Genomic DNA, 221,520 nt, shown 5'->3' with positions numbered 1-221,520 from the left:
CGAGAGCACGGCGTCACAAAAGGTCGCGCGCGCTGTCACCCGGCACCCAGGCCGCCCGCCGATGCTGTGGCCAGCGTCCCGGCACCACCAGAACCAGGTCGTAGCGCAGGTGCAAATGATGCAGCGAGGATCGCGGCGCTCGCCAGATCGAGGCGGCACGGGTAATCCGGCCCCGTTGGCGAGGCCCGATGGAATCCAGCGCCTCGGCACGCGTTGCGCGCGCCTTGACCTCGATGAAGACCAGATACTCGCCGCGACGCGCAACCAGATCGATTTCTCCGGCAGCCGTACGAGCTCTGTGGTCAAGCAGGCGATATCCTTTGGCGACGAGCCAGGCCATGGCCAGCCATTCTGCCCAACGGCCACGGGCCTCGGCCTGCCGTCGGGCGCGGGTCACCGCGGCGTGTCCCCGCCCTTGAGCGCCAGGGCGCGCGCGTAGACGTCACGTCGCGACCAACCCGATGCCTCGGCGACATGCCCGGCAGCTTCCTTGACCCGCATGTCTTCAAGCGCAGCCCGCAAGGCGGCGTCTATCCGGCCTGCATCCCAGTCGTCGGCGGACGGCGGGCCGACAACAATCACCACCTCGCCGCGCGGTGCGCCAGCTTCGGCATAGTGGGCGGCCAGCTCGGACAGAGGGCCCCGTCGGGCCTCTTCATGCATTTTGGTCAGCTCGCGACAGACCGCAGCCGAACGATTACCCAGAATTTTGTGCAGGCTGGCCATCATGGCCGGCAATCGGGACACGCCTTCATAGAAGACGAGACTGCCAGGCACATGCCGAAAGGGTTCCAGCCAAGCCTCTCGCGGTCCGGCCTTTTGCGGCGGGAATCCGGCGAAGGTGAAACAGTCGGTCGGCAGGCCAGCGATGGCGAGCGCCGCCAGGACCGCAGATGCGCCAGGTATGGCGATGACCGGTATGCCGGCAGCAATCGCATCGCGGGCCAGTTTGTAGCCCGGGTCGGAGACGAGCGGCGTACCCGCGTCCGACACCAGAGCAATCCGGGCACCTGCCTCCAGATCGTCCAGGATACCGGGGCGGACACGCTCACCATTATGGTCGTGATAGGCCGTCAGCTCGACCTTCAGCCCATAGGCGTCTATCAGGCGACGCGTGACACGGGTATCTTCGGCGAGGACCCGATCCGCCTGACCCAGGACGTCCAGAGCTCGCAAGGTAATGTCACGCAAATTGCCGATCGGCGTCGAAACCAGATAAAGGCCCGGCCCGAGCGCTTGCTCCTTGCCGCCGCGGCGGATAGCTTCGCCAAGAATTTCCCGGGATGTTTCGGTCATGCTTTCAGTCTTCAATTCGCGTATCGCCTCGCCGATCGGCACTCTGGCACAAAGCCGCGCCCTGCGCTGCCTTGCTGTCATCTCGATGGTCGGCGCCCTTGCAGCGTGCGGCACGACCCAGACCACACCGCCGCCGCCTGTCATCATTCCGCAGGAACCCATCGTCGAGCAACCGGTCGAGATCGAGCCGGAACCGGTCGAGGAACCGGTCGCGACCGGACTCATCCCGCCACACATGGCCAACCGTGACCTCGCCCGTGTTGCTGTCCTGCTGCCGTTCTCGGCCGACAGCTCCGGTGCCCGATCCGAAGCGATACGACTATTGCATTCGGCCGAACTCGCGCTGTTTGAACGCGGCAGCGGCAATTTGCTGATGATTCCGAAAGATACCCAGGGTACCGCCGAGGGCGCCCGTGAGGCAGCCCGCGCCGCCGTCGAGGATGGTGCCGACATCATCATCGGCCCATTGTTCGGCCCGGCAGTGTCAGCAGCAGGCCAGGTTGCTCGGCAGGCCGGCATACCGATCATCGCCTTCACGACAGATACCACCGTCGCCGGCGACGGCGTCTATCTGATGAGTTTCCCGCCCGAGATCGAGGTCGCCCGGATTACAGAGTATGCGACCCGTCGCGGTGTCGAGCGTTTCGCCTATCTCGGCCCGCAGAACCGTTATGGCATGGCGGTGCACGCGGCGCTGCAGGACAATGCCGCACTGACCGGCGGATACATTGCGGCCGAGAGTTTCTATACCGGTGATGTCGAGGCCATGGCCCGCGCCTCGGCCCGTTTGGCGGAAGGTGTTTTTGAGCCGCTGACACCGGAAGAAGCCGACGAGTTGCGGCTGCTGGAGTGGGAGCCCGATCCGGAAGCGCCGTTCCAGGCTGTGATGCTGCCGGAAGGTGGCACCCGCCTGCGGGCGCTGGGGCCGCTCCTGATTTCCCAGGCTGTCGACCCTCTTGTGGTCCGCTTTCTGGGCACCGGCCTGTGGAATGATCCCGACCTTTTGCGTGAGCCCGCCCTGCGGGGCGGCTGGTTTGCCGGACCCGACCTGAGCGCCCGCACGGCCTTTGAGACGGCTTATGAATCCAGCTATGGCAGCGAACCATCGCGGATCGCCAGCCTCGCCTATGACGCCATGAGCCTGGCAGCTCATCTGGATGGTGGCGAGCGTGGCTTCAGCCGTGAGGCAATTGAAGAAGACCAGGGCTTCCTGGGTGCCGACGGCCTGTTCCGCTTCCGGGCAACCGGCATGATCGAACGCGGCCTGGCCATCTATGAGATGCGGTCACGCGGATTCCGCGAGATCGAACCGGCTCCGCTGTCATTCGAACCGGAAGCCGCATTCTAGGGCCTAGGGCAGGATTTCCCGGGTCACGCGGTCGGCGAGCAGACGGCCCTGTTCGGTCAGCCTCAAGCGGACACCGGCCCGTTGCAGAAAACCATCGCCGATCATCCGGTCGATAGCCTCTGCATTCAGGGCGACACCTGTTGTCCGGTGGAGATGATCCAGGTCCAGCCCGTCGGTGACACGCAGGCCGAGAAAGGCGCGCTCTACCAGGTCGTCGCCCGGTGCCAGCCGTTCGGTCCCATCGGCCCCGACACCGGAACCGGTCGTATTGACGGCAGTGATATAATCGATCGGTCGACGGCAGGCTGTGGTCGCGACCCGGCCATCGAGTGTTGATTGCCCCAACCGGCCATGGGCCCCCGGACCGACGCCGATCCAGTCACCGCCTTCCCAGTAGATACGGTTATGGACCGACTGATCGGCCGGCGAGCGGGCGTGATTGGACACCTCATAGGCCGGAAACCCTTGGCTCGCGCATAGCGTCTGCGTGGCCTCATAGAGAACAGCCGCTCCGTCGCCATCGACTGCCAGGGTTTCGCCGCGCTCGGAGCGCTTGCCGAAAGCAGTCCCCGGCTCGATGGTGAGTTGATAGGCCGAGACATGGCCGGCACCGCTGGTCAGGGCCTCACCCAGCTCACGCTTCCAGGCATCATTGGTCTGGCCTGACTGGGCGTAGATCATGTCGACGGAAACCCGTTCGAACGCCGAAAGCGCCGCCTCGATGGCCTGACGCGCCTGGGCGCCGTCATGGTCGCGGCCCAGCGCCGCAAGAACCCGATCGTCAAAACTCTGGACACCCAGGGAGAGTCGCGCAACGCCGACCTTGCCGATCGCCGCAAATCGCGCCCGGTCCGCCGGGTTCGCTTCCAGTCCGATTTCCGCCCCGTCTTCAAAGCCCCAGAGGCTATCTGCGGCGTCGATCACGCGGGCGATCCAGTCCGGCTTCATGAGGGATGGTGTACCGCCACCAAAGTGAAGGCTCGCCAGTCGCCGACCGCCGGTCTTGTCCCGCCAGTCCGCCATATCGGCCAGAATGGCGCTCAGCAGCGCCTCGTCATCGCCCTTGGGGCGATAGACGTTGAAGTCACAATAGGGGCAGATCCGGGCGCAATAGGGCCAATGCAGGTAGAGCCCGAGCGCATTGCCGAGCTGGCGGTCGCCCGTTCCGGTCACGAACCGAACTCGGCGGCGATCATGGCATCGAGAGCACGCGCCCTATGGCTGAGCTGGCGCTTGCCGTCGGCACTCATTTCTCCAAACGTGATGTCGTGTCCCAGAGGCTGGAAGATCGGGTCATAGCCAAATCCACCGGCCCCACGGGGCGGCCACACAATCTCGCCGACGACTTCACCTTCGAAGAAGCGAACCTCCGACCCGGGACGTGCCAGCGCTATCGTGCAGACAAATCTTGCGGTCCGGTCGGGCACTCCGGCGCGGGACAATTCGGTATCGACCCGCTGCATCGCGCGCTGGAAGTCCCGCGGCTCACCAGCCCAGCGGGCTGAGTAAATACCGGGATCGCCACCCAGCGCATCGACCGCCAGACCGGAATCGTCAGCGACACAGGGCAAGCCGGTCGCTTCACAGGCGGCGCGCGCCTTCAGGGCCGCATTACCCCGAAATGTCGTTTCGGTTTCTTCGGGTTCAGGCAAGTCGAGGTCTGCAGCACTTTTCAGGGTCACGCCAAATGGCGCGAGAATCTGCTCCATCTCCTTGATCTTGCCCGCGTTATGACTGGCGAGGACCCAGGTTTCGCGCACCATTTTTAGCCCTTTCGATCGGTTTACATATCGCCTTTCGAAAAATTCATATCGAAAAACGATATTTTTCGCTTGCGCCCATCGATCTTTCTGTTTATCGATAAACAACAAGGGCGGGAAACGTCGCCCGAACAACATGAATGACAACGGTAATTGGTCAGATACAAGAGAAAGGAAACAGTGAAATGGTCAGGTCCAACAAATCAGGCATCCAGATGATCGGCTCCATCGCCATCAACGTGATGCTGCTGGTCTCGGTCGCGGCAGGTGCGTTCTACGCGATTGCCCCGGTCACGGCATGATGGAAAAAGTCGCGTGAGATCCGGCAGGCCGGACTAGGGTCTCCGGATCTCGCGTGCGACGCCTAACAGGGAAGGGGCGGTCATGAAGACACTGGGGAGCGGATCACTGGTATCCGTCTTGAAGGTGGTACTGGACATTGTCTGGTACCTGGCCTGGGGTCTGTTGGCCTTTGCTGCCCTTGTCCTGATTGCCACAGGAACCCTCCTGGCGATGGACTGGCTCGGCTATTCGCCGAATTTCCTGACCGACCTGTTTCAGGCGATCCGGGATTTTGGTGGGGCCTATCCGATCCTGATCGCCCACATAATCGCATTCCTGGTCGTCAATGACCGACTTCGCCGGATCTTTTCAACGCTTGTCGCCGGCGACCCCTTTGTGCCCGAGAATGCCGGTCATCTCCGCATGATCGCGATCGCCATCGCCGTCTTCCAGGTTCTGCGCTATCTCACCCAGGGCGCTGTCGCGATGGTGATGACCTTGTTGCACGCCGATGCGCCGGTCGTCGGCGGGGTGGAAATCAACAAGCTGGGCAGTTTCGACCTCGGCGCCTGGTTTGCCGTTCTGGCGTTGTTGGTACTGGCGGAAGTGTTCCGCGAAGGCGCGCGGATGCGCCAAGAACAAAAACTGACGATATAGGGAGACGCACACCATGCCCATTCGCGTCACTCTTGATCGCATGCTCCTCGAGCGCCGCATGTCGCTGACCGAACTCTGCGACCGTGTCGGTATCACCATGGCCAACCTGTCCATCCTCAAGACAGGCAAGGCCAAGGCCGTCCGCTTCTCGACCCTGGAAGCGCTCTGCCGCGAACTGGGTTGCCAACCCGGCGACCTGCTTGGATTTGATGATGAGGATGACGACGCCGACGCAGCCGGATAGGCGCGCGCGTCTCACAGAACCGCCGACCTTCGGGTCGACGGGACAGACGGCGGGGGTGGGCCTGCACGGTAGCCCCTTCCCAAAGAGGCCGTGCGGGCCGTTTCCAGCCCCCCAGCGCACTCCCGCCGTCTGTTCTCTAATTCACCGCATTGCAGTGGAGTCCCAAGAGTAACCTGCTCGCCCAATGAAACAAGCAAGCAGGGCTTGCAGCGCAACCCTTTCGATGGCCATAGTGTTGAAACACCCGTTCTGATTGTGGCCAAACGCTGACATGTTCATTTTCTTATTGGGTATCATTTCCGGATTGCTTGCCACCGACGAGCCTGATCAACCCGTTCAATCGATCAACCCGGACGGGGAACCCGGTTGTACCCTCGACGAGCACGCATATTGCCAACTTATTGGAGCCGTGGACTTTCAATCAGCCTCAGACCATCTCGGGGAGGCTATCCAGTCCTACTGGATTAATGACGATGTGATCTACATCGCGGCCCGACGCGCCGTTGGCCCGGTTCGATTGTGCTGCGCCTTGCAATCGGAAATGGAACACGTCGGCGAAGATGTTTGGGCCACCGCCTTCAGGCTATCTCGCATCGACGAAGCGTTTATCGACATCTGGCCCATTCCGTTACCGGACCAAGACACAATGAACTGGCGTACAACGCCAAAATATCGTGGACCGGGGGCGCCGCCGCCCGTGCGGCGCGCGGAGATGTCCGACGCTCGAATGACCCGCATCATCATGCCGGCTATCGCACTCGACCACGAGCGATCTATATATATCTACCAGCCAGCAGAGCCTCAAAATCCTCATCAAGTCCCAGTCGTGTATCTGGCAGATGGCGGGAATGCCTATGACTATGGGCCAATTGCCGATTCACTCGCACAGTCCTGCCTCATCGAGCCAGTTATCATTGTCGGATTAGCCACCGAAAACCCCGCAGCAGGTGATCCTCGATCCCAGTCCCGACTTCGCGCTGGCGATTATCTCTGGGAATTTGATCAGCCTCGATACTTCGCTCATGAGCGCTTCCTGCTCGAGGAGGTCTTGCCACTGGTTGAAGAACAGTACGGCGGATCGACGCTCGCCAGAGAGCGCATGCTGTCGGGAAACTCGAATGGAGCGGCCTGGGCTATTTCAACCGCCTTGAGGCACCCGGACCGCTTTGGTGTCGTCGGCGCGGCATCATTTGGCTGGCTTGATGCGCTTCAGGCGTCCGATTCGATCAGCCGGCACGTAGCCTTCGAGATCAGCGCCGGGCTCTACGAGCCGAATTTTCTCCCAGATAGTGAGGAAGCTGTACGCCGCATCACTGAAGCAGGCGGTCAAGCAAACCTCACCGTTTACGCTTCCGGCCATTCACCGCTGGCTTTCGAACAGCTGTTCGCCTCCACCCTCACTGAAGCCTTTCCGGCAGCCGAGGACTGCGTGCCCGCTTCCGACTAACCCTTCAACGCTGCAAGTTGCGCCTCGCACAGATCGACAACACCGGCCTTGGCGAGCGCGAACAGCAGGTCGAAATCGGTCTCCGGAATCGGCTTGTCTTCCGCCGTGGCCTGGATCTCGACGATGCCGCCTGTGTCGGTGAGGACGAAATTGGCGTCGGCCTCGGCGCGACGGTCTTCCTCGTATTCGAGGTCGAGGCGGGTCTCACCATCAATCACGCCGCAGGAGATGGCCGCGAGCTGGCCGTGCACCGGGTCGCTGGTCAGCAAGCCTTCCTCGATCAGATATCCGGTGGCCTGCTTGAGTGCGACCCAGGCGCCGGTGATTGCTGCTGTGCGTGTGCCGCCATCGGCCTGCAGCACATCACAGTCGATGGTGATCTGGCGTTCACCGAGCGCCTTGAGATCCACGACGGCGCGCAGGGAGCGACCGATCAGGCGCTGGATTTCCTGGGTCCGGCCGGACTGCTTGCCGGCGGTCGCCTCACGGCGTGACCGTGTATGGGTGGCCCGCGGCAGCATGCCGTATTCTGCTGTCACCCAGCCCTTGCCGCCCCCGCGCATCCATGGCGGCACGCTCTCTTCGATGCTGGCCGTGCACAGCACATGCGTGCCACCGAAGCGAGCCAGGCAGGAGCCCTCCGCATAGACCGAGACACCGGCTTCCAGCTTGATTTCACGCATTGCATCGCGAGCGCGTCCATGGGGTCTCATCATCATCTCCGGTTTGGCGGCTATATCGACCCCGCTCCTAGCGGCGTTGCGGGCCGGCATCAAGCAGGCATGTCGCGACCGGACGCTGGCGCTTGGCTCGCAAAGCGGATTGAACAGGCGCCCCGGCGCGACTAATTGATAGGTCATGTCCCTGACCGCTCCGCAATCGGCCCTGGCCGCACTGGATGACCGCATGCGCACGATCTTTCGAGAGATCGTGGAAGCTTATCTGCGCTCAGGCGATCCGGTGGGTTCGCGGACCCTGTCGCAAAGCGGCAATCTCACCCTTTCTCCGGCCTCGATCCGCAACACCATGGCGGACCTGGCCGATCTCGGGCTGTTGAGCGCGCCGCATGCCAGCGCCGGACGGATGCCGACCCATGCCGGCCTGCGCCTGTTCGTGGACGGGCTGCTGCAAGTTGGCGAATTGTCGGCCGATGAGCGCAAGGCGATTGAAGGCCAGGTCTCGATGTCGGGGCGCTCGACCAAGGACCTGCTGACCGAGGCGACCTCATTGCTGGGCGGCCTGTCCGGTGGTGCCGGGCTGGTCGTCACCCAAAAACGCGAAGCGCCGCTGCGCCATGTCGAGTTCGTGCCACTGTCCAAGGTCGAGATGCTGGGCGTGCTGGTGTTCGAGGATGGCAGCGTCGAGAATCGGCTGATGCGCACGCCCGACGGCATTCCCCCGGCGGCGCTGATCGATGCCGGGAACTATCTGTCGACACGCCTCAAGGGGCGGACCCTGAGCGACGCCCGCAAGGCCATCGAGCAGGAAATCGCCGAACGCCGCTCGGCCCTCGACAGCGCCGCCGAAGGCCTGGTCAAGCAAGGCCTGGCGGACTGGAGCGGCGGCAAGGGGCAGGAGCGCTCACTTATCGTGCGCGGCCAGTCCCGACTGCTGGAAAGTCTGGATGCCGTCGGCGACCTGGAGCGCATCCGCCTGCTGTTCGAGGACATCGAGCGCAAGGAAGAGCTGGTCACCTTGCTGGACAAGGCCCGCGACGCGGAAGGCGTGCGCCTGTTCATCGGCGCCGAGAACCCGCTTTTCAGCCTGTCGGGTTCCAGTGTGATCGTGGCTCCCTATATGAATGCCGAACAGGAAATCATCGGCGCGCTGGGTGTAATTGGCCCCACCCGTTTGAACTATGCCCGTGTTATCCCCCTCGTCGACTACACCGCCCGTGTGGTCGGACAGATACTGGACAGCGCCCGATCGCGAGAGTGAAGACAAAATGAGCGACACAGAGAACAAGCCGCAAGACGACATTGAAACGCCGGAAGACGAAGCCTTCAAAGCCGAGGCATCGAACGATGCCGGTGAAGCCGAGAACGAGCTGGACCCGGTGCTGAAACTGACCGCGGAACTCGACTCCATGCGCGACAAGCTGCTGCGAGCCCTGGCCGAAGCGGAAAATACCCGTCGCCGCGCCGAGCGCGATGTTGCCGACGCGCGCAGCTATGCGGTCTCCAGTTTTGCCAAGGACATGCTGGACGTGTCCGACAATCTCTCGCGGGCTGTCGGCTCTGTCGACGAGGCCGCGCTGGCCGATGTGCCGGACGCGGTGAAGAATGTTGTCGAAGGCGTCGCGATGACCGAAAAGGCGCTGATCTCCAAGATGGAGCGCCATGGTGTCAAAAAGGTCGACCCGCAGCCCGGTGACACCTTTGATCCGCACAAGCATCAGGCCGTAGCCCAGATCCCGTCGGATCAGGGTGCCGGCAAGATTGCCGCGGTCATGCAGACCGGCTTCGTGATCGGAGAGCGGACCCTGCGCGCCGCCATGGTTGCCGTCTCCTCCGGCCCGGCCGCCGGTGGCGCTGACGCAGCGGGCGGTTCTGGCGGCAATGTCGACATGAAGGCCTGACAGCTCACGTCTGATCACGCCTGCGGCAGGTCACCCATTGAAGGCTCGCATCCATCGGCGGACCAAGCCATGATGATGCGGGCATGCGCGGGAGGTGATCATGTCGATGTTACCGGCTTGGGCGATGGACGTGATGAATGTCCTGACCCAGATATTTGTTCTGGCCATTGGCGTGGCGGCCTTCGTGATCCTGCTGATGTATGCGGCGGACATCGCACAGACCCGCGACGCCATACGCCGGAATTATCCCGTCGTCGGTCGTTTCCGCTCGCTGTTCACAACGCTGGGAGAGTTTTTCCGGCAATATTTCTTTGCGATGGATCGCGAGGAATTGCCCTTCAACCGGGCCGAACGTGAATGGGTCTACCGGTCATCGGAAGGCAAGGGCGGCACGATCCCCTTCGGCTCCACCAAACCGATGGACAAGCCGGGCAATGCGATCTTCGTCAATTGCCCCTTTCCCCTGCTGGATGATCACGCCGCCCGGACGCAACCGATGCGGGTCGGGCCGAATAGCCGCATACCCTACGACGCCCCCTCCTTCTTCAATATTTCCGGCATGAGCTATGGCTCGCTGTCAAAACCCGCCGTGCGCGCACTTTCACGCGGCGCGGCGAAGGCCGGCATCTGGATGAATACAGGCGAGGGCGGCCTGTCGCCCATGCACCTGGAAGGGGGTTGCGACATTGTTTTCCAGATCGGCACCGCCAAATACGGCGTCCGCAATGCGGAAGGTGGCCTGTCGGACGAAAAACTGCGGCAAGTCGCGGCGCACGAAAAGGTGCGCATGTTCGAGCTCAAGCTCTCCCAAGGTGCCAAACCGGGCAAGGGTGGCATCCTGCCAGCCGCAAAGGTGACGCGCGACATCGCCGACATTCGGGGCATTCCGGTGGGGCAGGCTTCGATCTCACCGAACCGACACCCGGAATTCGATGATATCGGCGGCCTGCTCGACATGATCGCGCACATCCGCGAAGTCACCGGCAAGCCGGTCGGTTTCAAGGCTGTGATCGGCGCTTATGGCTGGATCGAGGAGATGTGCGTCGAGATCACCAAGCGCGGCCCGGACAGCGCCCCGGACTTCTTCACCATCGACAGCGGCGATGGCGGCACCGGCGCAGCCCCCATGGCCTTGATGGACAATGTCGGTTTGACCATTCGCGAAAGCCTGCCGATCGTCGTCAGCCTGCTCGAGCGCTATGGCCTGATAGACCGGATTCGGGTGATCGCCTCGGGCAAGTTGCTGACCCCCGGTGCCGTGGCCTGGGCCTTGGCGGCCGGCGCCAACTTCATTCAGTGCGGCCGCGGCTTCATGTTCTCGCTGGGCTGTATCCAGGCCCTGAAATGCCACCAGAACACCTGTCCGACCGGCGTCACCACCCACAAGAAGAGCCTGCAGCGCGGCCTGGTCGTGAAGGACAAGGCCGACCGGGTGGCCGAATATGCCAACACGATCCGCGAGCATGTCGAGATGATCGCCCATTCCTGTGGCGTGCCCGAGCCTCGGCGTCTGGGCCGCAAGCATGTACGGATCGTTCAAGCCAGCGGTCAATCCTTGCCGATGACGGCGCTGGATTACCTGCCGGATGACGAAGCGCCGAACCGTCAGGTTCCGGGCCAGGATTGATCAGGCCTGATCCCCATCCGTCAGGGACGTTTCACCCGACGCATCGTCAGATTGATCCGGCCACCGCCGGGGAAGGCGTCCGGCGGCAGCAGGGTCGAGGTGCCCGGATAAATCCGGTCGACGCCGTGATAGCAGCGTCGCGCCTCGCCGCCGAGGACCACCACATCGCCGGATGACAGCACCATCGAGCCGGTCTTGCCGCCACGCTGGGGACCACCAATGCGAAAGCGCGCCTTGTCACCCAGCGAGATCGAGACGACGGCCGCGTCGGTCGCCTCTTCATCCCAGTCGACATGCAGGCCCATCCTGCTGTCAGGCGCATACCAGTTGACCAGGCAAGCCTCGGCATCGGCCGGATAGGCCGCCAATTCACGCCAAAGATCCGTCAACAGGTTCGGCATGGGAGCCCACACCTGTCCGGTCTCGGGATGCTGCGGCTCATAGCGGTAGCCACCGGTCTTGTCGGTAACCCATCCCAATGACCCGAAATTGGTCATCCTCACTGACAGGGGTTGGCCGGTGCGCGGCATGGACGGGCGCCAGAAGGGCGTTTTCTCCTGCACCGCTACCACTGCATCGATCAGCGTCTGCTGCACCGGACGGGAGAGTTTTCCAGGCAGGAGACGGAAACCGTCGGGCATGACAAAGGGCGTGCTCATCCCCCCCAAGATGGGCCGCAAGCTGCGCGCTGACTACCCGGACTTTGCGAACGGGTCAGCCTTGAGTCATATCAAATACGTATGAGTGACATGCAACGCAGCTGAGACAGGCCTTGCACTCCTCGCCCCGCCTCCCTAAATCGCCATCAAGCGCAGGGTTATACCTTGCGGATTGAACCAACACCGGTGTCGGCACACCGGAATCATCAATGACGATCCCGAAGGGGGCAGTCAGCGGGATGCGGGGCGCTTCACTCGAAGGCTTTGCATTCGCCGGACGGGTCCCGCTTGGAAAAAACGGAGAGACGATCAATGAGCAAGGTCATCGGCATCGACCTGGGTACGACCAATTCCTGTGTGGCTGTTATGGAAAGCGGCCAACCAAAGGTCATCGAGAATTCCGAAGGTGTGCGGACCACCCCGTCCGTCGTGGCCTTCACCGAGGATGGCGAGCGCCTGATCGGCCAGCCGGCAAAGCGCCAGGCTGTCACCAACCCGGACTACACCTTCTTTGCCATCAAGCGCCTGATCGGCCGCATGATGGACGACCCGACGGTCAAGAAGGACATCGACATGGTGCCCTACAAGATTGTTCCGTCGGACAGCAATGACGCCTGGGTCCAGGGTCGTGACAAGAAATATTCCCCGTCAGAAATTTCCGCCTTCACGCTTCAGAAGATGAAGGAAACCGCGGAAAGCTATCTCGGCGAAAAGGTCGAGAAAGCCGTCATCACGGTCCCGGCCTATTTCGACGACGCCCAGCGTCAGGCCACCAAGGACGCCGGCAAGATCGCCGGCCTGGAAGTCCTGCGCATCATCAACGAGCCGACCGCGGCGGCCCTGGCCTACGGCCTCGACAAGGGTGAGAACAAGACGATCGCCGTGTTCGACCTCGGCGGCGGCACGTTTGACGTCTCTGTCCTGGAAATCGGTGACGGCGTGTTCGAGGTGAAGGCCACCAATGGTGACACCTTCCTCGGCGGTGAAGACTTCGACATGCGCATCGTCCAATACCTCGCGGACGAGTTCAAAAAAGAGAACGGCATCGACCTGAAGTCCGACAAGCTGGCCCTCCAGCGACTGAAGGAAGAAGCCGAGAAGGCCAAGAAGGAACTTTCTTCGGCCACCTCCTACGAAGTGAACCTGCCCTTCATCACGGCCGACGCATCGGGCCCGAAACACCTCAATATCAAGCTCTCCCGCGCCAAGCTGGAAGCCCTGGTCGAGGATCTGGTCAAGCGTACGCTCGAGCCCTGCAAGAAAGCGCTCAAGGATGCCGGCCTCAGCCCGTCCGACATTGACGATATCGTCCTCGTCGGCGGCATGACCCGCATGCCCAAGGTGCAGGAAGCCGTGAAAGGCTTCTTCGGCAAGGACCCGCACAAGGGTGTGAACCCGGACGAAGTCGTGGCCATGGGCGCTGCCATCCAGGCCGGCGTGCTGCAGGGCGACGTGAAAGACGTGCTGCTGCTCGACGTGACCCCGCTGTCGCTGGGCATCGAGACGCTGGGCGGTGTCTTCACCCGCCTGATCGATCGCAATACGACGATCCCGACCAAGAAGTCGCAGACCTTCTCGACCGCCGACGACAACCAGACCGCGGTGACCATCCGCGTGTCGCAGGGCGAGCGTGAGATGGCGGCGGACAACAAGCTGCTCGGTCAGTTCGACCTGGTCGGCATCCCGCCCTCGCCGCGCGGCCTGCCGCAGATCGAGGTCACCTTCGACATCGACGCCAACGGCATCGTCAACGTGTCCGCCAAGGACAAGGCGACCGGCAAGGAGCAGCAGATCCGCATCCAGGCCTCCGGTGGTCTGTCGGACGATGATATCGAGCAGATGGTCAAGGACGCCGAGGCCAATGCCGACGCGGACAAGAAGAAGAAGGAGCTCGTCGAGGCGCATAATGGTGCCGAAGCGATGATCCATCAGACCGAGAAGCAGCTCGAAGAGTTCGGCGACAAGGTCCCGGGCGAAGACAAGGATGCCATCGACGCAGCCTTGACCGAGCTGAAAGAAGTCAAGGATGGCGAGGATCTCGAAGCCATCCAGCAAAAGACCCAGGCTCTGGTCCAGGCGGCCATGAAGCTCGGCGAGGCCATGTATGCGGCCCAGCAGACCGAGGCCGCTGAAGCCGACGCCAAGTCGGACGCCGAGGGCGATGAAGACGTGGTCGACGCGGAATTTTCCGAAGTCGACGACGACAAGAAGAAAGACGCGTAAGGTCCGGTTTGACCGGGAGGGTTTCATACCCTCCCGGTCCAGACCAAGAGCGTGACCATGACCCGTCCTGATCCCCTGACAGCTCCGTTCGGAGCCTTTGCGCTCTCGCCGCTGGCGGAGCGTCTCCGGCGCTTGCCCACAGCCCTGCCGGGCGACGCACTGCGGCGCAGTGCGGAGTCAGTCGTGCGGCGGGCCCTGATGTCCGGCGGCCGGGACATTGCTGACATCGAAGTCTTCCCGGGTCAGTTTGCCCGCGTGCATTTGCGCGACAATCGTTGCGAGAAACGCGTCTTTGCCGGCTCGAAGAGCTGGGACAATGCCGAACGCCGCGCCATTCGCGACGCCATGGAAGCCAAGCCGGTCAATGACCCTTTCGTTTTCGTGGATGCCGGCGCCAATGCAGGCCTCTACACCCTGTCTGTCCTGGCCGATGCCATGGTGCAATCACGGCCGGTCAAGGCAATTGCGATCGAACCCGATATCGAAAACCGGCGTCGACTTGAATTCAATCTTGGTGTTTCCAATGCCACGTCGGTGACGGTATTGCCCTATGCGCTCGGCGCTGAAGAGGGCGAAGGCGCGATGGTTCAGTCCGCGACCAATCGCGGCGAAGTCCATGTCGCTTCAGGCAGCGAGACCGGTGATACAATTCGCCTGCGCCCCCTGAAGGCCGCCCTAGCCGATGCCGGGGCCGACCGGATTGACGTCATGAAAATGGATATTGAGGGCTTCGAAGAACTCGTCCTCAAGGGATTTTTCACTGACGCGCCCCGCAGCCTCTGGCCAAAAATGATCCTTCTTGAGACCCGGCATGAAGCAGCCATCACAGATGGCGCCGCCGGTCTCTGTCTTGAACACGGCTATCAACTAGCCCAGCAAATGCGGCAGAACGCAGTTCTGGTCCTGCCGACAGGTGACGAGTAATGAGCAAGCGTGATTTCTACGAAGTTCTGGGTGTCGACAAGACTGCCGACGAAAAGACGCTGAAGAGCGCCTATCGCAAACAGGCCATGAAATACCACCCGGACCGCAATCCGGGCGACGCCGAGGCCGAGGCCCAGTTCAAGGTCGTAGGGGAGGCTTACTCTGTCCTGTCCGACCCGAACAAACGCGCCGCCTACGACCGCATGGGTCATGCCGCGTTTGAACAGGGTGGCGGTATGGGCGGTGGCCAGGGCCCGTTCGGTGGCGGCGGCGGTGCGGCGGATTTTGCCGACATCTTCGAACAGGTCTTCGGCGAAGCCTTCAACATGGGTGGCGGCGGTGGTCGACGGGGCGGTCGCGGCCAGGCGGGCCCTGCGCGCGGATCTGACTTGCGCTTCGACATGGAAATTTCGCTCGAGGATGCCTTCAACGGCAAGGATGAGACCATCAAGGTGCCGACCGCCATGAATTGCGAGCGCTGCGATGGTCAAGGCAATGAGCCCGGCACCGAGCTGGAAACCTGTGGCACCTGCCAGGGTGCCGGACGCATCAGACGCTCCCAGGGTTTCTTCACCATGGAGCAGACCTGCCCGCAATGTGGTGGGCGCGGCCAGTATGTGAAGACACCCTGTAATGACTGCGATGGTGTCGGTCGGGTCCGCAAGACCCGTACCCTCAACGTGACTGTTCCGGCGGGCGTCGAGGATGGCACCCGGATCCGGCTAGCCGGCGAAGGTGAAGCCGGTGCCCGCGGCGGACCACGTGGCGATCTCTACATCTTCATCTCCGTGCGTGAACACGAGATTTTCGAACGTGACGGTCCGAACCTTTATTGCCGAACGCCGGCATCCATGGTGCAGGCTGCGCTGGGATGCACCATCCAGGTGCCGACTATCGAAGGCGGCAAGGCCGAGATGAAGATCGCCGAAGGTGCCCAGACCGGCAAGCGGATGCGCATGCGGGGCAAGGGCATGCCGCGACTTCGTGGCGGCCCGCGCGGCGACATGATTGTCGAGCTGTTCGTCGAGACGCCCCGCAATCTGTGCGACCGGCAGAAAGAGCTCCTGAAGGAGTTTTGCGACCTGTCCGGCGAAGGCTGTAACCCCGACAGCGCCGGCTTCTTCAACAAAGTCAAACAGTTCTGGGACGAGGTCACAACCGATGACGGTCGGCCCAACGCCGGCTGACCACGTCGAATTGGCGGCGTGACATCCCTGCGCAGAGCGGATTAGGTTTCCGGACACACGCCGCTTGGCATGGGGAGGGGATAGCTTTGACCGACACTGGCCCGCAAGCCGAACCGGAAGCCCGCTTCGACAACATCGAATACATCGTCTACCAACGCTCACCGTTTGGCATGGTGGGCAACAGTGCGCTGGTTTTCGCGTTGACCTACGGGCTTTATGTGCTGATCGCCCAGCTGACCCAGAGCCCACCTTTCCTGTACCCGAACGCGGCCGGCGATTGGGTCACCCACCAGGTCAGCTGGATCGCCTTTGTCCTTTCCCTCATCCTGACGGCAGCTGTGGCCTTTGCCGGAAGCGCGAAAGGGCGCTGGGAGACAGAAGTCGAGGACCTTGCCCGAGCCTTGCCGGAACACGGGCGGTCGGCAGCCGAGGATCTTGCCAAAGGTGCACCGGTCAGTTGGCGAACCCGGTATTACGGTTTGTTCTGGATCGGTTTTGTCTTCGGTATTTTGTTCAATTTCGCGCTGATGAACCCCGCGGACGGGATTTTGGCCTACATCAACTCGGTTGGCCTGTGGTTCCTGATTGTTTCACCCCTGTTATTCGGAACCGGGTTTCGTGCCGGTATGGATGTGGCCCGCCGCAGTCGGGAAATACGGGCGGTCATCGCCGGTTATCTTGACGTCGACCTATTCCACCTCGATCGATTGAGTGTCTTCGGCCGGATCGGACTCCGGGCAGCCAGGTCGTGGATGATCATGGCCGCCATCCTCTTGCTCTTCATGCTCGACCCCGATCAACTCTGGATCGCCTTGCCCACCATATTGGCGACCGCGGCAGGGGGCGTATTCATCCTGACAAGTGCCCTCAATCCCGTGCACCGGAAAATCTGCGCTGCCAAGGCTGCAGAGCTCGACCGGATCCATGAGGAGATGGCTCGCGTTCGCGACCGGGCCCTGGCGGGAGAGGATGCGGCATCGTCCGCACTCGCGGGACTGACGGACTACGAAATCTGGGTTGCGCAGCGCCCTGAATGGCCGCTGTCGACTGGTCTGGCCACACGTTTTTCACTCTATATCCTGCTGCCGATCCTACCGATTGTCGGCTCCTACATGTTCGAGAAGCTGGCAGACCAATTCGTGACTGGAGGACCGGTTTGACCGCTCCCATTCGTGTAGCCGTACTTGGGCCGACCGGCCGCCTGGGCAGTGCCATCTGTCGCGCCCTGCTCGACAGCCCGGACTTCCGGATCGCCGGTGCCGTGGTGAGGGCCGAGTCGCCGGTTTCCGGTGAAGATATCGGGACCTGGTTGGGGCGGGACCCGATTGATTGCCGCGCCGAGACCTCCTTGGAGCATGCGATCGAAACGGCTGACATCGTGCTGGATGCCAGCCTTCCGGGCATGACCGTCGCCGCGGCCGAACGCCTGGCGAGTTTGGGAGGACCGGCGCTGATCACCGGCGTCACGGGTTTCAATCGCGAGCAGTCGGACCGGCTGACAGCCTGCGCGGATCGTCTGCCAGTCCTGTTGGCCGGCAATTTTTCCCTTGGCGTGGCCGTCACCGAGGCGCTTGTACGGGAGGCCGCGCGCCTGCCGGCGGCGGACTGGGATATCGAGGTCCATGAAACCCACCACCGCCGCAAGGCCGACGCGCCGTCCGGCACGGCGCTGATGCTGGCCCGGACTGCGGCCAAAAGCCGGGGCGAAAGCCTGGAAAGCCTGGCGACCTGGAGCCGGGAAGGCGTGACTGGACCCCGTAAGACAGGATCAATCGGCTTTGCCGTCAGCCGTGGCGGTTCCGTGGTCGGCGAGCATTCTGTCCGCTTCCTGGCCGAACTCGAGGAGATCACGATTTCCCATCGCGCCCTGGATCGATCGATTTTTGCCCGTGGGGCACTCGCCGCGGCGCGCTGGATGATCAATGGCGGTGCTGGCCGCGCGGCTGGCGAATACTCGATGCAGGACGTTGTGGCCGGGTAGGCTCATCACGCCAACCTCCTGACAATCCGTCAGTGTTGCACGTGAAACACCGCGACTTGCCGCATTCCACAAACCCTGACATCATCCCGCCAGTCCAATTTGCAGGAGGTGTCAGTGCGCCGCGCCGAACGACTGATCCGCATTGTCCAGGCCCTGCGGGAAGCCGCGCCAGGCGCCGTCACCGCACATGAGATGGGCCATCGCTTCGAGGTCTCCGAGCGAACCATCTATCGTGACATCGCCCATCTGATCGGATCCGGCGCACCGATTGATGGCGAGGCCGGTGTCGGTTATGTCCTGCGTCCCGGATTCGACCTGCCACCCCTGACATTTTCCTTTGAACAACTCGACGCGCTGGCGCTGGGCGCGCGGCTCGTCAAGGCGACCGGCGACAAGGATCTGGCCTCTGCAGCCAATGAAGCGCTGGCGAAGATCGAACACGCCCTGCCGGAATCCCATCGTCAGCGCCTGCGCGGCGTACCGCTGTTTGCGGCCTTCCTCGACGACACAGTGCGACCGGAAGCCTTCGGCCCTGTCCGCAACGCCATCGCCAGCAAACGCAAGCTGCGGGTCCGTTATCAATCCCTCGCCGATGATACGACAGAACGGGTCATACGCCCGCTGGCGCTGACCTGTTTCGGGCGCGTCTGGCTGCTCTCAGCCTGGTGCGAATTACGTAATGATTTCAGACACTTCCGAACCGATCGGGTGGAGCGATTGACCGTCCTGGCAGAGAGTTTCGAGGACGAACCCGGCAAACGTTATGAGGATATGCGGCGGGCGGCCTGACGACTTACCAGCTGCCCGTATTCTCCATCGACGCCCAGGGTTCCTGCGACGGCAGATTGTCGCCGCGCTGGAGGAGCTCGATCGAGATGCCATCGGGAGAGCGGACAAAGGCCATGTGGCCGTCGCGGGGCGGGCGATTGATGGTGACACCCATATCCATTAGGCGCAGGCAGCACTCATAGACATTGTCCATGCGATAGGCGAGATGGCCAAAATTGCGGCCGCCCTGATAGTCTTCCGGATCCCAGTTATGGGTCAGCTCGACGCAAGGCAGGCCTTCCGGGATCTTGCCACCGGTATAACCCGCCGCGGCGACATCTTCCGGCGTGGCCAGGAAAATCAGGGTGAAACGCCCCTTTTCACTGTCATAACGGCTGATTTCCGTCAGTCCGAGACCGTCACAGTAAAAGCGGAGGCTGGCCTCCAGGTCGGCGACCCGGACCATGGTGTGCAGATAGCGCATGAAAACCCCCTAAACCGTCAATTATCCGATGTCGGCGATGCACCGGATTTTGCGCCCGAAAGAGCGTCCACTGCCCATTTGGGACGTTTGCGTGGGATTGCAACCTCATCGAGCGGCTCGCCGCGAGCCCGTGCCAGGGCCGGGTTGAAATTCTCCGGCGTACGGGCGTGGTGGATACGGGCGACCACGGCGCCGGCGAAGGCCCAGCAGCCACACAGGCCGAAGAACATGTAGAACATCCAAGGGTAATAGCCGACATCATACCAGGGGCCGCCGTCCAGCATCATGACGATATACGGCCACAGGGCGATCAGGCCGACACCGGCAAAGGGCGTTATGACAACGGCCAGCACCAGCGCCGCAGCGATGTAGAGCGCGCCGCGCGGCTCATGCGCTGACACATAGATCCGTTCGAACGTTGCCGCGTCGACCCCCTTCACCGTTCCCGGCTTGCTGGAACAACGTTCGGCGAATTCGATCCGCGCGTCTTCCATCAGCGAGCGACGGGCCGCCAGCCAGCTCAGAAAAAAGGCGGCAGCCAGAACCAGGGCAATGCCGGCGGCGTAGAGAAAGGGATTACTCATCCCGCCAATCTAACCCCTTGCGGTCTCGTAGGCGAGCATTGCCCGCTTGCGTTCAACACCCCAGTGATAGCCCGTCAGCTTGCCGTTCGAGGCCAGCACACGATGACAGGGGATCAGCCAGGAAATCGGATTGGCACCGACTGCCGCCCCGACAGCCCGCGAAGCCTTGGGCGATTTCACGTGCTCGGCAATCGACTTGTAACTGGTGGTTTCGCCGGGCTGGATGGTCAGAAGCGCCCGCCACACCTGGCGCTGCCATGGCGTTCCATAGAGCGCCAGCGGGAGTTTTTCCGGCCCTGTCGGGGTGAAGATGCGCTCGGCCCACTGGCGAGCTACCGTGTCGTCACGAGTGTATTCAGCGGCCGGATAGCGGGCCTCCAGATCGGCAAAACCACTTTCGACATCCGGATCGGCAAAGGCCATGGCGGACAGGCCGCGCGGTGCGACCAGCATGACGGCATCGCCGAATGGCGAGGGCGCGACACCCCAGGTGAATTGCAGGCCTGCCCCGCGACGCTTGGCGTCACCCGGCGTCACCGCCTCATGGGCAATGAACAGGTCGTGCAGACGCCCGGGCCCCGACAGACCCGCCTCGAAAGCTGCATCGAGCATGCAGGCACCGTCTTCCAGCGCTTCGCGGGCGGTGTCATGGGCCAATGCCCCGACGAATTTTTTCGGGGAGACACCGACCCAGCGCGTAAAGACCCGCTGAAAATGGTGCGGCGAAAGACCGGCCGCCCTGGCGGCGCGGTCGAGGTCAGGATGGTCCCGCCAATTATCACCCAAAAAAGCCAGGGCACCGGCAATGCGGTGATAATCCTTGGACGAGGCGTCGAGCGTATAGAGTTCAGCTGTCATGCGCAGGAGTGTACGCGCTCACCGGCACGGCTCCACCCGCTTCTTGCGGCGGCCCGATATTCGGATGGCCTGCCTGAAGCGGGTCTTTGGCACCGATTGGCAGGTGACGTGAACCAGCTTTGTGCCTAATCGAAGACCATGACCGCCGCGCTCGACCCAGTTTTCACTTTTGCCCTGACCGTTCTGCTGCTGGAACTCACCCCCGGCCCGAACATGGCCTGGCTGGCCGTTCTCAGCGCTGATCGCGGCAGACGGGCAGGATTCTCTGCCGTGCTTGGCGTGATGGCCGGCCTGCTCTGCATCGGGCTGCTCGCAGCTATCGGCCTGGCGGCTCTTGTCGAGCGCACTCCCTGGCTTTTCGGCATGATGCGCTATGGGGGCATGCTGTTTCTTCTCTGGCTCGCCTTGGAAGGCTGGCGGAGCTCCGGAGAGAGCTCGCCCGCTCGATCCGGCAACCACCTGTCGCGTCACTTCCGACACGGGCTGATGATCAACCTCCTGAACCCGAAGGCCGGCCTCTTCTATCTGATCGTCCTGCCGGAGTTCCTTCAGCCTGACCTGCCGCTTCTGCCACAGGCTGTTGGCCTGACCATCCTGTCGGTCGCCATTGCCACCGCCATTCATCTGATCATTGTCCTGCTGGCAGCCCGTGCTGCCGGTTGGTTGAAAAACCCGGCCCGAACCCTCCATGTCCGCCGGGCCCTGGCCATCTTGCTGGCGGTGATCGCCATATGGCTTTTCATCGACAGCGCACCATCCTGACGCCGGAGTGACCGCATGCCTGCCAGTGCCGCCAAACCCAAGAAGAGAAAGCCCCGCCAGCCGCGCGGCCTCAACCGCGAACAGGCCCATGATCTGATGGCCCGTCTCGCCCAGGACCACCCCGACCCCAAGACCGAGCTGGACTACACCAATCCCTACACGCTGCTGGTTGCCGTCGCGCTGTCGGCCCAGGCGACCGATGTCGGGGTGAACAAGGCGACACGGCTCCTGTTCCAGGAAGCCGACACGCCGGAAAAAATGGTCGCACTGGGCGAGGATCATGTCCGCGACCGGGTCAAGACGATCGGCCTGTTCCGCACCAAGGCCAAGAATGTCATCGCCCTCTCGCAATTGCTGATCGAGCGGCATGGCGGCGAGGTTCCCGCAGACCAGGCGGCTCTGGAAGCCCTCCCGGGCGTCGGCAGAAAGACCGCCAATGTGGTGATGAACGAGGCGTTTGGTGTCCCGACCATCGCCGTCGACACCCATATTTTTCGCGTCTCCAACCGCACAAGGCTGGCCCCGGGCAAGGACCCGCTGGCGGTCGAATTGCGGCTGGAAAAGATCATGCCCGACGAATTCCGCCAGGGCGCCCATCACTGGTTGATCCTGCATGGTCGCTATCTGTGCAAGGCGAGAAAGCCGGAATGCTGGCGCTGCCCGGTCGAGGATATCTGCCAGTTCAAGGACAAGACACCTGCGCCGAAAGGCGCCTGACCCAAGCACCGACATCGCCACGACGAGCTCGCCTGGCGTTTTGGGCAGAGAGGGAGTGCGGGATACCGGCCGGAGCCGATAAAGCGCTGATTTAATAACGGTAGCCACGACAAGCATCCCGCACGCGAAGATTTCCCGGGTTGCCTTCCAGCCCCCGAATCGAAGCCGACGGGATCAGGGCGGTCAATCGTTGTGCCGCGAGTCCTGCCGGCGGCCGCACCGGGTCTGGCGGTGGTCAACCCCACCAAACCGGATGCGCTCCGCTATCCCCAAACCCCCGGATAACCGGTCCGGGCCTCAAGATGGCCTGGGAACGGGAGGATTATGCGATGGGTGAAAAGGGGGGAGGATTAGTTTTCCGGATTTTTTCGCAGAGCGCACTTTCCCTCTCCCTTGGGAGAGGGCCAGGGTGAGGGGTAAGTCCCCGTGAAAGCAGAACGAATCCCCCTCATCCGCGCTACGCGCACCTTCTCCCAAGGGAGAAGGAAGGGGGTGCGCGGCGGGGATAAGCTGGCTCTATCAGTCATCAAGGGCAACGGACAACAACGTCAGGATCAGTCCTAAACCAGCGCCTTCAAGCCCCTGGCAAAGACCTCGCCAATCTGCGGACCCTGCTCCGGATAGAGATAAGGTTCGATCAGCTCGATCTCGATCAGGGCGAGTTTGCCGTCGAGGCCGCGCAGCATATCGACACGGGCATAGAGGACATCGCCCTCGATACAGTCGAGAACCGAGCGCGCCAGCGCCAATTCGTCGGCACTGGGCGTATGGACTTCTTCATAGCCGCCATATTCGGACTGGACGCGATAATCGCCCTTCGCCGGGATCTTGCGGGCGCAGTGGGAGAAGTCCCGGTTGAAAAAGAGGAAAGCGTATTCGCCCTCTTCTGCCACAGCCGGCAGGAAGGGCTGGATCATGCAATCGGACGGCGGCAGTTTGTCCGCCGTCGGCAGCGCATCATCGCGTCTCAATCGGGCCTGGCGCCAGGCACCGGCACCCAGTACCGGTTTGACCACCACATCGTCAGCCTCCAGCGTATCGAACGCCGCCTTGATCGTGTCCGCATTGGCAGCGTCCGCCCAAACGGTGGGGATCATCGGTGCCCCTCTGGCCGCCAGATCCTTGAGATAGGTCTTGCGGCTGTTCCAGCGCACGGTTTCGAGTGGATTGAGCAGCCGCGTCTCACGACTGCAACGCTCCAGCATCGCCATGAAGGCCTCGGGCTTTTCCATGTAGTCCCAACAGGTTCCGATCACGACCGCGTCGAAAACCGATGGATCGAAATCCGCCGCGTCCCAGATAACCGGTTCCAGGCTCAGCCCGATGGCCGCGCAGGCCGGCTGCAGGGCGGCGATTTCCAACTCGTATTCCCAGTAGTCCTTGCGGGCATCCGGGTGGTCGCGCAGCATGCAGCTGGCGGTAAGAAAGGCGATCCGGGTCATGGGAGGCTGGCTAGCCGCACGCCGGCGTGACGGCAAGCCTTGTTCTGGAGCGGCGCTGCGTTTAACCCTGCCCCGGAAACCAGCCGAAATGGATGACCCCGATGTCCGATGCCCGTTTTGACGTGCTTGCCGTTGGCAATGCCATTGTCGACGTTCTCTCGCCCGCAACCGATGCATTTCTCGCCGCCGAAGGGATCGCCAAGGACGCGATGACCCTGATCGATGAGGATCGGGCCCGCACGCTCTACGCCCGGATGCAACCGGGCAAGGAAGCGTCGGGAGGCTCGGCCGCCAACACGGTTGCCGGTATCGCTTCGCTGGGCGGAAAGGCTGCCTATATCGGCAAGGTCGCGGATGACCAGCTGGGCGAAATCTTCACCCATGACATCCGCACCATCGGCGTTCATTTCGACACGCCGCCACTGACCGACGGTCCGGCCACGGCGCGCTGCCTGATCAATGTCACACCGGACGCCGGGCGCTCCATGTCGACCTTCCTCGGTGCCGCAGCACTGGTCACGGAAAAGGATGTGGCCGCAGGCGCAGACGCTCTGCAGGCCTCTGAAATCATTTACCTTGAAGGCTATCTCTTCGACCGCGAAGAAGCCAAGCGCGGTTATGTAGCCGCTGCCGAAATGGCCGCGGCCCACAAGCGCCGCACGGCGCTGACCCTGTCGGATGTTTTCTGTGTCGAACGTCACCGGGCTGCCTTCCGGCACCTGGTCGCCCACCATATCGACATCCTGCTGGCCAATGAGGCCGAAATCATCGCGCTTTATGAGGCCAGTGACTTCGACGCCGCCATGGCCCAGGTGCGCAAGGATGTGGCGATTGTCGCCGTGACCCGATCGGAAAAGGGAGCCGTCATTGCCCGCGGCGATGAGATGGTGACCGTCGCAGCCGAACCCGTAACGCAACTTGTTGATACAACAGGGGCTGGTGACCTGTTTGCGGCTGGCTTCCTGCTCGGTATTGCCCAGGAAAAACCGCTCGCTGAAGCCGGTCGGATGGGGGCGATTTGCGCGGCTGAAGTGATCTCCCATTATGGAGCACGACCGGAAATTTCACTGAAAACACTGGCCGAGACAGCCGGGATTGCCTTTGAATAAAGGGACGTCCGGCATTTGCCTAAAAACTTAATGAAACAATTCCGGCATTTTAACCACAATTCAAGTGCTTGCTGACATTCTGATCGCTGAGAACGGGTAGGTGGCGACACCAACCCGGTGTTTGGTGGCGATATCGCGACCCTCTCGGGGGAGCGTTCAGGGGTTAACATGGCACCCATCCGCAAAGCGGTTGCGCGAGTAATGCGATCTCTGGTCATGAAGTTCACGCTTCTGACCGGCGCGTTGATTTTCGCAACGACACTCATGCTGATGACATTGGAAAACGTGTCCGCCCAACGCGAGACCCGTAACCTGTTGATCGAGCGCTCTGTGGCGACGCTGCAAGCGACAGCCAGTCGTCTGGCCAACCCGATCTCGACCAATGATGCCGGCTATGTCGACTTGTATGTCGAGGAGCTGATCGCCTCAATCGGTGCATCCCAGATGTATGTCCTCAACAATCGTCGGGAAGTCCTGGGCGAAGCCTATGATGATGATCGCGAGCAAGGACAGCTCCGGGCCGCTGATATTGCGGTGATGTCTTTGGGTGCAGGCGATCTGCGCTATGACCTTCACGACGGCATGCTGGAGGTTTCGGCACCGGTCTATACCCAGTCCCGCCGCCTGGTTGGCGTGGTCTACATGCAGCAGCCACTGGTCGAGCTGGTCGCCTCACGCAATGCCGCCTTCCAGCGCCAGACCCTGATCGCCCTGTTTGCGCTTGGCATCTTCCTGCCGCTGGCTGCGCTGATTGTGGGCCGCGCCCTGCGCCCGGTGCAGACCCTGACCGACGCCGCCCGCCTGGCCTCATCCAAGAATCTCGACATGCGCATTTCGGTGAAGACCGGTGACGAGCTGGAAGTGCTCGCCAACGCCTTCAACCGCATGTTTGCGCGCCTCGACGGCAATCTCAAACGCATTCACCGCCTGGCCTATGTGGACCTGGTCACCGAGCTGCCCAACCGCGAACGCTTCCGCAAGGAAACCGAACGCGTGGCCCGCAAATCGCTCGAGGATGGCGGCTCAGGTGCCGTGCTTTTCCTCGACCTCGACCGCTTCAAACGCGTCAATGACTCGCTCGGCATAGGCGAAGGCGATCGCCTGCTGGAAATGGTCGGACGCCGGCTGTCCGAGGTGACGCGCGGCTGTGACATGGCGTCGGGCAATACCGAAGACCCGTCCATGGTGGCACGTCTGGGCGGCGACGAGTTCACCGTGCTTCTGCCGACCATCGAAGACAGTGCCGACGCGGCCCGGATCGCCAACAAGCTGGTCGACGCGATCCGCCTGCCGTTTGAAATCTCCGGTCACCAGGTCTTCCTGGGTGTTTCGGTCGGGGTCGCGGTCTTCCCGCAGGACGGGGCCGATCCGGAAACCCTGATGCGGCACGCCGACCTTGCCATGGCGCACGCCAAGCGCGCCGGTGGCTCTGCTGCCCAATTCTTCGAGCCGACCATGAACCAGTCCGCGTTTGAGCGCCTGGTGCTGGAAAACGAACTTCGCGATGCCGTCGCACAAGACCAGCTGGTGGTCTTCTATCAGCCCAAGGTCCTGATGACGGATGGCGCTTGCGCCGGTGCCGAGGCTCTCGTGCGCTGGCAGCACCCGACAGCCGGCCTGCTGTCGCCGGGCGCTTTCATCGAGGCCGCGGAAGAATGCGGCCTGATCGGGGAGATCGGCGACTGGGTCCTGCGCGCCGCCTGCCGCGAAGCCGCCGCCTGGCGCGATCGCGGCCTTGAAATCCCGGTAGCGGTCAATGTGTCGGCCATGCAGTTCGAACGCGATGGCTTCTCGGACTCGGTGCTTGAAGCGCTCGCCGCTGCCAATCTGCCGCCGCACCTTCTGGAACTGGAATTGACCGAATCCATCGCCATGGAAAACCCGGAGCGCGTGATCGAACAGGTCCAGCCCTTGCGCGATCGCGGCGTCAATTTCGCCATCGATGATTTCGGCACCGGCCATTCCTCGCTCGCCTATCTGACGCGGATGCCGTTCGACGTCTTCAAGATCGATCAGAGCTTCGTGCGCGACATGACCACCGATCATCACGCCCGTATCGTCGTCGAGACGATCCTGGCGATGGCCAAGTCACTGAAGCTGGAAACGGTTGCCGAGGGCGTGGAAACACCGGAACAGCACCAGATGCTGCGGGCCCAGGGTGCGACCCTGGCCCAGGGCTTCCTGTTCGCCCGCCCGATGCCGGCCGGTGACTTTGTCGCCTTCGCCACCGAGAGCCATACCGACCGCGCCGTCGGCGAGTAATTGCCACTGCCGGGCAGTTTGCCCTCTTGATCCGCTCCGCCGGGTCGGCCACATCCTGTGGACGACTTCTTTCGGAGACCGGTCCATGACACAAACTTCCTCACCCGATTATGCCGACGCCAGCCTCTGGCGCGGCACGACCATCATCGCTGTACGCAAGGGCGGCCGCCTGGTGGTCGCGGGTGATGGCCAGGTGTCGATCGGCCCGACCGTGATGAAGGGCAATGCCCGCAAGGTCCGCCGTCTGGCCGGCGGAGACGTCATCGCTGGCTTCGCCGGGGCAACCGCGGACGCCTTCGCCCTGTTCGAACGCCTGGAAGCCAAGCTGGAACAATATCCCAAACAACTCGCCCGGGCCTGTGTCGAACTGGCCAAGGACTGGCGGACCGACCGCTATCTGCGTCGGCTGGAAGCGATGCTGATCGTCGGTGACAGCAACGAGACCTTTTTGCTGACCGGGGCCGGTGATGTGCTGGAACCGGAAGACGGCGTGGTTGCGGTCGGATCCGGCGGCAATTACGCCCTGTCCGCTGCCCGCGCGATCTTCGACTATGAGGCAGATCCGGAAGTCATCGCCCGCAAGGCAATGGAGATCGCGGCCCGGATCTGCGTCTACACCAATGAAAACCTGACCGTCGAAACGCTGGAGTCATAGGTCCCGCATCCGAACCAGACGGCCCGCGCATCCACCTTTCACCGAGAGATGAAAAACGGAGGATCGCCTTGACCTGTCGGAAAATCCTGAGCGCTGTCACGCTGGCTTCCACCTTGTGCCTTGCAGGGTTCGCCGGCGCACAGGCTCCCAATTCCATGCTGGCCCGCTATGGCAACGAATTCCGGACCTTGCACACCCTGCCGCTGCGGATTGGCGCCGATGACAGCCTCACCGCTGCGGGCCCGACCGACAGATCCGCCGTGTTCAATGATGTGCCGTTCGACATCTCACTGGCGGCCTTCATCGCCGATGACCAGGCGATCATGGTGCATGCCGAACAGGTCGCTGACGGGTCCGGTGCCGCCAATTATACCCGGTACGAGCTGAGCGAATGGCCGATCCCCGGGTTTCGCCTGAAGCCATTGGATTGTCTCGAAGTCAGTGCGGAGATCGTGAATTCCGAGCATGACCTGGCCTGGCTGCGCGAGCATGGTTTCAATCAGGCGGGCGTGATCTGGATCGAGCAGTATTTCCTGTCCGATGACAGCTTCAACAACGAAGTTGTCATCTCCCTGCTGGTGCGCGGGTCTGATTGCGACGCGGAACCGGCTTCGCGGTTTGCGGAATTGCGGTCAGCCTTGCAGGTCCACCCGCATCATGATTGACGCCGAAATGTCGATCGGTCGAAATACCCTTCACCCCACAACAGCATGAGCGCCAGCAGCAAGGCCAGCTGCAGGACGAGCATCGGTGTGAAAGTCTCGAATCCACCGATCCCGTTGAACAGGTCGTTCAGCGTCAGGAAGAAACTGTCGAGGCGGTAAAGGAAGTAGGACACCAGGAAGACCGGGATGATCAGGGCGCTGCGCTTGAGGTGCAGCCAGAAGCTGACCATTGCAAGTGCCGTTGACGAGAAGAATGCCACCTCCTGCCAGACCGACAATGATGCAAAAAAGGCGTCCGCATCCCAGTTCCACAGGCCGGCCGGCCACAATCCCGCGCGCACCGCGATATCGACCACCGCCCAGCCGATCACATAGATTGTGTGCAGCGACAAAAGGAGCAATGAAAAGCGCGAAAGCCAACGAATATAGGGCGTTATGGTCTTGGCCTTGCTGTCCATCCGGCCCTCCTTTCGTCAGGATTGCGAGTCCGGCGGTCCATAGTCGCCGTATTCCGGCCCCAGGGGCAAGTCGACCGGCGAAACGGTCAGCCGGCAAAAATCCTGCTTTCGTCCCGGAAGGTTTTGAATTCCAGAGCATTACCCGCGGGGTCACGGACGAAGAACGTGCCCTGCTCCCCCGGCTCGCCGGCAAAACGAACATAGGGGTCAAGGATGAATGCCTGTCCCGCCTCCCGGAGGCGGGCGGCCAGGGCTTCCCAATCGGCCCAGTCAAGCAGTAGACCGAAATGCCGGACGGGCACCTGCTTTCCGTCAACCGCGCCGGTCACGACGCCGGCGCATTCGTCCGGCGCCAGATGGGCAACGATCTGATGCCCGAAGAAATCGAAATCGACCCAGGCCTCGGACGACCGACCCTCGCGACACCCCAGCAATCCACCATAAAATTGCCGGGCCTCGGACAGGTCATTGACCGGAAAGGCGAGGTGGAATCTCGGACGGGTCATTGGCAAGTGCCTTTCAGGTCTGGTTTTGCGGACTGCAGCTCATTACATCAGACAGACGCGCCAGCAATGCAAAGACCATAATGACCGATTTTACCCCTCGCGAAATAGTCTCCGAACTCGACCGCTTCATCGTCGGCCAGGCCGACGCCAAGAAAGCTGTTGCCATTGCCCTGCGCAATCGCTGGCGCAGGCGCCAGCTGGACGATGCGCTGGCCGAGGAAGTAACGCCGAAGAACATCCTGATGATCGGTCCGACCGGGGTCGGCAAGACCGAGATTTCGCGGCGCCTGGCCAAGCTCGCCGGTGCGCCCTTCATCAAGGTCGAGGCGACGAAATTCACCGAGGTCGGCTATGTCGGCCGCGATGTCGAACAGATAGCCCGCGACCTGGTGGAAATCGCCATCAATATTGTCCGCGAGACCAAGCGCGAAGATGTGAAGGCCAAGGCTCATGCCGCCGCAGAAAACCGCGTGGTGGATGCGTTGGTTGGTCCCAATTCCAGCGAGGCCACGCGCGAGAGCTTCCGCAAGCGCCTGCTGGCAGGCGAGCTGGACGACAAGGATGTCGAGATCCAGCTGGCTGACAGCGGTGCCGGCATGCAGATGCTCGACATTCCGGGCATGCCGACCGGCGGCGCCGGCGTGATCAATATTGGCGACATCCTCGGCAAGGGCTTCGGCCAGAAGACCAAGACCGTGCGGATGAAGGTCAAGGACGCCTATGAGCCCCTGATCAATGAGGAAGCCGACAAGCTGCTCGATGACAGCCAGATCACGGCTGACGCCATCAAGCTGGCCGAGAATGACGGCATTGTCTTCCTTGACGAGATCGACAAGATCGCGGCCCGCTCGGATGCCCGCGGCGGCGATGTGTCCCGCGAAGGTGTGCAACGCGACCTGCTGCCGCTGATCGAAGGCACGACGGTGGCCACCAAGCATGGCTCCATCAAGACCGACCATATCCTGTTCATTGCGTCGGGCGCCTTCCACGTCGCCAAACCGTCGGACATGTTGCCGGAACTGCAGGGGCGCCTGCCAATCCGCGTCGAACTGTCCGCCCTCAGCGAGGCCGATCTCAAGCGGATCCTGGTCGAGCCCGAGGCCAGCCTGATCAAGCAATATGTGGGATTGTTGGCCACTGAAGGTGTGAGTCTGGACTTCACCGACGATGCCATCGACGCGTTGGCCAAGCTGGCCGCTGACTTCAATGCCAGTGTCGAGAATATCGGCGCGCGGCGCTTGCAGACGGTGATGGAAAAGCTGGTCGAGGATATTTCCTTCACCGCGTCGGACCGGTCCGGCCAGGAAATCACCATCGATGCCGATTATGTCGCCGAACATGTCGGTACGCTTGCCAAGAATGCCGACCTGTCGAAATTCATTCTTTGATCTCGCTGTCGGCGAACAGGGTCAGTCCTTGGCGCGTACTCTCAGCGTCACATAGAAAGCGCCGCTCCCGCCATGTCGGGAGTGTGATTTCGCATACCCTGACACATACTGACTAAACTCAGGAAGCCCCAACCATTCCGGTAGCTTGCGCCTGAGTACGCCGGGCTCTTCGACCTGCTCCCAGGGCGCCGCGTCACGCTCACGCGACTTGAAGCCCTTGCCTGTGATGACCAGCACCGTCCGGTATCCACCGGCATGGGCCATTTGCAGGAAGTGACGGAGCGAGCGCAGCGCCTGGTCCTGGGTCAGCCCGTGAAGATCGATCCGGCCATCGATCTCGAGCCGGCCGCGCCGCACCCGTTTCTCGCCAGACCTATTGTGGGGTGTGGGCGGATCATAGGGCGCAACAGTGCGGGACTTGGGCGATGCCGGGACGGCTGTATTGTAGGCGCGGGCGGCCGTATCCATCGATTTTTGCGATACCGGCTTCGGCGTTTGCGGGGTAGGCGGCTCGGCTTCTTCCAGCGAGCGCAGCCGGTCTTGCGAGATTGGCTTGACCGATTTGGCGACGCGACTCCAGAGCGCACGCTCTTCCGGGCGCATGGTCCGTTTCCGGCTCATCGATCAATTCAGTTCGGTTTCGGCGAACAGGCGCGCCACGACGGTATGCGGAAGCAGGATGGTCCACTCGGCCCGGGCCCTGGTCGTGCCAGCCCGACGCTCGGCGGTTTCACCCCAGCCCCAGAAGAAATCACCGCGCAGCGGGCCATTGATGGCTCCGCCAGAGTCCTGGGCGATCACCAGGCCGGTCCATCCGTCCAGTTCCGGCAGGTCAGCCGACAACCAGACAGGAACGCCATGGGCCATGACGCGCGTATCCACGGCAATCGACGCCATGGGTGTCAGCGCAACACCGGACGAACCGCGCGGACCCAGCTGCGGATTGGCGAGGCTTTCACTCTGGAAGAAGACATAGCGCGGATTGACGCCAAACAACTCTGCGGTCGCCTCCGGTCCACGCGCCGACAGCCAGGCTTCAATGCCCTGTTTCGATGCCGCATGGGCTTCCAGCTCGCCGCGTTGCACCAGTTCACGCCCGATTGAGCGATAGGGGAGGCCGTTATGGGCCGCAAAGGCCGCTCTCTCTTCATGACCATCGGCAAATACCAGCCGCCCCGAACCCTGGATCTGCAGGAAGAACACGTCGACCGGTCGCCCCCAGGCAAAGATATCACCGGCATTGTCGGTCTCTATGCGGGCCCGGTCCTTGTAGAGCACCAATTCCCCGTCACTCACCTCACCGACAATGCGGCGGCCAGCGAGACTTTCATCGAAACGGCCAAGGTCCACTGTGACGAGGTCGTCGGGTCGTCGGCGCAGGGGCTGGGTGAATTCGCCCTGCCGCTCGCGGCGGACTTCCACATAGGGTTCGTAATAACCGGTCAGCAATCCGTCCGAACGGGTCTCAAATGTTTCCGCGTCACGCGCCAACAGACGAACCGGGGTGAAAACGGCTTCAAGGCTTGATCGCGCGGCGTCAGGACCGGCCACGGTCATCGCCGCTGCCGCGCAGGCGCCCCGCCAGTCTTCAATCCGGCCTGCCCATCGGGCCTGGGGGTTCAGCGGGTCACTGTCAGCGCGGCGGTTCAGGCGTGCACAGCTGCGTTGGAAGGCCTGCAGGGCCGGCGCCAGGTCACGCTCGGTCCAACCGGGCATGTCGGCCCATTCCACGGGTTGAAAATCGAGGGTCTCCGGCCGCTCAACAGTCGGCGGTTCCGGTTGCGGTACGGGTTCGGGCGGGCGCGGCTGACAGGATGCCAGCAACACGGAACCGATCAGGAGACTGTGCTCAAACCGCGGTAACACGGGTCAACACCCAGTTGGGATCACCCTTGTTGGTCCGGCGTTCAAAAACCCAGTCCTCGGTGACGGTCGACAGGCGGCCGATATCCCCCGCAACCACCGCGTCATCACTGTCACGGGTCTCGGTCGCGATTTCCGCAACGAACCGCACCTTGATGCGGGCTGTGTTGTCAGCGTGTCCGGCCTCGATGATATCGACATCCTTCAAACGTTCGACCTCGGTGCGAACGGTTTCGCCCCGATCGGCACGCTGATCGATGGCAGTCGTATAGCGATCCAGGACATTGGGGGCCAGGAGCGGTTCGAGTACCTTGCGATCTCCGGCCGCAAACGCCTCGACGATCATGACATAGGCGTTCTGGGCGCCTTCCTTGACAGCGGTCGGATCAAAGCGCGTATCGACGGCCGCAATCGCTTCCAGGCCGGCCGCAGCCGGGCCCTCAAAAGCGGGCCGGAGACTGGGCGCCTTGTCGGAATCGGACGCGGCCTCGGGCTTGGTACGCGGGGCAGGCGCTTCCATATGGCCTTCCCGACGTCCCAACACCGTATAGAGGCGGTAGGCGAAGAAAATCGCGGCAACACCACCGATGAGAGTCCAGATATCCATATGGACGGTTGCACCTTTGCTGAGCTTCACGCGCGTGACTAAACCGCGCGCGGACATGTCACCGAACCAGATATAGGCTCAATTTGGTCGCGCGTCAGCCTTTGCACTGTGGTCATGCCTGCTTGCCGCTGGCCGGTCGCCATGCTAACGGGCGCGCTCTCATTGATCCGGCCGTTCCAGGCCTGCCGTTTACAGACCCATCCGGGGAGTTCCATGACCGACGCACCCAACACGCCCGCCGACAATGCTGCAGCCCAGGCGCCGCAGCTGCGCGTACTTGCGCAATATGTGAAGGACCTCTCCTTCGAAAACCCGGGCGCCCCGGAAACACTCCGCCCCGGCCAGCAGGCCCCGGCAATTGACCTGGCCATCGACGTTCAGGCACGCACGGCCGGCGAAGACACGTTTGAAGTCGTCCTGACGGTCAATGCCAAGGCATCCCGTGACGAATCCGTGGTCTTCATCGCCGAGCTTTCCTACGCCGGCCTGTTCCAGCTTGCCAATGTGGGTGAAACCGATCGCGAACCCTTCCTGCTGATCGAATGTCCGCGCTTGATCTTCCCGTTCGCCCGCCGCGTTCTTGCCGACGCCACACGCGATGGCAATTTCCCGCCGCTGATGCTGGATCCGGTCGATTTTGCCGGCCTGTACCGCGCCCAACTCGCCAAGCGCGCCGCTGCCGCTCCGGGTTCGGAAAGCAATGGCAATGGCGATCCGGCTGCAGCCAACTAGACGAACCTACTGAATCGTCAGTTTTTTCCAGAGCGCGTTCTCGCCCATCTCGTCGACAAAGGCGGCATGGGCGGCGCGCTCTGAATCTGTCTGGCGTCCCGTCAGTGGCTCGGCTCGCGGCGATCGCGCCGGAAAAACAACCTTGCCACCGCCGCCACTGCCCTGACCGCTGAGATCCAGCGCCCGCGTCCGGCCACCCATCAATTCCAGATAGACCTCCGCCAGAAGAAGGGAGTCGATCAGGGCGCCGTGCTTGTCCCGTGTGTCCAGGGAGATGTCGAACCGCTTGCAGAGCGCGTCGAGCGAGACATAGGAACCGGGGAATTTGGCCCTGGCGATCCGGGCCGTGTCCTTGAACCGGTCATCCGGATAGATATCCAGACCCAGCCGGGCCAGCTCCATATTGATGAAGCCGCGGTCAAAGGGCGCATTGTGGGCGACCATGGTCGCATCCCCGACAAATTCCACAAATTGCGGGCCGACCTCGTCGAACAGAGGCTTGTCAGCCAGGAATTCGGTGGTCAGGCCGGTAATCTCGACCACTTCCTTGGGCACGGACCGCTGCGGGTTCACATAGGCATGGAACGTCTTGCCAGTGGGGATGAAGTCAATGATCTCGACACAACCCAGCTCTGTGACCCGGTCACCCGTATTGGGATCAAGACCGGTGGTTTCGGTATCAAAGACGATTTCCCGCATGATCTTGTCCTGTTGGCGCTGATGGTCGGGCACGGGCTCAGGAATGCCCGGCACGCGCCCTCAACTTCTTGATGATGGCATCGACCTGTCGGCCCGCATCCGCCAGACCGCCCGATGTCTCGATGACATGGTCGGCGCGGGCCAGCTTGCTCGAATCATCCATCTGACGAGCGATTATGGCGTCCAGCTTGGCCGCCGTCATGCCGGGGCGCTGCAACACCCGGGCGCGACGGACATCATCCGGCGCATGCACAACAATGATCGTATCAACATGCCTGTCCCCGCCGGTCTCGAACAAGAGCGGCACGTCGAACACCACAATGTCATGACCGGCCTCGGCCTGTGTGGCGACAAAAGTCTCACGCGCCGCACTGACCAGGGGGTGGACGATTTCTTCCAGCCTCGCAAAACCGTCAGGGTTGGCGCTCAACGCCTCGGACAGTCGCCTTCGATCAATCGCGCCATCCACCACGACACCAGGAAAGGCTTTGCCAACCGGCTCGACCGCAGCCCCGCCGGGCGCGTAGAGTTTGTGGACCGTCGCATCGGAATCGAAAACCGGGACACCGGCCTCCCGCAATAACTTCGCCGTAGCCGACTTGCCCATGCCGATCGACCCTGTCAGTCCGACCCGCAGCATCAACGCGCTCCCAGATGCTCGAGCAGACGGCTGCGCATATCCGGCAAATCGGGCGCCGGGCGGCCAAAGAAGGCTTCAAAGCTGGGCCGTGCCTGCCCGATCAGCATGTCCAGACCGTCAATCGCGGTCACACCGCGCGCCCTGGATTCAACGATAAACCGTGTATTGACAGGGATATAGATACCATCAAACGCAACACTACCGGGTCGAACCCGTTGCCAGTCGAGCGCCAATTCATCGCGGCCTGCCAAACCCAGAGAGGTCGCATTGATGATCAAATCACGACCCTGCAAGGCATCGTCGCGCGCCTCCCAGGGAATGATGCCGGCATCCGGCGCTATGTCGCGGGACAGCCCCTGGGCGCGGGTGATATTGCGGTTGCAGATCGCCACATCTGTCACCCCGACTGTCAGGAGCGCATAAAGCATCGCCCGGGCTGCGCCACCTGCTCCGAATATCAATGCCCTTGCCTTTCTGAATTCAACATTGGCAGGCGCCAGTGCATACAGGAAACCGGCTATGTCAGTATTGTCAGCATGGATTCCCGCAGGCGTGAATGTCAGGAGGTTCGCGGCGCCGACGGCACGGGCCGGCCCGGACGCGGTGCGGGCAAGCTCAAGGGCAGCTTCCTTGTGCGGCAGTGTAACATTGAGTCCGCGACAGCCTGCTCCTGCCAGACCGCGCACCACGCGATCGAAATTGCCAGCGCTGATCGGGAAGGGCGCGTACAGGGCATCAATGCCCGCAGCATCGATCCAGTGCCGCATCACAACCGGGGACAGGGAGTGAGCGATGGGGTCGCCAGTCACGCCGGCAACAAAAGCAGCTCCCGTCGGAATCATTGTTGCAACACTCCATGGTCACGGAGGACTGCGGTCAATGGCAGGAGCGGAAGGCCGAGAATGGCGTAGTAATCACCCTCAACACGCTCGAACAATTGGGACCCCAGCCCCTCATAGGCATAGGCACCGACACTGGCTGTCAGGGCAAAACCGGCATTCTCAAGATATTGATCAAGAAAGGCATCACTGAATCCACGAACATGGATGGTCGACGTCTGCTGATACCGCCAGACCGGCTGGCCGGCTCTCAACAAGGCGAGGCCGGAATGTAGAAAATGTGGCCGGCCGCGCATGCGTTCAAGGCGCGCCCGGGCCAGCGAGGCTTGCGGCAGTTTGTCGAGCAATTCGCCATCCAGCTCCATGGTCTGGTCCGCGCCCAGGACCAGGGCGTCAGGATGGGCGAGCGAAACCGGTTCGACCTTGGCTTCGGCGAGGCACAGAGCCATGTCACGTGGCGACAAGTCGGCTCGTTCGGCCTTGATCACGCTTTCATCCACATCCGACTTGATAATCTCGAACGGTATGTGGGCCTGTCGCAGAATGTCTGCACGTATCTGGCTGCCTGAGGCAAGAATGAAGCGGGTCATACCGTCATGTTCCGCTTTTCCATGAGCAGATTGATGATTTTCGCAGCGGTTTCCTCGATTGACCGTCGGGTTACATCGATGGTTGGCCACTTATGTTTGGCATACAGACGCTTGGCGAACAGGATTTCCTCTCGCACAGCAAAATCATCGATGTAATTGGTATCGCGGTCTTCATTCAGGCTGAGAAGACGATTGCGGCGGATCTGGACTATGCGCTCAGGTGACGCCGTCAATCCGACGACAAGCGGGTTGCGAAGACTGAACACCGCCTCCGGTATCGGCACATCCTTGACCAATGGGATATTGGCGGCCCGGAAACCTCGGTGGGCGAGATAGACGCTGGTCGGGGTTTTCGAGGTCCGGCTGACACCGAGCAGGACGATATCGGCGCCTTCAAAGTCATCCCCCTGGCCATCATCATGGGCCATTGCGTAGTTGAGGGCATCAATGCGTCGATAATAGTCGGCGTCCAGCGATCGCTGGGCACCGGCGCGGCTGGCCACTGGCCGACCGAGATAGGCGCTCAGGGTCGCCAGCATCGGATCAAGGATGGCGATGGCCGGCACGCCGAGCTCTACGCAGCGTGTCTCAAGCTCGCGTCGCAGATCGGCATTGACAATCGTGTACATGATAACGCCCGGATAGGCTTCCACCTCATCAAGAACCCGGTCCAGCTGCTTGGACGACCGAACCAACGCATAGAGGTGTTCAAGCGGCGTGGTGCCTTCGAACTGGGCAACCGAGGCCCGCATGACTTCCATCAGGGTTTCGCCGGTCGAGTCGGAAACCATGTGGATATGAAAACAAGTGTCGAATGTTGAATTGCTGGGAGGCATGGAACCGATCACGGGTTGGCGTTTACCAATTGTTAATAAGTTGGGCTGTTTTCCCCGGCTCGGCAATCCGTGTCAGGTGGTTGTGGGTAGTGCCGGGTCTTACCAAGAAAAACCCACATCAATGTCCACAGGCCGGTGTCGTGTGGAGAAGGATGTGAAAGATTGCGCTTCAACACCAGGGGCTGACCCGGGTTTTCCACTGCGATTGCACATTCAATTGGCCAGCTTCAAGTTTGATATAAAACAATGAATCAGACTTTCCCGAAATTGGAAAGAAGCCGGCTGTGGATGGATAAACAATGTCCCTGACAGGTTTGTCAGCGGGTATAAACCCGGTCATCCCCGACATTCACGTCCCAACAATCTTCTACAATCCTTAGATTCTTTTTTGAGAGATGAAGGGCACAGATTGATCCTGTGGGAAGAGATGCCTAAGCAGGGCGGATGAACGATCTTACAAAAAAACCGATCCTCCAGGTCCTGGCCGGAGAAACCGTCTCACCGCCCCCTGTCTGGCTGATGCGCCAGGCCGGTCGCTATCTGGCTGAATATCGACAAGTCCGCTCTCGAGCGAAGAACTTCATCGATTTCTGTTTCTCTCCGGATCTAGCCGCAGAAGTGACTCTGCAGCCCATACGCCGCTTTGGCTTTGACGCTGCGATCCTGTTTGCCGACATCCTGCTGGTGCCGATCGCGCTCGGTCGCAAGGTCTGGTTCGTGACCGGCGAGGGTCCCCAGCTGGAGCCGTTCGATCCGCGCCAATTTGAAGAGCTCCGGCTCGACCAGACCGAGGCGGTTCTCGGTTCAATTGGCGAGACGCTCAAGCGCGTGGTGCCGGAACTGCCGGACACGACCACCATGATCGGGTTTGCCGGATCACCCTGGACAGTCGCAACCTACATGGTCGAAGGCGGCGGATCGAAAGATCGTTTCCGGACCCGGGTCGCTGCCTGGGAGTATCCCGAAGCCTTTGATGGCATGCTCGATCGGATCGCCGACGTCACGGCAGAGTATCTGATCATGCAGGCCCGTAGCGGTGCTGAAGTCCTCAAACTGTTTGACAGCTGGGCCGAGGGTCTGCCGGAACCGCTGTTCGAACGGGTCGTGATCCGGCCGACCAAACGGATCGTTGATGCTGTGCGGGCTGCCGGCATTGACGTGCCGATCATCGGGTTTCCACGCGGCGCCGGGACGCTCTACCCGCGATATGCGCGCGAGACCGGTGTGACGGCGATTGCTGTCGATACGGGTGTTGATCCGGCCTGGATCCAGTCAGTCCTGCCTGCAGGCATGCCGGTCCAGGGACATCTCGACCCGTCTGTCCTGCGGGCAGGCGGCGCAGCACTGGATGGCGAGGTCGATCGATTGTTGGACCAATGGGCTGGTCGGCCCCATATCTTCAATCTTGGCCACGGCATCACGCCGGACGTGCCGGTAGCTCATGTCGAACAGCTTCTGGCGCGTATTCGCGATCGCAGCTGATCCGGGAGAACGGACATTGGATAAAGCCCGCAAGAAACTCGCCGTTGTCCTTTTCAATCTCGGGGGGCCTGACGGGCAGGAATCCGTTCAACCTTTCTTGCGCAATCTGTTCCGTGATCCTGCGATCATCCAGGCGCCGGGCCTCATACGTGAGGCTCTGGCCTGGTTCATATCGACGACACGGGCGAAGGAAGCCAAGGCCAATTACGCCAAGATGGGTGGTGGCTCGCCTTTGCTGCCGGAAACCATCCGCCAGGCCAACATGCTGGCCGAACAGCTGGGCACCCGCTGGCCGGATCATGATGTGCGGGTCTGGACCGCGATGCGGTATTGGCACCCGTTCACCGAGGATGTGGCGCGGGAAGTGGAAACTTGGCAGCCGGATGAGACGGTTCTGCTGCCACTCTATCCGCAGTTTTCCACCACCACGACGGGGTCATCTCTCAATGCTTGGCGCAAGGCTGGCGGGCCGGAAACCCGGACGGTCTGTTGTTATCCGGTCGAACCGGCTTTTCTGGATGCGCACGCCGCCTTGATCCGCAAATCCTGGGAGAAGGCCGGGCGGCCGGAGAATATCCGCTTGTTGTTTTCCGCTCATGGCTTGCCCAAGAAGATCATCGACGCCGGTGATCCGTATCAGTGGCAGGTCGAGAAAACAGTCGAGGCGGTTATCCGGCAATTGCCGGAATTTCCCGACTATCAGATCTGCTATCAAAGCCGGGTCGGACCGCTGGAATGGATAGGTCCATCCACGGATGATGCGATCCGCAAGGCTGCTGAGGACGAAAGATCGATCCTGCTATCGCCGATCGCCTTCGTCTCCGAGCATGTAGAAACCCTGGTCGAACTCGACGAGGAATACGCTGAAATAGCTGAAGAATTGGGAATTGAGACCTATATCCGGGTGCCTGCTTTGGGGCAGGATCCGGTCTTTATCGAGAGTTTGGCCAACCTGGTCAGTGACGCACTCGAGCGTCCGGCGGGGCTGAAATCTGCTGAGGGTGAGCGGTTTTGCCCGGCTGACTGTAGCGGATGTCCGTGCAAATCTGCGGTGTGATAAAACCGGGACATTTTTACAATGCTGCTGGCTGCATATGATTGGCTGAGAGCTTTCCACATCCTGGCTGTGATCGCCTGGATGGCTGGCCTGCTCTATCTGCCTCGGCTCTACATTTATCATTGTGCGGCGAAACCGGGTGGTGAGCTGGATGAAACGCTGAAGCTGCAGGAGCAGCGGCTTTTGAAAATCATCATGAATCCGGCCATGATCGTGGCCTGGTTGCTCGGCTTGGCACTGGTCTGGGCCAATATGGAGCGGGCCGGTGGCTGGTCGGTTTTTCTGGATTGGGCCTGGCTTGGAAAACTTGTGCTGATCAGCGCAATGACGGGTCTGCATCACGTATTCGCTTTGCGGTTCAAACGCTTCCAGGCCGGTACCAATGACTGGTCAGACAAGCGCTATCGCATGCTCAATGAAGCCCCATTCGTACTGGCAATTGCCATTGTCCTGATTGCAGTCGTTGCCTTGAATTGATGAGGATCGGTCAGGCACTGAGTGGCTTGTGCTTGACGATGCGAGGACTGCATGGCAAGGGTTTCTCGAGTCCTTTTTCAGGATCCCTTCTTTCGTGACGTGAGACGCGTGACACACAGCGCGCCCGTCTGCTCCTCAATTCTCGGGTCTTCCTTGCCTTGGCAGCACCCGGCTTGCTTGATCGCGTAAAACCCGTCCCGGGTCACGCTCTTGTGCTTGAGCTGATAGTATCATCATGACCGACGAAATTTCCGCACCTGTCCCCGCCCTGCTTGAAGGTCTGGAGCGCATGACGCTGCAGGATCTCAAGGAGAAAAAACCGACAGAACTGGTTGAGTTTGCCGAAGCACTCGAGATCGAGAATGCCTCGTCCTTGCGCAAACAGGCCATGATGTTCGCCATTCTCAAGTCCCTTGCAGAACGGGATGTAGAGATTCATGGCGGCGGCGTCATGGAAGTGCTGCAGGACGGGTTCGGTTTTCTGCGTTCACCGGAATCAAATTATCTGGCCGGACCGGACGATATCTATGTGTCGCCAACCCAGATCCGGAAGTTCGGGCTGCGTACGGGAGATACGGTCGAAGGCGAGATCCGCAGTCCACGCGATGGCGAACGCTATTTTGCGCTGCTGAAAGTCTCAACGATCAATTTCCAGGATCCGGAATCGGCTCGTCACAAGGTCCACTTTGACAATCTGACCCCGCTCTATCCGGAAAGCCGCTTCAATATGGAGCTGGCCGATCCGACCGTGAAAGATCGTTCCGGTCGGGTCATCGATATCGTCTCGCCGCTCGGCAAGGGCCAGCGCGGACTGATCGTGGCGCCGCCTCGGACCGGTAAAACCGTGCTGCTGCAAAACATCGCCCATGCCATCGAGAGCAATCATCCGGATTGTTATCTGATGGTCCTGTTGATCGATGAGCGGCCGGAAGAAGTGACGGATATGCAGCGTACCGTGAAGGGTGAGGTGATTTCCTCCACCTTTGATGAGCCGGCAACGCGTCACGTCCAGGTCGCTGAAATGGTGATCGAAAAAGCCAAACGCCTGGTGGAGCACGGCCGCGATGTCGTGATCCTGCTCGACTCGATCACGCGTCTCGGCCGGGCCTACAACACGGTGGTCCCGTCCTCGGGCAAGGTGTTGACCGGTGGCGTCGATGCCAATGCCCTGCAGCGTCCCAAGCGCTTCTTTGGTGCTGCCCGGAATATCGAGCATGGCGGATCGCTGACCATCATCGCCACGGCGCTGATCGATACCGGGTCGCGTATGGATGAAGTCATCTTCGAAGAGTTCAAGGGTACGGGTAACTCGGAAGTCGTGCTGGACCGCAAGGTGGCTGACAAGCGTGTCTTCCCGGCCATCGACATCCTCAAATCCGGTACTCGGAAAGAGGAACTCCTGGTCGATCGTGGTCAGTTGCAGAAAATGTATGTCCTGCGCCGTATTCTCAATCCGATGGGTGCCCAGGATGCGATCGAGTTCCTGCTCGACAAGCTGCGTCAGACCAAAACCAATGATGAGTTCTTCGACTCGATGAATACCTGATCAATCGGATCGATCAGGGGATCAGGATACTGGCCCCGGTCGTCTGACGGGATTCCAGCATCTCATGAGCTTTGACTGCGTCGGCCAGCGCGTGGCGCTGATTGATGGTGATCGTCAGGGCTCCGCGGGCAACGGCATCGAAAACATCAGCCGTATTGGCGGCCAGGGCGTCATCGGTCGCGGTATAGTGTCCAAGCGATGGGCGAGTGACGTAGAGCGAGCCTTTTTGCGTCAATATGCCCAGATCGACGCCTGTTACCGGGCCCGACGCATTGCCAAAGCTGGCGAGCAGACCGCGTGGTTTCAGACAGTCGAGGGACATCTCGAACGTGTCCTTGCCAACCCCGTCATAGACCACCGGAACGCCTTGTCCGTTCGTGATGTCACGTACCCGGGCCACTACGTCTTCCGTGGTATAGTTGATCATGTGCGTGGCACCCATTTTCAGGGCGAGATCGCATTTTTCCTGCGTGCTGGCCGTCCCGATGAGGGTGACACCCAGATCCCTGGCCCATTGGCAGACCAGCAGGCCGACACCACCGGCCGCGGCATGAAACAGGATCGTTTCGCCGCGCTGGACCGGATAGGTCTCTTTGAGAAGATAATGCGCTGTCATGCCCTTGAGCATGATCGCCGCGGCCTGCTCATGCGAAACCTCATCAGGCAGTTTGGCGACGCGGCCGGCCGGAACGATGTTTGTTTCTGCATAGGCACCCAAGGGCCCGCTTCCATAGGCGACGCGGTCACCGGTCCGGAAGCCTGAGACCTCACTGCCCATCGCCTCGACGATACCGGAAGCCTCGAGCCCCAATCCGCTGGGCAGTGGAACAGGGTAGAGACCGGATCGGTGATAGGTGTCGATATAGTTCACACCAATGGCGACATGCCGGATCAGCAATTCATTGGGGCCGGGCTCTCTGGCCTCACAGTTTTCCAGCTGCATGACGGACGGACCGCCGGTCTGATGGATCCTGATTTCTTTTGTCATGGGTCTTGCCGATCCGGATTTTCTGTGTGTCCACCATGTGGGGGTTCGTTACGGGTTTCCTAGGGCGTGCAGGCATTGATCTGTTCGCGCAAGACGGCGCCGCCGCCCAGGGCGCGCGATGCGATCTCCACATCATCGACGGCGATCAGCTCGATATTCGCATCGCGCGCTTCCAGATAGGGATCGCTGCTACCATTCTCCCGGCGGAACAGGCCCACTGAAGTCTCAAGTCCCAGATTGCCCAGGGTCGTGTCAGCGCGGGGGTCGAGGGGCCCGGTACCCTTCCAGATATAGCTCGCCTCCAGATTGACGCCGGCGCGGCGCAAAGCTTGTCTGTCATTGGGAACGGACAGGAGAAGCCCCGGATCGAGTGCATGGATGGCGGCTGCGTCCTCGACGGTATAGGCGATGACCGCTACCAGATCGCGGGCGTCCTGTTGGTGAATGAAGGCAACAATTTCCTCGGCTGAAACCGATTTGAGATCCAGATTGAGGATCAGGTCCGTGCTTCGGGCCAGATCGAGTGCGTCTATGAGGGTCGGAATTTGGGAGCTGGTTGGGTAGCCATCATTGTCGTCGAGGCGCAGCCTGGACAGGTCGTCCCAGGTGAGTCCGTCGATTGGACCCGTTCCCGATGTCGTGCGGTCCAGGCTGTCGTCATGCAGCAGGAAGAGGACCCCATCGGCGGATCGGCGGACATCGATCTCTGCATACAGCACGCCCAGATCGGACAGGCGACCCAGGCTGGCAAGGGCATTCTCCGGATAGCCCTCAGACGGCCCGCCGCGATGGGCGGCCAGCATGGATGCTCCGGTTTCGCGGAAACAATCCATTGCAATGGCGGGGGCGGCACGGTCGACGGGTGCGTCGTCTGAAACGGGTGTGCAGGCAGCCAGCAGGGCGATTGCTGCGATTGGAACAAGGCGCATGGGGGTCCTCAAGATTGGTGTGGCGTCCGGAATGCCATTTCGGCAGGATTGCATCGTCGGCATGCGACAATTCTTGATGGCCTCGTGGTGGGTCCATGCTTTCAATGGCGTGTGTTGATGACAATCATAATCGGAACCGGATTCCGGGACACGGGGAGAGACATCATGGTCGATCAATCGGATTTGCGTCTTTACCACGCGCCGCGCACTCGCTCGCTCCGGGTGCGATGGCTGCTTGAGGAAATGAAGCTGCCCTACACGCTTGAGAGCGTCGCCTTTGCCCAGCGACCTGCCGGTGACGAGGCCTATGCCGATATCCATCCATTGCGGAAAGTGCCGGCGCTGGCCGACAAGGGCCGTGTCATGTTCGAGTCCGTCGCGATCATGCAGTACATCATGGGTCGCTACGGGCCGACGGATCTGGATGTGAAACCGGATGAGGCTGATTACGACCTCTTCCTGCAATGGCTTCACTTCGGTGAAAGCGGCATGATCATGCCGGTGACACTCCTTCTGGCTCACACAGTCCTGTTGCCTGAGAAGGCGCGCAGCGACGTGATCGCCAGATCGGCCAAGGCTGATACGGTCAAAGCACTCGCCCTGTTGGCGGAACACGGACTCAAGGGTCGGGAATTTCTGGCTGGTGATCGCTTTACCGCTGCCGATATCTCGGTGGGCTACATGCTGTTCCTGCTCAAGATCATCAAGCAAATGGATGATGCGCCCGAGGCCGTGAAGGCATATTTCGCCCGCCTGACCGCCCGCCCGACCTGGATTGCCGCCAGTGCTGTTGAAGAAAGCCCGGTCTGAGCGCCGGCGCCAGTCAGTCCAGGACGCGTTCATCCATTGTCCGACGCAGTTCGGCCCGGTATCGGTCCGAGACCGGTAATCGTGCGCCATTACTCAGTTCGACGATCCGGAAGCTCTCACCGCGAGAGCGGGCGGTACTGACTTGCGACGGGTTGACCAGATGGGAGCGGTGGATGCGGACAAAGCCGACATCACACAGCGCTGTTTCCAGTTGGGCCATGGTGGTGCGATGCAGGACATCGCGATTGGCCAGGTGCAGGGCAATGTAATTGCCCTGGGCAGTGGCGCCGAGGATGTCGGCCACAGGAATGTATTCGACACGACCGCTCGACTTGATGGCCAGGGATCCGGGGTCGGCTGCGGGTGCGGTGCGAGGGTCTTGTTCCGGCCGCATCTGGCGACCGGCCAGAAAGGCCATGGCAAACAGAACAACGTCCCACAGGAAGTCGCGAACACCGAAGCTGGCGAGGGTCTCCAGAGGCGTCCGGTCTGTCCCGATCGAGAAGGCGATGGCCGCATAAGCGAGAATGGCGACCATTGCTGTGGTGCCGGCGATCAGGACTGAGTGTGCGCTGCCCCTCAGATTGGTGTTGGCGTGTCGTGCGCCAAGTTTGAAGACCAGTGGGAACAGGAAAAGCCAGGGCAGGAGGCCGCGCATCCAGGCGAGCAGATAGGCTGGAAAGTCGGCCTGCTGGTGTTCCCGCACAGCATCGATCCAGCCGGCGGTCGCGAAAACCAACAGGCAGGCCAGCCAGGTTATCGAGGTGATGGCCAGGAAAGGCGCGCGAAGCGGGAAGCCAGCGCGGCGGACCTCACGGATGTCGTCTACGAATGCCAATATGGTGTTCCCGTCGGCGCGTGATGGGGTGGTCAGGATCTGGAGACAGTTTCGCAGGCGGACCGGACAGTGCAATGGGCTGCTGACTGACAATCGCGCGAGCCGGCCTGGTTCGGGTAGGGACCAGGGAACTCAGTCCAGCCGAAGGAAAGCCCTGCCCTCGGGCGGGCGTTGTGTCTATGTTGGGCTGACATTGGGCTGCCGCCACGGCACGCCTTCACCCTGTTCAAGCGAGGCCGAGATGAAGGTCAAGATCGATATTGATTGTACGCCCGAGGAGGCCCGCCACTTTTTGGGTCTGCCCGATGTGTCGCGGATCAATGATGCGATGGTCGATGAAGTGGTCAAGCGGACCGAGGCAAATCTGGAGTCCATGGAGCCGGAGGCGTTGATGCGTCAATGGTCGGCTGTTGGAGGACAAATGACCAATCAATTCATGGAGATGATGCGGCAGGCGGGCGGTGCCAGCGGGACGGGCAAGGACAGGTAGTACAGTGAATACAACGGTTTATGCGCTTGCGACCCCGGCCGGTCGGTCCGGTGTGGCGGTCATCCGGCTTTCCGGTGGCGGCGCTGGCGGCATGCTCGATGCGTTGGCCGGTCTGCCCCGCCCTCAACCGCGTATGGCGACCCTGCGGGCCCTTCGCGATAGTGGAGGCTCGGTCATGGACCGGGGCCTGGTGCTCTGGTTTCCCGGTCCGGGGAGTTTCACGGGCGAGGACAGTGCGGAATTCCATGTCCATGGTGGGCCGGCTGTTATCGACGCGGTCCTGTCGGCGCTCGACGAGGCAGGAGCCCACCCGGCGGAGGCCGGAGAGTTCACGCGACGCGCTTTCGAGAATGAAAAAATCGACCTGACCGAAGCTGAGGGTCTGGCGGATCTGATTGACGCCGAAACGGAAGGTCAAAGGGTTCAGGCGCTATCGCAAATGTCCGGTTCGTTGCGTCGTCTCTATGATGGTTGGCGCGACGCCCTGATAACGGCGATGGCCTCGATTGAGGGCGAAATCGATTTTCCCGATGAGGCCGACGTCCCGGACGCTCTGTCCCACGCCGCTTATGAACCGTTGAGTGAACTCATTGGGTCGATGTTTGAACATCTTGATGACGGGCGGCGGGGAGAGCGGATCCGGATCGGTTTCTCGATCGTTTTGATCGGTGCCCCGAACGCCGGCAAGTCGAGCCTGCTCAATTGCCTGGCCCGTCGCGATGCAGCGATTGTCACCGATATTCCTGGAACCACTCGCGACATTGTCGAGGTTCAATTGACGCTGGGGGGGTTCCCGGTCGTGATCTCCGATACGGCGGGATTGCGTGAGGCCGTTGATGCGATCGAGGCGGAGGGTGTCCGGCGCGCCCTGGATCGTGCCGAGCATGCTGATCTCCGGATTGGTGTCGCGGATGCGCGATCGGATGAAGAGCTGGTTGATTTGGAGGGTCGTCTCACCGACGGGGATTTGTTGGTCCTCAACAAGCTCGATCTTGGTTTGGTTTCGGAACGGGACGGGGCCTATCGGCTCAGCGCCAAGTCGGGCGACGGCGTCGAAGCTCTTGAGGCCCGGATCGAGCAAATCGTCCGTGATCGGCTGTCGGTGCGGGAAATGCCCGCCTTGAGCCGGGTCCGTCATCGGCGCGCGGTTGAGACTGCCCTGGAGGCCCTGTCGCGGTGTCGGGACCAGTTGGCTGACGCGCCCGAGCTGGCGGGTGAGGATGCGCGTCTCGCTGTGCGAGCGCTGGAGAGCCTGACGGGTCGGGTTGATGTCGAGGATATTCTTGACCGGGTCTTCTCCCAATTCTGCATCGGGAAGTAGGGGCGGGTTAATCCTGCCCCATGTTTCACGTGAAACATTCGATCTGTGATCTCGACTCCCTTGGGTGAAGGCCTTATGTAGGCCGACTTCTTCTTGAGCCTGACCCGAACGGATTCATCCCCATGCAAACCTGGGACGTCATAGTCATAGGCGGTGGTCATGCCGGCTGCGACGCAGCTGCGGCGTCGGCACGCCTTGGGGCCCGGACCCTGCTTTTGACACACAAGCTCGAGACCATTGGCGAGATGTCGTGCAATCCGGCCATCGGCGGGCTGGGCAAGGGCCATCTGGTGCGGGAGATCGACGCGCTGGACGGGGTGATGGGCCGGGTCGCGGATGCATCAGGGATCCAGTTTAGGCTGCTCAATCGCTCCAAGGGTCCTGCTGTGCGTGGTCCCCGGACCCAATCGGATCGTGCACTCTATCGGACTGCCATGCAGTCTGAGCTTTCCGGGCAAGCCAATCTGGAAATCCGGGCGGCGGCGATCGAGGATTTGATGTTTGAGGGCGAGCGCTGCGTCGGTGCGATGGACGCGGATGGGCATGCCTATCATGCGGTCGCAGTCGTGCTGACAACCGGCACCTTCTTGCGCGGTCTGATCCACAAGGGTGCCGAGCGGATCCCCGCAGGGCGGGCCGGAGAAGCGCCGTCTATTGGACTGTCGGACACCTTGTATGGTCTGAATTTGCAAATGGGTCGGCTGAAGACCGGGACGCCGGCTCGCCTGCTCAAGTCGACGATTGATTGGGACAGTCTCGAGCAGCAGGCGGCCGATGATGTGCCGGTGCCGTTCTCTTTCATGACGGATCGGATCGAGGTGCACCAGATCAGCTGTGCGGTGACCCGGACTACCGAGGCTACGCACAAGATCATTGCGGACAATCTGGGACAGTCGGCGGTCTATTCGGGCGCCATTGCGGGCAGGGGTCCGCGCTATTGCCCGTCGATTGAGGACAAGGTCGTCAGGTTTGCTGACCGGTCCCAGCACCAGATCTTCCTGGAACCGGAAGGATTGGATGATGACACTGTCTATCCCAACGGTATCTCGACCTCTCTGCCTGACGATGTTCAGCAGGCCTTTCTGGAAACCATACCCGGGCTCGAGCAGGTCGTGGTCAAACGCTATGGCTATGCGATCGAGTATGATTATGTCGATCCGCGCGAGCTCGATGCGACGCTGCAGCTGCGCAAGCGGGCTGGTTTGTGGCTGGCTGGCCAGATCAATGGAACGACGGGATATGAAGAAGCGGCGGCCCAGGGCCTAGTGGCGGGGGCGAATGCCGCCCTTTTTGCCACGGGCCGCGAACCCTTCGTGTTGAGCCGGTCGGATGCTTACATCGGTGTGATGATTGACGATCTGATCACACGGGGTGTGAGTGAACCCTATCGGATGTTCACCTCACGCGCCGAATATCGACTGTCGCTGAGAGCCGACAATGCAGACCAGCGCCTGACACCCAAAGCCATGGAATTGGGTCTTGCGAGCAGGGGTCGAGGCGCGGTTTTTTGCCGCAAGATGGAAGAGTTGTCTGAGGCGCGATCGCTTGCCTCGAACCTGTCGCTGACACCGAATGAAGCCCGCGACAAGGGTTTGTCCGTGAATGCCGATGGCAAGCGACGGGCTGTTACTGAACTCCTTGCCTACCCGGATGTGGGTTGGGACCGCCTGGTCGGGATCTGGCCGGAATTGGGTCGCGTGTCGCCGAGCGTTTCTGAGCAGATCGAAATCGACGCGCTCTATGCCGGATATATTGACCGGCAGCAGGCGGACATTCTGGCCTTTCGTCGGGATGAAGCCGTTCGCTTGCCTCGGGACTTGGATTATTCCGGCATTGGGGGTCTCAGCAATGAAGCGCGTGAGAAGCTGGAGCGGGCCCGCCCCGAGACTCTTGGTCAGGCGGCGCGGATCGAGGGTGTGACGCCTGGGGCACTGACTGCTGTTCTGGCGCATGTGAAGCGTCGGACTCAGGGGGCGAGCTAGATGGATCGCGAAACTTTTGGTCGTGAGACCGGTGTTTCACGTGAAACACTCGATGGATTTGAGACCTGGCGCGCGCTGCTGGTTGAAACGAATGCCCATACCAATCTCGTCGGACGCTCGACCCTGGATCAATTCTGGGCCCGCCACGCCATGGACAGCTATCAATTGCTCGAGCATGTCGGCGCTGATGTGACCAAGATAGCGGACCTTGGCGCGGGGGCCGGCTTTCCGGGCATCGCCCTTGCCCTGGGGCTGCGGGATCGTCAGCAGGCTGCACATGTGACGCTGGTGGATTCCGTCGGCAAGAAGGTTGCCTTCCTCCGCAAGACCATCGCTGCCCTCGCGCTAGATGCGGATGCGCGGTCGGTTCGTGTCGAAACGCTGGATCCGGCCGAAGGGTTTGATCTGATTACAGCGCGGGCCTTCGCGCCGTTGAATAAATTATTGGGTTATGCCTCACCCTTGTTGAAAAACAGGGCTCAAGGCCTTTTTTTCAAAGGCCAAAACTATCGCGATGAATTGACCGAAGCCCGTAAACACTGGACATTCGATTGTGAAGTCATACCCAGTCGTACCAGTGACGGGGTGATCCTGCGCATTCATGAGGTGGAACGTGCCAACTGACGTCCAGCGCGCCAAGGCGCCCCGCGTAATCGCTGTCGCCAATCAGAAGGGCGGCGTGGGTAAAACCACAACGGCCATCAATCTGGGAACCGCCCTTGCCGCGATCAAGCAAAAGGTCGCAATCATCGATCTCGACCCGCAGGGCAATGCCTCCACAGGGCTGGGTGTGCCTCCGGCAAAGCGCACCCTGACATCCTATGACGTGCTGGTTGGTGGTGATTCCCTCAAGTCTGCCATGGCTCCCACAGTGGTTCCCGGGCTGAGCATTGTTCCGTCGGACGAGCTTTTGTCAGGAGCGGAGCTCGAGCTGGCCGATGACCAACGTCGTTCCTATCGCCTCAAACGCGCTATCGATCAGAGCATGCAGGCACTCGGACCGGACGCGGCGGGTTTGGATTACATCCTGATCGACTGCCCGCCATCGTTGAATGTCCTGACAGTGAATTCCCTTACAGCGGCCGATTCCATCCTGGTGCCCCTGCAGTGCGAGTTCTTTGCCCTCGAAGGCCTGTCCCAATTGCTGAAAACGGTCGAGCGGGTCCGCGGTCACCTGAATTCTCGCCTCGATATCCAGGGCGTGGTCCTGACCATGTTTGACAGCCGCAACAATCTGTCGGCAGAAGTGGCGGCAGATGTCCGCGAGCATTTTGGCGACAAGGTCTACAAGACGGTAATTCCGCGCAATGTCCGGGTATCCGAGGCCCCGTCGGTTGGCAAACCGGTCCTGCTCTATGATCTGCATTGCTCGGGATCGCAGGCCTATATCAGCCTGGCCAAGGAAATCGTCCAGCAGGAACGCAAACGTCATCGCGAAGCACAGGGTGAAGTGGCATGAGCGCCAGCGAAAAGAATAAACGTCTCGGACGCGGGCTCTCGGCCCTGCTCGGCGAAACCGATACGGAAGGCTATAGTGCTCCTGACGTCGAGGCGGCCCCTGCCTCTGGCCCGTCACGCGACGGCGTTCGCATGATTCCGATCGAGTTGATCGCACCAAACCCCGATCAGCCCCGCAAGACGATTACCGAGCCGGAGCTCAATGCGCTGGCTGAATCGATCGCCGACAAGGGTATTGTCCAGCCGATCCTGGTGCGTCCGGTAGATGGCGGAGACCGCTTCCAGATCGTCGCCGGCGAGCGCCGCTGGCGCGCGGCCCAGAGGGCACGCCTGCATGAAGTGCCCGCCCTGGTGCGGGAGCTTACCGATCGTGAGACCTTGGAAATCGGCATTGTCGAGAATGTCCAGCGGGCTGACCTCAATCCGGTTGAAGAAGCACAGGCCTATCGCCAGCTGATCGACCGGTTTGGACACACCCAGGAAGACGTGGCGCACGCGGTGTCCAAAAGCCGAAGTCATGTCGCCAACATGATGCGGCTGCTGGCGCTTCCGAACCCTGTCCTGGCCCATCTGGCGAGCGGTCAGATATCGGCGGGACATGCCCGGGCCATTGCCAATGCCCCTGATCCGGAAGCGCTTTGCGAGCAGATCATCGCGCGCGGATTGTCTGTCCGGGACGCCGAAAAACTGGCCCGAGATGCCCAGAATCCGCCAGCTCCGGAGATCAAGACAGGCGGTCGTGAAGCCGGCAGCAAGGACGCTGATACCCGTGCCCTGGAAGCGGATATAACCGCGCGCCTCGGTCTCGCTGTCGAGATCAAGCATGGCAATAAGGGCGGTGAGCTACGGGTGCAGTACAAGACGCTCGAACAACTCGATGATGTTTGCCGTCGGCTCAGCGCCGATGGTGGGCGCTGATCAGCGCCCCATCTGGGCAGCGCCACGCGCCAGCCGCAATAGCAGATCACCGACAAGGGCTTCGGCCGGAGCACCAGACCGCTTTACGGCGCGTTCCGCATCGAAAGCGAGCTGGCGGGCATGCTCCAGGCGCCGGCCCCGCCACAGGGATAATTGTCGCTTGAAGGCATCGGCTTGCGGGCCATAGCGGGGCGCGCCACTGCGTGCCATTGCGCCCTCATTTCCGCCGGCCGCATGGACCGCCCCGAGTTGGTCGAGCCGGCGTTGCAGGGCGCGCAGGATTCCAACAGCCGAGCCGCCGGCAGTGATTGAGCGGTGATAGGCGCTGTCCGCCTTGGCCAGCAGTCCGAGCAGGGTTGGCGCCAGCACGGCATCGAGTTGGGCCTCACCCTGATCGGCGGCAACCGCCTCGACGTCTTCGCGCGTGATCGTATCGTCGCCTTCAGCCCGTTGCGACCGGAGCCCCTTGTAGAGGATCAGTTTCTCGATCTCGCCGCGGGCGAGGGCACGGTCGCCTTCCAGGCGTGGCAGCCACTCGGTACGCGCTTCACGTGCAAGTTGCAGACCTTCTACCTTGAGCATGCTTTCGCACAGTGATTCGAGTGAATGCGAGGTGTCGGCATAACATGCGATTGTTATTGCCTTTTTTGCCGGTTCGAACGCTTTTCTAAGCTTCCCTCGCGGCGTTAAGTCGCCGGACTCGACCAGCAGCACGGCTTCCGCCGTCTCAGAGCCGCTTTCCAGACCCTTGATGATCTCGATAATCGGCCCGCTTCCTGTCTCGCCGGTCAGACGGACCCGGACCAGCCGCTTTCCACCCGTCAGCGACAGGGCAGCCATGGCATCGGCCAGGCCAGCCGGGTCCGACTTCAGATCTTCCTCGGTCAATTGTGTCAGGGCGAACGGGTCATCAGGGTCTTCCAGGATTGCCCGGACAAGCGTCTGGGCGCGCTCATGGGTCAATCCGCGGTCGGGACCATAAATCAGATAGGCGCGGATCGACGGGTCCGGATTCTTGACCCGGGCATCAGCCTCGCGCGCGGACGCCTTCACTGGGTGTCGGCGTCCCGGAGCGCTCGCACGAGCTGGTTGGCAATACGCTCGGCCGCAAGCTGGGCGGCGCGTTCGGTTGCATCGCGTTCGGCTGCGACCGAGGCATAAACCGATTGTGGGACATTGTAGGACGCTTCGGTCTCGACAGACCCGGAGACAACCGGTTCAACATCGCCATCGCGGAACAAGCCGTAGTCCACGGTCAGGCCGATGGCGTAGCGCGACACAGCTGCGTCGGTACCGACACCCAGCGCTGCACGGGTTGTCTCGCTTTCAGTCCGCAAGGTGTATGGGCCGACTGCGTGGCGCGCGCCCATACGATCCAGCAAGGCTTCCTGCAGGTGGAAATCAACCTGTTCCCGGCCCGTCTCGACCTGGATGTCGGAGAGGGCGCTATTGACACCCGCCCCGCCATACATCGGCGAAAAGCCGCAGGCGGACAGACCCAACCCCGCCGAAACGACGAGACCGACAAGAAGTGCACGGCGGCTGGAACGCATGATCTTATCCTGCGACGATATTCACGATACGATCAGGTACCACGATAACCTTGCGGACGGTAAGCCCTTCCAGCGCGCGCTGGACGGTTTGATCGGCCATCACCATCTCCTGGACAACATCCTGAGCCGCACCCTTCGGCGCCGTGACTTCCGTCCGGCGCTTGCCATTGACCTGCACCGGCAGGGTCACGCTGTCCTCGACAAGCAAGGCGGGGTCCGCCTCCGGCCATGCCGCATCGATCACCAGGCCTTCGCCGCCCAGATGTTCCCAGCATTCTTCGGCCAGATGAGGAACAAAGGGCGCAATGATGCGAGCCAGAATTCCCAGAGCCTCGGTTTTGGCCGCAATACCGGCGTCATCTGACGGCACATACTTGCGAAGGACATTGACCAGGTCATGGACCTGGGCGACAGCGGAATTGAAGCGGAAGCCCTCGATCGCGTCAGTGACCGCGTGCAGCGCCTTGTGGGCGGCCCGCCGGATCTCGAGGGCCGGACCTGAAGCATCCGCGGCTACAGTCAGCGGGCCGGGCGCCCCCTCAGGCAGGGAGGTCACCGTCGACCACAAGCGCTGAACAAAGCGCCAGACGCCTTCAACACCGCTATCCGTGTACTCGACATCCCGTTCAGGCGGCGAGTCCGAGAGGACAAACCAGCGGACGGCATCAGCGCCATAGCTTTCGATAAAGGCGTCCAGGTCAACCACGTTCTTTTTTGACTTGGACATTTTTTCGATCGCGCCGACAGAGACCGGCTTGCCGGTGGACATCTCCACGGCGCCATCCTTGCGAAGATCGACTTCCTCAGGCGACAGCCATTTGCCATCGGCGGACTTGTAGGTTTCGTGCGTGACCATGCCCTGTGTGAACAAGCCGGCAAAGGGCTCACCGGATTTCATGTTCATCAGGCCCGCATCATTCAGGGCGCGGGTAAAGAAGCGCGCATAGAGCAGGTGCAGGATGGCGTGTTCGATCCCACCGACATATTGGTCAACAGGCATCCAATGCTCGGCATCACTGGCCAGGAAGGGCGTGTCCTCGGACCAGGGCGAGGTAAAGCGCAGGAAATACCAGGACGAGCAGACAAAGGTATCCAGCGTATCGGTCTCGCGGCGACCCGCTTTGCCGCATTTTGGACAGTCGGCATTTTTCCAGGTCGGATGGCGCTCCAGCGGATTGCTCGGATGGTCAAAGGTCACGTCTTCGGGCAGGACGACCGGCAGCTGGTCCTCCGGTACCGGAACGACGCCGCAATCGGCACAATGAATGACCGGGATCGGGCAACCCCAATAGCGTTGCCGCGACACCAACCAGTCCCGAAGGCGATAGCTGGTCGCGCCCTTGCCAAGCTTGCGGGCTTCCAGCTCGGTGATCGCGCGTTCCAGCGCGTCGGCCGTTGAAAGACCGTCCAGAAAACGGGAATTGTAGCTCGTGCCGGGTCCGGTATAGGCCTCGTCCTCGATCACATGCGTGTCCGCGCTCGCCTCGGGCGGCAAAACAACCGGCTGGACGGCGAGGTCGTATTTGCGGGCAAAGTCGAGGTCACGCTGGTCCCCGGCGGGGGAGCCGAAAATAGCGCCCGTGCCGTAGCCGGACAGCACGAAATTCGCAGACCAGACCGGCAATTCCCAATTTTCGTCAAAGGGATGGCGAACAGTGATGCCCAGATCAACGCCGCGCTTGGGGGCCTTCTCAATCTCTTCAGCCGTCGTGCCCATGCGCGCGCATTCATGCATGAAGCGATCGATCTCAGGATCATCTGCGGCGAGTGCCTTGACGATGGGATGATCGGGCGCGAGCGCCAGAAAACTGGCGCCGAACAGGGTGTCGGGACGGGTCGTGAAGACGTCGATGGTGGCGCCGAACTGCTCGGCCAGGCCTGAATCGGTGAGCGGAAAGCTCACCTCGGCGCCACGGGACCGGCCAATCCAGTTGGACTGCATGGTGCGGACCTTGTCCGGCCAGCGATCCAGTTCCTCGAGAGCGTCTGTGAGCTCGTCGGCATATTCGGTGATCTTGAAGAACCATTGGTCCAGCTCGCGCTGGACAACCAGGGCACCGGAGCGCCAACCACGACCATCAATGACCTGCTCATTGGCAAGAACGGTCTGGTCGACGGGGTCCCAATTGACCTTCGCCGTCTTGCGGTGAAGCAGACCCCGTTCCATCAATCTCAGGAAGATGGCCTGCTGATGCCGGTAGTAGGACGGATCACAGGTCGCGATCTCGCGGCTCCAGTCGAGTGCCAGGCCGAGACGTTGCAGCTGGCCGCGCATGGCGTCGATATTGTCGTGGGTCCAGGCTCCGGGGTGCACGCCGCGGTCCCGGGCGGCGTTTTCGGCCGGCAGGCCGAAAGCGTCCCAACCCATCGGGTGAAGCACGTCAAATCCGCGCGCGCGCTTGTAGCGTGCGACCACGTCGCCCATCGTGTAATTGCGCGAATGCCCGACATGGATCCGCCCGGACGGGTAGGGAAACATCTCGAGCACATAGTATTTGGGCTTGTTGTTGGAAGCGCTGGGGCCAATGGCCTTGAACGCGTCACAGGCATCCCAGGCCGATTGCCACTTGGGTTCGGCTTCGCGCGGATTATATCGTGTCATGTCTGGCCCGCGGCCGCGCCGCGCCCCCGGTATGCGATCAGCCTGTGCAGCCGGTCTAGTTTTCCAGTTGCGAGATACGTAGCTGGCGAGCACGTGTCAGGATCGCGTTCTCGATGTCGTACGCCGTCTGGGCGCCGGTTTCGGCATCGATCCACTCGCCGCTTTCGCTGCGCACCTGACGGAAGACACTGACTGCCAGCGCATCAGCTCGCAGTCGTGTGTCAAGAATGTAGACCGTCAGCTTGAAGCGTTCGGTGGCCATTTGTGGGTTGGCATACCAATCCGTCACGATGACGCCGCCGAACGGATCGAGCTCGGCCAGGGGCATGAAGCTGATCGTATCGAGGCTGGCGCGCCACAGGAACCCGTTCACCCCGATGCCTTCCGGCTCAACCACGCGGTTGCTGGCGAGCGGGTTGGGAAGGGATGGCAGGCGGAATCCGGACGACTCCGATGATGATTCCGCCGTTTCGGCATTGCGCGAGGCGCAAGCCGGAAGTGCAAGAATGGCGGCAGAAAGGATCAATCCAAGAATCCGACGGTCCGACATGTGCCGTGACTCCTTCGAAACAAGACGGCGAAAACGCACGAGAAACTGCAGGACGCGAATGCGCCTCAGATTTAGAGTGGTTTGTATAACACGCGAATTCGCGCGCGCCAGCGATGAAAGGCACCCAACCGGGAGTGACAAACCTGCAACATGTTTGCGCGAACACGCACTGAACCCATTCCGGGCGCTTGACCGGAGGGCCGTGCTCGCCTCCTGTAAGGCGCGACGTCCGGGGGGACGGGGCCGATCGGCGGGACCGCGAGCGATGAAACGGACTACAAGCGCGATACTTTTCGCGGCTCTGTCCGGAACACTTGCGGGCCCGCCGGCATCGGCACAAACCACTGATTTTCCAGATTATGATCCCTATGCCGCCGACGATGTCAGCGCCGTCAGCTGGCGTGGTGACATTGGCTTGGTCCTGTTGGCCGGCGATACCCCTGATGGTGGCCTGGATCTGCTCGCCGATATCGAGCTGGGCGTTGATTTCGAAACATTCACTGAGACCGGGCGGCGTTGGGGGGTGGTCCTGACCGGCCACGCCGAACGTGATTTGTATGGCGACCAGAGTGGTGGGCGCGTCGGCACTTGCCCACCACGGATTGGCGATTGCGCCACAATCGGATTGGCGGGCACCACGGCCGCCCCGATCGCGCCAGACAGTGGTCTGTATAGCGCCGGCGCCGGATCCGAAGACCGGAGCCGGGCGATGATCTCCGATGGCTATGTCTATACAGATACCGGCTGGGGCGAGCTGCGGTTGGGTTATGGAGCTGGGGCGGCCCGACTGGATCCGGTCGGCGGGCCGTCGGCAGCCCGGCTCGTGCGGCCCGATGGTGGTCACCTCCAGGCCGCGGGCCCGGCAATGGCCCGCACTGAAACCCCGCATTCAGGCCATGACCCGAAACTGGTGTTTCGTTCCATAGCGCTGGGCCAGGCCTCATCGGTAGGAACGGTTCGCGCGGCCCTGTCGTTCACGCCGGAGGTCAGCCAGTGCGGCATAGACTATTGTCCCCGCTTGACCGGCCCGGCGGGCCAATCGGGCGCGATCAATAGGGATGTGACGGAAATTTCGATCACCTATTCCGTCCGCCGGGGCGAGCATGAGTGGTCCATGAGCACATCCGCAAGTCAGGCAGGGCGTGTCGAGGGTGCGGTCGGTTTCGTGCCGGTGTCCGGTCAGGATGTCGGGCTTTCCTGGCGCTGGAATGACTGGCGTGCCGGCGGCCGCTGGCGGCGCAGCAATAATGGCGTCGACAGCGATGGTGACCTTGAAGCCTGGTCTGCGTCGGTCGGCCTGGAACAGGGGGCCTGGCTGACCGCGATGGAGTTTGCGGCTTTCAGCGATGATTTCATTCATGCGGATGGCCGGACCTGGCAAGCGGCAACCTCACGTCTTGTGGGTGACAGCGGGCTGGTTGCTTTCGGTATTCAGTCTGCTGTGACGCATGAACCGGTCATTGAACCGGCAGGTCGTGTGCAACAGGCAACCCGGACCTTGACTGGCTTTGTCGAGCTCGGTTGGCGATTTTGACAATTCCGCCACAGGACTCGCACTTCTTTCATCATTTGAGCAGAATCTGGTTGGGTCGGTGTGCCACGCTGCGCTACAACAGATGGGCGTGAGGGAGAAGTACGATGATCGAGCGGAAAAAACCGTTTGAAATCATTGGTAAAAAGTCGACCGTGGCCGGTGCTGCCGCGGCCGTGCTCCTCTGTGCGCCTACCGCAATGGCCCAGGATGTGACGGCTGACAGCGAGGCCGTGGCGCCTTGGTATGAGGCCTTTACGCTGTCAATGGCCGAGGCTCCGACGCCGGAACTCGACGAAGCGACCACTTTCGATCTGGAACTTGGCGAACACTGGGGCGTGACGCTGGGTTATCAGGACCGCAGCGATTCCCGTCTCAATGATGACCTCAGCGCCGGGGCCTTCGTGACCTTTGGCGACCGGATCCGTCTGGGCGGACAGGTGCGTTTTGCGTCGCCGGATGACAGCTTTTTCGTGCGCAATAGTGATGACGAAGAACGTCAGCCGGAAATCAAGTTCGAGTCGGCTCTGCGTTTCTGATCGCACCGACCGCGGCTACTCCTGAAATTCCCAAACCTGTCAGACGGTTGACCGTCTTTTGATTGATGCCACCAAGCGCGTAGACCGGGACCGGTGTCCGTCGTGCCCAAGCCGCAAGGGCCTGGGGGCCCATGGCTGTTCCGGCTGACGGGCTGGCACTGGCAAAAGCGGTCGACACCAGGACAGCGTCAAGCCCGGCCTGTTTCGCCCGGAGCAGCGTCATGGGCGCGTGCGCTGACCCAGAAAACAACAGGCGACACCCGCGCGCGCGGGCCCGCGCCGCGGCCGGCAGCATTCGTTCCGGCCAATGCACTCCGGTGGCGGCGCTGCCATAGGCAAGGTCGAGGTCGGATGACACCAGAACCGGGATTCCGAGTTCACTGGCGACGGCCACTGTCGCCCGGGCGATGGCCAGGCGGTCAGGATGGCCGAAATGCCGATAGATGATGGCAGACCCCGGTGGCAGCATCTCCACCAGTTTGACCGGGTCGGGCTGCCGCTGCGGATCCGTCAGGGCAAGGAGGGGCGGCAGGGCGCAGGCTCGACTGCCGCCCACCCTCGCGGCAGCGCTTGCCAAGCCAGTCACTGCATCGTAGGGCGGTTTCATGACTGATGCTCCCGACATCGCGACCCGACGCGACATGCTCCTGACCGATATTGGCAAACTGGCGGCCGAGGCGGGCCGACCGTCTGACAGCATCAAACTGGTCGCAGTCTCCAAACGCCAGTCTGAAGAGCGGCTAGATGCAGCCCTGGCAGCTGGCCAACGTGTTTTCGGTGAAAACCGTGTCCAGGAAGCGATGGCACACTGGGGTGAGCGGCGAAAGGTCTGGTCGGACCTCGAATTGCGCTTGATCGGCCCCCTGCAGTCCAACAAGGCCGCCGATGCCGTGGCGCTGTTCGACGTGATCGAAACCCTCGATCGGCCCAAGTTGGCCGATGCCCTGCGCAGGGAAATGGACCGCCAGGGCCGCAGGCCGCGTTTATATGTCCAGGTGAATACGGGCGCGGAGACCCAGAAGGCGGGCGTATTGGTGTCCGAGCTGCCCGCATTCCTCACTCGCATGCGAGATGAATTCGGCTTTGAAATCAGTGGACTGATGTGTATCCCGCCGGTCGAACAGCCACCGGGCCTGCACTTTGCTCTATTGGCGAGGTTGGCGGCAGATAACGGCATCGGACATCTATCGATGGGGATGAGTGCCGACTATCCGGTTGCTGTCGCCCTCGGCGCCACATCTGTTCGGATCGGGACCGGCCTGTTCGGAGACCGCGAGGTCTAGCTAGCGGATGGTCAGCCAGTCGCCTGGCCGGGCCTCTGCCAGCAAGGCGCGGACATGGACGGGATCAAGGGCGACGCACCCTTCTGTCGGCTCATAATCGCCACGCTTGCAGTGCAGGAAAATGGCCGATCCTGCCCCCCTGATTGGCGGGTCATCATTGTGACCCAGTACCAGGATGATGTCGTACAGCCCGTCTTCGCGCCACAAGGCCTCATGGGAGGCCGGATAGGGGCGCCGGACAGGTCGGTTGTAGGCTGCGTCGTCGGGCGCGTCGCACCAGCCGTCATCAGGACGGAGCGGTCGGACCGGTAAAGCCGTTTTCGGCGCGGCGACCCGGTCGGCCCGGTAAAGAACCCGCCGCAAGGGATAGCGGCCCAGCGGTGTCGCACCATCGCCTTCACGCTTGTCTGACGCCTTCGTGACTCCCGAACGGCCCAGCGCTGCGCGTACGGTGCCGGCATCCGGCTTGGAGGACAAGGTGATGTGGCCGCTCTGGCTGACTTGCCAATCCATGGAAGACCCAATGCCGGAGGCGCGGTGGTCGGCGAGGGACACCCGGACCTGTTGAGTTCGGATGTCCACTTCGCCTCCCCCACCACGGAGGTTTGCCCGGGCAACCGGACTTGCCATTAACCAAGCAATTTCGGGACCAGACCGGCGGGTAAGCCTGGCTGGGCAAAAATGACCAGACCAGCAATTCCTGCCGGGCAAAATCTGCCACCCGGCAGGAATTGCCTTGTGAAACGAAATAGGCACAATCAAAGCATGAACGCTCAAAAAACCATTCTGATCGTCGATGACGACGAAGATCTCCGCGAAGCCCTGGTCGAGCAGTTCGCCCTGCATGAGGAATTTCGCACCTTGGCCGCAGGAACCGCAGGCGGGGGCATGTCGATCGCTCGAAACGAACGGGCCGATCTGATCCTTCTGGATGTCGAATTGCCAGACATGGACGGGCGGGAAGCCTGCCGCCTGATGCGCAAGAACGGCATCACGGCTCCAGTGGTGATGCTGACAGGCCAGGATACGGATGCCGACCAGATTCTCGGACTGGAATCGGGCGCCAATGACTATGTCACCAAGCCGTTCAAATTCTCGGTGCTGCTGGCCCGGGTCCGGGCCCATTTGCGCAGCCACGAGCAAAGCGAGGATGCGGTCTTCCAGGTCGGTCCCTACGAGTTCCGGCCATCGATGAAGCTCTTGCTGACGTCAGACGAGAAAAAGGTCCGTCTGACCGAGAAAGAAACAAATATTCTCAAATACCTGTACCGCGCCGGCGGCAAGCCCGTGCCGCGTGATGAATTGTTGCACGAGGTGTGGGGTTACAATCCGGCGGTGACAACGCACACGCTGGAGACACATATCTATCGGCTTCGCCAGAAGATCGAACCGGATCCCGCCCATGCACGCCTGCTCGTTACTGAAAGCGGTGGCTACCGGTTGCAGAGCTAGCGGATATGGGGCGCGGTCTGGCCAGAATCCGGTTTGTGGCAGGCCTGTTGGCCCTCTTGCCCGCCTTCGGCCTTTCGGTCGCCGCAGCACAGGAATTGCCTGAGCTGCCGCAGGTCGACCAAGTGCCCGTAAACATGTCGGTCCGTTATTATGATGTTGACGGACGCCGGGTCAGCGACGCGGTCGAGGCAATGCGTTTTGCGGGCCCGCTGGGCTATGAAGCCGAGACGCGTACCTCGGGCAGTTATTACATGCAGTACGAGCTGACGCCCCGGGGCTGCTCACTGACCTTGCTGGAGATCCCGCTCGAGGTCGAAATCCTCTATCCGAACTGGACCGGTTATGACCGGGCGCGGCGGTCTGACCGGGAGCGCTGGGACGCCCGGATGCACGTATTGACCGTGCACGAGAATGTCCACGCGCTGATCGCCTTCCTCGGCATGATCGAGACGTATAATGACGTCATCCAGGACGGCCCACAGCCTGATTGCGAGGCTTTGCAGGAGCACGTCAGATCAATGGTCGATGCTGCCAATGACCGCCTGAGGGGCTGGCAGCGAGATTATGATCGTGTCACCGACCATGGCATCGACCAGGTCGATTTCGATCTCCAGGCCTTCATGGCCGAACGCCTCTAACTGCCCAGGGTCAGCGCGACCGGGGCATGGTCGGACGGCTTTTCACGGCTGCGCTCGTCTTCCCATATGCGGAAGGCATCGCGGCCGCCTGCCAGGGCGCGGTCACGGGCAGCGGGCGATGCCCAGATATGGTCCAGACGGCGCCCGCGATTGGCGGCCCGCCAGTCCTTCGCCCGATAGCTCCACCAGGTGTAGATTTTCTCGTCCATCGGAATGAGCTCACGAGCCACGTCAGAGAATTGCCCGGCCTGTCGGATCCGCTCGAGCGCCTCGACCTCGACAGGCGTGTGGGACACCACTTTGAGCAATTGCTTGTGCGACCAGACATCATGCTCATAGGGCGCAATGTTGAAGTCTCCGACCAGAACGAGGGCCGCATTCTCACTCGCGCGTCCCGCGAAATAGCGCTCGATCCGATCCAGAAATTCCAGCTTGTGGGCAAAGCGCGGATTGATGGCCGGATCCGGTTCGTCGCCGCCGGCGGGAATGTAGAAATTGTGCAGCTCGATTCCCTCGACACCGACCCGCTGATGGCGGGCTTCGCCTCGTGGGCACAGCTCGACATCGCCCAGATCTTCGAGCGGATATTTTGACGCGATCGCGACCCCGTGCATGCCCTTTTGGCCGCGCACGTGGAAATGCCTGAATCCCATTTCCCTGAAGGCCTCCTCGGGAAATTGTTCCTCGAGGCATTTGATTTCCTGCAGGCACAAGACATCGGGATCGGCTTCCTGGACCCAGTCGGCAATGAGCGGGACGGCGCGCAGGCGCACGGAATTGATGTTCCAGCTGGCAAGGGTCAGGGTCATGGCGCGGTCTCGTCTGTGTGGGAATTCAAAGAATATTGTAGGTCGAGCCGGCAATGCCGACGGGCCAGCGACCGCGGGCGAACAGGCGCCAGCGGGCCAGGAAGGGGTGGGGCGGCTGATCGTCTTCGGCTTCGGCCAGAATCACCAAGGCTGCGCCATTGGCGGCCTGGGCGAGGGCACCGGCTGCGGCATTGACCAGGGTCATGTCCTCGACATCATCCATGGCGGCCGCGTCCTCGATGATGTCGCGGGCGCTGTCGCCGGTCTTCTGGGCCACCATCGACAGCGCTGCGTGCACGGCTTCTTCGTCGAGGCGTTCCAGCACACGGGAAACGAGGCCGGTGCGCAGCATCTCCTCGGCTTCCCAGCTTACCGGATCACGATCGAGCGTTTCCGCCGCGCCGGCGGCTTCTTCCCAGTCTGTGAGTACGCCCGGCTCGGCATCGGGAAATCCAAGGCCATCCAGATAGGCGCGGGCCAGATAGGCTTCACGCTCGTCCAGCGGCTCACCCAGGCGGGCGAACCAGGAGTTGGAATTCAGGCTCTCGGCAAAGGCCTTGGCCTTGTACAGGAGCGGGATTTCTTCGAGCAGGCGCGGAAAGTCAGCGTCGTCGGGGTCATCATGGAATTGCATGACGCGTATTTAACCCTCAATCCGTCGCCGCAACAGGGGCGCAGGTGTGAGAAACGGGGGATAGCCGGTGACAAGTGGTCCTGAAACGAATTGCGCCCGGTCTCGAGGGGGAGGAGACCGGGCGCAAAGCCATGCGCTTGTCTGTGTGAGCGCAGCGCCGGGAGGGGATCAATCCGGCGCGACTGAGATGGGGATCCGCAAGCGGGGGGACGACGCCGATCCATTGCCTCTCAGTCAGCGTAACAATAACGCCACAGCGACCAAACTTTTACAAATAAAAAATGAGAAAGAAATTGCGTGTGTCCAAAAAGCCGCAACCTTCTATCGGCCACGCCTCGAATCACGACGGGATTCCGGCTCCGGGATGACAAAGATCCGCGGATTGAGGGTCACATCGGATTGCACATCGATTAGGCTCACCCGTGTGATTTCTCCCAAAGCGTCGGTGACAAACCATTCGCGGAGCGCGTGATCGGATTGGGAGAAGACGAACATGATCTCGCCTTCCATCTCGTCGGATGGATCACGGAGCGTCAGGTAGAGAAATCCGAACTCCCGCTCCAGCGACACAATCGCCGCGTCCTCGGCGATGTCGATCTCCGGCTTCAACAACCACCAGAGCGGTGTCGAGCGCAGGGGAATCCGGTCGACCGTCTCCAGCGCCCGGTCCTCGACTGCAATAGTCGTCCCGTCGGCAATGATCCGCAGCGGGTTGGGTTCGTCATAGTCCAGTCGCAGGCGGCCGGGGCGTGACAGGGCCAGATTGCCTTGGGCCGAGGACCCGTCCGGAGCGATCTGGATGAAGCGCGAGCGCAGCGTGTCGATGGAATTGAGCGCGGCATTGATCCCGGCCAGTGCGGTCTCACGGTCCAGCGGCACCTGTTCGGGTGACTGCTGGATGGCTGCGGGTTCCCGGGCCGCTTCGTCTTGAAGCGGCGCCGGGTCGGTCGCCTGCAAAAGGGCGAGGGAGGCAAGCAGTGTGATCATGGCGCCAAGCTGAACCGGGATTGCGGCGTGAGCAAGACCTTGATGTTCATGATCCGCTCACCCGCGCCAGTCCTCGCCACGACATATGCCGCTATCGAGCCGGATAGTGGATTTCATAAGCCGAGAGCCGGGAGCTGGACCAGTGTGGTGCGAAGATAAAACGCCCATCCGGGGTGCCGCCAATCGAGTTGAGCATGATCTCCTCATCCTCATACCCGTCCAGCACGGTCAGGCCGCTTGTCTCGGACCAATGAAGCAGCCGGCCGCGCAAATCGCTCAGTACCAGTCCGCCGCGACCGTCGGTGACCACTCCATCGAGCGATCCCTCGCCCTCCAGCAAGACGGTCGTCGCCAGCGTGTCCGGCTGGACGCGGATCAGATTGCCGACGCCGCTGGAACAGACGACATAAATCCAGCCATCGACAAATTCGATGCCATTGGCGCCGGTGAAGGGATCGCCCTCGAACAGGAGCCGCCAGGATCCTTCCACAAGGCCGAACACCCGGCCGCCGCGTGTGTCCGTCACCCAGATGCGCCCATCAGGGTCGATGGCGATGTCATTGAGGAAGATATTGTCGATTTCGAGGGTCCAGCGATCAAGCTCATCGCCACTGTCCATATCCAGCGCGATCACATGACGCCCGGCATCGACCATGTAGAGGCGGTCACCCTGCGAGACGATCCCCAGCGGGTCGTCGAAACCGTCGCTCCAGCGCGCCTGCCAAGCTCCGGTAACCAGGTTGAGGCGGGAGACATAACCCTGTCCGGGCGGGTCGGTTTCCTCACCGGCACCGGACTGGTTGCCGATATAGGCCCAGTCGCTGCCGTGAGGCACATGGACAGCTTCCGGCCGGTCGACATTGTCGGTCCGCCACAATTCATTTGCCTGTGGCGCGGTCTGGGCAAGGACCGGCGGGCCCAGCAAGGACAGGCCGGCGGCCAGCCAGAAAAACTTCATGATTCGTCCCTCGATCGTCCTGCCCCCCGGCATGGCGACCTTTGCAGCGCCTGAACGCCCGCGCCATTCACGATGGAGTGAGGAGCGTCCGCCGCAAACCGGCTCAGGCCCCCTCGCCCTCCGGCAGGAATATCTCGCGACGACCGGCATGGTCGGCCGGGCCGATCATGCCCTCTTCTTCCATCTGCTCGATCAGGGTGGCAGCGCGGTTATAGCCAATCTGCAGGCGGCGCTGGATATAGGAAGTCGATGCCTTGCGATCGCGGGCGACGAGAGCCACGGCCTGGTCAAACAGGCTGTCGCCGCTGTCCCCGAGCTCCATGCCGGACTGGCCGTCCTCATCGTCATCACCGCCCGCGGTGACCGCTTCAAGATATTCCGGTGCGCCCTGCTTCTTGAGGAAGGCGGCAACATCCTCGACTTCCTTGTCCGACACGAAAGGACCGTGCAGTCGACGCACCCGGCCACCCGAGGCCATGTAGAGAAGGTCGCCCATGCCCAGCAATTGTTCCGCGCCCTGCTCGCCGAGAATGGTGCGGCTGTCGATCTTGGAGGTCACGGAGTAGGAAATCCGGGTCGGGAAATTGGCCTTGATGGTACCGGTGATCACATCAACAGACGGCCGCTGGGTCGCCGTGACCAGATGGATCCCGGCGGCTCGTGCCATCTGGGCCAGACGCTGGACGGCGCCCTCGATTTCCTTGCCGGCGACCATCATCAGGTCGGCCATTTCGTCAATGACCACGACGATATAGGGCATTTTCTCGGCGGCGATGGTCTCGGTCTCAAAGATCGGTTCGCCGCTCTCCTTGTCATAGCCGGTCTGGACAGTCCGCGAGAGTGGCTCGCCGGTTTCCAGGGCTTCGGCGACGCGTTCATTGAAGCCGGCGACATTGCGAACCCCGACCTTGGACATGCGCAGATAGCGGCTCTCCATCTCCCGCACCGCCCATTTCAATGCCACGACGGCCTTCTTGGGATCGGTAACCACAGGGGAGAGAAGGTGCGGGATACCGTCATAGACCGACAATTCCAGCATTTTGGGGTCGATCATGATCATCCGGCAGTCTTCCGGTGGCAGCCGGTAGAGCAGGGACAGGATCATCGCATTGATGCCCACCGATTTGCCCGAGCCGGTCGTACCGGCAATCAGCAGGTGGGGCATGCGGGTCAGGTCGGCAACAAAGGGTTCCCCACCAATTGTCTCGCCGAGCGCAAACGGCAGCTCGGCCTTGGCATCTTCGAAGGCTTTCGAATTGAACAGGGCCCGCAGGAAGACCGTTTCGCGTTTCGGATTGGGCAGTTCTATCCCGATCGCATTGCGTCCCGGTACGACCGCGACACGGGCCGCCATCGTACTCATCGAGCGGGCAATATCATCAGCGAGATTGATGACGCGGGAGGATTTCACGCCCGGCGCAGGTTCAAATTCATAGAGAGTCACAACCGGACCCGGACGGACCTGGACGATCTCGCCCTTGACCCCGAAATCGGACAGAACCCCCTGCAACAATTCAGCATTCTGTCGAAGTGCCATTTCATCGATGGCATCATTGCGGACCGACGGTTTGGCGAGCAGGTCGAGGCGGGGCAGTTTGAAGCCGGCATTCCGGGCGAAGGGCAATGCGCCCTGGGCCTCGCGGGTATCACGATCAGATGCCTTTGACTTGCGAGAGGGGGCGACCTTGACGGCGGGATTGTAGTTCGGTGCGCCGGGTTCGTCATTGCGGGCCATCGCGGCCGCAGCCGGTGCAGAATCCGCCGCCCGCATGGCCCGCTTCAGGACCGGTTCATTGCGGGGTTCATCATCAGCGTCATCGTCAAATGCGGTTTCGGCGTCGTCCGACCAGCGACCTGTCAAACGTTCGCGCAAGCGATCAAACCAGACCCGCAGCGTCGCCCAAGCCAACCCGCCAACATCCACGGCCGCGCTCAGGTCCCGGGCGCGCAGGCCGAATGTGAAGAAAATACCGGCGATTGAAAGCAATAGCGCGAAACCGGCCGCGAGCGCTGTGGCGCCGGGCAGTTCAAGTCCAAGCGGCAGGGAAGCGAGCGCGCCCAGGAAAAAATCGCCAATCACGCCGCCGAGGCCGGGCGCCAGGGGCCAGGCTTGCGGAACCGGCAGTGAGGCCACCGCGGCCGCGAATCCGGCCGTTCCCAGGGCCGCGAATATCCAGCGGAAAATGCCGATGGATCCTGACCGCTGCTGCGGTGTCCGCCAGATCAGGATACCGCCCCATATGACCAGGGCGATTGCCGGACCGCCCGAGGCCCATCCAAGGGCCTGCAACAGGGCGTCACTGGCCGTAGCGCCCGGACGCCCCATCCAGTTGCCGATCCGTCCGTCCGAGGCGACATTCCAGCTCGGGTCGAGGACATTGTGTGACAACAGGGACGCCATCAGGAATACGCCTGTCGCCAGCATGACGGTGCCGAACAGGAGGTCAGTCAGCCGCAAGCGCCAGGGCGGTGCAGCCTTGGGCGCTGATTTGGGCGTCTTGGCTTTGCGGGTCGAAGGTTTGCGGCTCATGCCTACTTCCTAACGCTGCAAGTCTTCCCGGTCGGTAAACAAAGGTTAACAGCACTGCGACGCTCTGGCCGCTTTTCAGCGGGCCCAAAGCGCCTATTCTGCGCCCCATGACTCAGACACCATCCTATCAAGGCGATGTTGTGATCGTCGGCGGCGGACTGGCCGGAATGACATTGGCGCTGGCCATGGACCAGGCGGGCCTGACGGTAGCGCTCGTCGATGTGCTTGAAATGGACGAGCAGATCGCGCCCGAGTTCGACGGCCGCGCCTCTGCGCTTGCCTATACGTCCTGGCGCATGTTCGAAGCCCTTGGTGTCGCTGAATATCTAAGGCCTCACACCCAACGGATCGAACATATCCTGGTGTGCGACGGACGCCCTTATGGCGGCGACAAGCCGGGTGGACCGGGGCCGCACAGTCTTCACTTCGACCGGCGCGAGATTTCCGACGGCGATGACGGTGAGCCGCTCGGCTGGATGGCCGAGAACCGGCACTCACGCTTTGCGCTGATCCAGGCGCTGAAATCGAAGTCCGGGATTAGCGTCTTCGCGCCAGCCAGGGCCGATCGCTATGAGACCCGCGGTGACGGCGTTGAACTCTATCTCGATGATGGCCGGATCCTGTCAGGCCAGTTGCTGGTCGCGTGTGACGGCAAGTTTTCGCGCTTGCGCAAACAGGCGGCGATCCGGACGGCCGGCTGGCAGTATGGTCAGAAGGGCGTCGTGGCAACAGTGCGTCATTCAGAGCCGCATAATGGCGTGGCTTATGAATACTTCCTGCCATCGGGCCCCTTCGCCATCCTGCCACTTCCTGACAATCGAGCCTCCCTTGTCTGGACTGAACCGGACGCCATCGCAGACGCACTCAAGGATGCACCGGACGCCGTCTTCCAGGAAGAACTCGAGAACCGGTTTGGTGATTTTCTCGGCGATGTGCGGCCCGAAGGCGCCCGCTTCACCTACCCGCTCGGGCTTCGCTATTCCGAGCGTTTTTGTGACGAGCGGATCGCCTTTGTCGGCGACGCAGCGCGCGGCATCCACCCGCTGGCCGGTCAGGGCTTCAATCTCGGGATACGCGACGCGGCCGCCCTGGCGGAAGTCACCGGCGAAGCCAAACGGGTCGGCCTTGATATCGGCGCGCTGATCACGCTGCGCCGCTATGAGGACTGGCGCAAATTTGACAGCGTCTCGCTGGCCGCCGGTACTGACCTGTTCAACCGCCTGTTCTCCAACGACATCGAGCCGGTCCGCCAGTTGCGCGGGCTCGGCATGTCTCTGGTCAACAAGATCGGGCCGGCCCGGCGCTTCTTCATGCGCCAGGCGGGCGGCGAGACGGGGGATCCGCCACGGCTCCTCAAGGGCAGACGCCTGGATGCGGCCTGATCCAGGCTTCAGAACGGGTTGAGCGTATAGTCGGCCTGCTGCAGCAGCGCGTGAGCGGTCATCGCCGACAAAGCCATTTCGACGCCAGGAAGCAGGTCGCTGCGTCCGACGTCATAATAGGATGCGCTCTGGCCGCAGACGATAACCCGAACATTATGCTCAAGCAGTGTTGCGATCAGATCCGCATTGGCGCCCGCGGTCGCTGACGAAACGTCATGGACAGCGCCGCCATGCACCACAACGGCGACCCGAAGCGAGCCCGCTTCCACGCCATTGGCGACGTGCATGTTGAGAAATCTCGCGGCGCTGGTCAGCGTCCGGTTGAGAGTTTCCGCCTCTGACCGTGTTGCCGTATCAAAGGTCACAGCAAAGCTGGCGCCTTCCGGTATCATCATGTCGGCGTCAACCGGCGCGATCTGGCCATAGGCCTCGATCAGCGGGCCCGGGCCGAATTCGTCGGGCCCGGCAAATGCGCCGGTGCTGATGGCGAGGGCGGCAAGGCCCCCGAAAAACATCGTGGAAATGCGGTGATTGGAAACAGTTGGGCTCGACATGGTTCTGGTCTCTCTGGCGTGTGCCGGCCAAGACTAGCCAATGTCCGTCTGCCTGTCGTCGTTCGTTCGCGCACCACTGCGATCAGCTGGCCGGTCACGGCTTGCGGATGGCGTCCATGGCCCGTGCCGTCCGCAGGGCGTGTTCGGCGCGGGCCGTGTACGCAGCCCCGCCATTGAGATCAGCCATCATTGCCTCGACATGCGGTAGCTGGACCGGGTCGGGATTGTCGATGATGCGTGCGACCTCGCCGGCATCCGTGATCAATCGGACCGGCTCTTCCTCGAAGACGGAAAAGCGGATCTCGCCGTGCGACCCGAGAATACGCACCGCGTCTTCCTGGCTGCGGGCAGCAAAATTCCACAGACCGCTACCCGTCGCACCGCCCGTATGTTGCCAGCTGGCAGCAAAGGCGCTGGGGGCCGTGTAGAGGCCGTGCTGGTGGCTGGCTTGCCCGGCCGCGTCCTGGAGCGGGCCGACCAGATGGTCGAACAGGTCGAGTCCGTGACAGGCAAGGTCATCGAAATAGCCGCCCGGCGCTTTTTCGCGGTCAGTCCGCCAATTCTCGCTTCCCGCCTGATCCTGGTCACTCGGCGCGCGGGTCAGGCTCCAATGGACATGCCGGACCGCACCGATCTCGCCCTGATTGATCCAGTCGGCGATCTGGCCGAAGCGGGGAAGGCTGCGGCGGTAAAAGGCCACGAACAGAGGTGTGCCCCTCGCCGCAAAGGCGTCGGATATGGTCTTTGAGTCAGGGTATGAGTTGGCCAGCGGTTTCTCGATGCAGCACGGCTTGCCGGACGCGGCGACCTTGAGGGCGAGGTCACGGTGAGAGGCCGGGGGCGTGGCGATATAGACGGCATCGACCGTGTCGCTGGCCAGAAGGCCGTCGAGCGTGTCATGCACTTCGGCAATGCCGTGACGCCGGGCATAGTCCTCGGCGCGGTCAGGTCTGCGTGAGGTGACGGCGACAAGCTCGCTGTGGGCGGCCTTTTGATAGGCGGGCGCGCTCTTGCGCTCGGTGACGTCGCCACAGCCAACCATGCCCCATCGCCATGTTCTGCCGGTCATCCAGTCGCCCGTCCTGATCGGATTTGGTGTGTCAGCGCGCGGCTTCACCGAGTGCGTAGAGGTAATCCCAGGTGAACAGGCCACTGTCATGGCCATCATCAAACAGGATACGGACAGCGTAGCGACCGACCGGTTCAGCGGCCCGGACGCCCACATTTTTCTTGCCCGTCACCATTTTTTTCTCGCCGGGACCGTGACCCTGGACCTCGGCACTGGGGCTTTCGACCCGCAAGGTCTCGAACGGTATTTCGAAGGCCTGACCATCGTCAAACCGCACGTGGAGCCGCTTGTCGGCGCTGGAAAAGTCCAGGGTTTCCGGCCAGGGGCGTGCCATGTCAGTCGTCCAGCTGCCGGGCTTCGTCCGGCAGCATGATCGGAATGCCGTCGCGGACGGGGTAGGCCAGGCCGGCGCCCTCGGAGATCAGCTCGTGGGCTTCACGGTCATAGCGAAGCGTTTCACGGGTCACCGGGCAGACCAGGATTTCGAGCAGTTTGGGATCAACGTCGCGGGTTTGTGTATCGCTCATCGGGCGGGTCCTCAGGAAAACAGGATAGCTGAAAGGCGACGACGACCATCGCGCGTGACATCGGATGCCGGTCCGGCGGCTTCGAAGACTTTCAGCAGGAGTGTGCGGGCCGCCTGTTCATTCCATTCCCGATCCAGGGCCGTGATGGCAATCAGTTGATCGACCGCGCCCTTGTGGTCCCCACCGGTCAACAGGGCCTCGGCCAGGTCATACCGGGCCTGGAAATTGCTCGAATCGGCCGCGACGGCCTGCCGCAATGCGGCTGTTTCGGCGTCGTCGACAGGCGCGCCGGTGGCCAATTCCAACGCCGCTCTCGCGCCATCAATGGCCGGATCATCGGCGCGGTCGGCCGGGACCTGCGCCAGGATGCTTGCGGCCTTGTCGGTATCGCCGGCCTTGATCCAGAGCCGGACGAGAGAGCCTATCGCGCCGGGATGGCCCGGATCGGCCTGCAGTACGGCGGCAAGGTCCTGGGAGGCGCCATTGAGGTCGCCGGCCTCGATTGAGGCCAGAGCCCGGTCGACCAGGGCGCGCAGTTCAGCCTCGCTCGGCCCCTTGCCGGATATGCGGGCGATGAAATCCTTGATCTGGCTCTCGGGCAGTGCGCCGGTAAAACCGTCGACCGGCTGGCCGTCCTTGAAGGCGAACACTGCCGGGATCGACTGCACCCGTAATTGCTGCGCGATGCCGGGGTTTTCGTCGATATTGATCTTGACCAGCCTGACCGCGCCGGCCGCCTCCATCACGCATTTCGCGATCAGGGGGCCGAGCTGGCGGCATGGGCCGCACCAGGGCGCCCAGAAGTCGACGATGACCGGGACTTCGCGCGACGGCTCGATGACATCCTGCATGAAGGTCTGGTCGGAGGAGTCCCGGACCAGGTCATTGCTATCGATTTCATTGTCGCCGGTGCCACCGATCAGGGTCATGCTGCAGTCCTTGTTCTTGTCGGGTGTCATGATCTGGATGATCTAAGTGGCCCCTGCTTGTCGCGGATGCAAGCGGTCACTGCGCCGCAGCGCGTGTTGCGGCCAGTGTCGCGAAGTCGATGATCAGGGGCTCATGGCCGGTTTCCCGCGCGAAACGGATCAGGTCTACCGAGCGGACAGCCGTCGTTGCGTCATTGGAAAGCGGATGGAAATTGACCAGCTCGTGCTTCATGAGAGCCGCATCGAGGACGAATTGAACGCGCGCTGCCGGATCATTGATCAGCGCAAAGGCACTGACCGACCCGGGGCGGACGCCCAAGGCCTCGAAGAGCAGTTCGGGTTTGCCAAAGGACAGGCGACCACAACCGAGTACGGGGTGCAACTTGTTGATCGGGACCGCTGTCTCGCCCAGTGCCGACACCAGGATGAGATGGCCCTTCTTGTCCCGCAGGAACAGGTTCTTTGTGTGACCGCCCGGCATTGACTGCTTGATGCCCTCGCCCTCGGCCACCGTGAAGATCGGCGCGTGGTCGTGGGTTTGGTGTGCAATGCCAAGCGCATCGAGGCGCTCCAGGAGTTGGGTCCGGCCTGTCATCATTCCCGTGTTGAAGCCCGGCTGCGCGTGATGTGCAAGAGGACGGAGACAGGTGCTTGCAATCTTCGAAACTTTGCGCGATATACCCCGCTCCCCGGCGCGGCCTGACCGCGCCAATCGTGAGCGGGCGTAGCTCAGGGGTAGAGCGTCACCTTGCCAAGGTGAATGTCGTGAGTTCGAATCTCATCGCCCGCTCCATTCTCCGTCTGACAGTTTGGTCTCCTTCTGACAGTTTGGAAACTGGATCGTCAGCCCTTTCAGGCTGTTGATGCTGTTTGGCCGCGGTTGCTCAAGCGAACCGCAACTCGCGAAGCCGGACATAGGTCGCGTGACGTTGGTCAGCGGCTATCCGGCGTTTGGGCGAGCTCACCAGCAGGTGCGGCAGGCCGATCCTGAGCGCTGCCGGTGCTTGGAGCGGCGGGCGGAACGGATTGTTCGGGCGATGGGTCATGATGGCCTCCATGTGTCTGGAGACAACATCTTCCTGCCGAAGCGAGGCACGGTGTGGGCGAGGACAGGGCCATTTTCTGGCCGATCTGTTCATCATTCTATCAGCCATCATCGCTGTCAGGCGTTGGTGCCTGTTAGACGTTGATGCCTGTCAAACGGAGATGATCGGAGAAAGGTCGCGGTCAAATCGCGCCCGACCTGTGGCCGGGCGCGGCATGATCAATCAGCGAGCGAGCGCAGCAGGTCTATGACCCGGCGACGGACAGTCTGATCCTTGATACCGGCAAAAGCCGAGGCCAGAGCCAGACCATCAGGGCTGGCAATGAAGTCATACAAGGTGTCGGAGTCGCCGCCCTTGAGCTCGGATGACCCGTCTTCTTCGAGGCCTTCGAAGAAATAGGACACCGGAACTTCCGTCACCTTGGCGACGTTGAACAGGCGGCTGGCGCCAATACGGTTGGTGCCACGTTCGTATTTCTGGACTTGCTGGAAGGTCACACCGAGCTTTTCGCCCAGTTCTGACTGACTCATTTCCAGAAGGCTGCGCCGCAGGCGCAGACGGGCCCCTACGTGCTGGTCAATACTGGTCGGGCCTCTTGCACTCATGGCGTCCTCACGTCTGTGGTTTGATGACTTCCACGTCGCTAAACTCACTTGGATGGCAAAACTCTTCGCGGAACCAAGGATGGAGTCTACGGTTGAACAGTTCGGCAATCCAGTCAGCAACGCACTTTATTCGGGTTATTCCCAGGCTTCCCGGTGAATTCTTGAGCCAGAAGCGGACGTCTTGATGAAAGTCATAGTCAAGAACAACCAGTTCATCCGGGTACAAGGACGCCAGGTAGGTTGGTGCCATGGCGATTCCACCCCCATGGCGTATGGTTTCAAATAGCACCGAACTGATGTCCGCTGTGAACGAATATCTTACAACCTCATCAGTTGCCGTGGCTTTTCGCTGCCAGAGGTGGAGGGACGGGTCGTATTGTTCCAGTCGCAAAAAGCGCAGTGTAAGGACGTCTTCCAGTGACCGTGGTGCGCCATAGGTGGCAATGAAATCCCGGGACGCCATCGGCATGTAGTGCACACTGCCAAGGGCGCGTGCTTCGGTATCCATCGCCTTGTCGGGTGTGAAGGTCAGGCTGAGCGCTGCGGCCGTGTCGCTGGCTGCCGCCGATCGATCATTGATTATCTTCAGCACAATCTCCGGGTTAACCCGTTGAAACTCCGGGATATGTCGTGCCAACCAGTAGGTCGCCAGGCCATCCGGTACCCGCAAGGAGACCTGACCGGCCAGGCTGCGGTCCATGCCGGCGAGTTCGGTCTCGAGGCGCTGCGCGGACCGTTGCATGGTGACCGCATAGTCCAGCGCCGCGGAGCCGGCCCTGGTCAGCACAACGCCATCAGCCCTTCGCTCAATCAACTGTGCTGACAGGCGACTTTCGAGCTGCCGCATCCGTTTCGACACGGTCGACTGCTGGCAGCCGAGGACAGTCGCGGCCGCGCTCATCGAGCCTGTGGTGGCGACTGCGTGAAAGATCTGCAGATCGTCCCAATCAAAAACATTGCGCCGCAGATCGTTATCCAAACCGAGAATACCCCCCATGCCAACTTCGCAGAAGTACTGATAGCGCGCCGGTGTTAACGAAGAATTAACTACATGGCGGAGCGTGCGTAATGGTGAGTGATGAGCTGAGGGCCAGCTCTTTGGATACAGGCTTCAAGTTTCCTCTTGAACGTCTCGACAAGGCCTTTGGGTCCTTGGATTTCAAGCCTGTCCAATTGTCCGAGATCGATGAATTCCACGCACTTGCCAATGAGTTGATCGAGGGTGAGATCGCGGGTGCGGCCGACATCGGACGCGTCCAGGAATGGACCCGGAGATCGCTGCACATGCGTCGTTGGAATGGCAGGCCTGACGGTTTCGTTGCCTCAATCCCGCTTAGCGAATCCGGTGTCTCTGCCCTCCTTGCAGGTGAATTTGGGTTCGCCAATGCCCGTCGTGAGTGGGTGTGCGGACTGGAAGAGCGGGCGGCAGCCCTCCTGTCTTGGGGTCTGGCCGGGCGCACGCCGCACGCGCAGGCGGCGGCCCTGCGAGCGCTCCTGGTCGGGTGGCGCGGTTTCTATTCCGACGTCCGGGTCTATGCCCGGGCGCGGACAACGGAAGGCAAGGCATTGATGAGACGTCTGAATTTCGAAATCTGTGCCTATCCTGACGGTGCCCCGGAGCTCTACGGCAGTACCGGCTTTCCGCAGAAGCTGGGCGACATGCTGTTGAAGCGGACCGTTCTCGGCAAATGGGAGGGTGGTTCATGAAAAACGCGATACCCGACAGTCTCAAAGTGACCATCGCGCGCAACCTCGACCAGGTTGTGATGGCCATGACCTTGCGCGGCGTGATCTATCTGGGTGAACAGTTTGCGCCTTACTCGGAAGAGTATGATGGCAATGACCTGGTCGGCGCGGCGCATTTGATCGCCTGGCGTGGTGCCGAGCCCGTTGGCGTCCTGCGACTGCGCTTCTTTGCCGATTTCGCGAAGGTCGAGCGTGCCGCCGTGTTGCGGCAGTTCAGGCGCTACGGGGTGATGCGCGTGCTCATGCAGGAAGCGCAACGCTATTCCGCCCGTCGCGGGTACCGCAAAATGCTGGGTCATGCCCAGCTCAACCGGGTCAAATACTGGCGCACACATGGCTTCCGGATTCGCGCCGAGCGCCCGGAGTTCGGCTTCTCGGACTATAAATATGTCGAGATCGAGCGCGACCTCGTGCCGCCGGCCAACGCTATCACCATGGATGCCGATCCGATGGTGGTCATCCGTCCGGATGGCGACTGGGACCGGCCCGGCCCGTTTGACCTCTCGCTCGCCCGCATGCAAGAGGAAGGTGGTGAACGCAAGCCCGAGGAGGCCGCATGAGCTTCGCTGACCCCTGCCTGATCCTGCTCGATTGCCAGCGCGACCAGGTGACCGGGCCCAATGGCCGCATTGATCCGGAAAACAGTATTGTCATCGACCGGATCAAGGAATTGCTCCGCCACGCTCGCCAATCCGGTTGGCGGGTCTGCCATTGCCAGTTTCAGGGGGAGGGACCGCAGGCCGGTCGAGCGCCCATCGATGGATTGCGTCCAAATGCACAGGAGGCCGTCTTCCAGCGAAGAGGCCTGTCTGCCTTCTCTGATCCGTACTTTCATCAGGTCCTGGCACGAAGCGCCGGTTCCACAGCCCTGCTGGTCGGTTTTTCGGCTCCATTCTCCATCCTCGCGACCGTGTTTGACGACGCCAATCGGGACAAGGCTGTGACTGTGGTGCCCGAAGCCGTGGGCGCGCTGGCCGTAGAGCCACGCGATGTCACCGAGACCCGCGCCATGGCGTTCGACCTGGTAGCCCGCATGGCGCCGGTAATCGACTGGCAGTCGCTGACGCGGAGCTGGCCCGTCGAGGCGCCGCTGGTCTGACCGGCCCAGCTCTCAGATTACCGCAGAATACGGTCGATCACATCCTGGTGATAATGGCGCCGTGGATGCGAATTCATAAGAAATTCGATCGATCCGGCCTTTAAATTCGCCGTCGGCTTTCTACATGAGAGTCGTAGCGGGCAAACGGCTCTCGCGGTCTCCCCCCATGACCGCCACGGTCGGTCCCGCTTGCGAAGAACGGGCCTCAATGTGCGTCCCCCCAGCCTGCCTATGAGGCCTGCCAGGCGCCGCCGGGTTCCCCTGTCCCTACCCGGCGGCGCCGTTATCGCTACCTTTTCAAGGCTTGAGAAAAAGAATGGCACGTTTGCGTTTTCAACGGCGTAGGCGGGTTGCTTGCATTTCAAACAGGACTAGGGTCGGGTCATAAACATAACAGTCCAGGGAGCGCCACCATGGGGGCGGTCGTCGGAGTCGCGCACGCTTACAGTCGCGCAGATTTCATGGAGGCAGCGCGTTCGCGCTGGCTCGAGGCTTTCGGCACCGAATGCGGTGATCCGGGAAACTCATTCTTCTCACAAATCTATGACGATGCCCTCGCCGAGGACCTCGAACGGGTTGGCCCGGACGATCTCGCTGCGCTGAGCATGGATTTCTGGCGCTTCGGCGACAAGCGGCCCGGCGACGACATCCTTGTGCGGATGCGACCGGCGACCCGTTCCGACGGCACCGAGCTGCCGAGGGATGTCCTGGAAATCATCGGCCGAGATCGGCCGTTTATTGTCGATTCCGTGATGGGCGAAGTTGGTGCCCAGGGGCATGACATCATAGCGATGTTCCACCCCATCGTGCAGGTCCGTCGCGACAATGACGGCGCCCGGGTTGGCGAGGCGGGGCGCTGCCTTGCCGAATCCATGATCCAGGTTCATCTGCCACCGCTTGATGAATTGTCCCGCCGGACCTTGATCGAAGGTGTCACAGCGACCCTCGACGACGTACGCGTCGCGGTCGAAGACTGGACCGACATGCGCGCGCAGATGGATGATGCGATCGCGCATCTCGCTGGCGCCCGAACCCATGCCGCGCCCGATGAACTAGCGGAATCCCTTGAATTTCTGCGCTGGCTTCGTGACGACCATTTCGCCTTCCTTGGTTGCCGGGTCTATGATTTCGAGGTCGACGAAGACGGCTCGATGGCGCAGCGCCACCCCCGTGTCAGGCCCGAATCCGGCCGCGGGGTCCTGCGGGATCCGGAACGCCATGTTCTCAGAAAAGGATCCGAACCGGCGGTGCTGACGCCGGCGATCGAAACCTTTCTGCGCGAACCGAGCCCGATCATCGTCGCCAAGGCCAACATGAAGTCGCGCGTCCATCGCCGCGTCTACATGGATTATATTGGTGTCAAACGTTATCGCGAAGATGGTGCCGTGATAGGCGAGGCCCGTTTTGTCGGCCTGTTCACCGCCGAGGCCTACGACCAGAGTGCCAGTGCAGTGCCGCTGATCCGGCGCAAGGTGCGCCGTGTTCTGGAGCGGGCCGGCAAGACGCCGGGTACGCACTCCGCCAAAAAATTGCGAAACACGGTCGAGAATTTTCCGCGTGACGAGCTGTTCCAGACGGATGAGACCGATCTGCTGGAGATGTGCCTCGGCATTCTCCACCTCTATGACCGGCCGCGGACAAAACTGTTCATCCGCCGCGACCAGTTCGACCGCTTCGTGTCGGCGCTGCTGTTTGTCCCACGCGACCGCTATAATTCGAAAGTGCGCGAGCAGGCGGGCGAATTGATCCGTGACGCCTTCGGCGGGCGGCTTTCGGCCTTCTATCCGCAGTTTGGCGACAGCTCGCTGGCGCGGGTTCATTACATCATCGGTCTGAACCCGTTCGATCACCCGGAACCGGATACAGGGGAGCTCGAGCGCAAGGTCGCCCGGCTGGCCCGCACCTGGGAAGACGATCTGGAGACCCATGTCAGGCGCAATGCGCCCGAGGCGATCCGCCTGCGCATGGGGGCCTATCAGGATGCATTCAAGGCCGGCTATCGGGAGCTCTATGACCCCGAGGAAGCGCTGGCTGATGTCACCAAGCTGGAATCTCTGTCCGGCTCGGACCGTGTTGCCGTGCGTGTTTACCGCGAAGCCGACGACGGCCCCGATGACTTGCGTCTGAAAATCTACCGGATCGGCAAACCGGTCTCACTGTCGCGGGTCATGCCTGTCCTGGAAAACCTCGGCCTTTATGTCGTGCAGGAGACCGGGTTTCCGGTCGATCGCCGCGGCGCCAATGGTGAGCCGTTCGACCGGGCCCATATCCATGACTTCGAGATGAAGTCGGACACCCTCAAGGACCGGGACCTTGCGGAACTTGCGCCCAATCTCGAAGAGGCGATGCTGGCAATTGCCGATCGGCGTGCCGAGGATGATGGCTTCAATCGCCTGATCGTCGAGATCGGTGTCACCTGGCGTGAAGCTGCCTTTCTGCGCACTTGCGCGCGCTACCGCCAGCAGACCGGCCTTGATCCATCCCAGGCGATCCAGGAAGAGGCTCTTGCTGCCTGTCCCGATATAGCCAAGGGATTGCTTGAACTGGCCCGGGTCAAATTCGACCCGGCCTTTACCGACGACAAGAAAGTGCGTTCCGATGCTGTTTGGGACGTGTCCGAGACGCTTCGCAAACAACTTGATGACGTCGCCAGTCTGGATCACGACCGAGCCCTGCGCAGGATTTTCCACCTGATCGAGGCGACCCTGCGGACCAATTTCTACCAGACAGGCGAAGACGGCCAGCCCAAGCCTCGCATCGCGATCAAGATCGCCAGCGAGCTGCTTGAGGAATTGCCGCTGCCCAAGCCCTTCCGGGAAATCTTTGTGTGGTCCCCGGACGTGGAGGGCGTCCATCTGCGCTTTGGACCGGTCGCACGTGGCGGTTTGCGCTGGTCCGACAGGCGCGATGATTTCCGCACCGAGGTGCTGGGCCTGGTCAAGGCGCAACAGGTCAAGAATGCGGTCATTGTTCCGGTGGGTTCAAAGGGCGGATTCTACCCGAAATCCCTGCCACGCAACGGCTCCCGCGAGGAGGTGTTCGAGGCCGGGCGCGAAGCCTACAAGACCTTCATTCGTGGTTTGCTGGACCTGACCGACAATATTGTCGACGACGCCGTGATCCATCCGGCGGCCACTGAATGCTGGGATGATGATGATCCGTATCTGGTGGTCGCGGCGGACAAGGGCACTGCGACCTTCTCCGACACCGCCAATGGCCTGGCGACGGACGAGTTCGATTTCTGGCTTGGCGATGCCTTCGCTTCTGGCGGCTCGGCGGGTTACGACCACAAGAAAATGGGCATTACGGCGCGCGGCGCTTGGGAATCCGTCAAGCGGCACTTCCGCGAAATGGGCAAGGACATCCAGACCGAAGCCTTCTCGGTTATCGGCGTCGGTGACATGTCCGGCGATGTGTTCGGCAATGGCATGCTGTTGTCCAGACAGATCCGGCTCGTGGCGGCCTTCGATCATCGCGACATTTTCATCGACCCCGATCCGGGCGATTGCGAGACGATGTGGAATGAGCGCAAGCGCTTGTTCGACCTGCCACGTACATCCTGGCAAGATTACGACAAATCGCTGATTTCAAAGGGTGGCGGCATTTTCGCGCGATCGGCGAAGTCGATCCCGCTTTCGGCCGAGATCAAGGCCCTGACCGGTCTTGAAAAGGACACGGCAAGTCCGTTGGAGCTGATCCATGCGCTTTTGAAGGCGGATGTCGAACTGCTCTGGTTCGGTGGAATCGGCACCTATGTGAAGGCGACTGCCGAACAGCACTGGGAAGTCGGCGACAAGACCAATGACGGCCTGCGCGTCAACGCCAATGAGGTCCGGGCCAAGGTGATAGGCGAAGGGGCCAATCTGGGTTTCACCCAGGCAGCGCGTATCGAATTCGGCCAGCATGGTGGTCGCGCCAATGCGGACTTCATCGACAATTCCGCAGGCGTCGACAGTTCGGATCATGAGGTCAATATCAAGATCCTGTTGCGTCCGATGGTTCGCAATGGCGACATGAGCCGGAAGGCCCGGGACAAACTGCTGGAATCCATGACGAGCGACGTCGCGACCCATGTTCTCCGGCACAATTACGACCAGTCCCTGGCCCTGTCGCTGGCTGAGCATACCTCAGCGGCCGACCTGGACGCCCATGAACGTTTCATGGCCCGGCTTGAAGAGCTGGGGCAGCTTGATCGGGAGGTCGAAGGCCTGCCATCGGTTGAACAGGTTCGTGGCTTGAAGGCGCGGGAAAAGGGTCTTACGCGACCGGAACTGGCCGTGCTGACCTCCTATGCCAAGATCACCCTCTTCGATCAGCTGGTCGCCTCGGATGTCCCTGATGACCCGCACTTCAAATCCATGCTGGTCAACTATTTCCCGAAAGGCCTGCACGACTTTGGCGAGGCCATGGAAGGGCATCGCCTGAAGCGCGAGATCATTTCGACGGTGCTCGCCAATGAGATGATCAACCTGGGCGGCCCGACCTTCATTCACCGGGCGATCGACTCAACGACAGCAACAGTGCCGGCCATTGCCCGGGCCTTCGAAGCCGGACGGCAGATCTTCGGATTTGCCGAGATCACAGATGCGATCAATGCGCTGGACAACAAGGCTCCGGCGTCAGTCCAGGTAGCCTTGCACGAGGAAATCATCCGTCTTCTTCGCCGTCAGACCTATTGGCTTGTGCGTCGCGGTCGGAACAAGAAATCGGCGAAACCGGACGCGATTGGTGACGTGATCGGAGCCTATCAGCCCGGGGTCCAGTCTCTGCGCTCGATGGTCCACGAAATCATCTCGACCCATGAACGCCGGGGTGTGAAGTCGCGACAGAAGCGTTTCGTTGAAGCCGGCGCCCCGGAAGACATCGCTCTTGCAGTCGCCGAATTGCGGCCTCTGACCTCCTCGACAGACGTTATCGATATGGCCATGGAGTCAGATTGGCCATTAGCATCAACAGCTTACATATATCACGCCGTCGGTGCCCGATTCAAGTTCGACCGTCTGCGCGGGCTTGGTCAGGAAGTGTCGTCAGAGCAGCATTGGGACCGGCTTGCCGTCCGCCGCCTGATGGAAGACTTCTATGCCAGCCAGCAGGCCTTCACCGGATCAGCAATGCGTTTCGCGCTGCAGGCGGGTGGTTCCCTCGCATCAGGTGTGGAAAATCCGTCCCGCGACTGGGCGGACGCGCTGGTCGAAGCCTGGAACACGATCAATGAAGAAGAGGCCGGTCGTGTGGACTCGGTCCAGCGCCAGCTGGACGAGTCAGGCGGGTGGAGCTTGTCCAAGCTGGCCATCGCCTCGACCCAGCTCGGCGAAATGGCGTCAGTCGTCCAACCCGGCTAGGGGAACGCCTCTTCCAGCCAGACCAATATGCGGGCGCGTGCTCTATCAGCCGCGTCCGCATCATATTGTATGCGCGGGTCGGGCGGACCGTTGGGTTCGTCGAAGGCGTGGGTCTGGCCAGGCCAGATTTCATGATCAACCGCAACCCCGGACGCTTCGGAGCGGTCGAATAGACGAACACAATCGCCAGGCGGGGCGACCAGGTCGCGTTCGGCCAGGATGATGTGAAGCGGGATGGTTCGCGGGAAGCCCCGGCCGTCGGCGCGGACCGGAAATCCGCAATAGGGATACAGGGCGATTGCTGCCCGTACCCCCGACAAGGGTGTCGAAGCCGGATCGGCAGGCGTTGGCAGGAGTGCAGGCGCTGAACGCCCCTCCGCGGCGTAGTCGAGGGCTTCCAACACAGTCCAACCGCCATGGCTCCAGCCGATCAGGGCCAGCCGGTCTGCATCAATCGCGGAGCTTTCGCGGGCCAGCGCTATCGCGGCGGGAATGTCGGCCGCCCGTTCCTGACCCCACAGACGAAGCGCGGTGCAGACTTGGGTCATGGCACCGAAGCGGTCGATCTCGCGGGCCCGATTGGAATCGACCAGAAGCACAGCATAGCCAGCATCCAGTAAATCAGCCGCATAGGCCTCCTGGACGTCACGCAGCCCACCGCAGCCGTGCAGCATTATCACCGCTGGTACAGCTGTGTCCTGATTGTCGGGCAACCGGATTTCAACATGCTCGCGAAGCAGGTCGACCTGATCCTCTAGGGATCGCCTGGGAACGCTCCAGCCGGTCATGTTGCCGGTGGCGCATCCCGCCAGACCGGCCAGAATCGCCAGGGCAATGGCGCTGACGGCGCGGATGAGGAAGCTGATTTTCATGCGTCGACAATGACGTGAAAACCCGAGGCCACACAATGATTGCTTGATTCACATGCAGTGCCGCCAGGTCCCGCTAGTGCCGGAAATGGCGCATCCCGGTGAAGACCATGGCGATACCCGCCTCGTCAGCGGCAGCAATGACTTCTTCATCGCGGATGGAACCACCCGGCTGGATGATCGCCGTGGCGCCGGCGTCGACAGCTGCGTGCAGCCCGTCGGCAAACGGGAAGAAGGCGTCCGATGCGCACACCGAACCCTTGGTCCGCGGCTCATCCCAACCGTTTTCGGCGGCGGTCGCCTCTGCCTTGCGGACGGCCAGGCGGGCGGCTTCCAGGCGGCTGGTCTGGCCCATTCCGATCCCCGCAGTCGAGCCGTTGCGGGCATAAACAATGGCGTTCGACTTCACATGTTTGACTACTTTCCAGCCAAACATAAGATCGGTGAGTTCGGCGTCGGTCGGCGCGCGCTTGGTGACGACCTTCAACTCCGACGGCGCGATCATGCCAATGTCACGTTCCTGGACCAGCAGGCCGCCGGCGACTGTTTTGGTCAGCCAGCCACCCTGTTTCGGGTCCGGCATCCCGCCTGTCAGCAAGACACGCAGATTAGACTTGGCGGAGAGAACAGCGAGCGCGTCCTCGTCCGCGTCGGGTGCAATGACGACTTCGGTGAAAATCTTCACAAGCTCCCCGGCAGTGACCGCGTCGAGCGTGCGGTTCATCGCCACGATACCGCCAAAAGCGGAAATCGGATCGGCCGCGAAGGCCTTTTCATAAGCGGAAGACAGCGTGTCGTGCACAGCGACGCCGCACGGATTGGCGTGCTTGACGATAACAACGGCGGCGCCGTCGTCTGAAGCAAACTCGCCGGCCAGCTCGAATGCCGCATCAGCGTCGGCCAGATTGTTGTAGCTCAGGGCCTTGCCCTGGACCTGTCGGCCCGTCGCGATGCCAGCCCGGTTTTCGGCGCTTCTGTAAAAGGCGGCGTTCTGATGCGGGTTTTCGCCATAACGCAGGGCCTGGGTCAGCGCGCCACCGAAGGCGCGGTATTCCGGGGCCGGATCTTCGAGTGTGTCGGAAAACCAGTTTGAGATGGCGGCGTCATAGGCGGCCGTGCGGGCATAGGCCTTGGCGGCCAGGGACTTGCGAAGATCGAGCCGCGAATGCCCGTCATGTTCGGCCATGTCGGCCAGGACCCGGTCCACATCGGCGCCATCCACGCAGACATTCACCCAGGCGTGGTTCTTGGCCGCGGCGCGGATCATCGCAGGTCCGCCAATGTCGATATTCTCGACACAATCGGCATAGGCGCCGCCTTTTTCGACGGTTTCCTCAAACGGGTAGAGATTGACGTAAAGCAGATCGATGTGCGGGATGCCGTGTGCACCCATGGCAGCGCGATCATCGCCATTGTCGCGTCGCGCCAGCAGGCCGCCATGCACGCGCGGATGAAGTGTTTTCAGGCGGCCGTCCATCATTTCCGGGAATTCGGTGACTTCGGACACGTCCCGGGCCGGGATGCCGGCCTCCTTGAGGCTCCGCAGCGTGCCGCCGGTCGACAGGATTTCGACACCGGCATCGGCCAGCTGCCGTCCGCGCTCAACCAGGCCGGACTTGTCAGAAACGGAAATCAGGGCGCGCCGTACCGGGGCGAGATCAAGGTCTGACATGGAAGGCTCTCCGTAGTTGGTTCCGGCATCTCCGCGGCGAGGTATCACGGCGGTGGGGCAAGTCAATCATCCAGGGGCGAGGGGCGCAATTTGCAAAGGGCCTCCAGCGCCGCGGATGCTCCAGCGCTGTTATTGCTGCCGGCTGCTTTGACAATGGCATCCAGCCCGGCGCTGACAGCGACCGGGTCAAGGGCCGGCCCGGTAACCGCCCAGACGCCGTCGATTGAAGTCTCGATCGTGCTCTCGAAGTCATAAACGAGGCTTTCATGACGCTTTTCGCCCGGTCGAAGCCCGACAACACGGATCGCACCCGGTGCGTCGGGGTCCCGACCGCGCAAGCGCAGCAGCTGCCGGGCCAGACGCATGATTGATACGGGGCGCCCCATGTCCAGCACATACAGGGCCCCGTTCAGGGCTGGATCGGCGGCGGTCTGGGCCGCGGCATCCAGCACGAGCCCGGATGCCTCTTCGACGGTCATGAAATAACGTGTCGCTTCCGGATCGGTTACGGTCACCGGGTCACCCGCTTCGATCTGGCGTTCGAACAGGGGCACGACGGAGCCGGTTGAGCCGAGCACATTGCCAAAGCGGACGACGCAGACACGGGTCGTGTCCGAGCGCGGGGCGGCAGAACGGGCGTAAAGTTCGGCGGCGCGTTTCGTTGCCCCCATGACATTGCCGGGATTGACGGCCTTGTCGGTCGAGATCAGCGCGACAACACGCGCGCCATATTGTTGCGACATCTCGATCGTGTTGACGGTGCCGATAATATTGGTGCGTGCTGCCTCGCCCGGGTTTCGCTCGCTCATCGGGACATGTTTGAGGGCGGCCGCATGCAGGACGACATCGGGCCGTTCCTCGCGGAAAATCTCGTCAAGCCGGTCACGGTCGCGCACATCGCCGAGCACGGCGCGCCAGGCAACACCGGAGAAACGTTTGGCAAACTCCAGGTCGATTTCGTAGAGATTGGCCTCCGAGGCGTCGAACAGGATCAGTTTTTCCGGCTCAAGCGTCGCCGCGAGCCGTGACAATTGAGACCCGATGGTCCCGCCGGCACCAGTGATCAGGACCCGGCGCCCCTCAATCAGCGGCCGAGCGGGTGACAGGTTGGGTGCGCGGGGCGGCCGGTTGAGCAAATCCGCGGCTTCGACCGGGGAAAAGGCTTCGCGGCCGTCCGAGGGTCGTGCCCGGGACAGTTTTGCACCCGTCCGGGAGGCAATCCGGATGAGTTGATTGACGATGTCGGCATCCGTATGGGCACCGGCCAGGACAAGTCGCGGAGCTTCCTTCTCGACTTCAGACAGGCGTTTGAGGGCTGCGGGCAAGGCCTCCAGGCCGCCCAGGACCGGAATGCCACGAATGGCATGTCCCGTGAGGGTCGCGCCAGGTTCGATCAAGCCCTTTGTCCGGAAGGGGGCGGATCCGTTGCGCCGGCCAAGGTCGCGCAAGGCGTCATCCAGCTCCAGGTCGGTGCCCACCAGGATCGCCGTCGGCTTGGTACGATCCTCGATCTGCAGCGCGCCCCGCAGACCCTGGGTCCTCAAGGCCGCCACAAACAGGCGGGCAGCGAGCAGGATGAACAACAGGATCGGTATTTCCAACAGGATCGAGGTGCGCGGAAATCCATCGAGCCGGTTGATCAGGAAAAGGATCGGCAGAAACACAAGGTTGGCCAGAACGATGGCCCGCACAATTCGCGCTGCATCGTTCAGCGCTGTATAGCGCCACAGGCCGCGATGGAGCCCTTCAATCGGGAAAATGATGGCGCAAGCCAGAGCGAAAACAGCGACGGATTGCAGCACGATGTCGTCCGGCGGCGCTATCGGTTCGAACCGATAGCGCAGCAATACCGCAACCCACATTGAGATCGCGCCGGCCGCAAGATCGAACAAGGCCACCGCGACCATCGAAATCTGGCTGCGGATTGACGTGACGCCGCGTGTCTTGGATGGCGCCTTGCTCATCCGGTTTCCCCCTGGGTCCCACCAACCTGACCGAGCCTTTGAAACGCCCAGCGCACCCGGTTGGGGGGTCTGTCGCCCGCTCCGAAGGGCTCAGCCTCCCCTTGTACTACAATCTGTGTCGCCCGTTGTGGAGGCGCACCGGCAGCGAGATACACCGAGCGCTCAAGCCGTATCGGGCCGCCATCGGTCCGGAAGCGCCATCCATCCCCGTCCGGCTGGACGAGCAGGGCGCTCATATTGTCCCGGGACAGCGACGCCCGGACGTCCGGATGCAGGTGAAACCGGATGGCGAAACGATAGCGCACGTCGACATCGTCCGGGGGTCCGTCGGACACTGGCCGGAAGAGCGCATCCTCGCCGCGCAGGTCGCCGCCGTCAGCTGCCAGGAAGACCCGCCGCCGATGCGACAGCCCGAACTCTTCGCGATAGCCTTCATGGATGCCTTCGAGCCAGACACCCATATCCTCTTCATTGCGGCGGGCTGTGACCGGGCCTGGCGCAGAGGCGAGTCGCGGGCCGAGCAGATCGCGCTGCCAGCCCGGAGCGAACAGGCGCCCGGAAGAGGTTTCCTCGAGGGTCAGCGTCGAATGGGCGGCCGTTGCCCGAACCGCCTCACGCCAGCTGGATGGCTGGTCATCATGCCAGCCGCAATTGACCACCAGCCGCCCTCCGGTTGTGCACAATTCGAAGGCCAGGGCGCTGGCATGGGCTCCTGTGCTCAGCACACCTGGCGGCGCTTTTCCGACATCCAGAATGATCGTGGCGCCTCCCGCTTCGGCGCGGTGATAGCCGGAATGAGGGGCAAAACCGAAGGGTTTGGCGCCGGTCTCGTCGCGTGCCAGGGCCATTTTCAGCGCCCCGTGATCGCACTCGCCACCACCGTGAAAACTGGCCAGACCACCATCGCTCATCCGGAAAAAACGACCCATTGGCGCCAACCGGTCGATCGCCCGGATGATTTCCTTGGGAAATTCGACCCCGGCCTTTTCGGCCACGTCACGCAGCGCGATCAGATCAATCAGTGTCTCGGTGCCGGCACGCGGCGAACGGGACACATGACCGCCGTCCGGCAGGATCTGGCGCTTCACTTCCTTTTCCAGCGCCGCCAGACCGGCTTTTTGCAGTGCACCCTGCCGGGGCACTGAAAGCCCGGCAAAAGACAGGGCTATGGCGCAACGCAGCCGGACCGCGCCGTCATGGGCCAATGGTATGGTGCGCTGGAGATAGCGCGCCTGCCGCAGCAGGCTTCGCAGTCGGGCATTCCGCGCCTTCCGGTCGCCCTCTTCGCTTTCGAAAAGCGTGTTGCCAGCCCGCAGCCAGTTGATGATCCGCGCTGAAAGGACGCCATGGCTCCAGGCGAAGCTGTTCCAGCGCCCAAACGCCCGGATCCAGTCATCGACGAGTGCTCTGGCCTCATCCGCACCACTCGTACTTTCGGACGGACCACCAGCCTCGGCGGTTGGCATTGGGTCGTCAGCGGGATCGGGCGGGGTGTCCGGTGAGGCGATGACGTCGCGCAACCAGCCAAATCCATGCAATCGCCGCGCAAAGGCGCGGGTCGGTGCAGGTTTCAGCCAGATGTCGTCCTGTGCGGGGTCGATAGACAGGAGGTCACCGGCCAGCTGGAACCGACCGGCCCGGATTTCCGAGCCGCGATCGGGGCGACTGGCATAAAAATCCTCAGGCAGCGGGCCGATTTCACCGGGCAGGGCCCCGAGGTCATGCAAGCTGGTGAACAGGCCGACCGAGTGCAACGTTGATGACGCTTCACGGCGCGCCGCGGCCACGATCGCCACAGCATAATCTGACAGACGCACCGCGCGAGCCATGGGTCAGCGACGCAAGGCTGAAATATTGTCGCGATAGGCGTCCGGCCCGCCCTTGAACACCGCAGACCCCGCGACCAGCGCTGAGGCACCTGCATCGAGGCAGTCCCTGGCGGTCTGCGGATTCACACCGCCATCGACCTCGATCATGGTCGACAGGCCGCGCTGATCGATGCGTGCCTTGAGGGCTTCGATCTTCTTCAACTGGCTGGTGATGAAGCTTTGTCCACCAAATCCGGGATTGACGCTCATCACCAGGATCAGGTCGAGTTCGTCTAGCACGTAATCAATCACCTCGACCGGTGTCGACGGGTTCAGGGCTGCGCCGGCCTTGGCGCCGGTAGCCTTGATCGCCTGGACGGTGCGATGGAAGTGCGGACCGGCTTCCGGGTGAGCGGTGATGATGTCGGCGCCGGCATCGGCAAAAGCCTGGATATACGGGTCGACCGGGGTAATCATCAGATGCACATCGAACGGTTTCTTGCTGTGTGGGCGAAGGGCCTTCACGACAGCCGGGCCGATGGTGAGATTGGGCACGAAATGGCCGTCCATCACATCGATGTGAATCCAGTCGGCACCAGCGGCGTCGATGGCGCGAACCTCGTCACCCAGCTTGGCGAAATCGGCTGAGAGGATCGAGGGGGAAATGATAGCGGGATTGACCATGTCGATCCGATAACAGTGGGGCCAAACCGGCGCAAGTCGAAGACGTCGGGAGGGGCGAGTTTCAGCGCTATCCCGCGCGCTTTGTAAAACGGGCGATGAAGAAACCGTCCATGCCGCCCTGTTCGGCCCATAGGGCCGGTGTCAGACGAACCCAGCCGGCCGGTGTCAGCGCGCTCTCGACGCCCGCCAGCTCGTCGGGCTGGATGGGCGACTCCTTGAGTTGCCGGTGCCGTCCCGCGACCCGGCCAGCCAGCGCCTCGCCTTCCTCGGGCTGCAGCGAGCAGGTGCAGAGCACCAGCTGTCCGCCGGGTTTCAGCATGGCGGCTGCAGCCTTGATCATCTCATCCTGCAGCCGGGCCATCCGTCCCGTGTCGTCAGCCCGCTTGATCCAGGCCGCTTCGGGATGGCGCCGCAATGTGCCGGTGGCAGTGCAGGGTGCGTCGAGCAGCACCGCATCGACCGGCTGAGCCGGCTTGTAGGTCAGGGCGTCACCGGCGACGAGCGTGGCTGACAAGCCGGTGCGCCCCAGATTTTCACGCACCCGTTCGAGGCGCTTCTCGGACAGGTCCAGCGCGGTGACATCAGCACCGGTCGCGGCCAGTTGCATGGTTTTGCCGCCGGGCGCCGCACACAGATCGATGACAGACGAACCGGGTCCCAATGTCAGCAGGGTGGCAGGGATGGCAGCGGCCGCATCCTGGGCCCACCAAGCGCCTTCGCGATAGCCGGGCAGGGCCCGGACATCGCCCACTGTGTCCCGACGCAAACTGCCGTTCGGCAGGATTGTCGCGTCGAGCGCCCGGGCCCAGTGCTCGCGTGTGTCCGGATCCTTGACCGTCAGATCGAGCGGTGGCGCAACCGTGATTGCATTGGCCATCCGGCTGAGCGTGCCGGGGCCGTAGGCGGCGCGCCAGCTATCGCGGAGCCAGTCGGGCAGATTGTCGCGAGGCAGGGTTGGCTTGAGGCGTTCCCGGCCCTCACGATCGACGCGCCGAAGGACAGCGTTGATCAGGCCTTTCAGCTTTCGCGCGTCGCTGCGGGCATCGGCCAGCTCGACGGTTGACGACACGACCGCATGCGGCGCGCCATCCATCCACAATAGCTGGGTGGCGCCGGTGATGAGCAGGGCTTGCGCACCTTCTGACGTCTCGTGCAGGGGGCGCGACAGCAGCCCGTTCAGAACGGTGCGGGTCTGGCCGAGCCGCCGAAAAGTGGTCGCTGTGATGGCGCGCGCAAAGGCGCGATCACGATCGCTCATCGCAGCAAATTCAGGGGTGTGCTCCAGCGCCGCCTCGAGCGTGCGGCGTTGTTTCATCACGGCCATATAGGCAAGCGCCGCAGCACGGCGAGGGGCGAGACCATCACTCATGGCGCCGGGCTAGCACGCAGACCCCGTCCCGTCGATGCCAAGCCGCCGTGCGGCTGACTCATCCCCACGGCCCGCGTCGCGCCCACGGCCCGGGTCCGGATGTTGCCCCGGCCCCGGCCATCTGGCGGAGCCGGTCGATCCGGTTCGCCGTATCCGGATGGGTCGAGAACAGATTGTCCATGCGTTGCCCGTTGAGCGGGTTGATGATGAACATGTGGGCAGTGGCCGGGTTGCGTTCGGCACCGGCATTCACGGTCCTGCGCGCGGTGCGCTCGATTTTCTCCAACGCACTGGCCAGCGCCATCGGATTGCCGGCAATCTCGGCCCCGACCCGGTCGGCCTCATACTCGCGGGCCCGACTTATGGCGCTCTGGACCAGCATGGCGGCCATCGGCGCGAAGATCATCATTGCCAGCGTTCCGAGCAGTCCGGCGCGATTATTGCCGCCGAAAAACAGGGCGAAATTGGCCAGCATGCCGATCGCGCCGGCCAGTGTGGCGGTGACGGTCATGGTGAGCGTGTCACGGTTTTTGACGTGGGCGAGCTCGTGCGCCATGACGCCCTGAACTTCGACCCGGTCCAGGCGTTCGAGAAGTCCGGTAGTCGCCGCGACGGCAGCGTGGGACGGATCCCGCCCGGTCGCAAAGGCATTGGGTTGGTCGCTCTGCATCACGAACACGCGTGGTATCGGCATGCCCGCGCGGCGGGCCAGATGCTCGACATCGCCGGCATATTGCCGCAGGGCGGGATGGCGTTCATCGGGGCCGATTTCCCGGGCGCCATGCATGCGCAGCACCATGTCGGCTGAATTCCACCAGGCATACAGGTTCATTCCGGCCGCCACGACCAGAGCCAGCATGGCGCCTGCGGCACCGCCGAGCAGATAGCCGATTCCCATGAAGAGTGCCGTCATTCCGGCGAGCAGGAGGAAGGTTCTCAATGTGTTTGCTGTCATTGTCCGGGCCTGTGTGTCTTGGCGTGGCGTGCTGGTCAGACTATCTAGATGGGATGAGCGATGATGATCAGCAAGACGGGACGGACAAAGCGACCATCCCCTCCCCGGACGCCGCGCCGAGAGTCTTGAGTCCCGAGGCCAGACGGGCCCTTGCCGAAGCCGAAGAGCGCCGGAAAATTGCACGTCAGGCCGAACTCGCGCCGGAGACCGGCGGCCGCAAGGGTCCGGAGCCGACCCGTTTCGGTGACTGGGAAAAGAAGGGCATCATCTGCGACTTTTGACGCCGGTGAACAACGTCCTCGAGCGGCTCTCTGTGGCCATCCTTGACACGCCTGACGAGGGCTGAGCCGGCGCGACCTTCGCGTCACGGGTGCAGGCGCTTAGGTTAAATAGGACGGCCTGATAGTGTGTCGGAATGAGACACGTGGTCCTTTCATGCCTCGCTGCGCTGGGCGGCCTTGCCTGTACTGCCGGATCGGCCAGTAGCCAGACCGCGATCGAGCGTGAGTGCTCGCCGCAGGACATTCGTCAGGCACTGGCCGGGGATTATGCCGGTCCGCCCTGTCGCTTTACCGAAATGCCCGACGACATGGATGCCGCGCCACGCAGCCCCTCGCCGCAACTCGCAGGCGCCCCGCCGGTGGCTCGCCAAGCGCCTTTGCCGGCTGTGCAGGCGCCCTCGCGCCGCCACATACCCGCGGCTGTTGCCCCGCCGCCTCCCCGTGCGCAGGAAACGGCCCATGAAGTCGTTCGCCTGGACGACAGCTTCTTTTCCGGTGGTCTTGTTGGGGGTGTCGGGCGCGCACCATCGATCAGCTATGTCTATCGCGGTGTAATTGTCATTGACGGGACGGGGCGAGTCTCGACCCTGGCGCCCGGGCAGGTCACCTCTGCCCCGGTTCTCCGCATGGACAGACGGGCCGCGCTGCGGACCTACCCGGTTGGTCACTAACCGAAATCCAGGCTCAGACCGAGGCGATCTCCGCCACAATGGCAGCTGCGGCGGCTTTCGGGTCGGCGGCGGCATTGACCGGTCGGCCGACCACCAGGTGGCTGGCCCCGTCTGACAGGGCGCTGGCCGGCGTGGCGACCCGCTTTTGGTCACCGATATCAGCTCCGGCCGGCCGTATGCCTGGCGTCACAATCAACAAGTCCTTGCCAAAGCGTTCGCGGATCTCCCGCGCCTCATGAGCGCTGGCCACGACGCCATCGACGCCGGCTTCCAGCGACTGCTCGACACGGCGCAGGACAAGGTCCCGGGCACCGAAGGCATAACCCATCTCGGCCAGCATCTCGTCGTCGTAACAGGTCATCACCGTGACACCGAGAAGTTTCAGGTCAGACCCTTCCCGGCCCGCCACGGCGGCCCGCATCACGGCGGGCTCGGCGTGGATGGTCAGCAGGTCGGCGCCGCCGCTGGTGATCGACCGCGTCGCTTTTTCGACCGTCGCTGGAATGTCGTGCAGTTTGAAGTCCAGAAAGACCTGCTTGCCGGTCGACTTGATACGCCGGCACAGGTCCATGCCCCCCATCGGGAAGAGCTGGAGGCCGATCTTGTAGAACTCGACGGTGTCGCCAATGGCCTCGACGAGCGACCAAGCGGCTTCGGTTGTCGGCAGGTCGAGCGCGACGATCAGGCGGGAATCAGATTGTGACATGCGCCGGTTTTAATCTGCCTTGAACCGCGGACGCAAGCATCAAGCAGGCCGGGCAGCAATCCGCACGCGGCCTTGTGATTAGCCTCCTGCCAAACTATTGCTGCATCGAGAGGTTTGCGAAACGATGAGTGATGTCTTCAAGGCTCTGGCCCATCCGGTGCGGCGCGAAGTGCTCCGGATGCTGCGTGACGGGCCAAGCTCGGCTGGCGTGCTGGCAGATCGGTTTCCGGTCTCAAAGCCGACCATGTCAGGACATTTCTCGACGCTCCGGGAGGCGGGGCTGATCGTGGCCGAACGGCATGGCACGACCATTCTCTATCGTCTGAACGCCAGCGTCGCCGATGAAGCGATCGCCTGGTTGCTGGACCTGGCGGGCAAGCGCCCGGCCGAAAATGAGGACCTGTGAACATGAAGCGCGAACTGATCTTGTCCGGGTTGTTTATTGCTCTGGCGCTGGTTCTGGCCGGCCTTGGATGGCTGGGCACTGACGCGACGACCCAGATTCCGGTGCATTGGGGTATCGACGGTCAGCCCGACCGTTATGGCGGACGGCTTGAGGCCTTTTTCCTGTTGCCGGCGATCATGGCCGGGCTATCGGTCCTGTTTGCCGTCCTGCCGTCGATAGATCCGCGTGGTCGCAATCTGGAACGGTCGCGTATCGTCCTGCAGACCGTGTGGATGGGGGTGCTCGCGCTCCTGCTGTTGGTTCAGACCATCCTGGTCGGTTTGGGATTGAGCTGGATCGAGCCTGCCGATGAGACGCTCGTGCCGACCCTGATATTGACGGCGGTCGGCGCGCTTTACGTCTTGCTCGGCAATGTGCTTGGCAAGGCCCGACCGAACTGGTTTGTCGGAATTCGGACCCCATGGACCCTGTCATCGGACCTGTCCTGGGACAAAACCCATCGCCTGACGGGCCGGTTGATGGTGGCGGGCGGCCTGGTGATGATGGCCGGGGTCTGGTTCCTGTCGGCCGAACGGCAGATCGGCCTCGTTATTGCCACCGCCCTGATACCGGCGGCCACGGGCATGGTCGTTTCGTATCTGGTCTGGCGATCCGATCCGGCCCGTCAGACGGCAACACCGGATGATGTCGACTAGGAAGCCGTCACGCCGGCAAAGATGTGGAAGGGGAAGTGTTCGACCAGCTGGCGGGACACCTCGATGCCGCGCACCGGATTGCCCTGGCGGTCCAGCCGTGGACTCCAGAGCGCGAATCCGGCGACGCCGGGCACCACAATCATCAGCCCGCCCGACACGCCCGATTTGGCTGGCAGGCCAACGCTGAACGCGTATTCCCCGGAATAGTCATACATCCCGCATGTCAGCATTAATGACAGGGTGTTGCGGACAATACGGCTATCGATCACCCGGTGCCCGGTTGTCGGGCAAACACCGCCATTGGCCAGGGTTGCGGCGACGACGGCGAGTCGGCGACAGTCCAGGGTTAGCGAGCAAGCGCGAAAATAGACGTCCAGCGCGGTCCGCGGATCGCTACCTTCGGGAAAAGCATCGTGCTCATCCATCAATTTGACCAGTGACTGGTTCCGCGTCGCGGTCGCGCGTTCGCTGGCATAGACCGCTTCATCAATGTCGACCGGTTCGCCGCCCGCCGCCGAACTGACGAAGCGAGCCAACAGGCTTGTGCGGTCGGCCACCGACCAGTGGGGGCGGATCATGGCGCTGCACATGATGGCGCCGGAATTGATCATCGGGTTGTGCGGCCGGTTGTCGGGGTCAAGGGCGAGCTCGTTGAAGCGGCGCCCGGACGGCTCACGACCGACATGGCGGTGCACCTGGTTCTCGCCATTCAGTCCCATTGCCAGGGCGTAGATCATCGGCTTGATAACGGACTGTTGGCAGAATGCGGTCCGGGCGTCACCCAGCATGGCCTGCTGTCCGTCGATCGAGCAGGTCGCCAGCCCGAAGGATTCCGGGTCCTGCTTGGCCAATTCCGGGATGTAATCGGCGAGCGATCCGCGCGTGCAGTCGCGGGCATAGACAAAAATATTGGCCAGCCGGCTGGCGAATTGGTCGAACCGCTCGATGATCAGACCGTCATTCAGCGCCTGCACCATAAGTGAAAGGGCATCAGAACTAACCTGCACGGCCAGCTGATCGGCTACCAGCGGTCCATCCGGCAGGCTTTCGAGGCCCGACAACCTTGGTAGATACAGTGGTGAGAGTCCTCGACGCTCAAGCGCTTCCAGCAAGTCAGCCTTGGTCGAATAGCCGAGTGACGCGACATGGCGACAGACCCCGGCGGCCAATGCTTGGACATTTTCGCGTGTGTCCGCGTCCTGCTCGAAACGGGCCGGGCGGGCGAGAAAGCGGGCGAATTGATCGTTTGAGAACGAAGTCATGGCGCCATGAATGGGCAGGAATGAGCGACTGTCCAGCATTGCCACCGTCAGGATAATGCCGAAACTGATGGGAAACACTTGCCTGTCCGCAAGAGCAGCGCTACGCGCATGGACATATCAAGAAGGAAATTGCTCATGTCCGCGAAAAAGCCTGTCAAAAAGGTCGTTCTTGCCTATTCCGGCGGCCTGGACACATCGGTTATCCTGAAATGGCTACAGGATGCCTACGATGCCGAGGTCGTGACGTTCACGGCGGATCTCGGGCAGGGTGAAGAGCTGGAACCGGCTCGCCGGAAGGCTGAGGCGGCTGGCGTTTCCGAAATTTTCATTGAGGATCTGCGCGAGGAATTCGTACGCGACTTTGTGTACCCGATGGTTCGGGCAAACGCTGTCTATGAGGGCCTGTACCTTCTGGGCACGTCGATTGCGCGTCCGCTGATTGCCAAGCGGCTGGTTGAAATTGCGCACGCCACTGGCGCTGACGCCGTCGCTCATGGCGCGACCGGCAAGGGCAATGACCAGGTCCGGTTCGAGCTCGGCGTCTATGCCCTGGACCCGGACCTTCGCGTCATCGCGCCCTGGCGCGAATGGGACCTGAACTCCCGGACCAAGCTGATCGCCTATGCCGAAGAGAATGGCATTGAAGTCGCCAAGGACAAGCGGGGCGAGGCGCCCTTCTCGGTCGATGCCAATCTCTGGCACACCTCGTCCGAGGGCAAGATTCTTGAGGACCCTGCCGAGGAAGCAGCCGATATTGTCTATCAGCGCACCGACGCGCCCGAGGCGGCTCCGGACAAGCCGGAATACGTCACAATCGCCTTCGAGGCCGGTGATGCCGTTGCGGTCAACGGCGAAGCCATGAGCCCGGCCACCCTGTTAACCAGGTTGAACGCCCTGGGTCGCGTACACGGGGTCGGCCGTCTCGATCTGGTGGAAAACCGGTTTGTCGGCATGAAGTCACGGGGAATCTATGAGACGCCGGGCGGCACCATATTGATGGCCGCCCATCGCGGTATCGAGCAGATCACGCTGGATCGTGGCGCCTGCCACCTGAAGGACGAGCTCATGCCGCGTTACGCCAAGCTTCTTTATGAGGGCTTCTGGTTTTCGCCGGAGCGGGAGATGCTGCAGGCTGCGATCGATCATTCACAGAAGGACGTCACCGGTGAGGTTCGACTGAAGCTCTACAAAGGGTCTGTGAACGTTGTGGGGCGTTCGTCGGAGCATTCGCTTTACTCGCTCGAACACGTCACTTTCGAGGAAGATATTGTCTATGATCAGAAGGACGCCGAAGGCTTCATCCGCCTGAACGCCCTGCGGCTTCAACTGCTCGCGCGCCGCAAGCGACGTCTCGGTCACAATGAATGAAAAATTCATTTGGCCCATCAGGGCTTTACTTGCGGGGCTGTCGGCCTGAGGCTGCTTGGCCCTTTGATGATGGGGTTAATCGGACCTTTAGGGCTCCAGCGCAGGGTGGCGATCCTGGTGGGGCCAAGCGGAGGGTGAGGGGCGTATGTACTCCATCCTGCTGACAGTATTGCTGGACTTGGCATTCGCCGCGGTACCCGCCGCGGCGGTTGTCTACATGTTCCGCTATGCCGAAACGCTTCGTCAGGCGGAAATCATAAATCCTGTCCGGGTGTTGACTGTCGGGTTGCTGGTCTGGGCCTTCTATCACCTGCTGGACGCGGGCGTGTTGTTGATCGGGCCGTTCTTTGTCGAGGATGCCGGGGTTCCGGGCCTGTCAGCTTTCATCCAGACCCGCTTGCGCTGGTTCACAGATGCCATTGCCTCCGCATTCCTGATCGTTGGTTTTGTCTGGCTATTCCGGCGCATGATCGAAATTCTGGATGGGTTGAGAAGCTCAAATCAAGCGCTCGAGAATGAGCTCGATGACAGCAGCGAGCGCGAAGCTGAGTTGAAGGCGCGGGCGAATACGGAGCGCGCCCAGAGCCAATCCCGGTCTGAGTTCATTCTTGGTCTGAGCCATGAGCTGCGGACACCACTGAATGGTATTCTGGGTCTGTCCGGCTTGCTTGCGAACACGGACCTCGATCCCTCACAGCGCAAACTTCTGGCGACCGTGGAGCGGTCGGCGCAAGCCATGCTTGCCCGAGTGTCCGACGTATTCGACCTGGCACGCCTCGAAAACAATCGCGTTGAATTGCGCAGCGTGGCCTTCCGCCCGGCTGAACTTGCCCAAACCATCCTGGGACTGTTTGAGCCACTTGCGGGTGAAAAGGGTTTGGAGCTGGCCCTGGAAATCGGTGAAAATGCCGATTCACCCGTGCTGGGTGACCCTGTCCGGGTCAGGCAGATTCTCAATAATCTAGTTTCAAACGCGATGAAATTCACGCCGGGCGGATCGGTGACGATCACGGTGCGGCAGTCCGCAGACCGTGCCGGGAAAAACTGGGTTGAGTTCCAGGTCGTCGATACGGGTGTTGGCATGGATGCCGCCATGCTGGCACGCATCGCGGGCCGGTCCGGGAGCGAGTCTGGCGGCGACAGCGGGCTGGGGTTGTCGATCTGCCACCGCTTGTCTGCCTTGATGGACGGCGACTTGAAAATCAGCAGCCAACCGGGATCCGGTACCTGCGTGACCGTCCGCCTGCGCGTCCAGGCCGAACCGGAAGATTCCGGTCAGGATTGAGGTGCTCCAGGCTTCGCCTGCCCGATTTGCTGGGCTAGAGTGCTCGCCGGAGGACCTTTCGATGAAGCTCGTTGTAGCACTGGTGACCGCCGCACTCGGATTGAGCGCCTGCGGCGATACGTTGGACAATACCAATCACGCCGCCTTGTTTGCCTTGGCGCCCGAGAATGTCCGCGCCGATATTCAGGCGGCGGACCGACACGTGCTCGTCGTGCGACACGCGTTGAAGGTCTCGCCGGACTGCAATGCGATGGACTGTCCGCTCAGCCCCGAAGGCGACCTCATGGTCGAGCGCCTGACCGCGCTGATCGGCGACACGCCGGTGGACCGGGCTTTCTCCAGTGCCGCCTGCCGGACTCGCCTGACTGCCGCAGCAGGCGGAATCGAGGTGGTCGCGCATCAGGCGGTTGATGGTTATGCCGTCGGATGCTTGGACGGCGAGACGGTCGATCGTGTCCGCGCAGATGCCTATGCCGACGTGGATGCTGCAGAGACCGGCTGGACCCTGGTCGGTGAGCATTCCAACACCTCCTGTCTGTGGATGTCGGCCTATGCCGGCCCCGAAGCGGCGCATGCCGCTGGCTGTGACGGCGAGGGCCGGCTTCCCGAAGACGCCTATGGCGATATTTTCTGGCTCTACGGGACGGGCGAGGACTGGTCCCTGACCGTTTTGCCGGACGCGTTTTCCATTTCTGGCTGATCCCATGCGACTGCTCTTTGTGTGCACCGGGAATATTTGCCGCTCTCCGACTGCCCATGCGGTTGCTCGAACCCGGTTGTCAGCCATCGGCCTGGACTGGCGGGTGGCTAGTGCCGGGACCGGCGGCTGGCATGCCGGCGAAGCGCCGGACGAGCGCGCCACCGCTGCCGGTACGGCGCGTGGGCATGACTTTTCCGGTCTCAGCGCGCGGGAGATCGAGCCGGATGATTTCGACCGCTTTGACCACATCATTGCCATGGACCGCAGCCATTTGCGCGCCTTGCGCGCGATGCCGGGTGCCGGCCGTGGCGCGCGGATCAGCTTGATGATGGACTGGTCCGGCGAAGCCGGCATCGATGTTCCGGACCCCTATTATGGTGGTGAAGACGGTTTCGACCAGGTGCTGGACATGATCGAGCGGGCCGTTGACGGCCTCATCGACCGGCTGCGCAACGATCAAAGCAGCGGATAGTCCGCCTCGGCTTCATAGATGTTGCTCTCACCGCGCGAGGTCCAGCTGGAATAAAGCGTGAAATGGGTCGCCCGCCATGGCTCGGTGGCAAAGCCGCCGGTGCGTTCGGCGAACCGGGTCAGCCGGTCGATCGGGGTGCCTTGCAGGTATGCCAGCGTCATGTGTGGATGGAAGTTGCGGTGTTCCGGTTCCAACTTGCAACGGCGCGCCGCCCGTTCGCATTTTTCGTTGAGCTCTGACAGGGCCTCGCTGGGGCGGACTCCGAGCCAGAGTGCGCGCGGATCAAGCTTGCCGAACCATCCGGATCCCAGAAGCGCCAGATCGAAGGGCGGCATGGCGATATGGGCCAGTTCCGCGTCCAGGTCCTCGGCCTGGCGCTCGTCCACGGTCCCGAAGAAGCGCAGGGTGATGTGAAAATTCTCCCGCGGACGCCAGCGGGCCCCTGGAACGCCTTTCTGCAGACGCGCGATCTCGGCGTGCAGGCTGTCCGGGACTGGCAGGGCGGCAAACAGGCGAAGCGTCATGACTCATCATCCGGTCGGACCTCCAGCTAGGGTGATTTCGGGTGTAGAAGCAATGCCGACCCATGGGGCGGGATTGGCGGCGCTCCAGTCCCCCATTGCACTGACAGCCGAAACTTGCCTTCCAGCCCCGGGATCATGATATATTGCCGACAAAGCGCCTGTTTGGGCGCGCGTAGCCAAGAGAGACGTCAACAATGAATGATTTTTCCCGCACCTATTCCGGCGCCGGCACGCTGGACATGTCGGTGGATGCCGGCCTGCGCAAGTTCATGCTCGGCGTTTACAACAAGATGGGCCTCGGCCTGCTGCTGTCGGCGGCGATCGCTTACGCTGTGGGCACCTACCCGCCCCTGACACAGCTGGTTTTCGGCACGCCCTTGCTGTTCGTGGTTCAGTGGGGTCCGTTGGCCCTGTTGTTCGGCTCGATGTTCTTCATGCGCAATCCATCACCGGCCGGCTCGGCGATCCTTTACTGGGCCATTGTCGTTCTGATCGGCGCCAGTCTGAGCTTCTGGGTCATCATCGCCTCCCAGAACCAGGTTGTTCAATCAGTTGGAGGCCGCAGCCTGGCGATTGATTTCGGAACAATTGCTCAGGCCTTCGTGATCACGGCCGGTTCATTCATGGCGCTCTCGGTGTTTGGTTATACGACCAAACGCAATCTGATGCCGCTGCAGAACTTCCTGTTCATGGCGATGTTCGGTGCGATTGCACTGGGCCTGATGAACGCCTTCTTCTTCCAGTCCGGCATGCTCGAGCTTTTGCTTCAGTTTGGCGTCCTGCTGCTGATGGCGGGCGTCGTTGCCTGGCAGACCCAGACACTGAAAGTCACTTACTACCAGATTGCTGGTGACCAGCGCTCAATGGCCGTGATGACGAATATGGGCGCGCTGAACCTCTACATCGCCTTCGTCAACATGTTCCAGATCATCCTGTCTTTGCTCGGTAGCCGCGAATAGCGCCTCGCCGACAGGCTGAAACAAGAAACCCCGGAGCTGGTGCTCCGGGGTTTTTCTTTGGCGCGGAGGTTGCCCGCCGAATTCAGTCGATCACGCGGAATTTCTTCTTGTCGAACACCGTCATCACCTGGGTGAGATCGTGGCCGCGCTTGAGGATCTGCCCGCTGACTGAAACCACCTTGAACTGGCCCTGGCGATTGGCGTCGGCGGGCGTCTTGATCACCGAGAACATCGGCATTTCGCTATGGCGCCGGAAGATCGAGAACACGGCTTCAGTGCGCAAACCGTCAATCGCATAATCCTTCCACTCGCCCTGGGCGACGAAACGTCCGTAGACACGCAGGATGGTGTCGAGTTCGCGCCGCGTCCACATCACCGGTTCCGGTTTGGGCCTCGCCGTCGGGGATACTGTCTGCACCCGGAATTCTCCTGCCAGTTGAATCAACCTGTCCAGCTTACAAACATTTCACGCAGTGCCGCAAAGTCGCCACATTCCGGGCGCGTTCCGGCCATACGGGACCACCACCGTCTCACTTGTCGGCCGGTCGCAAAAACGCCTCCGAGCCTGGTTTTAGACAGCCCCCCCAGCCCCCCGGGTCAAGAGGCTGCGGTCCGGTCGACACTCAAATTCCCCTCATGAATTGGACGACTTGCCTTGCCTCTGGCCAAGCGAGCCGCGTCGCGGTAACGCTAGGTCAGTCAGATCATGAGCCCTGCGAAACATGCTGGTTGCCGATCAACTCATCAAGGATTTCGGGTCCTTCCGTGCGGTCCAGGGAGTGAGTTTCACCCTGGAGCGCGGTGAAGTGCTCGGCTTTCTCGGACCCAATGGTGCGGGCAAGACCACCACCATGCGCATGCTTGCCGGCGGGCTTGAGGCAGATGGCGGAAGCGCCTCGATTGCGGGCTATGATTGCACTGCCCAGCGCCTCGAGGCCCAGTCGCGCCTGGGTTATCTTCCCGAAGGCGCGCCGGCCTATCCCGCCATGACGCCGCGCAGCTTTGTCATGTTCGGACTGCGGGCCCGTGGCTTTTCCGGTGAGTCCCTGAAACGCGCGACCGGCCTGGCCTTGGAGCGTGCCAACCTGGGCGCCATGGCCGATCACCCGATCGGCACGTTGTCCAAGGGCTATAAACGCCGCGCTGCGCTCGCCGCCGCCATCGCTCATGATCCGGCCGTGCTGATCCTGGATGAGCCGACCGACGGGCTCGATCCGAACCAGAAAGATGGCGTGCGCCAGCTGATCCGGGACATGGCGCCGGAGAAGGCGATCATCATCTCGACTCATATTCTCGAGGAAGTTCCGGCCGTGTGTTCGCGGGCCATTGTCATCGACCAGGGTCGCATCCTGTTTGACGGAACGCCGAACGCGCTTGCCGCCTCGGGTCCGGACAGGACCGTCGACGGCGCCTTCCGCAGTCTGACGCAGGCGGCTGCAGATGCCAGGGGGGCGGCGTGATCCATTCCCTCGAAGCTGTCTACCGGCGTGAAGTCAGCGCCTATTTCCAGACGCCATTGGCCTATGTCTTCCTGGCGGTCTTCGCCTGCTCCGCGCCGGCATTTGCCTTCCATGTCGGGCGCTTCTTCGACACTAACCGGGCCGATCTGGCGCCGATGTTCGACTACCTGCCATGGCTGTTTGTTGTCTTGATGCCGGCCCTGGCCATGCGTGCCTGGGCCGAGGAGCGTGATCGCGGCACGCTGGAATTCCTGATGGCATTGCCGATACCGCTGTGGGCTTCCACGGGCGGCAAATTCCTGGCCGCCTGGTCGATGGCCGCGCTGGCTCTGGCGCTGACTTTCCCGATGTGGCTCGCTGTGAACTATCTCGGCGCACCCGACAACGCCGCCATCGCCACGGGATATCTGGGGGCCTGGCTGATGGCGGGTGGATATCTGGCGGTCGGACAGGCCCTGTCTGCGACCACGTCCAACCAGGTGGTCGCCTTCGTGCTCGGCACCGGCGCGGCGTTCATTCTGACCATGGCCGGTCATCCACTCGTGCTGGCGGCACTTGGCGAAAATGCGCCCGCCAGCGTGTCGGAATTCGTTGCCGGATTGAGTGCGTTTGAGCATTTTGACGCTTTCCGGAACGGCGTGATCGGTGTTCCGGACCTCGTCTACTTTCTGGGCCTTATCGTACTGGCCCTGACGATTGCCGGTGTGCTGGTGGCCGAGCGGCGCGGAGGCGGACGATGAAACGCTCGCTTTTTCTGCCCCTGATGGTGATCAGCCTGATTGTCGTGTTTCTGGCGGGCAACGGACTGGCAGGTCGCTGGCTGGGAAGTGCGCGACTGGACCTGACCCAGGACGGCCTCTACCGGCTGTCGGAAGGGTCGGTTGCCGTCATGGACCGGCTCGAAGAGCCTGTGGAATGGCATTTTTACTATTCACGGGCCGATGCGGCGCAATATCCGGCAATCCGGGCGTATGCGACGCGTGTGCGTCAATTCCTCAACGCTTATGCAGATCGATCGGGCGGCCGTATCCGTGTTGTCGAGATCGATCCGGAGCCGTTTTCAGATGACGAGGATGCGGCACTGGCGGCGGGGCTGACGGCCATGCCGAGCGACGGCGGGGACCGTCTGTTCTTGGGCCTGGTGGCGCGGAACTCGGTTGACGATGTGGCGGTCATTCCGCTTTTCAGGGAAGAGGCCGAGGCCCGGCTCGAATACGCCCTCACGCGTTTGATTGTCGACATCGAACGACCGCAGCGCCCACGCCTGGCGATCCTCACCAGCCTACCGCTCAGCCCGGATGAGGGTGCACCGAACACCTTCATCGCCGAGCTTAATGCCGCCTACGACCTTGTCTGGTTGTCGCGCGATTTCGACACCATACCCGAAGCGGCGGCTTTGCTGATCCTGCACCCCGGGGCCCTGACCGAGGCGCAATACTACCTGGTCGACCAGTTCGCGCTCGAGCGGGGTCGCGTGCTCGCCTTCATCGACCCGCTGGCACACGTCGCCCTGCGACCGGGACCGGATGGCCTGCCACCGCTCAATGCGCGGCGTGCCTCCGATCTGGGACCGCTGCTGCCGCGCTGGGGCGTCAGTTATGATCGCGAAACCGTCAGCATGGACAGACAGCTCGGACTGCCGGTGGAAATTGTCGAGGCCGATGGCCGCGCCCGCCGCCGGGCCTATCCACTCTGGTTTTCGCTGGGGCCGGGTCAGATCAGTCAGACCGATCTTTCGACTGCGACACTCGACCTGGGCCTCAATTTCGGATCACCGGGCGCATTGCAGGCCGCCTCCGTTCCGAACCTGCGCGTTACACCGCTCCTGGCGACATCGCCTGAAGGCGCGCTGCTAGATGCCGACATTGCAGCCGGAGCACCGGGTCCCGATGCCCTTTTGCAAGATTACGAAGCCGCCCCCGAGCCGCCCGTTCTCGCTGTTCGCGTCACCGGATCGATAGAAACAGCCTTTCCGGATGGCCCGCCGGCCGGCGATGTCGCCTTTAACCCGGGCGACCACCGCCAAGTTTCCGCTGCGCCCGTCGACATCGTCATTGTGGCCGACGTCGACTGGCTTGATGACAGCTATTATGTTCGCAATGATCCCGGTGCCGGTACCCAGTTTGTCGCTGATAACATGACCCTAGCGCTCAACCTGACCGACATGGCGGCGGGCGATCCGGCACTGGTCAATCTGCGGTCGCGCACACCGTCTGTCCGGCCGATGACCCGTGTCGAAGATCTGCGCGCCGATGCGGAAGCGCGATACATCGAAACACAGGACCAGCTCGAGAGTGAAATTGCCGAGGCCGAGGCCCGGCTGGATGTTCTGCTTGGCAGTGGGCAGGCCTCCGCCTTGCTGTCCGACTCACGTCAGAGCGACCGGGAGGAAGCGATCCGCCTGCGCGAACAGATATCCCGGACCCGAGAGCAATTGCGGAGCATCGAGCGGGACTTCCGGCGGGATATTGATGCGCTGAACGCAGACCTCCAATTCTGGACAATTGGCGTTCCGCCAGCCTTGGTGATCCTGTTCGGGGTTGCGGGCCTGTTTGTCCGACGCCGGCGGAGGCGCGCATGAGCCAGGTCGCGAACGCCCGTCGGCGGGCTCAGCTAGTCGCTGTTGCCACGGCTGCGGCCGTGCTGTCGGCGGCGGCTGTGGTGACAGCCATTCTGGACGCGCGAGCCGTCTGGCGGCCAGAGGTCAGCGGCCCGGTCCTGCCCGACTGGTCCCGGGCGGTCGCATCGGCGCAGGAGATCGAGATAGTGGGTGAATCACGCGCCACCTTGGTCCGGGCCGACGGCGTCTGGCAGATGCCCAGTCGGGACGGCTATCCGGTGCGCCCGGAAAGCCTTGCCGCATTGGACGCCTATCTGACTTCGCTGGTTTTCGAAGGGGCTCGTACTGCCAATCCGGATCGACTTGGCCGACTTGGCCTGGCCGCACCGGGCGACGCGCAAGGCGGCACCCTGATCGCGGTGCGTGACCAGGCAGGCGACACCCTTGCCGAAATTATCCTGGGCGACGCGCGCGACACGCTTGTCTATGTCCGGCAGCCGGACCGGTCACGAGCCTATGCCGCCCGGTCCGGAGCCAGGGCCGCCACCGCGGTCGACCTGCTACCGGCGGATGCCTGGCTTGATCTTGATTTCCTAGCGCTTGGCGCCAGCGATATCGCTCGTGTGGACATCCAGCCAGAAACCGGCCCGGCCTATCGATTGGTGCGGGCCGCCACGACATCGCGCAATTTCTCGCTGCGCCAGCCTGCCGGCTGGCAGCCGATCACGGCAGCTGCCGGCAATGGCCCCGCAACAACGCTTGGCCGGTTGCGGTTCCGCGATGTCCGCGCGGCTGACCGGCTGGGGGGCTCATTCGTGGCCCATCACACTGCCGACACGTTTGCGGGGCTCCGTGTTCGTATTGACGTCAAGGCACTTGGTGAAACGCGCTGGGCTTTGATTACGGCTTCGGCCCTGACGGATGATGCCGAGGGCCAGGCCGTCGCGCTCAATGCCAGGACAGAAGGCTGGGCCTATTTGATGTCTGACCTGACAATCGACCGCTTGATCCGTCCGCTTGAGCGGATAGCGGACCCCGGAACCGAGGCTGTCGATGCGCCTTAACCAGATTACCATCCCGGTTTCCGAAATCGCCCGGTCAAAAGCTTTTTACGAACGCCTCGGATTTCGCCTGCTGGTCAACAGCCCCCATTATTGTCGATTTCTGGCCCCACAGGGCGATACGACGTTCTCGCTGCATGTCGACGAATCGGTTCAGCCGGGCGCGGTCATCTATCTCGAGGCGGATGATGTGGATGCGGAATTCCGGCGCTTGCAGACGGCGGGCTTCCGATTCGAGACCTCACCGCGCGATGAAAGCTGGCTCTGGCGCGAGGCTGTCCTGCTCGACCCCGACGGTCACAAGATCAAGCTCTACCACGCCGGCAAGAACCGGATCGACCCGCCCTGGAGGGTTGCTTGCGATACCCGGTCCGACGACTGATGCGGGTTGACCGGATTTGCCCGGACTTTGTCATGTTTCCGGAATCAACGCCTCGCTAGCCTTGAGTGGCTGGGATCGGAGATAGACATGACTCGCTTGCGCCATATCGGTTTTCTGCTGTTTGACGACCTGACCCAACTAGACTTCACCGGACCCCTGCAGGTCCTGAACCGTATCCCCGGCGCCACCGTCCATCTTGTGGCGCGTCAGCAGGGACCGGTCCGCACTGATTGCGGCCCCTTCATTCTTGCGGATACGGATTTTGCCAATTGCCCCCAGCTTGATTTGATTTGTGTTCCCGGTGGCTGGGGCATTGATCAGGCGATGGAGGATGACGCCACACTCGATTTCCTGCGCCGACAGGCGGCGGGGGCGCAGTATGTCACCTCGGTCTGTACCGGTGCTTTCATTCTCGGGGCCGCCGGGTTGCTTGACGGGGTCAAGGCCACCACACACTGGCGTTATCATTCAGCGCTGCCCCGCTTTGGTGCCATACCGGTCCAGGCTCGCGTGGTCCGGGACGGGTCGGTGTTTACCGGCGGCGGTGTGACCGCGGGCATCGATTTTGCGCTGACCATTGTCCGGGAAGTCTTCGGCGAAGGGCTCGCCCAGGCCATACAGCTTGGCCTCGAATACGACCCGCACCCGCCCGTCGATTGCGGCTCACCGACCAAGGCATCGCCAGCCATTCTGGACGCTGTCGATAGCCAGTTCGCGCCACGTTGGGACGCCTTCCTGCGAGTCGTTGACCGGTTGACCGGATAGCCAGGTGTCTAGTTGCGACCGGGAAGAATGTCGCTGCCCGCCTCCCCGGGGCGCATGAGCCGGTCGGCCGCAGCTCTTGCAAATCGCAAAGTCAGCGCCTTGCGACGAGCGGGCGCGAGTGTGAATGTCGGACATTCGCGGACCACGGCGCCCCCAAATCCATCGGCGATGATCAGGCCGGCCTCGTCCGGGATCACGTCATGGGGGAAGCGCTGGGACACAGCAAAATATAGCCGGTCGCAATAACCCGCATAATTCGTCCATTTGTTGTCGGCCCGGAAGTCGGCAATGCCGGACTTGATTTCGACGATAGTGATCTCGCCCTTGCGTCCCAGCGCTGCCAGATCGGCACGGCGGCCGTCCGGCAGGATGAATTCAGGGATGGCGCTATAGCCCATGTGCCAGAGCAGGCGGGCCGCGCCACGCCTCAATGCTTGCGCATCGTCTATGTCCGGATTGGCAACAGAGGCGACAGGGTCAAGGTCCATAACGGCAGTCTGTTCCATTTTTGTTCACGCGACAAGCAGGAAGAGCCACAGCGCGACCCTGCGTGCAGACCGGGCTGACGGGCAGCCTGTGCAAGCGCGGAGCCTGGGTTCACACTGCAAATGGCAAGCATGAAAGGGCTGTCTGATGGTCGCAAACCTGTTGGCGCCGAATCTGGAAGACTTCGAAGCGCTGGCCCGGAGCGCCTATGAGGCCTTGCCGGCGGAGATGCTCCGCCTGTGTGACGGGCTTGAGATCTTCATTGCCGACTTCGCGGATGATGCAACCCTCAAGGCCGTGGACGTGGACAACCCGTTTGAACTCACAGGCATCTATATGGGCGTTGACCTGTCACAGAAATCGCTCGCCGATCCATCGCCGGAACCGGACCGCGTAGTCCTGTTCCGGCGTCCCATCCTTGATGAGTGGGCCGACCACGGATCCATCACGCTGGGCGAGTTGGTCACCCATGTCCTGATCCACGAAATTGGCCATCATTTCGGCCTGTCCGATGACGACATGCACCGCATCGAGGAGGCCGGCTGACCTTATGGCGAGACCAGGGACCACCGGGTCAACTGGTTGATCTGGTCGCCAAGGGCCAGGGCTGCGGCGGCTTCTTCTGGGGGCAGATAGGGGCGGTCGACCAGCAAGGTGTAGTCCAGCGTGATGCGATTGCCGTCCCGGCTCCGGACGGTTGAGAAATCGATCCCGTCGACGGTCAATTGTCGCGCCTCCGGCTCCAGCGTCCAGTCAGCCATGGCATCTGGCAGGTCCACAACGAGGCGAGCGGTTTGGTGCACCGGATAGGTCAGCGTCAGAGGGAAGCGACGATTGCGTTCGGCATTGCCGTTCGTTGGCGAGCGCATCTGCATCCGTGCACTCGCCTGAAGACGTTCCCCATCCTCATGGGGTGTCAGCACGTTTTCGATCCCGATCTGCATATGCATGATCAATACATTGGTTTCGCGGTCGTCTTCGATGGTCAGATCCCGGGTCGAAGAGACAGCGCCAAATCGCGCGCCATACTGATCAAGGAAGCGCTCCTGCAGGTCGGCTCGACCGGTTCGCGACAATGAGGTCCGGGCGCGATCGGCCCCGAGGTTGCGGGCGGTATAGGTCACCTCCAGTGTTGCATCGCCGTTGATCGAATGGATTGTCAGCGCTTCCTCGCCTTCAAAGAAAGATTCGCCGAACTGGGTCGGTTCCATTGCAACGGGTGCAGCCCCGTCCGTGTTGATCGGCAAGGCGAAGCCGAAATCGGGTTGGTCCAGGGTGTCGAGCCGTCCGCCCTGCTCGCGTCGTGTCCCGTCAAGCCAATAGGCCTCACCGTCCAAATAAGCGCGTACGATCACATGATTGAACGCGGTGTGCCGGGGCAGGCCATCGAGCAATGCCCGGCCCTGACTGGTGTGAACGAGAGCCGCTTCCGCCTCGATATCCAGGGCCTCAAGCAGGGCAATGAGCAAGACCGTCTTGGCTTTGCAATCGCCATAGCGCCGTTCGAGCGTCTCTGGCGGCATGGCCGGGACGTAGCCACCTGCGCCAAAGCTGATCGCGAGGTAGCGGATCTCGTCCTGGGTGAAGCGCAAGGCTGCCACCAGCTGATCGGCCGGATCGGCATGCTCGGCCCTGATCCTGTCGGCAATCTCATCAACGGCGTCAGACGATCCTGGTTGATACATGGGTGCCGACCACCGGGATACATCCTCCCAATTTGCAAAATCAGACAGTTGCAGAGACGGACTCTGACGGATCCAGGACGGCGCGCTGCGCTCCCCGGTGAAAGTCGCTGTCGGTATCGGGCCAAAGCGGAGCGTCTGGGCGGGACCCTCACTGGAGGCGGTTACATTGGCCGCGGCGGCGGGCCCGAGTTGGCGATAATGGGGCGGGCGCGAATTCGGCCAGGTTGATGTGACCAGCATGCGCTCGACAGGGGCGCCAAAACCGAGCCGGATTTCCCGGCTGTCATTGGCCGGCAGAGCCGGATTGCGACCGGTGATCGTGTAGGAATACTCGACCCGGTCGCCGATGCGGATATCGCTGAACCGGACGATAGCCGTTGCCCGGCCGTCGAACATCCGGCGCTCAAGCCGGGTCTCGCGGCGGGCGAACTCAATGGTCGTGCTGTCTGTCCGGTCCTCAAAACTGCCGTCGCGCTCGACGCGCAAGGTGTGGAATTCCAGGGTTTGGAAGGCCGGATTGAAAACCACGGTCCCGTTGGCCACCGAATCCACCCCTCCCGAGGTGACGGGTTCCGAGATGATCCGCACATATTCCCGGGGATCCTCCCCCATATTGGTGTGCTCGAGCTGATACAGCGCGTAGCGAACCCCACCCTCGGCCTCGAATACTTCCGTGCCGCGGGCCGGTGGAGCCAGTTCAGAAACGAAGTTCGGCGTCGGCGTGAAAGTCGCAGAATCCGGTAGCGTGCCAAGGGCGGTGGGATCAGACAGTGCCGGTGAAGTGTCGCCAGAAGCCGGACTTGTGACATCGGCCACGTCCGGATCGCCATGTTGGGCCATCCAGTGATACCCAAAATAGCCCCAGCTACCGACGAGAAGTAGCCCGAGTACGCCGATACGAACGCCTGACAACGCCAATGTCGCCCCCAAAAGTTGCTGTCACCACACTAGCAACTCAAAACCGCAAGGGAAGGCCTACCTCTCCGGATAGCGCCAGCGAGTGACCCACGGAGCCAGCTGATCGGCATAAGGTGCCAGTGCCGCGGCCTGGTGTCGCCAGGCACCAATGGCCTTGTCGTGTATGGCTTGTTCAACTTGCGGCGCGGAGGGTGTCGACAGGCTGGGCGACAGGCGTTCACGATAGTCGGCCATCTCGCTTTCCCATTCCAGGCCGAGTGCCAACAGCACGCGCGCGATCTCATCCTTCATGTCAATGACGAGGTCCTCATATCGCAGCTCGGTCACCCGCAGATCAGGCGCGATCCGTCGGCCGGCATCGGCCGCGGCCATCGCAGCCTCATAGAGCGCGACCGTGTCGGCGAGGGTGTAAGTGCGCAGCATTGCCGTATTCAGCCGGAACAGGCGTTTGAACGTGGAGAAGACCGCGTCTCGCGGATCCCGCAGGGCCAGGATGATGCGTGCATTGGGGAAGACGTGCCCGATCACGCCAAGCCAGGGCAGGTTGAGCGGCAGTTTGTCGATGAATACGGCGCTCCCGGGCGTGGCCATCCGGTCGACCCGCTCCCAGTATTCCGATTGCAAACGGGCCCGGTTGCGCGGCAGGGCGGCAAAAAACCGGCGCAGAGACTCCGTTGAGTCGCCGGCTTCATCGAGGATGGGCTGCAACAAGGCTGCTTCATCGCTGGATGTAACCGCGGAATGGCTGGCGAGGATCTGCTCGAGAAGGGTCGTGCCCGAACGCGGGAAGCCGACCAGGAAGATCGGCGACCGCCCTTCAGGGGCCGACCCCGATTTGGGCGGGGACAGCTTGCCATAGGCTGTCTTCAAGCGTTTGAGGCTGTCCAGCCCGTGCATCTCGTCGAGAAACTGCCCTCCCGGGGCGAGGTGCTCGCGCAATGCGCCATAACCGGCTTCCCACGCTGAGAAGGCGGCCTCGTGATCGCCCATCGCTTCGCACGCATCGCCCAGGCGTCTCCAGACTGAAGCATTGTGGGACGCTGTCGAGCGGCTGGCATCGAACTGGGTCTCGATCAGCGTTCGGGCGGCCTCCGGTTTTCCATCGGCCATATCAGCACCGGAACGGGCGGACAGGGCGACCGGATCCGTCGGCTCACTGGCCAGCACGGCATCGGCATGGATCCGGGCGCTGGCCCAGTCGCGCTGGTTCTCGCAGACCCAGGCCAAGCCGCGTCGGGCCTCGATGTTGGTCTCGCTGAGATCGAGAGCCTGTTGATAGGCTTGGCGGGCCGCATCCAGATCACCGACCTGCCGTTCCAGAAGACCGCGCATCAGATGGGGGTCGACAGCCGTCGGAAAAGCGTCGGCAATCGCTTTGAAGCGAGATCGCGCTGCGTCGAACTCTTTCAGATCACCGAGGATCTGCGCGGCTGCGAGCTCGAAACCCAATTGGCCCGGCGCGGCATCACAGGCCTGTTTGATCCAGTGCAGCGCGGCGGTCCGGTCCTGCCGGGCGCGCCGGCAAATGGCCTTGAGATAGAGCCCGTTTGGATCCTTTGGCAGTCCGGCGAGGATGGCGTCGGCCACCGATTCCGCATCGACAAAGCGATGGTCACGATAGGCGGCGAAGCCGGATTGGGAACGGGCAAAGGCTTCTTGCGGCGTCATCGACATGTCGGTGGCGATCCTGTGATCAGGCAGTTGGATGGGCGAGCATCGATATTTCCGCACAGAAAGCCTGGCGGGACCAGTCGCAAGGACAGGCGCTTGGACTGACTGCCAGTCAAGAAAAAACCCCGCCAGCCAGGCTGACGGGGTTTTTCGTGTCGCTGTCGCGAAGAGGCGGGACTAGCCCTTCTTCTTCGGCTCGCGCTTTTCGATGCCACGACCGGTGACGCGTTCGGCGATACGGGCCGACTTGCCGCGACGATCGCGCAGATAGTAGAGCTTGGCGCGGCGGACCTTACCTTTGCGCTTGATCTCGATCTGCTCGACATTCGGCGAGTAGAGCGGGAAAACGCGCTCGACGCCTTCACCGAAGGAGATCTTGCGGACAGTGTAGCTCTCGTTCAGGCCACCGCCATTGCGGGCGATGCAGACGCCTTCAAAGACCTGGATCCGCTCACGTTCGCCTTCCTTGATGCGAACATGGACGCGCAGCGTATCGCCGGCGCTGAAATCCGGAATTGTCTTTTCACCCAGGACGCGGGCGGCTTCTTCTTGTTCAAGCTGCTCGATCATGTTCATCGTGCATTCTCCTTGCGGGCCTTGTACCTCGTCCAGAGGTCGGGGCGACGCGCCTTCGTAATTTTTTCCGCCTGCTCCCGGCGCCAGGCCTCGACCCGGCCATGGTGTCCCGACAGCAGTACTTCCGGGATCTCCCGATCCTCGAACACGCGCGGTCGCGTGTAGTGAGGATATTCGAGGAGATCACCCTCGAAACTCTCGTCTTCGGTCGACATCGGGTCGCCCAACACGCCGGGGAGCAATCGCACACAGGCCTCTATGAGAACCTGCGCGGGCGCTTCGCCCCCGGCCAGTACGGCATCGCCAACACTGACCTCTTCCATCTCGCGGCTTTCGATCACCCTCTGGTCGAGGCCTTCGAAGCGTCCGCAAAACACGACAACGCCCGGACCCTTCGCCCATTCCCGAACCCGGGTCTGGGCAAGCGGCTTTCCGCGCGGCGTCAAATAGATCAACGGTCGTTTCCCGCCTTGCCAGCGAGACTGCACCGCATCAATCGCCTCCGTCGCGACATCCGGCCTGAGCACCATACCGGCGCCTCCGCCAGCTGGGGTGTCGTCCACGGAGCGGTGCTTATGACGGGAAAAATCCCGGATGTCCACAGTTTCAAGCGCCCACAACCCATGATTCGCAGCTGTTGCAATCAGCGAAACACCCAGCGGTCCCGGAAAGGCATCCGGGAAGAGGGTGAGCGCGGTCGCAGTCCAAGGCAGGGAAGGGCTGGTGGCGTCAGTCATCCGGCGCTCCGCCACCCTCTTCCTCAGCCTTCGAGCCGACATCTTCCGGCGGGTCGATCGTGATCACGCCCTCGGCAATCGAGACATGCGGGACGAATTCGCGGGTGAAGGGGAGCATCCAGCTGCCATTGCGGTCGGGCGTGCCGGTGATTTCCAGCAGGTCGCCGGAGCCGAAATTGTGGACGGCCTTGAGAGTGCCCATCGGGGCGCCGTCGAGGCCCTGGACTTTCAGGCCGAGCAGGTCGGAATGGTAGAATTCGTCCTCTTCCAGTTCCGGCAGGGCCGAACGGAGGACGTGGAGCTTTGTACCCTTCAGGGCCTGGGCCTTGTCGCGGTCGAGAGGCTCGGCGAAGCGAACCACGAAACCGTCCTTGACCGGACGCGCGGCCTTGGGGGTCAGTATGGTCTTGCCGTCAATATCCAGGAAGGCGCCATACTTGAAAGCGTCAGCCGGATTGCCGGCGAAGCTCTTGACCTTGCACTCGCCACGGACACCGTGGGCGCCGGCGATGGCGGCAATAAAGACGAGATCGTCGGCGGGCTCGGTCATGATGTGTATCCTGAGAGGGATAAGGCCCTCGCCCTCGATGGGCGAGGTGGGCCCTCCGTCGCCTGGGCGAAGGAGGGGTCGGAGTGGGTGAAACAGTCGGCGAATTCACGCTTTGCGTTTCACCCCTTCCGTCCGCTGCGCGGACACCTTCCCCATCAAGGGGAAGGACCGTCCACCCAGCGTGTCAGGAGAAAGGGTCCTATTCGGACTTTTCTTCTTCGGCAGCAGCTTCAGCGGCCGGGGCCTCTTCAGCAGGCGCTTCTTCAGCAGCCGGGGCGGCAGCGGCGGCCTTGGCTTCTTCTTCGGCAGCCTTGCGGTCAGCTTCCTTCTCGGCCTTCTCGGCAGCGAGTTCCTTGGCTTTCTGGCCCGGCTCGGCCTTTTGCGGGTTGTTGCTGGCTTCCCATTTCCAGGCGTCAGCCTCGATCTGGTGGATGAAGCGACCGACGCGATCGGTCGGCTTGGCGCCCTTGGCGATCCAGGCCTTCACCTTTTCCATGTCCAGCTCGACGCGCTGACCGTCTTTCGGCAGCATCGGGTTGTAGGAACCGATCTTTTCGATGAAGCGGCCATCGCGCGGCGAACGGCTGTCGGCAACGACGATACGGTAATAGGGACGCTTCTTGGCGCCACCACGGGCGAGACGGATTTTCAGAGACATAGGGGTATTCCTTCAGTTTGATCTTTGAATTTCAGATGTCAGGCAACGGCGAGCAATGGCCATTCCGCCGAGCCGGTGATGATGGTTCTCTCCTTGAATAAGGAGAAACTTTTGATCGTGGTCGCGCGGGTCGGCCACACACACACTGAACACTTCGTTGGTGTTAGATTTGAATTCGACGCCGGCATCGACTGTTACGTCGTGTTGGCCATATTGGTTGTGGTGAACCGACAGGATATCGACGTCGTGAATCCACGCTTCACAACCACGAACCTGGACAGCAGATTCATCGGGCTCATCGTCCAATTTTGCACTGATAGCGCCATAGCGATCGCCGGAATCGGTTTCGAACCATTCTGCGGTCAGGCATACTGGTGCCTGATCCCGGCGCATGATCCAAACGGCTTCGGCTTCGACCCACCCCTCTTTGATGTGATGACATGCGGCTCTTGCCAAAACCATGCCCTCAGCATCGACAGATGTCCTGAGTAGGTCGGCTTCGTCAGCGCGTATGTGATGGGTCAAAGTCATGTATCAGTTATTTCTTCGGCAGACCGAGCGGCAACCCGTCCGGACCGAGCGGCATGCCGCCACCCAGTCCCGGCAGGCTCGCAGGCTTGCTGGTGTTTGAATTGCCCAGGCCAGGCAGCTGTGAGCCGGATGGCGCCTTGCCGCCGAGCAGGTCTTGTGTGGCGCGGCCCATATCGGCCGGGTTCATGCCGCCCATCTGGCCGCCCATGCCTGGTGGCATGCCGCCGCCCATACCGCCCATCATGCCGGCGAGACCGCCGCGGCCGCCCTTGGCGGCCTTCTTCATCATGTCGGCCATCTGGCGGTGCATCTTGATCAGCTTGTTGACGTCCGCGACCTGGACGCCGGAACCGGCGGCGATGCGCTTCTTGCGGCTGGCTTTCAGAATTTCCGGCTTGGCGCGTTCCTGCTTGGTCATCGACAGGATGATGGCTTCCTGGCGGGTCAGCATCTTGTCGTCCATGCCGGCAGCGGCCGCCTGGGCCTGCATCTTCTTGTTCATGCCCGGCAGCATGCCCATGATCCCGCCAAGCCCGCCCATGGTCTTGAGCTGGCTGAACTGTTCGCGCAAATCGTCGAGATCGAATTTGCCCTTGGCCATTTTCTTGGCCATGCGGGCGGCTTTTTCCTCGTCGACATTCTGCGCGGCCTTCTCGACCAGCGAGATGATGTCACCGCGACCGAGGATGCGGCCGGCGACGCGCTTGGCGTCGAAGGCGTCGAGCCCGTCGGGTTTTTCCGACACACCGAGGAATTTGATCGGCAGGCCGGTGACGTGGCGCATGGAAAGGGCAGCGCCGCCACGGCCATCACCATCCATCCGGGTCAGGACCAGGCCGGTCAGCGGCAGGCGGTCATGGAAGCGGCGGGCGGTCTCGACGGCGTCCTGACCGGTCAGGGCATCGGCGACCAGCAGGGTCTCGCGCGGATTGGTGACGCGGGCGATATCATGCGCCTCGGCCATCATCTCTTCATCGATCGAGGTGCGACCGGCGGTGTCGAGTATGACGACGTCAAAGCCCTGCAGGCGACCCGCATTCATCGCGCGTTTTGCGATGTCGACGGCGCGTTGGTTTGGCACGATCGGCAGGAAGGCGACGTCGATCTGTCCGGCCAGCTGCTGCAACTGCTCCATCGCCGCCGGGCGACGGGTGTCGAGCGAGGCCAGCAGGACCTTCTTCTTCTGTGTTTCCTGGATGCGCTTGGCCAGCTTGGCCGAGGTCGTGGTCTTGCCCGAGCCCTGCAGGCCGGCCATCAGGATGGCGATCGGCGGTTCGCCCTCGAGCGACAGGCCGACCGGCTCGCCTTCCCCGCCCAGCAGGTCGACGAGCGCGTCATGGACGATCTTGATGACTTGCTGGCCCGGCGACACGGCGCGGATCACGTCTTCACCGACGGCGCGTTCACGGATCTGCTTGGTCGCAGCCTTCACAACATCCAGGGCGACATCGGCTTCGAGCAGGGCGACGCGGATTTCGCGCAGCGCCGCATCGACATCCTTCTCCGACAGAACACCGCGTCCGGTGAGCTTGTCGAAGACGCCGCCAAGTCGTTCTGTGAGTGTGTCGAACATCAAAACCTCAATCCATCGCCATCAACGCAAAGCAAACCAGCCCCGCTGAGCGAAAACTTCGCCGAGCAGGGTTCTCGCCGACCTCCCCCGACCAGTTGGGGCGGATGTGCCGGTAAGACAAGCGGTGTGCTTGCATGATGAAGCGGGGCTAGTACGTGCCGTGTGGAAAAGAGTCAAGCCGCAAGCGGGCCGAGACCAGCCTGTCAGGCGCTAGCGGGCGCCGGCGGCTGCGTCACCGGCCACGGCCACGGTCTCGCTCTGCGAGAAGCGCAGGCTGGGACCGTCCGGACGGGCAGACAGCATGACGCCGAACAGCGAGGCAAAGATCAGCGCTGCCGTCAGCCACAGAAGGGCTGTCTTTGCGAGCATGCTGATTGCGAACTGTGCCTTGTCCATCTTGTCCTCCGGGCGACATGCCCGACCTGTCTGCGCCGTGTTTGCGCGGTGTCATTTCACGGTTGAGTCCGTTAACGGAGCCCTACCGCAGGGTGGGTGAAACGGGTTTATCGTTAAGACAACTCAAACACGCTTCAACTTGTCAGATCGGCGTAAGCTCTAATTGTGGCCCCAATATGGGAGGCCGCCCGGGCCATTCAAGGTCCGGCTGATCACGCGCTGGTGAACGACCCGATTGAGGGGACGGAGTGCGCCGAACCACCCGTTGGGACAAACAGTCGGGTAGTTCGGCGCGAGGCAGAGTGACGCGGGTGTATGGAGGGGAAAGCCGCGGCCACTCTTGGGACGGGATATCTACGTCGCCGGGGCCGGAATGGATCACGGCTCGCCGGGGCTTTGATGATGGGTGCGGCCTGATCGCGTCGAGAGTGACAAAACCCGCCTCGCGCGGATGCACAGCCAGATGCCGGTCCAGACATTGCCCAGCACGAAAACCGGCAAGACCCAGAACAAGGTTGATCGCCAGTCCCGCTCCACGGCCGCAATGAGGACCGCGCTGATCAGGAAGCCGAAATAAAGGTCAAAAAGCGTGACCCGTCCCCAGGGGCGCGTGGTCAGCCACGCGCCGGCGGACGAGAAGTCGCCTTGCCAGATTGCCAGGATGATCAGACCGGTCAGCGCAGCTGTACCGAGGGCAGCGAGGAGGCGGATCAGGGAGCGCATGTGGGATCGGTGTTGTTGGACATGCGTCTGCTACGTCACATCTCGGACAGCGGATCAGTCCTCGATCCGGCACTGGTCGATCGGTTCACGCGTTTGTTGGGGAAAATTCGCCAGCCAGCAATCATCAAAGACCGAGCAATAGCAAAGCTCGATCTCCAGCGTGCGCCGGGCTGTGTTCAGGGCCTCCCAGACGGCCCGGGCTTCAGGGTTTTCAGGATAATCCAGCCGAGCAAACACGACGGTCTGCTGTGGTGCGAACACCCGTCCGCCAATGACCTCGGTCACAAGGAACAGGCTGCCATCCATGAACAGGCGTTCGACATGCGCGTTCCTTTCCTCGCTCGTGAGGCTTGCTGGCGCGCAGCACTCGGCAAAGTAATGCAGCGGTGATTGCACCGCTTCACCCTCATTGATGAGGCGCATATAGCGCACCTGAGCCGGGCCCAACCCGCTATTGGTGAACTCGAAAATGAGCGAGCGCATGTCCCGGGTCGTATCGTAATTCCCGTGCTGGAATTCCATGACCGGCCAGACGCTGGCGGCCAGGGTGCGCTCCATGACCACGCTCTGATGCACGGCCACGAACAGGGAGGCGACGGAGATGACGACGACACTCGCCGCCACCACCAGTTCGACGATGCGATAGGGCATTTTCACACGCATATCTCCTCGCCCCTTGCTGCCCGTTCAGACCCGACAGGAATCGGGTCTGCCGGGCCGTCTCCCCGTCGCGCTAGATCACGGCAGGGTCGCGGAAGCGTTTCTCGTCCAGCTCGCCTTCCCACTTGGCGACGGCAGTCGCGACGGCGGCATCGCCGGTCACGTTCACGGCGGTGCGGGCCATGTCCATGATCCGGTCAACCGGGAGGATGAAGCCGACGACAATCGCGGTGTGTTCCGGTGTCACGCCGAAGGTCTCGAGAACGATCGCCAGCAGGAACAGCGAGGCGGACGGAATGCCGGCCGCGCCAATCGAGACGATCGCGGCAGTGAAGGCGATCATCACATAGTTCATGAAGGTGAGATCATAGCCGAAAGCCTGGGCCGTAAAGAGTGCCAGGATGCCAAGGTAAAGGGCTGTTCCGTCCATGTTGATCGTGGCGCCCAGCGGCAGAACAGAGCCGGCGACGGACTTTTTGATGCCCAGATTGTCGGAGGCAGCGGCGATGGTCACCGGCAGGGTGGCCGACGAAGACGCCGTCGAATATGCGACCGCAATCGGGTCGGTCATGCCGCGGAAGAAACGCACCAGGGGCAGGTTCAGAACAATTCGTACGAGGAAGCCATAGGTGATGATCGCGTGGGCGATCAAGCCGAGATAGACGGCGACGATCAGGACCAGAATGGACTGCAAGGCTTCGAGACCCTGGCTGGCCGCCGTGTAGCTCACCAGTGCGAACACCCCGAACGGGGCAACTTCCATAACGTAGTGCGTAATTTTAAGGACGACTTCCGATGCCGAGTTGAACAAGTCGCCAAGCGGCTTTCCGGCAGCGCCGGTCGACAGGATGGCAACGCCCAGGAAGAGCGAGAAGAAGATGATCGCCAGCACATCACCGTCCGCGAGGGCGGCGACGGGATTGGTCGGCACTATTTCAAGCAAACGCTCCGTTACAGACGGTGGGTCCGTGTTGACGGGAACGGCTTCGACTCCGGCCAGGTCAACACCCGCACCGGGCTTGAACAAAGCACCGAATGTCAGGCCGATCACGTTCGCAAAGAAGGTGGTCACCAGGTACAGCCCGATGGTTTTCAGGCCAAGTGATCCCAGTTTGGAGGGTTTGCCCATGGCGATCACGCCAGCCACCAGCGTGGTGAAGATCAAAGGCACGATCAACATGCGGATCAAGTTGATGAACAGCAGGCCGACAGGGCGGACATAGGTGTCAATCCAGTTGGTGGCGGCATCCTGACCCATCGTGTTGGATGCAATCAGCCCGAACGCGACACCCAGCACCAGAGCCGCCAGCACGCGCTGCCACAATTTGATCTTGAACCACCAGCCCATGAAATCTCTCCCCGATGTCCGCATGCCTTGGGCGCACGCGTATCGGTTCGCACACTAGAGTGTGCGTTGACGGGGTCAATCATTCGACGTGGTGGTGGTCAGTCCGCCTTGGAGGCGTAGGTCGCCTTGAGGATCAGGGCGGGCATATTGCTGAGGATCGCGACAAGGCCGGCCAGGATCAGGAGTGATCCAAGATTGCCGCTGCCCAGGGCGAGGCCGAGAAGGGCCATGCCGGTACCGACCTGTGCGGTCCGGGACACCTGCAGCCAGGACTCATCGGCATGGCTGCGGGCCTTGTTGATTGTGTCGCGCGAAAACCAGATCTGTCCGCCACGGACATCATGGTCCGTTCCGGTGGAGCGACGGGGTAGAGGGTCGAGCGTATGGTCAATCATGGACATAAGCTCATTATACGGACTTATTTTTGAGAATCAACTGGCCTGTGGGTAACTCGTTTTTAAATCTTCTATCAGCCAATTGGAGGCGGTTGTTGAGACCGCCCCAATTGTGACAAGGGGCAGAGAATCAGGATTCGGCGGCCAGAACTGCGGCGATGGCGTTTACGGTCGCGGCAATTCGCACGGCGGCCTGGACCTGGGTGGTGGTCAGACCGTGCTTGCGCAATTCGGCTTCGTGGCTGTCGATGCACAAGCCGCAGCCATTGATCGCGGAAACCGCCAGCGACCACAGCTCGAAATCGGCCTTGTCGACGCCCGGATTGGCGAGGATGTTCATGCGCAGCTTGGCCGGAAGCGTCGCGTATTCCTTGTTCTTGGAAAGGTGGACGAAGCGGTAATAGACATTGTTCATGCCCATGATTGCCGATGCGGCCTTGGCAGCGGTCAGCGCTTCATCGCTCAGTCGGGTCTCGGCTTCAGCCTTGATGGCCGCCAGGGTTTTGGGTTCGCCGACCGCATGGGCCGAGGCGAGGAATGTGCCCCACTTCTTCTGGTCATCAAGCTCGGTCTCGCGCCCCAGTGAGGACAGGTTGAGTTTCAGATCCTTGGCGTATTCCGGCAGCTCATTCTTGAGGGCATCGATCGACATCATAAACTCCTGTGGACGATATGCGGATGAAACGCATTCGCAATATTGGATTGGGGTTTCCCGGAACTGTGTGCCAGGCACGCCTGAGCGGCAGCTCCGGGAAAGGCTGATGGCCCGCCGGAGGGAGGGGCCATCAGCCTGTTTCGTGGTTACAGCGTGTCGCCGCCAACCGGACGGTTGCACGGGCAAAGCTCGTCCGTCTGCAGGGCGTCGAGGACACGCAGCGTGTCTTCCGGATTGCGGCCGACATTCAGGTTCGTCACATAGACGTGCTGGATCACGTTGTGCGGGTCGACAATGAAGGTCGCACGATAGGCGACGCCTTCTTCGGAGCGGATGCCCAGGCTGTCGATCAGCGAACCGGTCGTGTCGGCAAACTGCCACATGCCGAGCTTGTCGAGATCGGGATGCTCACGGCGCCAGGCCAGCTTGCAGAACTCATTGTCCGACGAACCGCCCATGATGACGGCGTCGCGGTCGGCAAATTCCTCGGCCAGGTTGGCGAAGGCCACGATCTCGGTCGGGCAGACAAAGGTGAAATCCTTCGGATAGAAGAAGATGACCTTCCACTTGCCGTCGAAGCTTTCCTGGTTGATCGGCTCGAAAGCCGACTCACCGTTTTCCTCGTGCGCGTTGAAGCCCGGCTTCACGCCGACAATTTCAAAATCAGGAAGTTTTTCGCCGATACCCAGCATTATGTCTCTCCAGTTGGACGGACCGGCCCGAGCGCCGGTCATCAGTGATGGCGCCGATGTGACGCGTGAAAAGGAATAAATCCAATGGATTGTTTTTGGATAAGTCATAGGTAATATCAATACCTATGACGCAGCTCCCAACCCTCCGCCAACTGCAATTCATCATCGCCCTTGCCGAGCATGGAAGTTTCTCCAGGGCCGCCGAGGCCGTCTTCGTGACCCAGCCGACATTGAGCGCCGCAATCAAGGAGTTGGAGGCGATCCTGGGGACGGTGCTGGTGGAGCGGGGCGCCCGCGGAGCGGTCCTGACACCCGCTGGCGATGTGGTGCTGGAGCGGGCCCAGCGGGTCATGACTGAGGCGGAAGACCTGGTCGTCGCCGCGCAAGCGGCTGGCGAGCCCCTGGCTGGCCCATTCCGTCTGGGAGTGATTCCGACCATTGCGCCTTTTTTGCTGCCGCAGGTCCTGCCCGCCCTCAGATCCCGATTCCCAGAGCTCGAACTATTCCTGCGCGAAGACCTGACCGACCGTCTGTTTGAAGCGCTGCGGGAGCGCCGGATTGATGCTGCCCTGATAGCCTTGCCCTACGATGCGGCACTGATTGAAACCCATGCAGTCTGGTCGGACGAATTCCTGTTTGCGGCGCCGCCGGACCATCCGCTGGCCAGCAAGGCCAAGCTGTCGCCCGATGATCTGACCGATGAACCGCTCTTGCTGCTGGAAGATGGTCATTGTCTTCGCGATCACGCCCTGGCCGCGTGTTCGACCGGGTCTGCGCGGTCGGATTTTGCGGCAACCAGCCTGCATACGCTTGTCCACATGGTGAAATCGGGGTTAGGGGCCACTCTCCTGCCCCGGATGGCGGTCGATGCCGGGCTCGTCGACAGGATGGGCCTCGAGGTTCGGGCCTTTGATCCACCGGTCGCCGGGCGTGAAATCGGCGTGGCATGGCGCAAGGGTTCGGCCCGCGCTGACGAGGCGATACAGCTTGGCGATGCGATCCGGGAGATCCTGGAAGCCCCGGCCGCCTGATCCCCGACTGCGGCAGGAGGCCACGGGACAGGCCCTGGCTGCCATGTTAGTTCTGTTTGAACTGAAAAAAGAGAAAGGTACCGGATGAAGCTCTCGGCACCGATGCAGCGCTTTGTCGTCCACTGGGGAGAGATGGGGTCACGCTGGGGCGTGAACCGCTCGATCGCACAGATACATGCGCTACTTTATCTGACCGATGCGCCGCTGCATGCAGAAGACATTTCCGAGGTGTTGCAGATTGCCCGGTCGAACGTCTCGAATTCCCTCAAGGAACTGCAAGGACTTGCGCTGGTGCGACGCGAGCATGTTTTGGGCGACCGCCGCGACCACTTCACGGCGACCCACGAGCCTTGGGACATGCTGATGGCAATCGCAGAGGCACGAAAACAGCGCGAAATCGATCCCTTGATCGAGATCTTGCGTGAGTGCGCCGATGCCGCGGATGCCGACCCCGAAACTCCACAAATGGCTCGCGACCGCCTGCGTCGCATGGAAGGGTTCGTGACAAACCTGACCGGCTGGTATGCCCAGATTCGAAAACTGCCCCAGGGAACGCTGGTCAAGCTGATGGGGCTGGGTACGAAGATTGCCCGCTTTGTGGGTGGCTGAGGCATCCGGCATGACGCATCTCTATCAGGCCTTGCTGGGATCAGACTGGTCATTGCTGGCACCGGTCACCCGGGCCCTCCATTCACCGGACTCGACGGTGCTGTTTGAAGGTACCGTAGACATTGTTCGCGGGTCCCGCCCGTTGGCCCCATTGATCGCCGGCATCCTGGGTCTGCCAAAAGCAGGGCGACAACAACCGGCCCTGGTCAAGGTCAGCAAGTCGGGGGCAGGAGAACTGCTCGAGCGCTGGTATGACGGGCGCCATTTTTCAACCTGGCAGGGTCGTGCAGCCGGATTGCTGACCGAACGCTTCGGCCCGTTTGGTTTGAGCTTCCGACTGCGACTTGCGGACGAGGTCCTGCACTTCGATCGACAGGGGGTCACGCTGTGGGGAATTCGACTGCCAGAAGCCCTGTCGCCACGGGTCGTTGCGAATGAACGCAGCGCCGGTGACAGGCATGTTTTCGATGTCGCGCTCAGCCTGCCGCTGGTCGGACTGATCGTTCAATATCGTGGTGAGCTGGTCGCAGCGACCGACTGACGAAGAATGCTAGAAAAGCTCCAGAACCTGCTCCGGCGGACGTCCGATCATGGCGCGGTCTCCATGAATGACCACCGGGCGCTCGATCAATTTGGGGTATTTGGCCATGGCCTTGAACAGAGCTTCTTCGTCTTCGATCGCCTTGAGGCCGAGTTCGCGGTAATCGGGCTCCGCCTTGCGCAACCATTCGTGCGCAGACACAAAGCCGAGCTTTTTCATGACGGCTTTCAACTCGGCCACGCTCGGCATGTCTTCCGTGTAGTCGCGCACTTCAAGATCGCCGCCGCGAGCTTCCAGCAATGCCAGCGTTTGCCGGGATTTGGAACAGCGCGGATTGTGCCAGATAATCGTCGAATCGGTCATTTAGGGTCCCTCAAGAGCAGCCATGAAAGCCGGTCTTGTGCTGCAACATCAAGTCTTGCTCTGCATTTTGCCTGCGTTTCACGTCTCAGGAATCGTTTTCGCTAGCGGTCGACAGCAATGCCCGGGCGGCCTCAAGATGCAGGCGTTCCACCATGTCACCGTCCAGAGCGATGACGCCCTTGCCGGCATTTTCCGGACTGGCGAAGGCGGCGACGATCTTCGCGGCATGCTCGAGATCGCGTGCTGTCGGTCCGAAATAAAGATGGGCCAGGTCGACCTGGCCCGGATGGATCAGTGACTTGCCATCAAATCCCAGGGCACGACCCTGCTCGGCCTCGGCCCGAAACCCCTTGGGGTCCTTGAAATGATTATAGACCCCATCGAGCACATACAGGCCTCTCGCCCGGGCGGCGCAGACCATGTTCACCAGATGGGGAACCAGCGCCAGCCGTTCATGCTCGGGCGAACAGCGAAGCTCCTTGCAAAGATCATTGGTCCCGGCAATCAGGCCCGCCAGCCCTGTACCGACGGCACTGGAAATGGCGTTGAGGGCCAGAAGGGCGCGCGGGGTCTCGATCATCGCCCAGATCGGGATCGAAGACCCATGCGAGCTGAGTGCCGAGCGGGCTGCATGCAAGTCGCCGACTTGCTCGACTTTCGGAAGGACTATGGCGTCAGCCCGTGCGGCAGCCCGCATGTCCGCGGCGCCCCACTCGCTGTCGAGTGCATTGACCCGGACGGCGCGCACCGATCCTGATGCTTCCCAGCAGTGCATCGCGACATCGACCGCCGTGCGCGCCTCGCCCTTTTCATCCGGCCCGACAGCATCTTCCAGGTCCAGAATGAGAAGGTCGGCCCCGACATGGGCAGCCTTCTCGATCGCCCGGGGTTTGGAGGCAGGCACAAAAAGGGCCGAACGGATCAGTCGTCGCATCAAGTCGTTTCCGGGGCTTCTGCTCGGTGAGGTTTTGGATATAGCATGATTTCCATGCCGATGGCGCTGATCCTTTCCAGTCACGTTGCCGCCTCCCCTGTGGGGGGCGGGGCCTCCCAGCGCGTGCTCAATGCCGCGAAGATCGACACCATGCTGGTGCCGACCGTCCTGTACGGGCGACATCCCGGCTGGGGCGCCCCGGGCGGTGGAGAGGTCGAACAGGACCAGTTCGAGGGCGTCTTGTCGGGAATTGCCGATCAAGGCCTGCTGGATATCACCGACATTGTCCTGACTGGCTATTTCGCGGATGTCGGTCAGGTCTTCGACACGGCCGCTGTGATCGATGTGGTTCGCAAGGGGCGGCGGGTGAACAAGGGCGTGAAGGCCTTTGCTCCGACGCCGGCCATTATCGTTGACCCGATCATGGGAGATGCGCCGGGCGGCCTGTATGTGGCACCGGCCATCGCAGCGGCCATCAAGGACCAGCTGATCAGCCGGGCCGACCTGGTCACGCCCAACCTGTTTGAGCTCGGCCACATCACCGGACGACCATTGACCGATCTCGCCTCGATTGTCCGGGCGGCCCGGGCGATGGAGCGTCCGGTCCTCGTTTCATCGCTGCCGAGGCATGGGCAGATCGGTGTTCTCTATGTCGATAGCGCGGAGGCCTGGCTGGTGACCCATGACCGGCTCCCGAAAGCACCGAACGGGACGGGCGACGTTCTGACGGCCGCTTTCACAAGCCGGATGATGGCTGGCGATAGCGCCCGGCAGGCGCTGGAACACGCGGTTGCGTCGACGGTCAGCCTTGTGATGCGGGCGAATGAGTGGGGCGCACCGGAGCTGCCTCTGGTAGCGGCAACAGACGTCCTGTCAGCGCCCCTTCTGACTTTGCAGGCCGAGGCCGTCCAGTTCGCTTGATCGCCATCGCGGCACACGTTAGCCAAGTTCACATGAACACCGACACCCTGCCTGCCCTTCATGGTTATGTGGCCACTGGATTCGAACCCGTGGCCGACGCCTTTCTTGTCAATTGGGTCGATCATGACGAGATCGGCGCCGGCTTCTCGCTGACACTTGATGGCGAAATGGTCGTCGACATCCATGCCGGTTGGGCGGACCGAAAGAAAACCCGCGAGTGGGAAGCGGACACGCTCGTGCCGGTCTACTCGACGGGAAAAGCCATTGCGGCCCTGATTCTCGCCCGTCTTGTCGATCGCGGTCTTCTTTCCTACGACGCACCGGTTGCCGACTACTGGCCCGAATTTGCCGCCGGTGGGAAGTCGTCGGTCACGGTGGCGCAGGCCTTGTCTCACCAGGCCGGCCTGCCTGGTCTCGCTGAGGAGATGGACCCCGGTGACTGGTTTGACGCTGCGCTGATCGAGGACCGCCTGGCCCGACAGGCGCCATTGTGGCCGCTGGGGACAGGGTCCGGATATCATCCGGTCACCTTCGGCTTCATTGCCGATGCGCTCGCACGGCGCACGGATGGCCGCTCCATCGGTGCCATTCTTCGTGAGGAAGTGTTTGGCCCCCGCAAGATCGATTTTCATGTCGGCCTGCCGGAAAGCGAGCATGGGCGGACCGCCGAGCACGCCATGCCTCGCCAGGTCCCGGACCTTGGCGAGCGGACCCAGCCGCGCGAGCTGGCCTTCCTGAAGCCCTGGTCTTCGCCTGGCCGACGTGGTGCCACTGAATGGCGCAAGGCCGAGTTCCCGGCCGCTAATGCGCATGCGACGGCGCCCGCCCTGGCCAGGTTGATGACGCCCTACGCCGATGCAGGTCGCCTGGAGGGCAAGCGTTTCCTCTCCGAGGCCACCCTGGCGGAACTGGTCAAGGAACGCGTCAGCGGGCCTGACAAGGTCCTGCCCTTCGACCTCTCCTGGGGTGCTGGCATCATGCGCAATATCAAGCCCGGCTTTTATGGCCCGACGCCGGAGACGGTCGGTCATTCAGGCTGGGGCGGTTCCTGCGCCTTCGCGGATCCGGTGCGCGGCCTGACCGGTGCCTATGTCATGAACCGCCAGCATCATCACCTTGCGGGCGACCCGCGTCCGGTCCGGATCATCGAAGCGGTTTACGGCTGTCTTTGAGCCAGGTGCCGTTACGACCGGCTCAATCCGGTCCTGCCAACCATTCCAAGGCCTCGGCCCGGTTGGTGAAAATCCCGATCTGGGTTTTCCAGCCCTCACGGGTCATCGCAGACCATAATTCCGGGATGATCCGTTTGAGGTCGCTGGCGCACACGAGGGCGGTCTTGGGCGAATGCCCCTGCCGGTAGCGCTCATTCCAGGTACGCATGAAGACTTGGTGCGCCTGCATGGCCTCCATGGTGAAGGACTCGAGTGAGGCCTCGTCACTGATTACCAGGAGCATGTCGAAATCCCTGGCCCACCCCGGCATGCCAGGAAGCTCCGCGATGGCGTGTCGCAGGTTCAGCATGGTCGTGTCGGCGCCGAAGTCGAGTTCCGCCACCTTTCGCGAGCCGTGGATGACCCACCCGGATTTGCTCATTCCAACCCCGCAGTCTCAGCCCTGCCAGAGCGTAGCCGAGGCGATGGCCTGCGTGCCAGAGAATTCGGTCAGGCTCGGCCAGAGGCCGGAAACCGTCTTTCCAGCCACTCCAGCATATAGCCGTTCAGGGCATCGGGCTGTTCCCACATGGTCCAGTGTCCGCAGGCGTCGAGGACGGCAAACTCCACATCCTTGCACAAGGCCGGCATCCATCCGGCCAGTTTGGGCGGCAGCATGAAGTCCAGCTCCGCTGAAACCATCAGGCATGGCAGCGCAATGCGATGGTCGACCCCGCCCATGCGCTGCCAGTTGGCGTCGAAATTCCGGTAGAGATTGATGCCAGGGCCAAATCCGGTCTTGCGGTAGGCATCGGCATAGATCGCACGATCCTCCGGCCTCACGACGATCCGCTTCTCCGCCCGACCGTCAAAGGCCGCGAACTGTGCAGGGATGTGCGTGATTTCCGGATAGTAGTCTTCCAGCTTTCCGACTTTCGGAGGGGCGCCAAAGATGAAGGCGAAGAAATCGTCTTCCTTGCCCTCGAACACGCCTTCCGCAAATCCGGGCTCCTGAAAGCGCAGGATATAGTGATCCTCGCCGCCAATTTCGCGGAAGGCCTCAGTCGGCGGCTGGGCGCCACGCGGCAGGTGTGGGGTGTTGACGCCAATGACGCCATCAAATCGGTCCGCTGCCAGCATGGCCGCATGCCAGGTGATGATGCCGCCCCAGTCATGGCCGACCCAGACGGCTTTTTCATGCCCGAGGGCGTCCAGCAATCCGGTCAGATCGGCGATCAGCGCATCAATTGCGTAGGCGTCGATCCCGTCGGGACAGTCGGAACCGCCAAAACCGCGCAGATCCGGCGCGATCACGCGATAGCCGGCTTCGGCCAGGACGCTGATCTGGTTCTTCCAGGAATAGGCCAGCTCCGGCCAGCCATGAACCAGCAGGAGTGGTTGGCCAGCCTCCGGACCGGCAAGGTGAACCGACAGTTCGATACCATTGGTGGCGATCCGTTGTGGCGCCGGAAAATCAGTCATGGAGAATCCTCGGTTCCGGCCTCGAATTCACTTCGAGATCAATCGCTTGCTGCCCAACAGCAAAGGCCAGCCGACCAGCCTGGTCAAGGGTGGTCGTGCGCGAGGCGACGCTAGTCAGCCGCAGCGGCCAGTTTTCGTTCGCGGCGCAGTTGGCTCCAGGTGAAACATCCGACGCCGGACCAGATGAAGGCGAAAGTGATCAGATGGCCCGTTTCGAAGGTCTCTCCGGTCAGGATGCCGATCGTGAATTGGAGGGTCGGCGCGATGAATTGCAACAGCCCCATGGTCGAAAGGCGAAGTCCCCGGACCCCGATCGTGTAAAGCAGGAGTGGCACGACGGTGACCAGTCCGGCGGCCATGAGAAGCCCTGCCTGGGAAGGGTTCTCGGTGAAGTGCCCCGCGCCGCTGACCTGCAGCCAGACCAGGCCGATGATCGCGAAGGGGAAGAGGAACAAGGTTTCCCACAACAGGCCTGCCCGCCCGTCGACCGCGGCGACTTTGCGCAGATATCCATAGGCGGTGAATGTGGTGGCCAGCATCAGCGACAGCCACGGGACTTCGCCGACCGTGATGATCTGGTTGGCGACCCCGAGTGCTGCCAGCGCGATGGCGGCGATGCGCCAGGGGCCCAGCGGTTCGCGCAGGATGATGACGCCGACCGCAACGCTCATGAGCGGGTTGATGTAATAGCCCAGCGAAGCCTGAAGGACATGCCCGGTATTGACCGCGAATATGAAGCCCCACCAATTCACCGAGATCAGGGCGGACGTTGCCAAAAGGGTCAGCAGGGTGCGGCGGTCCGAGAGGACGCCAAGCGAGGCGCGCAATCGTCCGGACAGCGCGAGAGAGCCCGCCAGCAGAGGCACGGCCCACACGACCCGGTGCAGTATGATCTCTACCGCACTGGCAAATTCGAGCGTTTGGAAGAAGAGCGGAGAAATGCCCCAGATCAGATAGCCTGAGAGACCGGCTGCGAGGGCGCGCCGCATATCGGTCGATGTGTCGGTAGACATGCGGACTCCTTGGTCGATGACTGACACCGCACATAGGGAGCCCGCCTGTCGATGGCGACCCGCTTGTTGCGCATGGCTGCCTTGCGGCGCCGGGCTGATCAGCCCGCCTTGCCCAGAAGGCCCTTGTTGAGGAGCCCTTCGGCAATCTGCACGGCGTTCAGGGCGGCACCCTTGCGCAGATTGTCTGACACGATCCAAAGCGCGAGCCCGTTCTCGACGGTCGGGTCCTCGCGGACGCGGGATACGAATGTCGCAAACTCGCCCACACATTCGACGGGGGTGATGTAACCTTCATCCTCGCGCTTATCGATGACCATCAGGCCCGGGCTTTCGCGCAGCAGGTCGCGCGCCTCGCCCGACGACATCGGTGCTTCAAGTTCGAGGTGGGCGGCGATCGAATGGCCGACAAAAACCGGCACCCGCGCGCAGGTCGCGAACAGCTTGATCTTGGTGTCGAGGATCTTCTTGGTCTCCACCATCATCTTCCACTCTTCCTTGGTGGAGCCGTCTTCCATGAAGACGTCGATATGGGGGATGACATTGAAAGCGATCTGCTTGGTGAATGTCTGGGGCTCGATCGGGTCGTTGACGTAGATGCCCTTGGTCTGGGTCCACAATTCATCCATCGCGGCCTGGCCACCGCCGGACACGGACTGGTAGGTCGCGCAATTGACGCGTTTGATTCCGACGCGGTCATGGATCGGTTTGAGGGCAACCACGAGCTGGATCGTCGAGCAGTTCGGGTTGGCGACGATCCGCTTCTTGCCAACGCCGTCGAGCGCATCGAGATTGACTTCGGGTACCACCAGCGGAACGTCCGGATCCATCCGCCAGGCAGAGGAATTGTCGACGACAATGGCACCGGCCTTGGTGATTTTCGGGGCCCATTCCTTCGACACATCGCCGCCGGCCGACATCAGCACCAGATCGACGCTGGAAAAGTCGAAGGTTTCGGCATTCTTGCAGCGCAGGGTTCTGTCGCCATAGGAGAGCTCGACACCCATCGATTTCCGACTGGCCAGAGCGTGGACTTCGTCGGCAGGGAACAGGCGCTCAGCCAGAATGGTGAGCATTTCCTTGCCAACCGCACCCGTAGCGCCGAATACCGCGATTTTAACGCCCATTATTCTCGACCTTTCAGTTTGCCCGTTGTCCGATCCATGCCGACAGAAGAGGCATTAAACCCGGGACCGCGTCGTGGCTAGGGATGATGTCATGGCCGGGCATCGGTTTAGCGGCTCATTGTCTGAAAGTTCGATTTGGCACCAGATTTTGGACCGATCAACCGCAGTTGTTGACATGTTTGGTGAATTTGTGCCGATTGCGGACCGAATTTCCATATCGACGCCTCGGCAGTTCCGACGTTTCAGGCTGGTGTCTGACACAATGATACAAATGGATCTGCCGGCTGAACGGCCGGGGGAGGCCAACCGTGTCATGAGCAAGCCTGACAGTCTTCCAAGTGTGGCGGCATTTGGAATTGGCGTTAGCGACCTGGCCGCGTCGGCGGCGTTTTATGAAAACACGCTTGGAATGAAGCGCGTCCTGGATCTGTCCCTTGGCCATATGGACGAGGTCATCCTGTTGTTTCCGGATGGAGGCAGCGCCATTGCCCTGATGCACTGGACCGATGGCAGCGCTCGAAACTATGCTGACAATCCGGTGAAGATCGTCCTGAGAGTTGCTGACCCAAAGCTATTGGCAGAGCGGATCAGGGCGGCGGGTCTGCCTGTCATCCGTGACCCGGAGCCCGCAGCCGAAGTGGGCGGTGCCGTCGTCGGCTTCGCAAAGGACCCGGACGGGTATCTGATCGAGCTGCTTGAGTCGGTCTGACCGCGAGCTCGCCGCGTCAAAGCCGTCGCCAAATTCTCCAGGCCACCAGCCCAACGACGACCAATACGAATATCTCGAGCGCGTTTGCGCCCAGAAAAACAGGTGTGATCAGTCGCTGCATCAAACCCCACGGGCCATTGTAGATCGTATCGCCCTGTCTCCAGAAACCGACATAGACGGCACCGGCAACGAGTATCGCCACCCCGAAAAAGGCCAGGCGGATCATCGCGGCGGGGTCGAAGGAGCGACCGGATTCGGCTTGCTTGCGACGGTTGCGCCGGGATCGCTCGAGAAAGCCGCGCCGGGTCATTCACGATCCTCGCTGCGGCACTGGCAAAATGCTGAGGATAGGCTGGCCGCAGGGTTGCGGTAATCATCGATCATGGCGAATGCTCCAGGTCTCGTTTGAGGCGCTGCACGCTAGCAGTGCCATAGGAGTTTCATTTGCCTTGCACGCGATTTCGTGCGCATAAGGGCTTGGACGGGCGGCCGAACTGGCCGGACGGAATACTGATCGCCTACCCGGCGTCCAAGCCATGTCCGCCATGGTTGAACGACATCGGGCCTATAGACTTCAGCCTTCCCCGACTTTCTACGTCCGTAATATCGGTGTCAGGACGCTGGCACTGCACTTATTTTATGCCCGGACGCGGGGCATGCATACCGGGAAGGTTCCCAATGTCTACAGGTGTCGTTAAATTCTTCAACCAGAGCAAGGGCTTTGGCTTCATCACACCGGATGAGGGCGGCGATGACGTCTTCGTCCACATCTCTGCCGTCCAGGCTTCTGGCCTGCCGGGTCTGAGCGATGGCCAGAAAGTCTCCTTCGAAACCGAGCCGGATCGTCGCGGCAAGGGCCCGAAGGCGGTTGATCTGCAGCTCGCCGACTAAGGCAGACCGGGATCGCAAGATCTGGAGAACGGCGCAGGGCATCCGCCCCGCGCCGTTTTTCTTTGCCTGGTTTTACTCGCCAGCCATGTCCGCACGAACGCCTATGGCGGTCGCGGGAAAGTCGGTGAACACGCCATCGACACCAATTTCAAAGGCCCGACGCAATTCGGATTCGATATTGACGCCGTCGGCAACGGGGACATCATCGCGGAATGTCCATGGGTGGACGCTTAGTCCGAGCGCGTGCGCTTCGGCAACAAAACCGGTGTCCGTTCCATCCGCCGACATGACCAGAGATTTTGCCGGCCCGACGCCATCGGCAAAGGTGGCGGCATCGGTCAGCGCCACGGTTGGCGTGAGTGGATCGGCGTCCGGGTCCAGCTCGATCATCGGGAAGACCAGCATCAAGAGCGGCGTTTCGATCTCGCCGTTGAGGCGGGCCAGGAAGTCCGGTTCGAAGCACTGGATCGCAGTGGGAGCGTCGGCTGTATCGAGGCCACGGGCCCGCAGGATGCGAACAAGTTCGGGTAGCGGGTCGAGGCCGATGGTGACGAAGTGTCCGGGCGCCTTGATTTCAGGCTCGGTGCGGACGCCATGCGAGTGCGCCAGATCCAGAACCTCTTCAAAGGTCGGAATCAGGTAGCGGTCATTATGAGTTTGATCACGTTCGGGCCAGGGCTGGCGTGCTCTCAGAGTGCGGATTTCGGCGAGGGTGAAATCCTCGACCCACCAGTCGTTGCGGCCTCCCTGCACACGTTGACGGTCGGCAAATTCCGGATGGTCGGCGATATCGGTGGTGGTCGAGAGATAATGGTCATGCCGTACCACCAGTACGCCATCCGAGGTCATCACCAGGTCCGGCTCGATCACGTCGGCGCCTTGTTCGATGGCCAATGTGTAGCCCTCGATCGTGTGTTCGGGGCGGTCGCCACTGGCACCGCGATGGGCGATCACAAGCGGCGCCTCGCCGTCGAGCGTAGTCCACACACGCGGTGTCGCCGCCTGATCCTCGGCGGAACAGGCGGCCATTCCAGCCAGGATGCCAAGGCTAATAAAGATTTGTCGCAAGACCCTCTCCCGTTTCCAGTGCAAGCACACTAGCTTGAGCCGGTATCGCACGGGAGTGACAAATGAGCGACAGGACCCGGTTCGACGACCTGGCCGATGCGGCGGAACGCTATGGCGGATGCTCGCTGGACAATTATGCGGTGATCCGCTCGGTAGCCGAGAACATTTCCACCGGCTTCTGCCGCTTTCTCGGCGCCCAGGGTGATGTTTGTGTGCATCTTGTGCCGCCCCAGGGAGCTTGGACGCCCCGACCGTACCGGTCGGGGGCCTTTTCTGTCTCCGGGAGCGGTTTCTTGCCACTTGGGGCCATTTCATTCGGGCTGGCAGTCAAGGTCTCTCGCACTGGCGACTGGACGCGATTGGTGCTGACGTGCGCGAAGAAGGGCCGGCATGTCGAAATTGCCATCGCAAACGGTCCGGTCTTCGATCTGAACCTGCCCCTCGATGCGGACGCCTTGCAGGGTGTTTTTGAAAAACTGCATGCCCATCTGGTTGCCTGGTTCAGTGACCAGGCCGACCTGTATGACAACGGCGATTATGGTGGCCGGACCATCGGTTTTGATTTGGTCCACTCGGATGAGGGCGCCAGCTAGACGAAAAAAGTGCCGATCAGGTTGGCGACCATGTCAGGGCCCACGTCGGCCAGGCCGGAACCAAACAGGCCGGCGCCACCCAGCAAGCTGGCAAGGAGTCCGGTCACCAGCCGGCGGCGGACCATGAAGGACCCGATCCGGCGCAGCCAGGTGATGGACGTAGCGGCTCCGAACAGGGCCACGGGCCCGCCGACTGCCAAAGCGATCAGGAAAGATGTCAGGGCCAGTTGAGCCTCTTGCGGTAAAGCGTCCATTACAGCCTCCCAGGGTATGTCGCCAACGGGGCGACGAATGGAACGAAACGCGCTAACACCACCAGATGATAGAGACCGGACCTGACCTCACCCTGACTATCGCACTCATCGCCGGTTCAGGTGTCGCTGCACAGTGGCTGGCCTGGCGCCTGCGCTGGCCATCGATTGTCCTGATGATGGGCGCAGGCCTGATTCTCGGGCCTATCTGGGCTGTTGTCGCCGGGTCTCCGCTGGTCCATCCGTCCGCGGCCTTCGGCGATTACCTGCGTCCGATGATTGCCCTGGCGGTTGCGGTGATCCTGTTTGAAGGCGGCATCACGCTCAATTTTCGCGAGCTGCGTGATGCGTCGGGACCGGTCCGGCGCATGGTGTTTCTGGGCTTCCCACTGGGTTGGGCGGGTGCGGTGCTGGCCCTGCACTATGTTGCCGGTCTGGCTTGGGACCTCTCGGCCATGATCGGGGCCTTGTTGACAACCACGGGCCCCACAGTGGTCCTGCCACTTCTGCGTCAGGCCAAGCTGCCGTCCCGGATAGCCTCTGTCCTCAAATGGGAAGGCATCGTCAACGATCCGATCGGTGCGCTTTCGGCTGTCTTGGTATTCGAGGCGATCCGTCAGACGGCACTGGGACAGGATTGGGTTCAGGCCGGCATGGCTCTGGTATTCGGCGCAGTGATTGGAGCAGCCCTCGGATTCGGCTTCGGCGCAGGCCTGTCGCGGGCCTTCCGGCGTGGCTGGGTTCCCGAGCCGATGAAAGCCCCCCTGGTCCTGGCCGCCGTGCTGGTCTGCTTTTCGGTTGCGGATGCCCTGGCCAATGAAACCGGCCTCGTTGCGGTGACGCTCTTTGGTCTGGTCGTGGCCAATTCCCGTCTGGCCTCGATCGAGGAGATGCGACGTTTCAAGGAAGGCATTGCATCGATCCTGGTTGCCAGCGTGTTTGTGGTCCTGGCCGCCGATCTCGCCCCGTCCGATCTGCTCGCCCTCAATGGCTGGCATCTGGCTTTCGTCGCGGTGTTCATTCTTCTTGTCAGGCCGGTCACTGTCGCGTTGGCGACATGGGGCTCGGGGCTGAATCTGAAGGAGACGGCCTTTGTCGGCATTGTCGGCCCGCGCGGCGTAGTGGCGGCGGCCGCGGCCGGCCATCTCGCGGCGAGTCTGATCGAGGTCGGGCGCGAGGATGCGGCAATCCTGGCGCCGCTTGTCTTCGTGACCATTTTTATCAGCGTGTTCGGATGTGGTTTTGCGGTGGCTCCGCTGGCTCGTCTGCTCGGCCTGTCACAGTCGGGACCCGAGCGCTTGTTGCTGGTCGGTGCCAATCCGTGGAGCCTCGGTTTGGCCGATGCCCTCAAGAAAGCCGAAATCCCGGTCACCATTGCTGATACCAGTTGGCGACGCCTGCGCGCAGCGCGGTTGGCCGGCCATGAAGTCCATTATGGCGAGGTCCTGTCCGAGGCGGCCGACTGGCAATTGGAAGTCGCGCGTTTCTCGGCGCTGTTGGCGGCCTCACCAAATGATGCCTACAACGCCCTGGTTTGTATCGAATACGGGCCGGAGCTGGGGCGTAGCCGGGTGTTCCAATTGTCCGGTTTCGACGGCCCGGCCGATGCCGAAAAGGTCGAGGATGACCCCCGGGCCATTGCCTACACGGCGCGGGGCCGTACCCTCATCCGGCGAGGTCGCGGGTATGACGGATTGGCTCGGGACTGGTGGCAGGGTTGGCGTTTCCGCAACACCAAGCTTTCGGAAACCTATCCACTGGAGGCCTATATGGCCGACGTCGGAGACAGTCCGGACCTTGTCATTGCCCGCCTTCCCAATGGCGCTTTTCACCTGTTGGGAACGGGCCGCGAGCCGCCGACGCAGCCGGGAACAATTCTGATCCGCTTTGCGGCGCCAGGCACCGAGTCGGAAAGTTCCGCGCCAGATCAGTCGTCATAGGGCTGGGCGCCGCCGGGTGGCGCAGCACCGCAATAGGGCCAATTGTCGGCATTTGGGTCGCCATGCGGGCATACCGAGTCGGTGCCTTCATAGATCGCGATACAGCCTGACAGGCTGACCGCGCCCAGAAGTACAGCAAGGACAAGAAGTGAACGCTTGACTGACATGGTGGGGCCCCTCTTCAGCCATATCGTGCAGTCAGGCTGATCCGAGCGCAAGCCTTTAAGGCCTGCCTTCATGGGGAATTAACCCTGCTGCGCGCAGATGGACCTCCCTGTTTGCGACGAGGATCGAGCATGGCCCGCCGGCCCGGAAAATCACAGGCGGCGCAGCGCGCCCGTTCGGCGGCACCGTCGCGCACCCGTAAACGACCAACCCGTCGCAAATCGACTGCGGGCGGCTTCCCCTGGTTCCGGACTTTCGCCAGCCTGTTCATCATCGGCGCGCTGTTTGTCGGCGGATGGCTGGTATCGATAGCGCGCGACCTTCCGGACACCAGTGGGCTTCAGGCAATCGAACGCACCGCCACCATCACCTTTCTCGATCAGGATGGCGCCCTGATTGCCCGGCGAGGTTCGGCGCATGGTCACGAGGTGACCATCGACAACCTCCCACCTTACCTGGTTGATGCCGTGCTGGCGGTCGAGGATCGCCGCTTTTACAGCCATCCCGGCGTTGACATCATCGGTCTTGGTCGTGCCATGGTCGCCAATCTGCGGGCCGGGCGTGTGGTCCAGGGCGGTTCGACGCTCACCCAGCAGCTGGCCAAGAATCTGTTCCTGTCGCCCGAGCGAACCCTGCGCCGCAAGGTGCAGGAGATGATGCTGGCCTTCTGGCTCGAAAGCCGGTTCAGCAAGGATGAAATCCTCGAACTCTATCTCAATCGTGTCTATTTCGGCGGTGGTGCCTATGGCGTTGAAGCGGCCTCATTGCGCTATTTTTCAAGGCCGGCGAGTGAGCTGGGACTTGGTGAAGCGGCGCTGCTGGCCGGCTTGCTGAAAGCGCCATCGCGCTACAGCCCGGTCAATGACGCCCAGCGAGCCGCCGCGCGTGCGACGGTCGTGTTGGACCTGATGGCGCAAACCGGACGCATCACCGAAGCCGAACGCATCGAAGCCGCGCGGACGCCTATTCGGGTGTCACGAGGTGCGTCCAGTCAAGGGGCCCAATACTTTGTCGACTGGGCCGCCGAACAGGTTCGCGGGATTGCGGGTCTGGATCATGGTGACCTGGTTGTGCACACGACGCTTGATGTGGATGCCCAGAGAGCGGCCGAGGCAGCGGTCAGCGGTATACTGGACGATTCCGAACTGGCGTCAGGTGCCGGCGAGGGCGCGCTTATTTCACTGGCCCATGACGGCGCGGTGCGAGCAATGGTCGGCGGGCGGTCCTATGCGCGCTCGCAGTTCAATCGCGCGGTACTGGCCCGTCGCCAGCCGGGTTCGGCCTTCAAGCCCTTCGTCTACGCCTCGGCGTTCGAAGCGGGTCTGTCGCCGGAAGACAGACGCAATGACGCGCCCGTGCGGATCGGTGACTGGGCACCGCAAAACTACAATGACGAGTATCGCGGCGAGATGAGCCTGCGTGAGGGTTTTATCCGGTCCTCCAATTCAATCGCGGTGCAGATTGCAGAAGAGACCGGTCGGGGACATGTCGCCCGCCTGGCGCGCCGATTGGGCATCGAAAGCACGATGCGGGTCGACCGTTCCCTTGCCCTTGGAGTGTTTGAGGTCACGCCTGTCGAGCTGGCCTCGGCCTACACACCCTTTGCCAATGGTGGGGTTCGGGCGCAGGCCTACGGGATCGATCGGATCGAGACGCCGTCGGGCGATCTGGTCTTTGCGGCACCTGCCAGTACGGCAGAATTGGTTCTGGACGCGAGAACCGGGGCGCGTATGCGTGATCTGTTCATCAGCAATGTCAGGCAGGGTACCGGTCGACGGGCGGCTGTGTCGGGCCTCACGATCGGCGGAAAGACGGGCACGACGAACGATTTTCGGGATGCCTGGTTCGCGGGATTTGATGGTCAGCTGGTGACAGTTGTCTGGACTGGCAATGATGATAACTCGCCAACCGACCGGGCGACCGGCGGTGGCCCACCTGCGCGGATCTTCCAGGCTTTCCTGGCCGCTGCCCCCCGTGATGGCTTGCAGGCCCGGGTCGACCCGGTTGCGGCGCGCATCGCCCAGCTCCCGCAAACCGACATTGAAGCGGCGACTTTGCCCGAACCGGCCGACGAGGCCGCGGACAACTCCAGCGAAGACCCGATCGGCGCTTTTCTGGCCGGATTGGGGGGACGGGACTGACACGGAATCCCCCCAAAACAGCGCCAGGTTTCAGCGACGTGTCGCAATTGCGGTGTTAAACTCTCCGTTGAGGGAATTGAAAACACCGATCCAATAAGGGGGTCACAATGAGACATAATCTGCTTACTGCCGCCGCTGCCGCCAGCGTCATCGTCTACATGTTGCCGGCAGGCAGTGTGGAAGCGCAAAGCCGGTCCGCTGCCGAGGCAGCAATGACCCGGATGGGCCTTGACGGCTCCCATGAGTCCATCAGCTATGAGAGCGTCGACTACCGCAACGGCCGTTACTCACTCAATGATGTGACCTTCTCCAATTTCGACGACGAGACTGTCGACTCGACCGATGAGGTACACGCGGACCGGATGACCTTCGAGGCCCTGCGCCTCGATTCCAATGGTGAGGTCCTGTTCGACGGCCTGTCGCTGGAAGGAATATCGGGAACCGACAACGAGGACGGGACCGTGATCCGCCTGGACCGGATCAGTCTGGACGGACCCAATGCGGCGCTTACAACTGATTTTGGCCGTGCGGTTGCTGGCGAGACCGATGAAGACTACGAGCCGGCCTGGAACACCTATGAATTCGAGGGCTTCAGCATTGACGGGTTGTCGGGCACCGGCGCCGACGAGTCAGGTCTTTTTGAATTCAGCCTCGCCCGCCTTGTGATCGAGAACTATACCCGTGTCGAACTCGGCCGCATGGCCATGCTGGGCTTCGGGTTTTCCGGAGTTGACGAAAGCGGCGATGACGTAACGGTGAGCCTGGGCGAGATCTCGTTGGTCGGCTTCCAGACGCAAGCCTATGCGGACATGATGGACGCGGCCGCCGCCGGTGCCGATGACAGTTCTGTCGCGCAGGCCTATTACCAGAGCGCCTTCCTATCACCGCTCGACGTCTATGACAGCTTTGCCATTCGCGATATTCTCGTTGAGGCGTCTGGTGTCCATTTCTCGATGGATCACTTCACGGCGGCGATGGAGCGTTCCGGTTCGCGCATCACCAGTACGGCGGAGCTTGGCTCGGCAATGCTGATTCCCGATCCGTCAAAACCGGCCGGTGCACAACTTGCCATGGGGCTCGGCATGCTTGGCTATGAGCAGCTTGAGCTGCGCATGGCGGCCAATTCGATCTACGATGAGAACACAGGCCGCGCCTACACCACGGGCGACAACTATATCGAGCTGACCGACGGCCTGCGCCTCGAAATGGGGCAGGATGTCGCCGGCTATGATGCCTACCTCGAGAGCCTGCCCGACACCATGGCGACACTGGGGGCAATGGACGGCTCCGACGAAGAGGCACAGATGGACGTCGTCGCACAGCTGATGGCGCCCTTGCTGATCAACAACATCTCGATGCGTCTGGTTGACCTGTCAATTCTCGACCGGGCTCTGGAAGCAGGTGCCACAACACAAGGCATCAGCAAGGAAGAGCTGCGTGTCCAGGCTGGTGCAATGCTCGGAATGGGGTTGATGGCGGCACCGCCTGAAATTCCGCGCCCGGTCCTGGCACAGCTTTCGACTGCGCTGACCAACTTCATCAATCAGGGTGGCACTCTGACGGTCGACATGACCCCGCCTGCGCCGCTGAGCATCGGAGGCATGCTGGTCGATATCGAGGCCGGCACCTTTGACTTTAACTCACTCGGATTGACCTTCACGTCCGAAGCGCCCTGATCCAGGGCCGCACACAAGCAGAAAAGGCGCCACCCATCTCGGGCGGCGCCTTTTTTGTTGTGCTGGGCGGAGAGGGGGTTAGCGGGTTGCGAGCGCCGCCTTGCCCGTTTCATCCATGAAAGACTTCATCCGCGGTGCGATTTCCTCACGGAAGCGGCGCCCGTTGAATACCCCGTAATGCCCGACCGAGGGCTGCACCCAGTCCTGCTGGAGGGCGTCCGGCAGGTTGCCGCACAGGGTGTGGGCTGCCTGGGTCTGGCCGATCCCGGAAATATCGTCATTCTCGCCTTCAACGGTCAGAAGAGCGACGTCCCTGATGGCCGATGGATCGACCGTGCGGTCTCCATGCGTTTGTATGCCCCGCGCCAGCTTGTGCTCCTGGAACACGTCGGTGATCGTTTGCAGGTAGAATTCCTCAGATAGGTCCATCACAGCCAGATACTCGTCGTAGAAGGTCCGGTGCTTTTCAGCACTGTCGCCATCTCCCTCGACCAGATGGGTGTAGAAATTCCAGTGCGCATCGACATGACGGTCCAGATTCATGTTCATGAAGCCAGCCAGCTGAAGGAAGCCTGGATAGACCCGGCGGAAAGCGCCCGGATTGGGGGCCGGTACCGTGTGGATCAGATTGTTGGCAAACCAGTCGAATGGCTTTTCTTCGGCCAGCTTGTTCGGAACCGTCGGCGACAGGCGTGTATCAATCGGCGAGCCCATGAACGTCATCGAGGCGGGCCGGTTGGGGTCATCATCCTCTGCCATCATGGCGATGGCGGCGAGGGTCGGCGGGCCAGGCTGACAGACCGCGACTACGTGCAGGTCCGGTCCGAGCTGGGCGATCATTTCGCGAATATAGCTGGTGAAGTCATCCAGATCGAAGCGACCGTCGGTGACCGGCACCATGCGAGCGTCCTGCCAGTCGGTGATATAGACCTCGCTGTCTGGCAGGAAGGCTTCGACTGTCCCGCGCAGCAGGGTGGCGTAGTGACCCGACATCGGCGCGACAAAGAGAACCTTGCGGTCCGGCGTGTCACCCCGCGCCGCGACCAGGGCATCGTGATCGCGTTCGAAGTGTACGATCGAGCACCAGGGTTTGGTCCAGATGACCTGTTCGCTGACCCCGACCGTCTGCCCATTGATTTCGGTCTGGTCGATCATCCATTCAGGTTTGGCATAGCGCCGGGTGACGGATTCAAACAGCTCGGCTGCAGCGGCCATGGTCCGTCCGGCCATGGTGTCGCCCATCGGGTTCATCGGCGAGCGCATCACCTGGCGCGTGGCATTGGCCGCGGCCCGCCAGGGTGTCATCGCAATGCGATTGAATTCATAAACGCTGTACAGCATGGGCTCTCCTCGCGCCGGCGCAGGGCCGTCACTAATCCGGATGACTATCCGGGATTTTCCTCAAGGAAGTCTTGCAGGCGTGCCGTGAGATCAACCGGATCGACGCCGGTTGGGAAAACGTCCACGAATACGCCATTGCCATCCATCAGATAGATGAAGGATGAGTGGTCCATCAGATAGTCACCGCTGCCGGCATCCTCGGCGCGTTGATAGACAACGCGATAGACCCGCGCGGCGGCCGCGATTTGCTCTTCTGTACCGGTCAGGCCGACCAGCCCGTCCGGAAAGGCGGGTGAGCTGACATAGCGGGCCATCTGCTCCACCGTGTCGCGCTCGGGGTCGAAGCTGATCAGGATCGGCTGGATCCGGGCGCGCTGGTCGGCGTCCAACTGGTCCATCGCCGCGGCCATGATCTGAAGCGAAAACGGGCAGGCGTCCGGGCAATAGGTGTAGCCGAAATAGATCAGCATCAATTTGCCGGCATATGTCTCGTGTGTGACCGTCGTGCCGGTCTGGTCGACAAGTTCGAAGGGGCCGCCGATCTGAGCCTCGCCGCTGGTGCGTACGGCGCCACGTCGCACGTCCTGCCTGTCGCTATTCGTCACGAGCTGCGTGAAAAACGCGATCAGGAGTACGGTGGGTGCGGCGATGAGAAGCCAGAGCAATGGGCGTGGCATTGTCACTCCTGGTAAGCCCGGCGCGATCTATCCGCGCGCGGACGAAGCATGTTAGTCCAAACACATCGGTTTTGCTGCGTGTGCGAAGGTAGGGCCAAGCCCCTCCTCTGTCCATCGCGGCGAGCGGTCACGCTTGCGGGAGACATGTCATGGTCAATGATAGTGATTGGGACCCTTATGGTGCGGACGCCCATCTGACGCCGGTCTTTGGCCGGTTGAGGCTGCGAACCCTGGTCATGCTGCGCTGGCTGGCCGTCGGTGGCCAGACGGCGACAATCCTGATCGTGCATTTTTTCGCCGGCTTCGAACTCCCTATCGGCTTTTGCCTGGGCATCATCGCCCTCAGCGCTCTGGTCAACACCTGGTTGACGCTTGCCGTGCCGCCACAGAAATTTGCCCGCGACTGGGAGGCGTTCGCCCAGCTGGGCTATGACGTCCTGCAAATGTGCGCGCTGTTGATGCTCACCGGCGGGCTGCAAAACCCCTTTGTGGTGATGTTGGCCGCGCCGATCATCATCGCCGTTGCCGCCCTGCCGCCGCGCTGGTCAAGCGGGGTTGCCGCCATCGCCGTGGCCGGGACGGGTGCGATGTGGTTGTGGAGCCTGCCACTGCCCTGGTATGGCGAGGCCACGCTGGACCTGCCAGGCATGTATGTCTTTGGCCTGTGGGCTGCGATCTTCATCGCAGTGGCCTTCACGGCCGTCTATTCTTGGCGGGTCAGCCATGAGGGCAAGCGCATGGCGACTGCGCTGGCGGCGACACAGAGTGTCCTGTCGCGCGAGCAACGCCTTTCGGCGCTGGGGGCGCTGTCGGCTGCAGCGGCGCACGAGCTGGGGACGCCATTGGCAACCATCCAGCTGACCGCCAAGGAAATGTTGCGCGAAATCGGGGCTGGAACGGCGTTGAGCGAGGATGCCGAGTTGCTGGTCACACAGGCGCGACGCTGCCGCGACATTCTGAAGCGCCTGGGCGAGGTCCAGGAAGCGTCCGACGAACGCCATGATCGCATCGAAATGCTGGCTGCTCTCGAAGAGGCAAGTGCACCCCTGCGAGGGCTGGGGCCGGTCGTGACGGTTCAACTGGGTGATTCGGCCGAGGGGGAGGCGCCAATCCTGCGGCGGATCCCCGAGCTGCTCTACGGGATCGGAAATTTCGTCGAGAACTCGGTTGATTTCGCTGTGGCCCGCGTTGTGGTGGAAGGTCGCTGGGACCGGTCGAACATCTATGTCCGTGTGATGGATGACGGGCCCGGTTTTACCTCTGATGTCCTGTCAAAGATCGGTGAGCCCTACGTGACTACCCGTTCGGGAACGCCGGGGCAGGGCGGGCTGGGGTTGGGGGTCTTCATTGCCAAGACAATGATCGAAAAAAGCGGCGGCGTGGTGCGCTTCGACAATGCTCCGGCGCCTGGCGGGGCAGTTGTCTCGATCCGCTGGCCGCGCAAACGGGTGGAGGCGCAGCACTCACTGGGCTAGATAGTGAGTCACCATCGGATTTTGCGAGGACCGACGCGTGAGCGAGATCGAATACGAGCTTCCCGACGACAAATCCCTTCTCATCCTCGATGATGACGCGCCATTCCGGACCCGGCTGGGTCGGGCCATGACCGGGCGCGGCTTCATCGTCTCCGCAGTGGCGACGGTAGATGAAGCCAAGGAAGTGGCGCGGTCCAACCCGCCAGCCTTTGCCGTTCTGGACCTGCGCCTGCAGGATGGCGACGGTCTGGATGTGGTGAAGGCATTGCACGCCTCGCGGGCGGACTGCCGGGTCGTCATGCTCACCGGCTATGGCAATATTGCTACCGCCGTGGCTGCGGTTAAGGCCGGTGCGGTTGATTATCTGTCCAAGCCGGCCGATGCCGACGACATCATCAAGGCGCTTCTGGCCCACCCGGAAGACAAGCCCGAACCGCCGGAAAACCCGATGTCTGCCGACCGGGTCCGCTGGGAACACATCCAGCGCGTGTTCGAGCTCTGCGATCACAACGTCTCTGAAACAGCGCGCCGGTTGAACATGCACCGCCGTACCCTGCAGCGAATACTCGCCAAGCGCGCGCCGCGTTAGCGGGGCGCAGCCCCTCTGGCGGCGACGCGGGCATAACCATAGACCGGGCCACCATTGGCACCTTGGACAATTGCGACCGTGCCAAAACGGCGAAAACTCTCGCCGGTGAAAACGGCCGGGCCGCCGGACCAATTGCCTAGATAAGTCAGACTCTTCACCATGTTATAGTGAAGCATGTCGAGCCCCTCATTCTCGCCGGAGCGGACGGAAACAGACGCCCAGCCCGGTGCGTAGGCGACAAGCCAGACATCCAGGTCCTCCTCTGGAGCTTCACCGTCAAGTGATACCTGAAAAGACCCGAACGGGCCGTCGGCGACTGTGATCACTGGGCTGCCTGGCATAGCTGTCAAGCGCGCGTCGACGGCATTGGCAACCGCGTCTTGCTCCCAACCGGGCGCATCGGTAACGCCGTCGACCACAAAATGGGGTGTGTAAAGGCGTGGCACATCAAGCCGGGGTAGATAGGTGCGCTGGCGCTGGACATATTCGGGTCGGGCATAGGTGTCGGTCCAACCATACATGTCCCAATAGGACACCGCATAGGCGAGAACGAACACATTTTCGCGCTGGTCAAGCTCGCCGAGATAACGGTTGGCTTCCGGGCACAGTCCGCATCCCTGGCTCGTGAAGAGTTCCACCAGGACCGGGCGCTCATCGTCAGCGCCGGGCTCTTCAAACGCGCCAGCGGCGGGAAGGCAGGCCCATTCGAAAGCGGACAGGAGGAGGGCAGCAAGCCATTTCATGGGTCTAGATAAGCATCCCCGCCCGCATCATCCAATCAATTGGCTGTGACGCGGGCGGGAGCTTCTTGTGCCGCTGTGCCCTAGGAGGCAGCGAGATTGCGCAACACGTAGTGCAGGATGCCGCCGTGGCGGAAGTATTCCAGCTCGTTCTCGGTATCGATCCGGGCGCGGGCCGGGGCCGTCTTCACGGTGCCGTCCGGGAAGGTGATCGAGACGGTCATGACAGCGCGCGGCTCGAGAGCCTCAATGCCGAGAATGGTGACCGTTTCGTCGCCAGTCATCCCGAGGGCTTCCCAGCTGGCGCCGTCCTCGAACTGCAGGGGCAGCACGCCCATGCCGATCAGGTTGGAGCGGTGGATACGCTCGAAGCTCTCGGCGATGACCGCCTTGACGCCCAGAAGGCGGGTGCCCTTGGCAGCCCAGTCACGCGATGAGCCGGTGCCGTATTCCTTGCCACCAAAAACGACCAGCGGTGTGCCTTCGGACTGATGCTCCATGCAGGCGTCGAAAATGTCGACCTGCTTGCCGTCCTTCAGCGTGTAACCGCCTTCAACACCGTCCAGCATCTTGTTCTTGATGCGGATATTGGCGAACGTGCCGCGCATCATCACTTCGTGATTGCCGCGCCGTGAGCCGTAGGAGTTGAACTCCAGAACCGGAACCTGGCGTTCCTGCAGGTAGCGACCGGCCGGGCTGTCGGCCTTGATCGAACCGGCCGGCGAGATGTGGTCGGTGGTGATGCTGTCGCCAAACAGGCCCATGATCTTGGCATTGACGACATCGCCCGGGCTTTCCGGCTCCATCGTCATGCCTTCGAAATAGGGCGGGTTCTGCACATAGGTGGAGGTGTGATCCCAGGCATAGGTCAGGCCGCCGGAAACCTCGATGCCGCCCCAGGCGTCGTCGCCCTTGAACACATTGGCATAACGCTTGGCGAACATGTCCGGGGTCACCGAGGTGCGAACCACTTCGGCGATCTCGGCGGAGGTCGGCCAGATGTCCTTGAGATAGACGTCATTGCCGTCCTGGTCCTGGCCCAGCGGGTCGGTGGCCAGATTGACCTTCATCGAACCGGCGAGAGCGTAGGCGACAACCAGCGGCGGTGAGGCCAGATAGTTGGCACGCACGTCCGGCGAGATCCGGCCTTCGAAATTGCGGTTGCCAGACAGCACCGAGGTGGCGACCAGATCATTCTCGTTGATGGTCTTGGAGATCGCCGGCGGCAGCGGACCGGAATTGCCGATACAGGTTGTGCAGCCATAGCCCACGAGGTCGAAGCCGAGAGCGTCGAGATCATCATTCAGGCCGGCACGCAGCAGGTAGTCGGTGACAACCTGAGAGCCCGGGGCCAGCGAGGTTTTCACCCACGGCTTGGTCTTCAGCCCCTTGGCCACCGCATTGCGGGCCAGGAGGCCGGCGCCAAGCATGACCGACGGGTTGGACGTATTGGTGCACGATGTGATCGCAGCGATCGCGACATTGCCATTGGTGAAGTCATAGTCCTCACCCTCGACCGGGGCGGATTTGTCCAGTTCGTCGCCCTTGCCGTATTCGCTTTCCATGATGCGGGCAAAGCCGGCGGAGGCATTGGACAGTTCGATCCAGTCCTGCGGGCGCTTCGGGCCGGAGACGGCCGGAACGACTTCCGACATGTCGAGATGCAGCGTGTCGGTGAAGACCGGGTCGGCATCATAATCCGGGCGGAACATGCCTTGGGCCTTGGAATAGGCCTCGACCAGGGCGACGCGCTTGTCGTCGCGTCCGGTTGCTGTGAGATAGGCCAGCGTTTCATTGTCGACCGGGAAGAAGCCGCAAGTGGCGCCGTATTCCGGAGCCATGTTCGCGATGGTGGCTTCGTCTTCCAGCGACAGGTGGTCGAGACCGGTGCCGTAGAATTCCACGAACTTGCCGACCACACCCTTCGCGCGCAGCATTTCGACAACTTTCAGAACGAGGTCGGTCGCCGTGGCGCCTTCCGGCAGCTTGCCGGTCAGTTCGAAGCCGATCACTTCCGGGATCAGCATGGAGACCGGCTGGCCGAGCATGGCGGCCTCGGCCTCGATACCACCAACACCCCAGCCCAGCACGGCGAGGCCATTGATCATGGTGGTGTGGCTGTCGGTGCCGACGCAAGTGTCCGGATAGGCGATGGTTTCGCCGTTTTCGTCCTTGGTCCAGACAGCCTGGGCCAGATTTTCCAGATTGACCTGGTGGATGATGCCGGTGCCCGGCGGGACGACGCGGAAATTGTCAAACGCCTTGGCGCCCCATTTGAGGAATTTGTAACGCTCGCCATTGCGCTGGTACTCGCGCTCGACATTCTTGGCGAAGCTGTCGGCTTGGCCGAAATTGTCGACCATGACGGAGTGGTCGATCACCAGGTCGACGGGGACCTGCGGGTTGATACGGTCCGGGTCGGCGCCAAGCTTGGTGGCTGCATCGCGCATGGCGGCCAGGTCAACGACGGCCGGAACGCCGGTGAAGTCCTGCATGACCACACGGGCCGGGCGGTAGGCGATCTCATGGGTCGACTTGCGGGTCGTCAGCCATTCGGCCATCGCCTCGATATCGGCCTTGGTGACAGTCTTGCCGTCTTCAAAGCGCAGCAGGTTTTCCAGAAGCACTTTCAGCGAACCCGGCAGGCGGGAAACTCCGGCCAGCCCGTTCGCCTCGGCGACCTTCAGGTCATAATAGGCATAGGTCTCACCGGCAGCGGTGAGGGTGCGTTTACAGGAAAAACTGTCGAGAGAGGCCATATGGGTCGTCCTCATGGGGTCAGGGGTGAAATACCCGGTGGGGAGGTCAGCCGCAGTTTACGGCCACATGTTTTGGCGGGTTTTAGCCGGACATTCGCTTTGCTGCAATGCGGCGTTGCGCGCGTTGACGGATGGGGTGCTGTCAGGCGACATGCAAAGTGATGCCGACGATGACCGAGAAATTCCCCGACCTGCCCGATCTGCAGCCCGAGACGCTTCGTGTTTCCGGTCTGTCGCTGAGCCGCGGCGACATCACGCTGGTCCGCGATTTCAGCCTCGATCTGGCCCCGGGCCAGGCGATGCTGATGAGTGGCCCCAACGGGACTGGCAAGACAACCCTGCTGCGCGCGGTCGCCGGATTTGTCCGCCCTGATGCGGGACGTGTTGTTTTCGGTGAGGGCCCAAAGGCTGACAGTGCCTCCGAGCTTGTTGCCTGGTTGGGTCATGCGGATGGCCTCAAACCTGTCGAGACGCCGAGACAGAGTTTGCGCTTCTGGGCGAAGATGAATGATCAGGGCCGCGATCCTATCCTGCCCTTGATGCGCGCGATGGCCATTGAGAGCCTGATCGACCGACCGGCCAGCCGCCTGTCGCGGGGCCAACAGCGCCGTTGTGCGCTGGTCAGGGTTGCGCTGGCCAACCGGCCGATCTGGTTGCTTGACGAGCCCGCCGGTCCGCTCGATGGCGGTGGACGAGCGCGCCTGGCAGCGCTTGTGGACTGGCATCGTTCCCGCGGCGGAAGTGTGATCGCAGCGACGCATCAGTCCCTGGATTGGCCGGACGCCAAACGAATCGACCTCGGGGCGCACAGATGAGCGCTTTCGGAGCCATTTTCTCCCGCGAAGCCGGGCTGGCCTGGGCGGGCGGCGGCGGTCCTGCCGGACCGGCTGCCTTTTTCCTCGGCGCGATCACGTTGGCGCCGCTGGCCATCGGACCGGCCGCCGACCTGCTGGTTGCGGTGGGACCGGGCATCATGGGTTTCGCGGCCTTGCTGTCAGTGCTGCAATCGGCCGACCGCCTGTTTGGCGATGATCATGCCGATGGCACCGCCGAGCTTTATCTGTTGAGTGGTTTGTCGCTGCCATGGCTGGTGCTGGCCAAGGTCATGGGGCAGGCCTTGGCCACGCTGTGGCCGCTACCCGTGATCGGGCTGCTGGGCGCCATGATGTATGGCGTGCCGGTGCTTCCTGCCTGCGTGGGAGCCCTGGCCCTGCTGGCCGCCATACCGGCGCTGTCCCTGATCGCCGGCTTCGCCGGAGCTCTGGCGGCGGGTGTCCGTCGTAGTGGTTTGCTGATTGCACTGATCGCCACGCCAATGATGGTGCCGGTTCTGATTTTCGCTGCCGGGGCTGGTCGGTCGGCCCTTGCAGGCGATGAGCGGGCGCTGGCCAACCTGCTGCTGACGGTCGCCGTCTCGCTTGGAACAACGGCGCTGGCACCATTCGGGATTGTTGCGGCCTTGCGGAGCCGGTTGGGCTGACGGAAAATCGGTCGCAGTTGCCCGCAGGGCAGCGGCACAGTAAGTGAGCTGACATGCTGTCCTACTTCTCCAATCCGCAACGCTTCGACCAGCTCGCCCGGGCCCTGATCCCGGTGTTCGGTGTCCTGGCCGTGCTGTTGTTGGCTGTTGGTGTCTGGCTGGCCTTGCTCGGCTCGCCACCCGACTACCAGCAGGGTGAAACGATCCGGATCATGTATGTGCATGTGCCGGCGGCCTATATGGCAATGGCGCTCTATGCGGCGCTGGCGGTGGCCAGTTTTGTCTATTTCGTCTGGCGCCACGCGTTGGCCGACACGGCAGCCGAGATCATCGCGCCGATCGGTGCGGTGTTCACTGTGCTCGCCCTGTTCACCGGCTCGCTCTGGGGCAAGCCGATGTGGGGGACCTGGTGGGAATGGGATGCACGGATGACCTCGGTGCTCGTGCTGCTGCTGGTCTATCTGGGCTATATGGCGCTGCGGGCGGCACTCGAGGATACCCAGCAGGCCGCGCGCACCGGTGCTGTCCTGGCGATGGCGGGGATCGTCAATCTGGTCATCGTGAAATTCTCGGTCGACTGGTGGTCGAGCCTTCACCAGCCCGCCTCGATCATCCGCCTTGACGGCCCAACCATCCACGCCAGCCAGCTCTGGCCGCTCCTGGTCATGATCCTGGCCTATACCTGCTTTGCCGGCTGGCTGGTGCTCTACCGTCTGCGCAGCCAGGCGATCCGGCGGCGCGTGCGCACCTTGCAGCGCCAGCGTGAGCAAGCCGCCCGGGCGCGAGAAGAGGTTGTGTCATGAGCGAGTTTCTGGAAATGGGCGGCTATGCGGCCTTCGTCTGGCCGACTTGGGCGGCGTCTGTCCTGGCCCTGGCAGGGCTGGTCGCTCACGCTCTCATCGAGCGGCGGCAGGCGCGTGAAGCCTTGCGTCGGCTGGAACGGGATGAAGCTTGATGCAGACGATCCGGATTGCGGCATGGTTGGCCTTGATCGGACTGGTTGCGGCGCTTGGCTGGCGCTTCTGGGATGATCGCAGCGCTCCGGTGCCAATCCCGATGCCGGCGCTCACCACGACCCCGCTGGAGGGGCGCGAAAGCTTCGATGCCGCTTTGGTTGACGGCGTCTGGTTGCTCAATGTCTGGGGCAGCTGGTGCGCGCCTTGCCATGCCGAGCATCCGGTGCTGATGGCCTTGCGCAGCGAGGGTATCGCGATCTACGGGCTGAACTGGCGGGATACGCCGGAGGCTGCCAATCAGTTTCTTGATGTGCTGGGAGACCCGTTTGTGGGCGTCATGCAGGATGACAACAACCAGTCTGTGCGAGCCCTCGGCATTGAGGGCGCGCCTGAGACCCTTGTCATTGCAAATGGCGAGATTCTGGCCCGCTGGCCCGGCCCACTGACACCGGATGCCCTGCGGCAGGTCATCTATCCGGCGCTGGATCGAGCGCTGCGGAACTAGGTGCCGGTTTTCGGCGCTGCGTCAGCCGAAACCTTCTTCGATTTTCGAGCTGCTTTCTTGGCCTTTGCCTTGGCTTTTTCCTTGGCCTTCTTCTTGGCCTTCTTCTTTTTCTCTTTGACCTTGATCTTGGCCTGTTTGGCTGCCTCCTCGCCCTTTTCGAGCGTCTCCGCTATCCGGCGCAGGGTCTCCAGGAAACTCGCGCGCTTGTTTTTCGGGAGGGCCGACAGGATTGCCTTGTCAGCCTCCTTCGCGCCGAGCGTCGCCGCTTCAAGCAGCGCCCGTCCGTCATCGGTCAGCTTGACTGCATTGGCGCGGGCATCGTCGGGAAGCTTTTCCCGTTCGAGCAGGCCATTCTTGACCATTCGGGCGACCAGCTCGGCGAGGGTGGAGCGGTCGATCCCGGTCGATTTGACCAGCTGGGTCTGGGTCAGGCCTTCTTCTTCGGCGGTCGCATGCAGGACGGCGAACTGACGCTGGGTCAGCTTGGCTCCCGCCATCGCCTTGGTGAATCGTTCTGCCGCGAACTGCTGGGCCCTGTGGAGCAGATGGCCGGGTGACTCCGAGAGATGGAATTCCTTGGTGTCGTGCTTGTCGTGCGCCATGACCGCCCCCGCCTGTTCGGGAATTCATCCTAGGGCGGATTTATAACGCAGGAATGACAAATGTCCGAACACGGAATGTCGGTGTCAGGCGTCGGGTTCTGCTGGGGTTTTCGGCTGGTTCTTGAGGATCAGCGGCATTTGCGATGCGGCGAACAAGACCGACAGCACCATCACGCCAAGCTTGGCGTTTGACCAAAAGGCCTCGCTCAATTCCAGCCCGGCGAACCAGCGCGCGCTTTCGGGCACCACGCTGTCAGTGATGTGACGCCACATGACCTCATTGAGGCCGGCGAGGAATTGGAACCAGAGGGCCCATCGGATGGCGAGAAGGGTCCAGGCGCGATCCGTCAGTTCGAAGATATGCCCGAAGAACACCTTCCAGATATTGTGGCCCAGCGCCAGGCTGACCAGAACGAGATAGGACAGGAACAGATTGATGATGGTGGGTTTGGCGTAGATGAAGACCGGGTCTTGCAGGAATATTCCCAGCGCCCCGAAGAACAATACGATGACGGTGGTGAAGACCAGCATCGGCGGAATGCGTCGTTCGATCCGGATCGACATTGCCAAGGCGATGGTTGCGGCGACCATATAGGCGCCGGTGCCGATATAGATCGCCTGGTCAGCGGCGAACATGCGCGCGACATTGTAGACGACGATCCAGACCCCGATGGGGCCGGCATCGATGAGGAGGCGCGAGCCCTGCTCGGACGTTTTCTGGGTCTGGGCCAAGGTCAGCACTCCGTTTGCGGTTTACATCACCTGAAGCAATACGAGCCCGGCAGCAAGGCAGATTGCAAGCAGGATGCGCCGTCCGCCGAAGGGTTCCTTCAGCACGAGCGCGGCGAGCAGGGCTCCCAATACGATGGAAAGCTCACGCAGGGCGGCCATGGGCGCGACCGGGGCATTGGCGTAGGCATAAAGGGCCAGCCCGTAGGTGGCGAGGTTGAAACCCATGCACATCAGGGCCGGTCGGGTTTCCTGCCGAGCGATGGACAGGAAGCTTGTGCCGCGCCGAAAGATCGCCGTCGGCAGGATGGTCACGCCGGACAGGACGAAGAACCAGCCCAGATAGATGAAAAGCTGACCTGAAACCCGCACACCGGCCGCATCGATCACGGTATAGCTGGCCGTCATGCTGGCTGCGGCGAGGGCCAGAAGGATCAGTTTCAGCTTGGGTTTGCCGTCACGTTCGGGCCAGGCAAAGCCGATCAGCGCCGCTGTCGCAACGCCGAGCCCGGCCAACTGTCCGAGCGAAACCGTCTCGCCGAGAAACACGAATGCAGCCAACGCCGCCAGCGCCGGCGCTGCGCCGCGCATGACCGGATAGGCGAGATTCATCTCCCCCTCGTTGAAAGCCGCGACCAACAGCATGTTGAAGGCCCAGATCACCACTGCGCCGGTGAGCAGGAAACGCCAGACTTCCCACGGAGGAATGGGCTGGAACAGGAGCCAGGGCAGAATGAGAACAGCCAGGAAGCCCTGGGTCAGGCCACGAAAGACGAGCTTGTCGGTCGCCTTCTTGGTCAGCAGGGTCATGACCGCATGGGCCAGTGCCGAGCCCAACATGGCCAGGGTGGCGAGGGCGAGCGTGTTGTCCAAGCGCTAGCTTTCCAGCCCGGCCAGGGCGCGCGAGAAATCGCGGGCCGAGAAGGGCTGTAAGTCCTCTTCTCCCTCGCCGATACCGATATAGTGGATTGGCAGCTGGAACTTCTCGGCGACCTGGACCAGGGCGCCGCCCTTGGCGGTCCCGTCCAGCTTGGTCATCACCACGCCGGTTACTTCGGAGGCTTCCAGGAAGGCCTGGGCCTGCGACACGGCGTTGGAGCCGACCGTGCCGTCCAGCACGAGGACAACATGATGCGGCGCGTCCGGCATGCGCTTCTTGATGACCCGCACGACCTTGCGCAGCTCATCCATCAGCTCCGCCTTGTTTTGCAGGCGTCCGGCGGTGTCGATCAAGACGACGTCATGACCGTCGCGGTCGGCCTGGTCGATGGCGTCGAAGGCGAGACCTGCCGCATCAGCACCGATTTCCCGTTTGATCACTGGCGACTTGGCCCGCTCTCCCCAGACCGAGACCTGCTCGATGGCGGCGGCGCGGAAAGTGTCCCCGGCGGCCAGGATCGGATTGCGACCCTCGCGCTTCAGCTTGACCGCAATCTTGCCCAGCGTCGTGGTCTTGCCTGAGCCGTTTACCCCGACAAACAGCACGACCTGGGGCCGGGCACCGCTCAGATCCAGCCCTTGCTCCAGCGGCGTCAGCGTTTCGGCGACCACCTCTGCCAGGGCTTCACGGACCTCTTCGTCGGAAACTTCCTTGTCGAACCGGTCCTTGGCCAGGCGTTCAGTGACCTGCATGGCCGCTGCCGCGCCCAGGTCGGCCGCGATCAGGACGTCTTCAAGCTCTTCCAGCGCCTCGCGATCGAGTTTGCGCTTGGTGAAAATCGCGCTGACGCTGTCTCCCAGCTTGGACGAGGAGCGTTTGAGCCCCTGTGCCAGTCGGGAGAAGAAACCGGGCTTCTTCTCGCTCATCCGGTGATGACCCCCTGTAATTCACGCCCGTCATGCCCCGATATTGCGATATCGACAAGCGCACCGGCCCGCGGGAATTCGGCTTCTTCGATGCGGATGCCGGCAAAGTTTCCGGCGCGGGCAAAGCCCGGCTTTTCAACCAGAGCGGCCCTCTCCAACCCGATCATCCCGTCGAGGTGCCGGCTGAGAGCCTCGTCGGCCTTGGCGCGGAGCCGGTTGGCGCGATCCTTGATCACCGCGCGCTCGAGCTGCGGCATGCGCGCTGCTGGTGTCCCGGGACGCGGCGAATAGGGGAAGACGTGCAGATAGGCGAGCCGGCACTCGTCGACCAGGCGGATCGAGTTTTCGAACATGGCATCGGTCTCGGTCGGGAAGCCCGCGATCATGTCGGCGCCGAAGGCGATTTCGGGTCGGGCCGACTTCAACCGCTCGCACAGGGCAATCGCGTCATCGCGCAGATGACGCCGCTTCATGCGCTTGAGGATCATGTCGTCGCCGGCCTGCAGCGACAGGTGCAGATAGGGCGCGATCCGCGTCTCACCCGTCACCGCTTCGAACAGCGCCTCATCGATTTCAATCGCGTCGATCGAGGACAGGCGCAGTCGCGGCAGGTCCGGAACATGTTTCAGGATGGACTGGACCAGACGCCCCAGTGGCGGCTTGCCTGGCAGGTCCTCGCCCCAGGAGGTCAGATCGACCCCGGTCAGCACGACCTCGCTGTGGCCGCTATCGACCAGAGTCTTGATCTGATCGACCACCTCGCCAGCGCCCACCGAGCGCGAATTGCCGCGGCCATAGGGGATGATGCAGAAGGTGCAGCGATGGTCACAGCCATTCTGGACCTGGACATAGGCCCGGGCGCGCCCCTCCATGCCCTCGACCAGATGACCGGCGGTCTCGGTCACGCTCATGATGTCGTTGACGCGCACCTTTTCGGTGCCGCCCAAGAGATCGGCGGGTTTGAACGTTTCCGCTTTCAGCTTGTCGTCATTGCCGATCACCCGGTTTACTTCCGGCATCCTGCCGAACATGTCCGGATCGACCTGGGCCGCGCAGCCGGTGACGATGATCTGGGCGTCCGGATTGTCGCGGCGGGCGCGGCGGATGTTCTGGCGGGCCTGGCGGACAGCCTCATTGGTGACCGCACAGGTGTTCACAAGAATGGTATTGGTCAGGCCCTGATCGCGGGCATGCTTGCGCATGACCTCGCTCTCCCAGGCATTCAGCCGGCAGCCGAAGGTCAGGATTTCGAGCGCGGCTTCTGCGTCGACAGGCCGGGTCGGCGGCGTGTCGGCACCGGAAGCGGCCGGATTGTCATCATGCGTGCTCATTGAGAGCGGATAAGTGGTGGAGTGGCGGCTTATCGTCAAGCGGCGCGGGCAATCAGCGCTTCATCAGCCGGTTTGTCGCCTCGCCGACCATCACCGCCCAGAGACCCAGGGCGGCATGATATATGTGCCAGTTGGTGATCCCCAGCGTGCTCTCTGTCCGGCTGCCACCGATCAGCAGCGAAACCGCCCCGATCAACACAAAGCTGGCCAGCCAGACCAGCCCGGCCGGACGTTGTCCGTGCAGGGTCAGCATGGCGCTCGCGGCAAGACCGATCACAAGCGCCAGGATCGGCAACAGGCTGATCAGGGTTGTCGTGCCGGGAAAGAACATGAGGAAGGCAACCAGGGCCGGAATGCCGTAGCGGATATAGCGGGTGACACCACTGTCCAGCTTGACGGCGCGGGTCTTGAGCATCAGTCCCGTGGCGATCAGCAGGAGGCCGGCTGCCCCGGCGAAATCGGTCGCCATACCATGCAGGCCTGCCAGTTCAGTGACCTGGCCCGATGCAAACCGGACCACGCCGATCAGCGCCGCGAAGGCCATAAAGCCGAGGCCGAAGCGGATCATCCGGACCTTGCCATCGCGGCGATGCGGCCAAAGCAGATAGATGCCGAGAAAGGCGCCGACCACCACGAGAGCGTCGGTAATGGCGAAGGCGATCATTCCGATTGCTCCGTCACAGCTGCGGCCTGTTCCTCGATCCAGTCGACCATTTTGGCCTCCAGGGCCGAGAGCGGCATGGCGCCGTCCGCCAACAGATGGTCGTGGAAGGCGCGGATGTCGAAATCAGTGCCCAGACGAGCTTCTGCGCGAGCCCGCAGGTCGCGCATCAACAATTCGCCCGACTTGTAGGCCAGGGCCTGACCAGCCCAGGAAATGTAGCGCTGAACTTCGGTGCGGACATTGTGCGGGGCGAGGGCCGAGTTCTCCAACAGGCAGGCTTCGGCCTGGTCCTGGGTCCAGCCCATGTAGTGGATGCCTGTATCGACGACGAGACGGCAGGCGCGCCACATTTCATAGGTCAGCCGCCCGAATTCCTCGTAGGGCGTGGTGTACAGGCCCATGTCGGTCGCAAGGGTCTCGGTATAGAGGCCCCAGCCTTCACCGAAGGCGGTGATGTAGCTGTTGCGGCGGAAATCGGGGACGTCCTCCAGCTCGGCGGCAATGGAAATCTGGTGGTGGTGGCCCGGCACTGCTTCGTGCACGGTGAGTGCCGGCAGCGTGTAGAGCGGGCGCTGGGTCAGGTCATAAGTGTTGACCATATAGCCGCCGGCCACGCCGTTATCGATATCGCCCGGCCAGTAGCGGCCCGTGGTGTAGGTCGGCGCCATGGTGTCTGGAACCGGCCGGACGCCATAGGGAAGGCGCGGCAGATGCCCGAAGAAACGCGGCATGGCGTCATCAGCGCGCTTGGAAATCCAGGCGGCGTGCATCAGCAGCTCTTCCGGCGTCTCGGCATAGAATTGCGGGTCGGTACGCAGGAAGTTGAGAAACTCCGCGAAGCTCCCTTCGAAACCGGACCGCTCGATCACCTCATCCATCTCGCCACGAATGCGGGCGACTTCATTGAGACCGCGCTGATGGACTTCCTCGGGCGAGGTATCCAGGGTCGTGTGATAGCGCACCAGGGTCTGGTAGTACTGACGACCCTCGGGAACTTCGGAAACCCCCAGACTCTCGCGGGTCTGCGGGATGTATTCGTCGCGCAAGAAGGCCAGCAGGTTTTCATAGGCCGGGATGGCGGAGTCCCGAATAGCGGTTTCGGCCTCGTCGCGCACACGGGCAAGCTCGTCGGCGGGAAGGTTTTCGGGCATGCCCTCGATCGGGGCGATCAGCAGACCGTGCAGCGTGTCGGGATCGCTCAGCGCCTCCACCTGGGAGGCCGCCAGTTCAGCGATCAGGCGGGGCTGCGTGAACCCATCGGCGAGACCCCGGCGCATCCACTCGATATTGGCATCGAAAAAGCCGGGGATGGCGTTGATGCGTGTCACCCAGGCATCGGCGCGATCAATGGTGCGCAAACGAGTGGAGGCCGACGCGTAGGACGGGGCGGAGAAAAATCCGCTGTCATTGTTGAAGGGACGACGGGCTTCGTCGAACGGTGCCAGTTCAACACGGAAGCGCAGGATGTAATCAAGAACGGCGTGGGAAATCCGTTCATTGTCGTCGAGTGCCGCCGCATCGATGGCCTCAAGGCGTTGCAGGAAGTTCGCTTCCGCTGTTGCCTGTGCGTCCAGCGACGCTTCGCTGACATCATACCATTGTCCGGCCGCTTCCAGATCACCGTCGCGGGCGCGGGCGCCGGGGCTGTTTTCATGTTCGAAGGCTTCGAAGTCCTCGATCAGGGCGTTGAATGCGGCGCTGGCTGAAACGTCGTCGGCCTGGACAGCGGTCTTGGCGAGCAATGGCATCGACGCGGCTATGGACGCGGGCGGAACAGCCAGGCTCAGCGCGAGCAGTGAAGCACCGGCTAGCAAACCGGCAGAACGATGAAAAAGCATGGACCTCTCCCCTGTTGGCCAGAGGATGGCCCGCCGCGAGACGGCCCGCAAGCCGGTCCGTCATTGTCGTGAAGGGCGGTCAGCGGCCCTTGCGCTGCAATCCGACCCGCTTGGCGACCATGTTGTTGACTATCCGCTCCGGCAGCATCCGGGGCAGGGACCAGTTGGTCAGGCGGTCCGGAACAATGGCGTAGCGGAAGCGCGGCTTGGCGTCGGTGAAGGCCCGGAAAACCCGGTCGGCGATCTTGGAGGGCGGGAACCCGTCCGGGCCGTTCTTCGCCATCCAGCCCTGGATACGGGTCATCGCCTCGTAGAATGGACTGTTTTCGTAGGGCGTCGTGTCGATCTCTTCGGCCTTTGACCAGATCGGGGTGGCCACCGCACCCGGACCAATGACGATCACCTCGATGCCATAGAGCATCAGTTCGCGCCGCAGCGACTTGCTGATCCCCTCTACGGCGTGTTTGGACGCTGCATAGGGGCCCAGGAAGGGCGCCCCCATTTCGCCGGCGACCGAGGACATCATGACGATGCGGCCCGGCCCGCCGGTCAGGCCTTCATCGACCCCCAGAAGCGGGCCGAAAGCCTGTGTGACGCGGACTATGCCTGTCACATTGACGTCCATCTGGTTCTGGAATTCCTCGATCGGCAATTCCAGCATCGGCCCCGCGACCGCAATCCCTGCATTGTTGACCAGGCCCTTTAGCGTCTGGCCGTCCAGCGCCTCGCGGACGATGGCTGCGGCGGCCCGGACGCTGTCGGTGTCAGTCACATCGATGGTCACCGGGATCAGATTGGCGCCCAGTTCTGCCTTGAGGCGCTCGCCATCTTCGTTCTTCCGGACCCCGGCAAACACGCGCCAGCCTTCGTCGACGAGTCGTTTGGCGCAAGCCGCGCCAATGCCGGTGGATGCGCCTGTCACAACGGCGGAGGGCTGGGTCTGGCTCATGTCGGATTCCTCATGGTCTTGCCTCCAATCTAGGGCGCGGACGGGGTTTCGCAACGCGATTGCGTACCGAATCCCGGAAAAAATGTCTGGATGTTGTCAGCGGTACACTCTCCATTGCGTTGACCCTGACAACTTCAGGCCTATTGTGCTGCACCGACACTGACTTTCTGCGCCGGCGGGGCTGCCGCGCAGGTTCCGGACAAAAGAGCGAAAGGCTGCCGCATGGCTTCCGACTGGTCTGATCCGCGTCCGATGTCGCCACACCTGCAGGTGTGGCGCTGGCACGCGACGATGGCGTCATCCATCCTTCATCGTGCCACCGGAGTGGCAAATTATATCGGCGCTGTCGCGATCAGCGTCTGGGTCGTCCTTCTCGCCTTCGGCGCCGAAGGTTCGATCAGCTTCCTGTTCGAGGGCTGGATGGCCTGGGTGACCCGCTTCGGCCTGATCGCCCTGACCTATTCGGTCAGCTATCACTGGCTCAATGGCCTGCGTCACCTGCTGTGGGATGCCGGCAAGGGCTATGATCCCAAAGGGTCGAACCTGCGCTCCATCCTGATCATCTTCGGTGCCGTCATCCCGACCGCGCTGATCTGGCTCGATCTGGGGATTTGAGATGAGTGATTATCGTACTCCCACCGCCAAGGTTCGCGGGCTCGGCGCATCCGGCCATGGCGCCAGCCACTGGATTGTCCACCGTGTGACCTCGATCGCGCTTTTCTTCCTGGCGCCTGTCTTCGTCTGGATGCTGGCAAAATCCGGCGCGCCCGCCAGCGCCGCCGAATTCTTTTCCAGCCCGGCTGGTGCCATCATCACCCTGCTCACCCTGACGGCGGGTTTGTCGCACATGCGTCTGGGTATGCAGGTGATCATCGAGGACTATGTCCACAAGCACGGCACCAAGACGCTTTTGATGCTGGCAAACACTTTCCTGACGCTGGGGCTGTGGCTCGTCACCGCCTTTGCCCTGCTCAAACTCGCGCTTTAACGGACGCACGACATGGCCGAATACAAATGGATCGATCACACCTATGACGTGGTCGTCGTGGGCGCCGGGGGCTCGGGCCTTCGTGCAGCGCTCGGAGCTTCCCAGGCCGGTCTGAAGACCGCCTGTATCACCAAGGTCTTCCCGACCCGCTCGCACACGGTTGCGGCCCAGGGCGGGATTTCCGCCTCGCTCGGAAACATGGGCGAGGATGACTGGCGCTGGCACATGTATGACACCGTCAAGGGGTCAGACTGGCTGGGCGACCAGGACGCCATTGAATACCTCTGCCGTGAAGCGCCGGCCGCCGTGTACGAGCTCGAGCACTGGGGCGTGCCCTTCTCGCGCACCGAAGACGGCAAGATCTATCAGCGCGCCTTTGGCGGCATGACCAAGAATTACGGCGAAGGCCCGGTCCAGCGCACCTGTGCCGCTGCCGACCGCACCGGTCACGCCATCCTGCACACGCTTTATGGCCAGTCGGTTCGCAATGAGACCGAATTCTTCATCGAGTATTTCGCGCTCGATCTGATCATGGATGATGACGGTGTCTGCCGCGGTATCACCGCCTGGAAGCTGGATGACGGTACGCTGCACCGTTTCCGCGCCCAGACCGTGGTCCTGGCGACGGGCGGCTATGGCCGCGCCTATTTCTCCGCCACTTCGGCCCACACCTGTACCGGTGACGGCAATGCCATGGTGCTGCGCGCCGGCCTGCCGCTCCAGGACATGGAATTCGTGCAATTCCACCCGACCGGCATTTACGGCGCCGGCTGCCTGATCACCGAGGGCGCCCGCGGCGAAGGCGGCTATCTGACCAATTCCAACGGCGAGCGCTTCATGGAGCGCTATGCCCCATCCGCGAAAGACCTCGCTTCCCGCGATGTGGTCTCACGCTCGATGACGATGGAAATCCGCGAAGGCCGCGGTGTCGGCGCCAATGGCGACCATATCCACCTCCATCTCGACCATCTCGATCCGGACATTCTGGGCGAGCGCCTGCCGGGCATTTCGGAGAGTGCGCGCGTCTTTGCCGGTGTCGATGTGACCAAGGAGCCGATCCCGGTCCTGCCGACGGTCCACTACAATATGGGCGGTATCCCGACCAATTATCACGGCGAAGTCCTGACCAAGGTCGGCGGTGATGCCGATACGGTCGTGCCGGGCCTGATGGCTGTCGGCGAAGCGGCCTGCGTCTCGGTGCATGGCGCCAATCGTCTCGGCTCGAACTCGCTGATCGACCTCGTGGTCTTCGGCCGCGCCGCTGGCCTGCGCCTGGGCGAGACGACCAAGGCCGGTGCCAGCCAGCCGGAGATCAAGAGCACGGACGGTCAGCTTTCGCTAGATCGTCTCGACAAGTACCGCAATGCCGCCGGCGGCACGCCGACCGCCAAGCTGCGGCTGGAAATGCAGCGTTCCATGCAGAATAATTGTGCCGTTTTCCGGACGGGCGACGTGCTCGCCGAGGGCGTTGAGGCGATCAAACAGGTCTATACGGGCATGGCCGATATCGGTGTCACCGACCGCACCATGGTCTGGAATACCGATCTCATGGAAACCCTCGAGATGGACAACCTGCTCAGCCAGGCGGCCGTGACGGTGAACGGCGCGGCCAATCGTGAAGAGAGCCGCGGCGCCCATGCCCGCGAAGACTTCTCCGATCGTGACGACGAAAACTGGATGAAGCACACGCTCGCCTGGTGCGACGAGGCCGGCAATGTGAAGATCGACTACCGCCCGGTCCACACCTACACGATGTCCAATGATATCGAGTACATCAAGCCGAAGGCGCGGGTTTACTAGGAATGGCGCAAACCGCCGGATATTCAGGCACGCCCCTGCCAGGAAAGCTCGGTCTCAAGGACGGGCAGGCTGTGGCATTCCTGAATCTGCCCGAAGCGCATGACGATCTGCGCTCGGCGGCGGTCTTTGCCCGCGAACAGGCGACGGCCGAGGCCGGTGATGAGCTCGACTATGTGCACTATTTCACAAAGGTGCGTACCGAGTTCGAAACCGATCTGCCGCGCTTGCGCTCATCCATCCGACAAGACGGCATGATCTGGGTCTCCTGGCCCAAGAAGGCGTCGAAAGTCGAAACCGACATGACCGAGGACGTGATCCGTGATGTCGCCCTGCCCATCGACCTGGTCGATGTGAAAGTGTGCGCCGTCGACGCGATCTGGTCCGGCCTGAAACTGATGATCCCGCGCGCCAAGCGCGTCGTGAACTGAACGAGGACCCGCATGGTTCAGCTGACACTTCCCAAAGGTTCCGCCCCGAAAAAGGGCAAGACCCATCCCAAGCCGGACGGCGCGACCAACACCCGCACGTTCAAGGTTTACCGCTACAACCCGGAAACCGACGAGACGCCCAGCTGGGACACCTACAAGGTCGACATGGATGATTGCGGGCCGATGGTTCTCGATGCCCTGTTGTGGATCAAGAACAATGTCGACGCCTCGCTGGCCTTCCGCCGCTCCTGCCGCGAGGGCGTGTGTGGCTCCTGCTCGATGAATATCGGCGGTCGCAACACGATCGCCTGTACCTCTGGTATCGACGAGTACAAGGGTGACATCACCATCTCGCCGCTGCCGCACCAGCCGGTGGTTCGCGACCTGATCCCGGATCTGACGCAATTCTACGCCCAGCACGCGGCCGTGAAGCCCTATCTCAAGACCGATACGCCGGCACCCGAGAAAGAGTGGAAACAAAGCCCCGAGCAGCGCGAAAAGCTGGACGGGCTCTACGAGTGCATCATGTGCGCCTCCTGCTCGACCGCCTGCCCGTCCTATTGGTGGAATGGCGACAAATACATGGGTCCGGCGGCCCTGCTGCAAGCCTATCGCTGGCTGGCCGACAGCCGCGATGAAGCCACGGGCGAGCGCCTCGATGAGCTCAATGACCCGTTCAAGCTCTATCGCTGCCACACCATCATGAATTGCGCCCAGGTCTGCCCGAAGGGGCTGAACCCGGCCGAGGCCATCGGTGAGATCAAGCAGATGATGGTCGAGCGCGAGGGCTAGGCTGTCGCTCTGCCGAAATGAACAAGCCCCGCCCGATCCCGATCCGGCGGGGCTTTTTTGTCGACAGGAACCGCTGGGCTATCGCCTCCAGGCGGTCCGTTCGCAGATATCCCGGAACATTTCGGTGACCTGGGCGTCGCTGCCGTCATCCTTGCCGATGATCATCGGGCGGCCATAGGCCAGCTCGTAGCGGGCGCCGGCCTTGCCCATGAGGCCGTGGAATATCGTCATGTCTTTCAGTTCCTCATTGATCTGGGCGAGAGCGTAGTAGAGCAAAGGCATGCGCTGGCGAACGGCAAGCGGGATGACGGGGGCATTGAATTTCCGGGCCAGGCTGATGGCGGTCGGCTGCCAGGGTTTTTCGCGCAGGCGCCAATCCTTCCAGCTCCATTCTGACATTCGTCCCGACGGAAACAGGACGATGCACTGGTCGGCCTTGAAGGCATCGATGGCGCGGCGCAGGACTTCACGGCTCTGATTGCGGTCGCGGTGCTGGTCGCGCCACTCAACAGGAATGACGCGCTCTTCCAGTCCGGGGCAGACCTTCAACGCGTCACGATTGGCGAAGTAGAGCAGATCAGATCGCCTGGTCTTGAGGCTGTCCCACAGCGCGATGCCGTCAGCGATGCCGCCGGGATGGTTGGCGACAATCACGCAGGCGCCCTTTTCGGGCACATTGTCCAAGCCTTCGCAGTGAGCATCGAGGCGCAGATAGTCCGATGCCCATTCAAAGCATTCTGTTCCTGAAAGGTCGGCAATGGCATCAGCCATGGCGACCGCGCGGCGGTAGCCGAGCATGGGGTAGGCAGCAGCCTTCACCAGCGGCCATAGCGGCGTACCGATGAGACGCGGAGCGCGATCCTCGATCAGTTCATCGACAATGTGAGGCTTTGCCGGTTCGGGCAATGAAGAGGGGTCGGTCATGACCGCAAGAAACTCCCGCTATCGCATGGACGCAATGAAATTCCATCCTGACGGCCAACAGGGTTACCGGAAGATTGACGGAGTGGCCCGCGGCTTGCGACGCCGCAGTCAGACGTTAACGCCTTGTTCACGAATGGAACACGCCATGACGATGACCGATGTCCTTCCCGCCGGTGAAGTCCGCCGCCTGCCCGTGAAGCGGGCCCGAGTCCAGGACGATCTCGTCGCTGACTTTTTAGCGACCACCGTCAAGCCGGGCCAGCGGACCATCCAGATTGGCGCCGGTGATCTGGGGGCGGTCTGTCTCAAGCGCGGCGCGCATCATCAGATCGTCGCGACGATGGGCGCCATCGAGGCACTTCAGGCCGCCTGTGATCGTCGCGCCATTCCGACAGATGCCCTCAGCGGTGGCCCGGCGGCCCGCATTGTACAGGGCGCCCCGGCATTCGATCTGGCGATCTTTGGCTCAGAGACTGGATTTCCTGCAATGGCAGGCAATTGGCGTCATGTCTCGGGTCATCTGCGGGAGGGGGGCGTGCTGGTGCTGCTCGGCGCAGACCACGGTGCCTGCGCCCGGTTGGCGGATGCCTTGGATCAGGACCCAAGCTGGCAGCTGGAGGCCCGGATCGGCGGTGAGGCGGCCGTCTTTCGCAAGACCGGACAGGTGAGCGACGCTACTGCGCTGGCCGGGCTGGCCAAGGTGGGGGATCCGTCACGCCGGCCTCGCGGCATTCGCAATGGCCTTGTCAGGCGATTGTTTGAACGCCTGCTGCCGGGCCGCCAACAAGTCGGGTAATCAGGTCGCCAGACGACAGCAGCATACCGGTTGTCGCAAAACTTTCACCGAACTTGTACGGAGCGGTCATGCTTCACCCGTAACCGGGAATGTATGAAGGCTCGCAACGCTCTCGCCGGCTTCGCCGCGCTCGCACACCCTGTTCGGCTCGCTTTGTTTCGCACTCTCTGCGATCAGGCGCCGGAACCTGCATCTGCCGGCGAGCTGGCCCAAGGGTTCGATATTCCGCCCTCGACGATGACCGGCCATTTGCAGGCACTGGAGCGCGCGGGCCTGATCCGGGCCGAGCGGCGGTCACGGTTCATGCTGTATTCGCTGAACCCTGCCGGGACCCGCGAACTGGTCAGCTTTCTGGTTGATGAGTGCTGTCACAATCGTCCCGATCTGATCGGGACCGACGACGAGGCGCTTGAAAAGGCGTCCTGAGCCTGCTTTCCGCGGATCAGTCCCCGCCAGGTCCGCGACCACCACCACCCTGGCCATCACCTCGACCGCCGCCCTGTCCGCCGCCGCGACGTCTGCGTTGCGTACCGTCACCACGACCACTGCCACGAGCGCTGCGGATATAGGGTGCACATTCCGGTGTGACATTGCCCCGCACCAAGGGCGTCGGTGTGAAGGCATCGGCCCGACCCGCGGCGTCCAGCCGTCCGGCATCGTCCAGCCGGGCTTCAATGTCGGCTTCGATCTGATTATCCAGTCGATCGAGTCCGTAGGCGCGTTCACGGGTATTGCGGCGATAGACTGCGGCCCAATAGGCAGCTTCGCGCAGGGCCTGGTCTGTGTCGATTTCGGCATAGGCGCCTGCAAGTTCGGCTTGGGCAGACGGCCAGCCCGCATTGCCGGCGGCTGTTAGTCGCTCGAATCCTTCAATTCGCATGTCGTCGCGCAGAATGTCCGGCGTGGTTTCCGCTTGCGACATTTCCATTGCGCTGTGGCCAGCCAGAAACTGGGCGATCTCAAAACCCTCTCCCTGTTCGGCGATGCAGCGCAGGATCGGCAGGGCTTCGGCATACCGACCCTGATCGACAAGGCGGGCGGCGCTGTCGAAACCGGAGGCCGGGCGTTCCTCCTGGTCGCGCGGTCCACCCGCGCAGCCGGCCAGGAAAACAAGGGCGCCTAGTCCTGTCAGCGTTCGCAACATGGGATCTCCTGGGTTTGGTGATTGATGGTTGAACGTGGCCCGCCCGCCAATCCGTCGTTCTGTCAGCAGTGACGAAAACACCCGGCCTTTCAGGGCCGGGTGTTTCCTGGTCAGCGGGTCTGATTGGATCAGAACGGCAGGGAAAAACCAATGCTGGTAACGGCCTGGTTGATATAGTTCCGACTGATCTCGCGCTGGTGGTTGAACGAGAACACCGCGCCGTTGGACAATGTCTTTTCAAACCCGATGGCCGTTTCGAACCACATATGGTCGAGTGTGAGCGCACCCGGTGCAGCGAATGCCACTGACGGGGCATTGGTGAAACTTGCCGAGTACACGCCGTCGCCATCACCGAGGTCCTGGGCAGCCCCGAGATAGACGTGAGGCTCGACACCGAAAGCGTTCCAGCTACCCGTCGCACCAACCCGAGCCAGAAGGCTGCTGACCGACCGGCTGCCGACCGTCAGGCTGGCCGCACCACCGGTGCTGGTGGCCGCATCAAAGCTGAAGTCGGTGTATTCAAGGCTGGCGGTCGGCTCGATCCGGAGTGGTTGGTCGGTCCAGCCCCGATAGGTGACTTCGGCACCGCCGCCAGTGGCGTCGCCATCCTGCTGCAGGCGCGAGGTGCTGCCGGTGGCCAGGCGACGCTGACCGTCACTTTCCAGGCTTGAATGGCTGACATAACCGGCCAGCGTCCAGTTTTCTGTCTGATACCCGGCGAAAGCACTGAATTGCGTGGTCGAAACATCGGTGGCGACGTAACCCACGCTGGACGGCGCACCGCCGTCTGACTGGGCCAGGCCGATCGCGGCGCCGGCTGACCAGCCACTGTCGCTGAAACCTTCAATGCCCATAAGTGTGAAGCCGCCGTCGATGTCGAAGCGACCGGCGCCAGCGATGAGGCCCGCATCACCCTGGATCAGGCCGATCTGTCCGAAGGCGCGCCAGCCGGCATCAGGCCGTGAGCCGGACTCCGCTGCGGGCTGCCGGAACAGTGACTTGGCACCGCTCAGATTGACGGAGCTGGCCATGCCATTGGCATGCAGTTCGGCACTGGCCAGGACATCCGCCATGGCACCGGCCTGTGTGAACCGGCCACCAATCTCACCGCGCAGAGCCGCGCTGAGTGCATTGACCTGAGCGCGTGCGGACCGATCGAACATCACGGTCTCATACGGCGAGAAGCTGTCGAACGCGGCGGTCAGATAGCCGTCCTCGAGGAGGTCAACCAAGCCATAGATCTCGGCCAGATCATCGTAGGAAGCCGCGCGGCCGCCATCGAGCGCAGCAGCCAGATTGTACTGGAAGTAGTTGGTGAACTCGGCCTGGTCGACCAGCGGGTCGGCCTCGATCGCAAAAGATACAACGCCATTGGCCTGGCTGAATGTCGGCCGCAGGGCGCCGGGCAGGTCATGGATATTGGTAAAGCCGTCGGCCGAGGCTCCGGCGAAGATGAAGGAACGCGTGTCGCCGTAGCGGGGCGTATAGCCATCCACCGGATTGATCATGAGCATGCCGCCGAGCGAGACCGTGCCGGAAACCGTGAACCGGTCGTTCGAGGTCGGTGACACGTCAATCGCCAGTCCACTCGCCGAGGCCAGGACAACATTGCCATTGACGGTAAGATTGCCGATCTCTCCAAGCCCGCCCGGAGCGATCAGTCCCATGATATTGGTCAGGTACGGCGTGTTGATCGTACCCGAACCGGTCAGCAGACCGGACATCAGGAGATAGTCACCCCAGCTGGACAGCGTGCCATCAACATTCATGGTGCCCGACTGGTGCATGATCTCGATCAGGCTGGTCAGATTGCCGCTGGCGGCGATATTCAGACCGGCCTGTGAGCCTGCCAAAGTCAGGCGGTCGATCTCGACAGCGCTGGACAGGCGGGTGGTGCCATCTGACAGCGTCACGTCAAAATACCGGCCGATCGAAGTGGACGTCGCGTTGATGTTGTCGGCGACGAATCCGGTTGCACCGGGTAGGCCATTGTCGAGGGTGGCGGGCGGCAGGGCGGATGCCGGGCCCGGCTCGGCGCCGGATCCTGATCCGCCGGTCACGGCGTATTCGGGATTGTCTTCCGAAACCGGCAGGCGTGTCGGCAGGGGGCCGCCATCCAGTGTTATGGTGCCCAATGAATTCGAGGTGCCGTCTGCGGCTACCGTCGCGCCGGGTGCTGCACCTTCGCCGGTGTACGGGGCGAGCACGCCGGTTTCGAGCGTCAGGCACTGGGTTGGCGCGAAACAGATCTCTCCCCAAGGATCTGACGTGTCATTGATGCCTTCGCCCGGATCGGTCGGCAATCCATTGACGATATCGCCATTGGAGTCGATCACGCGGAAGGCCGGGTCTAGCATCGTGACCCAATGATCGGGGTCCTCCCAGTCGCCGTCGGCTCCCGATGTGGACACATAGCGATAGGGATTGTTTTCGACGATCCAGTCCCAGAACAGGTAGAGCGGCTGGTAAAAACCGTTTGTTCCATAGCTGCTGAACACTTGTGGTCCGAAAAACCGGGACCCGCCGGACAGGACGCCAATCACGAGATCTTCGTCAACGCCGGCATTGCCTGCCGCATCAAGAATGAGCGGCCCTCCGGAATCGCCGCCGGCTGTCGCGCCCTCATTGGGGGCTGCATCGCCGCGGAACAGGTCGAAATCGAACGGGTTTGTCCGGGTCGGGTCGTCAAAGTCGATATGATAGAGGTTTTGCGGCAGGTCGCCGAAGGCGTTGCCGAACAGGAATATGTTTCGGTCGTCGATCGAAGCGAGTGCGCCGATATAGTTTTCGGCGGCGCGGCGACGCCAGTCGATACCGATCGAGGCGCCGGTTGTCCCACTGCCGGTGCGGCCATAGCCGACCAGATTGACGTGATAGCCTGATCCCGTTTCCTGCGTATAGCTCGTCGGGGCAGGAAGCGCCGAGAACAGGAGCGCCCAGGTCGGTATATTGCCGGCAGGCGTGTCCAGCACTGACAGCGCGACATCGCCTTCCAGGAATCCGAAACCATCCGGGCGCGCCAGGGATTCAGCATTGTAGATGACTTGCGCGACGTTGAAGACTGCAAGGTCCGGATTTGAACCGAAACTATTGTTGATCCAGTCGATGAAACCCGGCAGCGAGTTGCTGCCGAATGACCACGCAGCGGCTATGCTGTCACCGTAGTCGGACGCGGCCCGGTCATTGACGCAATGGGCAGCGAAGAGAACAGTGCGCGGATTGATAAGCGTACCCGAGCATACGAATCCGTCATTGCGGAAGAACATGCCGACCCCGGTGACATCGGTCGCGGAATCCACCAGATCTTCCGGTGTGACGGAGTCGATGGGAATCACTGTTGGCGCTTCTTCCTGCGCGAAAGCAGGCGTGGCTGCGGCGATTCCCACAATCGCGGTGCTGGCGACCAGGAGCGATTTGAGCGTCAACGGTGTCGGTGTGTGCGGCATGAATTTCCCCGTAATACCTGGCTCCGCCGACGGCCTGGACAGGCGATGGACGGGGCCCACAAAACTGCGGTGACTTTTTCGTGTTCGACGCGACTTAGCAAGGGCAATTCAATTGTAAATCGTGGTTCAGGTTCAATTCGCGGAGAGGTTTGTTTGGCGACTCGCCGCAACAGCCTCCCTTCTCGACAGCTCGAGCGTTGCATACTAAGTCAGCGGCCATAAACCGGTCCCGTTGAGGAGCGGATCCACACGAGATTTCGGGAGCGCATCCATGACACGCGATATCCACCATTTCCTCAATGGCAAGACGACCGTTGGAACGTCCGGCCAGTTCGGCGATGTCTACAACCCGAATACCGGGGCGGTTCAGGCTCGCGTCCAGTTTGCAACGACGGACGAAGTCGCGCGCGCGGTCGCAGACGCCAAGACCGCCCAGGTGAAGTGGGCGGCGATGAACCCGCAAAGGCGGGCGCGCGTTTTGATGACCTACAAGTCGCTTGTTGAAGCGGAAATGGACAGCTTGGCGGAGCTGCTGTCGTCCGAGCATGGCAAGGTTGTTGCCGATTCAAAGGGTGATCTGATCCGCGGTCTCGAAGTGATCGAATTCGCCTGCGGTGTGCCTCACCTGCTGAAGGGCGAGTACACGGAAAGCGCCGGAACCGGCATTGACGTTTACTCGATGCGGCAGCCGCTGGGGGTTGTGGCCGGTATCTCGCCGTTCAACTTCCCGGCCATGATCCCGATGTGGTTCATGGGCATGGCCCTCGCGACCGGCAATGCGATGATTTTGAAGCCGTCGGAGAAGGATCCTTCGGTTCCGGTCCGACTGGCTGAGCTCATGGTCGAGGCGGGCCTGCCCGAAGGCGTCCTGCAAATCGTCCATGGCGACAAGACTGCGGTCGACGCGCTGCTCCACAATGACGACATCAAGGCGGTGTCATTTGTCGGATCGTCCAACATCGCCCACTACATTGCCCAGACTTGCGCCCAGCAGGGCAAGCGTTTCCAGGCGATGGGTGGAGCCAAGAACCACGGCATCATCATGCCTGACGCCGATATGGACCAGGTCGTGACGGATTTCCTGGGCGCGGCTTTCGGGTCTGCCGGGGAGCGCTGCATGGCGCTCCCGGTCGCTGTGCCGGTCGGTCAGGATACGGCCGATGAGTTTGTCGGCCGCATCAAGGAAGAAGCCGCCAAATTGCGTGTTGGTATCTCGACAGATGCTGATGCCCACTACGGGCCGGTCGTGTCTGCCGCCCATCGGGCTTCGATCGAGAAGTGGATCCAGACCGGTATTGACGAGGGCGCAGACCTCCTGCTCGACGGGCGCGGATTTGAGCTTCAGGGCCATGAAAAGGGCTTCTTCATCGGGCCGACCCTGTTCGATAACGTCAAGCCCTCGATGACGGCCTATCAGGAAGAGATTTTCGGGCCGGTCCTGCAGGTCGTGCGCGCTGACAGTCTCGACGAGGCGGCCCATCTGCCGTCCGAACACCAGTATGGCAATGGTGTTGCCATCTTCACGCGAAACGGCCTGGCTGCGCGGGAGTTCGCGTCCAAGGTCCAGGTCGGTATGGTCGGCATCAATGTGCCGATCCCGGTCCCGGTCGCCTATCATTCATTCGGCGGCTGGAAACGGTCGGCCTTCACCGACACCAATCAGTATGGAACGGACGGGATCCGCTTCTTCACCAAGATCAAGACGGTCACCCAACGCTGGCCTACCGGCGATATCGGTGATCAGGCCTTTGTCATTCCGACCATGAACTGACGATATCCGACACGAATGCAAAAGGCCTCCCGGATTGCCCGGGAGGCCTTTTTGCTGGGAATTTGTGTGCCTTGTTTCAGGCGGTTTGCGCGACGGCAAGCCAGGACAGGGCTTCGTCACGATCGGTAAAGAAACGCGCCTGCTCGGGAAGCTCGTTGATTTCGTTCCTGACGGACGCCTGGTAAGTGTTATCCCAGACCTGCGGGATGATGTAGGCGGTGGGGAGAGGGCGCTCCAGCGCGTACACGAAATTCTCGATGATCTCGGCGGACAGTTTGGCCGAATTCTGACGTTCGGCATCGCGACAGTCTGCCAGTATGGCCCGCACCGCCTGATCCTGACTGAGCTCGCGGGCCCGCTCAGTTGCCCAACCGGCCTCGCGCCGGGTCGCTTGCCCGCTAGCGCGAATTTCGATGACGGACCCGCCATCTATAAGGTCCACCCTGACCGTCATACTCGACACCTACACACTTTTGTTTTTGTTGCTGTCCGAAAATAGGTTTTCCGAACGCCGTTCGCCAGTATTCGAAAATGAGCAGCTTTGTCGGAAGTGCCTGCGGCGCCTTACATTTTTGCAATTTAACCAACGCTTCTCAATCAATTCAAATGCGTACAAAATGCGCGACGACCTGCCAAAAACCATCCTCTTGCCAAAAACCAGCCGGTAGGACATGGAAAACATACCGTTAACTGTAAACCGGTGTTGATAGCCCAAAATGGCCACATTCCAGTTCCGAACCGTTCCCCATATTCACGCCGGTCGCGGTTCCGCGACCGAATTGGCAACCATAGCCGCCCCCCTCCTGGCCGGGGTCGAGCGTGTCGTCCTGGTCACTGACCGGGGCGTGCGACAGGCCGGCCTGATTGATGCCCCACTTGGCGAGCTGGAGGTTGCGGGTCTGTCTGTGCTCGTCCTGGACGAGGTGATCGCCGATCCGCCTGAAGACATGGTGTTGGCGGCGACCGCAAGGGCGCGCGATTTTGGCGCCCAATTGGTGATTGGCTTTGGCGGTGGGTCGTCACTGGATACAGCCAAGCTGGTCGCCTTGCTGCTGGGCAGTGACCAGCCCCTGTCCGACATGTATGGCGTCAACAAGGTTCGGGGTCAGAGACTGCCGCTCATCCTGATCCCGACGACCGCGGGCACCGGGTCGGAGGTCACACCGATTTCTGTCGTGACCGTCGGCGAAACGTCGAAAATGGGGGTCAATGATCCGGCCCTGTATGGCGATCTGGCTGTCCTCGATGCGGCTTTGACGCTCGGTCTGCCTCGCCATGTCACGGCGGCGACCGGGATCGACGCCATGGTGCATGCCATCGAGGCCTATACCTCGGCGATCGAGAAAAATCCGGTATCTGATGCTCTGGCCTTGGCCGGTTTGAAGAAACTGCACGGATCGATCGAACGGGCCTGCCTCGACGGGGCCGACATGGAGGCCCGCGAGGACATGCTGCTGGGCGCGCTGCTGGCTGGCCAGGCCTTTGCCAACGCCCCGGTGGGCGCCGTCCATGCGCTGGCCTACCCGCTCGGCGGGATATTCCATGTGCCGCACGGGCTCTCCAACTCGCTGATGTTGCCGCCAGTCCTTCGCTACAATGCACCCAGCGCCGAGCCGCTTTACACGCAGCTGGCAGCGCATCTCGATCTCGCCGGAGCCTCGACCGAAGCCTTGGTCACCGAAATGGAGCGCATTGCAGGCGTCGTCGGGATCGAAACTCGTCTGAGCCAGGTCGGTGTCTCCCATAATGACCTGCCAAAAATGGCCGAGGACGCCATGAAGGTGGAGCGCCTTTTGAAGAATAATCCGCGACCGATGACGCTGGAAGCCGCCCACGCTTGTTATGAGTCGGTGCTGTGATCGAGAAGCTTGGCCGCAGCGCCTATCCCCGAATCCGAGCCTTGCCGACCCGTTGGGCGGACAACGATATTTACGGCCACATCAACAATGCCGCCTATTACGGCTTTTTTGATACCGCAGTGAATTGCTTCCTGATCGAGGAGGCCGGCCTCGACATCCATGCGGGCGCGGTTATCGGCCTTGTGGTCGAAACCGGGTGCAATTATTTCGCGCCGCTTGCCTTCCCGGAAACAGTGGAAGCCGGTGTTCGGGTCGCCCGACTGGGCAATTCATCAGTCAGCTTTGAAATCGGCCTGTTCAGGCAGGGCGAAGACGATCCTGCAGCGCAGGGTCGCTTCGTCCATGTCTATGTTGACCGGGATACACGCCGGCCAGTCCCGCTGCCGGATGCCATGCGCGTGGCACTGGCTGGCATCGCAGGTTGAGTCTTGCCGGCCGACAGCGGCTTGCGACCGCTTCGGACTATTCGTCCTGATGCATGAATACGGCCGAGGTTTTGGATTGGATCGTCCAGCGGCCATTGACCTGGTAGAGCACAAAGTAGTCGATGAATGTGCGGGGTTCGCCGGCCAGTTCGAATTTCACGAACGCCATCTGGTCACCCACTATGTCGAGGCTCAGGATCCGGCCGTCATTTGGACTGGCAAGTGGCCCATCGGCCCGGGCGGCGAAATCCGCCAGTGACATGGCCACAACTGAGTCGCCGTCGTCAGTCCGGCGCACATACGCGAACTGTCCGTTGTCCAGGTTGAATGCGCGACCCAATTGCTCGGGGTCGCCCGCCTGACGTCCCCAGAAATAGTCCGAAATCACGGCGCGGATCTCGGACTCCGCGTCAGTGAACGTCGAGCCGTCATCTATGGATTGTGCGGCGGCACCGGCTGAGGAGAGGAGCAGACAAGCACAAAGCAATCGGAGAAAATTCATGGTGTTATCCTGTTGGCCCCAACCAGCGATTGGGACTTTGCCGCTGCCAGTTCCATATGGCCATCCCGGACACATCGCTGCCCGGTTCAATTTTCTGTGTTTCCGCGCCCGCTCCTCCCAAACGCAGCTTGTCCGCCCCGGCACCATTGACCTCGCCGCCCGCAACGCCGAAGCCTTGGCGACATGACGACGCCACTTTCAGTCCTGCGCCAGCGCATTGAAGCCGGTACCCTGAATGCAGATGCCGAGCAGGAGCGGGCGGCTGCCGCGCTGACGGATCTGTCAGCACGGCTCGCGGCATGGCGACCGGACCGCAAGAAGTTGTTCGGCAAGCCGGACCCGGCGCCGACCGGGCTCTATCTGTGGGGCGGTGTCGGCCGGGGCAAGTCCATGTTGATGGATCTGTTTGTCGACCAGGCGCCGGTCTCTCCCAAGCGCCGGGCTCACTTCCATGAATTCATGCAGGACGTTCATCGACGGATGACGGCCTGGCGGAAACTGTCCGATGCGGAGCGGCGAAAGCGACCGGAATATGTGCGCGGTGCGGGCGACGATCCGATTCCGCCGGTGGCGAAGGCCATTGCCGGGCAGGCCCGCCTGCTCGCTTTCGACGAGTTTCAGGTCACCGACATCGCTGATGCTTCGATCCTGGGGCGTCTGTTCGAGCAATTCCTCAAGCGGGGCGTGGTCCTCGTAGCGACCTCGAACCGTCATCCCGACGATCTCTACAAGAACGGGCTGAACCGCCAGCGCTTCCTGCCTGTGATCGAGCTGCTCAAGCAAAGCCTGCAGGTCATGGAACTGGATGGCGGCACCGATTTCCGCCTCCGTCAGCTCGAAGCGGCGCCGGTCTTCTATTCGCCCCTGTCCGCGGATGCCGAGCTGGCCATGGACAAAGCCTGGGAGCGCCTGACCTCCGGCGCTGTGCCGCAACACTGTGCGCTCGATGTCGATGGCCGGGCGCTGCAGGTCGATCGCGAGGCTGCCGGGGTGGCCCGGTTCACATTCTCCGAATTATGCGCCCGCCCCTTGGGCGCCGCGGACTATCTGGCCATAGCCGAGCGTTTCCATACAGTGCTGCTGGAATACGTTCCGAAGCTGTCACCGGACAAGCGGAATGAGGCAAAGCGTTTCGTCACCCTGATTGACGCCCTCTATGAGGCGCGGGCGAAGCTGGTCATGAGCGCGGACGCGCAACCTGTTGATCTCTATCCGGCCGGTGACGGGGCGTTCGAGTTCGAACGGACGGCCTCCCGCCTGATGGAAATGCGGACGCATGAATACCTCGCCGCCGAGCGGCGCGACCAGCCGGCCAGCCGGCAGGCCTGAGCCATGGAGGAGAGACGATGTCACGATCAATCGGCCTGAATGCCAATGTGACGGCCTATGTGCGCGGCGCGAACCGCGCCGAGCCATCGGTTCTGGAGCGTTGCCGCCTTGAAACGGATGCGATGGGCGATATCGCCCGCATGCAGATCTCGCCCGAGCAGGGCGCTTTCCTGCAGATGTGCGCCCGTCTGGTGTCCGCGAAGACAGCGGTGGAGGTCGGTGTGTTCACCGGCTACTCCGCCCTCGCGACCATGCTGGCGATGCGCGACATGCATGGACCGGAGGCGCGACTGTTCGGCTGCGACATTTCCGAGCCCTACACAGACAAGGCGCGTGGGTATTGGGACGAGGCGGGTATTGCCGACCAGATTGATCTGCGGCTGGGCGATGCGCGGGACACCCTCACGAATCTCGTGAGTGAGATCGGCGGCACGGTCGACATGGTTTTCATTGATGCCGACAAGACCGGATATGATGACTACTACGAAGCGGGTCTCAAGCTGGTCCGGTCGGGCGGACTGATCCTGTTCGACAATGTGCTGTGGAGCGGCAGCGTGGCCGATCCGGCCAAGCGGGCGACCGACCCTGACGCCGAGGCCCTGGCTGTGCTGGCGGCCAAGGTGCGGGATGATGATCGGGTCGACATGGCGTTCACGACATTGGGCGACGGTATCCTGATGGCGATGCGGCGTTGATCAGTCTCCGACGCGCTCCCAGCTGAACACCATGGCTTGTTCGCCTGACAGGTCAGCGATCGTGGCGGTCAATGAGCGCCCGTCGCGCCTGTATTCGATGATTTGCGGGAAGTCGTTGTCCGGATTTTCAAAGCGGGCAGAGCTGGCGGACAGGGTGGTCAGATCGAAACAGGTCGCCGGCCGACCACCCGGCTGGGCGCAATAGCGGCTTCCGGTCGGGGTGCGTTCGATCCGCAGAAACTCGAAGGCAACCGCCTGACCGCCGACTTGTGTTCGGTTGAGGCCAAGCAGGAGACCACCGGCATCGTCGGTCCAGATCTCCTCAATCACAGGGTCGTCGCCACCACTCTTCCAGTGACCGGCGAGCCAATCGAGATCGCCATCATCCGCGGCGGCGGCAGATCCTGCAATGCCGACAAGGCAGGGCACGATCAAAGTGCGGATGAGCGATGCTTGGCGGGTCTGAGGTCTGGTGATCATGATGGGTCTCCGGCTTGGTGCCGCATTATTGACAGGGTCGGAACACGGCGTCTTGAATGATCCGGACAGGGGGCGAAATGGACGAGGTTGAATACCACGTCGAACCGGTGACGGGCGGTATGGCCGATCTCGTCTCCGAGGTGTGGCACTTGCGTCATGGCGGTGACGAGTCGCCGCAGATGATAGCACCGGACGGGTGTTGTGAAATCATCCTGCATCGCGGGACACCACCACTCGAGAGGTCGGGTGACGGCTGGGTGCGTCAGTCCGATGCCTTTCTCTATGGCCCCCTCAATCGGGCACTCACGTTAGGACTATCGGGGCCGATGGATGTGCTGGGAATCCGTCTCCACCCGTGGGCGGTCGGCGGGCTGGGGCGCGACCCTTCCGTCTGGCGCAACCGGTCCGTCGCGCTTGACACCATCATCGGCCCGGGACCGTCAGAAAGATTGCTGGCATTGGCGCGCCAGGCAGCAAGCCCGGCCGATTTTCTGACCATCTCCACACCGCTTCTGGATGATTGTCTCAGGCTGTGTGAGCTCCCTGATGATGTCGTCGACCTCGTCTCGTCGTTGAGGGGAGGCGACGCCGTTTCGATCCGGCAACTGGTGACCCGCACGGGGCTTGGCGAACGAACCATCCGAAGACGGTTCGAGCGGTCATGCGGTCTGCCCGCTGGCGACCTGGTCGGCATTTTCCGTTTTCATCGGGCCCGGGAGGCCATCAAGGCGGGTAGACCGTTGAGCGAAGTCGCCGACCTTGCCGGCTATGCCGACCAGGCTCACATGACCCGGGATTTTCGGCGCTTCGCCGGGATCACGCCGGTCCCCGCGCGCAAGCCGGCCGCGTTCGACGTCCTGTATCAGCGCTGACCGGCCATGTTGGAGGCGTGCGGGCACTTGCCCATTGCCCGGTGTTCTGGCGGCACGAATTCTACCGCCTCAAGGGTCCGCGTGACGCCTGCGTCGATATCGCCGTCTTGCCGAACCTGTCGCGCAGCGCTAGACCGCTGCCCAACCGCATGAATATCCCCACAAGAGGAACTCCCCCATGGCCCGTAACAAGATTGCGCTCATCGGATCCGGAATGATCGGTGGCACCCTGGCTCACATCGCAGCCCGTGAAGAACTGGGCGATGTCGTCCTGTTCGACATTGCCGAAGGCGTTGCCAAGGGCAAGGCGCTGGACATCGCCGAAGCCAGCCCGGTTTTTGGCAAGGACTCCAAGCTCGCTGGCGCCGACGACTATGCCGCGATCGCCGGGGCCGATGTCTGCATCGTCACCGCCGGTGTGCCGCGCAAGCCGGGCATGAGCCGCGATGATCTGCTGGGCATCAATCTGAAAGTCATGAAGGCGGTCGGCGAAGGCATCGCCAAGCACGCGCCGGACGCTTTCGTGATCTGCATCACCAACCCGCTCGACGCGATGGTCTGGGCGCTGCGTGAATTCTCCGGCCTGCCGCACAACAAGGTTGTTGGCATGGCGGGCGTGCTCGACAGCGCACGTTTCCGTCACTTCCTCGCCGACGAGTTCGAAGTCTCGGTCGAAGACGTCACGGCCTTCGTGATGGGCGGCCATGGTGACACCATGGTTCCGCTGCTGCGCTATTCCACGATTGCCGGCATTCCGGTCCCTGACATGGTCAAGATGGGCTGGTCCACCGACGAGAAGATGGACGCCATCATCGACCGCACCCGCAAGGGCGGTGGCGAGATCGTGGCCCTTCTGGGCACGGGCTCGGCCTTCTATGCGCCGGCTGAAAGCGCCATCGACATGGCTGTGTCCTATCTGCGCGACAAGAAGCGCATCCTGCCTTGCGCCGCTTACCTCTCCGGACAGTTCGGCCAGGACGACCTCTATGTCGGCGTCCCTGTCGTGATCGGCGCTGGTGGTGTCGAGAAAATCGTCGAGATCGAGCTCAATGCCGACGAACAGACCATGTTCAACAATTCGGTCGACTCCGTGAAGGGCCTCGTTTCCGCCTGTAAGGGTCTCGATCCGTCGCTCGGCTGATGCGTGACGGGCAGTTTGACGTGAAACGCCGACCCGACCGGGTCGGCGTTTTCATGTCTGGAGCCAGCTTCCCAGGGCTATCATGATGGGTTGCGCACCCATCGCCAGGACCTCTCGGCTCAGAGCCCGCCCGCAAACGTGCCGGGCGCGTTCAGGCGCATCAATTCGAAGCCGAGGACCAGCAGCAAGGTGAGCCAGCCGAAGGGCACCCACAATAGCACGCCGGCGGGCGATGATGCGCGTCCGACAATGCCGGTCGCGAACAGCGCATAGACCCACATGGCCATGGCAGCAAGGAAACCCAGTGCCGGGTCACGTGAGCCGAAGAAGACGCAGATCTGCATGGCCATTCCCGCCAGCAGAAGGGCAATGAGCAGTGTGCAGAGCAGGCGCATGCCGTCCCGGCCGCTGCGCTGGGCAATCCACAATGCGATGATGATGAATATGGGAATGAACAGGCCGATGATGTTCATCAGCGCAAAACTGGGCGCCCAGTTCGGCGCGTCCAGTGTCCGGGCCCATTCCATCGCCCCGGTCGCATGGAGCCAGCCCGACAGGCCGCCTGCCAGCGAGGCAGCGCCAATCAGGTAAACCAGCAGGGTAATGACACCTGGACCGTGCCGTTTCTCGGCCATGGACTACAGTACTCACTCTGAACAACTTCAACCGCACACGGTGCAAGATTTGATCCAATCCGCGATCCCGTCACGCACCCGGTCTATTGGTGATCCTAGCGGGCCGGGGTGACGGCGTGCAGGTGCAGGCAGTCATAAGGAATGCGTGAATACCGTCCCGGCGAATTCACTTGACCGGGCGCGCGTCAATGCGTGCACTGGGGCATGACCCAGTGCACGCTTGAAACCGACCGTCTCATTTTGCGCCAACCGGACCTGTCCGACTTCGAACCGCTCTGCGAGCTGATGGCGGACGAGGAAACCACTCGTTTTATTGGCGATGTCCAGGAACCGGCTTTGGTGTGGCGGGGCCTGTGTGGAATCGTCGGTCATTGGGCGCTGCGCGGATACGGGTTCTTCTCCGTGATCGAGAAGGACAGTGGTCGCTGGCTCGGACGGGTCGGGCCCTGGTTTCCCCATGGCTGGCTGCAACCCGAAATCGGTTGGTCGCTCAATCGGTCAACCTGGCGCAAGGGCTTTGCGACCGAAGCGGCGGCTGCGTGCATGGACCACGCCGTCGACACGCTGGGCTGGCCGGATGTGGTCCATCTCATCCATGCCGACAACACGCCGAGCCAGGGTGTCGCCCGGAAAATCGGATCGGGTGATCTGGGCGAGGATATCGAAGTGCCCGGTTTCGGAATGGTCGTCGACATTTGGGGGCAGAGCGCCGACGAATGGCGGGTAAACCGCAAGGCGTTCCGCTAATACCAGCCTGCCTCGCGCAGCTTCGGCGCGTAGGTCCGGCTGACCGGGGCCGTCAGCGTGTCTGTCAGGACCAGCCTTGCCCGTCCGTCACCACGCTCCGCTGTTTGGACCGCCTCCCGCGCCACCCACCAGGACCGGTGCGTTCGGGCACCATCCAGAACTTCCACCGCGGCGATCGCATCGCTCAGGCGCATCAGGATGAGCGCGTCGCCTCGATCCGTATGGACGCGCAGATAATGGTCTTCTGCCTCGAGCGCGAGCAGACGGGCGCGCCGTAATCGTGGTGGCAGCTTGTCGGTCAATGCGCGAGCAGGGCGGGCATCCGAAGTCGGGTCACCGGATTGGCTTCGCCGATCAGCGAGAATCGAGATCGTGACCACGCCGGCTGAAATCACCCAGACCAGAAAGAAGACAATCGGTGCAACCGATATCGGGAAGGGCTGACCAATCAGTGCCTGGATGAGCGTGACGCCGATAAAGACCGGCAGGCTGACCAGTATCGACAGGGCGAGCCCGGTCGCGGCGCGCGGCCAGTCCGGCAGATATCGCTCGAACAGCCAGGAGAAGAGGTTTCCGGATACCCAGCCCAGCGCCATCAGGCCGGTCCAGTAGAACCAGACACCCGGAACGCCGAACTGATGGGAGTTGTAGGGCCCCAGAATCGACAGGAAGCTTCCCAGCGCAAGGATGGCGGCGACACTCGGGAGCAGGGATTGTAGCCGTTCGCGTGTCATCATCACCGTCATTCACGAAGCGCGAATGAACACCTAGCGCAATTCGCGAAGCCTGACAGCCCGTTTGCGCAAATGCAGTCGCACCCGGGAGCGGCACCCGTCATCACTGTTTCCAACAAGCCGGGGCGTCCCCGGCCCAACCGGAGAAATGACGATGAACATGATGACACACGCTCTGTTGGCTACCGTCCTGACGACCGCGATGGCGAGCCAGGCAACCGCCGCTGAGGGCGCGGCAACATTGACCCTGGAGATCGGCAGCGTTGCACCGACGGACGGTTTCTTGATGGTCGGGCTCTACAACAGCGAAGCCGGCTGGAATGACGGTACGGCCATCGCCGGTACGCGTGCTGTTGTCGACGGTAACCAGGTCACCGTTGTCTTTGCCGACCTGCCGACCGGAACATACGGCGTGAAAATGTATCACGACGTCGATGCAGACGGCGAAATGGATACCAATCTGATGGGCATTCCCAGCGAGCCGTTTGCGTTCTCGAACAATGCACGCGGCCGGTTTGGCCCGCCCGAATGGACCGCTGCTGCCTTCGAGCTCTCCGTCGACGGGTCCGTTCACACAATCAGTTTCGAATAGGAGGTAAGCATGGCGACGACCTCACGCCGCGAGGCGCTCAAAATGCTGGCCGCCGCCGGAGGCGTCGCTGCCATGCCGGCGCCTGCCGCGGCACGCCAGGTGGATCCGGTGTTTGCCGACTACCAAACCGCCAGCCAGACCGATCCCTGGACGCTTGTTGTCAGGGATGCTCCGGCCAATGGCTTCGACAGTCAGGCGACCCTTGTTTCCGGATCCGCTCCTGACGGCCTGGCAGGCACCTTGTTTCGCAACGGACCGGGTCGGTTCTCGCGACAGGACTGGCGCTATCGACACTGGTTTGATGGCGATGGCTTTCTGCAATCCTGGACATTTGACGCCGAGGGGCTGCGCCATCGCGGCCGGTTTATCCAGACTGTTAAATGGCAGGCCGAGGAAGCCGCTGGCCGCTTTATCCTGCCAGCGCTTGCATCCGTGCCGCCCCAGCCAGGCGGCCTCAGCGGACCCGATGACATGAATGTCGCCAACACATCGGTCCTGTTGCTGGGTGATGAGTTGCTGGCCCTCTGGGAGGGTGGTTCTGCCTGGTCGATCGATCCAGACACCCTCGAGAGCCAGGGCGCTCGGCGCTGGGGTGGCGGGCTCGATGGCGTTCCCTTCTCGGCGCACCCAAAGCGCGAGGCAGGCAGCGGAATCGTCTGGAATTTCGGGCAGGACGCGATGCGCGATCGCATGATCATCTGGAAAGTCGGGCCGGATGGCGCCCTGCTGGACGCGGGCATTGTCGAAGATGTTCCCGGCGGGATGGTGCATGACTTTGTGATCACAGAGCATTCGCTGGTCTTTCTGGTCGGAAGCTACCGGTTCCAGCAGATGCGCCTGCCCTTCCTCGACAGTTTCGCCTTCGACGCTGAGGCACCGATGCTGGCGATCGCGATCGACAAGAATGACTGGAGCCGTCGCCGTACCTGGGAATTGCCACCCGGCTTCCTGTTCCATTTCGGCGGCGCCTGGGAAGAAGCAGACGGCACGATTCGGCTCGATGCAGCCCTGTCCCAGGATGCGCGTTTTGCGATGGCGGGGGCCTACGACATCATGCGAGGCTTGGCTGAAACCCAAACTGACTCGCAAGCGCGTCACATGCAGGTGACACTCGCGCCTGGTGGACGCAGCCGGATCGAGTCACTCGGGGATGGTTTCATCGAATTTCCGCAAATTGATCCGCGCTTGACCGGTTTGCGTCGCCGTGAAACCTGGCACATTGCTTGGGATGTCGACCAGCCGCGCGGTGCCACCCGTATCGAGCGCCGAAACCTCCACACCGGAGAACGCGATGCATTCGATCATGGTGGTTCAGTATTCGTCGAGGAGCCGCTCTTCATTCCTGCGTCTCCAACGGCGCCGGAAGGTGAGGGGTGGATCCTGCACACAGCCTTGAACACGCATGCCGAACAGACCGAGCTGCATGCCTTCAACGCACAGCATTTGTCGGATGGCCCTGTTGCCAGCTGGCGCTTGCCCTATGCCTGTCCGTTCGGTTTCCACGGCTGTTGGCGGCCAGGCTGATCATTGTCACATCGTGCCGAGTTAATGTGTCGGACAGTCAAGCGAAACCCAATGCGTGAAAGCCTGCTGTCCCGGCTCGGGCGTTGGGAGACGACTTATGAAAAACCTCTGCCTGGCTGCGGTTTTCGCAGCGAGTTTCATCGCCATGCCTGCCGCGGCGCAGGATGAAGGCTGGAGGTCCCGGCTGGACCGCGACGCCCTGGCGACCGGAGAGATCTATCTCGAACTTCAATATGAAGGCCAGGCGGACGGCTTCATGCGCTTTGGCTGGCACGCCGACGGTGATGAAATCGCCATCTATGACCGCACCATGTGGGCGTCGCGTGAGATCTACGAGACGCAGGAGGCGAGGGTTCGCCTGGCCGACCTGGAGCCGGTCTCGGTCGACATCCGCTTTCATCAGGGCGGACATTACTTTGTCATCGACGGTGACTTTGAACCGGGCCGGGCGACGGGCAGAACGCGCGTGGTGCGTCCCGGGCAGGAAGCGGTCAATCATGCGATCGACACACCCCTGCCGGATGGGGCCATTTTGCGCGCGAGCTTCTTTATCCTGGCTGCTGCGCTACCCATGGAGATTGGCGACGAAGTTTCCTTCCGCTGGTATGCGCCTTTGGGCAATTCGACGGCCGAAGTGACTTTGAGTGCCGTCGAGGCAGTGCAGGTTGAAACGCCTGCGGGCACGTTCGCCACCCATCGAATCGAACAGCGAGGCGGCACGCCCGCCAACGATATTTTCATAGACCGCGAAACCGGGCGCATCGTGCGGATCGACATTGGTGGCCAGCCGATGCGATTTGTGGCGCCGGTGCTTGTCGGGGCCGCCTCTGGGGCCGGCCCAAACAATTGACCACCGGGTGCAATTCTGCGACGTCCAGTGGCAAGTCACGGAGTTACCCCAATGCCTTCCCTTCGCCTCCTTGCCCCTCGTCTTCTTGCCGCTGCCGTGGTGTCCGGTTTGCTGTCGCTCGTATCGCCAAGCGAGGCGCTGGCCCAACGCGATGTCCTGCTCAATATCTGCAATGAGACCGGTTTCAGTGTCGCCATTGCCTCCGCCTATCGCACGACCGCTGCGGACGACCGGACATTGCGCAGCTGGTTCTTGGTCGAGCCCGGCGAATGCCTGGAAGGGGCCGTCAACAATGTGGTCGGGGCCACGCTGGACGTGCATGTGATGTCCGGCGAGTGGCGTTGGCCTGCCCGTACAAGTGATGCCGTCTATTGTACGCCGGCCGGTTCGACCTTCGCCCTGGCGACTGGCGAGCCTTGCTCGGGAGCACGGCAGGCCCGCAACTATATACGCCTGCCTATCGGCGCCAGCCGTTACCGAGGCATTGGCCAGGTGGATTACCGGGTGCGTTGTGAGAGCCTCTCGGCCGAAGACGCCGCACTTTGCGTTGGAGCGCCGCGCGACGAGCGCGGTATGGCCCAGATCGTCCGCACGCTTGAGGTCTGTCATGGCGGTCAGCGAGAAGTGGAAGCGGTGGTGCTGCTGGATCGCACGTCCGGCGGGTTCGAACTTGCCGCGCGTCAGTCCCTGGCCGCCGGTGAATGCGCTGACCTCTATCGAGGCTTCCCGCCCGGCAATCGCGTTTTTGTCGGTACGGTTGGCCGCAATCTCGATGGCGGCAGCCTTGGCGCCTGTCTGCCCGAAACCGCGGACGGGCCGGTTTTGGCCGATGGGGGCGTATGCGATGCGACGCGCAATGTCCGCCTCAACGCGCATGATTTCCGCCCGAATGTCTCGCGCTTCACGGCCTATCTCGATTAGTCGTTAGGGCGATCGAAGGCGTCATTCACCACGATTTTTCGCGCGATAGGTGCGTTTGATTGCTCCGGGTTCGCGGCTGCGGCATGGTCGGCCTGTAGTGACCCGGGGGGGTAGATGGACACGACCGGACAATCGGCACGGGCCGAGCGCTTTTTGCCGGACTGGATAGTCGGCGGCGCGATCAGGCTCGCCCTTGTGCCCGGGCTTTGGGCCTGGGGGCGTGCCAATGCGGACATCTGGCCGGCGGTCATGCCGGATACGATAGCGGCGGCTGCGATCTGGAATATTCCCGTTTTCTCGGCTTCCCAGACGGCGCAGATCGCGGTCTGGGGCGCGCAATTGATAGCATTTCTGTTGCTGGTTGGATTCCTTACCCGACTGGTCGGCTTCACCTTGCTGATTGCTTGTGCGATCTACGCCTTCTGGGTGATGCCGGAAGCGTGGACCTCGGTCGCGGTCATGGCGGCTGCCGGCTTCTACCTCTTTGCCCGCGGGGGCGGAGCCCTTTCCGTCGACGGGGCGATTGTCGCGACATTGCGATAGTCGCGCAGGCAGGCTTACAAAATCGCAAGAAGTACGACCGCAGAGTGTGGATGATCGGGATTGCCCGGGACGGATGGCCCACTCATGTCGCCAGAATTGCGTCAAAAGCTGAAAAAGGCCCTCGCCGGTCGGTCTTCTGTCGATATGGGCCAGTTCCAGTTTCTGAATCTGGAACGGGTCAAGGCCCGCGCCGGTTCGGACTGGCCGCGCTTGCGTGAGAAAGTCTACGAGACATCCACCCAGTTTATCGAGCGGCGGATCGAGCCGGACGATGTGATGTTGCGCGTGCAGGGCGGCTTTTTGATCATTTTCGGGGCGGCAGATGTCGAAGCGGCCGATGAAATGGTCGCCGCGATTTCAGGCGAGCTCAACTCGTTCTTTCTGGGCCAGTCGGACCTGACAGAGGTGCGAGCCGAGGGTGAGGCTCGCGATGTTCCCACCAGCGAGCTTCTGGACATTGTGGCGCGTTCGCAGCCGCATGAACCCGATGCCGAACCAGAAAGGTCTCGTGCTTCCGAGCCGGTGCGTGGCGGGGAAGTGGCGCCGCCCTGGCGCGCGGCGCCGACCAAGGAGCGCGACGATGAGGAGCGGACGCGCTGGGTGGAAGGGCCGAAGCCCGAGCCGCGTGCTCGACCGTCCATGATTGCCGGTGCCGCTCCGGCCTCCAGCGGTCCGCGACCGAGCTGGGATGACATCGTCTTCAAACCCTGCTGGGACAGCCAGAAGTCGGTGATAAGTCACAGCCTTTGTGTGGCACGCAAGGTGATTGACGGGTTTGCCTATTATGGTCGGGAAACCCTGTCCGGCGCCGCCGATCGCGACCAACACCGTCAGCTCGACCGGGCGATTGCCTTGGCAGCGCAGCGCGGGTTTCAGAGAGCCCGCGCTGCGGGCCACGCCAGCATGATCGTCGTACCGGTCCACTATGACAGCCTGTCATCGGTGTCCCGGCGGATGGAATATTTCAGTGTCTTGCACCCCATTCCCGAGCCGGCGCGGAAGTTTTTCCTGCTGCGGGTGGACGGTATTCCCGATGGTGCGCCGATGGCGCAAATGCAGGAAGTATTCCGGTCGATGAAGCATTTCGGGGCCTATGTCCTGGCGCACCATTCGTTCGGATCGAAGCGACTGGATCGCTTCGAAAGCTGCGGCATCGGCGTGCTCAGCGCCGAGACTCCCAAGCGCCTCAATGATGGCAGTGTCAGCGAGCTGGACTTGTTGTCCTGTGTGGAATGGGTGGCGGCCGCCCGGTCGCTGACCGCTGAAACCTGTCTCACCCAGATCAGCAGTCCGGCCTTGGTGGAGGCGGCGATGTCGGCCGGTATCCGCTATTTTTCAGGGCCGATCATCGGGAAGGAGACTGATCAACCCGCGCCGGCCCGACGCCTCGGCTTGGCCGAAATCCTCAATCCGCCGGCAGATGACGACGATGGCGGCACATTCGAGATTGACTGACAATTACCCGTCGCGAGTGCGTTGCACCGCAGCAGCCCAGTGCTATAAGGCGAGTCCATTCTGGCCGTTTTGTCGCTTCCTTCCTCCCGCGAGGCCCCTACATGAATATCCACGAACACCAGGCGAAAGCCGTTCTGAAATCCTTTGGCGCTCCGGTCGCTGAGGGTGTTGCCATTTTCTCTGCCGATGAGGCTGCTGCGGCGGCTGATCAGCTGCCCGGCCCGCTCTGGGTGGTGAAATCGCAAATCCACGCCGGTGGACGCGGCAAGGGCAAGTTCAAGGAACTTGGTTCCGACGCCAAGGGCGGTGTCCGCCTCGCCTTCTCCAAGGAAGACGTGGTCAAGAACGCCAAGGAAATGCTCGGCAATACGCTGGTCACGCACCAGACCGGCCCTGAGGGCAAACGGGTCAATCGCCTCTATATCGAGGACGGCGCCGACATCGCCACCGAGCTCTATTGCTCGCTGCTGGTGAATCGCGAAACCGGCCAGGTCGCCTTTGTCGTCTCCACCGAAGGCGGGATGGATATCGAGGAAGTAGCGGCAGAAACGCCGGAGAAGATCCAGACCATCGATATCGACCCGTCGACCGGCGTGACCGATGCCTCTGCCGCCGCTGTCTGCGACGCGCTGAAGCTGGAAGGCCAGGCGCGCGAGGACATGATGGGTCTGGCGAAGATCCTCTATACGGCCTTCTGCGAGAAGGACATGTCGATGCTGGAGATCAATCCGCTCATCGTCATGGACAATGGCCATGTCCGCGTTCTGGACGCCAAGGTCTCCTTCGACGGCAATGCACTCTTCCGTCACCCGGACATCATGGAGCTGCGTGACACGACCGAGGAAGACGAGAAGGAAATCGAGGCCTCCAAATATGACCTCGCCTATGTCGCCCTCGATGGTGATATCGGCTGCATGGTCAATGGTGCCGGTCTCGCCATGGCGACGATGGACATCATCAAGCTCTATGGCGCCGAGCCGGCCAACTTCCTCGATGTCGGTGGCGGTGCCACGACCGAAAAAGTCACGGCGGCCTTCAAGATCATCACCGCCGACCCGAACGTCAAAGGCATCCTGGTCAACATTTTCGGCGGCATCATGCGCTGTGACGTGATCGCCGAGGGCGTGGTTACTGCGGTCAAGGATGTCGGCCTTCAGGTCCCGCTCGTGGTTCGCCTCGAGGGCACAAATGTCGCCAAGGGCAAGCAGATCATCAATGAAAGCGGCCTCAACGTGATCGCCGCCGATGATCTCGACGACGCCGCCCAGAAAATTGTCGCCGCCGTGAAGGAGGCCAACTGATGTCGATCATCGTAGACAAGAACACCAAGGTCATCGTCCAGGGCCTTACCGGCAAGACGGGGACTTTTCACACCGAGCAGGCGCTCGAGTATTATGGCACACAGATGGTTGCCGGCGTTCACCCGAAGAAGGGTGGCGAGACCTGGTCGGCCGGCATGGACGGCGCAGCCTCCCTGCCGATCTTTGCCTCTGTCGGTGAAGCCAAGGAAGCCACAGGCGCCGATGCTTCAGTGATCTATGTACCGCCGGCCGGTGCCGGTGCGGCGATCATCGAAGCGATTGATGCCGAGATCCCCTTCATCGTCTGCATCACCGAAGGCATTCCGGTGATGGACATGGTCAAGGTCAAGGATCGCCTCGACAAGTCGTCCTCCATGCTGCTGGGCCCGAACTGTCCGGGCATCCTGACCCCGGAAGAGTGCAAGATCGGCATCATGCCGGGCTCGATCTTCAAGAAGGGCTCCGTGGGCGTGGTCTCGCGTTCGGGTACGCTGACCTATGAAGCCGTCTTCCAGACCTCGCAGGTCGGCCTCGGCCAGACCACGGCGGTCGGCATTGGCGGCGACCCGGTCAAGGGTACGGAATTCATCGACGTGCTCGAAAAATTCCTCGCCGACGACGAAACTAAGTCGATCATCATGATCGGTGAGATCGGTGGCTCGGCCGAAGAAGACGCCGCGCAATTCCTGGCTGATGAAGCCAAGAAGGGCCGCTCCAAGCCGACTGTCGGTTTCATCGCTGGTCGTACAGCTCCTCCGGGTCGCACGATGGGCCATGCCGGCGCCATCGTCTCCGGCGGCAAGGGCGGCGCGGAAGACAAGATCGCGGCCATGGAAGCGGCCGGTATCAAGGTCTCGCCGAGCCCGGCGCGCCTCGGAACGACATTGGCGGAATTGCTCAAGGGCTGATTGTCCGCAAGATTGTTGCAACAAAAGCCGCGCTCCGGACCTCCGGGGCGCGGTTTTGTTTTGTCACCCATTTGTCAGCAGACCCGCGTGAATCCCTTTCGTGTGGAGCGGATTGGGCATAGAGGGTTGGTTAACCCACTCGGTTTAACCCCATCCAGACACACTCCTGACTCAGGCCTCCCCCCAACATGTCTGACCAAAGCCGTTCCCAAGACAATCAGAACTTCCTGGACACCTCATTCCTCCAGGGTGCCAACGCCGTCTATCTCGAACAGATGGCCGCCGCCTATGCTTCGGACCCGAATTCGGTACCACCCAGCTGGAAGGCCTTTTTTGCCGCCCTGGGCGATGCGCCGGGCGACAGCTCGCATGCCGCACGTGGCCCTGCCTGGAAGCGCGCCGACTGGCCGCGGCAGGCCAATGGCGAAATGGTCTCGGCGCTGGGCGATATCGGTCCCGATGAAGGCGCGATGGTCGACAAGGTGGCCAGCCACGTCGCAGCCACCAATCCAGGTGCCAGTGCTGACGATGTCCGCAAGGCAACCCAGTCTTCGATCCGCGCCATCATGATGATCCGCGCCTACCGCATGCGCGGCCACCTGGCCGCGGATCTCGATCCGCTGGGGCTGACCGATTTCGGCTACCAGGCCGAGCTGGACCCGGCGACCTATGGCTTTACCGGTGCGGCGCTCGACGAAGACATTTTTATCGACGGCTATCTCGGTCTTGAGACTGCAACGCCGCGGGTCATGCTCGACATCCTCAAGCGCACCTATTGCGGACCGGTCGGCGTCGAGTTCATGCATATCTCGAATCCCGAAGAGAAGGCCTGGCTGCAGGAACGCTTCGAGGGGCCGGACAAGGACATCTCCTTCACCAAAGAAGGCAAGATCGCGATCCTGTCCAAATTGATCGAATGCGAACGCTTCGAGCAGTTCCTGCACAAGCGCTATCCGGGCACCAAGCGTTTCGGCGTGGATGGCGGTGAGAGCATGGTTCCGGCGCTCGAGCAGGTCATCAAGCGTGGCGGCTCGATGGGCGTCGAGGATATCATCATCGGCATGCCGCACCGCGGACGCCTGAACGTGCTCGCCTCGGTGATGGGCAAGCCCTACCACCAGATCTTCCATGAGTTCCAGGGTGGCAATACCCAGGGCGAGGAAGAGTTCGGTTCCGGTGACGTGAAGTATCACCTGGGGGCCTCGTCGGACCGCGAGTTTGACGGCAACAAGGTTCACTTGTCGCTGACCGCCAACCCATCCCACCTTGAAGCGGTTGACCCGGTCGTGCTTGGCAAGGCCCGGGCCAAGCAGGAAGAAAATTGCCGCAAGAAAGCGGGCACGCCGCGCTCGAGCGTGCTGCCGCTGCTGCTGCACGGCGATGCAGCCTTTGCCGGCCAGGGCATTGTGACGGAGTGTCTCGGCCTGTCCGGGCTGCGCGGCCATCGCACCGGCGGGGCGATCCACTTCATCGTCAACAACCAGATCGGCTTCACCACCGACCCCAAGGACAGCCGTTCCAGCCCGTATTGCTCGGATGTGGCCCTGATGGTCCAGGCACCGATTTTCCACGTCAATGGTGATGACCCGGAAGCGGTGACCCATGCCACCCGCATGGCGACGGAATACCGTCAGCTGTTCGGCAAGGACGTGGTCATCGACATGATCTGCTACCGCCGCTACGGCCACAATGAAGGCGATGATCCAACCTTCACCCAGCCGATCATGTACCGCATCATCAAGGACATGCCGCCGGTAAAAAAGAAGTATCAGGACCGGCTCCTGGCCGAAGGCGTGCTGACGGCCGCCGAAGCCGAGGCCATCGAGAACGAATTCGATACCTTCCTCGAAAAGGAATTCAACGCCGGCAAGGATTTCGAGCCCAAGAAGGCCGATTGGCTCGACGGGCGCTGGTCCGGTCTGGGTCTGGCCGAGGGCGATGACCGTCGCGGCGAAACGTCGGCGACCACCGAAAGCCTGATGACGGTCGGCATGGCGATGACCGAGATCCCCGAAGGGATCAACATCCACCGCACGCTGAAACGCGTCATAGGCAGCCGCCGCGAAGCGATCGAGACTGGCACGGGCATTGACTGGGCGACCGCTGAACACCTGGCCTTCGGCACCCTCCTGACAGAGGGATTCCCGGTTCGCCTGTCGGGTCAGGATTGCGGCCGCGGTACATTCTCGCAGCGCCATTCGCACATCATCGACCAGGAAAACGCCGAGAAATACACGCCGCTAAACCATCTCACGCCGGACCAGAAAAAGTATGAGGTCATCGACTCCATGCTGTCCGAAGAGGCTGTTCTGGGGTTTGAGTACGGCTACTCGCTGTCGGCACCGAACACGCTGGTCATGTGGGAGGCCCAGTTCGGTGACTTCACCAATGGCGCCCAGGTGATCATTGATCAGTTCATCTCGTCCGGTGAGCGCAAATGGCTGCGCATGTCCGGTCTGACCATGTTGTTGCCGCACGGCTATGAGGGGCAGGGGCCCGAGCACTCTTCAGCCCGCCCTGAACGCTTCCTGCAGCTGTGCGCGGAAGACAATATGCAGGTCGCCAATTGCTCGACGCCGGCGAACTATTTCCACATCCTGCGCCGCCAGATCCACCGCAACTTCCGGACGCCTCTGGTCATCATGACGCCCAAGAGCCTGTTGCGGCACAAGCGCTGTGTCTCGCAGCTCGCCGCCATGGGGCCGGGCTCGTCCTTCCACCGGGTGCTCTGGGATGATGCCGACGAGGCATCGCGTCCCGAGGGCGAGATCCGGCAGACTTCGGTCAAGCTGAAGGCCGATGACGAGATCCGGCGCGTCGTGCTGTGCACCGGCAAGGTCTATTATGATCTGCTGGAAGAACGCGAAAGCCGGGGCACAGACGATGTCTACCTGATGCGGGTCGAGCAGCTCTATCCCTTCCCCTACAAGGCATTGATCGCCGAGCTCGGGCGTTTCCCGAACGCCGAGATCGTCTGGTGCCAGGAAGAGCCGCGCAATATGGGCTACTGGACCTTTGTCGAGCCGAATATCGAGTTTGTGCTGGGCAAGGTCGGCGGAGCCGCCCAACGGCCACGCTATGTCGGCCGAGCGCCGACGGCCTCGACGGCGACTGGCATCGCCTCCAAGCACAAGCAGCAACAAGACGCCCTGGTCGACGAAGCCCTGTCGTAAGGGCCGACCAACCTTTTTGAAGGAAAGACGAGAGACATGACCGATATCACCGTGCCGCAGCTCGGCGAGAGCGTCACCGAAGCCACCGTGGGCAGCTGGATGGTCAAGACCGGCGACGCGGTCTCCCGGGATGATGTCCTGGTTGAGTTGGAAACCGACAAGGTCGCTGTTGAAGTCCGTGCTGAAGCGGACGGAGTGATGGGTGAGATTTTCGCCGCCGAAGGCGACAATGTTGAAATTGGCGCCAAGCTGGCTGTGATCGAAGCTGCTGGCAGTGATGCAGCAGCCAAGAGCGAACCGGCTGAAGACAGCAGTGATCCGGCACCGATGGCCGCTGCGGAACCGGACGTCAAAGAGTCCAAAGCCGCCGGCTCGGCTGAGACCGTCGAAGCCACCGTGCCGCAGATGGGTGAAAGCGTAACCGAGGGAACAATCGGAGCCTGGCTCGTGAAAGCCGGTGACTCGGTGGAGATCGACCAGGCGCTGGTCGAGATCGAAACCGACAAGGTGGCGGTTGAAGTTCCGTCTCCCGTTGCTGGTGTTGTCTCCGAGCTGTTGGTAGCCGAGGGCGACACGGTTGCGCCTGGCGATGCGGTCGCCCGCATTGGCGAGGGGGGCGCCGCCCAAGCAGCGCCGAGCGCTGAAAGCCAGCCGTCCGAGGGCTCGACAGACACAAAGACCATGCCGTCTGCCGCCCGGGTCATCGAAGAGAACAGGCTGGATGCTGGTGCGATCACCGGATCGGGCAAGGACGGCCGCATTACCAAGGGTGACGCATTGAAGGCTGCTGCTGGTGCGCCGGCTGCGCCAAAAGCCGCTCCGGCGGCTGCCGCCGCGCCGGTCGCTCCCCGCGAGACGGGACCACGCGAAGAACGGGTCCGTATGACCCGCCTGCGCCAGACAATCGCCAAGCGGCTCAAGGATGCCCAGAACGCCGCTGCCATCCTGACCACCTATAATGAAGCCGACATGTCGGCGATCATGGCGGCCCGAAAGGCGCACCAGGAGGCCTTCGTGGCCAAGCATGGCGTCAAGCTGGGCTTCATGAGCTTCTTCGTGAAGGCTTGTTGCCACGCGCTGAAGGAAGTGCCGGCGGTCAATGCCGAAATCGACGGCACCGACATCATCTACAAGAATTACTATGACATGGGTGTCGCAGTCGGCACCGATCGCGGCCTGGTCGTACCGGTCGTGCGTGACGCCGACCAGATGACCCTGGCGGAGATCGAGAAAGAGATCATCCGGCTGGGCAAGCGGGCGCGTGACGGCAAGCTTTCGATCGACGAAATGCAGGGCGCGACCTTCACCATCTCGAATGGCGGCGTGTACGGCTCGCTGATGTCGATGCCGATCCTCAATGCGCCTCAGTCAGGCATTCTGGGTATGCACAAGATCCAGGAACGCCCGATGGCCGAGAATGGTCAGGTTGTCATCAAACCCATGATGTACCTTGCTCTTTCGTACGATCACCGAATTGTCGACGGCAAGGAAGCGGTTACCTACCTCGTGCGGGTAAAGGAAAACCTGGAAGATCCACAACGCATGATGTTCGACCTGTAGAGGCTCCGCGATGCCGCGGCTTCGACAAGCGCTCATCGTTCTGGCGATCTTGCGGGGCGCATATGGGCTCCGCTCGCCGCTTGCCGGGTATCTGCACCAGCTGGGCCTGGAAGGCCAGCTTGGCTTTACCGGCGCTGTCACGCGGACACTCGCCGAAACGGGGGTGCTGCTGTCGGCTTTGGCGCTTGTGGTCCAGCTTGGCTATTTCGTCGTCGCCTGGGCTTTCTGGCGCAGTTCGAAATGGTTGGTCTGGATTGCCCTGGCAGTCTATCTGGTCGATCAGGCCATGTGGATCGGTTTCAGCCTGCGCCCGGAGGATGTTGCGGCTCACGAACAGGAGCGGGTCGACCAGAATTTTGATCCGGAATTCCTGGACTGGGCCATGTTCACGCTTGAAACTCTCATAGCGGCCGGTGCGCTGGCTCTGGGGGTTCGGGCAGCAACGGGGCGGAATTGATCGCTTGCGCGGATTTGACGGCATGGCTCCGGCTCGCCAAGCTTGGACGGCACGGAATGCGCTTGGCACGAGGGGCCTGGATGTGACAGTAAAATCGGGGCTGGTCGTGGCGAGGTGGTTGCTGGCATTTGGCATTGGTGCCTGGGCAATCAATCAGATCATGTCCGCCGCGGACGTCCTGGCGATCAAGTTCGGGGATGCGATATCGGCAGGTATTGACCCGAGTCTGATTATCATCGTCGAGTCCATGGGACCGTTCCTCGTATTGCTTACCGTGGCGAACGCCACCTGCTATGCGGCGAGTACCGTGCTTCTGATCGGCCGGTTTGCCGCGGCCTTGCCGGTTTATGCCGCCGCGATGGTCTTTGATCTGACGGGGTGGGTCGTCTACTCGTCAAACTCGATTTACGATTTCTGGGCAGCATCCACCTCCGAGCCTGCGGATTGGGTCGTGAACGGGCTGCTCATGGTCGGGCTGATTGTCATGATCTTGCTTCGACAAGCCGGGGTCTTGCCCCGCCACGTGATTAAAGCCGGTTGATCAGCTGCAGCAGCGACGTTTAACCCCCTAACACAGGGCCCCCGGCAGGGGCATATAGAATTCAAAGGCCGCAATGGCGGCAAACAGAGCGAGGCGAGCATGTCCGACACGTATGATATCGTAATCATTGGCGGCGGCCCCGGCGGCTATAATTGTGCCATTCGTGCCGGACAGCTTGGCTTGAAGACGGCCTGCGTCGAGATGCGTGGCACGCTGGGCGGCACCTGTCTGAATGTCGGCTGCATTCCGTCAAAAGCGTTGCTGCATGCCTCTGAGTTATACGAAGTGGCCGGCTCCCAGTTCGCCAACCTCGGCATCAAGACCGGGGCGATCGAACTCGATCTCGATGCCATGCTCGGGCAAAAGGACGAAGCGGTCGATGGGCTGACGAAGGGGATTGAATTCCTCTTCAAGAAGAACGGCGTCGAATATATCCGTGGGCGCGGTCGGATTGCCGGACCGGGCAAGGTCGAAGTCGACGCCGAGGGCGGCAAGTCGACGCTTGAGACGAAAAATATCGTCATCGCCACCGGGTCGGAAGTGACCCCCCTGCCAGGCGTAACCATCGACGAGAAGCGGGTTGTCTCATCAACCGGCGCTCTGGCGCTTGAGCAAGTGCCCGACAAGCTCGTTCTGATCGGCGCCGGCGTTATCGGGCTGGAGCTCGGTTCGGTCTGGCGCCGGCTGGGTGCGCAGGTGACGGTGGTCGAGTATCTCGACCGAATTCTGCCAGGCATGGACAGCGAGCTCGCCAAGACGGCGCAGCGGACTTTTGCCAAGCAGGGCATGGACTTCAAGCTGGGCACTAAGGTGACCGGTGTGGACACTTCCGGTGACAGGCTGGGCGTCACACTGGAACCGGCCGCTGGGGGCGAAGCAGAAACGATCGAAGCCGACACAGTCTTGGTGTGTATCGGTCGCCGCCCCTTCACAGACGGGCTGGGGCTGGAAACGGTTGGCATCGAGACAGACCAGCGCGGCTTCATTGCCAATGATCAATACCGGACCTCGGCTGAGAATGTCTGGGTCGTCGGTGATTGCACGCACGGACCTATGCTGGCGCACAAGGCCGAGGACGAAGGTGTCGCCTGCGCCGAGCGAATTGCCGGCAAGGCGGGGCATGTGAATTACGGTGTTATCCCGGGCGTCGTTTACACAGCTCCGGAGATTGCCAGCGTCGGGCTCACCGAGGATGAGCTCAAAAAGTCAGGCCGCAAGTACAAGAAGGGCAAGTTTCCCTTCCAGGCCAATTCACGAGCGCGCACCAATCATGCAACCGACGGATTTGTGAAAATCCTTGCCGACGCCGAAACCGACGAAATTCTGGGCGCCCACATGATCGGCGCCAATGTTGGTGAAATGATAGGCGAGCTGTGCGTCGCTATGGAGTTTCGGGCGGCATCTGAAGACATCGCCCGAACCTGCCATCCTCACCCGACGCTGACCGAGGCCATCCGACAGGCCGCGATGGGTGTCGAAGGCTGGACAATGCAGTCCTGACCCGCCCGCCAGCCGGATGACGTGATTTTGCGTCATCCCCAGTATAAACGTCATCACAATGTCGCGGGGGTAGGCGATCAGGGGGTAGTCGTGATTTCGGTGTGAGTCGGCGATCCTTGCCAAGGCAGGAGTAGGCGGCCGGGCCGAGGCGCGATAGGATGGGGTGTCTGATCGTGTGCGGGCGAGTCGGGCAGGTCTGAACAATTGGGGTCATGGATTACACGCTGATGCCGAAGCTGATCGAAATCGCTTCGCCGCGCTTGCGGCTTGTGGCGCTCAATCAAGAGCTTGCAACCACGCAGCTTGAAGATCGGGCGGCTTTTTTCCGTTTGCTCGGCGTTGATCCCGAACCGGCCTGGCCCCCGGAATTGATGGATCAGCAGACCATGGAGTGGACCCGGGACCGGCTCCGTGCCTCACCGGCGGATACGGGCTGGTACTCATGGATCTATATCTCGCCAGTGATGAACAGGCTGCTGGGGACCGGCGGATTCAAAGGCGCGCCGGATGCCGATGGTGCCGTCGAAATCGGATACTCGATGCTGACGTCCTATCGCGAACAAGGGCTTGCCACTGAAGGGGTGATGGCATTGCTCGACTGGGCCTATACGCATGAGCGTGTGACATCGGTAGTCGCTCACACGCGCGATGACCGGGACGCCTCTCACCGTGTGCTCGAAAAAGCGGGCTTTGTTCAGGGCGAAACCCGGTGTTCCGATGATGCTGGCCATGACGTGATCGCCTGGCACCACACACCGAACCGCTCCAAGCCCTGAGTGCGCACCGGCAGGGCCGCCGCCGGGGGTCAGGGCTGTATCAGCGACCGCAATTGATCGAGATAGTGCAGCCAGGCGGTTCGGCCGGATTCCGTCAATGACGCGCGGGTCTGCGGTTTGCGGTCCACGAAGCTTTTTTCGATGGCGATATAGCCGGCTTCTTCCAGCTTTCGAAGGTGAACCGAAAGATTGCCGTCGGACGCGTTGGTGCGCGTCTTGATCTCACCAAAGGTCGCTTCACTGGTCGCCGACAGATAGGCCATCACGGCCAGTCGCAGCTTGCCGTGAATCACGTCATCAAGATTTGTCGCGTCGAAACTGTCAGCCATTCATCCGGCCTCCGCCGCCGGCTCCCTGCGCAGTAGCACTACTCCTGGAATGATGGCCAGCAGGCCGACTGTGGCCGCCGAAAAAAGATAGAGGCCTGGCGTGCCGGTCAGGCTGAGGCCGACGCCGCTGGCGAGCCAAGCCAGGACGGCCGTCCCGTGCATCCAGCGGGCGCCGCCCAATTGGGCGCTGATGTGGAATGAAAGCCCATATCCGGCAAATGCGACCAAGGGGATTGTGTCGAACAGGATCGGATGGCCACGCCCAAGCAGGTTGGCAATGACTGCACCAATTGCATATGCGGCGACAGTCCAGGTCACGCCGCGCCAGGCAGCCGCCTCGCCGCGATTATTGACCGCACCGCGCCCGGGTTTGCCGCGCAGGCTGCGACCCAAAAGCGCCGAGCCGATCATGCCGATCACGCCATATGCCAGCCAGACTAGGCCGACGAATTGGCCGGGCACGCCAATGAGCCCGGTCATGATGGACCAGTGCGCCAGAAGAGCAGGAGCGGCCAGACCGCCCCACCAGACAAAAAAGCGGCCGCTCAGGGAGGGGGCGTGTTGTCCGCTGGCGGCGACATCGCGGAGAAATTCGAGATCGGATTGTTCTGCCATCATAAACCCTCAAGAACTTTGAAAAACAAAGTAACAAGAATTGGTGCCGCAGGCAAGGGAGCATTCCGCGGCCTGTTTGGGCTTGGATAGGGGCTTACCGCCGACGCGCGCGCGGGTGGGTCCCGTCATAAATGCTGAGGAGTCGGGCGCTCTCCACGTCGGCATAGATCTGCGTGGTGGAGAGGCTGGCGTGTCCTAGCAATTCCTGGATCGCCCTCAGATCACCGCCATGGGCCAGGAGGTGTGTCGCGAAGGCATGACGCAGGGCATGTGGCGTTGCCGTTTCGGGCAATCCGAGCCGGCCGCGCAATTCCTGCATCAAGGCCTGGACGCTGCGGGCAGACAGGTTGCCGCCACGAACGCCCCGAAAAAGGGCGGCATCATCCTTTGTCGCAAACGGGCACAGCGCGACATATTGTGAAATGGCCTCGGCGACAGCAGGCAGAACCGGAACTATTCGCGTCTTGTTGCCTTTTCCGGCGATGCGCAAAGTATCGCCGATCGGAAGATCATTTCCGGTCAGGCTCAGGGCTTCCGAGATTCGCAGGCCGCAGCCGTATAATAGCAAGAGAACGGCATTGTCTCGTGCCGAAACCCAATCCGGGCCTCCTCTGGCGCCGGTTTCTGCGAGCAGCGACTTCGCCGCCGATTCGCTGACCGGTTTCGGCGCTGAACGTAACAGCTTCGGGCTTTCGACGAGAGACAAGGCCGCATTGTCGACCCCCCACCGCCTTTTGGCATAATCAAAGAATGTGCGTATCGCCGATAGCGCCCTGGCAAGTGACCTTGCCGACAATCCGTCCCGGCGGCGCGACGCCATATAGGCTCGAAAGTCCCGCGACGACAGGTCGCCCAGCGTCATCAGATCGGGCAGGCGCCCGTGATGCTCACACAGGAATGCGCCAAAGTTATCGAGGTCGCGCTGGTAGGCGTCCAGCGTGCGCGGCGACAGTCGCCGCTCGCCGGACAGGTGGGCCAGGAATGCAGCAAGTGCGTCGGTCCAGGGCGTTTTCAGGTCTGGTGCAGCCATTGGACCACCATTCGCTCGACCGCCCGGGCGAGGAAATTGAGAAGCTCCGTCCCCTGTCCGGACTGGAACAGGTGGGCGTCGCGTGCCGCCAGGGCCATCAGCCCGTCTTGCCCGTTGAAATCCAGCCGCACAATGGCCTGCGAACTGACCCGCGCGCCCTGTTGGCCGTACAGGGCGTGCGCGTTCGCGGGATCGACCGGGCCCAGCAGTTCGACATGGTCGCCAAGAACATCGCCCACAAAACCGCTGGCGGCACCCAGAATCGATTCGGCAGCCTGCACTGGGGCGTGCCCCTCAATCAGTACTCGGCAAACGTCCACACCAAGTGCGCCGGTGAGCCGGTTGGACATCTTCTTGTCCAGCCCAGCCAGCGACTCGGCTTCCAGCAGGGCGAGCACGGCCATGTGGATCTGTGACTGGGTGGCCAGATTGGCGCGGGCGGTCTCGACGATTGACTCGTTCAATGACTTCAGTTGCCTGATCTCATGACGAAGCTTGTCCCGCGCCGCCGCACCCAGGTCGATAGCGCCGTCATCGCGATCGGTCTCGACAATCAGCGAAAACAGCTCGGCATCTTCGCGGACGAAATCCGGATTACTGATCAGAAACTCCCGGATCATGTCCGTATCGGATTGGGCGGTATTGTCGGACATGGTCATTGTCTCTCTCGGTTTGAGCGGTCACTGTTGGGGTATTCGGTTTACGATATGCAAACCGACGGCGCCGGCGCAGACAAAACATGAGGTGGGTCGGCGAATGAATGCGGCTGGACCGGTATAGTCGCATAAGAATCAAGCCCTCAAACCTTCGCCCATGCCGCAGGCCCCGACCGTGACCGAAGATAGCCCGTATCGCGTCTCCATCCTGTTTCCGCTGCCTTTGCCAGAGGCGTTTGACTATCTGGTGCCACCGGAGATGTGTCTGCAGCCGGGAGACCATGTCGTCGCTCCGTTGGGAAAGCGCGCGGCGCGGGGCGTGGTCTGGGCCGTCAAGCCGGGCCCGGGCGAGCGGGCGCTAAAGCAGGTGGAGGAGCCAGCCGGCGGGGCGCCCCTTCCGGAGGGTACCCGCCTCTTTGTCGATTGGCTGTCGCGCTATCTGGTCCAGTCGCCCGGGATCGTCTTGCGCTCGGTCCTGCGTTCGGGAGATGCCCTCAAACCCTCTCCGACGGAAACTGTGTATCGACGTGGCAGCGGCGAGCCAGACCGTATGACCGATGCGCGGGGTCGCGTTCTTGATGCTGTCGAGGTGCTGCACGAGGCCAGCGCTGCCGACCTTGCCCGCGAAGCCGGCGTCACGGCGTCGGTCGTGAAGGGCCTCGCGAAATCGGGGGCACTTGCCGAACTGACGCGACCGGTTGATCCACCCTTCGGTCTGCCCGACTCGGAGCGTGAAGGTCTGACGCTGACGATGATGCAGGCCGAAGCGGCGGGGGTTTTGCGCCGTCTTGTTCGTGCTGGTGGCTTCCAGGCGGCGCTGCTGGACGGGGTCACGGGCTCTGGTAAGACGGAAGTCTATTTCGAGGCGATTGCCGAGGTGCTCCGCCGCGAACCCGGGGCGCAAATCCTGATCATGCTGCCCGAGATTGCCCTCACCGAGGCGGTGCTTTCGCGCTTCAAGGCTCGCTTCGGAGTCGAACCGGCATTGTGGCACTCCGGCGCCAGCCCCAAAGCCAGGCGCCGGGCCTGGCGCGAGGTCGCAGAGGGGCGGGCGCGGATCGTGGTCGGGGCTCGCTCGTCACTGTTTCTGCCATTTCCCAAGCTCCGCATGGTCATTGTCGATGAGGAGCATGACCCGACCTACAAACAGGATGAGGGCCTGCCCTATCAGGGCCGTGATCTGGCTGTGGTGCGGTCAAAGATAGAGGGGGCAATGGTCATTCTCGCCTCGGCAACCCCGTCACTTGAGAGTCTCTCCAATGCGCTGGCCGGGCGCTATGTTCATGTCCGACTGGCCGCCCGTCCCGGCGCAGCCGTTTTGCCGGAAGTCGACACGATCGACCTGCGCGAGCATCCGGCCGAGACGGGGCGCTGGCTGTCGCCGCCCATGATCGAAGCGGTCCGCGACACGCTGGAGCGGGGCGAGCAATGCCTCCTCTACCTCAATCGCCGGGGATATGCGCCGCTGGTCCTGTGTCGGACCTGCGGCCACCGCATGGTGTCTCCAGATACGCAATCCTATCTCGTCGAGCATCGTTACACTGGCCGCCTGGTCTGCCATGTCACCGGATTTTCCATGCCAAAGCCGGCCCATTGTCCGGCCTGCAATGCGCAAGACAGCCTGACCTCGATCGGACCGGGCGTTGAGCGGGTCGCCGAAGAGGCGAAGCTCACCTTTCCGGATGCGAGCGTAGAGATCTATTCGTCCGACAGTCGATCCGGGGCCGAGATTGTTGCGGCCATGGAACGGGGTGAGATCGACATTCTCGTCGGCACCCAGATCGCCGCCAAGGGGCATAATTTTCCTGGTTTGACCTTGGTCGGCGTAGTCGATGCCGATCTGGGCCTGGCCGGTGGTGACCCGCGTGCCGGCGAACGGACTTTCCAGACCCTGGTCCAGGTCGCGGGTCGGGCCGGGCGGGCTGACCGGCCGGGCCGGGCGTTGCTGCAGACCCATCAGCCGGAGCACGATGCCATCCAGGCCCTGATTGCCGGAGACCGAGACGCTTTCCTGGAAATGGAGGCGATGGTCCGCGAATCGCTGGGGCTGCCCCCCTTCGGCCGTCTCGCCGCAATCGGCTTCATGTCGATGAATCCCGAACAGGTCGACCGGGTTGCGAATGATTACGCCGCCAAGGCGCCCAATTCCGAAGGGGTCGAGATCTGGGGGCCCGCCGAACCACCACGCGCGATGATCCGCGGCTGGCACCGACGCCGTATCCTGGTGCGCGCCGACAAGGAAATCGACATCTCCGCCTATCTTCGGGCCTGGTCGAAGCGCGTGAAGACACCCCCATCGGTGCGGGTGTCAATCGACGTCGAACCCTATAGCTTCATCTGATCGCCGCGCCTCCAGACCCGGAGGCAAAGAGTGTTCTCACAACGAGGGAATATTTATCATGCTGGATCTGCTCGCATCTCCTGAGATTTGGCTTTCCCTCGCCACGTTGACCTTTCTGGAAATCGTTCTGGGCATCGACAATGTGATCTTCGTGGCGTTGATGGCATCGCGACTGAAGGAAGAAGACCGCGCCAAGGCGCGGGCACTTGGTCTTGGGATGGCACTGGTCTTCCGTGTCGTGATGCTGTTTGGGCTGGTGTGGATCACGAAGCTGGAAACCGAGCTCTTCGAGATTTTCGAGCATGGCTATTCCTGGCGCGATCTGATCCTCGTTGCCGGCGGGCTTTTCCTGCTTGGCAAGGGCACGTTGGAGATACATCACGCCGTCGAAGGTCCCGGCCAACACGCGGGCAATTCCGTTCATGCTGCATTCGCGACAATTGTCGCCCAGATCGTTGTGATTGACGTTGTCTTCTCCCTGGATTCGGTGATCACAGCGGTCGGCATGACGGATGAGGTGCCGATCATGATTGCTGCCGTTGTTATAGCCATGGGGGTGATGTTGCTGGCTGCCACCACGGTCGCCACCTTTATCGAACGCCATCCGACGACGAAGATGTTGGCCCTGTCCTTCCTGCTCCTGGTCGGTGTGGCACTCGTTGCCGACGGGTTGGGATTCCACATTCCGCGCGGCTATCTCTACTTCGCGATCGCTTTTTCGCTCCTGGTCGAAACATTGAATATTTTCGCGAGGCGGTCGCGGACCGAGGGTGATCCGGACACCTGATGGGCAAAGGCCGGGGTGCCGTGTCTCGATTTGTGTCGCAGCAGATTGCGTCCGTACGCTGAAACACCCGGTGCCAGTGGCTTGCTGCCCGCTCCCCCCTGTGCTATCGCAGCGCCGAACCTGAGGGGCTTGCAGTGCAACACGGTAAGCCTCGTTTCTTATATCGTTGAACATCAAGCGTTTATGTCGTTCGCGACAAATTGATGAGCGCTGATCCAGCTAGAGAGTGACGTCACGGTGAAGACCGGCGAAGACGCCATGACAGCCGAAGCCGCGGGCCGCTATGCGACCGCGTTGTTCGAGCTGGCGAAATCCGAAGGTGCTGCGGAAGCTGTCGAGGCCGATCTCGCAGCCCTGCGCGCCATGCTGACTGAATCCCCGGAACTGGCTGACGCGCTGGCCTCGCCGCTGCACGCTGTCGAGGTCAAGGCCGGTATTCTCTCGGCGCTGGCCAAGAAGGCCAAGTTCAACGTCCTGACGGCCAATGCCTTTGGCGTTGCTGCACGAAACGGTCGCGCCGGTGATCTGGGTGACCTGGCGCGCGTTTACGCCGCGCTGGCTGCCGCCGACCGAGGTGTCGTGACTGCCGATGTGCAGACCGCGGCCGCTTTGACCAAGAAACAGACCGAAGCCCTGGCGGCTTCGCTGAAAAGTGCCTTCGGGCGCGAAATCGAGGTCCGTACGGAAGTACGGCCTGAATTGATGGGCGGACTGATCGTCAAGGTCGGTTCCCGCATGTTCGACTCTTCCCTCCGCTCCAAGCTGGATGGGATGAAGACCGCGATGAAAGAGGCCTAGGTCCATGGACATCCGTGCCGCAGAAATCTCTGCGATCCTCAAGGATCAAATCAAGAATTACGGCGCCGAAGCGAAAGTTTCGGACGTTGGTAGCGTGCTGTCCGTCGGTGACGGTATTGCACGTGTCTATGGCCTCGATGAGGTGAAAGCCGGTGAGCTCGTTGAGTTCCCGGGCGGGATCAAGGGCATGGCCCTGAACCTCGAGCGCGACAATGTCGGCTGCGTGATCTTCGGCGATGACCGGGGCATCAAGGAAGGCGATACCGTCAAGCGTCTCGGCTCGATCGTGGATACCTCCGTCGGCAAGGGTCTTCTGGGCCGCGTCGTTGACGGTCTCGGTGAGCCGATCGATGGCAAGGGTCCGCTCAAGGGCGTTGCCGAGCGCCGCCGCGTTGACGTCAAGGCGCCGGGCATCATCCCGCGTAAATCGGTTCACGAGCCGATGGCAACGGGTATCAAGGCGATTGACGCCATGATCCCGGTCGGCCGTGGCCAGCGCGAGCTGATCATTGGTGACCGCCAGACCGGCAAGACCGCGATTGCGCTGGACACCATCCTCAACCAGAAAGCCATCAACGAAGGCGATGACGAGAGCGCCAAGCTCTACTGCATCTACGTCGCCGTCGGCCAGAAGCGCTCCACGGTCGCCCAAATCGTGAAGACGCTCGAGGAAAATGGCGCACTGGATTACACCATCATCGTTGCGGCCACCGCTTCGGACCCGGCTCCGATGCAGTTCCTGGCACCGTTCACGGCCTGTGCCATGGCCGAGTATTTCCGGGACAACGGCATGCACGCGCTGATCGTCTATGATGATCTGTCCAAGCAGGCTGTTGCCTATCGTCAGATGTCCCTGCTTCTGCGCCGCCCGCCGGGCCGCGAAGCCTATCCGGGCGATGTCTTCTATCTTCATTCCCGTCTCCTCGAGCGTGCTGCGAAGCTGAACGAGGCGAACGGTTCGGGTTCCATGACGGCCCTGCCGATCATCGAAACCCAGGCGAATGACGTGTCGGCCTATATCCCGACCAACGTGATCTCGATCACCGACGGTCAGATCTTCCTGGAAACCGACCTCTTCTACCAGGGCATCCGCCCGGCTGTGAACGTGGGTCTGTCGGTGTCGCGCGTTGGCTCGGCTGCCCAGACCAAGGCCATGAAGCAGGTTGCCGGCAAGATGAAGGGCGAACTGGCCCAGTACCGCGAGATGGCGGCCTTCGCCCAGTTCGGTTCGGACCTCGACGCCGCTACACAGAAATTGCTGAACCGGGGTCAGCGCCTGACCGAGCTTCTCAAGCAGCCGCAATTCTCGCCGCTGTCGATGGAAGAACAGGTCTGCGTGATCTACGCCGGTACGCGTGGCTATCTCGACAAGCTGCCGACCAGCGACGTCCAGCGCTACGAAGCGGACCTGCTGCGTCACCTGCACGGCGAGCACGCTGCGCTGCTGGCGTCCATCCGCACCGAGAAGAAGCTGACCGACGACAGCGAAAGCCAGCTGAAGGCGGCCCTCGCCAAGTTCACCGAACATTTCGCGTGAACCTGATCGAGATCAACCGCTGAGGAGTGCCTGATGGCGAGCCTTAAGGACCTTAAAAACCGGATCGGAAGCGTCAAGTCGACGCAGAAGATCACGAAGGCGATGCAGATGGTCGCCGCAGCGAAACTGCGCCGTGCGCAGGAAGCAGCGGAAGCCGCGCGCCCCTATGCCCAGCGCATGGCGGCCGTGATGGCCAATCTGTCGACCGCCATGTCGGGCACACCGGGGGCTTCGCCGCTTCTGGTCGGAACCGGCAAGTCGGACGCCTATCTGCTTGTGGTCATGACCGCAGACCGCGGCCTGTGCGGCGGCTTCAACACGAACATCGTGAAGAAGGCCCGCGAGCGCATCAATGCGCTGAAGGCCGAAGGCAAGGACGTCAAGGTCATCTGCGTGGGCAAGAAGGGCGCTGACCAGCTCAAGCGTAATTTTGCCTCGCTGATCGTCGACAAGATGGAATTGTCTGGCGAAAAGACCATCACCGGTGCCACCTCGGTCCGGATTGGCGACAAGATCCGCCACATGTTCGAGAATGGCGAGTTCGATGTTTGCGAACTCGTTTCGGCTGAGTTCGTCTCGGTCATCTCCCAGAAGCCGCGTGCCAAAGTCCTCATCCCGGCGATCGACGCCATTGATGAAGGCGTTGAACGTCCGGATCTGGGCGGTGCCGTCTACGATGCCGAACCGGATGAGGAAACCATCCTCAACGTGCTGCTGCCGCGTTATGCCGACACGGTCATCCTGTCCGCCCTGCTGGAAAATGTTGCCGGCGAAATGGGTGCCAAGATGGCCGCGATGGATAATGCCACGCGCAATGCCGGCGAACTCATCGACAAACTCAACCTTGTTTATAACCGCACGCGTCAGGCGCAGATCACCACGGAGTTGACTGAAATCATCTCCGGCGCCGAGGCCCTCTAGGCAGAGGAACACCCGCTATGAGCACATCCCAAGGCCGCATCGTCCAGATTACCGGCGCTGTCGTTGACGTTGAATTTGACGGCACCCTGCCGGACATTCTCAACGCGCTTGAAACCACCAATGATGACAAGACGCTGACGCTTGAGGTTGCCCAGCACCTCGGCGAGAACACCGTCCGCACCATCGCCATGGACGCGACCGAAGGTCTGCAGCGCGGCACGGTCGTGACGGATACCGGCGGCCCGATCATGGTTCCGGTCGGACCGGGCACACTCGGCCGTATCATGAGCGTCACCGGTCAGCCGATCGATGAAGCCGGTGATGTTCCGCACACGATGAAAGCACCGATCCACCGTCCCGCCCCGTCTTTTGACGAGCAGGCCACGGAAGCGGAAGTCCTGCCGACCGGCATCAAGGTCGTCGACCTGCTCTGCCCCTACGCCAAGGGCGGCAAGATTGGCCTGTTCGGCGGCGCCGGTGTTGGCAAGACGGTTCTGATTCAGGAACTGATCAACAACATCGCCAAGCTGTTCGGTGGTTACTCGGTCTTCGCCGGTGTCGGCGAGCGGACCCGTGAAGGTAACGACCTCTACTGGGAGATGATCGAATCCGGTGTGAACAAGGACCCCAAGGAGCATGATGGTTCCACGGAAGGTTCGCGTTGCGCCCTGGTCTTCGGCCAGATGAACGAGCCTCCGGGAGCCCGTGCCCGCGTTGCCCTGTCCGGTCTCGCCCAGGCTGAGTATTTCCGCGATGAAGAGGGCAAGGACGTTCTCTTCTTCGTCGACAACATCTTCCGCTTCACCCAAGCTGGTTCTGAGCTGTCGGCTCTGTTGGGCCGCATCCCGTCCGCCGTGGGTTATCAGCCGACGCTGGCCACCGACATGGGTGCCCTGCAGGAGCGCATTACCTCTACCACCAAGGGGTCGATCACCTCGGTTCAGGCCGTTTACGTGCCGGCCGATGACATGACCGACCCGGCTCCGGCCACCACCTTCGCCCACCTCGATGCGACCACGGTTCTCAACCGTGCGATCTCGGAAAAGGGCATCTATCCGGCTGTTGATCCGCTCGACTCCACGTCTCGTATCCTCGAGCCGCGCATCGTTGGTGAAGAGCACTACGGTACAGCCCGCCGCGTCCAGGAAATCCTCCAGCGCTACAAGGCCCTGCAGGACATCATCGCGATCCTGGGCATGGATGAGCTGTCGGAAGAAGACAAGCTGACCGTGGCCCGCGCCCGTAAGGTCGAGCGCTTCCTGTCGCAGCCGTTTGACGTCGCCGAAATCTTCACCGGCTCGCCGGGCATCCAGGTGCCGGTTGCGGATACGGTGAAGGGCTTCAAGGCGATCTGTGACGGTGAGTATGACCACCTTCCGGAAGCCGCGTTCTACATGGTTGGTACCATCGAAGACGCTGTGAAGAAGGCCGAGAAGCTGGCTGCTGAAGCCGCATAGGATAGGCCCTTCCGGCATATCAAGTAAAAAGGCCAGCTCCCCCGGGGGCTGGCCTTTTCTTTTGGGTTCGAACCGGGCAGCCTTCTGTCGGCCCGAGCGAGGCCGGTGACCGGAGGGGAGCGACATGTTCATGACAGTCTTGGTTGCGTTGATGGCAGGGACCGCATCGCCACCTCCGCCGCCCCCACCGGGCCCGGAAGCTGCCCAGGTCGATCATGATGGCTATCGCGGCCAGGACTTGTGGCAGGCTTGGTCGGCCTGGGTTCGCGCCAGCGCGCTGTCCGAACGCGATGCCACTTACGCAGCCGGGCTGGATCGGAGCGGCTGGCGACGTGTCGAAGATGGGCCGAGAACAACCCGCTCGACTGGGTATTGGAATGAAGGCTTCGAGGCCAGCTTCGTGCAGCTTTGCGAGATCTCGACGGACAGGTGTGAGTGGGTCTTCCGAAGTGCCCGCCTGTCGGCCCAACCCGACGCGTTTCATGACCTCGCCGTGCGCACATTCGACGGTCCCGCCATTGCCGAAGACCTGCGCGAGCGCGGGATATCGGCGCAGGACTTGCCACGGCGAGACGCGGTTGCGTTCCCGGGCCTTGTGGCGCTTGAGCCTGGCCTGGAAGGCATGCGCCAAGTACAGGTCGTGTGGGAGCATGACTGTCCGACTGTCGGGGACTGGCGCAACCGGCTTGCCGCCGAGCCTGCATTGCCACTTGGCCCTGTTGCCGGTGCCCAGCCTCTGCGACAAATTCCGCCCTACCCGATTCACGTCCGCCAGATTGTAGAGTTGCCGGTCGACGCATTCAGTGGCGCTGATGTGACCATAAGGATCGAAGGTGTTCGGAACCGGGCGGTCGCCGACCTCTGGCAGGCGGTGACGCGCGGTATTGCGGACTGCCAGTAAAGCCGCAGTCGGGGCGCTGTCGCGGGCTGAAGGAAAGGGGTCCACAAGCCCCGGATTACCTGCTAGACGGACGCGGATTATCGAAGGGTGGACCCATGGCCGACAAACTCCATTTTGATCTTGTCTCTCCGGAGCGTCGCCTGTTCGCCGGCAATGTCGACCAGGTTGTCGTGCCGGGCGAAGAGGGTGATTTCGGCGTGTTGCCGAACCACGCACCGTTCATGTCGGTGATCCGCCCCGGCGCGATCACTGTCATTGATGATGGCAAGGAAACGCGCACCTTCATCCATGGAGGTTTTGCCGAGGTGACCGCCGCCGGCCTGACTATCCTGGCCGAAGAGGCGATTGCTGTTGCCGACATTGATACCGAGAAGCTGGCTCGGGACCTGTCCGACGCACGTGAAGACGTGACTGCGGCGAAGGATGAGGAAGAGCGCGACCAAGCCGCTGCCCTCGTCGCCAAGTATGAAGCCATGCAGGCCGTTGCCGCGCACTAGCGCGAACCGACTGATATTGGGTTGATCAGGGCCGCTCCATCAGGTGCGGCCCTTTTTCATGTCCTGCTCGCCAGGCTGACGGCGTTTGGCCGGTAAAGTCTTTGAAGGCGCAGTTGAAATTCGATCGAGTCTGAAACCCGCAATCCAGCATGAGATCGACAAGAGGTCGGTCTGGCGTTTCGAGCATGAGGCGCTGGGTCTCAGAAACTCGATAGGTCGTCAGCCGGCGGCTGACGGACATCCCCCATTCTTCACTGACCGTTTCGGAACCCTGGCGCTGTGGTCCTCGCCGCCCGGCCTCGCAGGGTATTGGGAAATGCGTGATTGGGAGGCGGCAGGTATCGCACCCCAAGACATCGTCGCGGCCTAATCGTATCAGGGCATGATGCCGACCTTATTATCCTCGGTACGGACCCGCGTATCGCCATCTCGGCGTTCGAGCAGATTGAAACCGTGATTGTGGAGGGGCGGTCGATTGATCGGGCCGGATTGTCAGCGCGGCCGAATGATCTTGCCTATTATTCTTTGCTGAATGGCGCGAAAGCGCGGGCAACTTGCTGATAGACATCCCGTTTCCACGGAATGATAAGGTCAGGAATTTCACTCAACCGACCCCAGCGCCAGGCATCAAATTCGACTTCGGCGTGGGCCTGCAGATCTATGTCTGCTTCACTGCCCTCAAATCGGAAGGCGAACCAGCGTTGTTTCTGGCCAAGATGGCGCTTTTTGTGGAAGCGGGGGTCTTCCCGGACTTCCGGCGGGTAATCATAGGCGAGCCAGCCGTCGATCTCGCCGAGATAACTCACATGTTGGGCCTGGATGCCCGTTTCCTCAGCCAGCTCCCGCAGAGCGGCGTCCTGGACGTCTTCGTCGGCATCAATCCCACCCTGCGGCAATTGCCAGTTCCATGGGCCGGGCGTGCCATCACGCCGGCCCAGCCAGATCTCGCCATCCCGGTTGAACAAGGCAATGCCAACATTGGCGCGATGATGCGGATAAGGGTCTGACATTCCGGTTGTCATCAGTGACCGCTGGCTGCCTGCGCGCCATAGCCGTCATCAGCGCTCCCGGCGTCACTCGGATCGCGTGCCCAGCGATGGTCTGTGGAGGCTGTCTCGTCATGCGGCAGGGCGGAATCCGCCTCGGCCGCCAGGCGGGCTTCGAGGCGGCGACGCGCCATGACGGCTGATGGCGGCGCCAGCTGGTAACCCCGAAGGTCCAGGCTGACAGCCCAATCGCGTATTTGTTCAACAGTGGCCGGATAGGCGAAGCCGGTGCCGAGGGCCGAGCCGTTCTGGATTGCCAGCGCTTCAAGGGCCAGCAGGCGCTCGTCGATAGCGTCGGGTGACAGATCCTCGTCCAGGATCCGATCAGCAACCGCGTATTCGATATCCGTGGCGCCGGCGGCGGCCTCGATGGTCGAACGGCGACCGGCGCCGTCATGCAGGAAGGCGACGCCGCGCCCTTCCAGCGTACCAAAAACCTGGCGCATCGCGTCCTGTGATGCCGAAAAGCGCGCTCCGAGGTAGTTTGTCACACCGAAATATCCGGTCGCCCGGCTCAACACCCAAGCCAGTCTCCGGCTGTTTTCTTCCGCGGTTCCGTCCGCCAGCAAGGTGTGCGGGCCGGGATCATTGTTGGGATAGTCGAACGGTTCCATGGGCGCTTCGATAAGAACCTCATGACCGGCGGCCCGGGCCCGATCAATCCAGACCTGGAGGTCGCGAGCATAGGCCGCGAAGCTCAATGCCACTTCCGGCGGCAGCTCATCGATGGCAGCCTGTGTCACGGTCGAATTGAGACCCATTCCGCCGACCACGACGGCAATCGTTGGTGCCCCGGGGTCGCCATGATAGGGCCGCGCATAGGCTCGCGAGGGGCGGGTGCCGTTCGCTGCTATGACTGGCAGGGGGCCGCCCGGTCCCGGTTCCGTCAGTCCGACGATGGGCGCTTGCGCGAGCGCGTTCGGATTGGTTGCTGCCGCGGCTACACGTGCCTCGGCGTCCGCCGGGTCGGATCCGCTGGTGTCCGCGGCGATTTCCCGACTGGTCGCAGCGGCAGGGGCATGAAAGTCTTCCCGTACGCCTGACAGGCTGACCTCGCCGTCTCCCTCGGGCTCGAGGAAGCGAATGGCGGCGCCATGGTCCCCGGTGTCTCCGCGCATATCACTGGCGACTTGCTCCTCCACTGGAGCCGGCTGTACGCCGCCAATGGCCCGCGGCAATGCGATGTCGCCATTTCCGAACAGCGCGACGCCACCAATCATCAGGCTCAGCATGGCCGCTGCGGCGAGGCCGGCGAACAGGGGGGCGCGCAAGGTCAGAAGCGGTTGAGCGTGGCGAAGAATGGCGGACGACATCGTAACAGCACGGGTCTGGAGTTGCCGGACTGAAGGCCGGATAGCCTTCGGTTAGTCTCCAATGTGCCTGTGTGTGCTGTAAGAAACGGTTAACGGCGGCGGGATCAAACCCGCCGCCATTCCATCCGTAGTCCTCGACCAGGCGGGCCCCGTCAGGGCTGCAGGGACGCCTGCTGGGTTTCCATGGCCGCGTTCAGCAGCTCGACGGCGCGATGCAGCTGATAATCCTCGTCTTCCGCCCAATCCACGGGCGGCTGTTCGACAGCCGCAATGTCGGTGCTTTCGCGTTCATCACCATTCTCGTTGACGAGCGCGCCATCAAGGTCGGCTTCCGAGCCGATCTGCGGTGCCTCGGCCTCGTCGTCGGTGCTGAGCGCCCAGGCGGAAATCTGCTGGTCGGGAATGATTCCGGTTGCCTGAATCGAGCGGCCGGCCGGCGTGTAATAGCGACCGGTAGTCAGACGCAGGGCGCCATCCCGGCCGCCGCGCAAGGGTATGATGGTCTGGATCGAGCCCTTGCCGAAACTCGTCATGCCGACGAGGACAGCCCTTTCCCGGTCCTGCAATGCACCGGCCACGATCTCGGCCGCGCTCGCGGTGCCTTCATTGATCAGGATGATGATCGGCGCATTGTTCAGCCGGTCGCCCGGTCGGGCATTGTAGCGCTGTGTGTCACGCGGGTCCCGGGTGCGGGTGGAGACCACTTCGCCACCATCGAGGAAGACATCCGTCACCCCGATCGCCTGATCAAGCAATCCGCCGGGATTGTAGCGCATGTCGATGATCAGGCCGGGCAGATCGGTTCCGAATTCATCGCGCAACTCGGTCAGGCCTTCATGGACCATTTCGGTCGTCCGCTCGTTGAAGCCGGCAATCCGCATGTAGGGAACGCCGGACTCGATACGGGTCGCCACGGTGCGAAGCGGAATCGTGTCGCGCACCAGCGTCACGTCGAATGGGTCATCTTCTTCGCGGGCGATGGTGATGGTGACCGGGTCGCCGACAGCGCCGCGCATCAGGGCCACGGCCTCGTCAACGGAAATGCCGACGATCGCGTCGCCGTCGACCGCAATGATTCGGTCATTGGTCCGCAAGCCGGCACGTTCGGCCGGCGTGTCGGAAATCGGGGAAACAATGGTGATGTACTGGTCGCGCCGGACCACTTCCATCCCCAGCCCGCCATACTCGCCGCGGGTTGTCACGCGCAGGTCCTCATAGGCATCGGGGCTGTGGTAGGCCGAATGGGGGTCGAGTGAGGCCAGCATGCCTTCGATTGCGGCTTCGATGAGCTCGGCCTGATCGGTGTCCGACACATAGTCGGCCTCGATCCGGCTCAGGACATCGCCAAAAAGCTCGATCTGGCGGAAGCTGGCCGACCGATCTTCCTGGGCACCTTCAGCGGAAACTGCGATGGCAACAGCACCGACGGCAAAAGCCACCACTGAAGCGAAGACATTGATACGCATGCAATCTCGCGTCCTTTGAGCGCGATGGGCCAAGCCCGGCTGCAATCAGGTCCGGAACCAGGGGCCCGGGTCGATCGCATCGTCATTCCGTCTCAGCTCCAGATACAAGTCTGATGCCGGTTGGGCATTCTCTGACATTGCGCCGACCGGCTCTCCGGCGAGCACGCTCTGTCCGACGCTGGCATATGTAACGGCCATGCCTGCCAGCACGACATAGTAGCCATCGCCGACATTGAGTATCAAGAGACCGCCGTATGTGTTGAACGGTCCGGCAAACTCAACCCGGCCATCGAACGGCGATACTACCTGCGCACGGGGCCGCGTCCGAATGAAAATTCCTTCAGATGCTGTGCCATCTTCGGCCAGTTCGCCATATCCACGCACAATCTCGCCTGCCGCAGGCGGGCGCAGGCGACCGCGGGCATCAGCGAACCGCAGGGTTTCCATGGGCGCGTTTGGAATTCGGGCGGCGACCAGATTTCGCGGGGGGCGTGGTCTCGGGGCCGGAATTGTTGTGTCTGGAGGTATGCGGCGCGGGCTGAGTGTTGGCATCACTTCGGCCATCCGGGACAATTCGCTGATCAGTGACCGGATCGAACGGGCCCGTTGCCCCGCTGTACTGGAGGCCTCCAGAAGGGCGACGGCCTCGTTCCGGTGTCGCGCTTCGAGCGCCCGGCGTTCGGCAATCAGCATCTCCAATTCCAGGCGCTGGGCGGACAAGGCCTGCTCGGCGACGCCAAGCGTACTACGTTCAGCCTCGATTGCGGCCCGGACATCGCGCAATTGGGTCAATTGATCCGCGATCTGGTCAGCCCGTTCGCGCAAAGCGGGTGCAACCTCCGCCATCAGCGAGGCCGCCCGGGCAGCCTCTGCGGCATCATCTGGTGAGGCGAGGACTGCTGGCGGAGTCTGGCTCTCAATCCGCTGTATGGCCGCCAGAATGTCGATCAACGTCTCTCGATCCGCGGTCAGGCGGGCCAGAAGACCCCCTTCGATCTCGGCCAGGCGGACCAGCTCACGCTCGGCATTCAGAGCGGCGCTTTCGCTGGCGCCGACACGGGTGCCGACATCGACGAGCTGTTGCTGCATGAGAGCGACTTCGTCGGCCAGTTGCTCAGCCTGCAGGCGGGCGGCCTCGGCCTGGGCTGCATTGTCGCGCTCTTCCTGCTCCAGACGCGCAGCTTCGTCGACATCCGGCGGCGTGGCCGGCTGGGTCTGCAACAACAACAGGGCGGCGAAAACACTCAACATGGCGGAAAGGCTAGCTCGCTCGCGGTTAACGCTCAATCACGATGATAGGGCGTGCCGGCCAGGATGGAGACCGCCCGGTAGAGTTGCTCAGCCAGCATGACTCTCACCAGTTTGTGAGGAAAGACGGCGGGGCCGAAAGACAGCATCAGGTCCGGTTGCGGCAATTGCGATCGGTCATGTCCGTCGGCGCCGCCGATGCAGAATACAGCTTCCCGGCACCCTTCGTCACGCCATTGACCGATCTGCCGGGCCAGCTGCCGCGAGTTCAGTGCCTTGCCCCGCTCGTCAAGGAGCACGATGCGCGCACCCGGGTCGAGGCCAGCCGCAAGGGCACGGCTTTCATCGCTGGAGGACTTGAGTGATCGCGTGTCGATTTCGCTCTCGGCAAACGGGCCAAGACCGATGGCCCGGCCGGTCGCCGTGCCACGATCAAGATAATCGTCCACCAGGGTGCGTTCAGGGCCGGACTTGATCCGGCCCAGGGCGGCGACGCGAAGCCTCACTCAGCCAGCCGACGCGTCCGGTTCAACCGACCACATCTTTTCCAGATTGTAGAATTCCCGGACTTCCGGTCGGAACAAGTGAATGATCACATCGCCGACATCGATGAGCACCCAGTCATTGGTCTGGGTCCCTTCGATGCGGGCCTTGCCGCAGCCGGCATCCTTGAGCTTGCGCACAAGATGATCGGCCAGCGAGGCGACGTGCCTGGCTGAGCGACCGGATGCGATGACCATGATGTCGGTGATGGATGATTTGCCGCGCAGGTCGATGGCGACGACGTCTTCCGCCTTGTCGTCATCAAGCGAGTCGAGGATCAGGGTTTCAAGGGCCTCGGTGGGACCGTCATCGCCGGTGACGCGAACGGCAGCAGCCGTCTCTTGCTCAGCGCGGCGCGATAATTCTGTAGACAGGGTCAGAGTCCTCTCTGTCATCCAAACACAATGATCATCTATATCACGCTTTGGCGGTGGGTTCGAGCCAATGAAGCGAGAACAGGTCAGCATCGTCTGACCAGGTCGACCGGACATTGAAACCCACTGATTCTGCAAGGGAAGTGAAGCTTTCTTGCGTAAATTTGTGGGAGTTCTCCGTGTGGATGCTTTCACCTTCGCGCAGTTGGAAGGTCCGGCCGGCAACGTGAAATTCCTGGGCCTGATCGGCCACAAGATGCATTTCGATGCGGGACTGGTCAGCGTTCCAGACGGCCCGATGGGACAGGCCGTCCGGGTCGATCGTGCCGTCGAGTTCCCGATTGATCCGGTGGATCAGGTTGAGATTGAACCGGGCCGTGACCCCCTGAGCATCATCATAGGCAGCGATCAGACGGGCCGGATCCTTCACACGGTCCGTGCCGATCAGGACAGCATCTCCCGGCCGCATCGCCTGGCGGAAACCGGCGAGCAGTTGCCGGGCGCCGTCCGGCTCGAAATTGCCGACCGTGGAGCCGGGAAAGAAAATGACTCGCCGACCGTCTTCCAGCGGCAGGTGCGAGAGATCGAGCCCCTGGGTGAAGTCGGCACAAATCGCGCCAACCTGCAGCTCGGGATAGGCTGCTGCGATCTCGAGGCAGGCGGCCTCCAGGTGGCTGCCGGAAATATCCAGCCCGACATAGGAGGCGGGGTCAGACAGCGAGTCGAGCAGCTTGCGGATTTTCACGCTGGAACCGGAACCCGGTTCGATGACCACGGCTCCTGGCCCGGCCAGGGTCGCAAGCTCCGGTCCGATACGGTCCAGGATGGCAAGTTCGGTCCGAGTTACATAGTACTCGGGCAACTGGGTAATCTCGTCAAAGATCGCTGATCCCGCCGCGTCATAGAAATAGACTGGCGCCAATTGTTTGGGTTGGCGGGAAAACCCGTCCAGCACATCGGCGAGGAAGTCCCCCGCGGGCGGGTGCTGGTCATCAAAGAAGGCAAGCGCAGCGTGGCCGTTCGGGCGGCCGGAGACCCGGTCGTGCATGGTATCGTCCTGTTGGCGTCGATTGGAGGGTCAGTTGCGCGCGCGGAGCGCTGTCGAGGAGTGCGAGTGTAACCGCTCTGTCAGATAGGTCCATGCAGGAGCCGTTTGCAGGGGCAGGGCTGTGGCCATGCTTTCACGAATGCGTGAGCTCGCGAACTGCCGGGCGGCGTGGGACAGACGAGCCCGCACAGCATCCTGTGGTCGCGCAATCACTGCGACAGGGCAGGCCTGGAAGATCTGGGTCCATTGGGCCCAACGATGAATGCCGGCGAGATTGTCGGCGCCCATGATCCAGACAAACCGGACGCCTGGATGCGAGTGTTTGAGGTGGTTCAGCAGATCTATGGTCCGGGTCGAGCCCAGGCGGGTTTCGATATCGGATACCCGCATGCCGGGTTGCCGGGCCAGTTTGCTGACCGCAGCGTAGCGCCTGGTGAAGTCGTCGGCCGGTGCTCCCTTGAGTGGGTTTTGCGGCGAGACCAGCCACCAGACTTGGTCCAGCCCAAGTCGGCGCAAGGCTGTGCGTGCAACATGCAGATGGCCCTCATGGGGCGGGTCGAAACTGCCCCCGAACAGGCCGACACACATGCCGCGGCCCAGGCCCTCGCCGCGCAATGCCCGGCCCCGCATCATCGTTCATCCCCCGCTGTCCCCGCCACTACGATGTCGTCGGCGTGAACCAGGGCGGCACTGCGGCGATAGCCGAGCCGCCTTCCGGCCAGGTCGCTTCGGCAACCGGCAATCAGGCGGGCATCGTCGGCATTGTAGGCGGTGACGCCGCGGGCGATCAAACGCCCGTCCTGCCCCAGAATTCGAATGGTCTCGCCACGCTCGAACTGACCTTCGACGGATTGGACGCCGACCGGGAGCAAGGATTTTCCCTGCACCAGGGCCGAGGCCGCGCCGTCATCAATCCGGACCGCTCCATTGCGGCTGACCACGCCGGAAATCCAGCGCTTGCGGGCATTGGCCGAAGTGCCGGCCGGGTGGAACCAGGACCCGTGATCCGGCCTTGCCAGCGCAAGCAGGGGCGTGTCGGCGGAACCGAGCGTGATGGCAGTTGCGCAGCCTGATCCGCCAGCCAGTTCAGCGGCCAGAATCTTGGTTCGCATCCCGCCTGTGCCCACGCCAGTGCCGGCGTCGCCGGCCATCGCCCGGATCCGGTCGTCGATCACGTCGATGTCGTGAATGGCCGGGGCGTCAGGAGCCAGTCGGGGATCGGCTTCATGCAGACCGTCGATATCGCTAAGCAGAACCAGCAGGTCGGCGCCGACCAGTTGAGCAACCCGGGCTGCAAGCCGGTCATTGTCACCGTAGCGGATCTCATCAGTGGCGATGGTGTCGTTCTCGTTGACGATCGGTATCGCGCCGAGATCAAGCAGGGTCGAAAGGGTCGCGCGCGCATTGAGCCAGCTGCGCCGGTTCTCGGTCACGTCGAGTGTTAGAAGGGCCTGGGCGGTTACTGTTTGGTGGGTTGCAAAGGCGCTCTCCCAAAGCCCGACCAGCAGCGGTTGCCCGACCGCAGCGGCGGCCTGTTTTTGCTCAAGGCTCAGATCACCCGCGGGCAGTCCGAGCCGGGTCCGACCAAGGGCGACGGCGCCTGAGGAGACAAGAATGATCCGCCTGCCGCGGCCACGTAGGGCAACGATGTCGGACACGATGGCAGCGATCACGGCGTCGCCTGCCTGCAAGAGGCTGGAGCCGACCTTGACCACGATGCAGCGTGCCGCGTCGAAGCCGGGTCGCATCATGACGGCGCCCAACCCTCCTCGCCCTTTTCAGCCGCCTCGGCGGCAGCTTTTTCGGCGCGGCGGTTCTGCAATACGATGTCCCAGGCGCTGCCACACAAAGCCTTGACGCCATCACCTGAGACACCCGAAAGCGTCATGACGGTCTTGCCGCTGGCCGCTTCGAGTTCAGCGCGTTTCTCGGCCACCATCGCCTCGTCCATGGCGTCGATCTTGTTGAGCGCCAGGATTTCCTGTTTCTCGGGCAAGCCGTCGCCATAGGCCTCCAGCTCCCCGCGTACCGTCTTGTAGGCTGCGACGACATCGTCCTGTGTGCCGTCAATCAGGTGGATCAGCGAGGCGCAGCGTTCGATATGGCCGAGGAAGCGGTCACCGATCCCGGCACCCTCATGGGCGCCTTCGATCAGGCCGGGAATATCGGCCACGATGAAGCGTGAGCCAGGGCCCAGATCCACAACGCCGAGATTGGGATAGAGCGTCGTGAAGGGGTAGGCGGCAATCTTCGGATTGGCCTTGCTGACGACCGACAGGAAGGTCGACTTGCCGGCATTGGGCAGACCGACCAGGCCGACATCGGCGATCAGCTTCAGGCGCAGCCAGATCCAGCGCTCCTCGCCCGGCCAGCCGGGAATGGTCTTGCGCGGCGCCTGGTTGGTCGAGGTCTTGAAATGGGAATTCCCCTTGCCGCCATCACCGCCGCGCGCCAGCAGCACGCGCTGTCCGATTTCGGTCAGGTCGGCGAGGATTTCTTCCTTGTCCTCGTCGAGCAGCTGGGTGCCCGCGGGCACCTGCAGCACTACATCCTCGCCGCCGGACCCGGTGCGATTGCGGCCCATGCCGTGCATGCCGGTATCGGCTTTGAAGTGTTGCTTGTAGCGATAGTCGATCAGCGTGTTGAGGCCCTCGACGGCCTCCACCCAGACATCGCCGCCCTTGCCGCCATCGCCCCCGTCCGGCCCGCCATATTCGACATAGGCTTCACGCCGGAACGACACACAGCCGCCGCCGCCATTGCCGGAGCGAACATAGACTTTGGCTTGGTCGAGGAATTTCATGATACGGGCTTTCTCGGACTTACAGTCGTTTCGGGATGTCTATACAGGCAAAATGGGCGGAAATCAGTGCGTTTCTGCCGTGGAATACGATGTCCGGACACGGCTTTTCTTGCAGAGGTCGCGTCCACACGTTCAAATCGCAGGGTCCGGACACGAAACGCGAACAGTATGAACCCGTTTCCCCTGGTCCTGCCCGGCGCTGCCGTGAAAATCCCGAGGTGATCATGCGGACGAAGAAGCGATACCCGAAGAAGACTGCGATGCTTGAAGTCAGGGTCGCACCGGAAGACAAGGCCGAATTCCTGTCGGCCTGCGTGGCAAGCGGACATTCGGCCAGCATGATCATTCGCAAGGCGATGCGCATTCATGCGCGTCGTATCCACGAGAAACCAGGGAGACAGAGAATGATCATGACGATGATGCTGATGTTGCCGCTCGCCGGCGTGTTGCAGGTGGGCCAGCCGTCGACCGCGACGGAGCCTGTCACGACCGAAAGGCCTGTGTGTTCTGGCGGTGTGGAGCGGCGGGCACCAATCTGGCCGGTCGGAGCGGCCGGGGACGGGCTTGCCGTACCGCCGGAGGGAATACGGGTCACGCTCCGCTTTGACCAGACGGCGGAGGGCCGCGCGACAAACATCCGGCCGGATGCGCCTGAAGGCTATGACGCCTTTGTCACTGCGGCGGTCGCTGCATTGCGTGACTGGTGTTTCCCGACAGGCACCGTTTTGCCGGATCAGGGCACCGCCTTTGACTTCAAGCTTGCACCTGAGGCGGGATAAGCGGGGTGCGTGCCGGGGAAGCCGTGCCCGGCACGCATTTGCGGAAAATCATGCTGCCGTTTGCATCGGTCCGTCCGTACAAACTTTGTGAAAGGCGCTTGTCCACACACGAATGTTCCGGCGTATGAACGCGAAAACGCTGGAAAACAGTGCGATGTGCAGGCTTCCATGATGGTCGAATGACTGAGCAAAAACCGAACCGGAGGCGTCCGTCGAAGAAGACGGGCATGCTTGAAGTCCGCGTCTCTCCCGAGGAGAAGGCGGCTTTTCTTGAGGTCTGTCGTGCGGCGGGCCGGTCGGCGAGCTCGGTCATTCGCGACGCCATGCGCGCCTATGCCAATTTCGGCCCGATGGCGCGACTGCCAGGGAGTCCGATCATGATTTCATCTGCTTTCGTTGGAGCCGCGTTGGGTGCGTGGGTGTTTGTTGCGGTTACCGGAGTTTTCAATGCTTCGCCGGAAGAGCGCGTCTGGGGGTTCGCGGAGTTTCGCCGGATCGACGTGAACCGCGATCAGCTGATCGACAGAGCGGAGTACCGCTCCAGATATCCAGACGCCCGCGCTGTATTCGCAAGCGACAGACCTGACGTAACGCCCGCCCGGCGCGCGGCGTTGCTATCAATGTTCGAATTTTTTGATCTCGACCCGAGAGTTTTTGTCGATCACGCCAATCAGGTTTCCGACGTTTGCTGGGCCGACCTCGCTGAGCGCGATCAAATGATGCGCGATGCCGAATTCCTGGCATTTGATCGGGATCTGGACAGCCAGATCACCCCCACTGAATTCAGCGACGCTTTGCTCGCTCGCTGGACCAACACGTTCGGGCAAATGGACCGTAACGGAGACGGTATTCTTGATCGCGCAGACCGCCTTGAGCCGCGCGTAATCAACGGCGTACATGGAACGCGTTTCGAGAGCGTTTCGACCACAACAAGTCCCGGCATACGTCCGGTCGACGGGTTTGGCGTTCGCCCGCAATGCCCAGCTGAAGCCGCGTTGGCGGCGTCTCTGCCACGGCTCTCTGATGTCGAATTGCGCCAACTGACATCTTACACGGAACTCAGCTATCAGTGTTCTGATTGCGACTGGTGGACAATGGGACGAGGCGACGATCTTGATGGCAGTGGCACAACCTCGCTTATCGAGTTTATGACGGCGCAGGATCGTTAGGCGAAATTCTGGGGCATATCGATGAAACAACAGTGACCGGACACGCTCAGCCTGATGTGAGGCATCAAGTCTGTTTCAATCCCGGAAATTGAAAGGTCGGCGAGGTTTGCGAGTGCAGCGAAACGATCGCCGCTGGTACGGCCCAATGTTCACTTAAAGCGCCAGTGACAATTCGTGCATGTCTGCCGGTCCCATCCGGGCCATCGAGAAAGCGCGGATTCCCGGGCCTTCATGGGCGAAGCCCAGCTTTTCCAGCACACGCCCAGAGGCGGGGTTGTCGGTGTAGTATCCGGCTATCACACGGCGCGTGCCCAGCGTGTCGCGGGCATGACCGATCAGCCCGCGCCCCATTTCCGTTGCCAGGCCGCGACCCCACCAGGGCTTGCCGATCCAGTAGCCGATCTCCCAGTCCGCGTCGGTCGTGCGTTTGAACACACCGCCACCGCCAACAACCTGGCCATCCATTTCCACCGAAAGTGAGACATTGCCGCCCGGCTGCCAGCTGGCGCGGGTCACAAGCACCCATATCTCGGCCGCCAGGGCCGGATAGGGGTGGGGAACGCGGGCGGTGTTCTTCGCCACGTCATAATCGCCCAGATAGGTCGAGATGTTCTCGGCGTCTCCCAGTTCGGGAAGCCGCATCACCAGGCGTTCTGTTTCAATCCGCGGGCCCATGAGCCTCTCCTCGCGGGGGGAACAAATAAAAAGGGGAGGCGGTGGTCCGTCTCCCCTTTAACGCGTCTGGCGCTGTCGGACCCTGCCTGTTCAAGACACGGTCCGGATATGTGCGAACCGCTTATTCTGCTGCTTTGGCAATCGGCTCTACCGAGACGAAGGCCTTGCCGCCGGACTTTTTCGCAAAGACCACGCGGCCTTCGGTAAGCGCGAAAAGGGTGTGGTCCTTGCCCATGCCGACATTGGCACCCGGATTCACCTTGGTGCCGCGCTGACGCACGATGATGTTGCCGGGAATGACTTCCTGGCCGCCATACTTCTTCACACCAAGGCGGCGACCTGCGGAGTCGCGACCGTTACGGGATGAACCGCCTGCTTTTTTGTGAGCCATTGATCAGTCCTCCGATTACTTGGCCAGCGCCTTGGCGGCGTTGATCCAGTCGTTTTTCTCTGCCTTGGCCTTGAGACCCGTGATGGTCTCGCTCAGGGCGTCCAGGTCGGCTTCGGTCCAGGCTGCGACCTGCGCAAACGTGGTGATGCCAGCTTCATTCAGCTTGGTGGCGAGGGCCGGGCCCACACCCGTCAGCTCTGTCAGTGCGTCGGCGGCTGCGGCCTTCGGCGCTGCGGCTTTCTTGGCCGGAGCCTTTTCAGCTTTCGGTGCAGCAGCTTTTTCGGCCTTCGGGGCAGCCTTGGCTTTCGCCTTCGGCGCGTCAGCGGCTTTCGGTTCAGCCGTGGTCGACTTCAGCGCGGTCTTGGCCTTCTCGCCCGGTGCGACGATTTCGGCGATCCGCACGACCGTGCCCCACTGGCGGTGGCCCTTGGTGCGACGGTAGTTCTGGCGGCGGCGCTTCTTGAAGACGATGATCTTGCGGGCGCGATTGGTGTCCAGCAGCTCGCCGATCACCTGGGCGCCATCAATGGTCGGCGAGCCAACCGTGACGCCGGCTTCCGAGCCGAGCATCAGCACATCACCGAGGTCGAGCGTATCGCCAGCGGCGCCCTCGAGCTTCTCGATGCGAATTTCGTCGCCAGCGGCAACGCGGTATTGCTTACCGCCGGTCTTG

The 221,520-nt window shown here is 62.1% G+C and carries 233 protein-coding genes and 1 tRNA gene (1 of these 234 cut by a window edge); 116 read left to right on the top strand and 118 right to left on the bottom strand.

Annotation, left to right across the window (positions count from 1 at the left end; translation table 11 throughout):
- Positions 1–13: 13 nt before the first annotated feature.
- On the bottom strand, positions 14–397 hold the full coding sequence (locus MMAR10_RS15515) for a YraN family protein (RefSeq protein ID WP_011644939.1): 384 nt from the start codon (positions 395–397) through the stop codon (positions 14–16).
- Complete coding sequence (rsmI, locus tag MMAR10_RS15510) at positions 394–1,296, bottom strand: 16S rRNA (cytidine(1402)-2'-O)-methyltransferase (RefSeq protein WP_011644938.1); 903 nt, start codon at positions 1,294–1,296, stop codon at positions 394–396. Before rsmI ends, MMAR10_RS15515 begins: the two co-directional genes overlap by 4 nt.
- Between rsmI and MMAR10_RS15505 the strand changes: the two genes are divergently transcribed.
- Positions 1,295–2,644 carry a penicillin-binding protein activator gene (locus MMAR10_RS15505; protein WP_049755775.1) on the top strand — a complete coding sequence of 450 codons (1,350 nt, stop codon included), beginning with the start codon at positions 1,295–1,297 and terminating at the stop codon, positions 2,642–2,644. The genes rsmI and MMAR10_RS15505 overlap by 2 nt on opposite strands.
- 3 nt (positions 2,645–2,647) lie before the next feature.
- Here MMAR10_RS15505 and hemW read toward each other — a convergent pair whose 3' ends face one another.
- Together hemW and rdgB are read right to left on the bottom strand one after the other, a co-directional pair.
- On the bottom strand, positions 2,648–3,817 hold the full coding sequence (gene hemW / locus MMAR10_RS15500; protein ID WP_011644936.1) for a radical SAM family heme chaperone HemW: 1,170 nt from the start codon (positions 3,815–3,817) through the stop codon (positions 2,648–2,650).
- A complete protein-coding gene (gene rdgB, locus MMAR10_RS15495; protein WP_011644935.1) occupies positions 3,814–4,407 on the bottom strand; it encodes an RdgB/HAM1 family non-canonical purine NTP pyrophosphatase in 594 nt (197 codons plus the stop codon). The genes hemW and rdgB overlap by 4 nt, the downstream gene beginning before the upstream one ends.
- 381 nt (positions 4,408–4,788) lie before the next feature.
- Between rdgB and MMAR10_RS15490 the strand changes: the two genes are divergently transcribed.
- The 3 genes from MMAR10_RS15490 to MMAR10_RS15480 all read left to right on the top strand — a co-directional run bounded on the left by MMAR10_RS15490 (position 4,789) and on the right by MMAR10_RS15480 (position 7,034).
- Positions 4,789–5,343: a DUF2975 domain-containing protein gene (locus MMAR10_RS15490; protein ID WP_011644934.1), complete on the top strand. Its 555-nt coding sequence runs from the start codon at positions 4,789–4,791 to the stop codon at positions 5,341–5,343.
- 13 nt (positions 5,344–5,356) lie between these two features.
- Complete coding sequence (locus tag MMAR10_RS15485; RefSeq protein ID WP_011644933.1) at positions 5,357–5,587, top strand: helix-turn-helix domain-containing protein; 231 nt, start codon at positions 5,357–5,359, stop codon at positions 5,585–5,587.
- 271 nt (positions 5,588–5,858) lie between these two features.
- Positions 5,859–7,034 carry an alpha/beta hydrolase gene (locus MMAR10_RS15480; protein ID WP_041637076.1) on the top strand — a complete coding sequence of 392 codons (1,176 nt, stop codon included), beginning with the start codon at positions 5,859–5,861 and terminating at the stop codon, positions 7,032–7,034.
- On the opposite strand, the gene rph is transcribed toward MMAR10_RS15480, so the two are convergent.
- Entirely contained in the window at positions 7,031–7,747 is a 717-nt protein-coding gene (gene rph, locus MMAR10_RS15475; protein ID WP_011644931.1) for a ribonuclease PH, read from the bottom strand. The two genes, MMAR10_RS15480 and rph, sit on opposite strands and share 4 nt — an antisense overlap.
- Before the next feature lie 145 nt (positions 7,748–7,892).
- Between rph and hrcA the strand changes: the two genes are divergently transcribed.
- The 3 genes from hrcA (at position 7,893) to MMAR10_RS15460 (ending at position 11,239) form a co-directional block, all read left to right on the top strand.
- A complete protein-coding gene (gene hrcA, locus MMAR10_RS15470; RefSeq protein WP_011644930.1) occupies positions 7,893–8,972 on the top strand; it encodes a heat-inducible transcriptional repressor HrcA in 1,080 nt (359 codons plus the stop codon).
- Between the two features lie 7 nt (positions 8,973–8,979).
- Entirely contained in the window at positions 8,980–9,612 is a 633-nt protein-coding gene (gene grpE, locus MMAR10_RS15465; protein WP_011644929.1) for a nucleotide exchange factor GrpE, read from the top strand.
- 106 nt (positions 9,613–9,718) lie between these two features.
- The gene (locus tag MMAR10_RS15460) at positions 9,719–11,239 is read left to right on the top strand and encodes an FMN-binding glutamate synthase family protein (RefSeq protein WP_011644928.1); all 1,521 of its coding nucleotides are present in this window, start codon (positions 9,719–9,721) and stop codon (positions 11,237–11,239) included.
- Between the two features lie 20 nt (positions 11,240–11,259).
- On the opposite strand, the gene MMAR10_RS15455 is transcribed toward MMAR10_RS15460, so the two are convergent.
- Positions 11,260–11,898 carry an alpha-ketoglutarate-dependent dioxygenase AlkB gene (locus tag MMAR10_RS15455; protein WP_011644927.1) on the bottom strand — a complete coding sequence of 213 codons (639 nt, stop codon included), beginning with the start codon at positions 11,896–11,898 and terminating at the stop codon, positions 11,260–11,262.
- Positions 11,899–12,210: 312 nt separating this feature from the next.
- On the opposite strand from MMAR10_RS15455, the gene dnaK reads away from it, so the two are divergent.
- From dnaK to MMAR10_RS15425, 6 genes are all read left to right on the top strand, one after another.
- Complete coding sequence (gene dnaK / locus MMAR10_RS15450; RefSeq protein ID WP_011644926.1) at positions 12,211–14,121, top strand: molecular chaperone DnaK; 1,911 nt, start codon at positions 12,211–12,213, stop codon at positions 14,119–14,121.
- 57 nt (positions 14,122–14,178) lie between these two features.
- Positions 14,179–15,045, top strand: coding sequence for an FkbM family methyltransferase (locus MMAR10_RS16530; protein ID WP_011644925.1), 867 nt, complete (start codon positions 14,179–14,181; stop codon positions 15,043–15,045).
- Positions 15,045–16,232 carry a molecular chaperone DnaJ gene (gene dnaJ / locus MMAR10_RS15440; RefSeq protein WP_011644924.1) on the top strand — a complete coding sequence of 396 codons (1,188 nt, stop codon included), beginning with the start codon at positions 15,045–15,047 and terminating at the stop codon, positions 16,230–16,232. Before MMAR10_RS16530 ends, dnaJ begins: the two co-directional genes overlap by 1 nt.
- A gap of 86 nt (positions 16,233–16,318) precedes the next feature.
- A complete protein-coding gene (locus MMAR10_RS15435) occupies positions 16,319–17,392 on the top strand; it encodes a hypothetical protein (protein ID WP_011644923.1) in 1,074 nt (357 codons plus the stop codon).
- Complete coding sequence (gene dapB / locus MMAR10_RS15430; RefSeq protein ID WP_011644922.1) at positions 17,389–18,213, top strand: 4-hydroxy-tetrahydrodipicolinate reductase; 825 nt, start codon at positions 17,389–17,391, stop codon at positions 18,211–18,213. Before MMAR10_RS15435 ends, dapB begins: the two co-directional genes overlap by 4 nt.
- Before the next feature lie 114 nt (positions 18,214–18,327).
- Positions 18,328–19,002: a helix-turn-helix transcriptional regulator gene (locus tag MMAR10_RS15425; protein ID WP_041637073.1), complete on the top strand. Its 675-nt coding sequence runs from the start codon at positions 18,328–18,330 to the stop codon at positions 19,000–19,002.
- A 4-nt stretch (positions 19,003–19,006) separates the two neighbouring features.
- Here MMAR10_RS15425 and MMAR10_RS15420 read toward each other — a convergent pair whose 3' ends face one another.
- From MMAR10_RS15420 to MMAR10_RS15410, 3 genes are read right to left on the bottom strand one after another with little or no spacing between them, the layout of a single operon-like run.
- Complete coding sequence (locus MMAR10_RS15420; protein WP_011644920.1) at positions 19,007–19,465, bottom strand: VOC family protein; 459 nt, start codon at positions 19,463–19,465, stop codon at positions 19,007–19,009.
- A 17-nt stretch (positions 19,466–19,482) separates the two neighbouring features.
- The gene (locus MMAR10_RS15415; RefSeq protein ID WP_011644919.1) at positions 19,483–20,049 is read right to left on the bottom strand and encodes a hypothetical protein; all 567 of its coding nucleotides are present in this window, start codon (positions 20,047–20,049) and stop codon (positions 19,483–19,485) included.
- 9 nt (positions 20,050–20,058) lie between these two features.
- Positions 20,059–20,907, bottom strand: a complete 849-nt coding sequence (locus MMAR10_RS15410) for a methylated-DNA--[protein]-cysteine S-methyltransferase (RefSeq protein WP_011644918.1) — start codon at positions 20,905–20,907, stop codon at positions 20,059–20,061.
- 138 nt (positions 20,908–21,045) lie between these two features.
- On the opposite strand from MMAR10_RS15410, the gene MMAR10_RS15405 reads away from it, so the two are divergent.
- Positions 21,046–21,669 carry a LysE family translocator gene (locus tag MMAR10_RS15405; RefSeq protein ID WP_011644917.1) on the top strand — a complete coding sequence of 208 codons (624 nt, stop codon included), beginning with the start codon at positions 21,046–21,048 and terminating at the stop codon, positions 21,667–21,669.
- 15 nt (positions 21,670–21,684) lie between these two features.
- A complete protein-coding gene (gene nth / locus MMAR10_RS15400) occupies positions 21,685–22,386 on the top strand; it encodes an endonuclease III (protein WP_011644916.1) in 702 nt (233 codons plus the stop codon).
- 560 nt (positions 22,387–22,946) lie between these two features.
- Here the strand turns inward: nth and MMAR10_RS15395 are convergent.
- Positions 22,947–23,828, bottom strand: coding sequence for an ATP-grasp domain-containing protein (locus MMAR10_RS15395; protein ID WP_011644915.1), 882 nt, complete (start codon positions 23,826–23,828; stop codon positions 22,947–22,949).
- A gap of 92 nt (positions 23,829–23,920) precedes the next feature.
- On the opposite strand from MMAR10_RS15395, the gene MMAR10_RS15390 reads away from it, so the two are divergent.
- From MMAR10_RS15390 to MMAR10_RS15375, 4 genes are all read left to right on the top strand, one after another.
- The gene (locus tag MMAR10_RS15390; protein ID WP_011644914.1) at positions 23,921–24,937 is read left to right on the top strand and encodes an adenosine kinase; all 1,017 of its coding nucleotides are present in this window, start codon (positions 23,921–23,923) and stop codon (positions 24,935–24,937) included.
- A gap of 216 nt (positions 24,938–25,153) precedes the next feature.
- On the top strand, positions 25,154–27,199 hold the full coding sequence (locus tag MMAR10_RS15385; RefSeq protein WP_233353840.1) for a putative bifunctional diguanylate cyclase/phosphodiesterase: 2,046 nt from the start codon (positions 25,154–25,156) through the stop codon (positions 27,197–27,199).
- 85 nt (positions 27,200–27,284) lie between these two features.
- Positions 27,285–27,854, top strand: a complete 570-nt coding sequence (gene hslV / locus MMAR10_RS15380; RefSeq protein WP_011644912.1) for an ATP-dependent protease subunit HslV — start codon at positions 27,285–27,287, stop codon at positions 27,852–27,854.
- Positions 27,855–27,922: 68 nt separating this feature from the next.
- Positions 27,923–28,519, top strand: a complete 597-nt coding sequence (locus MMAR10_RS15375; protein WP_011644911.1) for a hypothetical protein — start codon at positions 27,923–27,925, stop codon at positions 28,517–28,519.
- Here the strand turns inward: MMAR10_RS15375 and MMAR10_RS15370 are convergent.
- Positions 28,510–28,977 carry a hypothetical protein gene (locus tag MMAR10_RS15370; protein WP_011644910.1) on the bottom strand — a complete coding sequence of 156 codons (468 nt, stop codon included), beginning with the start codon at positions 28,975–28,977 and terminating at the stop codon, positions 28,510–28,512. The genes MMAR10_RS15375 and MMAR10_RS15370 overlap by 10 nt on opposite strands.
- An 86-nt stretch (positions 28,978–29,063) precedes the next feature.
- Positions 29,064–29,483, bottom strand: a complete 420-nt coding sequence (locus tag MMAR10_RS15365; protein ID WP_011644909.1) for a VOC family protein — start codon at positions 29,481–29,483, stop codon at positions 29,064–29,066.
- Positions 29,484–29,563: 80 nt separating this feature from the next.
- Here MMAR10_RS15365 and hslU point away from each other — a divergent pair, with 80 nt between their 5' ends.
- Entirely contained in the window at positions 29,564–30,871 is a 1,308-nt protein-coding gene (gene hslU / locus MMAR10_RS15360) for an ATP-dependent protease ATPase subunit HslU (RefSeq protein ID WP_011644908.1), read from the top strand.
- A gap of 21 nt (positions 30,872–30,892) precedes the next feature.
- Here the strand turns inward: hslU and MMAR10_RS15355 are convergent, their stop codons facing one another.
- From MMAR10_RS15355 to MMAR10_RS15345, 3 genes are all read right to left on the bottom strand, one after another.
- Entirely contained in the window at positions 30,893–31,492 is a 600-nt protein-coding gene (locus MMAR10_RS15355) for a Smr/MutS family protein (RefSeq protein ID WP_011644907.1), read from the bottom strand.
- Between the two features lie 3 nt (positions 31,493–31,495).
- Positions 31,496–32,587, bottom strand: coding sequence for a murein transglycosylase A (locus MMAR10_RS15350; protein WP_233353839.1), 1,092 nt, complete (start codon positions 32,585–32,587; stop codon positions 31,496–31,498).
- 133 nt (positions 32,588–32,720) lie between these two features.
- Positions 32,721–33,371: a Tim44/TimA family putative adaptor protein gene (locus MMAR10_RS15345; RefSeq protein WP_041637071.1), complete on the bottom strand. Its 651-nt coding sequence runs from the start codon at positions 33,369–33,371 to the stop codon at positions 32,721–32,723.
- A 183-nt stretch (positions 33,372–33,554) separates the two neighbouring features.
- On the opposite strand from MMAR10_RS15345, the gene secB reads away from it, so the two are divergent.
- Positions 33,555–34,073, top strand: coding sequence for a protein-export chaperone SecB (gene secB / locus MMAR10_RS15340; protein WP_011644904.1), 519 nt, complete (start codon positions 33,555–33,557; stop codon positions 34,071–34,073).
- Between the two features lie 6 nt (positions 34,074–34,079).
- Here the strand turns inward: secB and dnaQ are convergent, their stop codons facing one another.
- The 5 genes from dnaQ to MMAR10_RS15315 are packed head-to-tail and all read right to left on the bottom strand — an operon-like array spanning position 34,080 to position 37,677.
- Positions 34,080–34,772 carry a DNA polymerase III subunit epsilon gene (gene dnaQ, locus MMAR10_RS15335; protein WP_011644903.1) on the bottom strand — a complete coding sequence of 231 codons (693 nt, stop codon included), beginning with the start codon at positions 34,770–34,772 and terminating at the stop codon, positions 34,080–34,082.
- Between the two features lie 37 nt (positions 34,773–34,809).
- Positions 34,810–35,412 carry a dephospho-CoA kinase gene (coaE, locus tag MMAR10_RS15330; protein ID WP_011644902.1) on the bottom strand — a complete coding sequence of 201 codons (603 nt, stop codon included), beginning with the start codon at positions 35,410–35,412 and terminating at the stop codon, positions 34,810–34,812.
- Positions 35,412–36,254, bottom strand: coding sequence for a shikimate dehydrogenase family protein (locus MMAR10_RS15325; RefSeq protein ID WP_011644901.1), 843 nt, complete (start codon positions 36,252–36,254; stop codon positions 35,412–35,414). The genes coaE and MMAR10_RS15325 overlap by 1 nt, the downstream gene beginning before the upstream one ends.
- Complete coding sequence (locus MMAR10_RS15320) at positions 36,251–36,841, bottom strand: Maf family protein (RefSeq protein ID WP_011644900.1); 591 nt, start codon at positions 36,839–36,841, stop codon at positions 36,251–36,253. Before MMAR10_RS15320 ends, MMAR10_RS15325 begins: the two co-directional genes overlap by 4 nt.
- On the bottom strand, positions 36,838–37,677 hold the full coding sequence (locus MMAR10_RS15315; protein WP_011644899.1) for a pyruvate, water dikinase regulatory protein: 840 nt from the start codon (positions 37,675–37,677) through the stop codon (positions 36,838–36,840). Before MMAR10_RS15315 ends, MMAR10_RS15320 begins: the two co-directional genes overlap by 4 nt.
- 444 nt (positions 37,678–38,121) lie before the next feature.
- Between MMAR10_RS15315 and hemE the strand changes: the two genes are divergently transcribed.
- The 4 genes from hemE (at position 38,122) to rho (ending at position 42,239) form a co-directional block, all read left to right on the top strand.
- Positions 38,122–39,159 carry a uroporphyrinogen decarboxylase gene (hemE, locus tag MMAR10_RS15310; protein ID WP_011644898.1) on the top strand — a complete coding sequence of 346 codons (1,038 nt, stop codon included), beginning with the start codon at positions 38,122–38,124 and terminating at the stop codon, positions 39,157–39,159.
- Positions 39,160–39,175: 16 nt separating this feature from the next.
- On the top strand, positions 39,176–40,216 hold the full coding sequence (gene hemH, locus MMAR10_RS15305; protein WP_011644897.1) for a ferrochelatase: 1,041 nt from the start codon (positions 39,176–39,178) through the stop codon (positions 40,214–40,216).
- Positions 40,217–40,237: 21 nt separating this feature from the next.
- Positions 40,238–40,693 (top strand): CopD family protein, encoded by a 456-nt coding sequence (locus MMAR10_RS15300; protein WP_011644896.1) that lies wholly within the window; start codon positions 40,238–40,240, stop codon positions 40,691–40,693.
- Between the two features lie 235 nt (positions 40,694–40,928).
- Entirely contained in the window at positions 40,929–42,239 is a 1,311-nt protein-coding gene (gene rho, locus MMAR10_RS15295; RefSeq protein ID WP_011644895.1) for a transcription termination factor Rho, read from the top strand.
- 13 nt (positions 42,240–42,252) lie between these two features.
- Here the strand turns inward: rho and MMAR10_RS15290 are convergent, their stop codons facing one another.
- A complete protein-coding gene (locus MMAR10_RS15290) occupies positions 42,253–43,227 on the bottom strand; it encodes a quinone oxidoreductase family protein (RefSeq protein ID WP_011644894.1) in 975 nt (324 codons plus the stop codon).
- 59 nt (positions 43,228–43,286) lie between these two features.
- Complete coding sequence (locus MMAR10_RS16525) at positions 43,287–44,156, bottom strand: glycerophosphodiester phosphodiesterase family protein (protein ID WP_011644893.1); 870 nt, start codon at positions 44,154–44,156, stop codon at positions 43,287–43,289.
- Between the two features lie 165 nt (positions 44,157–44,321).
- On the opposite strand from MMAR10_RS16525, the gene MMAR10_RS15280 reads away from it, so the two are divergent.
- Positions 44,322–44,966, top strand: a complete 645-nt coding sequence (locus MMAR10_RS15280; protein ID WP_011644892.1) for a glutathione S-transferase family protein — start codon at positions 44,322–44,324, stop codon at positions 44,964–44,966.
- Positions 44,967–44,979: 13 nt separating this feature from the next.
- Here the strand turns inward: MMAR10_RS15280 and MMAR10_RS16520 are convergent, their stop codons facing one another.
- Entirely contained in the window at positions 44,980–45,804 is an 825-nt protein-coding gene (locus MMAR10_RS16520; protein WP_011644891.1) for a LytR/AlgR family response regulator transcription factor, read from the bottom strand.
- Between the two features lie 241 nt (positions 45,805–46,045).
- Between MMAR10_RS16520 and MMAR10_RS15270 the strand changes: the two genes are divergently transcribed.
- From MMAR10_RS15270 to MMAR10_RS15245, 6 genes are all read left to right on the top strand, one after another.
- A complete protein-coding gene (locus tag MMAR10_RS15270; RefSeq protein WP_011644890.1) occupies positions 46,046–46,294 on the top strand; it encodes a DUF6489 family protein in 249 nt (82 codons plus the stop codon).
- A gap of 4 nt (positions 46,295–46,298) precedes the next feature.
- Positions 46,299–47,615 (top strand): tRNA uridine-5-carboxymethylaminomethyl(34) synthesis GTPase MnmE, encoded by a 1,317-nt coding sequence (gene mnmE / locus MMAR10_RS15265; protein ID WP_011644889.1) that lies wholly within the window; start codon positions 46,299–46,301, stop codon positions 47,613–47,615.
- 122 nt (positions 47,616–47,737) lie between these two features.
- A complete protein-coding gene (gene mnmG / locus MMAR10_RS15260; protein WP_011644888.1) occupies positions 47,738–49,597 on the top strand; it encodes a tRNA uridine-5-carboxymethylaminomethyl(34) synthesis enzyme MnmG in 1,860 nt (619 codons plus the stop codon).
- Positions 49,598–50,221: a 16S rRNA (guanine(527)-N(7))-methyltransferase RsmG gene (rsmG, locus tag MMAR10_RS15255; RefSeq protein WP_011644887.1), complete on the top strand. Its 624-nt coding sequence runs from the start codon at positions 49,598–49,600 to the stop codon at positions 50,219–50,221.
- Complete coding sequence (locus MMAR10_RS15250; protein ID WP_011644886.1) at positions 50,199–51,056, top strand: ParA family protein; 858 nt, start codon at positions 50,199–50,201, stop codon at positions 51,054–51,056. The genes rsmG and MMAR10_RS15250 overlap by 23 nt, the downstream gene beginning before the upstream one ends.
- Complete coding sequence (locus MMAR10_RS15245; RefSeq protein ID WP_011644885.1) at positions 51,053–51,973, top strand: ParB/RepB/Spo0J family partition protein; 921 nt, start codon at positions 51,053–51,055, stop codon at positions 51,971–51,973. Before MMAR10_RS15250 ends, MMAR10_RS15245 begins: the two co-directional genes overlap by 4 nt.
- Here the strand turns inward: MMAR10_RS15245 and holA are convergent, their stop codons facing one another.
- From holA to MMAR10_RS15225, 4 genes are read right to left on the bottom strand one after another with little or no spacing between them, the layout of a single operon-like run.
- The gene (gene holA, locus MMAR10_RS15240; protein ID WP_011644884.1) at positions 51,974–53,026 is read right to left on the bottom strand and encodes a DNA polymerase III subunit delta; all 1,053 of its coding nucleotides are present in this window, start codon (positions 53,024–53,026) and stop codon (positions 51,974–51,976) included.
- Entirely contained in the window at positions 53,023–53,526 is a 504-nt protein-coding gene (gene lptE, locus MMAR10_RS15235) for an LPS assembly lipoprotein LptE (RefSeq protein WP_011644883.1), read from the bottom strand. Before lptE ends, holA begins: the two co-directional genes overlap by 4 nt.
- 4 nt (positions 53,527–53,530) lie before the next feature.
- On the bottom strand, positions 53,531–56,128 hold the full coding sequence (gene leuS, locus MMAR10_RS15230) for a leucine--tRNA ligase (RefSeq protein WP_011644882.1): 2,598 nt from the start codon (positions 56,126–56,128) through the stop codon (positions 53,531–53,533).
- Between the two features lie 55 nt (positions 56,129–56,183).
- On the bottom strand, positions 56,184–56,678 hold the full coding sequence (locus MMAR10_RS15225; RefSeq protein ID WP_011644881.1) for a DUF3576 domain-containing protein: 495 nt from the start codon (positions 56,676–56,678) through the stop codon (positions 56,184–56,186).
- Positions 56,679–56,943: 265 nt separating this feature from the next.
- Here MMAR10_RS15225 and MMAR10_RS15220 point away from each other — a divergent pair, with 265 nt between their 5' ends.
- A complete protein-coding gene (locus tag MMAR10_RS15220; protein WP_011644880.1) occupies positions 56,944–58,212 on the top strand; it encodes a hypothetical protein in 1,269 nt (422 codons plus the stop codon).
- A gap of 104 nt (positions 58,213–58,316) precedes the next feature.
- Complete coding sequence (locus MMAR10_RS15215; RefSeq protein ID WP_011644879.1) at positions 58,317–58,748, top strand: NtrZ family periplasmic regulatory protein; 432 nt, start codon at positions 58,317–58,319, stop codon at positions 58,746–58,748.
- On the opposite strand, the gene MMAR10_RS15210 is transcribed toward MMAR10_RS15215, so the two are convergent.
- Positions 58,720–59,355, bottom strand: a complete 636-nt coding sequence (locus MMAR10_RS15210) for a thiamine phosphate synthase (protein WP_049755770.1) — start codon at positions 59,353–59,355, stop codon at positions 58,720–58,722. The genes MMAR10_RS15215 and MMAR10_RS15210 overlap by 29 nt on opposite strands.
- Between MMAR10_RS15210 and MMAR10_RS15205 the strand changes: the two genes are divergently transcribed.
- Entirely contained in the window at positions 59,354–60,031 is a 678-nt protein-coding gene (locus tag MMAR10_RS15205) for a YggS family pyridoxal phosphate-dependent enzyme (protein ID WP_011644877.1), read from the top strand. The two genes, MMAR10_RS15210 and MMAR10_RS15205, sit on opposite strands and share 2 nt — an antisense overlap.
- Here the strand turns inward: MMAR10_RS15205 and MMAR10_RS15200 are convergent, their stop codons facing one another.
- On the bottom strand, positions 60,032–60,544 hold the full coding sequence (locus MMAR10_RS15200) for a L,D-transpeptidase family protein (RefSeq protein ID WP_011644876.1): 513 nt from the start codon (positions 60,542–60,544) through the stop codon (positions 60,032–60,034).
- A gap of 252 nt (positions 60,545–60,796) precedes the next feature.
- Here MMAR10_RS15200 and MMAR10_RS15195 point away from each other — a divergent pair, with 252 nt between their 5' ends.
- Entirely contained in the window at positions 60,797–61,483 is a 687-nt protein-coding gene (locus MMAR10_RS15195; RefSeq protein WP_041637067.1) for a response regulator transcription factor, read from the top strand.
- 47 nt (positions 61,484–61,530) lie between these two features.
- Positions 61,531–62,121, top strand: a complete 591-nt coding sequence (locus MMAR10_RS15190) for a DUF922 domain-containing Zn-dependent protease (protein WP_190273938.1) — start codon at positions 61,531–61,533, stop codon at positions 62,119–62,121.
- Here MMAR10_RS15190 and xth read toward each other — a convergent pair.
- The 5 genes from xth to MMAR10_RS15165 form a co-directional block, all read right to left on the bottom strand.
- The gene (gene xth / locus MMAR10_RS15185; RefSeq protein ID WP_011644873.1) at positions 62,118–62,930 is read right to left on the bottom strand and encodes an exodeoxyribonuclease III; all 813 of its coding nucleotides are present in this window, start codon (positions 62,928–62,930) and stop codon (positions 62,118–62,120) included. The genes MMAR10_RS15190 and xth overlap by 4 nt on opposite strands.
- 25 nt (positions 62,931–62,955) lie before the next feature.
- Entirely contained in the window at positions 62,956–63,564 is a 609-nt protein-coding gene (locus tag MMAR10_RS15180; protein ID WP_011644872.1) for a hypothetical protein, read from the bottom strand.
- A gap of 321 nt (positions 63,565–63,885) precedes the next feature.
- A complete protein-coding gene (locus MMAR10_RS15175) occupies positions 63,886–64,551 on the bottom strand; it encodes a LolA family protein (RefSeq protein WP_011644871.1) in 666 nt (221 codons plus the stop codon).
- 91 nt (positions 64,552–64,642) lie between these two features.
- Positions 64,643–65,509: an SMP-30/gluconolactonase/LRE family protein gene (locus MMAR10_RS15170; protein ID WP_011644870.1), complete on the bottom strand. Its 867-nt coding sequence runs from the start codon at positions 65,507–65,509 to the stop codon at positions 64,643–64,645.
- Between the two features lie 103 nt (positions 65,510–65,612).
- Positions 65,613–68,039 carry a DNA translocase FtsK gene (locus MMAR10_RS15165; protein WP_011644869.1) on the bottom strand — a complete coding sequence of 809 codons (2,427 nt, stop codon included), beginning with the start codon at positions 68,037–68,039 and terminating at the stop codon, positions 65,613–65,615.
- A gap of 107 nt (positions 68,040–68,146) precedes the next feature.
- Here MMAR10_RS15165 and MMAR10_RS15160 point away from each other — a divergent pair, with 107 nt between their 5' ends.
- A complete protein-coding gene (locus MMAR10_RS15160) occupies positions 68,147–69,421 on the top strand; it encodes a UbiH/UbiF/VisC/COQ6 family ubiquinone biosynthesis hydroxylase (protein ID WP_011644868.1) in 1,275 nt (424 codons plus the stop codon).
- 8 nt (positions 69,422–69,429) lie between these two features.
- On the opposite strand, the gene MMAR10_RS15155 is transcribed toward MMAR10_RS15160, so the two are convergent.
- The 6 genes from MMAR10_RS15155 to MMAR10_RS15130 all read right to left on the bottom strand — a co-directional run bounded on the left by MMAR10_RS15155 (position 69,430) and on the right by MMAR10_RS15130 (position 73,095).
- Positions 69,430–69,975, bottom strand: coding sequence for a DsrE family protein (locus tag MMAR10_RS15155; protein WP_011644867.1), 546 nt, complete (start codon positions 69,973–69,975; stop codon positions 69,430–69,432).
- 94 nt (positions 69,976–70,069) lie between these two features.
- The gene (locus MMAR10_RS15150) at positions 70,070–71,044 is read right to left on the bottom strand and encodes a Gfo/Idh/MocA family protein (protein WP_011644866.1); all 975 of its coding nucleotides are present in this window, start codon (positions 71,042–71,044) and stop codon (positions 70,070–70,072) included.
- A 31-nt stretch (positions 71,045–71,075) separates the two neighbouring features.
- Entirely contained in the window at positions 71,076–71,378 is a 303-nt protein-coding gene (locus MMAR10_RS15145) for a gamma-butyrobetaine hydroxylase-like domain-containing protein (protein ID WP_011644865.1), read from the bottom strand.
- 1 nt (position 71,379) lies between these two features.
- Positions 71,380–71,571, bottom strand: a complete 192-nt coding sequence (locus tag MMAR10_RS15140; protein WP_011644864.1) for a Trm112 family protein — start codon at positions 71,569–71,571, stop codon at positions 71,380–71,382.
- Between the two features lie 11 nt (positions 71,572–71,582).
- The gene (gene trxA, locus MMAR10_RS15135; RefSeq protein WP_041637963.1) at positions 71,583–72,500 is read right to left on the bottom strand and encodes a thioredoxin; all 918 of its coding nucleotides are present in this window, start codon (positions 72,498–72,500) and stop codon (positions 71,583–71,585) included.
- Positions 72,501–72,576: 76 nt separating this feature from the next.
- Positions 72,577–73,095, bottom strand: a complete 519-nt coding sequence (locus MMAR10_RS15130; protein WP_041637961.1) for a prolyl-tRNA synthetase associated domain-containing protein — start codon at positions 73,093–73,095, stop codon at positions 72,577–72,579.
- A gap of 123 nt (positions 73,096–73,218) precedes the next feature.
- Between MMAR10_RS15130 and MMAR10_RS15125 the strand changes: the two genes are divergently transcribed.
- Positions 73,219–73,293: transfer RNA gene (locus tag MMAR10_RS15125), tRNA-Gly, on the top strand.
- A 91-nt stretch (positions 73,294–73,384) separates the two neighbouring features.
- Here MMAR10_RS15125 and MMAR10_RS17110 read toward each other — a convergent pair.
- From MMAR10_RS17110 to MMAR10_RS15115, 3 genes are all read right to left on the bottom strand, one after another.
- Positions 73,385–73,546: a hypothetical protein gene (locus tag MMAR10_RS17110; protein WP_190273937.1), complete on the bottom strand. Its 162-nt coding sequence runs from the start codon at positions 73,544–73,546 to the stop codon at positions 73,385–73,387.
- Positions 73,547–73,764: 218 nt separating this feature from the next.
- Positions 73,765–74,151, bottom strand: coding sequence for a helix-turn-helix domain-containing protein (locus MMAR10_RS15120; protein WP_011644860.1), 387 nt, complete (start codon positions 74,149–74,151; stop codon positions 73,765–73,767).
- Between the two features lie 7 nt (positions 74,152–74,158).
- Positions 74,159–75,148: a LysR family transcriptional regulator gene (locus MMAR10_RS15115; protein ID WP_011644859.1), complete on the bottom strand. Its 990-nt coding sequence runs from the start codon at positions 75,146–75,148 to the stop codon at positions 74,159–74,161.
- Between the two features lie 155 nt (positions 75,149–75,303).
- Here MMAR10_RS15115 and MMAR10_RS15110 point away from each other — a divergent pair, with 155 nt between their 5' ends.
- The 4 genes from MMAR10_RS15110 to MMAR10_RS15095 all read left to right on the top strand — a co-directional run bounded on the left by MMAR10_RS15110 (position 75,304) and on the right by MMAR10_RS15095 (position 82,338).
- Positions 75,304–75,858 (top strand): hypothetical protein, encoded by a 555-nt coding sequence (locus MMAR10_RS15110; protein WP_190273936.1) that lies wholly within the window; start codon positions 75,304–75,306, stop codon positions 75,856–75,858.
- Entirely contained in the window at positions 75,855–76,457 is a 603-nt protein-coding gene (locus tag MMAR10_RS15105; RefSeq protein WP_011644857.1) for a GNAT family N-acetyltransferase, read from the top strand. Before MMAR10_RS15110 ends, MMAR10_RS15105 begins: the two co-directional genes overlap by 4 nt.
- Complete coding sequence (locus MMAR10_RS15100; protein ID WP_011644856.1) at positions 76,454–76,996, top strand: cysteine hydrolase; 543 nt, start codon at positions 76,454–76,456, stop codon at positions 76,994–76,996. The genes MMAR10_RS15105 and MMAR10_RS15100 overlap by 4 nt, the downstream gene beginning before the upstream one ends.
- 461 nt (positions 76,997–77,457) lie before the next feature.
- The gene (locus MMAR10_RS15095; protein WP_233353837.1) at positions 77,458–82,338 is read left to right on the top strand and encodes an NAD-glutamate dehydrogenase; all 4,881 of its coding nucleotides are present in this window, start codon (positions 77,458–77,460) and stop codon (positions 82,336–82,338) included.
- On the opposite strand, the gene MMAR10_RS15090 is transcribed toward MMAR10_RS15095, so the two are convergent.
- The 7 genes from MMAR10_RS15090 to htpX form a co-directional block, all read right to left on the bottom strand.
- Positions 82,335–83,210, bottom strand: coding sequence for a dienelactone hydrolase family protein (locus MMAR10_RS15090; RefSeq protein WP_011644854.1), 876 nt, complete (start codon positions 83,208–83,210; stop codon positions 82,335–82,337). The genes MMAR10_RS15095 and MMAR10_RS15090 overlap by 4 nt on opposite strands.
- A gap of 73 nt (positions 83,211–83,283) precedes the next feature.
- Positions 83,284–84,879, bottom strand: coding sequence for a bifunctional phosphoribosylaminoimidazolecarboxamide formyltransferase/IMP cyclohydrolase (gene purH / locus MMAR10_RS15085; RefSeq protein WP_011644853.1), 1,596 nt, complete (start codon positions 84,877–84,879; stop codon positions 83,284–83,286).
- 62 nt (positions 84,880–84,941) lie between these two features.
- The gene (locus MMAR10_RS15080; protein WP_011644852.1) at positions 84,942–86,843 is read right to left on the bottom strand and encodes a polysaccharide biosynthesis protein; all 1,902 of its coding nucleotides are present in this window, start codon (positions 86,841–86,843) and stop codon (positions 84,942–84,944) included.
- Positions 86,840–88,660 carry a heparinase II/III family protein gene (locus MMAR10_RS15075; protein WP_190273935.1) on the bottom strand — a complete coding sequence of 607 codons (1,821 nt, stop codon included), beginning with the start codon at positions 88,658–88,660 and terminating at the stop codon, positions 86,840–86,842. Before MMAR10_RS15075 ends, MMAR10_RS15080 begins: the two co-directional genes overlap by 4 nt.
- A gap of 15 nt (positions 88,661–88,675) precedes the next feature.
- The gene (rpe, locus tag MMAR10_RS15070; protein WP_011644850.1) at positions 88,676–89,335 is read right to left on the bottom strand and encodes a ribulose-phosphate 3-epimerase; all 660 of its coding nucleotides are present in this window, start codon (positions 89,333–89,335) and stop codon (positions 88,676–88,678) included.
- Between the two features lie 67 nt (positions 89,336–89,402).
- Positions 89,403–90,704 (bottom strand): RsmB/NOP family class I SAM-dependent RNA methyltransferase, encoded by a 1,302-nt coding sequence (locus MMAR10_RS15065; protein ID WP_011644849.1) that lies wholly within the window; start codon positions 90,702–90,704, stop codon positions 89,403–89,405.
- A gap of 58 nt (positions 90,705–90,762) precedes the next feature.
- A complete protein-coding gene (gene htpX, locus MMAR10_RS15060) occupies positions 90,763–91,659 on the bottom strand; it encodes a zinc metalloprotease HtpX (RefSeq protein WP_011644848.1) in 897 nt (298 codons plus the stop codon).
- 53 nt (positions 91,660–91,712) lie between these two features.
- Here htpX and MMAR10_RS15055 point away from each other — a divergent pair, with 53 nt between their 5' ends.
- Both MMAR10_RS15055 and MMAR10_RS15050 read left to right on the top strand, forming a co-directional pair.
- Positions 91,713–91,940, top strand: a complete 228-nt coding sequence (locus tag MMAR10_RS15055) for a DUF1674 domain-containing protein (RefSeq protein WP_011644847.1) — start codon at positions 91,713–91,715, stop codon at positions 91,938–91,940.
- Between the two features lie 134 nt (positions 91,941–92,074).
- Positions 92,075–92,611 (top strand): hypothetical protein, encoded by a 537-nt coding sequence (locus tag MMAR10_RS15050; RefSeq protein ID WP_011644846.1) that lies wholly within the window; start codon positions 92,075–92,077, stop codon positions 92,609–92,611.
- Positions 92,612–92,624: 13 nt separating this feature from the next.
- Here MMAR10_RS15050 and pyrF read toward each other — a convergent pair whose 3' ends face one another.
- On the bottom strand, positions 92,625–93,317 hold the full coding sequence (gene pyrF, locus MMAR10_RS15045; RefSeq protein WP_011644845.1) for an orotidine-5'-phosphate decarboxylase: 693 nt from the start codon (positions 93,315–93,317) through the stop codon (positions 92,625–92,627).
- Positions 93,318–93,441: 124 nt separating this feature from the next.
- On the opposite strand from pyrF, the gene MMAR10_RS15040 reads away from it, so the two are divergent.
- Together MMAR10_RS15040 and MMAR10_RS15035 are read left to right on the top strand one after the other, a co-directional pair.
- The gene (locus MMAR10_RS15040; RefSeq protein WP_011644844.1) at positions 93,442–93,723 is read left to right on the top strand and encodes a metalloregulator ArsR/SmtB family transcription factor; all 282 of its coding nucleotides are present in this window, start codon (positions 93,442–93,444) and stop codon (positions 93,721–93,723) included.
- Positions 93,724–93,725: 2 nt separating this feature from the next.
- The gene (locus MMAR10_RS15035; RefSeq protein ID WP_011644843.1) at positions 93,726–94,418 is read left to right on the top strand and encodes an SdpI family protein; all 693 of its coding nucleotides are present in this window, start codon (positions 93,726–93,728) and stop codon (positions 94,416–94,418) included.
- Here the strand turns inward: MMAR10_RS15035 and glsA are convergent.
- Positions 94,415–95,758, bottom strand: coding sequence for a glutaminase A (gene glsA / locus MMAR10_RS15030; RefSeq protein WP_049755769.1), 1,344 nt, complete (start codon positions 95,756–95,758; stop codon positions 94,415–94,417). The two genes, MMAR10_RS15035 and glsA, sit on opposite strands and share 4 nt — an antisense overlap.
- Positions 95,759–95,815: 57 nt before the next feature.
- Between glsA and MMAR10_RS15025 the strand changes: the two genes are divergently transcribed.
- The 4 genes from MMAR10_RS15025 (at position 95,816) to MMAR10_RS15010 (ending at position 99,505) form a co-directional block, all read left to right on the top strand.
- Positions 95,816–97,048, top strand: a complete 1,233-nt coding sequence (locus MMAR10_RS15025; RefSeq protein WP_011644841.1) for an argininosuccinate synthase — start codon at positions 95,816–95,818, stop codon at positions 97,046–97,048.
- A gap of 145 nt (positions 97,049–97,193) precedes the next feature.
- Positions 97,194–98,333, top strand: a complete 1,140-nt coding sequence (locus MMAR10_RS16515) for a sensor histidine kinase (RefSeq protein WP_011644840.1) — start codon at positions 97,194–97,196, stop codon at positions 98,331–98,333.
- Between the two features lie 61 nt (positions 98,334–98,394).
- Positions 98,395–99,033, top strand: a complete 639-nt coding sequence (locus tag MMAR10_RS15015; protein WP_011644839.1) for a histidine phosphatase family protein — start codon at positions 98,395–98,397, stop codon at positions 99,031–99,033.
- 4 nt (positions 99,034–99,037) lie between these two features.
- Entirely contained in the window at positions 99,038–99,505 is a 468-nt protein-coding gene (locus MMAR10_RS15010) for a low molecular weight protein-tyrosine-phosphatase (RefSeq protein WP_011644838.1), read from the top strand.
- Here the strand turns inward: MMAR10_RS15010 and thpR are convergent.
- Complete coding sequence (gene thpR, locus MMAR10_RS15005; protein WP_011644837.1) at positions 99,490–100,029, bottom strand: RNA 2',3'-cyclic phosphodiesterase; 540 nt, start codon at positions 100,027–100,029, stop codon at positions 99,490–99,492. The genes MMAR10_RS15010 and thpR overlap by 16 nt on opposite strands.
- A gap of 194 nt (positions 100,030–100,223) precedes the next feature.
- On the opposite strand from thpR, the gene MMAR10_RS15000 reads away from it, so the two are divergent.
- Positions 100,224–100,988, top strand: coding sequence for a Bax inhibitor-1 family protein (locus MMAR10_RS15000; RefSeq protein WP_011644836.1), 765 nt, complete (start codon positions 100,224–100,226; stop codon positions 100,986–100,988).
- 82 nt (positions 100,989–101,070) lie between these two features.
- Here MMAR10_RS15000 and MMAR10_RS14995 read toward each other — a convergent pair whose 3' ends face one another.
- Positions 101,071–101,406, bottom strand: a complete 336-nt coding sequence (locus tag MMAR10_RS14995; RefSeq protein ID WP_011644835.1) for a DUF2794 domain-containing protein — start codon at positions 101,404–101,406, stop codon at positions 101,071–101,073.
- Between the two features lie 304 nt (positions 101,407–101,710).
- Between MMAR10_RS14995 and MMAR10_RS14990 the strand changes: the two genes are divergently transcribed.
- The 6 genes from MMAR10_RS14990 (at position 101,711) to MMAR10_RS14965 (ending at position 107,216) form a co-directional block, all read left to right on the top strand.
- The gene (locus MMAR10_RS14990) at positions 101,711–102,448 is read left to right on the top strand and encodes an ABC transporter ATP-binding protein (protein WP_011644834.1); all 738 of its coding nucleotides are present in this window, start codon (positions 101,711–101,713) and stop codon (positions 102,446–102,448) included.
- Positions 102,448–103,188, top strand: coding sequence for an ABC transporter permease (locus MMAR10_RS14985; RefSeq protein ID WP_041637947.1), 741 nt, complete (start codon positions 102,448–102,450; stop codon positions 103,186–103,188). The genes MMAR10_RS14990 and MMAR10_RS14985 overlap by 1 nt, the downstream gene beginning before the upstream one ends.
- Positions 103,185–105,029, top strand: a complete 1,845-nt coding sequence (locus MMAR10_RS14980; protein ID WP_011644832.1) for a GldG family protein — start codon at positions 103,185–103,187, stop codon at positions 105,027–105,029. The genes MMAR10_RS14985 and MMAR10_RS14980 overlap by 4 nt, the downstream gene beginning before the upstream one ends.
- The gene (locus tag MMAR10_RS14975) at positions 105,026–106,072 is read left to right on the top strand and encodes a DUF4340 domain-containing protein (RefSeq protein WP_011644831.1); all 1,047 of its coding nucleotides are present in this window, start codon (positions 105,026–105,028) and stop codon (positions 106,070–106,072) included. The genes MMAR10_RS14980 and MMAR10_RS14975 overlap by 4 nt, the downstream gene beginning before the upstream one ends.
- Positions 106,062–106,451: a VOC family protein gene (locus tag MMAR10_RS14970; protein WP_011644830.1), complete on the top strand. Its 390-nt coding sequence runs from the start codon at positions 106,062–106,064 to the stop codon at positions 106,449–106,451. The genes MMAR10_RS14975 and MMAR10_RS14970 overlap by 11 nt, the downstream gene beginning before the upstream one ends.
- An 87-nt stretch (positions 106,452–106,538) precedes the next feature.
- Complete coding sequence (locus tag MMAR10_RS14965) at positions 106,539–107,216, top strand: DJ-1/PfpI family protein (RefSeq protein ID WP_011644829.1); 678 nt, start codon at positions 106,539–106,541, stop codon at positions 107,214–107,216.
- A gap of 8 nt (positions 107,217–107,224) precedes the next feature.
- On the opposite strand, the gene MMAR10_RS14960 is transcribed toward MMAR10_RS14965, so the two are convergent.
- Complete coding sequence (locus MMAR10_RS14960; protein ID WP_011644828.1) at positions 107,225–107,722, bottom strand: MmcB family DNA repair protein; 498 nt, start codon at positions 107,720–107,722, stop codon at positions 107,225–107,227.
- A gap of 127 nt (positions 107,723–107,849) precedes the next feature.
- Here MMAR10_RS14960 and MMAR10_RS14955 point away from each other — a divergent pair, with 127 nt between their 5' ends.
- Complete coding sequence (locus tag MMAR10_RS14955) at positions 107,850–108,248, top strand: metallopeptidase family protein (protein WP_011644827.1); 399 nt, start codon at positions 107,850–107,852, stop codon at positions 108,246–108,248.
- 2 nt (positions 108,249–108,250) lie between these two features.
- Here the strand turns inward: MMAR10_RS14955 and MMAR10_RS14950 are convergent, their stop codons facing one another.
- From MMAR10_RS14950 to MMAR10_RS14880, 15 genes are all read right to left on the bottom strand, one after another.
- Complete coding sequence (locus tag MMAR10_RS14950; protein WP_011644826.1) at positions 108,251–110,227, bottom strand: DUF3857 domain-containing transglutaminase family protein; 1,977 nt, start codon at positions 110,225–110,227, stop codon at positions 108,251–108,253.
- A 135-nt stretch (positions 110,228–110,362) separates the two neighbouring features.
- On the bottom strand, positions 110,363–111,979 hold the full coding sequence (locus MMAR10_RS14945) for a tetratricopeptide repeat-containing sulfotransferase family protein (protein WP_011644825.1): 1,617 nt from the start codon (positions 111,977–111,979) through the stop codon (positions 110,363–110,365).
- A 174-nt stretch (positions 111,980–112,153) separates the two neighbouring features.
- Entirely contained in the window at positions 112,154–112,552 is a 399-nt protein-coding gene (rplS, locus tag MMAR10_RS14940; RefSeq protein WP_011644824.1) for a 50S ribosomal protein L19, read from the bottom strand.
- Positions 112,549–113,289: a tRNA (guanosine(37)-N1)-methyltransferase TrmD gene (trmD, locus tag MMAR10_RS14935; protein WP_011644823.1), complete on the bottom strand. Its 741-nt coding sequence runs from the start codon at positions 113,287–113,289 to the stop codon at positions 112,549–112,551. Before trmD ends, rplS begins: the two co-directional genes overlap by 4 nt.
- Positions 113,282–113,839, bottom strand: a complete 558-nt coding sequence (gene rimM, locus MMAR10_RS14930) for a ribosome maturation factor RimM (protein WP_011644822.1) — start codon at positions 113,837–113,839, stop codon at positions 113,282–113,284. The genes trmD and rimM overlap by 8 nt, the downstream gene beginning before the upstream one ends.
- 199 nt (positions 113,840–114,038) lie before the next feature.
- The gene (gene rpsP / locus MMAR10_RS17235) at positions 114,039–114,497 is read right to left on the bottom strand and encodes a 30S ribosomal protein S16 (protein WP_011644821.1); all 459 of its coding nucleotides are present in this window, start codon (positions 114,495–114,497) and stop codon (positions 114,039–114,041) included.
- A 12-nt stretch (positions 114,498–114,509) separates the two neighbouring features.
- The gene (locus MMAR10_RS16975; protein ID WP_150099806.1) at positions 114,510–115,028 is read right to left on the bottom strand and encodes a hypothetical protein; all 519 of its coding nucleotides are present in this window, start codon (positions 115,026–115,028) and stop codon (positions 114,510–114,512) included.
- 7 nt (positions 115,029–115,035) lie between these two features.
- Positions 115,036–116,601 (bottom strand): signal recognition particle protein, encoded by a 1,566-nt coding sequence (gene ffh / locus MMAR10_RS14915; RefSeq protein WP_011644819.1) that lies wholly within the window; start codon positions 116,599–116,601, stop codon positions 115,036–115,038.
- A gap of 210 nt (positions 116,602–116,811) precedes the next feature.
- Positions 116,812–116,997 (bottom strand): hypothetical protein, encoded by a 186-nt coding sequence (locus MMAR10_RS14910; protein WP_011644818.1) that lies wholly within the window; start codon positions 116,995–116,997, stop codon positions 116,812–116,814.
- 378 nt (positions 116,998–117,375) lie between these two features.
- On the bottom strand, positions 117,376–117,720 hold the full coding sequence (locus tag MMAR10_RS14905) for a hypothetical protein (protein ID WP_011644817.1): 345 nt from the start codon (positions 117,718–117,720) through the stop codon (positions 117,376–117,378).
- 54 nt (positions 117,721–117,774) lie between these two features.
- Positions 117,775–118,383, bottom strand: a complete 609-nt coding sequence (locus MMAR10_RS14900; protein ID WP_011644816.1) for a hypothetical protein — start codon at positions 118,381–118,383, stop codon at positions 117,775–117,777.
- A gap of 70 nt (positions 118,384–118,453) precedes the next feature.
- Positions 118,454–119,728 (bottom strand): dicarboxylate/amino acid:cation symporter, encoded by a 1,275-nt coding sequence (locus tag MMAR10_RS14895; protein ID WP_011644815.1) that lies wholly within the window; start codon positions 119,726–119,728, stop codon positions 118,454–118,456.
- Between the two features lie 98 nt (positions 119,729–119,826).
- Positions 119,827–120,123 carry a hypothetical protein gene (locus MMAR10_RS14890; RefSeq protein WP_150099805.1) on the bottom strand — a complete coding sequence of 99 codons (297 nt, stop codon included), beginning with the start codon at positions 120,121–120,123 and terminating at the stop codon, positions 119,827–119,829.
- A gap of 130 nt (positions 120,124–120,253) precedes the next feature.
- Positions 120,254–120,775 carry a carboxymuconolactone decarboxylase family protein gene (locus MMAR10_RS14885; RefSeq protein WP_011644813.1) on the bottom strand — a complete coding sequence of 174 codons (522 nt, stop codon included), beginning with the start codon at positions 120,773–120,775 and terminating at the stop codon, positions 120,254–120,256.
- A 149-nt stretch (positions 120,776–120,924) separates the two neighbouring features.
- Positions 120,925–121,470: a peroxiredoxin gene (locus MMAR10_RS14880; protein WP_011644812.1), complete on the bottom strand. Its 546-nt coding sequence runs from the start codon at positions 121,468–121,470 to the stop codon at positions 120,925–120,927.
- Between the two features lie 125 nt (positions 121,471–121,595).
- Between MMAR10_RS14880 and MMAR10_RS14875 the strand changes: the two genes are divergently transcribed.
- The 3 genes from MMAR10_RS14875 (at position 121,596) to MMAR10_RS14865 (ending at position 123,651) form a co-directional block, all read left to right on the top strand.
- Positions 121,596–122,501 carry a hydrogen peroxide-inducible genes activator gene (locus tag MMAR10_RS14875; protein WP_011644811.1) on the top strand — a complete coding sequence of 302 codons (906 nt, stop codon included), beginning with the start codon at positions 121,596–121,598 and terminating at the stop codon, positions 122,499–122,501.
- 102 nt (positions 122,502–122,603) lie between these two features.
- Complete coding sequence (locus tag MMAR10_RS14870; RefSeq protein WP_041637943.1) at positions 122,604–123,110, top strand: GbsR/MarR family transcriptional regulator; 507 nt, start codon at positions 122,604–122,606, stop codon at positions 123,108–123,110.
- Positions 123,111–123,120: 10 nt separating this feature from the next.
- Positions 123,121–123,651 carry a DUF4166 domain-containing protein gene (locus tag MMAR10_RS14865; protein WP_011644809.1) on the top strand — a complete coding sequence of 177 codons (531 nt, stop codon included), beginning with the start codon at positions 123,121–123,123 and terminating at the stop codon, positions 123,649–123,651.
- 9 nt (positions 123,652–123,660) lie between these two features.
- Here MMAR10_RS14865 and arsC read toward each other — a convergent pair whose 3' ends face one another.
- Positions 123,661–124,014 (bottom strand): arsenate reductase (glutaredoxin), encoded by a 354-nt coding sequence (gene arsC / locus MMAR10_RS14860; RefSeq protein WP_011644808.1) that lies wholly within the window; start codon positions 124,012–124,014, stop codon positions 123,661–123,663.
- A gap of 85 nt (positions 124,015–124,099) precedes the next feature.
- On the bottom strand, positions 124,100–124,948 hold the full coding sequence (locus MMAR10_RS14855) for an HpcH/HpaI aldolase/citrate lyase family protein (RefSeq protein WP_011644807.1): 849 nt from the start codon (positions 124,946–124,948) through the stop codon (positions 124,100–124,102).
- Between the two features lie 45 nt (positions 124,949–124,993).
- Between MMAR10_RS14855 and MMAR10_RS14850 the strand changes: the two genes are divergently transcribed.
- A complete protein-coding gene (locus MMAR10_RS14850) occupies positions 124,994–125,869 on the top strand; it encodes a PfkB family carbohydrate kinase (RefSeq protein WP_011644806.1) in 876 nt (291 codons plus the stop codon).
- Positions 125,870–125,901: 32 nt separating this feature from the next.
- Entirely contained in the window at positions 125,902–127,041 is a 1,140-nt protein-coding gene (locus MMAR10_RS14845; protein ID WP_011644805.1) for a serine hydrolase domain-containing protein, read from the top strand.
- 22 nt (positions 127,042–127,063) lie between these two features.
- Here MMAR10_RS14845 and MMAR10_RS14840 read toward each other — a convergent pair whose 3' ends face one another.
- The 4 genes from MMAR10_RS14840 to MMAR10_RS14825 form a co-directional block, all read right to left on the bottom strand.
- Positions 127,064–127,462, bottom strand: a complete 399-nt coding sequence (locus MMAR10_RS14840) for a hypothetical protein (RefSeq protein ID WP_011644804.1) — start codon at positions 127,460–127,462, stop codon at positions 127,064–127,066.
- 68 nt (positions 127,463–127,530) lie between these two features.
- Positions 127,531–128,502 carry an alpha/beta fold hydrolase gene (locus tag MMAR10_RS14835; protein ID WP_011644803.1) on the bottom strand — a complete coding sequence of 324 codons (972 nt, stop codon included), beginning with the start codon at positions 128,500–128,502 and terminating at the stop codon, positions 127,531–127,533.
- Between the two features lie 110 nt (positions 128,503–128,612).
- The gene (gene rarD, locus MMAR10_RS14830; protein WP_011644802.1) at positions 128,613–129,515 is read right to left on the bottom strand and encodes an EamA family transporter RarD; all 903 of its coding nucleotides are present in this window, start codon (positions 129,513–129,515) and stop codon (positions 128,613–128,615) included.
- Positions 129,516–129,613: 98 nt separating this feature from the next.
- Positions 129,614–130,639: an aspartate-semialdehyde dehydrogenase gene (locus MMAR10_RS14825; protein WP_011644801.1), complete on the bottom strand. Its 1,026-nt coding sequence runs from the start codon at positions 130,637–130,639 to the stop codon at positions 129,614–129,616.
- Positions 130,640–130,730: 91 nt separating this feature from the next.
- Between MMAR10_RS14825 and MMAR10_RS16510 the strand changes: the two genes are divergently transcribed.
- Positions 130,731–131,348 (top strand): VOC family protein, encoded by a 618-nt coding sequence (locus MMAR10_RS16510; protein ID WP_011644800.1) that lies wholly within the window; start codon positions 130,731–130,733, stop codon positions 131,346–131,348.
- A 16-nt stretch (positions 131,349–131,364) separates the two neighbouring features.
- Here MMAR10_RS16510 and MMAR10_RS14815 read toward each other — a convergent pair whose 3' ends face one another.
- Positions 131,365–131,658, bottom strand: a complete 294-nt coding sequence (locus MMAR10_RS14815; RefSeq protein WP_011644799.1) for a hypothetical protein — start codon at positions 131,656–131,658, stop codon at positions 131,365–131,367.
- A gap of 368 nt (positions 131,659–132,026) precedes the next feature.
- Between MMAR10_RS14815 and MMAR10_RS14810 the strand changes: the two genes are divergently transcribed.
- Positions 132,027–132,239: a cold-shock protein gene (locus tag MMAR10_RS14810; protein WP_011644798.1), complete on the top strand. Its 213-nt coding sequence runs from the start codon at positions 132,027–132,029 to the stop codon at positions 132,237–132,239.
- A 72-nt stretch (positions 132,240–132,311) separates the two neighbouring features.
- On the opposite strand, the gene MMAR10_RS14805 is transcribed toward MMAR10_RS14810, so the two are convergent.
- Positions 132,312–133,307 (bottom strand): glycerophosphodiester phosphodiesterase family protein, encoded by a 996-nt coding sequence (locus tag MMAR10_RS14805; protein WP_041637059.1) that lies wholly within the window; start codon positions 133,305–133,307, stop codon positions 132,312–132,314.
- Between the two features lie 62 nt (positions 133,308–133,369).
- On the opposite strand from MMAR10_RS14805, the gene MMAR10_RS14800 reads away from it, so the two are divergent.
- Positions 133,370–133,900 (top strand): hypothetical protein, encoded by a 531-nt coding sequence (locus MMAR10_RS14800; RefSeq protein WP_011644796.1) that lies wholly within the window; start codon positions 133,370–133,372, stop codon positions 133,898–133,900.
- Here the strand turns inward: MMAR10_RS14800 and MMAR10_RS14795 are convergent.
- Positions 133,897–134,154, bottom strand: coding sequence for a hypothetical protein (locus tag MMAR10_RS14795; protein WP_011644795.1), 258 nt, complete (start codon positions 134,152–134,154; stop codon positions 133,897–133,899). The genes MMAR10_RS14800 and MMAR10_RS14795 overlap by 4 nt on opposite strands.
- A gap of 65 nt (positions 134,155–134,219) precedes the next feature.
- Between MMAR10_RS14795 and MMAR10_RS14790 the strand changes: the two genes are divergently transcribed.
- Entirely contained in the window at positions 134,220–136,091 is a 1,872-nt protein-coding gene (locus tag MMAR10_RS14790; RefSeq protein ID WP_011644794.1) for a cation:proton antiporter, read from the top strand.
- Here the strand turns inward: MMAR10_RS14790 and MMAR10_RS14785 are convergent.
- Positions 136,079–136,258: a hypothetical protein gene (locus tag MMAR10_RS14785; protein WP_041637058.1), complete on the bottom strand. Its 180-nt coding sequence runs from the start codon at positions 136,256–136,258 to the stop codon at positions 136,079–136,081. The genes MMAR10_RS14790 and MMAR10_RS14785 overlap by 13 nt on opposite strands.
- A gap of 129 nt (positions 136,259–136,387) precedes the next feature.
- Between MMAR10_RS14785 and MMAR10_RS14780 the strand changes: the two genes are divergently transcribed.
- Together MMAR10_RS14780 and MMAR10_RS14775 are read left to right on the top strand one after the other, a co-directional pair.
- Entirely contained in the window at positions 136,388–138,397 is a 2,010-nt protein-coding gene (locus MMAR10_RS14780; RefSeq protein WP_011644793.1) for a transglycosylase domain-containing protein, read from the top strand.
- 107 nt (positions 138,398–138,504) lie between these two features.
- On the top strand, positions 138,505–140,073 hold the full coding sequence (locus tag MMAR10_RS14775; protein WP_011644792.1) for a hypothetical protein: 1,569 nt from the start codon (positions 138,505–138,507) through the stop codon (positions 140,071–140,073).
- A 78-nt stretch (positions 140,074–140,151) separates the two neighbouring features.
- On the opposite strand, the gene MMAR10_RS14770 is transcribed toward MMAR10_RS14775, so the two are convergent.
- Together MMAR10_RS14770 and MMAR10_RS14765 are read right to left on the bottom strand one after the other, a co-directional pair.
- Entirely contained in the window at positions 140,152–141,414 is a 1,263-nt protein-coding gene (locus tag MMAR10_RS14770) for a polyhydroxyalkanoate depolymerase (RefSeq protein ID WP_011644791.1), read from the bottom strand.
- A gap of 44 nt (positions 141,415–141,458) precedes the next feature.
- Positions 141,459–142,091: an SCO family protein gene (locus tag MMAR10_RS14765; protein WP_011644790.1), complete on the bottom strand. Its 633-nt coding sequence runs from the start codon at positions 142,089–142,091 to the stop codon at positions 141,459–141,461.
- 149 nt (positions 142,092–142,240) lie between these two features.
- On the opposite strand from MMAR10_RS14765, the gene MMAR10_RS14760 reads away from it, so the two are divergent.
- On the top strand, positions 142,241–143,566 hold the full coding sequence (locus MMAR10_RS14760; RefSeq protein WP_011644789.1) for an ActS/PrrB/RegB family redox-sensitive histidine kinase: 1,326 nt from the start codon (positions 142,241–142,243) through the stop codon (positions 143,564–143,566).
- Positions 143,567–143,603: 37 nt separating this feature from the next.
- Positions 143,604–144,155 (top strand): ActR/PrrA/RegA family redox response regulator transcription factor, encoded by a 552-nt coding sequence (locus tag MMAR10_RS14755; protein WP_011644788.1) that lies wholly within the window; start codon positions 143,604–143,606, stop codon positions 144,153–144,155.
- Here MMAR10_RS14755 and MMAR10_RS14750 read toward each other — a convergent pair.
- Complete coding sequence (locus tag MMAR10_RS14750; RefSeq protein WP_011644787.1) at positions 144,152–144,898, bottom strand: DUF1223 domain-containing protein; 747 nt, start codon at positions 144,896–144,898, stop codon at positions 144,152–144,154. The genes MMAR10_RS14755 and MMAR10_RS14750 overlap by 4 nt on opposite strands.
- Positions 144,899–144,978: 80 nt before the next feature.
- Positions 144,979–147,654 (bottom strand): aconitate hydratase AcnA, encoded by a 2,676-nt coding sequence (acnA, locus tag MMAR10_RS14745; RefSeq protein WP_011644786.1) that lies wholly within the window; start codon positions 147,652–147,654, stop codon positions 144,979–144,981.
- A 170-nt stretch (positions 147,655–147,824) separates the two neighbouring features.
- Between acnA and ccmA the strand changes: the two genes are divergently transcribed.
- Genes ccmA through MMAR10_RS14725 form a run of 5 tightly spaced genes read left to right on the top strand, consistent with a single transcriptional unit; the run spans position 147,825 to position 150,595 of the window.
- Positions 147,825–148,469 carry a heme ABC exporter ATP-binding protein CcmA gene (ccmA, locus tag MMAR10_RS14740; RefSeq protein ID WP_011644785.1) on the top strand — a complete coding sequence of 215 codons (645 nt, stop codon included), beginning with the start codon at positions 147,825–147,827 and terminating at the stop codon, positions 148,467–148,469.
- Entirely contained in the window at positions 148,466–149,134 is a 669-nt protein-coding gene (locus tag MMAR10_RS14735) for a heme exporter protein CcmB (protein WP_011644784.1), read from the top strand. The genes ccmA and MMAR10_RS14735 overlap by 4 nt, the downstream gene beginning before the upstream one ends.
- Positions 149,135–149,187: 53 nt before the next feature.
- Positions 149,188–149,937, top strand: a complete 750-nt coding sequence (ccmC, locus tag MMAR10_RS14730) for a heme ABC transporter permease CcmC (RefSeq protein WP_011644783.1) — start codon at positions 149,188–149,190, stop codon at positions 149,935–149,937.
- Entirely contained in the window at positions 149,934–150,089 is a 156-nt protein-coding gene (gene ccmD / locus MMAR10_RS16805; RefSeq protein ID WP_083759596.1) for a heme exporter protein CcmD, read from the top strand. Before ccmC ends, ccmD begins: the two co-directional genes overlap by 4 nt.
- The gene (locus MMAR10_RS14725) at positions 150,089–150,595 is read left to right on the top strand and encodes a redoxin family protein (RefSeq protein ID WP_011644782.1); all 507 of its coding nucleotides are present in this window, start codon (positions 150,089–150,091) and stop codon (positions 150,593–150,595) included. The genes ccmD and MMAR10_RS14725 overlap by 1 nt, the downstream gene beginning before the upstream one ends.
- Here MMAR10_RS14725 and MMAR10_RS14720 read toward each other — a convergent pair.
- From MMAR10_RS14720 to MMAR10_RS14685, 8 genes are all read right to left on the bottom strand, one after another.
- On the bottom strand, positions 150,592–151,197 hold the full coding sequence (locus tag MMAR10_RS14720; RefSeq protein ID WP_011644781.1) for a MarR family winged helix-turn-helix transcriptional regulator: 606 nt from the start codon (positions 151,195–151,197) through the stop codon (positions 150,592–150,594). The genes MMAR10_RS14725 and MMAR10_RS14720 overlap by 4 nt on opposite strands.
- Before the next feature lie 84 nt (positions 151,198–151,281).
- Positions 151,282–151,938 (bottom strand): septation protein IspZ, encoded by a 657-nt coding sequence (locus MMAR10_RS14715; protein ID WP_150099803.1) that lies wholly within the window; start codon positions 151,936–151,938, stop codon positions 151,282–151,284.
- A 12-nt stretch (positions 151,939–151,950) separates the two neighbouring features.
- Positions 151,951–152,799 carry an EamA family transporter gene (locus MMAR10_RS14710; protein ID WP_011644779.1) on the bottom strand — a complete coding sequence of 283 codons (849 nt, stop codon included), beginning with the start codon at positions 152,797–152,799 and terminating at the stop codon, positions 151,951–151,953.
- Between the two features lie 3 nt (positions 152,800–152,802).
- Positions 152,803–153,732, bottom strand: a complete 930-nt coding sequence (gene ftsY / locus MMAR10_RS14705; RefSeq protein ID WP_011644778.1) for a signal recognition particle-docking protein FtsY — start codon at positions 153,730–153,732, stop codon at positions 152,803–152,805.
- Positions 153,729–155,063, bottom strand: a complete 1,335-nt coding sequence (gene mtaB / locus MMAR10_RS14700) for a tRNA (N(6)-L-threonylcarbamoyladenosine(37)-C(2))-methylthiotransferase MtaB (RefSeq protein ID WP_011644777.1) — start codon at positions 155,061–155,063, stop codon at positions 153,729–153,731. The genes ftsY and mtaB overlap by 4 nt, the downstream gene beginning before the upstream one ends.
- Before the next feature lie 52 nt (positions 155,064–155,115).
- Positions 155,116–155,727, bottom strand: a complete 612-nt coding sequence (locus MMAR10_RS14695; protein WP_011644776.1) for a hypothetical protein — start codon at positions 155,725–155,727, stop codon at positions 155,116–155,118.
- A complete protein-coding gene (locus MMAR10_RS14690) occupies positions 155,724–157,565 on the bottom strand; it encodes a DUF885 domain-containing protein (protein ID WP_011644775.1) in 1,842 nt (613 codons plus the stop codon). Before MMAR10_RS14690 ends, MMAR10_RS14695 begins: the two co-directional genes overlap by 4 nt.
- Positions 157,566–157,644: 79 nt before the next feature.
- The gene (locus MMAR10_RS14685) at positions 157,645–158,514 is read right to left on the bottom strand and encodes an SDR family oxidoreductase (protein WP_011644774.1); all 870 of its coding nucleotides are present in this window, start codon (positions 158,512–158,514) and stop codon (positions 157,645–157,647) included.
- A gap of 222 nt (positions 158,515–158,736) precedes the next feature.
- Between MMAR10_RS14685 and sdhC the strand changes: the two genes are divergently transcribed.
- From sdhC to MMAR10_RS14660, 5 genes are read left to right on the top strand one after another with little or no spacing between them, the layout of a single operon-like run.
- Complete coding sequence (sdhC, locus tag MMAR10_RS14680) at positions 158,737–159,129, top strand: succinate dehydrogenase, cytochrome b556 subunit (protein WP_011644773.1); 393 nt, start codon at positions 158,737–158,739, stop codon at positions 159,127–159,129.
- A 1-nt stretch (position 159,130) separates the two neighbouring features.
- The gene (sdhD, locus tag MMAR10_RS14675) at positions 159,131–159,502 is read left to right on the top strand and encodes a succinate dehydrogenase, hydrophobic membrane anchor protein (RefSeq protein ID WP_011644772.1); all 372 of its coding nucleotides are present in this window, start codon (positions 159,131–159,133) and stop codon (positions 159,500–159,502) included.
- Between the two features lie 12 nt (positions 159,503–159,514).
- Entirely contained in the window at positions 159,515–161,302 is a 1,788-nt protein-coding gene (gene sdhA / locus MMAR10_RS14670; RefSeq protein ID WP_011644771.1) for a succinate dehydrogenase flavoprotein subunit, read from the top strand.
- A 2-nt stretch (positions 161,303–161,304) separates the two neighbouring features.
- Positions 161,305–161,730: a DUF3052 family protein gene (locus MMAR10_RS14665; protein WP_011644770.1), complete on the top strand. Its 426-nt coding sequence runs from the start codon at positions 161,305–161,307 to the stop codon at positions 161,728–161,730.
- A gap of 12 nt (positions 161,731–161,742) precedes the next feature.
- Positions 161,743–162,522 carry a succinate dehydrogenase iron-sulfur subunit gene (locus MMAR10_RS14660; protein ID WP_011644769.1) on the top strand — a complete coding sequence of 260 codons (780 nt, stop codon included), beginning with the start codon at positions 161,743–161,745 and terminating at the stop codon, positions 162,520–162,522.
- A gap of 78 nt (positions 162,523–162,600) precedes the next feature.
- Here the strand turns inward: MMAR10_RS14660 and MMAR10_RS14655 are convergent, their stop codons facing one another.
- Complete coding sequence (locus MMAR10_RS14655; RefSeq protein WP_011644768.1) at positions 162,601–163,446, bottom strand: 1-acyl-sn-glycerol-3-phosphate acyltransferase; 846 nt, start codon at positions 163,444–163,446, stop codon at positions 162,601–162,603.
- Between the two features lie 145 nt (positions 163,447–163,591).
- Between MMAR10_RS14655 and MMAR10_RS14650 the strand changes: the two genes are divergently transcribed.
- Together MMAR10_RS14650 and MMAR10_RS14645 are read left to right on the top strand one after the other, a co-directional pair.
- Complete coding sequence (locus MMAR10_RS14650; RefSeq protein WP_150099802.1) at positions 163,592–164,242, top strand: hypothetical protein; 651 nt, start codon at positions 163,592–163,594, stop codon at positions 164,240–164,242.
- Between the two features lie 93 nt (positions 164,243–164,335).
- On the top strand, positions 164,336–164,668 hold the full coding sequence (locus tag MMAR10_RS14645; RefSeq protein ID WP_011644766.1) for an ArsR/SmtB family transcription factor: 333 nt from the start codon (positions 164,336–164,338) through the stop codon (positions 164,666–164,668).
- A gap of 16 nt (positions 164,669–164,684) precedes the next feature.
- On the opposite strand, the gene MMAR10_RS14640 is transcribed toward MMAR10_RS14645, so the two are convergent.
- A complete protein-coding gene (locus MMAR10_RS14640; protein ID WP_011644765.1) occupies positions 164,685–165,386 on the bottom strand; it encodes a hypothetical protein in 702 nt (233 codons plus the stop codon).
- Positions 165,387–165,514: 128 nt separating this feature from the next.
- On the bottom strand, positions 165,515–168,832 hold the full coding sequence (locus tag MMAR10_RS14635) for an autotransporter domain-containing protein (RefSeq protein WP_011644764.1): 3,318 nt from the start codon (positions 168,830–168,832) through the stop codon (positions 165,515–165,517).
- Between the two features lie 271 nt (positions 168,833–169,103).
- On the opposite strand from MMAR10_RS14635, the gene MMAR10_RS14630 reads away from it, so the two are divergent.
- Entirely contained in the window at positions 169,104–170,603 is a 1,500-nt protein-coding gene (locus MMAR10_RS14630; protein WP_011644763.1) for a CoA-acylating methylmalonate-semialdehyde dehydrogenase, read from the top strand.
- Between the two features lie 76 nt (positions 170,604–170,679).
- On the opposite strand, the gene MMAR10_RS14625 is transcribed toward MMAR10_RS14630, so the two are convergent.
- Positions 170,680–171,057, bottom strand: coding sequence for a hypothetical protein (locus tag MMAR10_RS14625; RefSeq protein WP_011644762.1), 378 nt, complete (start codon positions 171,055–171,057; stop codon positions 170,680–170,682).
- A 262-nt stretch (positions 171,058–171,319) separates the two neighbouring features.
- On the opposite strand from MMAR10_RS14625, the gene MMAR10_RS14620 reads away from it, so the two are divergent.
- Together MMAR10_RS14620 and MMAR10_RS14615 are read left to right on the top strand one after the other, a co-directional pair.
- Positions 171,320–172,462, top strand: coding sequence for an iron-containing alcohol dehydrogenase (locus MMAR10_RS14620; protein WP_011644761.1), 1,143 nt, complete (start codon positions 171,320–171,322; stop codon positions 172,460–172,462).
- Positions 172,459–172,887 (top strand): acyl-CoA thioesterase, encoded by a 429-nt coding sequence (locus MMAR10_RS14615; RefSeq protein WP_011644760.1) that lies wholly within the window; start codon positions 172,459–172,461, stop codon positions 172,885–172,887. Before MMAR10_RS14620 ends, MMAR10_RS14615 begins: the two co-directional genes overlap by 4 nt.
- Positions 172,888–172,924: 37 nt before the next feature.
- Here MMAR10_RS14615 and MMAR10_RS14610 read toward each other — a convergent pair whose 3' ends face one another.
- On the bottom strand, positions 172,925–173,389 hold the full coding sequence (locus tag MMAR10_RS14610; protein ID WP_011644759.1) for a nuclear transport factor 2 family protein: 465 nt from the start codon (positions 173,387–173,389) through the stop codon (positions 172,925–172,927).
- 183 nt (positions 173,390–173,572) lie between these two features.
- Here MMAR10_RS14610 and zapE point away from each other — a divergent pair, with 183 nt between their 5' ends.
- Together zapE and MMAR10_RS14600 are read left to right on the top strand one after the other, a co-directional pair.
- Complete coding sequence (gene zapE / locus MMAR10_RS14605) at positions 173,573–174,718, top strand: cell division protein ZapE (protein WP_011644758.1); 1,146 nt, start codon at positions 173,573–173,575, stop codon at positions 174,716–174,718.
- Positions 174,719–174,735: 17 nt separating this feature from the next.
- Positions 174,736–175,413 (top strand): O-methyltransferase, encoded by a 678-nt coding sequence (locus MMAR10_RS14600; RefSeq protein WP_011644757.1) that lies wholly within the window; start codon positions 174,736–174,738, stop codon positions 175,411–175,413.
- On the opposite strand, the gene MMAR10_RS14595 is transcribed toward MMAR10_RS14600, so the two are convergent.
- The gene (locus MMAR10_RS14595) at positions 175,414–175,893 is read right to left on the bottom strand and encodes a DUF6265 family protein (protein WP_011644756.1); all 480 of its coding nucleotides are present in this window, start codon (positions 175,891–175,893) and stop codon (positions 175,414–175,416) included.
- Positions 175,894–175,970: 77 nt separating this feature from the next.
- On the opposite strand from MMAR10_RS14595, the gene MMAR10_RS14590 reads away from it, so the two are divergent.
- Positions 175,971–176,765, top strand: a complete 795-nt coding sequence (locus MMAR10_RS14590; protein WP_011644755.1) for a helix-turn-helix domain-containing protein — start codon at positions 175,971–175,973, stop codon at positions 176,763–176,765.
- A 178-nt stretch (positions 176,766–176,943) separates the two neighbouring features.
- The gene (gene mdh, locus MMAR10_RS14585; protein WP_011644754.1) at positions 176,944–177,906 is read left to right on the top strand and encodes a malate dehydrogenase; all 963 of its coding nucleotides are present in this window, start codon (positions 176,944–176,946) and stop codon (positions 177,904–177,906) included.
- A 119-nt stretch (positions 177,907–178,025) separates the two neighbouring features.
- On the opposite strand, the gene MMAR10_RS14580 is transcribed toward mdh, so the two are convergent.
- Positions 178,026–178,541, bottom strand: coding sequence for a TspO/MBR family protein (locus MMAR10_RS14580; RefSeq protein ID WP_011644753.1), 516 nt, complete (start codon positions 178,539–178,541; stop codon positions 178,026–178,028).
- 204 nt (positions 178,542–178,745) lie between these two features.
- Between MMAR10_RS14580 and MMAR10_RS14575 the strand changes: the two genes are divergently transcribed.
- The gene (locus MMAR10_RS14575; RefSeq protein ID WP_011644752.1) at positions 178,746–179,288 is read left to right on the top strand and encodes a GNAT family N-acetyltransferase; all 543 of its coding nucleotides are present in this window, start codon (positions 178,746–178,748) and stop codon (positions 179,286–179,288) included.
- On the opposite strand, the gene MMAR10_RS14570 is transcribed toward MMAR10_RS14575, so the two are convergent.
- The gene (locus tag MMAR10_RS14570) at positions 179,285–180,025 is read right to left on the bottom strand and encodes a LytTR family DNA-binding domain-containing protein (RefSeq protein ID WP_011644751.1); all 741 of its coding nucleotides are present in this window, start codon (positions 180,023–180,025) and stop codon (positions 179,285–179,287) included. The two genes, MMAR10_RS14575 and MMAR10_RS14570, sit on opposite strands and share 4 nt — an antisense overlap.
- Before the next feature lie 151 nt (positions 180,026–180,176).
- On the opposite strand from MMAR10_RS14570, the gene MMAR10_RS14565 reads away from it, so the two are divergent.
- The 14 genes from MMAR10_RS14565 to MMAR10_RS14500 all read left to right on the top strand — a co-directional run bounded on the left by MMAR10_RS14565 (position 180,177) and on the right by MMAR10_RS14500 (position 196,123).
- A complete protein-coding gene (locus tag MMAR10_RS14565) occupies positions 180,177–180,614 on the top strand; it encodes a DUF2141 domain-containing protein (protein WP_011644750.1) in 438 nt (145 codons plus the stop codon).
- Between the two features lie 9 nt (positions 180,615–180,623).
- Complete coding sequence (locus MMAR10_RS14560; protein ID WP_011644749.1) at positions 180,624–182,138, top strand: carotenoid oxygenase family protein; 1,515 nt, start codon at positions 180,624–180,626, stop codon at positions 182,136–182,138.
- Between the two features lie 145 nt (positions 182,139–182,283).
- Entirely contained in the window at positions 182,284–182,988 is a 705-nt protein-coding gene (locus tag MMAR10_RS14555; protein WP_190273934.1) for a DUF3108 domain-containing protein, read from the top strand.
- A 51-nt stretch (positions 182,989–183,039) separates the two neighbouring features.
- Entirely contained in the window at positions 183,040–183,909 is an 870-nt protein-coding gene (locus MMAR10_RS14550) for a DUF1036 domain-containing protein (protein ID WP_011644747.1), read from the top strand.
- 114 nt (positions 183,910–184,023) lie between these two features.
- On the top strand, positions 184,024–184,452 hold the full coding sequence (locus tag MMAR10_RS16505) for a TQO small subunit DoxD (protein WP_011644746.1): 429 nt from the start codon (positions 184,024–184,026) through the stop codon (positions 184,450–184,452).
- A gap of 84 nt (positions 184,453–184,536) precedes the next feature.
- Positions 184,537–185,907 (top strand): hypothetical protein, encoded by a 1,371-nt coding sequence (locus MMAR10_RS14540; protein ID WP_011644745.1) that lies wholly within the window; start codon positions 184,537–184,539, stop codon positions 185,905–185,907.
- A gap of 101 nt (positions 185,908–186,008) precedes the next feature.
- Positions 186,009–187,208, top strand: coding sequence for an ADP-forming succinate--CoA ligase subunit beta (gene sucC, locus MMAR10_RS14535; RefSeq protein ID WP_011644744.1), 1,200 nt, complete (start codon positions 186,009–186,011; stop codon positions 187,206–187,208).
- Positions 187,208–188,116, top strand: coding sequence for a succinate--CoA ligase subunit alpha (gene sucD / locus MMAR10_RS14530; RefSeq protein ID WP_011644743.1), 909 nt, complete (start codon positions 187,208–187,210; stop codon positions 188,114–188,116). Before sucC ends, sucD begins: the two co-directional genes overlap by 1 nt.
- Before the next feature lie 188 nt (positions 188,117–188,304).
- A complete protein-coding gene (locus MMAR10_RS14525) occupies positions 188,305–191,289 on the top strand; it encodes a 2-oxoglutarate dehydrogenase E1 component (RefSeq protein WP_011644742.1) in 2,985 nt (994 codons plus the stop codon).
- 36 nt (positions 191,290–191,325) lie between these two features.
- Positions 191,326–192,849 (top strand): 2-oxoglutarate dehydrogenase complex dihydrolipoyllysine-residue succinyltransferase, encoded by a 1,524-nt coding sequence (gene odhB / locus MMAR10_RS14520; protein WP_011644741.1) that lies wholly within the window; start codon positions 191,326–191,328, stop codon positions 192,847–192,849.
- Positions 192,850–192,859: 10 nt separating this feature from the next.
- The gene (locus MMAR10_RS14515) at positions 192,860–193,306 is read left to right on the top strand and encodes a hypothetical protein (RefSeq protein WP_011644740.1); all 447 of its coding nucleotides are present in this window, start codon (positions 192,860–192,862) and stop codon (positions 193,304–193,306) included.
- 4 nt (positions 193,307–193,310) lie between these two features.
- Positions 193,311–193,847 (top strand): hypothetical protein, encoded by a 537-nt coding sequence (locus MMAR10_RS14510; RefSeq protein ID WP_150099801.1) that lies wholly within the window; start codon positions 193,311–193,313, stop codon positions 193,845–193,847.
- 99 nt (positions 193,848–193,946) lie between these two features.
- Positions 193,947–195,347, top strand: coding sequence for a dihydrolipoyl dehydrogenase (lpdA, locus tag MMAR10_RS14505; protein WP_011644738.1), 1,401 nt, complete (start codon positions 193,947–193,949; stop codon positions 195,345–195,347).
- 212 nt (positions 195,348–195,559) lie between these two features.
- Positions 195,560–196,123 (top strand): GNAT family N-acetyltransferase, encoded by a 564-nt coding sequence (locus MMAR10_RS14500; protein WP_011644737.1) that lies wholly within the window; start codon positions 195,560–195,562, stop codon positions 196,121–196,123.
- Between the two features lie 29 nt (positions 196,124–196,152).
- Here the strand turns inward: MMAR10_RS14500 and MMAR10_RS14495 are convergent, their stop codons facing one another.
- The 4 genes from MMAR10_RS14495 to MMAR10_RS14480 all read right to left on the bottom strand — a co-directional run bounded on the left by MMAR10_RS14495 (position 196,153) and on the right by MMAR10_RS14480 (position 198,756).
- Positions 196,153–196,452: a winged helix-turn-helix domain-containing protein gene (locus tag MMAR10_RS14495; protein WP_011644736.1), complete on the bottom strand. Its 300-nt coding sequence runs from the start codon at positions 196,450–196,452 to the stop codon at positions 196,153–196,155.
- On the bottom strand, positions 196,453–197,067 hold the full coding sequence (locus tag MMAR10_RS14490; RefSeq protein ID WP_011644735.1) for a hypothetical protein: 615 nt from the start codon (positions 197,065–197,067) through the stop codon (positions 196,453–196,455). It lies immediately after the preceding gene.
- A gap of 94 nt (positions 197,068–197,161) precedes the next feature.
- Positions 197,162–198,097 carry a tyrosine recombinase XerC gene (locus MMAR10_RS14485; RefSeq protein ID WP_011644734.1) on the bottom strand — a complete coding sequence of 312 codons (936 nt, stop codon included), beginning with the start codon at positions 198,095–198,097 and terminating at the stop codon, positions 197,162–197,164.
- A complete protein-coding gene (locus tag MMAR10_RS14480) occupies positions 198,079–198,756 on the bottom strand; it encodes a DUF484 family protein (protein WP_011644733.1) in 678 nt (225 codons plus the stop codon). Before MMAR10_RS14480 ends, MMAR10_RS14485 begins: the two co-directional genes overlap by 19 nt.
- Before the next feature lie 154 nt (positions 198,757–198,910).
- On the opposite strand from MMAR10_RS14480, the gene MMAR10_RS14475 reads away from it, so the two are divergent.
- The 8 genes from MMAR10_RS14475 (at position 198,911) to MMAR10_RS14440 (ending at position 207,992) form a co-directional block, all read left to right on the top strand.
- Positions 198,911–201,094, top strand: coding sequence for a primosomal protein N' (locus MMAR10_RS14475; protein WP_011644732.1), 2,184 nt, complete (start codon positions 198,911–198,913; stop codon positions 201,092–201,094).
- Between the two features lie 58 nt (positions 201,095–201,152).
- Complete coding sequence (locus tag MMAR10_RS14470) at positions 201,153–201,881, top strand: TerC family protein (RefSeq protein WP_011644731.1); 729 nt, start codon at positions 201,153–201,155, stop codon at positions 201,879–201,881.
- Between the two features lie 258 nt (positions 201,882–202,139).
- Positions 202,140–202,679 (top strand): F0F1 ATP synthase subunit delta, encoded by a 540-nt coding sequence (locus tag MMAR10_RS14465; RefSeq protein WP_011644730.1) that lies wholly within the window; start codon positions 202,140–202,142, stop codon positions 202,677–202,679.
- A 4-nt stretch (positions 202,680–202,683) separates the two neighbouring features.
- Positions 202,684–204,216 carry a F0F1 ATP synthase subunit alpha gene (atpA, locus tag MMAR10_RS14460; RefSeq protein ID WP_011644729.1) on the top strand — a complete coding sequence of 511 codons (1,533 nt, stop codon included), beginning with the start codon at positions 202,684–202,686 and terminating at the stop codon, positions 204,214–204,216.
- A 33-nt stretch (positions 204,217–204,249) separates the two neighbouring features.
- Positions 204,250–205,137: a F0F1 ATP synthase subunit gamma gene (locus MMAR10_RS14455; protein ID WP_011644728.1), complete on the top strand. Its 888-nt coding sequence runs from the start codon at positions 204,250–204,252 to the stop codon at positions 205,135–205,137.
- Between the two features lie 17 nt (positions 205,138–205,154).
- Entirely contained in the window at positions 205,155–206,594 is a 1,440-nt protein-coding gene (gene atpD, locus MMAR10_RS14450; protein ID WP_011644727.1) for a F0F1 ATP synthase subunit beta, read from the top strand.
- 124 nt (positions 206,595–206,718) lie between these two features.
- Positions 206,719–207,495: a hypothetical protein gene (locus MMAR10_RS14445; RefSeq protein WP_011644726.1), complete on the top strand. Its 777-nt coding sequence runs from the start codon at positions 206,719–206,721 to the stop codon at positions 207,493–207,495.
- A gap of 95 nt (positions 207,496–207,590) precedes the next feature.
- Positions 207,591–207,992 (top strand): F0F1 ATP synthase subunit epsilon, encoded by a 402-nt coding sequence (locus MMAR10_RS14440; RefSeq protein WP_011644725.1) that lies wholly within the window; start codon positions 207,591–207,593, stop codon positions 207,990–207,992.
- A gap of 25 nt (positions 207,993–208,017) precedes the next feature.
- On the opposite strand, the gene MMAR10_RS17355 is transcribed toward MMAR10_RS14440, so the two are convergent.
- From MMAR10_RS17355 to obgE, 11 genes are all read right to left on the bottom strand, one after another.
- On the bottom strand, positions 208,018–208,344 hold the full coding sequence (locus MMAR10_RS17355) for a helix-turn-helix domain-containing protein (RefSeq protein WP_418904041.1): 327 nt from the start codon (positions 208,342–208,344) through the stop codon (positions 208,018–208,020).
- Between the two features lie 166 nt (positions 208,345–208,510).
- A complete protein-coding gene (locus MMAR10_RS14430; protein WP_041637913.1) occupies positions 208,511–209,002 on the bottom strand; it encodes an RNA pyrophosphohydrolase in 492 nt (163 codons plus the stop codon).
- Positions 209,003–209,013: 11 nt separating this feature from the next.
- On the bottom strand, positions 209,014–210,351 hold the full coding sequence (locus tag MMAR10_RS16500; RefSeq protein WP_011644723.1) for a divergent polysaccharide deacetylase family protein: 1,338 nt from the start codon (positions 210,349–210,351) through the stop codon (positions 209,014–209,016).
- Positions 210,352–210,503: 152 nt separating this feature from the next.
- On the bottom strand, positions 210,504–211,817 hold the full coding sequence (locus MMAR10_RS14420) for a S41 family peptidase (protein ID WP_011644722.1): 1,314 nt from the start codon (positions 211,815–211,817) through the stop codon (positions 210,504–210,506).
- Between the two features lie 45 nt (positions 211,818–211,862).
- Complete coding sequence (locus MMAR10_RS14415; protein ID WP_011644721.1) at positions 211,863–213,068, bottom strand: murein hydrolase activator EnvC family protein; 1,206 nt, start codon at positions 213,066–213,068, stop codon at positions 211,863–211,865.
- Between the two features lie 32 nt (positions 213,069–213,100).
- Entirely contained in the window at positions 213,101–213,571 is a 471-nt protein-coding gene (gene rlmH / locus MMAR10_RS14410; RefSeq protein WP_011644720.1) for a 23S rRNA (pseudouridine(1915)-N(3))-methyltransferase RlmH, read from the bottom strand.
- Positions 213,572–214,003: a ribosome silencing factor gene (rsfS, locus tag MMAR10_RS14405; protein WP_011644719.1), complete on the bottom strand. Its 432-nt coding sequence runs from the start codon at positions 214,001–214,003 to the stop codon at positions 213,572–213,574.
- Between the two features lie 22 nt (positions 214,004–214,025).
- A complete protein-coding gene (egtD, locus tag MMAR10_RS14400) occupies positions 214,026–215,030 on the bottom strand; it encodes an L-histidine N(alpha)-methyltransferase (protein WP_011644718.1) in 1,005 nt (334 codons plus the stop codon).
- A gap of 30 nt (positions 215,031–215,060) precedes the next feature.
- Positions 215,061–215,663 (bottom strand): nicotinate-nucleotide adenylyltransferase, encoded by a 603-nt coding sequence (locus MMAR10_RS14395; RefSeq protein ID WP_011644717.1) that lies wholly within the window; start codon positions 215,661–215,663, stop codon positions 215,061–215,063.
- Positions 215,660–216,781, bottom strand: a complete 1,122-nt coding sequence (gene proB, locus MMAR10_RS14390) for a glutamate 5-kinase (protein ID WP_011644716.1) — start codon at positions 216,779–216,781, stop codon at positions 215,660–215,662. Before proB ends, MMAR10_RS14395 begins: the two co-directional genes overlap by 4 nt.
- Positions 216,778–217,833: a GTPase ObgE gene (gene obgE / locus MMAR10_RS14385; RefSeq protein WP_011644715.1), complete on the bottom strand. Its 1,056-nt coding sequence runs from the start codon at positions 217,831–217,833 to the stop codon at positions 216,778–216,780. The genes proB and obgE overlap by 4 nt, the downstream gene beginning before the upstream one ends.
- Positions 217,834–217,868: 35 nt before the next feature.
- On the opposite strand from obgE, the gene MMAR10_RS14380 reads away from it, so the two are divergent.
- Together MMAR10_RS14380 and MMAR10_RS14375 are read left to right on the top strand one after the other, a co-directional pair.
- Complete coding sequence (locus MMAR10_RS14380; RefSeq protein ID WP_011644714.1) at positions 217,869–218,612, top strand: energy transducer TonB; 744 nt, start codon at positions 217,869–217,871, stop codon at positions 218,610–218,612.
- A 179-nt stretch (positions 218,613–218,791) separates the two neighbouring features.
- Positions 218,792–219,781 carry a hypothetical protein gene (locus MMAR10_RS14375; RefSeq protein ID WP_041637046.1) on the top strand — a complete coding sequence of 330 codons (990 nt, stop codon included), beginning with the start codon at positions 218,792–218,794 and terminating at the stop codon, positions 219,779–219,781.
- 153 nt (positions 219,782–219,934) lie between these two features.
- On the opposite strand, the gene MMAR10_RS14370 is transcribed toward MMAR10_RS14375, so the two are convergent.
- The 3 genes from MMAR10_RS14370 to MMAR10_RS14360 form a co-directional block, all read right to left on the bottom strand.
- Positions 219,935–220,456, bottom strand: a complete 522-nt coding sequence (locus tag MMAR10_RS14370) for a GNAT family N-acetyltransferase (protein WP_011644712.1) — start codon at positions 220,454–220,456, stop codon at positions 219,935–219,937.
- A gap of 121 nt (positions 220,457–220,577) precedes the next feature.
- Complete coding sequence (gene rpmA / locus MMAR10_RS14365) at positions 220,578–220,847, bottom strand: 50S ribosomal protein L27 (protein WP_011644711.1); 270 nt, start codon at positions 220,845–220,847, stop codon at positions 220,578–220,580.
- A gap of 15 nt (positions 220,848–220,862) precedes the next feature.
- A protein-coding gene (locus tag MMAR10_RS14360) for a 50S ribosomal protein L21 (protein WP_011644710.1) crosses the window boundary here: on the bottom strand, positions 220,863–221,520 show its 3' portion. The gene runs 14 nt beyond the window's last position; 658 of the gene's 672 nt are visible here — the last part of the coding sequence; the start codon falls outside the window, past its right edge — the gene reads right to left on this strand; the stop codon is at positions 220,863–220,865.

Origin of the sequence: Maricaulis maris MCS10, from assembly GCF_000014745.1 — a bacterium.
GTDB lineage: Bacteria > Pseudomonadota > Alphaproteobacteria > Caulobacterales > Maricaulaceae > Maricaulis > Maricaulis maris_A.
Note: the sequence above shows the minus strand (reverse complement) of the source record. Positions and strands in the feature narration are given on the sequence as shown.

What these genes read in the sequence shown, in the direction of transcription:
- MMAR10_RS15505 (WP_049755775.1), top strand. Translation starts at nt 1,295, where the DNA reads ATGCTTTCAGTCTTCAATTCGCGTATCGCCTCGCCGATCGGCACTCTG.
- rsmI (WP_011644938.1), bottom strand. Translation starts at nt 1,296, where the DNA reads ATGACCGAAACATCCCGGGAAATTCTTGGCGAAGCTATCCGCCGCGGC.
- rdgB (WP_011644935.1), bottom strand. Translation starts at nt 4,407, where the DNA reads ATGGTGCGCGAAACCTGGGTCCTCGCCAGTCATAACGCGGGCAAGATC.
- MMAR10_RS15490 (WP_011644934.1), top strand. Translation starts at nt 4,789, where the DNA reads ATGAAGACACTGGGGAGCGGATCACTGGTATCCGTCTTGAAGGTGGTA.
- MMAR10_RS15485 (WP_011644933.1), top strand. Translation starts at nt 5,357, where the DNA reads ATGCCCATTCGCGTCACTCTTGATCGCATGCTCCTCGAGCGCCGCATG.
- MMAR10_RS15480 (WP_041637076.1), top strand. Translation starts at nt 5,859, where the DNA reads ATGTTCATTTTCTTATTGGGTATCATTTCCGGATTGCTTGCCACCGAC.
- rph (WP_011644931.1), bottom strand. Translation starts at nt 7,747, where the DNA reads ATGAGACCCCATGGACGCGCTCGCGATGCAATGCGTGAAATCAAGCTG.
- hrcA (WP_011644930.1), top strand. Translation starts at nt 7,893, where the DNA reads ATGTCCCTGACCGCTCCGCAATCGGCCCTGGCCGCACTGGATGACCGC.
- grpE (WP_011644929.1), top strand. Translation starts at nt 8,980, where the DNA reads ATGAGCGACACAGAGAACAAGCCGCAAGACGACATTGAAACGCCGGAA.
- MMAR10_RS15460 (WP_011644928.1), top strand. Translation starts at nt 9,719, where the DNA reads ATGTTACCGGCTTGGGCGATGGACGTGATGAATGTCCTGACCCAGATA.
- MMAR10_RS15455 (WP_011644927.1), bottom strand. Translation starts at nt 11,898, where the DNA reads ATGAGCACGCCCTTTGTCATGCCCGACGGTTTCCGTCTCCTGCCTGGA.
- dnaK (WP_011644926.1), top strand. Translation starts at nt 12,211, where the DNA reads ATGAGCAAGGTCATCGGCATCGACCTGGGTACGACCAATTCCTGTGTG.
- MMAR10_RS16530 (WP_011644925.1), top strand. Translation starts at nt 14,179, where the DNA reads ATGACCCGTCCTGATCCCCTGACAGCTCCGTTCGGAGCCTTTGCGCTC.
- dnaJ (WP_011644924.1), top strand. Translation starts at nt 15,045, where the DNA reads ATGAGCAAGCGTGATTTCTACGAAGTTCTGGGTGTCGACAAGACTGCC.
- MMAR10_RS15420 (WP_011644920.1), bottom strand. Translation starts at nt 19,465, where the DNA reads ATGCGCTATCTGCACACCATGGTCCGGGTCGCCGACCTGGAGGCCAGC.
- MMAR10_RS15415 (WP_011644919.1), bottom strand. Translation starts at nt 20,049, where the DNA reads ATGAGTAATCCCTTTCTCTACGCCGCCGGCATTGCCCTGGTTCTGGCT.
- MMAR10_RS15410 (WP_011644918.1), bottom strand. Translation starts at nt 20,907, where the DNA reads ATGACAGCTGAACTCTATACGCTCGACGCCTCGTCCAAGGATTATCAC.
- MMAR10_RS15405 (WP_011644917.1), top strand. Translation starts at nt 21,046, where the DNA reads ATGACCGCCGCGCTCGACCCAGTTTTCACTTTTGCCCTGACCGTTCTG.
- nth (WP_011644916.1), top strand. Translation starts at nt 21,685, where the DNA reads ATGCCTGCCAGTGCCGCCAAACCCAAGAAGAGAAAGCCCCGCCAGCCG.
- MMAR10_RS15395 (WP_011644915.1), bottom strand. Translation starts at nt 23,828, where the DNA reads ATGACCCGGATCGCCTTTCTTACCGCCAGCTGCATGCTGCGCGACCAC.
- MMAR10_RS15390 (WP_011644914.1), top strand. Translation starts at nt 23,921, where the DNA reads ATGACCCCGATGTCCGATGCCCGTTTTGACGTGCTTGCCGTTGGCAAT.
- MMAR10_RS15385 (WP_233353840.1), top strand. Translation starts at nt 25,154, where the DNA reads ATGAAGTTCACGCTTCTGACCGGCGCGTTGATTTTCGCAACGACACTC.
- hslV (WP_011644912.1), top strand. Translation starts at nt 27,285, where the DNA reads ATGACACAAACTTCCTCACCCGATTATGCCGACGCCAGCCTCTGGCGC.
- MMAR10_RS15370 (WP_011644910.1), bottom strand. Translation starts at nt 28,977, where the DNA reads ATGGACAGCAAGGCCAAGACCATAACGCCCTATATTCGTTGGCTTTCG.
- MMAR10_RS15365 (WP_011644909.1), bottom strand. Translation starts at nt 29,483, where the DNA reads ATGACCCGTCCGAGATTCCACCTCGCCTTTCCGGTCAATGACCTGTCC.
- hslU (WP_011644908.1), top strand. Translation starts at nt 29,564, where the DNA reads ATGACCGATTTTACCCCTCGCGAAATAGTCTCCGAACTCGACCGCTTC.
- MMAR10_RS15355 (WP_011644907.1), bottom strand. Translation starts at nt 31,492, where the DNA reads ATGAGCCGGAAACGGACCATGCGCCCGGAAGAGCGTGCGCTCTGGAGT.
- MMAR10_RS15350 (WP_233353839.1), bottom strand. Translation starts at nt 32,587, where the DNA reads ATGCCCGGTTGGACCGAGCGTGACCTGGCGCCGGCCCTGCAGGCCTTC.
- secB (WP_011644904.1), top strand. Translation starts at nt 33,555, where the DNA reads ATGACCGACGCACCCAACACGCCCGCCGACAATGCTGCAGCCCAGGCG.
- dnaQ (WP_011644903.1), bottom strand. Translation starts at nt 34,772, where the DNA reads ATGCGGGAAATCGTCTTTGATACCGAAACCACCGGTCTTGATCCCAAT.
- coaE (WP_011644902.1), bottom strand. Translation starts at nt 35,412, where the DNA reads ATGCTGCGGGTCGGACTGACAGGGTCGATCGGCATGGGCAAGTCGGCT.
- MMAR10_RS15325 (WP_011644901.1), bottom strand. Translation starts at nt 36,254, where the DNA reads ATGATTCCGACGGGAGCTGCTTTTGTTGCCGGCGTGACTGGCGACCCC.
- MMAR10_RS15320 (WP_011644900.1), bottom strand. Translation starts at nt 36,841, where the DNA reads ATGACCCGCTTCATTCTTGCCTCAGGCAGCCAGATACGTGCAGACATT.
- MMAR10_RS15315 (WP_011644899.1), bottom strand. Translation starts at nt 37,677, where the DNA reads ATGCCTCCCAGCAATTCAACATTCGACACTTGTTTTCATATCCACATG.
- hemE (WP_011644898.1), top strand. Translation starts at nt 38,122, where the DNA reads ATGAACGATCTTACAAAAAAACCGATCCTCCAGGTCCTGGCCGGAGAA.
- MMAR10_RS15300 (WP_011644896.1), top strand. Translation starts at nt 40,238, where the DNA reads ATGCTGCTGGCTGCATATGATTGGCTGAGAGCTTTCCACATCCTGGCT.
- rho (WP_011644895.1), top strand. Translation starts at nt 40,929, where the DNA reads ATGACCGACGAAATTTCCGCACCTGTCCCCGCCCTGCTTGAAGGTCTG.
- MMAR10_RS15290 (WP_011644894.1), bottom strand. Translation starts at nt 43,227, where the DNA reads ATGACAAAAGAAATCAGGATCCATCAGACCGGCGGTCCGTCCGTCATG.
- MMAR10_RS16525 (WP_011644893.1), bottom strand. Translation starts at nt 44,156, where the DNA reads ATGCGCCTTGTTCCAATCGCAGCAATCGCCCTGCTGGCTGCCTGCACA.
- MMAR10_RS15280 (WP_011644892.1), top strand. Translation starts at nt 44,322, where the DNA reads ATGGTCGATCAATCGGATTTGCGTCTTTACCACGCGCCGCGCACTCGC.
- MMAR10_RS15270 (WP_011644890.1), top strand. Translation starts at nt 46,046, where the DNA reads ATGAAGGTCAAGATCGATATTGATTGTACGCCCGAGGAGGCCCGCCAC.
- mnmG (WP_011644888.1), top strand. Translation starts at nt 47,738, where the DNA reads ATGCAAACCTGGGACGTCATAGTCATAGGCGGTGGTCATGCCGGCTGC.
- rsmG (WP_011644887.1), top strand. Translation starts at nt 49,598, where the DNA reads ATGGATCGCGAAACTTTTGGTCGTGAGACCGGTGTTTCACGTGAAACA.
- MMAR10_RS15250 (WP_011644886.1), top strand. Translation starts at nt 50,199, where the DNA reads ATGAGGTGGAACGTGCCAACTGACGTCCAGCGCGCCAAGGCGCCCCGC.
- MMAR10_RS15245 (WP_011644885.1), top strand. Translation starts at nt 51,053, where the DNA reads ATGAGCGCCAGCGAAAAGAATAAACGTCTCGGACGCGGGCTCTCGGCC.
- lptE (WP_011644883.1), bottom strand. Translation starts at nt 53,526, where the DNA reads ATGCGTTCCAGCCGCCGTGCACTTCTTGTCGGTCTCGTCGTTTCGGCG.
- leuS (WP_011644882.1), bottom strand. Translation starts at nt 56,128, where the DNA reads ATGACACGATATAATCCGCGCGAAGCCGAACCCAAGTGGCAATCGGCC.
- MMAR10_RS15225 (WP_011644881.1), bottom strand. Translation starts at nt 56,678, where the DNA reads ATGTCGGACCGTCGGATTCTTGGATTGATCCTTTCTGCCGCCATTCTT.
- MMAR10_RS15220 (WP_011644880.1), top strand. Translation starts at nt 56,944, where the DNA reads ATGAAACGGACTACAAGCGCGATACTTTTCGCGGCTCTGTCCGGAACA.
- MMAR10_RS15215 (WP_011644879.1), top strand. Translation starts at nt 58,317, where the DNA reads ATGATCGAGCGGAAAAAACCGTTTGAAATCATTGGTAAAAAGTCGACC.
- MMAR10_RS15205 (WP_011644877.1), top strand. Translation starts at nt 59,354, where the DNA reads ATGACTGATGCTCCCGACATCGCGACCCGACGCGACATGCTCCTGACC.
- MMAR10_RS15210 (WP_049755770.1), bottom strand. Translation starts at nt 59,355, where the DNA reads ATGAAACCGCCCTACGATGCAGTGACTGGCTTGGCAAGCGCTGCCGCG.
- MMAR10_RS15200 (WP_011644876.1), bottom strand. Translation starts at nt 60,544, where the DNA reads ATGGATTGGCAAGTCAGCCAGAGCGGCCACATCACCTTGTCCTCCAAG.
- MMAR10_RS15195 (WP_041637067.1), top strand. Translation starts at nt 60,797, where the DNA reads ATGAACGCTCAAAAAACCATTCTGATCGTCGATGACGACGAAGATCTC.
- xth (WP_011644873.1), bottom strand. Translation starts at nt 62,930, where the DNA reads ATGACCCTGACCCTTGCCAGCTGGAACATCAATTCCGTGCGCCTGCGC.
- MMAR10_RS15180 (WP_011644872.1), bottom strand. Translation starts at nt 63,564, where the DNA reads ATGCAATTCCATGATGACCCCGACGACGCTGACTTTCCGCGCCTGCTC.
- MMAR10_RS15175 (WP_011644871.1), bottom strand. Translation starts at nt 64,551, where the DNA reads ATGATCACACTGCTTGCCTCCCTCGCCCTTTTGCAGGCGACCGACCCG.
- MMAR10_RS15170 (WP_011644870.1), bottom strand. Translation starts at nt 65,509, where the DNA reads ATGAAGTTTTTCTGGCTGGCCGCCGGCCTGTCCTTGCTGGGCCCGCCG.
- MMAR10_RS15165 (WP_011644869.1), bottom strand. Translation starts at nt 68,039, where the DNA reads ATGAGCCGCAAACCTTCGACCCGCAAAGCCAAGACGCCCAAATCAGCG.
- MMAR10_RS15160 (WP_011644868.1), top strand. Translation starts at nt 68,147, where the DNA reads ATGACTCAGACACCATCCTATCAAGGCGATGTTGTGATCGTCGGCGGC.
- MMAR10_RS15155 (WP_011644867.1), bottom strand. Translation starts at nt 69,975, where the DNA reads ATGTCGAGCCCAACTGTTTCCAATCACCGCATTTCCACGATGTTTTTC.
- MMAR10_RS15150 (WP_011644866.1), bottom strand. Translation starts at nt 71,044, where the DNA reads ATGACCGGCAGAACATGGCGATGGGGCATGGTTGGCTGTGGCGACGTC.
- MMAR10_RS15145 (WP_011644865.1), bottom strand. Translation starts at nt 71,378, where the DNA reads ATGGCACGCCCCTGGCCGGAAACCCTGGACTTTTCCAGCGCCGACAAG.
- MMAR10_RS15140 (WP_011644864.1), bottom strand. Translation starts at nt 71,571, where the DNA reads ATGAGCGATACACAAACCCGCGACGTTGATCCCAAACTGCTCGAAATC.
- trxA (WP_041637963.1), bottom strand. Translation starts at nt 72,500, where the DNA reads ATGACCCTGATCGGTGGCACCGGCGACAATGAAATCGATAGCAATGAC.
- MMAR10_RS15130 (WP_041637961.1), bottom strand. Translation starts at nt 73,095, where the DNA reads ATGACAGGCCGGACCCAACTCCTGGAGCGCCTCGATGCGCTTGGCATT.
- MMAR10_RS17110 (WP_190273937.1), bottom strand. Translation starts at nt 73,546, where the DNA reads ATGACCCATCGCCCGAACAATCCGTTCCGCCCGCCGCTCCAAGCACCG.
- MMAR10_RS15120 (WP_011644860.1), bottom strand. Translation starts at nt 74,151, where the DNA reads ATGAGTGCAAGAGGCCCGACCAGTATTGACCAGCACGTAGGGGCCCGT.
- MMAR10_RS15115 (WP_011644859.1), bottom strand. Translation starts at nt 75,148, where the DNA reads ATGGGGGGTATTCTCGGTTTGGATAACGATCTGCGGCGCAATGTTTTT.
- MMAR10_RS15105 (WP_011644857.1), top strand. Translation starts at nt 75,855, where the DNA reads ATGAAAAACGCGATACCCGACAGTCTCAAAGTGACCATCGCGCGCAAC.
- MMAR10_RS15100 (WP_011644856.1), top strand. Translation starts at nt 76,454, where the DNA reads ATGAGCTTCGCTGACCCCTGCCTGATCCTGCTCGATTGCCAGCGCGAC.
- MMAR10_RS15095 (WP_233353837.1), top strand. Translation starts at nt 77,458, where the DNA reads ATGGAGGCAGCGCGTTCGCGCTGGCTCGAGGCTTTCGGCACCGAATGC.
- MMAR10_RS15090 (WP_011644854.1), bottom strand. Translation starts at nt 83,210, where the DNA reads ATGAAAATCAGCTTCCTCATCCGCGCCGTCAGCGCCATTGCCCTGGCG.
- purH (WP_011644853.1), bottom strand. Translation starts at nt 84,879, where the DNA reads ATGTCAGACCTTGATCTCGCCCCGGTACGGCGCGCCCTGATTTCCGTT.
- MMAR10_RS15080 (WP_011644852.1), bottom strand. Translation starts at nt 86,843, where the DNA reads ATGAGCAAGGCGCCATCCAAGACACGCGGCGTCACGTCAATCCGCAGC.
- rpe (WP_011644850.1), bottom strand. Translation starts at nt 89,335, where the DNA reads ATGGTCAATCCCGCTATCATTTCCCCCTCGATCCTCTCAGCCGATTTC.
- MMAR10_RS15065 (WP_011644849.1), bottom strand. Translation starts at nt 90,704, where the DNA reads ATGAGTGATGGTCTCGCCCCTCGCCGTGCTGCGGCGCTTGCCTATATG.
- htpX (WP_011644848.1), bottom strand. Translation starts at nt 91,659, where the DNA reads ATGACAGCAAACACATTGAGAACCTTCCTCCTGCTCGCCGGAATGACG.
- MMAR10_RS15055 (WP_011644847.1), top strand. Translation starts at nt 91,713, where the DNA reads ATGAGCGATGATGATCAGCAAGACGGGACGGACAAAGCGACCATCCCC.
- MMAR10_RS15050 (WP_011644846.1), top strand. Translation starts at nt 92,075, where the DNA reads ATGAGACACGTGGTCCTTTCATGCCTCGCTGCGCTGGGCGGCCTTGCC.
- pyrF (WP_011644845.1), bottom strand. Translation starts at nt 93,317, where the DNA reads ATGTCACAATCTGATTCCCGCCTGATCGTCGCGCTCGACCTGCCGACA.
- MMAR10_RS15040 (WP_011644844.1), top strand. Translation starts at nt 93,442, where the DNA reads ATGAGTGATGTCTTCAAGGCTCTGGCCCATCCGGTGCGGCGCGAAGTG.
- MMAR10_RS15035 (WP_011644843.1), top strand. Translation starts at nt 93,726, where the DNA reads ATGAAGCGCGAACTGATCTTGTCCGGGTTGTTTATTGCTCTGGCGCTG.
- MMAR10_RS15025 (WP_011644841.1), top strand. Translation starts at nt 95,816, where the DNA reads ATGTCCGCGAAAAAGCCTGTCAAAAAGGTCGTTCTTGCCTATTCCGGC.
- MMAR10_RS16515 (WP_011644840.1), top strand. Translation starts at nt 97,194, where the DNA reads ATGTACTCCATCCTGCTGACAGTATTGCTGGACTTGGCATTCGCCGCG.
- MMAR10_RS15015 (WP_011644839.1), top strand. Translation starts at nt 98,395, where the DNA reads ATGAAGCTCGTTGTAGCACTGGTGACCGCCGCACTCGGATTGAGCGCC.
- MMAR10_RS15010 (WP_011644838.1), top strand. Translation starts at nt 99,038, where the DNA reads ATGCGACTGCTCTTTGTGTGCACCGGGAATATTTGCCGCTCTCCGACT.
- thpR (WP_011644837.1), bottom strand. Translation starts at nt 100,029, where the DNA reads ATGACGCTTCGCCTGTTTGCCGCCCTGCCAGTCCCGGACAGCCTGCAC.
- MMAR10_RS15000 (WP_011644836.1), top strand. Translation starts at nt 100,224, where the DNA reads ATGAATGATTTTTCCCGCACCTATTCCGGCGCCGGCACGCTGGACATG.
- MMAR10_RS14990 (WP_011644834.1), top strand. Translation starts at nt 101,711, where the DNA reads ATGCTGGTTGCCGATCAACTCATCAAGGATTTCGGGTCCTTCCGTGCG.
- MMAR10_RS14980 (WP_011644832.1), top strand. Translation starts at nt 103,185, where the DNA reads ATGAAACGCTCGCTTTTTCTGCCCCTGATGGTGATCAGCCTGATTGTC.
- MMAR10_RS14975 (WP_011644831.1), top strand. Translation starts at nt 105,026, where the DNA reads ATGAGCCAGGTCGCGAACGCCCGTCGGCGGGCTCAGCTAGTCGCTGTT.
- MMAR10_RS14970 (WP_011644830.1), top strand. Translation starts at nt 106,062, where the DNA reads ATGCGCCTTAACCAGATTACCATCCCGGTTTCCGAAATCGCCCGGTCA.
- MMAR10_RS14965 (WP_011644829.1), top strand. Translation starts at nt 106,539, where the DNA reads ATGACTCGCTTGCGCCATATCGGTTTTCTGCTGTTTGACGACCTGACC.
- MMAR10_RS14960 (WP_011644828.1), bottom strand. Translation starts at nt 107,722, where the DNA reads ATGGAACAGACTGCCGTTATGGACCTTGACCCTGTCGCCTCTGTTGCC.
- MMAR10_RS14955 (WP_011644827.1), top strand. Translation starts at nt 107,850, where the DNA reads ATGGTCGCAAACCTGTTGGCGCCGAATCTGGAAGACTTCGAAGCGCTG.
- MMAR10_RS14950 (WP_011644826.1), bottom strand. Translation starts at nt 110,227, where the DNA reads ATGGCCCAACATGGCGATCCGGACGTGGCCGATGTCACAAGTCCGGCT.
- MMAR10_RS14945 (WP_011644825.1), bottom strand. Translation starts at nt 111,979, where the DNA reads ATGTCGATGACGCCGCAAGAAGCCTTTGCCCGTTCCCAATCCGGCTTC.
- rplS (WP_011644824.1), bottom strand. Translation starts at nt 112,552, where the DNA reads ATGAACATGATCGAGCAGCTTGAACAAGAAGAAGCCGCCCGCGTCCTG.
- trmD (WP_011644823.1), bottom strand. Translation starts at nt 113,289, where the DNA reads ATGACTGACGCCACCAGCCCTTCCCTGCCTTGGACTGCGACCGCGCTC.
- rimM (WP_011644822.1), bottom strand. Translation starts at nt 113,839, where the DNA reads ATGACCGAGCCCGCCGACGATCTCGTCTTTATTGCCGCCATCGCCGGC.
- rpsP (WP_011644821.1), bottom strand. Translation starts at nt 114,497, where the DNA reads ATGTCTCTGAAAATCCGTCTCGCCCGTGGTGGCGCCAAGAAGCGTCCC.
- MMAR10_RS16975 (WP_150099806.1), bottom strand. Translation starts at nt 115,028, where the DNA reads ATGACTTTGACCCATCACATACGCGCTGACGAAGCCGACCTACTCAGG.
- ffh (WP_011644819.1), bottom strand. Translation starts at nt 116,601, where the DNA reads ATGTTCGACACACTCACAGAACGACTTGGCGGCGTCTTCGACAAGCTC.
- MMAR10_RS14910 (WP_011644818.1), bottom strand. Translation starts at nt 116,997, where the DNA reads ATGGACAAGGCACAGTTCGCAATCAGCATGCTCGCAAAGACAGCCCTT.
- MMAR10_RS14905 (WP_011644817.1), bottom strand. Translation starts at nt 117,720, where the DNA reads ATGCGCTCCCTGATCCGCCTCCTCGCTGCCCTCGGTACAGCTGCGCTG.
- MMAR10_RS14900 (WP_011644816.1), bottom strand. Translation starts at nt 118,383, where the DNA reads ATGCGTGTGAAAATGCCCTATCGCATCGTCGAACTGGTGGTGGCGGCG.
- MMAR10_RS14895 (WP_011644815.1), bottom strand. Translation starts at nt 119,728, where the DNA reads ATGGGCTGGTGGTTCAAGATCAAATTGTGGCAGCGCGTGCTGGCGGCT.
- MMAR10_RS14890 (WP_150099805.1), bottom strand. Translation starts at nt 120,123, where the DNA reads ATGATTGACCATACGCTCGACCCTCTACCCCGTCGCTCCACCGGAACG.
- MMAR10_RS14885 (WP_011644813.1), bottom strand. Translation starts at nt 120,775, where the DNA reads ATGTCGATCGATGCCCTCAAGAATGAGCTGCCGGAATACGCCAAGGAT.
- MMAR10_RS14880 (WP_011644812.1), bottom strand. Translation starts at nt 121,470, where the DNA reads ATGCTGGGTATCGGCGAAAAACTTCCTGATTTTGAAATTGTCGGCGTG.
- MMAR10_RS14875 (WP_011644811.1), top strand. Translation starts at nt 121,596, where the DNA reads ATGACGCAGCTCCCAACCCTCCGCCAACTGCAATTCATCATCGCCCTT.
- MMAR10_RS14870 (WP_041637943.1), top strand. Translation starts at nt 122,604, where the DNA reads ATGCAGCGCTTTGTCGTCCACTGGGGAGAGATGGGGTCACGCTGGGGC.
- MMAR10_RS14865 (WP_011644809.1), top strand. Translation starts at nt 123,121, where the DNA reads ATGACGCATCTCTATCAGGCCTTGCTGGGATCAGACTGGTCATTGCTG.
- arsC (WP_011644808.1), bottom strand. Translation starts at nt 124,014, where the DNA reads ATGACCGATTCGACGATTATCTGGCACAATCCGCGCTGTTCCAAATCC.
- MMAR10_RS14855 (WP_011644807.1), bottom strand. Translation starts at nt 124,948, where the DNA reads ATGCGACGACTGATCCGTTCGGCCCTTTTTGTGCCTGCCTCCAAACCC.
- MMAR10_RS14850 (WP_011644806.1), top strand. Translation starts at nt 124,994, where the DNA reads ATGATTTCCATGCCGATGGCGCTGATCCTTTCCAGTCACGTTGCCGCC.
- MMAR10_RS14845 (WP_011644805.1), top strand. Translation starts at nt 125,902, where the DNA reads ATGAACACCGACACCCTGCCTGCCCTTCATGGTTATGTGGCCACTGGA.
- MMAR10_RS14840 (WP_011644804.1), bottom strand. Translation starts at nt 127,462, where the DNA reads ATGAGCAAATCCGGGTGGGTCATCCACGGCTCGCGAAAGGTGGCGGAA.
- MMAR10_RS14835 (WP_011644803.1), bottom strand. Translation starts at nt 128,502, where the DNA reads ATGACTGATTTTCCGGCGCCACAACGGATCGCCACCAATGGTATCGAA.
- rarD (WP_011644802.1), bottom strand. Translation starts at nt 129,515, where the DNA reads ATGTCTACCGACACATCGACCGATATGCGGCGCGCCCTCGCAGCCGGT.
- MMAR10_RS14825 (WP_011644801.1), bottom strand. Translation starts at nt 130,639, where the DNA reads ATGGGCGTTAAAATCGCGGTATTCGGCGCTACGGGTGCGGTTGGCAAG.
- MMAR10_RS16510 (WP_011644800.1), top strand. Translation starts at nt 130,731, where the DNA reads ATGGCCGGGCATCGGTTTAGCGGCTCATTGTCTGAAAGTTCGATTTGG.
- MMAR10_RS14815 (WP_011644799.1), bottom strand. Translation starts at nt 131,658, where the DNA reads ATGACCCGGCGCGGCTTTCTCGAGCGATCCCGGCGCAACCGTCGCAAG.
- MMAR10_RS14810 (WP_011644798.1), top strand. Translation starts at nt 132,027, where the DNA reads ATGTCTACAGGTGTCGTTAAATTCTTCAACCAGAGCAAGGGCTTTGGC.
- MMAR10_RS14800 (WP_011644796.1), top strand. Translation starts at nt 133,370, where the DNA reads ATGAGCGACAGGACCCGGTTCGACGACCTGGCCGATGCGGCGGAACGC.
- MMAR10_RS14795 (WP_011644795.1), bottom strand. Translation starts at nt 134,154, where the DNA reads ATGGACGCTTTACCGCAAGAGGCTCAACTGGCCCTGACATCTTTCCTG.
- MMAR10_RS14790 (WP_011644794.1), top strand. Translation starts at nt 134,220, where the DNA reads ATGATAGAGACCGGACCTGACCTCACCCTGACTATCGCACTCATCGCC.
- MMAR10_RS14785 (WP_041637058.1), bottom strand. Translation starts at nt 136,258, where the DNA reads ATGTCAGTCAAGCGTTCACTTCTTGTCCTTGCTGTACTTCTGGGCGCG.
- MMAR10_RS14780 (WP_011644793.1), top strand. Translation starts at nt 136,388, where the DNA reads ATGGCCCGCCGGCCCGGAAAATCACAGGCGGCGCAGCGCGCCCGTTCG.
- MMAR10_RS14775 (WP_011644792.1), top strand. Translation starts at nt 138,505, where the DNA reads ATGAGACATAATCTGCTTACTGCCGCCGCTGCCGCCAGCGTCATCGTC.
- MMAR10_RS14770 (WP_011644791.1), bottom strand. Translation starts at nt 141,414, where the DNA reads ATGCTGTACAGCGTTTATGAATTCAATCGCATTGCGATGACACCCTGG.
- MMAR10_RS14765 (WP_011644790.1), bottom strand. Translation starts at nt 142,091, where the DNA reads ATGCCACGCCCATTGCTCTGGCTTCTCATCGCCGCACCCACCGTACTC.
- MMAR10_RS14760 (WP_011644789.1), top strand. Translation starts at nt 142,241, where the DNA reads ATGGTCAATGATAGTGATTGGGACCCTTATGGTGCGGACGCCCATCTG.
- MMAR10_RS14750 (WP_011644787.1), bottom strand. Translation starts at nt 144,898, where the DNA reads ATGAAATGGCTTGCTGCCCTCCTCCTGTCCGCTTTCGAATGGGCCTGC.
- acnA (WP_011644786.1), bottom strand. Translation starts at nt 147,654, where the DNA reads ATGGCCTCTCTCGACAGTTTTTCCTGTAAACGCACCCTCACCGCTGCC.
- ccmA (WP_011644785.1), top strand. Translation starts at nt 147,825, where the DNA reads ATGACCGAGAAATTCCCCGACCTGCCCGATCTGCAGCCCGAGACGCTT.
- MMAR10_RS14735 (WP_011644784.1), top strand. Translation starts at nt 148,466, where the DNA reads ATGAGCGCTTTCGGAGCCATTTTCTCCCGCGAAGCCGGGCTGGCCTGG.
- ccmC (WP_011644783.1), top strand. Translation starts at nt 149,188, where the DNA reads ATGCTGTCCTACTTCTCCAATCCGCAACGCTTCGACCAGCTCGCCCGG.
- ccmD (WP_083759596.1), top strand. Translation starts at nt 149,934, where the DNA reads ATGAGCGAGTTTCTGGAAATGGGCGGCTATGCGGCCTTCGTCTGGCCG.
- MMAR10_RS14725 (WP_011644782.1), top strand. Translation starts at nt 150,089, where the DNA reads ATGCAGACGATCCGGATTGCGGCATGGTTGGCCTTGATCGGACTGGTT.
- MMAR10_RS14720 (WP_011644781.1), bottom strand. Translation starts at nt 151,197, where the DNA reads ATGGCGCACGACAAGCACGACACCAAGGAATTCCATCTCTCGGAGTCA.
- ftsY (WP_011644778.1), bottom strand. Translation starts at nt 153,732, where the DNA reads ATGAGCGAGAAGAAGCCCGGTTTCTTCTCCCGACTGGCACAGGGGCTC.
- mtaB (WP_011644777.1), bottom strand. Translation starts at nt 155,063, where the DNA reads ATGAGCACGCATGATGACAATCCGGCCGCTTCCGGTGCCGACACGCCG.
- MMAR10_RS14695 (WP_011644776.1), bottom strand. Translation starts at nt 155,727, where the DNA reads ATGATCGCCTTCGCCATTACCGACGCTCTCGTGGTGGTCGGCGCCTTT.
- MMAR10_RS14690 (WP_011644775.1), bottom strand. Translation starts at nt 157,565, where the DNA reads ATGCTTTTTCATCGTTCTGCCGGTTTGCTAGCCGGTGCTTCACTGCTC.
- MMAR10_RS14685 (WP_011644774.1), bottom strand. Translation starts at nt 158,514, where the DNA reads ATGAGCCAGACCCAGCCCTCCGCCGTTGTGACAGGCGCATCCACCGGC.
- sdhC (WP_011644773.1), top strand. Translation starts at nt 158,737, where the DNA reads ATGGCTTCCGACTGGTCTGATCCGCGTCCGATGTCGCCACACCTGCAG.
- sdhD (WP_011644772.1), top strand. Translation starts at nt 159,131, where the DNA reads ATGAGTGATTATCGTACTCCCACCGCCAAGGTTCGCGGGCTCGGCGCA.
- sdhA (WP_011644771.1), top strand. Translation starts at nt 159,515, where the DNA reads ATGGCCGAATACAAATGGATCGATCACACCTATGACGTGGTCGTCGTG.
- MMAR10_RS14665 (WP_011644770.1), top strand. Translation starts at nt 161,305, where the DNA reads ATGGCGCAAACCGCCGGATATTCAGGCACGCCCCTGCCAGGAAAGCTC.
- MMAR10_RS14660 (WP_011644769.1), top strand. Translation starts at nt 161,743, where the DNA reads ATGGTTCAGCTGACACTTCCCAAAGGTTCCGCCCCGAAAAAGGGCAAG.
- MMAR10_RS14655 (WP_011644768.1), bottom strand. Translation starts at nt 163,446, where the DNA reads ATGACCGACCCCTCTTCATTGCCCGAACCGGCAAAGCCTCACATTGTC.
- MMAR10_RS14650 (WP_150099802.1), top strand. Translation starts at nt 163,592, where the DNA reads ATGACGATGACCGATGTCCTTCCCGCCGGTGAAGTCCGCCGCCTGCCC.
- MMAR10_RS14645 (WP_011644766.1), top strand. Translation starts at nt 164,336, where the DNA reads ATGAAGGCTCGCAACGCTCTCGCCGGCTTCGCCGCGCTCGCACACCCT.
- MMAR10_RS14640 (WP_011644765.1), bottom strand. Translation starts at nt 165,386, where the DNA reads ATGTTGCGAACGCTGACAGGACTAGGCGCCCTTGTTTTCCTGGCCGGC.
- MMAR10_RS14635 (WP_011644764.1), bottom strand. Translation starts at nt 168,832, where the DNA reads ATGCCGCACACACCGACACCGTTGACGCTCAAATCGCTCCTGGTCGCC.
- MMAR10_RS14630 (WP_011644763.1), top strand. Translation starts at nt 169,104, where the DNA reads ATGACACGCGATATCCACCATTTCCTCAATGGCAAGACGACCGTTGGA.
- MMAR10_RS14625 (WP_011644762.1), bottom strand. Translation starts at nt 171,057, where the DNA reads ATGACGGTCAGGGTGGACCTTATAGATGGCGGGTCCGTCATCGAAATT.
- MMAR10_RS14620 (WP_011644761.1), top strand. Translation starts at nt 171,320, where the DNA reads ATGGCCACATTCCAGTTCCGAACCGTTCCCCATATTCACGCCGGTCGC.
- MMAR10_RS14610 (WP_011644759.1), bottom strand. Translation starts at nt 173,389, where the DNA reads ATGAATTTTCTCCGATTGCTTTGTGCTTGTCTGCTCCTCTCCTCAGCC.
- zapE (WP_011644758.1), top strand. Translation starts at nt 173,573, where the DNA reads ATGACGACGCCACTTTCAGTCCTGCGCCAGCGCATTGAAGCCGGTACC.
- MMAR10_RS14600 (WP_011644757.1), top strand. Translation starts at nt 174,736, where the DNA reads ATGTCACGATCAATCGGCCTGAATGCCAATGTGACGGCCTATGTGCGC.
- MMAR10_RS14595 (WP_011644756.1), bottom strand. Translation starts at nt 175,893, where the DNA reads ATGATCACCAGACCTCAGACCCGCCAAGCATCGCTCATCCGCACTTTG.
- MMAR10_RS14590 (WP_011644755.1), top strand. Translation starts at nt 175,971, where the DNA reads ATGGACGAGGTTGAATACCACGTCGAACCGGTGACGGGCGGTATGGCC.
- mdh (WP_011644754.1), top strand. Translation starts at nt 176,944, where the DNA reads ATGGCCCGTAACAAGATTGCGCTCATCGGATCCGGAATGATCGGTGGC.
- MMAR10_RS14580 (WP_011644753.1), bottom strand. Translation starts at nt 178,541, where the DNA reads ATGGCCGAGAAACGGCACGGTCCAGGTGTCATTACCCTGCTGGTTTAC.
- MMAR10_RS14575 (WP_011644752.1), top strand. Translation starts at nt 178,746, where the DNA reads ATGACCCAGTGCACGCTTGAAACCGACCGTCTCATTTTGCGCCAACCG.
- MMAR10_RS14570 (WP_011644751.1), bottom strand. Translation starts at nt 180,025, where the DNA reads ATGATGACACGCGAACGGCTACAATCCCTGCTCCCGAGTGTCGCCGCC.
- MMAR10_RS14565 (WP_011644750.1), top strand. Translation starts at nt 180,177, where the DNA reads ATGAACATGATGACACACGCTCTGTTGGCTACCGTCCTGACGACCGCG.
- MMAR10_RS14560 (WP_011644749.1), top strand. Translation starts at nt 180,624, where the DNA reads ATGGCGACGACCTCACGCCGCGAGGCGCTCAAAATGCTGGCCGCCGCC.
- MMAR10_RS14555 (WP_190273934.1), top strand. Translation starts at nt 182,284, where the DNA reads ATGCCTGCCGCGGCGCAGGATGAAGGCTGGAGGTCCCGGCTGGACCGC.
- MMAR10_RS14550 (WP_011644747.1), top strand. Translation starts at nt 183,040, where the DNA reads ATGCCTTCCCTTCGCCTCCTTGCCCCTCGTCTTCTTGCCGCTGCCGTG.
- MMAR10_RS16505 (WP_011644746.1), top strand. Translation starts at nt 184,024, where the DNA reads ATGGACACGACCGGACAATCGGCACGGGCCGAGCGCTTTTTGCCGGAC.
- MMAR10_RS14540 (WP_011644745.1), top strand. Translation starts at nt 184,537, where the DNA reads ATGTCGCCAGAATTGCGTCAAAAGCTGAAAAAGGCCCTCGCCGGTCGG.
- sucC (WP_011644744.1), top strand. Translation starts at nt 186,009, where the DNA reads ATGAATATCCACGAACACCAGGCGAAAGCCGTTCTGAAATCCTTTGGC.
- sucD (WP_011644743.1), top strand. Translation starts at nt 187,208, where the DNA reads ATGTCGATCATCGTAGACAAGAACACCAAGGTCATCGTCCAGGGCCTT.
- MMAR10_RS14525 (WP_011644742.1), top strand. Translation starts at nt 188,305, where the DNA reads ATGTCTGACCAAAGCCGTTCCCAAGACAATCAGAACTTCCTGGACACC.
- odhB (WP_011644741.1), top strand. Translation starts at nt 191,326, where the DNA reads ATGACCGATATCACCGTGCCGCAGCTCGGCGAGAGCGTCACCGAAGCC.
- MMAR10_RS14515 (WP_011644740.1), top strand. Translation starts at nt 192,860, where the DNA reads ATGCCGCGGCTTCGACAAGCGCTCATCGTTCTGGCGATCTTGCGGGGC.
- lpdA (WP_011644738.1), top strand. Translation starts at nt 193,947, where the DNA reads ATGTCCGACACGTATGATATCGTAATCATTGGCGGCGGCCCCGGCGGC.
- MMAR10_RS14500 (WP_011644737.1), top strand. Translation starts at nt 195,560, where the DNA reads ATGGATTACACGCTGATGCCGAAGCTGATCGAAATCGCTTCGCCGCGC.
- MMAR10_RS14495 (WP_011644736.1), bottom strand. Translation starts at nt 196,452, where the DNA reads ATGGCTGACAGTTTCGACGCGACAAATCTTGATGACGTGATTCACGGC.
- MMAR10_RS14490 (WP_011644735.1), bottom strand. Translation starts at nt 197,067, where the DNA reads ATGGCAGAACAATCCGATCTCGAATTTCTCCGCGATGTCGCCGCCAGC.
- MMAR10_RS14485 (WP_011644734.1), bottom strand. Translation starts at nt 198,097, where the DNA reads ATGGCTGCACCAGACCTGAAAACGCCCTGGACCGACGCACTTGCTGCA.
- MMAR10_RS14480 (WP_011644733.1), bottom strand. Translation starts at nt 198,756, where the DNA reads ATGACCATGTCCGACAATACCGCCCAATCCGATACGGACATGATCCGG.
- MMAR10_RS14475 (WP_011644732.1), top strand. Translation starts at nt 198,911, where the DNA reads ATGCCGCAGGCCCCGACCGTGACCGAAGATAGCCCGTATCGCGTCTCC.
- MMAR10_RS14470 (WP_011644731.1), top strand. Translation starts at nt 201,153, where the DNA reads ATGCTGGATCTGCTCGCATCTCCTGAGATTTGGCTTTCCCTCGCCACG.
- MMAR10_RS14465 (WP_011644730.1), top strand. Translation starts at nt 202,140, where the DNA reads ATGACAGCCGAAGCCGCGGGCCGCTATGCGACCGCGTTGTTCGAGCTG.
- atpA (WP_011644729.1), top strand. Translation starts at nt 202,684, where the DNA reads ATGGACATCCGTGCCGCAGAAATCTCTGCGATCCTCAAGGATCAAATC.
- MMAR10_RS14455 (WP_011644728.1), top strand. Translation starts at nt 204,250, where the DNA reads ATGGCGAGCCTTAAGGACCTTAAAAACCGGATCGGAAGCGTCAAGTCG.
- atpD (WP_011644727.1), top strand. Translation starts at nt 205,155, where the DNA reads ATGAGCACATCCCAAGGCCGCATCGTCCAGATTACCGGCGCTGTCGTT.
- MMAR10_RS14445 (WP_011644726.1), top strand. Translation starts at nt 206,719, where the DNA reads ATGTTCATGACAGTCTTGGTTGCGTTGATGGCAGGGACCGCATCGCCA.
- MMAR10_RS14440 (WP_011644725.1), top strand. Translation starts at nt 207,591, where the DNA reads ATGGCCGACAAACTCCATTTTGATCTTGTCTCTCCGGAGCGTCGCCTG.
- MMAR10_RS14430 (WP_041637913.1), bottom strand. Translation starts at nt 209,002, where the DNA reads ATGTCAGACCCTTATCCGCATCATCGCGCCAATGTTGGCATTGCCTTG.
- MMAR10_RS16500 (WP_011644723.1), bottom strand. Translation starts at nt 210,351, where the DNA reads ATGTCGTCCGCCATTCTTCGCCACGCTCAACCGCTTCTGACCTTGCGC.
- MMAR10_RS14420 (WP_011644722.1), bottom strand. Translation starts at nt 211,817, where the DNA reads ATGCGTATCAATGTCTTCGCTTCAGTGGTGGCTTTTGCCGTCGGTGCT.
- MMAR10_RS14415 (WP_011644721.1), bottom strand. Translation starts at nt 213,068, where the DNA reads ATGTTGAGTGTTTTCGCCGCCCTGTTGTTGTTGCAGACCCAGCCGGCC.
- rsfS (WP_011644719.1), bottom strand. Translation starts at nt 214,003, where the DNA reads ATGACAGAGAGGACTCTGACCCTGTCTACAGAATTATCGCGCCGCGCT.
- egtD (WP_011644718.1), bottom strand. Translation starts at nt 215,030, where the DNA reads ATGCACGACCGGGTCTCCGGCCGCCCGAACGGCCACGCTGCGCTTGCC.
- MMAR10_RS14395 (WP_011644717.1), bottom strand. Translation starts at nt 215,663, where the DNA reads ATGATGCGGGGCCGGGCATTGCGCGGCGAGGGCCTGGGCCGCGGCATG.
- proB (WP_011644716.1), bottom strand. Translation starts at nt 216,781, where the DNA reads ATGATGCGACCCGGCTTCGACGCGGCACGCTGCATCGTGGTCAAGGTC.
- obgE (WP_011644715.1), bottom strand. Translation starts at nt 217,833, where the DNA reads ATGAAATTCCTCGACCAAGCCAAAGTCTATGTTCGCTCCGGCAATGGC.
- MMAR10_RS14380 (WP_011644714.1), top strand. Translation starts at nt 217,869, where the DNA reads ATGTCTATACAGGCAAAATGGGCGGAAATCAGTGCGTTTCTGCCGTGG.
- MMAR10_RS14375 (WP_041637046.1), top strand. Translation starts at nt 218,792, where the DNA reads ATGACTGAGCAAAAACCGAACCGGAGGCGTCCGTCGAAGAAGACGGGC.
- MMAR10_RS14370 (WP_011644712.1), bottom strand. Translation starts at nt 220,456, where the DNA reads ATGGGCCCGCGGATTGAAACAGAACGCCTGGTGATGCGGCTTCCCGAA.
- rpmA (WP_011644711.1), bottom strand. Translation starts at nt 220,847, where the DNA reads ATGGCTCACAAAAAAGCAGGCGGTTCATCCCGTAACGGTCGCGACTCC.